Annotated in this window: 156 protein-coding genes and 1 other RNA gene; 96 read left to right on the top strand and 61 right to left on the bottom strand. The window is 49.0% G+C overall.

The annotated features are described in order from the left end of the window. A partial coding sequence (locus G441_RS20030) for a hypothetical protein (protein WP_026377478.1) occupies positions 1–1,152 on the top strand: 1,152 nt, incomplete at its 5' end. A 346-nt stretch (positions 1,153–1,498) separates the two neighbouring features. Here the strand turns inward: G441_RS20030 and G441_RS19440 are convergent. Both G441_RS19440 and G441_RS0117165 read right to left on the bottom strand, forming a co-directional pair. Then, positions 1,499–3,400 carry a sensor histidine kinase gene (locus G441_RS19440; protein WP_051275693.1) on the bottom strand — a complete coding sequence of 634 codons (1,902 nt, stop codon included), beginning with the start codon at positions 3,398–3,400 and terminating at the stop codon, positions 1,499–1,501. A gap of 3 nt (positions 3,401–3,403) precedes the next feature. Further along, positions 3,404–4,609, bottom strand: coding sequence for a sugar ABC transporter substrate-binding protein (locus G441_RS0117165; protein WP_169726102.1), 1,206 nt, complete (start codon positions 4,607–4,609; stop codon positions 3,404–3,406). 106 nt (positions 4,610–4,715) lie between these two features. On the opposite strand from G441_RS0117165, the gene G441_RS0117160 reads away from it, so the two are divergent. Together G441_RS0117160 and G441_RS0117155 are read left to right on the top strand one after the other, a co-directional pair. Continuing rightward, positions 4,716–5,213 carry a hypothetical protein gene (locus G441_RS0117160; protein WP_026377476.1) on the top strand — a complete coding sequence of 166 codons (498 nt, stop codon included), beginning with the start codon at positions 4,716–4,718 and terminating at the stop codon, positions 5,211–5,213. A 57-nt stretch (positions 5,214–5,270) separates the two neighbouring features. Beyond that, positions 5,271–6,680, top strand: a complete 1,410-nt coding sequence (locus tag G441_RS0117155; protein WP_026377475.1) for a sensor domain-containing diguanylate cyclase — start codon at positions 5,271–5,273, stop codon at positions 6,678–6,680. A 15-nt stretch (positions 6,681–6,695) separates the two neighbouring features. On the opposite strand, the gene G441_RS0117150 is transcribed toward G441_RS0117155, so the two are convergent. Together G441_RS0117150 and G441_RS19435 are read right to left on the bottom strand one after the other, a co-directional pair. Next, positions 6,696–8,045, bottom strand: coding sequence for a sigma-54-dependent transcriptional regulator (locus G441_RS0117150; protein ID WP_026377474.1), 1,350 nt, complete (start codon positions 8,043–8,045; stop codon positions 6,696–6,698). Beyond that, positions 8,038–9,426, bottom strand: coding sequence for a sensor histidine kinase (locus G441_RS19435; RefSeq protein WP_026377473.1), 1,389 nt, complete (start codon positions 9,424–9,426; stop codon positions 8,038–8,040). Before G441_RS19435 ends, G441_RS0117150 begins: the two co-directional genes overlap by 8 nt. Before the next feature lie 318 nt (positions 9,427–9,744). Here G441_RS19435 and G441_RS0117140 point away from each other — a divergent pair, with 318 nt between their 5' ends. After that, positions 9,745–10,308 carry a hypothetical protein gene (locus G441_RS0117140; protein ID WP_026377472.1) on the top strand — a complete coding sequence of 188 codons (564 nt, stop codon included), beginning with the start codon at positions 9,745–9,747 and terminating at the stop codon, positions 10,306–10,308. 44 nt (positions 10,309–10,352) lie between these two features. On the opposite strand, the gene G441_RS0117135 is transcribed toward G441_RS0117140, so the two are convergent. Then, entirely contained in the window at positions 10,353–10,694 is a 342-nt protein-coding gene (locus G441_RS0117135) for a DUF4870 family protein (RefSeq protein WP_026377471.1), read from the bottom strand. Positions 10,695–10,706: 12 nt separating this feature from the next. Further along, entirely contained in the window at positions 10,707–11,996 is a 1,290-nt protein-coding gene (locus G441_RS0117130; RefSeq protein ID WP_034475506.1) for an APC family permease, read from the bottom strand. Positions 11,997–12,095: 99 nt separating this feature from the next. Between G441_RS0117130 and G441_RS0117125 the strand changes: the two genes are divergently transcribed. Then, on the top strand, positions 12,096–12,419 hold the full coding sequence (locus tag G441_RS0117125) for a hypothetical protein (RefSeq protein ID WP_156896405.1): 324 nt from the start codon (positions 12,096–12,098) through the stop codon (positions 12,417–12,419). An 8-nt stretch (positions 12,420–12,427) separates the two neighbouring features. Further along, positions 12,428–12,826, top strand: coding sequence for an MAPEG family protein (locus tag G441_RS0117120; RefSeq protein ID WP_026377468.1), 399 nt, complete (start codon positions 12,428–12,430; stop codon positions 12,824–12,826). Here the strand turns inward: G441_RS0117120 and aceK are convergent. Next, positions 12,807–14,549, bottom strand: a complete 1,743-nt coding sequence (gene aceK, locus G441_RS0117115; RefSeq protein ID WP_026377467.1) for a bifunctional isocitrate dehydrogenase kinase/phosphatase — start codon at positions 14,547–14,549, stop codon at positions 12,807–12,809. The genes G441_RS0117120 and aceK overlap by 20 nt on opposite strands. A 78-nt stretch (positions 14,550–14,627) precedes the next feature. Here aceK and G441_RS0117110 point away from each other — a divergent pair, with 78 nt between their 5' ends. The 6 genes from G441_RS0117110 (at position 14,628) to ung (ending at position 21,646) form a co-directional block, all read left to right on the top strand. After that, the gene (locus tag G441_RS0117110) at positions 14,628–14,993 is read left to right on the top strand and encodes a response regulator (RefSeq protein WP_026377466.1); all 366 of its coding nucleotides are present in this window, start codon (positions 14,628–14,630) and stop codon (positions 14,991–14,993) included. A 2-nt stretch (positions 14,994–14,995) separates the two neighbouring features. After that, on the top strand, positions 14,996–16,000 hold the full coding sequence (locus G441_RS0117105; RefSeq protein WP_026377465.1) for an alpha/beta fold hydrolase: 1,005 nt from the start codon (positions 14,996–14,998) through the stop codon (positions 15,998–16,000). Between the two features lie 220 nt (positions 16,001–16,220). Further along, positions 16,221–18,683 carry a bifunctional aspartate kinase/homoserine dehydrogenase I gene (gene thrA / locus G441_RS0117100; protein WP_026377464.1) on the top strand — a complete coding sequence of 821 codons (2,463 nt, stop codon included), beginning with the start codon at positions 16,221–16,223 and terminating at the stop codon, positions 18,681–18,683. Between the two features lie 48 nt (positions 18,684–18,731). Continuing rightward, positions 18,732–19,682 carry a homoserine kinase gene (gene thrB, locus G441_RS0117095; protein ID WP_026377463.1) on the top strand — a complete coding sequence of 317 codons (951 nt, stop codon included), beginning with the start codon at positions 18,732–18,734 and terminating at the stop codon, positions 19,680–19,682. Between the two features lie 15 nt (positions 19,683–19,697). Beyond that, on the top strand, positions 19,698–20,981 hold the full coding sequence (gene thrC / locus G441_RS0117090) for a threonine synthase (RefSeq protein WP_026377462.1): 1,284 nt from the start codon (positions 19,698–19,700) through the stop codon (positions 20,979–20,981). Next, positions 20,978–21,646, top strand: coding sequence for a uracil-DNA glycosylase (gene ung, locus G441_RS0117085; RefSeq protein ID WP_026377461.1), 669 nt, complete (start codon positions 20,978–20,980; stop codon positions 21,644–21,646). Before thrC ends, ung begins: the two co-directional genes overlap by 4 nt. Before the next feature lie 51 nt (positions 21,647–21,697). Here ung and G441_RS19620 read toward each other — a convergent pair whose 3' ends face one another. After that, positions 21,698–21,874 (bottom strand): DUF3545 family protein, encoded by a 177-nt coding sequence (locus G441_RS19620; RefSeq protein ID WP_084407419.1) that lies wholly within the window; start codon positions 21,872–21,874, stop codon positions 21,698–21,700. Positions 21,875–22,072: 198 nt separating this feature from the next. On the opposite strand from G441_RS19620, the gene G441_RS0117075 reads away from it, so the two are divergent. After that, the gene (locus G441_RS0117075; protein ID WP_026377460.1) at positions 22,073–22,438 is read left to right on the top strand and encodes a PilZ domain-containing protein; all 366 of its coding nucleotides are present in this window, start codon (positions 22,073–22,075) and stop codon (positions 22,436–22,438) included. Here the strand turns inward: G441_RS0117075 and G441_RS0117070 are convergent. From G441_RS0117070 to tal, 3 genes are read right to left on the bottom strand one after another with little or no spacing between them, the layout of a single operon-like run. Beyond that, positions 22,424–23,029: a hypothetical protein gene (locus G441_RS0117070; RefSeq protein WP_026377459.1), complete on the bottom strand. Its 606-nt coding sequence runs from the start codon at positions 23,027–23,029 to the stop codon at positions 22,424–22,426. The two genes, G441_RS0117075 and G441_RS0117070, sit on opposite strands and share 15 nt — an antisense overlap. A 35-nt stretch (positions 23,030–23,064) precedes the next feature. Then, positions 23,065–24,714, bottom strand: coding sequence for a glucose-6-phosphate isomerase (gene pgi, locus G441_RS0117065; protein WP_026377458.1), 1,650 nt, complete (start codon positions 24,712–24,714; stop codon positions 23,065–23,067). A 23-nt stretch (positions 24,715–24,737) separates the two neighbouring features. Then, positions 24,738–25,691 (bottom strand): transaldolase, encoded by a 954-nt coding sequence (gene tal, locus G441_RS0117060; protein ID WP_026377457.1) that lies wholly within the window; start codon positions 25,689–25,691, stop codon positions 24,738–24,740. 196 nt (positions 25,692–25,887) lie between these two features. Here tal and yaaA point away from each other — a divergent pair, with 196 nt between their 5' ends. After that, the gene (yaaA, locus tag G441_RS0117055) at positions 25,888–26,664 is read left to right on the top strand and encodes a peroxide stress protein YaaA (RefSeq protein WP_026377456.1); all 777 of its coding nucleotides are present in this window, start codon (positions 25,888–25,890) and stop codon (positions 26,662–26,664) included. Positions 26,665–26,703: 39 nt separating this feature from the next. Here yaaA and G441_RS0117050 read toward each other — a convergent pair whose 3' ends face one another. The 6 genes from G441_RS0117050 to G441_RS0117025 all read right to left on the bottom strand — a co-directional run bounded on the left by G441_RS0117050 (position 26,704) and on the right by G441_RS0117025 (position 32,100). Next, a complete protein-coding gene (locus tag G441_RS0117050) occupies positions 26,704–28,107 on the bottom strand; it encodes an MBL fold metallo-hydrolase RNA specificity domain-containing protein (RefSeq protein WP_026377455.1) in 1,404 nt (467 codons plus the stop codon). A 125-nt stretch (positions 28,108–28,232) separates the two neighbouring features. Continuing rightward, complete coding sequence (locus G441_RS0117045; RefSeq protein ID WP_026377454.1) at positions 28,233–29,450, bottom strand: hypothetical protein; 1,218 nt, start codon at positions 29,448–29,450, stop codon at positions 28,233–28,235. 130 nt (positions 29,451–29,580) lie between these two features. Beyond that, complete coding sequence (locus G441_RS0117040) at positions 29,581–30,000, bottom strand: DUF4426 domain-containing protein (protein ID WP_026377453.1); 420 nt, start codon at positions 29,998–30,000, stop codon at positions 29,581–29,583. A gap of 22 nt (positions 30,001–30,022) precedes the next feature. Beyond that, the gene (locus G441_RS0117035) at positions 30,023–30,565 is read right to left on the bottom strand and encodes a YggT family protein (RefSeq protein ID WP_026377452.1); all 543 of its coding nucleotides are present in this window, start codon (positions 30,563–30,565) and stop codon (positions 30,023–30,025) included. A gap of 19 nt (positions 30,566–30,584) precedes the next feature. After that, the gene (gene proC, locus G441_RS0117030) at positions 30,585–31,406 is read right to left on the bottom strand and encodes a pyrroline-5-carboxylate reductase (RefSeq protein ID WP_026377451.1); all 822 of its coding nucleotides are present in this window, start codon (positions 31,404–31,406) and stop codon (positions 30,585–30,587) included. A 7-nt stretch (positions 31,407–31,413) separates the two neighbouring features. After that, positions 31,414–32,100, bottom strand: a complete 687-nt coding sequence (locus tag G441_RS0117025) for a YggS family pyridoxal phosphate-dependent enzyme (protein ID WP_026377450.1) — start codon at positions 32,098–32,100, stop codon at positions 31,414–31,416. Between the two features lie 30 nt (positions 32,101–32,130). Between G441_RS0117025 and G441_RS0117020 the strand changes: the two genes are divergently transcribed. Genes G441_RS0117020 through G441_RS0117005 form a run of 4 tightly spaced genes read left to right on the top strand, consistent with a single transcriptional unit; the run spans position 32,131 to position 35,350 of the window. Further along, positions 32,131–33,159: a type IV pilus twitching motility protein PilT gene (locus tag G441_RS0117020; RefSeq protein ID WP_026377449.1), complete on the top strand. Its 1,029-nt coding sequence runs from the start codon at positions 32,131–32,133 to the stop codon at positions 33,157–33,159. A gap of 14 nt (positions 33,160–33,173) precedes the next feature. Continuing rightward, on the top strand, positions 33,174–34,286 hold the full coding sequence (locus G441_RS0117015; protein ID WP_026377448.1) for a PilT/PilU family type 4a pilus ATPase: 1,113 nt from the start codon (positions 33,174–33,176) through the stop codon (positions 34,284–34,286). A gap of 27 nt (positions 34,287–34,313) precedes the next feature. Further along, on the top strand, positions 34,314–35,039 hold the full coding sequence (locus G441_RS19035; RefSeq protein WP_051275691.1) for a TMEM175 family protein: 726 nt from the start codon (positions 34,314–34,316) through the stop codon (positions 35,037–35,039). Beyond that, positions 35,036–35,350: a putative signal transducing protein gene (locus G441_RS0117005; protein WP_026377447.1), complete on the top strand. Its 315-nt coding sequence runs from the start codon at positions 35,036–35,038 to the stop codon at positions 35,348–35,350. The genes G441_RS19035 and G441_RS0117005 overlap by 4 nt, the downstream gene beginning before the upstream one ends. A gap of 3 nt (positions 35,351–35,353) precedes the next feature. Here the strand turns inward: G441_RS0117005 and ruvX are convergent, their stop codons facing one another. From ruvX to G441_RS19030, 4 genes are all read right to left on the bottom strand, one after another. After that, complete coding sequence (gene ruvX / locus G441_RS0117000) at positions 35,354–35,785, bottom strand: Holliday junction resolvase RuvX (RefSeq protein WP_026377446.1); 432 nt, start codon at positions 35,783–35,785, stop codon at positions 35,354–35,356. Continuing rightward, positions 35,778–36,335, bottom strand: a complete 558-nt coding sequence (locus G441_RS0116995; RefSeq protein WP_026377445.1) for a YqgE/AlgH family protein — start codon at positions 36,333–36,335, stop codon at positions 35,778–35,780. Before G441_RS0116995 ends, ruvX begins: the two co-directional genes overlap by 8 nt. Before the next feature lie 17 nt (positions 36,336–36,352). Next, entirely contained in the window at positions 36,353–37,300 is a 948-nt protein-coding gene (gene gshB, locus G441_RS0116990; protein ID WP_026377444.1) for a glutathione synthase, read from the bottom strand. 138 nt (positions 37,301–37,438) lie between these two features. Further along, positions 37,439–38,170 (bottom strand): hypothetical protein, encoded by a 732-nt coding sequence (locus tag G441_RS19030; protein WP_034475500.1) that lies wholly within the window; start codon positions 38,168–38,170, stop codon positions 37,439–37,441. A gap of 156 nt (positions 38,171–38,326) precedes the next feature. Here G441_RS19030 and G441_RS0116980 point away from each other — a divergent pair, with 156 nt between their 5' ends. Further along, positions 38,327–39,484: a sensor histidine kinase gene (locus G441_RS0116980; protein ID WP_026377443.1), complete on the top strand. Its 1,158-nt coding sequence runs from the start codon at positions 38,327–38,329 to the stop codon at positions 39,482–39,484. Further along, entirely contained in the window at positions 39,481–40,125 is a 645-nt protein-coding gene (locus tag G441_RS0116975) for a response regulator (protein WP_026377442.1), read from the top strand. Before G441_RS0116980 ends, G441_RS0116975 begins: the two co-directional genes overlap by 4 nt. Before the next feature lie 269 nt (positions 40,126–40,394). On the opposite strand, the gene budC is transcribed toward G441_RS0116975, so the two are convergent. After that, entirely contained in the window at positions 40,395–41,156 is a 762-nt protein-coding gene (gene budC, locus G441_RS0116970; protein ID WP_026377441.1) for a meso-2,3-butanediol dehydrogenase, read from the bottom strand. A gap of 168 nt (positions 41,157–41,324) precedes the next feature. Between budC and G441_RS19745 the strand changes: the two genes are divergently transcribed. After that, positions 41,325–41,576, top strand: coding sequence for a hypothetical protein (locus G441_RS19745; RefSeq protein WP_156896404.1), 252 nt, complete (start codon positions 41,325–41,327; stop codon positions 41,574–41,576). Positions 41,577–41,739: 163 nt separating this feature from the next. On the opposite strand, the gene G441_RS0116965 is transcribed toward G441_RS19745, so the two are convergent. Beyond that, positions 41,740–41,976, bottom strand: a complete 237-nt coding sequence (locus tag G441_RS0116965) for a hypothetical protein (RefSeq protein ID WP_034475496.1) — start codon at positions 41,974–41,976, stop codon at positions 41,740–41,742. 419 nt (positions 41,977–42,395) lie between these two features. Between G441_RS0116965 and G441_RS0116960 the strand changes: the two genes are divergently transcribed. The 6 genes from G441_RS0116960 to phoU all read left to right on the top strand — a co-directional run bounded on the left by G441_RS0116960 (position 42,396) and on the right by phoU (position 49,114). Then, positions 42,396–43,460, top strand: a complete 1,065-nt coding sequence (locus G441_RS0116960; RefSeq protein ID WP_026377439.1) for a TolB-like translocation protein — start codon at positions 42,396–42,398, stop codon at positions 43,458–43,460. A 104-nt stretch (positions 43,461–43,564) separates the two neighbouring features. After that, positions 43,565–44,653, top strand: a complete 1,089-nt coding sequence (locus tag G441_RS0116955; protein ID WP_026377438.1) for a substrate-binding domain-containing protein — start codon at positions 43,565–43,567, stop codon at positions 44,651–44,653. A gap of 133 nt (positions 44,654–44,786) precedes the next feature. After that, on the top strand, positions 44,787–46,175 hold the full coding sequence (gene pstC / locus G441_RS0116950) for a phosphate ABC transporter permease subunit PstC (RefSeq protein WP_026377437.1): 1,389 nt from the start codon (positions 44,787–44,789) through the stop codon (positions 46,173–46,175). An 18-nt stretch (positions 46,176–46,193) separates the two neighbouring features. After that, a complete protein-coding gene (pstA, locus tag G441_RS0116945; RefSeq protein ID WP_026377436.1) occupies positions 46,194–47,486 on the top strand; it encodes a phosphate ABC transporter permease PstA in 1,293 nt (430 codons plus the stop codon). Positions 47,487–47,563: 77 nt separating this feature from the next. Further along, positions 47,564–48,385 carry a phosphate ABC transporter ATP-binding protein PstB gene (gene pstB / locus G441_RS0116940; RefSeq protein ID WP_084407427.1) on the top strand — a complete coding sequence of 274 codons (822 nt, stop codon included), beginning with the start codon at positions 47,564–47,566 and terminating at the stop codon, positions 48,383–48,385. A gap of 12 nt (positions 48,386–48,397) precedes the next feature. Further along, on the top strand, positions 48,398–49,114 hold the full coding sequence (phoU, locus tag G441_RS0116935; RefSeq protein WP_026377434.1) for a phosphate signaling complex protein PhoU: 717 nt from the start codon (positions 48,398–48,400) through the stop codon (positions 49,112–49,114). Between the two features lie 40 nt (positions 49,115–49,154). Here phoU and G441_RS0116930 read toward each other — a convergent pair whose 3' ends face one another. The 4 genes from G441_RS0116930 to G441_RS0116915 form a co-directional block, all read right to left on the bottom strand. Continuing rightward, positions 49,155–51,035 carry a HAMP domain-containing methyl-accepting chemotaxis protein gene (locus tag G441_RS0116930; protein WP_026377433.1) on the bottom strand — a complete coding sequence of 627 codons (1,881 nt, stop codon included), beginning with the start codon at positions 51,033–51,035 and terminating at the stop codon, positions 49,155–49,157. Positions 51,036–51,295: 260 nt separating this feature from the next. Further along, positions 51,296–52,624 (bottom strand): OprO/OprP family phosphate-selective porin, encoded by a 1,329-nt coding sequence (locus G441_RS0116925; protein WP_026377432.1) that lies wholly within the window; start codon positions 52,622–52,624, stop codon positions 51,296–51,298. Positions 52,625–52,871: 247 nt separating this feature from the next. Continuing rightward, positions 52,872–54,293, bottom strand: coding sequence for a sensor histidine kinase (locus G441_RS19025; RefSeq protein ID WP_051275689.1), 1,422 nt, complete (start codon positions 54,291–54,293; stop codon positions 52,872–52,874). 90 nt (positions 54,294–54,383) lie between these two features. Continuing rightward, positions 54,384–55,112, bottom strand: coding sequence for a 16S rRNA (uracil(1498)-N(3))-methyltransferase (locus G441_RS0116915; RefSeq protein WP_026377431.1), 729 nt, complete (start codon positions 55,110–55,112; stop codon positions 54,384–54,386). A gap of 650 nt (positions 55,113–55,762) precedes the next feature. Here G441_RS0116915 and G441_RS0116910 point away from each other — a divergent pair. Further along, positions 55,763–56,590, top strand: a complete 828-nt coding sequence (locus G441_RS0116910; RefSeq protein WP_026377430.1) for a mechanosensitive ion channel family protein — start codon at positions 55,763–55,765, stop codon at positions 56,588–56,590. Positions 56,591–56,638: 48 nt separating this feature from the next. Here G441_RS0116910 and G441_RS0116905 read toward each other — a convergent pair whose 3' ends face one another. Continuing rightward, on the bottom strand, positions 56,639–57,442 hold the full coding sequence (locus G441_RS0116905) for a M48 family metallopeptidase (RefSeq protein WP_034475490.1): 804 nt from the start codon (positions 57,440–57,442) through the stop codon (positions 56,639–56,641). Between the two features lie 119 nt (positions 57,443–57,561). On the opposite strand from G441_RS0116905, the gene G441_RS19020 reads away from it, so the two are divergent. After that, complete coding sequence (locus G441_RS19020) at positions 57,562–58,026, top strand: hypothetical protein (RefSeq protein WP_156896403.1); 465 nt, start codon at positions 57,562–57,564, stop codon at positions 58,024–58,026. A gap of 13 nt (positions 58,027–58,039) precedes the next feature. Here G441_RS19020 and metK read toward each other — a convergent pair whose 3' ends face one another. Then, complete coding sequence (gene metK / locus G441_RS0116895) at positions 58,040–59,188, bottom strand: methionine adenosyltransferase (RefSeq protein WP_026377428.1); 1,149 nt, start codon at positions 59,186–59,188, stop codon at positions 58,040–58,042. A 257-nt stretch (positions 59,189–59,445) separates the two neighbouring features. On the opposite strand from metK, the gene tkt reads away from it, so the two are divergent. The 4 genes from tkt to G441_RS0116875 all read left to right on the top strand — a co-directional run bounded on the left by tkt (position 59,446) and on the right by G441_RS0116875 (position 64,709). Beyond that, on the top strand, positions 59,446–61,446 hold the full coding sequence (tkt, locus tag G441_RS0116890; RefSeq protein WP_026377427.1) for a transketolase: 2,001 nt from the start codon (positions 59,446–59,448) through the stop codon (positions 61,444–61,446). Positions 61,447–61,468: 22 nt separating this feature from the next. Continuing rightward, on the top strand, positions 61,469–62,488 hold the full coding sequence (epd, locus tag G441_RS0116885; RefSeq protein WP_026377426.1) for an erythrose-4-phosphate dehydrogenase: 1,020 nt from the start codon (positions 61,469–61,471) through the stop codon (positions 62,486–62,488). Between the two features lie 18 nt (positions 62,489–62,506). Beyond that, on the top strand, positions 62,507–63,682 hold the full coding sequence (locus G441_RS0116880) for a phosphoglycerate kinase (protein ID WP_026377425.1): 1,176 nt from the start codon (positions 62,507–62,509) through the stop codon (positions 63,680–63,682). A 127-nt stretch (positions 63,683–63,809) separates the two neighbouring features. Further along, the gene (locus tag G441_RS0116875) at positions 63,810–64,709 is read left to right on the top strand and encodes a fructose bisphosphate aldolase (protein ID WP_026377424.1); all 900 of its coding nucleotides are present in this window, start codon (positions 63,810–63,812) and stop codon (positions 64,707–64,709) included. Positions 64,710–64,757: 48 nt separating this feature from the next. Here the strand turns inward: G441_RS0116875 and ppx are convergent, their stop codons facing one another. From ppx to G441_RS0116860, 3 genes are all read right to left on the bottom strand, one after another. Continuing rightward, entirely contained in the window at positions 64,758–66,299 is a 1,542-nt protein-coding gene (gene ppx / locus G441_RS0116870) for an exopolyphosphatase (protein ID WP_026377423.1), read from the bottom strand. A 1-nt stretch (position 66,300) separates the two neighbouring features. Then, positions 66,301–68,379 carry a polyphosphate kinase 1 gene (ppk1, locus tag G441_RS0116865; RefSeq protein WP_026377422.1) on the bottom strand — a complete coding sequence of 693 codons (2,079 nt, stop codon included), beginning with the start codon at positions 68,377–68,379 and terminating at the stop codon, positions 66,301–66,303. A gap of 93 nt (positions 68,380–68,472) precedes the next feature. Then, positions 68,473–68,979 (bottom strand): glycine cleavage system transcriptional repressor, encoded by a 507-nt coding sequence (locus tag G441_RS0116860; protein ID WP_026377421.1) that lies wholly within the window; start codon positions 68,977–68,979, stop codon positions 68,473–68,475. 374 nt (positions 68,980–69,353) lie between these two features. On the opposite strand from G441_RS0116860, the gene G441_RS0116855 reads away from it, so the two are divergent. The 13 genes from G441_RS0116855 (at position 69,354) to G441_RS0116795 (ending at position 83,629) form a co-directional block, all read left to right on the top strand. Continuing rightward, positions 69,354–70,031 (top strand): TIGR00153 family protein, encoded by a 678-nt coding sequence (locus G441_RS0116855; protein ID WP_026377420.1) that lies wholly within the window; start codon positions 69,354–69,356, stop codon positions 70,029–70,031. Positions 70,032–70,043: 12 nt separating this feature from the next. Next, on the top strand, positions 70,044–71,312 hold the full coding sequence (locus G441_RS0116850) for an inorganic phosphate transporter (RefSeq protein ID WP_026377419.1): 1,269 nt from the start codon (positions 70,044–70,046) through the stop codon (positions 71,310–71,312). A gap of 73 nt (positions 71,313–71,385) precedes the next feature. Further along, a complete protein-coding gene (locus tag G441_RS0116845; RefSeq protein ID WP_026377418.1) occupies positions 71,386–72,297 on the top strand; it encodes a hydrogen peroxide-inducible genes activator in 912 nt (303 codons plus the stop codon). 97 nt (positions 72,298–72,394) lie between these two features. After that, positions 72,395–72,937, top strand: a complete 543-nt coding sequence (locus G441_RS0116840) for an RNA polymerase sigma factor (RefSeq protein ID WP_026377417.1) — start codon at positions 72,395–72,397, stop codon at positions 72,935–72,937. Beyond that, on the top strand, positions 72,930–73,598 hold the full coding sequence (locus G441_RS0116835; RefSeq protein WP_026377416.1) for an anti-sigma factor: 669 nt from the start codon (positions 72,930–72,932) through the stop codon (positions 73,596–73,598). Before G441_RS0116840 ends, G441_RS0116835 begins: the two co-directional genes overlap by 8 nt. A gap of 14 nt (positions 73,599–73,612) precedes the next feature. After that, a complete protein-coding gene (locus G441_RS19015; protein ID WP_051275687.1) occupies positions 73,613–74,536 on the top strand; it encodes a hypothetical protein in 924 nt (307 codons plus the stop codon). A gap of 263 nt (positions 74,537–74,799) precedes the next feature. Next, positions 74,800–76,638 carry a choice-of-anchor I family protein gene (locus tag G441_RS0116825; RefSeq protein ID WP_026377415.1) on the top strand — a complete coding sequence of 613 codons (1,839 nt, stop codon included), beginning with the start codon at positions 74,800–74,802 and terminating at the stop codon, positions 76,636–76,638. Positions 76,639–76,757: 119 nt separating this feature from the next. Further along, a complete protein-coding gene (locus G441_RS0116820; protein ID WP_026377414.1) occupies positions 76,758–77,882 on the top strand; it encodes a beta-ketoacyl-ACP synthase III in 1,125 nt (374 codons plus the stop codon). A 40-nt stretch (positions 77,883–77,922) separates the two neighbouring features. After that, a complete protein-coding gene (prsK, locus tag G441_RS0116815; protein WP_026377413.1) occupies positions 77,923–79,953 on the top strand; it encodes an XrtA/PEP-CTERM system histidine kinase PrsK in 2,031 nt (676 codons plus the stop codon). Between the two features lie 52 nt (positions 79,954–80,005). Further along, positions 80,006–81,364 carry a PEP-CTERM-box response regulator transcription factor gene (gene prsR, locus G441_RS0116810; protein ID WP_026377412.1) on the top strand — a complete coding sequence of 453 codons (1,359 nt, stop codon included), beginning with the start codon at positions 80,006–80,008 and terminating at the stop codon, positions 81,362–81,364. A 95-nt stretch (positions 81,365–81,459) separates the two neighbouring features. Beyond that, positions 81,460–82,218 (top strand): glutathione peroxidase, encoded by a 759-nt coding sequence (locus tag G441_RS0116805; RefSeq protein ID WP_026377411.1) that lies wholly within the window; start codon positions 81,460–81,462, stop codon positions 82,216–82,218. Between the two features lie 14 nt (positions 82,219–82,232). Then, positions 82,233–83,279, top strand: a complete 1,047-nt coding sequence (locus tag G441_RS0116800) for an alpha/beta hydrolase (RefSeq protein ID WP_051275686.1) — start codon at positions 82,233–82,235, stop codon at positions 83,277–83,279. A gap of 62 nt (positions 83,280–83,341) precedes the next feature. After that, positions 83,342–83,629 (top strand): hypothetical protein, encoded by a 288-nt coding sequence (locus G441_RS0116795; protein WP_026377409.1) that lies wholly within the window; start codon positions 83,342–83,344, stop codon positions 83,627–83,629. Here G441_RS0116795 and G441_RS0116790 read toward each other — a convergent pair. Beyond that, positions 83,624–84,817, bottom strand: a complete 1,194-nt coding sequence (locus tag G441_RS0116790) for a dipeptidase (RefSeq protein WP_026377408.1) — start codon at positions 84,815–84,817, stop codon at positions 83,624–83,626. The genes G441_RS0116795 and G441_RS0116790 overlap by 6 nt on opposite strands. An 18-nt stretch (positions 84,818–84,835) precedes the next feature. Beyond that, positions 84,836–86,758 carry a S9 family peptidase gene (locus G441_RS0116785; protein WP_084407418.1) on the bottom strand — a complete coding sequence of 641 codons (1,923 nt, stop codon included), beginning with the start codon at positions 86,756–86,758 and terminating at the stop codon, positions 84,836–84,838. 195 nt (positions 86,759–86,953) lie between these two features. On the opposite strand from G441_RS0116785, the gene G441_RS0116775 reads away from it, so the two are divergent. The 21 genes from G441_RS0116775 (at position 86,954) to G441_RS0116675 (ending at position 110,774) form a co-directional block, all read left to right on the top strand. Beyond that, positions 86,954–87,733, top strand: coding sequence for a SapC family protein (locus tag G441_RS0116775; RefSeq protein WP_026377405.1), 780 nt, complete (start codon positions 86,954–86,956; stop codon positions 87,731–87,733). A gap of 308 nt (positions 87,734–88,041) precedes the next feature. After that, positions 88,042–88,500, top strand: a complete 459-nt coding sequence (gene mraZ / locus G441_RS0116770; protein ID WP_026377404.1) for a division/cell wall cluster transcriptional repressor MraZ — start codon at positions 88,042–88,044, stop codon at positions 88,498–88,500. Beyond that, positions 88,497–89,438, top strand: a complete 942-nt coding sequence (gene rsmH, locus G441_RS0116765) for a 16S rRNA (cytosine(1402)-N(4))-methyltransferase RsmH (protein ID WP_034475482.1) — start codon at positions 88,497–88,499, stop codon at positions 89,436–89,438. Before mraZ ends, rsmH begins: the two co-directional genes overlap by 4 nt. Continuing rightward, positions 89,435–89,752: a cell division protein FtsL gene (ftsL, locus tag G441_RS0116760; RefSeq protein WP_026377402.1), complete on the top strand. Its 318-nt coding sequence runs from the start codon at positions 89,435–89,437 to the stop codon at positions 89,750–89,752. Before rsmH ends, ftsL begins: the two co-directional genes overlap by 4 nt. Beyond that, on the top strand, positions 89,749–91,524 hold the full coding sequence (locus tag G441_RS0116755; protein ID WP_034475480.1) for a penicillin-binding transpeptidase domain-containing protein: 1,776 nt from the start codon (positions 89,749–89,751) through the stop codon (positions 91,522–91,524). Before ftsL ends, G441_RS0116755 begins: the two co-directional genes overlap by 4 nt. Further along, complete coding sequence (gene murE, locus G441_RS0116750; protein ID WP_026377400.1) at positions 91,514–93,037, top strand: UDP-N-acetylmuramoyl-L-alanyl-D-glutamate--2,6-diaminopimelate ligase; 1,524 nt, start codon at positions 91,514–91,516, stop codon at positions 93,035–93,037. The genes G441_RS0116755 and murE overlap by 11 nt, the downstream gene beginning before the upstream one ends. Next, positions 93,034–94,431: a UDP-N-acetylmuramoyl-tripeptide--D-alanyl-D-alanine ligase gene (gene murF, locus G441_RS0116745; RefSeq protein WP_026377399.1), complete on the top strand. Its 1,398-nt coding sequence runs from the start codon at positions 93,034–93,036 to the stop codon at positions 94,429–94,431. Before murE ends, murF begins: the two co-directional genes overlap by 4 nt. Next, positions 94,425–95,507, top strand: coding sequence for a phospho-N-acetylmuramoyl-pentapeptide-transferase (mraY, locus tag G441_RS0116740; protein ID WP_026377398.1), 1,083 nt, complete (start codon positions 94,425–94,427; stop codon positions 95,505–95,507). The genes murF and mraY overlap by 7 nt, the downstream gene beginning before the upstream one ends. Continuing rightward, complete coding sequence (murD, locus tag G441_RS0116735; RefSeq protein ID WP_026377397.1) at positions 95,508–96,812, top strand: UDP-N-acetylmuramoyl-L-alanine--D-glutamate ligase; 1,305 nt, start codon at positions 95,508–95,510, stop codon at positions 96,810–96,812. Then, positions 96,809–98,107 carry a cell division protein FtsW gene (ftsW, locus tag G441_RS0116730; protein ID WP_026377396.1) on the top strand — a complete coding sequence of 433 codons (1,299 nt, stop codon included), beginning with the start codon at positions 96,809–96,811 and terminating at the stop codon, positions 98,105–98,107. Before murD ends, ftsW begins: the two co-directional genes overlap by 4 nt. Next, on the top strand, positions 98,104–99,195 hold the full coding sequence (murG, locus tag G441_RS0116725) for an undecaprenyldiphospho-muramoylpentapeptide beta-N-acetylglucosaminyltransferase (protein WP_026377395.1): 1,092 nt from the start codon (positions 98,104–98,106) through the stop codon (positions 99,193–99,195). The genes ftsW and murG overlap by 4 nt, the downstream gene beginning before the upstream one ends. Further along, on the top strand, positions 99,192–100,649 hold the full coding sequence (gene murC, locus G441_RS0116720) for a UDP-N-acetylmuramate--L-alanine ligase (protein WP_026377394.1): 1,458 nt from the start codon (positions 99,192–99,194) through the stop codon (positions 100,647–100,649). Before murG ends, murC begins: the two co-directional genes overlap by 4 nt. Next, the gene (locus G441_RS19010) at positions 100,639–101,625 is read left to right on the top strand and encodes a D-alanine--D-alanine ligase (protein ID WP_051275685.1); all 987 of its coding nucleotides are present in this window, start codon (positions 100,639–100,641) and stop codon (positions 101,623–101,625) included. Before murC ends, G441_RS19010 begins: the two co-directional genes overlap by 11 nt. Positions 101,626–101,681: 56 nt before the next feature. Next, the gene (locus G441_RS0116710; protein ID WP_084407426.1) at positions 101,682–102,359 is read left to right on the top strand and encodes a cell division protein FtsQ/DivIB; all 678 of its coding nucleotides are present in this window, start codon (positions 101,682–101,684) and stop codon (positions 102,357–102,359) included. Between the two features lie 21 nt (positions 102,360–102,380). Beyond that, positions 102,381–103,610, top strand: coding sequence for a cell division protein FtsA (gene ftsA / locus G441_RS0116705; RefSeq protein WP_026377392.1), 1,230 nt, complete (start codon positions 102,381–102,383; stop codon positions 103,608–103,610). Positions 103,611–103,713: 103 nt separating this feature from the next. Further along, positions 103,714–104,883: a cell division protein FtsZ gene (ftsZ, locus tag G441_RS0116700; protein WP_026377391.1), complete on the top strand. Its 1,170-nt coding sequence runs from the start codon at positions 103,714–103,716 to the stop codon at positions 104,881–104,883. 304 nt (positions 104,884–105,187) lie between these two features. After that, complete coding sequence (gene lpxC / locus G441_RS0116695) at positions 105,188–106,099, top strand: UDP-3-O-acyl-N-acetylglucosamine deacetylase (RefSeq protein ID WP_026377390.1); 912 nt, start codon at positions 105,188–105,190, stop codon at positions 106,097–106,099. A gap of 128 nt (positions 106,100–106,227) precedes the next feature. Further along, a complete protein-coding gene (locus G441_RS0116690) occupies positions 106,228–107,097 on the top strand; it encodes a M23 family metallopeptidase (RefSeq protein WP_026377389.1) in 870 nt (289 codons plus the stop codon). Between the two features lie 146 nt (positions 107,098–107,243). After that, positions 107,244–109,964 (top strand): preprotein translocase subunit SecA, encoded by a 2,721-nt coding sequence (gene secA / locus G441_RS0116685; RefSeq protein ID WP_026377388.1) that lies wholly within the window; start codon positions 107,244–107,246, stop codon positions 109,962–109,964. Between the two features lie 74 nt (positions 109,965–110,038). Further along, positions 110,039–110,428, top strand: a complete 390-nt coding sequence (gene mutT, locus G441_RS0116680; protein ID WP_026377387.1) for an 8-oxo-dGTP diphosphatase MutT — start codon at positions 110,039–110,041, stop codon at positions 110,426–110,428. Between the two features lie 103 nt (positions 110,429–110,531). Beyond that, on the top strand, positions 110,532–110,774 hold the full coding sequence (locus G441_RS0116675) for a DUF1289 domain-containing protein (protein ID WP_034475477.1): 243 nt from the start codon (positions 110,532–110,534) through the stop codon (positions 110,772–110,774). Here G441_RS0116675 and G441_RS0116670 read toward each other — a convergent pair. The 3 genes from G441_RS0116670 to G441_RS0116660 all read right to left on the bottom strand — a co-directional run bounded on the left by G441_RS0116670 (position 110,771) and on the right by G441_RS0116660 (position 113,736). Then, positions 110,771–111,661, bottom strand: a complete 891-nt coding sequence (locus tag G441_RS0116670) for a DUF1295 domain-containing protein (protein ID WP_026377385.1) — start codon at positions 111,659–111,661, stop codon at positions 110,771–110,773. The genes G441_RS0116675 and G441_RS0116670 overlap by 4 nt on opposite strands. A 420-nt stretch (positions 111,662–112,081) precedes the next feature. Beyond that, complete coding sequence (locus G441_RS0116665; RefSeq protein ID WP_026377384.1) at positions 112,082–112,633, bottom strand: YkvA family protein; 552 nt, start codon at positions 112,631–112,633, stop codon at positions 112,082–112,084. Between the two features lie 191 nt (positions 112,634–112,824). Next, entirely contained in the window at positions 112,825–113,736 is a 912-nt protein-coding gene (locus G441_RS0116660; protein ID WP_240485162.1) for an alpha/beta fold hydrolase, read from the bottom strand. A gap of 147 nt (positions 113,737–113,883) precedes the next feature. Here G441_RS0116660 and G441_RS0116655 point away from each other — a divergent pair, with 147 nt between their 5' ends. The 3 genes from G441_RS0116655 (at position 113,884) to G441_RS0116645 (ending at position 116,447) form a co-directional block, all read left to right on the top strand. Further along, positions 113,884–114,714: an HDOD domain-containing protein gene (locus tag G441_RS0116655; protein ID WP_026377382.1), complete on the top strand. Its 831-nt coding sequence runs from the start codon at positions 113,884–113,886 to the stop codon at positions 114,712–114,714. Positions 114,715–114,787: 73 nt separating this feature from the next. After that, a complete protein-coding gene (locus G441_RS0116650) occupies positions 114,788–115,585 on the top strand; it encodes a DUF481 domain-containing protein (RefSeq protein ID WP_026377381.1) in 798 nt (265 codons plus the stop codon). A 127-nt stretch (positions 115,586–115,712) separates the two neighbouring features. Beyond that, entirely contained in the window at positions 115,713–116,447 is a 735-nt protein-coding gene (locus G441_RS0116645; RefSeq protein ID WP_026377380.1) for a DUF481 domain-containing protein, read from the top strand. On the opposite strand, the gene G441_RS0116640 is transcribed toward G441_RS0116645, so the two are convergent. From G441_RS0116640 to ssrS, 9 genes are all read right to left on the bottom strand, one after another. Continuing rightward, the gene (locus G441_RS0116640; RefSeq protein WP_034475471.1) at positions 116,444–117,661 is read right to left on the bottom strand and encodes a hypothetical protein; all 1,218 of its coding nucleotides are present in this window, start codon (positions 117,659–117,661) and stop codon (positions 116,444–116,446) included. The genes G441_RS0116645 and G441_RS0116640 overlap by 4 nt on opposite strands. Beyond that, the gene (locus G441_RS19005) at positions 117,661–120,009 is read right to left on the bottom strand and encodes a putative bifunctional diguanylate cyclase/phosphodiesterase (RefSeq protein ID WP_051275684.1); all 2,349 of its coding nucleotides are present in this window, start codon (positions 120,007–120,009) and stop codon (positions 117,661–117,663) included. The genes G441_RS0116640 and G441_RS19005 overlap by 1 nt, the downstream gene beginning before the upstream one ends. A 16-nt stretch (positions 120,010–120,025) precedes the next feature. Further along, positions 120,026–120,673 (bottom strand): methylamine utilization protein, encoded by a 648-nt coding sequence (locus G441_RS0116630; protein WP_240485161.1) that lies wholly within the window; start codon positions 120,671–120,673, stop codon positions 120,026–120,028. A 115-nt stretch (positions 120,674–120,788) separates the two neighbouring features. Continuing rightward, complete coding sequence (gene serA / locus G441_RS0116625) at positions 120,789–122,018, bottom strand: phosphoglycerate dehydrogenase (RefSeq protein WP_026377377.1); 1,230 nt, start codon at positions 122,016–122,018, stop codon at positions 120,789–120,791. Between the two features lie 93 nt (positions 122,019–122,111). Then, positions 122,112–122,768, bottom strand: coding sequence for a ribose-5-phosphate isomerase RpiA (gene rpiA, locus G441_RS0116620; RefSeq protein WP_026377376.1), 657 nt, complete (start codon positions 122,766–122,768; stop codon positions 122,112–122,114). A gap of 73 nt (positions 122,769–122,841) precedes the next feature. Continuing rightward, positions 122,842–123,423 (bottom strand): 5-formyltetrahydrofolate cyclo-ligase, encoded by a 582-nt coding sequence (locus G441_RS0116615; RefSeq protein ID WP_026377375.1) that lies wholly within the window; start codon positions 123,421–123,423, stop codon positions 122,842–122,844. A 37-nt stretch (positions 123,424–123,460) separates the two neighbouring features. Continuing rightward, the gene (locus G441_RS0116610) at positions 123,461–124,402 is read right to left on the bottom strand and encodes a nucleoside hydrolase (RefSeq protein WP_026377374.1); all 942 of its coding nucleotides are present in this window, start codon (positions 124,400–124,402) and stop codon (positions 123,461–123,463) included. 11 nt (positions 124,403–124,413) lie between these two features. Then, positions 124,414–125,307, bottom strand: a complete 894-nt coding sequence (locus G441_RS0116605; RefSeq protein ID WP_026377373.1) for a ribokinase — start codon at positions 125,305–125,307, stop codon at positions 124,414–124,416. Positions 125,308–125,349: 42 nt separating this feature from the next. Then, positions 125,350–125,531: non-coding RNA, 6S RNA (ssrS, locus tag G441_RS19615), on the bottom strand. A 238-nt stretch (positions 125,532–125,769) separates the two neighbouring features. Between ssrS and G441_RS0116600 the strand changes: the two genes are divergently transcribed. Genes G441_RS0116600 through G441_RS0116585 form a run of 4 tightly spaced genes read left to right on the top strand, consistent with a single transcriptional unit; the run spans position 125,770 to position 130,112 of the window. Next, on the top strand, positions 125,770–126,339 hold the full coding sequence (locus tag G441_RS0116600; protein ID WP_026377372.1) for a UPF0149 family protein: 570 nt from the start codon (positions 125,770–125,772) through the stop codon (positions 126,337–126,339). 20 nt (positions 126,340–126,359) lie between these two features. Beyond that, on the top strand, positions 126,360–127,685 hold the full coding sequence (gene pepP / locus G441_RS0116595; RefSeq protein WP_026377371.1) for a Xaa-Pro aminopeptidase: 1,326 nt from the start codon (positions 126,360–126,362) through the stop codon (positions 127,683–127,685). A 5-nt stretch (positions 127,686–127,690) separates the two neighbouring features. Beyond that, entirely contained in the window at positions 127,691–128,890 is a 1,200-nt protein-coding gene (gene ubiH / locus G441_RS19000) for a 2-octaprenyl-6-methoxyphenyl hydroxylase (RefSeq protein WP_051275683.1), read from the top strand. Next, positions 128,883–130,112, top strand: coding sequence for an FAD-dependent monooxygenase (locus tag G441_RS0116585; RefSeq protein ID WP_026377370.1), 1,230 nt, complete (start codon positions 128,883–128,885; stop codon positions 130,110–130,112). Before ubiH ends, G441_RS0116585 begins: the two co-directional genes overlap by 8 nt. A 17-nt stretch (positions 130,113–130,129) precedes the next feature. Here G441_RS0116585 and G441_RS0116580 read toward each other — a convergent pair whose 3' ends face one another. Beyond that, positions 130,130–131,695 (bottom strand): amidohydrolase family protein, encoded by a 1,566-nt coding sequence (locus G441_RS0116580; RefSeq protein WP_026377369.1) that lies wholly within the window; start codon positions 131,693–131,695, stop codon positions 130,130–130,132. 82 nt (positions 131,696–131,777) lie between these two features. Between G441_RS0116580 and G441_RS18995 the strand changes: the two genes are divergently transcribed. After that, entirely contained in the window at positions 131,778–132,920 is a 1,143-nt protein-coding gene (locus tag G441_RS18995) for an alkaline phosphatase D family protein (protein ID WP_084407416.1), read from the top strand. Here the strand turns inward: G441_RS18995 and G441_RS0116570 are convergent. Next, positions 132,909–133,757 carry a LysR family transcriptional regulator gene (locus G441_RS0116570; protein ID WP_026377368.1) on the bottom strand — a complete coding sequence of 283 codons (849 nt, stop codon included), beginning with the start codon at positions 133,755–133,757 and terminating at the stop codon, positions 132,909–132,911. The two genes, G441_RS18995 and G441_RS0116570, sit on opposite strands and share 12 nt — an antisense overlap. Positions 133,758–133,901: 144 nt before the next feature. Here G441_RS0116570 and gcvT point away from each other — a divergent pair, with 144 nt between their 5' ends. The 3 genes from gcvT to gcvP all read left to right on the top strand — a co-directional run bounded on the left by gcvT (position 133,902) and on the right by gcvP (position 138,401). Further along, a complete protein-coding gene (gene gcvT / locus G441_RS0116565) occupies positions 133,902–134,981 on the top strand; it encodes a glycine cleavage system aminomethyltransferase GcvT (protein ID WP_026377367.1) in 1,080 nt (359 codons plus the stop codon). A gap of 21 nt (positions 134,982–135,002) precedes the next feature. Beyond that, positions 135,003–135,392 carry a glycine cleavage system protein GcvH gene (gene gcvH / locus G441_RS0116560; RefSeq protein WP_026377366.1) on the top strand — a complete coding sequence of 130 codons (390 nt, stop codon included), beginning with the start codon at positions 135,003–135,005 and terminating at the stop codon, positions 135,390–135,392. An 87-nt stretch (positions 135,393–135,479) separates the two neighbouring features. Continuing rightward, on the top strand, positions 135,480–138,401 hold the full coding sequence (gene gcvP / locus G441_RS0116555; protein ID WP_026377365.1) for an aminomethyl-transferring glycine dehydrogenase: 2,922 nt from the start codon (positions 135,480–135,482) through the stop codon (positions 138,399–138,401). Positions 138,402–138,496: 95 nt separating this feature from the next. Here gcvP and G441_RS19740 read toward each other — a convergent pair whose 3' ends face one another. The 3 genes from G441_RS19740 to G441_RS0116540 all read right to left on the bottom strand — a co-directional run bounded on the left by G441_RS19740 (position 138,497) and on the right by G441_RS0116540 (position 139,991). Continuing rightward, a complete protein-coding gene (locus G441_RS19740) occupies positions 138,497–138,643 on the bottom strand; it encodes a hypothetical protein (RefSeq protein ID WP_156896402.1) in 147 nt (48 codons plus the stop codon). 336 nt (positions 138,644–138,979) lie between these two features. Further along, positions 138,980–139,360 carry an AfsR/SARP family transcriptional regulator gene (locus G441_RS0116545; RefSeq protein ID WP_026377364.1) on the bottom strand — a complete coding sequence of 127 codons (381 nt, stop codon included), beginning with the start codon at positions 139,358–139,360 and terminating at the stop codon, positions 138,980–138,982. 7 nt (positions 139,361–139,367) lie between these two features. Continuing rightward, positions 139,368–139,991 (bottom strand): SOUL family heme-binding protein, encoded by a 624-nt coding sequence (locus G441_RS0116540; protein WP_026377363.1) that lies wholly within the window; start codon positions 139,989–139,991, stop codon positions 139,368–139,370. Between the two features lie 423 nt (positions 139,992–140,414). On the opposite strand from G441_RS0116540, the gene G441_RS0116530 reads away from it, so the two are divergent. The 11 genes from G441_RS0116530 to G441_RS0116480 all read left to right on the top strand — a co-directional run bounded on the left by G441_RS0116530 (position 140,415) and on the right by G441_RS0116480 (position 155,786). Continuing rightward, complete coding sequence (locus tag G441_RS0116530) at positions 140,415–140,594, top strand: hypothetical protein (RefSeq protein WP_026377361.1); 180 nt, start codon at positions 140,415–140,417, stop codon at positions 140,592–140,594. 519 nt (positions 140,595–141,113) lie between these two features. Further along, complete coding sequence (locus tag G441_RS0116525) at positions 141,114–142,133, top strand: TRAP transporter substrate-binding protein (protein WP_026377360.1); 1,020 nt, start codon at positions 141,114–141,116, stop codon at positions 142,131–142,133. Between the two features lie 6 nt (positions 142,134–142,139). After that, positions 142,140–142,640 carry a TRAP transporter small permease gene (locus G441_RS0116520; RefSeq protein WP_026377359.1) on the top strand — a complete coding sequence of 167 codons (501 nt, stop codon included), beginning with the start codon at positions 142,140–142,142 and terminating at the stop codon, positions 142,638–142,640. Continuing rightward, on the top strand, positions 142,640–143,926 hold the full coding sequence (locus G441_RS0116515) for a TRAP transporter large permease (protein ID WP_026377358.1): 1,287 nt from the start codon (positions 142,640–142,642) through the stop codon (positions 143,924–143,926). The genes G441_RS0116520 and G441_RS0116515 overlap by 1 nt, the downstream gene beginning before the upstream one ends. A 93-nt stretch (positions 143,927–144,019) precedes the next feature. Next, positions 144,020–144,394, top strand: coding sequence for a hypothetical protein (locus tag G441_RS18990; protein WP_034475466.1), 375 nt, complete (start codon positions 144,020–144,022; stop codon positions 144,392–144,394). A 123-nt stretch (positions 144,395–144,517) separates the two neighbouring features. Beyond that, positions 144,518–145,861, top strand: coding sequence for a TolC family protein (locus tag G441_RS0116505; protein WP_026377357.1), 1,344 nt, complete (start codon positions 144,518–144,520; stop codon positions 145,859–145,861). Continuing rightward, complete coding sequence (locus tag G441_RS0116500) at positions 145,861–147,588, top strand: efflux RND transporter periplasmic adaptor subunit (protein ID WP_026377356.1); 1,728 nt, start codon at positions 145,861–145,863, stop codon at positions 147,586–147,588. Before G441_RS0116505 ends, G441_RS0116500 begins: the two co-directional genes overlap by 1 nt. A gap of 15 nt (positions 147,589–147,603) precedes the next feature. Beyond that, entirely contained in the window at positions 147,604–150,756 is a 3,153-nt protein-coding gene (locus G441_RS0116495) for an efflux RND transporter permease subunit (RefSeq protein WP_026377355.1), read from the top strand. After that, entirely contained in the window at positions 150,746–151,453 is a 708-nt protein-coding gene (locus tag G441_RS0116490; protein WP_026377354.1) for a PepSY domain-containing protein, read from the top strand. The genes G441_RS0116495 and G441_RS0116490 overlap by 11 nt, the downstream gene beginning before the upstream one ends. Further along, positions 151,453–152,484: a 2Fe-2S iron-sulfur cluster-binding protein gene (locus G441_RS18985; protein WP_051275682.1), complete on the top strand. Its 1,032-nt coding sequence runs from the start codon at positions 151,453–151,455 to the stop codon at positions 152,482–152,484. The genes G441_RS0116490 and G441_RS18985 overlap by 1 nt, the downstream gene beginning before the upstream one ends. 101 nt (positions 152,485–152,585) lie before the next feature. Next, positions 152,586–155,786 (top strand): S41 family peptidase, encoded by a 3,201-nt coding sequence (locus G441_RS0116480; RefSeq protein ID WP_026377353.1) that lies wholly within the window; start codon positions 152,586–152,588, stop codon positions 155,784–155,786. 39 nt (positions 155,787–155,825) lie between these two features. On the opposite strand, the gene G441_RS0116475 is transcribed toward G441_RS0116480, so the two are convergent. After that, positions 155,826–157,676, bottom strand: coding sequence for a sensor domain-containing diguanylate cyclase (locus G441_RS0116475; protein WP_051275681.1), 1,851 nt, complete (start codon positions 157,674–157,676; stop codon positions 155,826–155,828). A 100-nt stretch (positions 157,677–157,776) separates the two neighbouring features. On the opposite strand from G441_RS0116475, the gene G441_RS0116470 reads away from it, so the two are divergent. The 4 genes from G441_RS0116470 (at position 157,777) to G441_RS18980 (ending at position 163,468) form a co-directional block, all read left to right on the top strand. Continuing rightward, positions 157,777–159,123 (top strand): serine hydrolase domain-containing protein, encoded by a 1,347-nt coding sequence (locus G441_RS0116470; RefSeq protein ID WP_051275680.1) that lies wholly within the window; start codon positions 157,777–157,779, stop codon positions 159,121–159,123. 140 nt (positions 159,124–159,263) lie between these two features. Beyond that, complete coding sequence (locus G441_RS0116465; protein WP_026377350.1) at positions 159,264–160,694, top strand: MFS transporter; 1,431 nt, start codon at positions 159,264–159,266, stop codon at positions 160,692–160,694. 92 nt (positions 160,695–160,786) lie between these two features. After that, positions 160,787–162,514, top strand: coding sequence for a glycoside hydrolase family 3 protein (locus G441_RS0116460; protein WP_051275679.1), 1,728 nt, complete (start codon positions 160,787–160,789; stop codon positions 162,512–162,514). Between the two features lie 66 nt (positions 162,515–162,580). Further along, a complete protein-coding gene (locus G441_RS18980) occupies positions 162,581–163,468 on the top strand; it encodes an alpha/beta hydrolase family protein (protein ID WP_051275678.1) in 888 nt (295 codons plus the stop codon). Between the two features lie 4 nt (positions 163,469–163,472). Here G441_RS18980 and G441_RS18975 read toward each other — a convergent pair whose 3' ends face one another. The 3 genes from G441_RS18975 to G441_RS0116440 form a co-directional block, all read right to left on the bottom strand. After that, a complete protein-coding gene (locus tag G441_RS18975; RefSeq protein ID WP_051275677.1) occupies positions 163,473–164,489 on the bottom strand; it encodes a serine hydrolase domain-containing protein in 1,017 nt (338 codons plus the stop codon). A gap of 11 nt (positions 164,490–164,500) precedes the next feature. Next, the gene (locus tag G441_RS0116445) at positions 164,501–164,884 is read right to left on the bottom strand and encodes a VOC family protein (protein WP_026377348.1); all 384 of its coding nucleotides are present in this window, start codon (positions 164,882–164,884) and stop codon (positions 164,501–164,503) included. 65 nt (positions 164,885–164,949) lie between these two features. Then, positions 164,950–166,092, bottom strand: coding sequence for a pyridoxal phosphate-dependent aminotransferase (locus tag G441_RS0116440; protein ID WP_026377347.1), 1,143 nt, complete (start codon positions 166,090–166,092; stop codon positions 164,950–164,952). A gap of 138 nt (positions 166,093–166,230) precedes the next feature. On the opposite strand from G441_RS0116440, the gene G441_RS0116435 reads away from it, so the two are divergent. Continuing rightward, positions 166,231–166,890: a hypothetical protein gene (locus G441_RS0116435; protein ID WP_026377346.1), complete on the top strand. Its 660-nt coding sequence runs from the start codon at positions 166,231–166,233 to the stop codon at positions 166,888–166,890. Positions 166,891–166,989: 99 nt separating this feature from the next. After that, the gene (locus G441_RS0116430; protein ID WP_026377345.1) at positions 166,990–167,181 is read left to right on the top strand and encodes a hypothetical protein; all 192 of its coding nucleotides are present in this window, start codon (positions 166,990–166,992) and stop codon (positions 167,179–167,181) included. Between the two features lie 10 nt (positions 167,182–167,191). Here G441_RS0116430 and G441_RS0116425 read toward each other — a convergent pair whose 3' ends face one another. Genes G441_RS0116425 through G441_RS0116415 form a run of 3 tightly spaced genes read right to left on the bottom strand, consistent with a single transcriptional unit; the run spans position 167,192 to position 170,236 of the window. After that, positions 167,192–167,938, bottom strand: coding sequence for an SDR family oxidoreductase (locus G441_RS0116425; protein ID WP_026377344.1), 747 nt, complete (start codon positions 167,936–167,938; stop codon positions 167,192–167,194). Between the two features lie 8 nt (positions 167,939–167,946). Further along, positions 167,947–169,023, bottom strand: a complete 1,077-nt coding sequence (locus G441_RS0116420; RefSeq protein WP_026377343.1) for a phosphotransferase family protein — start codon at positions 169,021–169,023, stop codon at positions 167,947–167,949. After that, a complete protein-coding gene (locus tag G441_RS0116415; RefSeq protein WP_026377342.1) occupies positions 169,016–170,236 on the bottom strand; it encodes an acyl-CoA dehydrogenase family protein in 1,221 nt (406 codons plus the stop codon). Before G441_RS0116415 ends, G441_RS0116420 begins: the two co-directional genes overlap by 8 nt. 102 nt (positions 170,237–170,338) lie before the next feature. Here G441_RS0116415 and G441_RS0116410 point away from each other — a divergent pair, with 102 nt between their 5' ends. Next, positions 170,339–171,262: a LysR family transcriptional regulator gene (locus G441_RS0116410; protein WP_026377341.1), complete on the top strand. Its 924-nt coding sequence runs from the start codon at positions 170,339–170,341 to the stop codon at positions 171,260–171,262. Here the strand turns inward: G441_RS0116410 and G441_RS0116405 are convergent. The 3 genes from G441_RS0116405 to G441_RS0116395 all read right to left on the bottom strand — a co-directional run. Then, positions 171,240–171,818, bottom strand: a complete 579-nt coding sequence (locus G441_RS0116405; RefSeq protein ID WP_026377340.1) for a thymidine kinase — start codon at positions 171,816–171,818, stop codon at positions 171,240–171,242. The two genes, G441_RS0116410 and G441_RS0116405, sit on opposite strands and share 23 nt — an antisense overlap. 49 nt (positions 171,819–171,867) lie before the next feature. Further along, entirely contained in the window at positions 171,868–173,913 is a 2,046-nt protein-coding gene (locus G441_RS18970; protein ID WP_051275675.1) for a putative bifunctional diguanylate cyclase/phosphodiesterase, read from the bottom strand. 180 nt (positions 173,914–174,093) lie between these two features. Next, positions 174,094–174,407: integrase core domain-containing protein (locus tag G441_RS0116395; protein WP_026376279.1), on the bottom strand; the 314-nt coding region annotated here is incomplete at its 5' end.

Below are 174,407 nucleotides of genomic sequence, written 5' to 3'. Positions count from 1 at the left end.
GCTGGCGATGACACACTTAATGGCGGCGATGGTAACGATATGCTTATCGGCGGTGATGGTGTAAACCTGCTGGATGGCGGAACGGGTAACGATGTTTACGATGTGAGTGACAGCCTTTCTGCTCGAAATGCTATTCGTGATGTGTCGGGGAATGATACGTTGCGCTACAACTCTTCCGTGCTTTTAAGCCAGCTTCACGCAACGATAACCGGGCAAGCTGACTTACAGATAGCTGACCAATCAAGTCGCAGCGTGCTAATTGAAAATCAGTTTGGTGGAGATAGCGCAACGATTGAACATCTGACAGCCCAAGATGGCACGTTTAATCTCAATTTAAGTGCTGAGCAACTTATCAGCAGTGGGCAATTTGAACAAATGCATATCAACGGCGGGTTCAATACTGAGAGCAATATAACAAATCAACATATATTGAGCTTGTCCGACCAACTACAGAACAATCATCTGTTGAGCAACGAAGGTCAATTAAATATTAACGCAGATGCTCATGTCGATAATCGTGGCACGCTGGATAACGATGGTGGCGTTATTGAGTATGCTGGCTCGTCAACGTTGGGCGGCACTGTTGTTAATAACGGTATTATCCGCATCACTAATGATGCGCTGTTATCCCTGACCGGCGAACTATATGGTAGTGGTCAGTTTGACGGAGATACATATTTACTGGACGCCACACTGTCACCTGGCAATAGTCCTGGAACGCTCAGCTTTTTTGGGGATACATTGTGGGATAATGTCAGCTTGAATCTTGAGTTCGGGGTTGCACCTGACGGTGGTTTCTTATTTGACAAAATCTTCATTGATGGTGGCCTCACGTTAATGTCATCTATCAACCTGAACGTTAGTTTTTTAGATGGTTTATCGTGGGAAGATTTGGTCGGTCATACCTTTGACTTCTTCGAGCTAACAGGTGAATTGAGAGATGGTTTTGGGAGCAGTATTGCAGACATAGCTTCATGGTTTAGCTTTTCTGTAGATGGTCCGAATGTAGTGCTATCAGATAGCGGATGGCGTCTAGAGGTCGAAAATATAGGTGATAAGGTCAGTGAGGTGTCCGCTCCGACCACGCTAGGATTGCTTTTGGGGTCTATGGGCTTGTTATGTTTATCCCGACGCAAGCATCTTAAGCGCTAGTATCGCTTATGGGGTCTTGAGCAATTTTGCTCAGGACCCCTGTTCTTATTCGCAATACTGTTTTCTAAAAAAACGAAGGTTATCTTGGTAGTAAATTTGCCCCTCGACTAGAGATTAAAAGGCCTCATTGAGCAAATTTTTTTAAAATTATACGCCACCCATTGGCATTAGAATAAATGACCGCTTAGCGCCTTTCTTGCCATTGAACTCACCGTACTAAGGAGACCTCGATTTTCATCTGTGTAACGAGTTAGGTAAAGGACGCTAGAGAGCCCCATCTCCATGTGAATGCCTTGCGAATAAGAGGACGTTTAGAATTCTTTAAAAGCAAATCGGACTTAAATATCTAATCTGCCAGACGCTCCACTTTTTTAACTGGATAGACGATAGAAACAGTGAAGCCTTTGTTGGGTTCACTTTCACAGCTAATCGACCCCTTTAGCTGTTGATTAACGATATTATGCACAATGTTCAGGCCTAAGCCGCTGCCGCCCTGGTTGCGTTTGGTTGTAAAGAACGGATCAAACAATTTGGGCAGATCCTGTTTCGCTACCCCCACGCCGTTATCTTTGTAATTGAGCACCAAACGAGATTTGTCATGAAGGTAAAAACGGATCTCAATTATATTGCCTTCTTTGCTGGTAAACGCATGCTTGAGTGAGTTGAGCACCAGATTTGTCATTATTTGACTGAGCGAGCCCGGATAGGATTGAATAAATAGCTGTGGATCGCCACTGAGATTGACCTCCACACCCGATTTCACCAGCTTATTTCGAACACTACGCAAGATCAGGTCGATATATTCGTGTACGCTGAAGTCTCTGGGCTGTTCACTGGACTGGTCGACGGAAATGGCTTTGAAACTGTGGATCAGCTCCGCTGCACGCTCGGTATTCTTGGTCAGAATGTCAACACAGTTATCGGCGTCGGCAAGAAAACTGTGCAGCGCCGACTTGGTCAGATGGTTACTGTCACACTGTTGCTTGAATACTGTCAGTTTATCCTTGAGTAACGATGTGGCCGTAACGCATACACCAACCGGTGTATTAATCTCATGTGCTACGCCTGCTACCACCACGCCCAACTGCGATAGCTTTTCAGATTCCACCAGTTGCTTCTGTGCGCTCACAAGTTCTTCATTGACCCGCTTTACGTTATCCAGTGCTAATTGGAGCTCTCGGGTTCTCTCGACAACGCGTTTTTCAAGTTCCGACTGCTGCTCGGATAAATTTTCTGCCATCTCATGAAGAACGGCAGAAATATCGTCAAACTCCCTGAAAGGTAAGTCTTGACGCTGTCCCTGCAGCTCGCCGCTGGCATAGTGTTTGACGGTGCGATTCAGTACGTTTAATGGTTTTAATTGCCAGCGCACGATATAAAACAATAACAGCAGTAAAGCGCTGACCACAATAAGGGTGTAACCAATGAATTCGTTGATTAGCGCATTGACCGGTGTGATTACCTGTTCATTCGGCGCGTAAAAATAAATTGGCTCCGAATCGTTACCTCCGGGAATGGGCAACGCTGTTTTGGTAAACATATTATTGCGCTGCAGGTTATCCGGCATATCAGGCGCTGCCGACCATGCGGTTAAATTAGGAGAAGCCGTCTGTAGTGATTGCTGAATACTGCTCCAGGTCACAAATGCCAGCATCACGCCTGTAACACTCGCTCTGGCGTCAATAAGATTGGTTTCCGTGAGCACGAGCGGGAATGTCATCAACAGCACACGAGTATCTTCCTGTGATGGCGTGAAACCTGGTAATTGTGATACCAAGTCTGGAGAACTAATTAACGTGCTTTTAGGGCCATCGACATAGCCCTCTTGTAATACCTGTTGAAGATCATTTTCTAACGGGCTGAGGTCAATGAGCAATGATGATTCGGGACTCGCCTCAACCACAAATTGTTGTGCATCTATAATCATTACGCTACTGAGCATGGAGTGGGTGGCGAGGAGTTCCTGCATTGCATTTCTGGCACTGTAACCAAACAGTCCTGATTGTGCAGAGAGAGCAACATTTGAGTTTTCCGCGGTTTTAGATAGCGCCAGGTAGAGTTTCTCGAGATCGAAGGCAACTTGATTTAACGCCTTGTCGGCCTGCGCAGCCTGCGTTTGTTGTTGCTGTTCAATCAGTAAGGTACGAAAGCTGAACAGCAACAAGATAGCGACGATAATCACCGGCGCCAGGGCGGTAAAAATAGCCTGTACGACCAGCGTGAGCTGCAGGGATAGCTTGTTGCGCATGCGCTATTGCCCCCGCATCAGTTTGTCTCTGTCTCGTTCTACCACCTTGAGCATATACGTCGTTGCCTCCTTTGCATCAACATGACCATTAAGATACAGATTGACGGCTTTTTCAACACCGTTCCAGATGGTGACTGAAGTGGCGGTAGGCTGCATGACAACATTTTCTGATGATAAGACCCACTGTTGGGTAAATAGTCGATTGTTTGTTAAGCCCTCCACTACGCGCTGGTGAAAAGGTATCAGATAGCTTACCTCGAAGAGTTGTTGCTGTACTTCAGCACTTCTCAGAAAGCGACTAAACGCCCGCACATTTTGGCGGTTAGACCCAAACCAGCTGTTGTTGGGAAACGTCATCACACTGATGGATGAGAGTGCCCGCATAGGCTTCCCCTGATAGCTTGGAAACGGTATCACACCCACCTTATCACCCATTTCATTGACAATGTGTCGATATGCCCAATTGCCGTTTATGGCATAGGCAACCCGGTTATCTAGAAATTGCGTCAATACACAATCGTAGGTACAGGCATCATCAATAACATTCTGGTCGATAAGACGCTTATACAATACCAGCGCATCGGTGATAGCTTGTCGGCTTTCATTAATGTCTTGTTGGTTAATTAATTCGGGTTGGAAGTAGGTAACAAAATGCATGAACCAATAGGGCTCTTGAGGGTGGATACCTAATGGCAGAATATTTCGCTGACGCCAGGCTGAAGCCTGTTGCATCAGTCCCTCCAGTGATTTCACAGGCTGATTTACAAGCTGTTTGTTGTAAAACATCATCAATCTGTTGTGTTGATACAACGGCAGGCCATAGTTTCTCCCTTTGTGCAGTAGCGCTTCGTGTAATTCAGGAGCGAGATCTTTTACGGCTTCATCTTTGGGTAATTCAGAGAGTTTCATAACCTCCTGTAAGGCAGTATTGTCTGAACTTATGATAACGATATCTGGCCCACGACCGGCACGTACGGCGCGTATGACAGAGGTTTTCATCTCTTCATTAGGCAGTGATAACAAATTAACAGATATGTCTGGATTGGCCCGTTCGAACGCGGCACTGAACTCGGTAAGCGCGGGAATAAAGTCTGCCGATGCGCACCAGACATTAATCGACTGCGCAGCAGAGTTGGTCCGCGAGATTGCCATGTTTGAGATACCTAAGGCGAGGATGGCCAAAATGACCTTCAAACTGAGGCGATCCACGTTGCTCTCCTTGCTGCAATGCATGTTGTTTTTTTAACCTAAATGTAGTCAATTGTGATAGCCTTACCAGTCTTTCGCCGTTAATTATCGGTAAGGGGCCTTTGCAATGTCATCACTAACGCGAGATATCATCGCGATTGACATGCTCAAGCAAGAACTCGCTGAAAAATCAGTGACCCACCCAACTGACACCAGCGACGGAGTAAGTACTGACTACTTGCAAATACTCAAGCAATGTCTGGCCCGATGTAAAATTTTCCAGAAAGACATTGAGCCGCTTTCTGAATTTGAGTTTACGCAGTTAGTCACGTCCTCAACGCTGGAATACCCGGTAAGTTCGAAACAACTTTTCGCAATATATGTGCGCTTACTTGAATTTGTTCAGGAGTTTTATCAGGCTCGCGACAAAATTGTACATATTCAGGAAAATGAGTTTGGGGATAGCGCTGACAGGCGTCTGGATTTGCTACAAACGCGCGCAATCAAAGCGAAAAGTCAGTTCAAAACTGTTGCTAAAGCGCTCGGTGTGGAAGAATATCGCAGTTTTGTTCATCAGCACGGCTTGCCCAAAGATGGCTGGGACTGGGAGCAATTAAGACTTTAACCGATCATCTTGGCGCTTCATTGCGCCACTTTAAAATTACTTATGCGAGAGTACAGAATGACGTCAAACTCGTATGCGGTGGTAATTCTGCGTAGTATCACGATCTTTATTGCCTGGCTACTGGTGTGGCAAGCGGGCAGAATCATGGAATATACCGAGCATGCCAGCGTATGGTTCCCTGCAGCGGGCTTTACGTTCGCGTGTTTTTTGGTGGCTGGTTATCGTGCATTGCTGCCCATTTTGACGGCAGCGATTGTCATCACCATTTGGAATGGTCATCACTACCAACTGCCATTAACGCTGAGTGAATTTGTGTGGGGCGGGTTTTTGTTTGGACTGGCACACATATTCCCTTACTGGGCCGGCGCGTCTCTGATCGGAAATATTGCCCGTAAGCCCGGCACGCATACTCCACAATTAATCGTTGCATTCCTGCTGGTCAGCTGTGTGTCGGCACTACTTGTTACTGTTCTTGTTATCCTGTCTTTAGTGTATTCCGGACAAATGCCTGCAGAGGACGCAGCGGATACGGTTTTACCATTCTGGATTGGCGATATGGCGGGTATTGTGATTCTGACCCCGTTGTTTACCGCTTTGCTCGTGCGTTATTACCCAGACAGTCTGATTGATCTTAAAAGCTTTACCAATAGCCAGTATGGATCATTAACCACTACCATCAAAAAAGTGGCACTGAATCTCATCCTTATCGTTGTGATTATGTCCATGGGGTATCTCACGGATTCAGAATATAGCGTGTTTGCTATCTTTTTCCTGACCGTCACGCATATGTGGATAGCCTGCACGGAAAGCGCTAGAGCGAATATTATCAGCCTTGTGATCAGCAGTGTGTTTATTGTTGTGATGGTGCATGTATTAGGCCTGATGGAAGACGTCAAAGTGTACCAGTTCGCGCTGAATGTCATTGCAGCAAACGCGCTGTTTGGCATCGCTATTCCTCAGTTACAGGCCGACAATCGTCATTTAAAACGTCTGGTATTTATCGACAAATTGACCAAAGCTTACACTCGAGACTACATGGAACAGCGTGCAGAGCTCGAAATCGCACAAAGCCATGAATCCGGCAGCAGCCTTTTTCTGGTCTTGTTCGACCTCGACAAGTTCAAACGGATTAATGATGAACTGGGTCACATGGCAGGTGATGAGGCGCTGAAAAAAGTGGGGCAAAAGACGTTTTCCATTCTACGTAAAACGGATATTTTTGCTCGCTTTGGTGGGGACGAGTTTGTCTTATTGTTGCCAGCCCTGAGCATTGATAAGTCGACGCAGCTGGTCGATGAATTGCGGGAAGGCATTCACACCATTACCGTGCAGGGACAACCATTGTCTTCAAGTTTTGGCGCAGCGCAGTTGCAACCCGGCGACAATTTGGAAAGTTTGTTCAACCGTGCGGACAGCGCCCTATATGAATCAAAGAAACTGGGTGGTAATACCATAACGTTCCGATAGCGTTGATGGCAGTCTTTAACAGATACCAAACTTTTCCAGCCGATATAAAAACGCTTTGTAATTCATATTGAGCAGCTTGGCGGCCGCGGTACGATTACCCTGAGAGCGCGCCAGCGCTTCGGTTAACAAATACTTTTCCAGCTGGTCAAAATCCAGTCCCTGGGCAGGAAAGGTAAAACCGGAAAATGACGATGACTGATTATCTGAGCGCTGGCTGACAAGCTCAGTTTCATCTTCAAGTAACACGAAACGTTCAATACGGTTGGCTAATTCTCTCACGTTGCCGGGCCAGGAATGTTCCATTAACTGCTTGAGTCCTGCTTTACTAATCGCGGGTGGATCACGGTGGTAGCGGTTGCTGCTTTTTTGAATAAAAAACTTGGCGAGTAGCGGAATATCCTCGCGCCTTTCGCGTAAAGGCGGCATCGTCACCGGCAAAATATTCAGCCGATAATAGAGGTCTTCTCTGAACTGCCCGTTTGTAACCATTTCTTCGAGGTTTCGATGGGTTGCCGCCAATACTCTCACATCGACAGAGACTTCCTGATGACTACCAAGTGGTGTCACCGTGCCCTCTTGTAAAAAACGTAATAGCCGAGTTTGCAATTCAAGGGGAAGCTCACCGACCTCGTCCAGGAATAAACTTCCTCCGCTGGCTGCCTGGAACTTACCTTGTTTATCCCTATCTGCGCCGGTGTAGGCACCTTTCATCGCACCAAATAGTTCAGCCTCAGCCAGCGTGGCTGGAATGGCGCCACAGTTGATGGCAATAAAGGGTTGCTCAGCTCTTGGCGACAGCTTATGTAGCGCTCTGGCCGCTAACTCTTTGCCCGTGCCTGATTCACCGAGAATGAGCACGGTCGCATCCGTTGCTGACATTTTTTCAAGGCGAGTGAATAACGTCTGCATGCAAGGGGCCTGACCAATTAAATCGACCAGCTGCTGCTGTTCACCCAAGGCACCCTGTAGTTGACGGTTTTGTTCCCGTAGCTGACGTGCACGATCAATTTTATCGATGCAAAGCAATAGTGCCTGTCGGGAGAAGGGCTTGCTCAGATAGTCATCGGCACCGGCTTCAATCGCTTTTACGGCATGCTCTATGGTGCCATATGCTGTGGCCATGGCGAAACCGATATGGGGGGATTGCTTTTTAACGTAGCGCAACAGGTCGATACCGCTCAGACTGCCAAGCTTCCAGTCACTGAATACCAGATCGATAGGCTGTGACTTCAGTTCTACTATGGCCTGCTCTACGCTGTCAGCAGCTATTACTTCAAACCCTTCTGAAGTAAGAATATGGGCAATGACTTCACGCTGTTGCAAATCATCTTCAACGACAAGTATGTGGGGCGTGTGTTTAGTCATGTGGCTCAGCATCCTGCACATCATGTAAGGTCAGCGTAGCAGTCACGCCCTTATCAGAATTATTTACCACCTCTATTCCGCCCTGGTAATACAATTCAGCTAATCGTTTAACAATAAATAATCCCATACCGGCGCCTTCCGCTTTGCCCGTGACGTGTGGCTGACATAGCTTATCCTGTAACGGTGTTGGTATACCGCAGCCTTCATCCATCACCATGATGGTGATCTGTTGCCGCTCTCTGGATAGTGTCACCGTGACGACAGATTTGTCGTGACTTGCTTCAACGGCGTTGCTTAGCAGAACCTGTAGCATAGTGCGTAACTCTGCTTCAGCTCCACGAATCCATGCATGATGCCTATCTTCAAGCTGCATGCGCACCTTACTGGCAGTCGCAAACTGTAGGGTCAGATCGTCAACAATATGCGCCAGAATAACCTTGTGGCTGCGGTCAACATCGCCCTTGGATAACTGCATCAGGGACTGAATACTATTGTCCATCTGTTGGATCTTAGCGCGGATACTGGCACTTAATGTGCTCCTCTGTGCATCATCGTTATTACGTTCGCACAGTTGTTCAACGGCCAGTCCGATGGTATTAAGTGGGTTGCGCAAACTGTGGGCCAGTCCACGGGCCACTTCACCTAGTTCCGCCATCTGCTGTTGTTCGCGAAGTTTTTGCTGCATAGATTGAAGTTTATGCAACTGACGGCTGGTGTGATTAAAGCGGGATAACATCGCGCGCACCTCACGCACACCACTTTCATTAATCTGCGTACCCAACTGTCCCTGCTCCAGGGCAGTAAAACCCTTTGATAGATCGCTAAGCGGTCGACTAAGGTGTTTGGCCAACCAGTAGGCAAATAGCAGCACGATGATCAACAATCCAGCTGTGACGGTCCACATGGTTTGAAAGTACTGCTGCAGTGCTGAATCAGATTGATCGAATTGCACCACATGCTGACTCACCTCACCACTCATCTGGTCAGTGCTGAAAAACTGAAAACCACTGCCTACTCGGTCAACGCTGATGTCATTACTACTTAACGACTCGCCATCGTACAAAGGCGTTATATTTGCGGTAAGGGTTTGGTCGCCGGTCACAAAGTACAGCCCGTCCCCCAAGTCGACCCGTTTATTGGGCGTCTTTGTCAGAACAATACGAACGCCCTCCGTCGGAACTCGCTGTATTCTCTGCTGTTGATTGACGACGCGTAACGCAACGTCTGATATGGCATTACTTTTAGCGGTGATTTCGTCAGCAACACGCTGTTCAATGACCTCAAACAATACAAACTGGGCAAAAGCGAACAGCAGCAATGTGAACGCAAGCAACGAGAAAATATAATGTTTGAGAGACATGGGTATGACAAAAAATGACATCGAGTTTCACGTTTCCTTAGCTTATCAGGTTCAGAGTAGAGTCTGAGTGATTTTTCTACATAGAGTCTTCCAACTTTCATACCAACCTGGATTACTAGGTAACACATTGAAATATATGGTGATTCACGTCTATAGCGTGATGACGTGCCGTGACGATTTCCTGATATCGGGAAATGGTTTTCCTGATATCAGGATATTGGCTTGAAGATCATTAACCGCGTCTTACTTAACATCTTGAAAAATAAAAACTTTATAAGTTGGTATGGTTCTTGGAATGTAACCGTGAGAACCTTCAATAACCCAAACAGGAGAAAGATAATGCAAGGTTTAGCCAAAAATTTACTTGCGGGTGCCGTATTTGCTGCATTAATGGGCGCGGGGGCAGTCCTCGCCGATGATGACATTCAGCGTAAGGTCATCGAAATCCGTTCAATGAAAGATCAAGATGTTAAAGTCATGGTTGAGCATGATGGCATTGAGGAAGTGCTGACCCTCACACAGGATGAGGTCGCCGATCCGGTATTGCTTGAATCCAGATTGAGTGGTCTGGATGAGGAAACCCGAGAAACGCTGATGCAGGCACTTAGTGGTACCAGGCACATGCTGAGTGGAGACCTACAGTTCAATGGACACAATGCCAAAAAAGTCATGGTGATAAATAAAGGTGATGGAGAGTCTGTCAATACCATGGTGCATGGCGATGTGGATATGGAATTTGAATTCGTAAACGGAGACCATCAAATTCGTAAACACATTATTGTTGGAGATGAGGATGGCGTGCTAACCGGACACACAGACGCTATCGTCAAGCTTATTGAGCGTGGGCAGTTCACTCAGGAGGAGCTTGACAAGATTCAGTCCGCCATTGATGTAAAACGATAAGCCTTTCTGCCACAGAGGCCGCCATCAGGCGGCTTCTGTCTCTATCAGAACAGCCAGGTTTCTACGTCCTGACACGGTTGTTGCTGGTCGACGGCACGCAAGCCTTTGACACAGCGAATGATCAGCCAGATCACCCAGAAGGCGATGAGTAGCCAGCCAATTAGCACGATGGAAAATATAGTGCCCAAAATCAGCATGCCTGCACCTATCCAAAAGGTGCGGATCTGCCAGCGAAAGTGACTGCGCAGCCACGCAGGGGCGTCATCTCTGTAGACATAAGCCATTACTACGCCAATTACACCGGTTATCCCCGACACGATGCTGATGAGGTAGAGCACGTAAATGACTTTGGCGGTAGTTATGGTTCCATTGTCTGATTGAGTCATTAATCATATTCCTTATTCTTGATGAGACACTGACGTAAAGCGCTTATTTAACCAGTACAACAAAATACCGGCAACAAGCAGAGCAACCAACATCAATATAGCCTGAGCGGATGACTGGCTGGCTGCGCCAATACATACCAGCAGTGCAATCCAGGGCACGATACGCCACATCAGATGCATAAATGTGTTGCGCGGGGCAGACCACTGCCGCTCCTTACGTAACCGCATCAATGCAAGTATACACACCGCATAAACCGTTAATCTGGCCAGCACGCTCACAACGGCTAACCAAACAAATCCGCCGGTCAGCGACAATACGCAGGCGAAAACACCTAAGGTAATAATGGAGTTATCAGGCGTTGAAAAACGGGCGCTGACATGACCAAACCAACCCGGCAGTGAACCTTCTTGCGCCATGGCAAACGTCAGTCTTGAGGTGCTAATCATATTGGCAAGTAAGTTTGCGGCAATTGAAAATACCGCAGCCAGTGCCATGATCAGCGCCCCCCACTCTCCGGCAAGTGTTTGCGCAAAGGCAATCATCGGCGTGCCATCGACCACCCAGGTCTCCATCACGTTGATATACGCAAGTTGCACAATAAAATACAAAATAGAGGTGGCAATTACCGTCGCCATTAGTGCGATGGGAAGCGTGTGTTTAGGCTTCTCTGTTTCGCCTGTGGTCACGACTGCCGTCTCGAAACCAATCAGGGCATACAGCGTTAAAATCGCCCCTGCGCCAAGCGCATCAAGCTGCGGGACTTCAGTGATGGTCGGATCTACATCTGCCGTCAGCAGGCCATACCCCACCAAACCGAACAGCGGTGTGAGTTTGAGGACGGTCAGGCCATCCAGAAAACCAACGGAGCGTTTTACGCCTATCAGATTGACTAAAGTCAGGATCAGACAAATAACGATGATCAGCACATCATCCTGATACCCCTGAGTCACCTCTGGAAACAAATAACTCGCGTACAGAAACAGCACATGTGCGTTGGCTGCGATAGCGGTTGCCCTGGCAAGATAAAACAACCAACCGGTTTGAAAACCTACGGCGTTGCCGAATGCCTGTTGGGCATAGAGCACGGGACCGCCAGTCTGACTGAAATGAGATGACAGACTGGCAAAACACCATACGATAGTCAGCATCAGCGCGCCAAACATTAAAAACACATAAGGACTGAAGTCTCCCAATGCGTCAGCCATTCTGGCTGGCAATGCAAAAATGCCGGCACCTATCAATCCGTTTAACACCAGCATTGATGCGCCAATCATGCCTATGTCGCGCTTTAACCCCATCATTTTTCCCAGCAAATACAGTCAAACAAGCTGCAAGTTAAAAATTCTGGTTTAGACTGGCATAATTTCAGGGTGGTTGACAATAACATAGCGGTGATAACCATGCGCATCGAAGCGTATCTCGATTACTTTACGGAAATCAAAGCGTTGGAGCATGAGCTGCAGCGTGAACTGCTGCATGAAGCACGTCATGAGGCCTTTGTGGTGTTGGGATTAAATGTTTACAGCACGGTATTCTGGTTGCTGGAGCTGATCACCGTATTTCTGATAACGATATCCAGTATCGTGCTGCTGCAGAAGGCATATTGGCTGGTTCCCATCGTGGTCGGTGGTGTGTTGTTTGGAATGTCGTTTATTCATCGTTACTGGTATGGCAGGCTGTTGCATAAAGGATTAATAAGCGTGTTGAAGCGTCGGCAGAAGTGAGTGTTGATATGAGCGTATTGTTAAGTTGTTTATTGATTACCGTAGTCATGCCCATGTTGGCAAAGTTGCCTCTGATCGTCGCTATGCATCGTGCAGGGGGCTATGACAATCGTCATCCGCGTGCTCAGCAGGCCTCCTTAACCGGGTTTGGTGCGCGTGCCAAGGCGTGTCATGAAAATTGCTTTGAAGCGATTACGTTATTTACGCCAGGAGTACTGGCATTGTTGGCACTCAATGCGGTAAGCGATACCAGTGCCACTCTTGCTATCATTTTTGTGGTGGCGAGGCTGTGTTATTGCCTGTGTTACTGGATTGACCAGGACAAGCTTCGGAGCCTGGCGTGGGTAGTCGGTTTTGCCTGTTCGCTGGCGCTGCTGATCCAGGCGATCAATCATGTGACGCTGTAACCTTCTCACTAACGCCGCGGTCAAAACGTTTGCAAGAAGCATAAGGCGTGAAGTTCTGAATTTCCCCCGCCGCAACGCGGCGCTGAATATCGCGCCAATAATCAGGCTGCATCAGCTCAGGATGTAGTGATTTGAGTATGTCTTTGAACTCCCGTTTACCTACAATAAAATGCTCAAACTGCTCGGGAAATACGTCGTCCGGCGCAACCGACAGGGTGTCTAAGGCATAGGGATCGTCAGATTTTGGTAACTCACGGAAGTTTCTTTGGTGCATAAAGCAAATTTCATCATAGTCATAAAAAATCACACGACCGTGCTTTGTGATACCAAAATTCTTATGCAACATGTCGCCCGGAAATATGTTGGCCAACGCGATTTGTTTGATACATAGACCCAGCTCATCGAGTGCGTGGCGAATTTTTTCCCCATCCTGCTCCTGCTGCAGATAAAGGTTTAAAGGCGTCATTTTGCGCTCAATATACAGGTGCTTAATGACAACCTCGTCACCGTTAATCTCTATACTACTGGCGCACGTTGCGAGAAGTTCGTCGAGCAGATCGTCGGATATACGTTCACGGGGCAGGGTAAAATTGACATATTCATGGGTGTCGGCCATGCGTCCAACGCGGTCCGACATCTTTACCAGCTTGTAGCATTCCTTAACGTGCTCGCGAGTGATTTTCTTACTCTCGGCAAATTCATCCTTGATGATTTTGAACACCACACCGTAAGAGGGCAGGTGAAAGACGGCCATGACAAGGCCTCTGATTCCGGGCGCTGCCTCGAATTTATCGTCGCTTTCCTGCAGGTGTTGCAGAAAATTTCGGTAAAAAACGGTTTTACCATGTTTATAGAAGCCCAATGCCATATACAGTTCAAAGTGTTTTTTATTGGGCAGCAGCGTTTGAAGAAAGGCCACGATTTCCGCCGGATATTGGGTATCCGCCATGAAATAGGAGCGTGCAAAACCAAAGATGACGCTTAAGTCTTTACGGTCGGTAAGTAGTGCATCAACAAACAACTGACGCTGCTCAGACATTTGCAACGCGATGACAAACGGCAGGGTCTCACAGGGCATACAAATATGCCCGATTAAGTAAGCGGCTTTGCCACGGTAGAAAACCGGTTTAAGAATTTCCACCGCAGTAACGCTGGCCAACTGTTCACGATTAAGTCGCTCGCGCAGCCTTGCATCAAGGTTTTGAATATCGCGTTGTTTGTCTTCGAATGGCACATTGAAACGGTAGGTGTGAAAGATTTGCTCATACATGTCACGAACAGTGCCGGTAGTGTCGAAACTGAAGATCACTTTGTCACGATCCTGACCGGGTAAAAAACACCGACTGGGCAGCACAAACATCACTGAATCATCTATTTTCTGATGGCGGAAGACTCTGCCGATGACCGAATTAAGAAAGGTTTCCGCAAGCTCAAACTGTGGATGGTTATCAAGCAATTTAGCGTAGTGCTGTTTGAGTGACTGCCAAAACGCCATGTCTTGCTGATGCGGGAAAATTTGTTGATATATCTCAGCAACCACATCGGCCAAACTTTGCTCATAGATGGCAATACGTTCTTTAACAGCCTGATGTGTTGCAGCCCACTGTGCCTGTTCAAAGCGCTCCTGCGCGCCTCGCGTAATACGGCTATACCAGCGGTAGCTTTTGTCAAAGCCACTGATTATCTGATAGGCTACCTTTTGAGCAATGTCATGTTCAGCCACGTTATGCTTCCAACGCTCAACAGAATGGCATTAGCTTCACACAATTTGGTTGATAACAATAATAAAAAAGGACGATGCGTGACATTTCCCGTATTAATTTGCGATGACTCTTCGCTGGCCCAACGGATGGTTAAAAAGAGTTTACCCTCAGACTTTGCCTGTGAGCTGCACACCGCCGATAATGGACAACAGGCACTGGATTTACTTAATAATCAGCATTTCGCCTTATTATTTCTGGATCTCACCATGCCAGTCATGGACGGACTGGAGGTTTTGCACCACATTAAGCAGAAATGTATTGAGGTGTTCGTAATTGTGATATCCGGTGATGTGCAACCACAGATGCGAGAACGCGTGATGGCACTTGGGGCGCTCGACTTTATTTCTAAACCAGTAGATGAGTCTCGGCTGACCCAGGTACTTAAACAGTTTGGTCTGTATTAAAAATGGTCAAGGCGCTGGCCTGTTTGTTTGCCTGCGTTAGCCTTGCATGCGCGGCACATCCGACGGCTACATCATCAATATATGAAGTAAATGGGCAACAGTTGCACGTTGCGAGCTGGATGGATGGTGACTCGCAAAGCTCGCTGCCCTGGTTAGTGTTACTTTCCGGGCCGGTGGATACCTGGCATTCAGATACGGCATGGTATGCCGCGCTGGCACCACGCCTGGCACAACATTTTCGGGTCATTGCCGTAGACAGGTCAGGTCTTATCAACGCAGTGCCTGACGCGCAGGTGGGCTACGCAAGATTTGCCGAGGACCTGGCCGGACTATTCACTCAGCTCAACATTTCTAATGCGACGGTGGTGGCGTTTGCAAGCAGTAACATCTCCATGCAAATCATGCTTAATCATCCACAATCACATTCGCGCATCAATCAGGTCGTGCTAATCGATCCGGATGTGTTAAGTCCGTTTTCAATCGCGAGATATAAATCAGATGCTGCCCCATTCAAGGAAAATCTTACTGCTTACCTTGAATACATCGGTGAAGGAAAATATACCAGCAGAGTAGAACAAAAGAACGCGGCGGACAGACAGTTGGTAGAAGGCTTACTTGGCAACGATCAGATCTTTGATATTGCCTATTTCGATAAGCTACTTAGCGCTCGACGGAAAGTAGTCAATCAGCAAAACCTATTTAAAGAAATTGCTCGCTATGGCGATGATCTCAATGCTGCCGCGCAGCTAAAGTGGCCAGCCAACGTACCGGTGACCGTGATCGATACTGATTTTGAACAGGGTTACATTAATGCCAGTAATGACCCTGAGACGACTGCCGGCTTGCAGGCATGGAAAGAAGACGGCGAGCAGTATTATCGCCAGCTTGCCGCCATGCATCCACAAAGTCAGTATGTTCGGACCGACAGCACAGCTCACTTATATCAAGTCGTGTTTGCGAGCGAGCTGGCTGATATGTTGATTAAAATGCGCCCCGTAAGTAATTAGTCCAAAATTCATATTGACATCTAGACGTCTATTCGGCACATTGACTGACATGAAAAAGATGATTCGCACCACCGGCATGATTATGACCACCCTCAGTGAGGGCGGCCGGTAGAGAGTGCGCAACGCAAATGATACCTAAGCCCGCCCTCAACAAGCGGGCTTTTTTGTTTTTAAGGACCGACGCACCAGCGTCAGACAGATGAATACCTAGGAGCTGGAAATGAAAGTCATGAAGTTTGGTGGATCCTCCCTGGCCGACGCAACTCGTTACATGCGCGTCATGGAAATCAGTATGGCCAGCCATCAAACCGATGGTGCGGCAGTGGTTTTATCAGCCCCTAAAGGGGTAACCAACGCACTTTCATTGCTTACCGAGCAGGCTGCATCTGGTAAAGATTTTGGTGAACTTCTGGCCAAACTGGGCATGACGCTGCACGGCATTGTTGACGATCTGGCCGCCCGACTCGAGGGGTTTGATAGCCAGGCGTTAACCGCGCTGGTCGATAGCAAACTAGCAGAGTTAACCCGTCAACTTGAGGGCATAGCGCTGCTGAGTACCGCGCCTGATGGCGTTTCTGCCGGCATTCTTAGCTTGGGTGAGTATGTCAGCGTTAATATTTTCAGCCAGATGCTCAGTGCCCGCGATGTAAATAATCGAATTATCGACCCGGTCGATTATGTGTTAGCTGAAGGTGAGTATCTGGACAGTATTGCAGACGTTGCCGTCAGTAAGTCGCGCTTTACCGATGTCGATGTGTCTGGCGAGCAGGTGCTGATTATGCCGGGCTTTGTGGCGGCAAACGCCGACGGCGAGAAAGTCACCCTGGGGCGCAATGGTTCAGACTACTCAGCAGCGATTCTGGCAGCCTGTATTGATGCGCAATGTTGTGAAATCTGGACGGACGTTGACGGTGTGTATAATGCCGATCCGAATCAGGTGGAAGGCGCGGTGCTGCTTGATAAGCTGACCTACCAGGAGGCTATGGAACTGTCTTACTTCGGGGCGAAAGTGTTACACCCCAAAACGATTGGCCCCATTGCCCAACATCATATTCCCTGTCTTATTCGAAATACTCTCAACCCTGATGCGCCGGGCACGCTCATCAGTAACGAGAAGAGTGATAAGTGGACCAGTGTTAAAGGGATCTCACACCTTGATGACATGACGATGTTCAACGTCGCGGGACCAGGCATGAAAGGCATGGTTGGGATGGCCAGTCGCGTGTTTGAGGTGATGTCTAACGCCAATATCTCGATCAGTCTGATCACGCAAAGCTCATCAGAGTACAGCATCAGTTTTTGTATCCACAGTCGCGATGCCAACCGAGCAAAGGTCCTTCTGGAGGACGCTTTTGCGCTGGAACTGGCTAACCAGTTACTCGATCCGATCGAGGTACGCCATGAATTGGCAATTGTTACCCTGGTGGGCGATGGTATGCGCCATCATAAAGGCCTCGCAGCCAAGTTTTTCAGTTCTCTGGCACAAGCCAGAGTCAATAATGTTGCCATTGCGCAAGGTTCATCAGAGCGGTCTATTTCTACAGTGATTGAAAGTCGAAAAGCAAAAGAAGCGGTGAAGGTGGTGCACCAGAATTTTTTCTCCCAGCGTCACAGCATTGATGTGTTTCTGATAGGCTGTGGCACCGTAGGCGGAGAGTTGTTGGCGCAAATGGCCAAACAGCAGGCGGCGCTTAATGAACGTAACATCAACCTCAAGGTGTATGGTATTGCTAACAGCCGCAAGTTGCTGCTGCAGCAGGGCGGTATAGATCTTACCAACGATTGGCGACAGGCACTGGCGCAAGCTGAACAGGACTGGTCGTTGCAGGCTTTGCGAGACTTTGTCAATGCCAACAGCCTTATCAATCCTGTCATTGTGGACTGCACCAGTAACGATTACATTGCCAGTCAGTATGCTGAGATGATGTCGGCCGGGTTTCACGTAGTAACGCCAAATAAAAAGGCCAATACCAGTAATCTGGCTTATTACCAGCAGTTGCGCGACACCGCGCTGCAAACGTCACGTCAGTTTTTGTACGAAACGACAGTTGGGGCAGGGTTGCCAGTCATTGACAACCTGCAGAAACTGATTGATGCCGGCGATGAGCTGATCCGCTTTGAGGGCATACTATCCGGGTCATTATCATTTGTGTTTGGCAAGCTTGATGAAGGACTAAGTCTGTCAGAAGCAACCAGCATAGCTAAAACTAACGGGTTTACAGAGCCAGACCCCAGAGATGATCTCAGTGGCATGGACGTTGCGCGAAAATTGCTTATCATGGCCCGTGAAGCCAACATCAATCTGGAATTATCAGATATTGAAATTGAATCGGTGCTACCTGATGACTTTGACGCCACCGGCACGGTTGATGAGTTTATGGCGAAACTTGGTGAGTTGGATGATGTTTATCAGCAAAAAGTATCAGCAGCCAAACAACAAGGTAAAGTGTTACGCTATGTAGGCCAGATACAGAATGGTACCTGTAAAGTGTCCATTCAGGCGGTGGGCGCTGAGCATCCGCTGTATGCCATTAAAGATGGTGAAAATGCGTTGGCAATTCATAGCCATTATTACACGCCTATCCCCTTCGTTATTCGCGGCTATGGAGCAGGGGCAGCGGTGACGGCCGCCGGCGTGTTTGCTGACGTATTGCGTACCATGCCCTGGAAGCAGGACGTGTAAAACAGTGTGGTTTAGCACGAAAAATATAAATAATGAGAATAAAACAATATGAATGTGACCGCGTACGCGCCAGCCTCAATTGGTAATGTCAGTTTAGGCTTCGATATTCTGGGTGCGGCGCTTGAACCCGTATCGGGCGATGCGCTCGGAGATACAGTGAGTGCCAGAGAGGCAGAGTGCTTTTCGCTGACCGTGTCAGGCCCCTTTGCGAGCAAACTACCGGGTAATGTTGACGACAATATCGTCAGACATTGTTATGATTATTTTATCAATGCCCTGCGTGATAAAGGTGTGTCAGCGCGTCCTTGCGCGTTGCATCTAAGCAAGAACCTGCCAATAGGCAGCGGACTGGGTAGCAGTGCCAGCTCTATTGTGGCAGCGTTCGTGGCCCTTAATCACTTTTACGCCACTCCTTTTGATGACAATACCTTGCTGACCATGATGGGCGCTCTTGAGGGGCAGATCAGTGGCAGTGTGCATTACGACAATGTTGCACCTTGCTTTTTGGGTGGTCTGTCATTGATGACCGGCCAGTCATCACCGGTCGCGGTTTCTCTGCCGGTTATAAAACAGTGGTACTGGGTGGTGTGCTATTCGGGCATCAGTGTGTCAACGTCAGCGGCCCGGGAAATCCTGCCAACACAGTATAATATTCAGGACACGCTGGCCTTTGGACGGCAGTTGGCCGTGTTTGTTGATGCGTTACATCGTGGCGATGCGAGTCAGGCAGCGGCAATGATGAACGATGTGATTGCTGAACCACACCGAAAGGCATTACTACCGTATTTCGATGAATCACGGGTTTATTGTATGCAGCAGGGAGCGTTAAGTTTTGGCATCTCAGGCTCGGGGCCGACCGTGTTTGCCGTCACCGATAACCAGCACAGTGCCGAGACCATGCTGACCTGGCTGAAGCAACACTACATACAGAATGATCATGGCTTTGGCCATGTGTGCCGCCTGCGAGAACAGGGCGCAAGCGTGCAGAACAATGAATAAACGGATGGACATACAGTGGAATTGGTAAATCTGAAAGTAGCATCGGATAAAGTGAATTTTGCCGATGCGGTGAAAAAAGGCCTGGGCATCAATCAGGGCTTATATTTTCCTGAAAAGCTGCCAGTGCTGGACAATATTGATGACTTACTGGCAATGCCGTTTGTGGCACGTAGCCAATTTGTTTTACGCACCCTGATTGGTGACGAAGATGTGGCTGAGCAGTTAGATGAGATTATTGAAACGGCCTTCACGTTTCCTGCGCCACTTGCCGAGGTTACGGAGTCACTTTATTGCCTGGAGCTTTTTCACGGCCCTACGCTGGCGTTCAAAGATTTTGGCGGGCGCTTTATGGCGCAAACGTTATCGCGCATCTCTGAAGGAAAGCCTATCACCATTCTGACGGCCACGTCTGGCGATACGGGGGCCGCGGTAGCGCACGCCTTCCATGGTATTGATAATATCAATGTGGTGATTTTGTATCCCAAGGGAAAAATCAGCCCGTTGCAGGAAAAGCTTTTTACCACGCTGGGCGGGAATATCCATACCGTATCGGTTGAAAGTGATTTTGACGCCTGCCAGCAGCTGGTGAAAACGGCTTTCGATGATCCTGAAGTGCGCGATGGTCTGCACTTAAATTCAGCCAACTCAATCAATATTTCTCGCTTGCTGGCGCAGGTGTGCTACTACTTTGAAGCTGTCGCACAAGCGCCGGTAGAAATACGCGATAAACTGGTATTCGCGGTCCCCAGCGGCAATTTTGGCAACCTCACCGCGGGGCTGATTGGCAAAGTCATGGGCTTGCCTATCAAACGTTTTATTGCCGCAACCAATATGAATGATACCGTGCCCCGTTATCTGGCGACCGGTAAATGGGATCCGAAAGCAACCGTTGCTACGCTGTCCAACGCCATGGATGTCAGTCAACCCAATAACTGGCCGCGTATCGAGGCAATGTTACAGCGTGGCGAGGTGCTGCCAGAGTGGCTAAGTGGCGCAACAGTGGATGAAGAATATACGCAAGTCGCCATGAAGCAGCTGGCGCAGCTAGGCTACGTCAGTGAGCCGCATGCTGCTGTCGCCTACAAGGCTCTGGCGCGTTCGCTGCAGGATGATGAAGTGGGAGTGTTCCTCGGCACTGCTCATCCTGCCAAGTTTCGAGAGACGGTCGAGAATGTGCTAGGTCAGCCTATCAGCCTGCCAAAGCCTTTGGCTGACTGCTCGGGTAAGGAAGTGCTTTCAGCTGCCTTGCCGAATGACTATGAAGCGCTTAAACAACACATGTTCAGCATCTTGCGATGAGTGATGTCAGCGACTGGCAACAGGCGCTTGGCGCAGAAAAACAGCAGGCATACTTCATCAAAACCATGGAGTATGTTCAGCAGCGCCGTGCTGAGGGCATCGAGGTTTATCCGCCTGCGCCGTTGGTGTTTAATGCACTGAAAAAAACACCGTTTGATGAAGTAAAGGTGGTGATTATCGGGCAGGACCCTTATCACGGGCCTGGTCAGGCACATGGTTTATGCTTCTCGGTACCCCATGGTATTGCGGTCCCCCCTTCACTGGTCAACATATACAAAGAACTGGCGAACGATATTGACGGTTTTTCAATACCATCCCACGGTAATCTGGAAGGATGGGCTGAGCAAGGTGTGCTGCTGCTGAATACGGTGCTGACCGTCGAACATGGTCAGGCCCATTCTCATGCGAAAATAGGCTGGGAGACCTTTACTGATAAGATAATCGCGCAGTTAAATGAATACCGCAGTGGCATTGTGTTTCTGCTTTGGGGCAGCCATGCACAGCGCAAAGGCGCAATGATTGATACCTCACGACATCACGTGCTTAAAGCGCCTCACCCGTCACCGTTGTCAGCGCACAGAGGGTTTTTCGGCTGCCGCCATTTTTCAGCGACAAACCATTACCTGGAGCAACATAACAGTACTCCAATAAACTGGCAGGTATAACTGGCTGTAAAACCAAAAAAGGCTTTGCGTGAGCAAAGCCTTTTCCAGCGGTTACATCTCCAGTTTGTCTAGTTCGCTTTCCAGACACAGGTCCATGTCGGTCAGCTCTTTACGCAATTTGTAGCGGTCTTGAATCGCTTCGATTTCTCTCCACTTACGCTTTTTGCTTTTTGTTTTTGCGGGACGTGATTCCACATCGAGTAAAGACAGTAGATCTGAATTATCCACGGAACTCTCCTTTTAGTTACTGCTTACCGCTGGATGACTGACTTTATAACCCTTTAATGTCAGTTCAGTTGGATATGTACCATACGATTCGAAAAATTAAAACAACAAAATTAACCTAGTATTAACAAAACGTTGCAATTTGATGAAATTACAATCGATAACTACGCTTTAGGTGTCGGTGACTACATTGAGTAGCCAATGAATACTGAACAGCGAAACCACCATCGTTTTTCTCCCAAAGGCGTCCACGCGCTTATCGATTTTAGTCATCCCCAGCAATCCGAGCATATTTATCTTGAAGGATATATGCTGGATATGAGTTATTCAGGGATACGTATCAAGTTGCTCGACGCCTTGCCTAACTCATTGAGAGATGGACACGTGCATATCACCCTCACGTTACCCATGAGTAAAATGCAGTGTGTGATAAAAGGGGATATTAAACATATTAATAGCACGACAGAGATGGGGGTAGGTTATGCCCCTTTTCATTGTGAATCTGAAATGGATGCGTTTATTTTTGAGTGCGTGAAACACGTCGAAGACCATTCAGCTGTTGGGTAAATCTATAATCCCGTTTTCCGCCAGTTTTCGTATATCCTGATGCAGTACGATGCACCAGCCTAGCAGGCTGCCTCCACCTAGTCGGGCAATGATGTCTACGCTAGCAGCAATGGATTGTGGCAGGCTAATGAGCGCGACTTCCAGTGCTAATGGCAATAGCATTGCCAGCATTTGGCAACATACCCCGAAGATCAGCAGCGCCTTTTTGGTAGTGCCCAGCATGGGTGGTGGTGTGGGACTTAATAACTGCTGGACCCTGTCGGTGAGGCGCTCAGACACTCTGCCAAACAAAACGTTAAGCGCCACACCGGCAGTTAATCCACTGCTAAATAGCAATTGTTGAGCTGTACTGGCGTCATGCCATAGCTGCCACTCGCCGCGGATCCCACTGGCTATCATCAATCCAAGCATGCAAAACGTCAAGAACGCAAACAGGGTTATCCACATTATGCCGGTATGATCGATACCGCGGCGACGGGGCAGTTCTTCATGTAGTCGGAATAACCAATACAGGGCGTAAAGTCCCAGACTGAGTAGGGTAAACAGCAGGATAAGCCAGCCATTGCGCTTTCTAAACGGTCGTTTAGGCACTATCCATTCAGTCTGGGAAACCAACGTTATTGTGCTCAGTCAGACTGCTGCTGACGAAAGCGTGCAATTAACGCAGCTGTTGATGAATCGAATTGCTCGCTGCCTGCGCCGTCCTGAATGGCACCCAGAACCTGATTACCGAGCACTTTACCGAGCTCCACACCCCATTGGTCGAACGAATTAAGATCCCAAATGATGCCCTGCACAAACACTTTATGTTCATACAGTGCGACCAGCGCACCCAGTGTTTTAGGATCAAGCTGTTCAAATACCAGCGTATTGCTGGGTTTGTTGCCGGGCATTGTCTTGTGGGCAGCCAACTTTTTTCGTTCGTCTTCAGGCAGACCTTTGTTGGCCAGATCCTCATAGCATTGCTCGAAGGTTTTCCCCTGCATAAGGGCCTGAGTCTGGCCGAAACAATTCGAAGCCAGCATGGCGTGATGCTCATGATGTTGGTTTGGTACGCTCAGCGGCAGCATAAAGTCAGCCGGGATCAGGGTACCGCTTTGGTGAATAAGCTGGTGGAAAGAGTGCTGGCCATTGGTACCTTCACTGCCCCAGATGATAGGACCTGTTGCATAATCAACAGCATTGCCGGAGGACGTTGTCGACTTTCCGTTACTCTCCATATCAAGCTGCTGCACATAGGCCGGGAAACCTCGCAAGTAATGATAGTACGGTAAAAGAACATGACTTTGAGCGGCAAAAAAATTGCGATACCAAACGCCTAACAAAGCCAAAATGACCGGCATGTTTTGCTGCAAAGGCGCGGACCGAAAATGGTTGTCCATCTCGTGTGCACCTCGAAGCAACGCCTCAAAATGCTCATAACCCAGGGACAGAGCGATAGGTAAGCCTATCGCGGACCATAATGAATAGCGGCCGCCAACCCAATCCCACATTGGGAAAATATTTTCTTCAGCCATGCCGAATTCTACCGCTGCCTGGACATTTGAGGACACGGCAACAAAGTGTTTAGCGATGTCAGCCTGACTGCCGCCAGATGATAAGAACCACTGTTTAGCGGTTAGGGTGTTTTGCAGCGTTTCCTGAGTGGTAAATGACTTGGACGACATCACTATTAACGTAGTGGCGGGATCTAAACCGGCCAGCACATCCTGAATATGACAGCCATCGACGTTGGCAACAAAATGTACGTTGAGACCATCATGTTGGTAAGGCTTGAGCGCCTCCGTCATAATTTTGGGGCCAAGAAACGAACCGCCAATACCAATGCTGACTATGTCGGTAAACGCGTCACCGCGCATCCCTGTGCGCGTGCCACTGTGTACTTCGATGACAAACTGTTTGATTTTATCCAGTGTTGCCATCACTTCCGGCATGACGTCCTGTCCGTCGACATACACAGGGTTACCTGAAAAGTTGCGCAACGCGGTATGCAGAACGGCACGGTGTTCGGTATTGTTGATAATGTCCCCGGCAAACATTCCATCACGCTTTTTCGGAACGTCGCAGTACTCTGCAAGCTCTGTTAGCGCCTGCATAACATCTGGCTCAATCCAGTTTTTTGAATAATCGAGCGTTATCCCACATGCACTCATGGTATAACGTGACGCTCTGTCCGGCTGCGCGGCAAACCAATCGCGCATGTGCTGGGTCGAAATGCTTTCAGCCAGTGTCGTCAGATTCTGCCATGGCGCAGATGTCGTCAGTTTGCCGGACATATTCTCTCCTTAGATTTGATTGGTTATAGATGCGTTTTCAATAAGGCTTCAAGTTTTAGCTGGTCCGCAGCGAAATTACGAATGCCTTCAGCGAGTTTTTCCGTCGCCATTGCATCTTCATTCATTTCCCAGCGGAATTGCGCTTCATCCATGACTTCACCGGGGCTGGATGTAGCGCCGCTATCGTTCAGTTTGACTTCAACATCTCCGGGCATTTCAGATAGCGCTTCCAGAAGTTGGGGGCTGATAGTCAAACGGTCGCAACCGGCTAGTTCCAGAATCTCGCCGGTATTACGGAAGCTGGCACCCATTACAACGGTCTTAAATCCATGTTGCTTGTAATAATTGTAGATGCGTGTGACCGACTGTACGCCGGGATCATTGGCCCCGTCGAAGTCGCTTTGTTCGCTATTCGCTTTGTACCAGTCCAGAATACGTCCTACAAAAGGTGAGATCAGAAATACGCCTGCTTCTGCGCATGCCCGAGCCTGAGCAAAACTGAATAACAGCGTAAGATTACAGTTGATCCCTTGTTTTTCGAGATACTCAGCGGCCCGTATACCCTCCCAGGTAGAGGCGACTTTGATGAGGATACGCTCTTTGCCAATGCCAGCCTGTTCGTAAAGCTGTACCAGCTTTTCTGCTTTAGCGATACTGGCGTTGGTATCAAACGATAATCTGGCATCCACTTCTGTAGAGATACGCCCAGGGATGATAGATAAAATGTCTCGGCCAATGCTTACCGCCAGCTTGTCGCCGGCATCTATTACCTGTTGCGCTGTATCATTGCTTTGCTGCTTTGCCCAATCTGCCGCTTCGCTGAGCAAAGACTGATATTGAGGCAACTGCGCGGCTTTGAGTAATAAAGATGGATTGGTTGTGGCATCAACAGGACGATAGATTTTGATGGCCTCTATATCACCGGTATCGGCGACAACGGTAGTGACGTTACGTAAAGATTCGAGTTTGTTACTCACGTGAAAAGCCTCGTTTAAGCGCAAAAAAGGGTTACGAATACTGGCGTGTAGGGTAAACGGAATCGCATTCTGAAACCAGTCTGTAGACCGCTCAATTCACATTGTTAAGTAATAAGGGGATGATCTTTTAAGGGGCAGTCCCCATAACTAGACGTGATTTGATTTATTAACCACTTACTACCAATCAGGACCTCTTATGCTTGTTGTTGTTTCTCCTGCGAAAAATCTCGATTATCAAAGTGCTGTGGCGACCCAATCCTACACTCAACCGGAAATGATGCAGCACACGCAGGAACTGGTAAACGTGTGTAAAACGCTGACGCCAGCACAGTTAAGTTCGTTAATGAGCATCAGCGATAAACTAGGAACGCTCAATGCAGAGCGGTTTAACAGCTTTAGCACACCATTTACGCCGGACAACGCACGTGCTGCGGTGCTGGCATTTAATGGCGATGTGTATGCCGGACTGGAAGCGAGCAGTTTCAGTGAAGATGACTTCGCGTTTGCGCAACAGCATATGCGCATCCTGTCAGGTCTGTATGGTCTGTTAAAACCACTGGATCTGATGCAGCCATATCGACTTGAAATGGGTACCAAACTGGCCACTGACAAAGGCAAGAATCTATACGAATTCTGGGACTCAGCAATCACTGACAAGCTTAATGAGGCGCTCAATGCCCAGGGTGATAATGTTCTGATCAATCTGGCCTCAAACGAATATTTTAAGGCCGTGAAACCGAAACAACTCGACGCCTCAGTCATTACGCCGGTATTCAAGGACTGTAAAAATGGTAAGTACAAGGTCATCAGCTTTTTTGCCAAAAAAGCCCGCGGCATGATGGCACGCTACATTATCCAGAACCGTTGCCAGCAGGTATCTGACTTATACCAGTTTGATATGGGCGGATACCGATTCGATGAATCGCAAAGCAGTGCAAACGAACTGGTTTTTCTGCGCGAGGAACAGAACTAAATTAAAGGAGTGGCAACAGCGTTAGCGGGACGTGTCCCGCTAGAATGTTAACGTCTGACCTCGAAAAGGGATCTCTGCATCTATCTGATGTTTGTCCCAAAGTTGCTCGCTCAACGTATCCAGCGCGTCAGCCTCACCATGTACCAGTATCATTTGTGGATGTGAGGTGAAATTACCCGCCCAGTCAATCAGTTCACTTTGACCAGCATGGGCAGAAAAACCGCCAACAGTTTCTATCTGGGCTTTGACAATGAATTGCTCTTTGAACAAACGTATGTGCGTGGCACCGTCGACAATCGCCCTGCCCAATGTGCCTTTGGCCTGAAAACCAACAAACAGCACAGTATTGCGGTTATCCCAGATACGCTGTTTAAAGTGATGCTGAATTCTTCCACCAGTACACATTCCGCTGCCGGCAATGATGATAGCGCCTTTACGTATGGTATTTATTGCCATAGATTCTTCAGGCGTAACGGTAAATTTAAGCTTATGCCTGATGGCGGAGCCAATTTCGTGGCCATCGTTTGCGGAGGCGTCGAGATCTTCAGGCTCAAGCAGTGATAACCACTTGTTGAATACTTTGGTCACTTCAATGGCCATCGGGCTATCAAGGAAGATATGCCAGTTATCCAGCTTGCCCTGGGTTTCAAGACGCGCCAGATAATGCAGCAATTCCTGCGATCGCCCAACCGCAAAAGCCGGTATCAGCACGTTGCCGCCACGCTGCCAGGCCTCATGAAGAATGTGTTCCAACTGTTCAAATGAATCATCCAGACTACGGTGGTCGCGATCGCCGTAAGTGCCTTCCATCAAAACCACATTAGCTTCTTTAACCACAGTGGGATCGCGCATCAATACGGTATCTGATTTACCTAAATCGCCAGAGAACACTAGCTTTTTCGTCTTACCCTTTTCATTAAATTGTACTGATACGATGGCGGAGCCAAGGATATGCCCAGCATCGAAAAGGGTGATCTGCAGCCCATCATTGAAGTCAAATGGGCTGTCATAGTCGATTGGATGACATAGTTTAAGGGCTGCTTCAACGTCAGCGCGGGTATAACTGGGAGAGACAGGCTGATCTCCGCGGCGCAAGCGACGTCGGTTTTCCCATTCTATATCACGTTCATATAATCCCAGAGCATCAAGCAACATAACAGGCAATAGGTCAGCAGTAGCTGGCGTGCAGAATATCGGCCCGTCAAACCCTTCATGAACCAGTTTGGGTAAGCGTCCAGAGTGATCAAGGTGGGCGTGGGATAAAATGACAGCATCAACCTGATGTGGAGAAAATGGAAACCGTGACGCCATTTCGTCTTTGTCTCTGTCACCACCCTGATGTAATCCGCAATCCAGTAATACACAACCAAACGCGGAGCTTTGCAGCATGTGGCAGGAGCCGGTGACCTCCTGAACTGCGCCGAAAAATTTTACCGTTGCCATATTGATATGCCTAAGTGAAGCGGTAAGGTGACTTTACTGCAATCTCTTTTCAACACATTGATACGTATCAAATTAAAACGCCCCGCGTAGAGAGCGGGGCGTTGAAAAGCGGAGCGGACTGCTGACTACAAAATTTGCGACAGTTCGTTGCCAGAGGCTGAATATAGATAATAACCGGAAGTATCGTCTTTATTGGTGTAGACAATCCAGCGGTTTTCATCATTGCTATGACCGATAATTTTCACGCTCTGCTGTTCGAATGTTGCTGCAAAGCGTTTAAAGAGGTCGGCTTCTGCGTCATTGGCGTCGTCAAACACCTGATACCCTAATTCGGCGTTAGCGTCTCTTACCCCGTACACTCTGGTATAGTCAGAAGAGAACACGACATCATCTGTCGTCAAACCTTTTGCACTGTGCAAGGTGTTGGCCTGCATGCTTGCCAGGTCTAGTACGTTCAATGCTGTGTCATCCCCGGTTTGACTCAGGTAGTAAAAGCGCTGGCTTTCACCATCCAATGTCAGCGGTGTGAATTCACCACCGGGCACGCTGATACGCTGCCAGTCGTCGTTCACATAGCGGAATAATTGCGCTGCCTGCCCAAAATCATTACCAAACGCAAAGATAAGTTCATCATCTGCGTTGGTGATGTAGCGAGCATTGGCGACCGGCGCACGGGCAAGTGCCTGACCCATACGGCCGGTGCGGATATTGAGCCTGTGTACAGTTGAATACTGTTTCTCATATTCTTGCATATCCAGTTGGCTGCGCTCTTTGTCATCCTGGAAAACGCGGCTACCACCAGGCATCGGCGTGGCCGAAATCAGCACATGCTTATCGTCCTCCAGCATCGGGTTGACCAGCTTCGCCCAGCCGAATACATCTTTATTTTTACGCAATTTGGTGCCGACCTGTGCTTCACCGGCACGGTAGCCGAACACCATTTCACCGTATTTTCCGTCTGCATCTACAGCATAAAGCTCGCCATAATATTTGGATTTATCATCCCAGGGATCGCGCTGCAGTACTTCAATGAGCAGGCGGTTATTACACGACCAGTAAAAGTTACCTACCTCTTGTGTTTTACCAAAATTTGCGCCACCTACGGTTTCAAATGAATCGGTTTTAACTACGATCATTTGGCGCATGCCATTATTCATTAAACCAATAGCCAGATGATCGCCGTCTGGCGAGATCTGTACGTCAGGGAATACGTCCATTTTGCCATAGCCCGGTGCGGCGGCGTGTGCACCTAGTGATATCGCTGACGAGAACAGCAGGCATGCGACGCCTGTGCGAAGTGCGCTGACACTTTGTGAGTGCTTCAGCCGAGAAAAAAAGTCCATGGTGCGTCCTTTGAGATTGTCTTTGACCTGTCTAAAGTTTAGTTAACAAGGTCAATAACGTCCGTTTCAAAGTGTATCAAAATATGCCAATTGACATACTGTACTGACGTCCGGTTTTGTCGAGTCTGGTTTAATCCACGTAGATTTTTTGCTGGAACGCCAGCGTCTGGCTGGTTTGATGGTCTCGGATAGTGATGTCGAAGCGATAGGTTTCCTGATCCCTGAACGGTAACACTGCCAGATAGTATATGGCGTCACCGTCCTGAACCTCTTTAAACGTCAACGCTTTGGTGGTACCAATCAGGTTCCTGGCATTGCCTTCAACGATCAGCGACTGCGCTTTCTGGGTGGCAGAATCAAGCACTGAAATATTGACCAGAGCGTTAAATTTACTGCGCACAATACCTGCTCCCTGAGCCACTTCAGGGGTCAGAAAAGTCGTGCCCACTACCATGTAATGCACATCCCAGTCACCCAGTACCTGTTTTTGTTCAGCCCAGATGCTGGCTGAAAATATCAGTAAAAATAGACACACAAAATGTTTCAACATACTCATTAACCCCTTAACTTAATCAGAAGTGACCAAGCAGGTCCTGCATAAGAATTTGCAGAAACTGTAAACCGATGAGCGCAATCAGTATGGATAAATCCAATCCGCCCATAGGCGGAATGATCCGCCGAATGGGGGCCAGAAAGGGTTCGGTCAATTGTTGCAGGACATATTCAATCGGGTTGCTTCCCTGGCTCACCCAGCTGAGGATGGCCCGGATCACCAACACCCAAAAAACAATACTGAAGGCTTCTTTGAGCACAATCAGCGCAGCACCAATGAACAAGGAAAGAGGGTTGATAGTAATACCGCCTATCAGAACGCCCAACACCACAATTTTCAAGCTGGCAACCAACAGCGCGAGAATAAGCGTCGCGGTGTCAAACCTGCCAATCGGCGGAAGGATACGCCGCATAGGGCCTATCAGTGGATGCGTCGCCTTGACAACGAATTGACTGAACGGGTTATAAAAATCCGCTTGCGCCAACTGGAGCCACAGACGCAAAAGCACAACCATCAGATACAAATCGAACAGGGTGCCAATTAAAAACTGTGTCGCATTCATTATTGCGTGTTCCTGCTAATTAAAACTCTTTCGCCATGGCTTCAGCGCGTGTCACTGCTGATTGCATCGCGCCGCTGACCAATTGTTCGAGACCATTTTCCTGAAAATGACGGATGGCTTCGAAGGTCGTGCCACCTTTTGATGTAACTTGGGCTCGAAGCTCGTCCAATTCAAGCTGCTGATTGTGACAAACCATTTCTGCAGCGCCAAGCATGGCCTGCTCAACCAGAGTTCTGGCGTCCTGGCGGGAGAATCCCATTGCCATCGCTTCTTTGTGCATAGCTTCCAGGAACAGGAAAAAATACGCGGGGCTACTGCCTGCAGCTGCTATCACGCCGTTAATCATCGACTCTTCGTTGACGGTGACCACTTTGCCGACGCTAGCCATGATGGTTTCGACCTGTGAAACCTGCTGCGCAGTGACTTCTTCGCTTGCGTAGACACCGCTCATGCCCTTGCCGATGAGACTCGGCGTATTTGGCATTACGCGAATCATAGGGTATTGGCCTCCGAGCATTTGCTGCAGTCGCGCAACTTCAATACCTGCGGCGATAGAGACGAATACTTTTTTGTCCAAATCCGGTGCTTGTTTAAGCTCAGCACAGACCTGCTCCATCAGCTGCGGCTTAACGGACAACACAATGATATCCGCTTGCTGCATTGCCTCCAGGTTGGAGGTGGTGACACGAATAGCAAAATCAGCCTGTAAAGCATCGAGTTTTGGCGTAGAAGGATTACTGGCAGTGATGTTCTGGGCCGGGTAACCGCTTTCAACCAGTCCGCCGATGATACTGCGGGGCATATTTCCGGCGCCGATAAATGCGAGACGTTGTTGTTGCATAATGCTCCTATTGTCTTGGTCCAAAAATCGCAGTGCCTAATCTTATCATGGTTGAGCCATGAATGATTGCCTGCTGCCAGTCAGATGACATCCCCATCGACAGCGTATCTGCAGTTTGGTACTGCTGCTTGAGGCGTTCAAACAGCGCCAACATATTGCTGAATGACGCGTATTGCTGAGCGTCTGATGAGTCCGCTTTGGGGATGGCCATCAGGCCGCGCAGCACAATGCGGGGATATTGCTGGATAGCGTCAGCGAGCGCCATGACATCATCTGGAGAGACGCCTGACTTGCTGTGCTCATCATCGATGTTGACCTGAATCGTGACGTTAAGAGGAGATTTGTGCGGACTACGCTGCTCATGCAAACGGCGTGCAATTTTTTCCCTGTCCAGTGCCTGAAACCAGTCAAAATGCTCTGCAACAAGGCGGGTTTTGTTCGACTGTAGAGGCCCGATAAAATGCCACTCGATATCGCTAAGATGTTCAAGAGCCTGAACTTTATCGACCCCTTCCTGAACATAGTTCTCGCCAAACAAACGTTGTCCCGCTTCATACGCTTGCTCGATATCCGATACGGGTTTGGTTTTGCTAACCGCTAGCAATTGCACACTTTTTGTTGGACGATGGGCGTCAATTGTAGTGCGTTCAATGTAATCTCGTGCGGTTTTGAGTCGTTCTGCTATTGTTTTCATTATGCACCAGATGTCACGGAGTCAATGCCTGTGGATATTACCGAACTTTTAGCTTTCAGTGTGAAGAATAACGCGTCAGATTTGCACCTTAGTGCCGGTCTGCCTCCTATCATCCGAGTCGACGGTGAAATGCGCCGACTCAATGTGCCTGAGTTGGATCATAAACAGGTCCACTCACTGGTCTATGAAATCATGAATGACCGGCAGCGCAAAGAATACGAAGAAAACCTGGAAGTGGATTTTTCATTTGAAGTGAAGGATTTGTCGCGCTTTCGTGTCAATGCGTTTGTGCAAAACCGCGGTGCCGCGGCTGTCTTGCGTACTATCCCCAGTACGGTATTGACCCTGGATGATTTAGGCGCACCGGAAATATTTAAACAAATCATCAACCAGCCAACCGGTATCGTGCTGGTCACCGGAGCAACCGGCTCAGGTAAATCAACCACGCTGGCGGCGATGGTGGACTATATCAACTCGCATAAACGAGACCACATTCTCACCATCGAGGATCCGATCGAATTTGTACACGACAATAAATTGAGCGTCATCAACCAGCGTGAGGTGCACCGTGACACCAAGAGTTTCTCCAATGCGTTGCGCTCTGCTCTGCGTGAAGACCCCGATGTTATCCTGGTAGGTGAATTGAGGGACCTGGAAACCATTCGTTTGGCAATTTCAGCTGCGGAAACCGGTCACCTCGTGTTTGGCACCTTGCACACCAACTCCGCACCGAAAACCATTGACCGTATCATTGACGTGTTTCCAGCTGAGGAAAAGGGCATGGTGCGGTCTATGCTCTCCGAGTCATTGCGTGCCGTTATTTCACAAACCTTGCTCAAGAAGATTGGTGGGGGACGTGTTGCTGCACACGAAATTATGGTCGGGATCCCGGCTATCCGTAATCTGATCCGTGAAGATAAAGTGCCGCAGATGTATTCCGTTATCCAGACCGGTCAGTCACACGGTATGCAGACCATGGACCAGTGTCTGCAAAAACTGGTTGCAACCGGTGTGATCTCCGCACAGGATGCAAAAGATAAAATGGTCGACAAGCACTAGAGAGGGTAAGGCTGATGAATCTGGATTATTATCTCGAGCGCATGGTGGATGAGGGAGCGTCGGACCTTTTCGTCACTGTCGGGTTTCCGGTCAGCGCAAAAATCAACGGTCAGCTGACGCCACTGGACGATGCTGTGCTGGATGCTGAGGCGGCACTAGATTTGGTACATAGTGCCATGACAGAAGCCCAGCAGACCGAGTTTACAGACAGCAAGGAATGTAACTTTGCGATTGCCAGGGACGGAGTCGGCCGATTCCGCTGCAGTGCATTCTGGCAACGCGATCTGGCCGGCATGGTGGTGCGTCAGATTGTCACCCAGATCCCTGCCGTAGACGATTTGGGACTGCCGCAGGTACTCAAAGATGTGATCATGTCCAAAAGGGGATTAGTGCTGTTTGTCGGTGGTACGGGCACGGGTAAATCGACATCGCTGGCAGCCTTGATTGGCCATCGAAATCAAAATTCCCGTGGACATATTCTGACCATAGAAGACCCGATTGAATTTGTGCATGAGCATGCTGGCTGTGTGGTCACACAGCGAGAGGTCGGCATTGACACACACTCGTTTGATGATGCCCTCAAGAGCTCGTTGCGACAGGCACCTGACGTCATTCTAATTGGTGAGATTCGCTCAATGGAAACCATGGAATACGCCATGTCTTTCGCCGATACCGGGCACTTATGTGTCGCGACTCTGCACGCAAACAATGCCAACCAGGCGATTGAACGTATCATGCACCTGGCGCCGAAAGATATGCATGACAAACTGCGATTTGACCTGAGTCTGAACATTCGCGCTATCGTTGCTCAGCAACTGGTGCCGACCAAAGACGGCACGGGACGCTGCGCCGCAATCGAAATTTTGCTCAACTCACCGCTCATTACGGATCTAATACAGCGTAATGAAATAGGCAGTCTCAAAGATGCGATGAAAAAAGGCAAAGAGGCGGGTATGCAGACCTTTGATATGGCGTTATATGACTTGTATAAAGAAGGTCGTATTGAGCTTGACCAGGCCTTGCACCATGCCGATTCGCCTAATGATTTGCGTCTGATGATTAAGCTTGATAGCAGTGACGGAACCAGCCTGGGCTCGCTCACTGATGTGTCGATTGATATGGACTAACCGCGTGTAATCAGGAGCGCCTCACGCATGCAGGATAATGTGACGGACGCAACACCCCAGCGTTTTCGTTTTAGGTTACGCGGTGAAAGCATGGACCGGCTCGAAACCTTCGTGGCTGCCGCGTTCGCCTTTGCCGTGACCATGCTGGTCATCTCTATCGATGACGTGCCAAAGACATTCGACGAATTTGTTATGGCCGTCAAGCTGGTGCCTTCATTTGCCGCCAGTTTTGCGATTGTCGCCTGGATCTGGGCAACCCATGCCAACTGGTGCCGTCGCTATGGTCTGGAGGACGGGCCGTCAATCGTCATGAGCTGCGTATTGGTCTTTCTGGTACTGGTATATGTTTTTCCGCTGCGCCTGATGATGCAAGGCTTATTTGCCGTGTTGTCCGACGGCTTTCTGCCTTCCGAGATGCGCTACAGCAGCGTAGATGAAGTGCGCTTTATGTTTATTTTCTATGCTTGCGGATTCTGGGCGTTATCGGCAAATTTCTTTGTACTGTTTCATTACGCACTGAAGAAAAGAGAGCAGATTGGCTTGAGCGAACAGGAAGTCTTTCAGACCGAAACAGATAAACAGTCCTGGGCATTAACCAATGTTGTGCCCTTAGTGAGCATGTTGATAGCGCTGTATGCGCAAGACCAGAACATTGGCTGGTCAGGATTTGCGTACTTCTTACTCTTCCCTGTGCTGACCAGCCATGCTGTGCTGCGCAACCGTAAGTTTGCGAGGCTGACGAGTCAACCATGATCAAGATATTCAGCAGCGAAGACCGTTTTCAGGTAGCCCGCGTTAAGGATATGCTAGACGCTAATCACATACCGTGCTTCATCAAGAATGAATTTTCTATTGGGGGAGTAGGGGAGCTGTCTCCCTTCGATGCCTGGCCGGAAGTGTGGCTGAGTGATGAAGAATGGCAGTCCAAGGCTCTGCGCCTTATTGACGAGCTACAGTCAGGCTCTGGTGATGGCGCTGAGTGGCGGTGTCCGAGTTGCGGTGAACATAATGACGCCACCTTTGAAATTTGCTGGCAGTGTCAGCAGCCTCGAAGTGCGACTTAGTCGTTAACTTGACTGCCGGGATGACCAGCTTTCGAAAATTAAACAGGCAGACGCACTGTCCACTTTTCCTTTACTGAGTTTTTTGTAACCTCCCTGTTCGAACAAAGTCGCTTTGGCGTCGACGGTGGTCAGCCGTTCATCACAGGTGTCGATGGGACGTTTGAATTTGGCGTGAAGTCGGTTGGCAAATTTCTTCGCCGCATACGTAAGCGGCTGCCAGCTGCCATCCATATTAAGCGGTAATCCGACGAGCATGAGTTGAGGGGACCACTCATCGACAAGACGTTGAATGATATCCCAGTCAGGGATGCCATCACGCGCCTTGATGGCCTCAAGCGGTGACGCCGTGCCAGTAATTTCCTGACCCACTGCGACGCCAATACTTTTCATACCAAAATCGAAGGTGAGCACCGTGCGGTGTCCCTGATCAGGCATGCCCTGCCTCTGGTCCCAATTGCCAGATATCGATACCAAGCTTTTTGACTGCCTTTTCCCACTTTTCGGTGACAGGGGTGTTAAACAGAATATCCAGATCGGCTTCGACAGTGAGCCAGGAGTTGTGCTGGATCTCATGTTCGAGTTGTCCACCAGACCAGCCCGCATAGCCCAATGCGACAATCGCTTTGTCAGGCGCGTTGTTATTACCCAGGGCGCTAAGAATATCTTTTGACGTGGTGACCATGATGTCAGAAGTTAATTGCAGGCTGGAAGACCAACCGGACTGTGTGGTGTGCAGGATAAATCCTCGGTCGCGACTTACCGGACCACCTGCAAGTACAGGGGTTTCTGCTTTTTCGGGTAACACGATGGCATCCTGCTCGGTCTGTTCCAGCAGTTCTTTCAATGTCATGCCAACCGGCTGGTTGATCACGATCCCCATTGCGCCGTCCTCATTATGCTCACAGATATAGGTCAGACTCCGTGAAAAGTACGGGTCGTCCAGGCTGGGCATGGCAATCAGGAACTGGTTCTCAAACGTTTGCATTGGGGCGGAGGTCTCCTTCATCGACATCGTTTCTCTATCGCATCAAATAGTTTAGCGCATATATTGATATCATATGCGGCCTCTATTTCGCGTACACAAGTAGGGCTGGTGACATTAATTTCTGTGACTTTATCACCGATAACGTCCAGACCAACAAACAACAAGCCGCGTTTCACTAATGTTGGCGCAACCGTTTCTGCTATCCGTCGGTCGGAATCTGACAAAGGCTGTGCGCGCCCGGTGCCACCGGCGGCGAGGTTGCCCCGCGTTTCTCCCTGGCTGGGCAAGCGGGCCAGTGCGTAAGGAATGACTTCGCCGTCGACGATCAATATGCGTTTGTCTCCGTCTTTAATCTCCGGCATGTAACGTTGAAACATAGCGTATTGCTGGCCATGTTGCGTGAGGGTTTCGATGATGACACCAAGATTGGTGCCCGACTGGTCGACGCGAAATATAGACGCGCCACCCATACCGTCAAGCGGTTTACAGATGATGTCGCCATGTTGTTGATGAAATGCTCGGATATGACTGGCCTGACGAGTCACCAGGGTGTCAGGGATCAGCTCAGGAAACCACGACGTGAAGAGCTTTTCATTGAAGTCCCTCAAACTTTGCGGTTTATTAACGACCAATGTTCCTCTTTGCTCGGCCAGGTCGAATATCTGTGTGGCATACAGGTATTCTCGGTCAAAAGGGGGATCTTTGCGCATAAGCAGCACATCGAGATCGCTCAACTGACAGGTTTCTACTTCGCCCAGATGGTACCAATCCTGGATGTCTTCTTTGACCGCAAGTTTGCGCATGGTCGCCATGGGCACACCGTTATTTATAAACAGGTCATCCATTTGCATGTAGTAGATGTCGTATTGCCTGTTCTGTGCTTCCAGCAACATGGCAAAACTGGTGTCTTTACGGATATTGATCGAACCGATCGGATCCATCACGATACCGAGCTTCAAACTCACGGGCGACTCCTCAGATTTCTATCGTTGTGTACATTTACACCAACAAAACGGGCTAGTATAGCTGTGAAAATGGAGATAAACCTCGCAAACTCAAGCGAAACAACACAATTAACCTGCTTAAGACTCGCAGTCAGCGACTCAACCAGCAATAGATACGGTATTGTAACGTCTGGCAAGACGGGAAATTACTACACTACCGATGACACCTGGCGCAACCCAGAACAGCAGTTGCCATTGGCCCAGCCCTTCAAATAAATAGCGCCCTCCGAAAGCGATGAATGCAGTATGCGCACCAATACCTGAGCCGATAAGTGAACTAAAATGCTCAACCACCCAGGCCTTGGAAGAGTGGCTGGCACGAAAGCAAAAACGCAGGTGTTGGATGGCCAGAACAGGACCAAATATGCCGAACAGAATGTACAGGGTTGAACTTCTCTGTAAACCGACAATCAGTAAAGCAATGCCCGCGATCAAGACTAAAAAGGCCGGTGCAACATGTGTCAGACGTTTTAATTGTGAAAGCGCATGCTTCGCGCGCACCACTTCTACACCCTGACGCACAGCAACATAGGTCAGCAGACTGAGATAAAGTAAGAAGGCCCAGAATAGCCTTATGCTTGTGACGAAAGCTTCCGGGTCCATCCCCTCTTTGAGGAGATGCCCTTTTATCGATAAAGGTACAGCAAGGACTATCAAGGCCATCAGCGAACCAGACAGAACCACTACATACATGGTTCTAGCATAATAGCGACCGAATTGGACGTGATTGAGGCTGCCTTTTTTCATAAATGCAGGTAGCCAGAACAGACACAATGCCATGCTCCCCGCGATGATATGTACATAGAATAACAATAGATGAATTGAGACCATGGCGTTCACTCCGAATATGACAGGTGCCTAGCGTAGTGCCACCTCTTGATGCCTGACAGTGCCGAAAGTCATAAAATAATCCATGACTTTTGACCTATTGCCGTTATCAATAAGCGAGGCATACTGGACGAGGCGTCGACAGCAGATGAATGCAGAATGGCAAAGATTCAGGACATATTGAGAATAGACAGGGAACGTATCAGTGCAATCGCCACCTGGTTAGTGGTGATGTGTATTGCCCTGTACTACATGGCGAAAAGTGAAAATTACCCCATTGAACACTTGCTGATCACTGGCGGTCTTTTTGTGATTTTCATCGCGTTATGGATGCAAACAACCAGCGATAGTAACGCTCGACCTACAATTATTCCGACGACTGAAAATCAGTATCGCTTGGTATTGCTGGTAATTGAGTACGGTTGCATCATTGCGCTGTACTATATGGTGCCATTTAGTTTTGTCGCGATTCTATGCGTGATCTGGAGTGCCCAGCTCCCTTACTTTTTCTCATTACGTACTGCGCTTTGGTCGTCACCCCTCTGGTCCGCTCCGTTATGGCTTGTGCACACCTACCACTGGGGGGAACAGCACGCCCATATCATGACATTGCTGTTCTGGACCTTTAACCTGTTTGCGCTGGTGACCATCAATACGCTGCGTAACGAGCAGGAGGCAAGAGAAGCCGCAAACCAACTGAATCGGGAACTGATGGCCACGCAGGATTTACTGCAGCAGGCTACCCGCCAGGCGGAACGGGTGCGAATTGCACGCAATATTCATGACTTGCTTGGCCATCACCTTACCGCGTTAACGATTAAATTGCAGGTCGCACAGCGAACCTGTGATACGAGTCTCAAAGGCAATATTGATGAGTGCTATCAGTTAGCGAAGCTGCTTCTTAGTGATGTTCGAGAAGCCGTGTCTGAGATCCGTGAACGAGGCGAACTGGATCTTGAGCAGGCGCTCAACAGCCTGTTCAACAATGTTGAACAATTGGATATCACTTTTAATATCGAACAGGACTGCCGCGTCGATGACGTGGCGACGGCCGAGGCATTACTCAGGTGCATTCAGGAAAGCCTGACCAATAGCCTGCGTCATGCTCAGGCATCGACATTTTCTGTCAATGTGCAGCGGCGAAATGGACAATTACATTGCACCATTGCCGATAACGGAACGCCGGATAAAACCTTTACTCCCGGCAATGGGCTGAACGGTATCGCGGAACGTGTTAATGCACTGGGTGGCAGGGTTGATTTTGCTGCGACGGCCAGTGGCTTCATTACACAGATATGGATTCCGGAGGCAACATGATTGTTCGCGTTATGCTGGTTGATGACCAGACTCTCGTCAGGGAAGGAATAAAAAGTTTATTGTCTCTGTCAGAGAAAATTCAGGTTGTAGCGGAGGCCGGTGACGGTGAGCAGGCCATCTCACAGCTTGTAGAAAACGATATTGACGTGATGCTTCTGGACATTCGTATGCCACGCATGAACGGCATTCAGACACTGCAGGCGCTGTCTGAGCAAGGCATTACCGTACCAGTGATCATGCTAACCACGTTCGATGATCATGAACTTATCCTGCAGGCACTGCAAAAAGGCGCGAAAGGTTATCTGCTTAAAGACGTTTCTCTTGAAACGCTGGTGGAGGGGATAGAGACCGTTTATAAGGGTAACACGCTGATCCAACCGGCGATTACCGAGCGGGTTGTGCAAAGTCTGAAAGGAGTCAGCAGCGAGTTTGAGAGTTTCAGCGAGCCTGAAAAGCTGTCAGAAAAAGAACTCGAAATACTGCGTTTGATGGCCTCAGGTTGCAGTAACCGTGAGATTGCCGAGGCCATGTTTAAGTCGGAAGGGACGATTAAAAATCAGGTTTCCAGCGTGCTGGCAAAACTTGGCGTCAGAGACCGAACCAGAGCGGTTCTAAAGGCTATTGATCTGGGATTGCTGTAAATGTGAATTGTTTCTGAAATATAGATTAGCTTAATCTTATTTAATCGTTTTAATGAATATTCCAGTATGGCTACAGTGACGGTGTAAACCAACAGGAGATCAAGATGATTAAAATACTTAAACAGATAGTCAATCCGACAGGTTCATCGTCAACGCAACCGAAGCTATCGTGCAATTATGCCAATAATTATTATGGTGATCAGCTATGTGTCTCATCTGAACCCCATCAAATGAGACAGCGATAGTCAATCTCATCACTGCCTCGCGGCTTATCCCATCATATTGGGTTGGCCGTTTGAGGCAGAGAGCCCACCATCTACTGGCATGATGACGCCGTTCACAAACTGGGCTTTTTCACTGGCCAAGTAAAAGATTACATCTGCCACCTCTTCTGGTTTGGCAGCGCGTTTCATAGGCATACGATTTTTAAACTTTTCCATAAGGTGTTCATTGCTGACGACACCTTTGCTCATATCCGTGACGGTAAGACTGGGTGCAACCGCATTGATGCGAATGCCACGTGGTGCGAGGTCAAGCGCCAGGCCCTTAGTCATGAGATTAAGCGCACCTTTGGTAGTGTTATAGGCGAATCCACCCCAATCCCCCCCAATCCCGGATACAGACGACACGTTCACAATAGCGCCACGGGTTTTCTCAAGGTGTGGTAACGCTGCCTTGATCGCCATAAATGGCCCGTTCACATTCACAGCCAGACCGTTTTGGAATTCATCCAGCGTAATATTATCCAGACTGTTAAATACCGCCACGCCGGCATTGTTGACCAGCACGTCGATCCTGCCGAACGCCTCTATTGTCGACTGGATAAGTGCTGACACATCTTCCGACTTAGACACATCACCCACTACTATAAGGGCATTGTTGCTATCTAATTGGTCTGCTGATTGTTCCAGCTTTTCTTTCGTACGGCCATTTAACACCACGGCATAGCCCGCGTTAGCAAACACTGCAGCGGTTGCTCGACCGATACCAGAGCCGGCACCGGTGACAATTACAACTTTTTGGTCAGCCATCTTTTATCCTCGACAGATTAGTAAATGAATACGTGGTTATAGCGTTGGTACGAAAAAATCGCCAGGCCGGATGTGAGTTCAGAATATGGTGTAGAAATTAGCCATCAAGGGCGTATACTCAAACACGTAAATTAAGTAATAGCATTCTGTTTTTAAAAGGAAAATAGTATGAAAAGGACTGTATTTGGATTGCTTGCTATCACCCTTATTCAAGGTTGCTCATCGTTCACTTTTAACCCCAGAGAGCAAGCATCATCTATCGAGAAGCGGCATGCACCCAATGTGAAGTTAGGCAGTACCTGCTACTGGGACAGTGACAGGAGTGGCGGTAGTTGCCCTGCATCAAGACAAGATCTGATTGGCGCATATTGCAGCTGTAATACATTGGAAGGTGTGCAACAGGGTACAATAGGTATCTAATGCATGGAACGATACACGTTAGATGGGCTATGCCACATTGGTGTTATAGCGGCAGCTTCCTAAAACAATTTTCCGTCCATGTAATTTCTCGTGCCTTTGAGTCAAAAAATCTTTCATCACCAAAAACACATTGGTGGGCGTGTTTCTAGCAGCGAACAGAAACTTAGCGGTTTTGATAATGCCGGTGTTTATTGCCAGAAGATGATTTTAAGCTTTTTTTGTAGTTAGCATTGTGTGCTTCTTTGGTTCGAGGAATGCGAGCTGCAAGCAGAATAAATAAGCCGAAAAAAAGAGGTGGCAAAACAACAAAATACAGCCAGTTTTCGCTACCCATAAGCCAGATATAATATCCAACAGATGCTAATACCAACGTTGTGAAAGCGATCGATAACGTATTCATGACGTGTTTATCCACATTACTAAAGTACAATAATTACACGTCAAGCGAAAAAATGGTTCATTGCGCAGATGTCAATGTCGGTAAAATGTGCCAAGGAGATCCTGATATTCATTAGGATGACGAGCTGGTTTACGCTCTCTGAGGCACCCGTCGTCACGGGTGCGACGATCTGGATACGGGTGCGACTATCTAGATTCGAGTGCGACTCTATGGAGTAGGCTTAGAGTATTCACTTATTGATTCGGATGTAACGTACCAGGTTAGCGTTCAGAAACACTCTCACTGGAGAGTGTGCGCAAAAAGAACAAACAGGTATTGCGGATCCTGAGCAAAGCCTATCTTCAGTTTTGTACCAACCTTTTTTGACGATCCTTGTCTATATTTCTAACAAATCCTCTGCTTACTTAGTGCGCCGTGCAATGACAAAAATCGCTTTTGCTATCTCCTCGGTATTTCTTACATCGGCATTTTCAGCACAATTTCCGCTCAACAAATTACCTCCACACATTACGTTAGAGCAGGAGTATGGTGAGCGACCGGATTGGGCGCCTGCTGGTTCAGACAAATATATCTTTTTAGATAAGGCCGGCGGCCATCCTTTTGAAAAAAGCATCTCTACCGGCAAAGTACGATCTATTCTGCCGCCTAGCTGCGATGATTGCAGGATGTGGCGAATATATTACCTCAAAAATGGTGATTATCTTATGACCATAGGCGATGACCGGGGTAGTGCGACCATTCACATTGTTGACAAAAATCTAGATAAACCTGCCTGGGACTCTGGCGTTATCGCCCATGAGGGTGTGGCGGTATCTCGACACTCATGGCAACTTGCCTGGACTGACGGTCCCAACATTCGATATGGCGAGATTGGGTATGCAGAAAATGGTACCCCACATCTGGACAAGATAAGGGTGATACTTAACGTTGATGAGCTAAAAGAACGGGATAAACACATTGCCGGTGAAGGCGAGGGCGCTACACGTTATTTCGACTATCACGAACCTCAGAACTGGAGGCCGCCTCATGATAAAGAACTTATCTTCAGTCGTTACGGTACGTCTAATACTGGAAAGTACTCAGCAGAGGTGTGGCTCTGGAATAAAGAGACTGACGAGATTAAAAATATGTCTAACCGGCATGATTTTTATGACGAGCCTGAAGGTGTTTTTCCAAGTGGCCAATACACGCTTGTTGAGTCTGATATGTTTTTACCAGAAAGTCAGCATGCACAAATTCTTGACCTGTATATGATGCGACTTGATGGTAGCGGCGATGATATGAAGCGTCTGACGTATTTCGCTGATTTTAAAATGCCAGACAGTGCTGTCACCTTCAAAGCCAATCAGGGGGTAATTTCACAAGATGGCAACTATATGCTGTTTGGAGAGGGGCACTCTAACACCAATGACCAGCCTGGCTCGGGGTTTGGCATTTACCTATTCGATTTTAAAAAAGCGGAACTCTTTAAAAAGCCTGAATAAAACGTCGCCACAGAATCATTTTAGGGTAGTAATAAAAGTGTCATAAAGTTTTCCTATACTTGCTCCCGATTTGAAATCTAACCGATTTATTAACGGAAACATCTATGAAAAAGTCGATGATTATTACTGCCCTTGCACTAGCATCTGGCCTGACGTCTGGTGCCGCAACAGCAGCGCGAGACTATATCAATATCGTGGGCTCATCCACAGTTTACCCTTTTTCTACCGTTGTCGCTGAGCGCTTTGGTCGCGCAACTCAATTTAAGACACCAAAAGTTGAATCAACGGGGTCTGGTGGTGGACTTAAGCTATTTTGTAGTGGTGTTGGCATACAGTTCCCTGACATTGCAAATGCATCACGTCGTATCAAACAATCTGAAGTCGCAATGTGTAATGAGAATGGCGTTACTGAGATCGTAGAAGTATTGGTCGGGTTTGACGGTATTGTCATCGGCAACTCAACCGAGGCCAAACAAATTCAATTTACACGCAAGGATTTGTTCTTGGGGCTTGCTAAGTATGTCCCAAATCCGGACGGTTCTGAAACTACTGTTGAAAACCCTTATAAAAACTGGAGCGAAGTCAACCCGGCATTACCTAATCGTGCAATTGAAGTGCTTGGGCCTCCTCCAACATCTGGCACAAGAGATGCTTTCGTTGAACTTGTCATGGAAGCGGGATGTGATCAAATCGACTGGGTCGCAGACTTGAGTAAAAAGGCAAAGGCTGCGGCCAAGGCTGGAAACTCTGCTAAAGCGGACGAACTTAAAAACCAGCATAAGACAATGTGTCAGACCGTGCGTGAAGATGGCGCGTTTGTAGAAACAGGTGAAAACGATAATCTTATCGTACAGAAACTGAACGCAAGTCCAGATGCATTCGGCGTTTTCGGTTTTAGCTTTCTTGACCAGAATATAGATGTTATTCAGGGTTCAATGATTGATGGTTTTGCACCAACATTTGAATCTATTTCCGACGGTTCTTATCCTGTTTCTCGTCCTCTGTATTTCTATGTCAAAAAGGCACACGTGGGCGTTATTCCAGGTATTCATGAATATATTAAGGAATTTACCCACGAGCGTGCATTCGGAGAAGAGGGTTATCTTGCGGACAAGGGAATGATTTCGCTAGACCGCGCGGCTCGCCGTCAAACCAGTCAAGATGTGAGCAATCTAAAGCTGTTGCAGCTATAATCCGGCACTATTACAGGCTCTAAGACGAGCCTGGTGTGTGAACGTAAAAACCGGCTTTCGTTGAGAGCCGGTTTCGATTTGTCAGCCGTATGAAACGGCTTTTTGTTGGGCACCTATACATAACAGAGGTTTTATGGATACGTCGATGTTGTTGGTTGTTGGCCTGCTTATGACAGCCATCGCCTATATCGCCGGCCGCGGGCGATCAATTTCTGTCGCGAGTGGCGTAGGTGGAGTGAAAAATCTCAACTCTTTGCCATTTTACTACGGCGCGTTGACGGCACTATGGTGTGGTATTCCGAGTTTTTTGTTGTTAGCTATCTGGGCTATTTTTGATGACTATTTTATTAGTCAAATTGTTGTTCAGGAATTGCCAGAACATGTAAAGAACATGAGTGAAAGCGAGCTTGGGCTGCTGATGAACACCGTTGTGAACACAGCACAAAATAGTTCTCTTGGCTTATCAAGTGAGCCACATATCTTGCAAGCGGCAGAACGTCTCAGAGGACTTGAGCAAACCAATCAAATGGCTATGACCGTAGCGTTTATCTCTGCCGGTATCATCATGATGATGGCGACCTGGCTTCGCATAAAGTCTAATATGCCGGCTCGAGTGCATGTTGAACACGCTTTTAAATGGCTGTTATTAGGCAGTGCCTGCGTTGCGATTTTTACCACTGTTGGCATAGTATTGTCAGTGCTATTTGAATCGCTCCGTTTTTTCCAATCTGTACCTGTTACTGATTTTCTTTTTGGGTTGCAGTGGAGCCCACAAATGGCGATTCGGGCTGACCAAGTTGGCGGCTCGGGCGCGTTCGGTGCTGTTCCCCTTTTTGCGGGAACCATGCTGATATCCATGATTGCGATGTTAATTGCCGTGCCTACAGGATTGATGGCTGCTATCTACCTCGCTGAATACGCTCATCCTAAAGTTCGCAGCACGATTAAGCCTGTTTTAGAAGTGCTCGCGGGGGTCCCAACCGTTGTATATGGCTTTTTCGCAGCGTTAACCGTTGCCCCTGTTTTACGCGATACGGGGTCGTTGATAGGTTTAGATGTGTCTTCTGAGAGTGCCCTGGCAGCTGGACTGGTCATGGGTGTGATGATTATCCCGTTTGTCTCTTCCCTTTCAGACGATGTTATCACTGCGGTACCACAGTCGTTGCGAGACGGTTCTTTTGGGCTTGGTGCTACGCATTCTGAAACAATAAAGAAAGTGGTAATTCCTGCCGCCTTGCCCGGTATTGTCGGCGGGGTACTGCTGGCTGTGTCCAGAGCCATCGGTGAAACAATGATTGTGGTGATGGCTGCTGGTCTGGCTGCGCATTTAACGATGAATCCGTTGGAATCAGTCACAACTGTAACAGTACAGATTGTGAAAACATTGGTCGGTGATCAGGAGTTCAATAGTCCGAAAACGCTGTCTGCATTTGCCCTTGGTTTAATGCTATTTACCGTGACATTGGTATTAAATTTCATCGCGCTGCAAGTGGTGAAAAAGTACCGAGAGCAATACGAATAAGTTCTAAGAGGGATTACCGTGAACAAGTCATCACAAAACGTCACTCTGGAGAAGGTTAACCAGAGTCTAGCTCGCAGGTATCGCGCTGAAAAGCGCTTCCGGGCTTATGGAATTGGGGCAATACTGTTTGGCATAACGTGTCTGGTTGTGTTGTTTACCGACATCATTGGTAAAGGGCATAGCGCCTTTTTTCAAACCCATGTCTATCTCGAAGTCACGATGGACAGCGACACGCTTTACATTGATGATCCGACTGACCCTCAGCAGATTGCCGGAGCCGACTATCTGGCGGTGGTCAGGGCATCTCTAAGTGAACGCTTCCCGGACGTCAGTGGTCGGAGAGACAAACGTGCGCTTTATGCGCTTATCAGTAACGGTGCAGACTTTGAACTGCGCAAAAAGCTCGAAGCGGATCCGCAGCTTTTAGGAAAGACATTTGGTGTCTGGTTCCTTGTCGATGATGATGTGGATACTTACTTCAAAAGCCGCTCTGATGACGGTGAAGGCGGCTTTGATGGCCGCTTGAATGAGAAGCAAATTACGTGGGTAGAATCATTAATTAACGAAGGCGTAATGGAAAGTCGCTTTAATACGACCTTCTTTACGTCTGGTGATTCTCGTGAGCCCGAACAGGCCGGTATCAAGGGCGCCATTATGGGGTCTCTATTCACCTTATTGGTGACTATTGCATTGTCTTTTCCCATTGGCGTTGCTGCTGCTGTCTATCTTGAAGAGTACGCTCCGCGAAATCGTTTCACTGAATTTATTGAAATAAATATCAATAACTTAGCAGCTGTTCCGTCAATCATATTCGGTCTGCTTGGCTTGTCTATTTTTATTGGTTTCTTTGAAATGCACCGATCCATTCCTTTAGTAGGTGGCTTGGTTCTCACTTTAATGACCCTGCCCACGATTATCATATCCAGTCGGGCAGCGCTTAAAGCCGTCCCCCCCTCTATTCGTGATGCAGCGTATGGACTTGGAGCATCGAAGATGCAAGTGGTGGTTCACCACGTCATTCCTTTGGCAATGCCCGGAATGTTGACAGGGGCCATAATCGGACTTGCGCAAGCGTTAGGTGAGACAGCGCCGTTGTTGATGATCGGTATGGTCGCATTTGTCGTTGATATTCCCGGTGGGATAACCGACCCTGCAACTGCGCTGCCTGTGCAAATCTTTTTATGGTCAGACAGTCCTGAGCGCGCGTTTGTTGAACGTACTTCAGCTGCCATAATGGTGTTATTGGTTTTCCTCATCTCGATGAATACCTTAGCCATTTGGCTACGCAAGCGCCTTGAGCGCCGCTGGTAGATGCCTGAATTGAATTGGAGAAAAATGTGGAAGCAGTAATTCAAAAAAAATCAGAAAAACAAGGCATTGACGAAGTTATGCCATCAAATGAGCCTCAAGATATCCAAGTTGGGGACAAGACTGTCGGTAAACCATTTGCTGATAACCCCAAAATGGCGATGCGTAATGTCAACGTGCACTACGGTGACAAGCAGGCCATTTTTGACGTCAATCTGGACATTGCCAAGAATGAAGTCATTGCCATGATTGGCCCATCAGGCTGCGGTAAGTCGACATTCCTGAGATGTTTGAACCGCATGAACGACACCATTGAGAGCTGTCGTGTGACGGGGCAGTTTATTTTAGATGACCAAGATATTTATCATCCTAAGCAAGATATCGTGCCACTGCGTGCTCGTGTTGGAATGGTTTTTCAAAAGCCTAACCCGTTTCCAAAATCAATTTATGAAAATGTCGCATACGGACCGAAAATCCATGGACTGGCTTCACGTCGTGTTGAGCTGGATGAAATCGTCGAAGTGAGCTTGCGAAAAGCGGGCTTATGGGAAGAAGTGAAAGACCGTTTGCATTCAGCCGGGACGGGGTTGTCCGGAGGACAGCAACAACGTCTTTGCATTGCTCGCTCGATTGCCGTGAGTCCTGAGGTCATTCTGATGGATGAGCCATGCTCTGCACTGGATCCAATTGCCACGGCAAAAATTGAAGAGTTGATCGCTGAACTGAAACAAAACTTCACCATCGCCATTGTTACACACTCAATGCAGCAGGCGGCAAGGGTATCAGACAGAACGGCTTATTTTCATTTAGGCAAACTTATAGAAGTAAACGACACCAAGCGTGTATTCACTAACCCTGAGCATGACTTGACTGAAGCATATATCACTGGTCGTTTTGGTTAATAGGGAATAAATATGGACAAGTTACACTTAGATAAGCACATATCACAACAGTTTGACATGGACCTAGAGCAGTTGCAGACCAAACTGCTTGAAATGGGGGGCGTAGTAGAACAGCAAATCATTGACGCCGTTAAATCTATTGAAAATGCAGACAGTCAACTTGCTGAAAAAGTCATTCAGGTTGAAGATGATGTCGATTTACGGGAAGTAGCTCTTGATGAAGACTGTACGATGGTACTGGCCTGTCGTCAGCCAACGGCATCAGATCTGCGTATGGTCCTTACAGTTACGAAAATGACCCGAGACCTGGAACGTATGGGAGACGAAGCGCAAAAAATAGCAAAGATGGCTATCTCGCTTCATAACAATGGAGCGGCACCCGGCGGGTATGAAGAGGCTCGTCACATGGGTGCCTTGGTTCAACAGATGTTACGCAGTGCACTTGATGCGTTTGCACGATTGAACGTAGAGCAAGCGCTTGAGGTTGCCAGAGCAGATAAGCAGGTCGACAGAGAATACAAATCGGCGATGCGCGAAATCATGACCTACATGATGGAAGACCCACGCTCTATCTCGCGATCCATGAACATCTTGTGGACCTTGCGCTCACTTGAACGCATTGGTGACCACACGCGTAATATTGCCGAGCACATTATATTTTTGGTGAAAGGCTACGATGTGCGACATCAAAGCGTTGCGGATATTGAAAATAAAATAAAAGGGGCATAATCGCCCCTTCACCTTGCATTGTGACCAATAAACAGCCTCGTTAGGTTTTAAACTCGCCAACCACTTTCGCTAATATTTTTGCCTGCTCGTCAAGTGTGTTGCTCTCTTGTGCATTGCGTTTGGCATTGTCACTCACTTCTGAAGCGATATCGCGGATCCGTACGACATTTTCATTCACTTCAGAGGCTACCTGACTTTGTTGGTCGATGGCGACCGCCACATGCGCAGTCATTTCCATGATGGTTTTAATATCGCTGGTGATTTTGTTAAGTGATTCGCCAGCTTCGGAAACCTGCTGAGCACTCTCAAGCCCCTGAGATTGGCAATCTTGCATTTGATTTGAGATTTCATTGGTTCGCGCTTGTAAGTTGGTGATGATTGATTCAATTTCCAACGTTGATTCTTGGGTCCGCATAGCAAGGTTACGCACCTCATCGGCTACGACGGCAAATCCTCTGCCCTGTTCGCCCGCTCTTGCTGCTTCAATGGCAGCATTCAGAGCCAGTAAGTTAGTTTGTTCTGCTATTCCCCGTATGACATCAAGCACTGAGCCAATAGTCTGGCTATCTGCTTCAAGCTTATTGACACTGTCGTTTAACTGATTGAGCGTTTCTGACAGCGCCTGTATCTGTTTCACGCTGTGGTCAATGTCTTGCTTTCTTTGCATCGCATCATTGCTGGTTTGTTCTGCCTGGTCTGCCATTAATGTAGTGTTACGTGACACGTCTTTGATACTGGCTTGCATTTCAGTCGCTGCAGTTGCCACCATATCACTTTCGGTCTGTTGCTTAGCCATACCTTTACTGGTGCTCTGGACACTCAACGCGAGACTACTGCAGGTCGTATTGAGTGTCTGTACTGCTCGATCAACATCGTTAATGAGGTCTCTGAAAGCATCTAACAGGACATTCAGAAAACCGGCCAGACTGGCAATTTCATCCTTTCCTTGTGGCGTTATGCGCAGAGTTAAATCATTATTTTCTCTAATTTGTCTAACAACACCACCCATATGCGTAAGCGGGGTCAAAATGCTTTGTGTGACAAGCCATACCAGTAAAACAATGATCGCAATGGTTGCTGCAAACAAACAAATGCCAAAGATGAACGCACTGTTTCTTGCACTTTGCAGGCTGGATAATCCTATTTCTTGCAACGTTGCCAGAGCTGTCTCAGTTTGATGAATCGTACTACGCATCTCGCCCCGTACGCCATCTTCCGGAGTCAAACCTATCTGTTGTTGCTTTTCCACCAAAGAACGAAATCTGTTTTGATATTGAGTAAGGGAATCTACTATGCGGTTGGCAACGGCGGGGCTAAAGTTTTCGCTCTCTATCGCTGACATGAAATCAGAAATATTGGCATCGAAGGTGTCGAGATATTTCAAATCAAGACGCAGCATGAAATCTTTTTCGTTTCGTCTTAACTGCAGCATATGGGTCAGTAATTTGTAGTTATTTAGCTGCTCAAGCGACGCTTCGACATCATGCACGGCAGTGCGCAATCCACCATACAAACCGTCTTTCGGATGTAAGCCAATCTCTTGTTGAAAAGCGACTAATCGTTTGAACTCATCATGATATTTATCGATTTGGCTAAGGAAGGCTGTTAACGAGTCGCGCTCAATACCAAAATCCATAAATTGGTCGCTAAGCTTTTGAACATTGTCTCGTGTAATACCGACGTTGTTAGCTAGCCTCTCTACATACTTCATATCGTTTCTTGCTAAAAAGTCTTTCTCATTACGCCGCAACATCAGCATGTTGGCATTGAGTTGCTCCAACTCTTGTAACATGCTTCCCAGGTTGGTAAGGCGATTCATGTAATAAATCTTTATCGAAAGCATTAAAAGCATGCCAAGTGCAATGACAATAGTGGTGATTAACAACCGCTTTTTAACGCTTACTTCTAATAATGCTTTCATTTCCTTTTCCTTGCAGCGAGGTGTGACTTACGTTCCGAAGCTTTCAAATCTAATCGGTATACAAAGTGATGTTTCTTCACTCAAATGCGTTAACGTATGTAATAAAGGTAATCGACGTTTTGAATAATTTCCTTGAAAGTTGGGAGTTTTGCCGATGTAAGTCGCGGTTGAGCTCTTCTAATAATGTATTCCGCCGATATCGATGCAAAAAAAAGCCACCCGATTAGTGGGTGGCTTGTTTGTAAATATCAGAAGAAAACTTAGAACCCTACCTGAGCTCGGGCTCCCCAAACATTCACAGAGTAATCATTCGGAGCGCCTTCAACAATATCAAAGGCATTGCTGTACAACAGATGTCCGTAGTTAAGTAAAAATCTTACGTTATTGATAGGCGTCCAAATAAGTGACGCATGGAATGCATCTTGTACACCACCATTTATACCGGCGTCTTCGAGATCCAAGGTGTCATAACGTACATTTATCTGCCACGCACCTTTGCCACCCGCACCTACCGGGTTGCTCACTTTGACGCCTTTAAATACACCGCCTTTGTACTGGCGCGTATCGTTGGTCAAGAAATATCCAGCCTCAATGGCACCGCCAAAGAAACTTGGATCATCCAATGCAGTACGATCAACATTCATTGTGTGTATTTCAGCCTGCGCATGGAAGCGGCCAGCAATGACTGCTGCTTCCAGACCGTAACTGGTTTCTTTCTCTGCGCCCTGAATTCGCCCAGTATTGATAAAGCGTGTATCGATGCTGTGGACAAAAGGTCGTGCGCGATATCGCACATTATCCGTGCTGTCTTTCAGATCACGCACATGCAGTGAGCCACCAAAGTGCATCTGCATACCGTCTATTTTCGGTGATATAAATGCACGAATGTCTGTGTTCAGTGCATTATTGCCATCATCCAGATCGTCTATGTTGTCTGTAAACAAACCTGCTTGAACAGTGGCAGCGCCCAATTTGGTCTCGGCAGACATACCGACTTTACGTTCAAACCCGAACGCATCTGTGAAAGCTGCGCGCTCTATAAAACTGCTGTCATTACTGCTAGTCAATTCTTCCAGACTTTGGAAGTTGTTATGTTGACCGAATGCAAATTTCCAGTCTCCAGTCTTGTACGTGAGGATGGCGTCTGTTAGCTCAATCCCGCCAGCCATATCAGCTTCAACTTTATAGCCAAAACCACCAGGCATTGATCCCTGTATCCCTAATCGAATGCGACGAGCTTCACTAGAGAAACCCTCGCCAGGAACATTAAGGTTTTCAGGCACTGATGACAAATGGGCAACATCATAAAGTGCTCTGCCTCGTGCTTTAACACTCCAGCCGTCACCTTTGATTTCTGGCGCACCCTTCCAATTAAAGTCTGGAGCGTTGTTGGCCTTTTCTACTTTTGTAGTGTCGCTCTCTTCAGCTTCTGCGAGTTGGCCACGTAAAGTAGTCACTTCCTGCTCCAACTTTTTCAGGCGCTCTAAAAGCTCATTAGCTTGCTGCTGGGAAAGACTGTTAGCCGCAACCGTAGGAGCCATAAGGCCTAAAGCGATCGAAGTAGCTAGTGTTATGGTTCTAAACTTCATAAGTGCGTTCTCCAATATTCAGTGTCGGTGCACCGAATCAATACCCGTTTATCGCGATGTAACAACACGGTAAGCAAATCGGTGCATTAACCTTATCGTCAATAAATGTAGCCCGAAATTTGCAAACTGTGGGTATTGATAGGCTTTGTTCGGGGAGCACTTTATGCCATTTGTATGTCACTTTTGTGACAAAAGTGAATTATTCTGCTGGGAAGTTTTTAACGCAGTGAATTTAGAGCGCAGTACTTCATACAGGAAATTGAATGGTGAAGTGAACTCCTCTGCCGGGCGATGACTGACAATCAATACTGCCACGCAGCACTTTAACAGCCAGATTGTAACAGATATGCATACCAAGTCCGCTGCCACCTTTATCTTTGGCCAGGGTGAAAAATGGTCTGTATAAATTTTCGATCGTGTTGTCAGTCATGCCCTTACCGTTGTCCTTATATTCAATGACAACATACTTTCCTTTTCGGCGTGACTTAATAATTATTCTGCCACGTTGGTGCGGCTCAAATGCATGGCTTGCTGAATTCATGATCAAGTTAATCAGCAGCTGACTGATTGCGCCAGGGTTGCTCACAAATGCCAAGTCTGGGTCAACATCGATACAAAACAAGTGCCTGGCGTGTTTCAGCCGTGGTTTTAGCGACAGCAAAACCTCGTCAATATAGTCCGTCATATTCAAAGGACGTGCATCTTGAGAGTGTTGATCTATGGAGAGCTGCTTAAATGTTTTAATCAGCTCGGTTGCGCGAAATAAATTACGCTCGATAATATCTGCAGCTTCAGATGTCTCGTTAAATGTGCGGATGAGATTTGAGCGGGTTAGCGTGTCGTTTTGCAACGCCTGTGACGATTGCTGCAACATTTCAGAAAGATGCGAAATCGCTGTAATGGCCACACCGACCGGAGTATTAATCTCGTGGGTCAGGCTCGACATCATGGTGCCAAGCGCGGCCATGTTCTCCATTTCTATGAGCTGGTTGCGCACTTCATTTCTCTGCTCCAGCGCTTTACGTAAAAGCAGATTGGCCTCAGTGAGCTGTTTCGTGCTATCAGAGTGACTTTCCTGTAATTGCCTGTTTTCAGTACGTAAGCTATGTATCTGATTGGCGCGTTCGATAATGTCAGCGATAAGCTGAGTCACCTGAGCCAAACGTTCTCGTTCCTGCTGTGTCGGCTCTATGACAGATTCTGAATAAAGGGCAAGACTGCCAAAAACGGATGAGTCCGACAGCACCACAGGGTAAGAGCAACATGAATGTATGTTGTGCTCAGCGATTAAATGTTGGAGCGGTTGCCAATTCGGGTGCACGCTGACATTACTGGCAAAATGTGGGCGTCTTTCATATACGGCGGCACCACAACTGCCTGAATCCGCGTCAATTATAATGTGTTTAAGGGCCGATAAAAATGTCGTTGGCAGGTCAGATGACGCGACGGGCGACAGGGTGAATCCATCCTGGTTGATTTTCATCAGGACACATCGGCATTCAAGCCAGACACTCTCAATGGCTTTAATTGTCGGGATGAGTGCCTGACTTAGCGGCTGCCCGCCGATAAGTGCGTCAAGGGCGCTAGCTTTGGAGCGTGCAAAAACAGGGTGGTGTTGTATCGACGTTGCAACGACGTCGTCTGTATCGATCGCTCTCAATGACAGCATTGTTATTATTCTTTTGCTGCTTAATTGTTAATCAATGTAACAGATTGTTTCAGCGAGGAAAAGCTCTCTGGCGAAGGCAGTTGACCTGTATCAAAGGTCGCCGTACATCGCCTGTAATGTCGCAATGGCTGCCACCGCCGCTGTTTCAGTGCGCAGTATCCGAGGGCCCAGATCAACGCCATGAAAGCCACATTGTTCAGCGCTATACATTTCCTGGTCGCTCAGGCCGCCCTCTGGCCCAATGAGTAACCTCACGCCGCCGGTGGGTAGGGATAACTGCCGTAGCCGGTGAGTAGATTTTGGCTGCAGGATAAGTCTGAGTTGATTGGTAGACTGCTGCATCCATTCGCTTACTGATATTACAGGGTGGATATCAGGTACTACGTTTCTGCCACTCTGCTCACACGCGCCAATAGCAATTTTCTGCCACTGGCCGCGTTTTTTTTCCCATCTTTCCGGCGGTAACTTTACCGCGCATCGCTCTGTAATAACCGGTGTGATGTCATTCACACCAAGCTCTACCGCTTTCTGAATTGCCCAGTCCATTCGGTCGCCCTTGGATACGCCTTGGGCCAGATGAATGGATAACGATGACTCAACGGACAATGACAGCTTGGCATCTATATTCACCGTTGCGCTGCGCTTATCTGTGTGCACCAAGGAACCGCTGTACTCATTGCCATCTCCGTTGAAAAGGACAACCGGATGGCCTGGCTTGAGACGCAACACGTTGACAACGTGATTTACGGCATCTTTTTCAAGTGCAATTTGCGAGTCGCTGCTTAAAAGCTGGGAGTGATAAATTCGTGGGATCCGCATGACAGTAATGTGGCTCGATTCACTGATATTGATGTCGGAAGCGAAGTCTACCATGAAGCATCAGCGGCACAATATGGCTGCCCTAGATTTACATAGAAGCAATGCTATTCGCCGCGCGTGGCGACGAATAGCATCACGTTACTGCCTAATTGACCTTTATTAAATCAGTTGACGTCACCGAATGGCTGGTCTCCTGATTAAGTGTAGAAGGAGAGTGATGCCCTTTGCGAGCATACTTGGTGTGCTTTCCTGTGTCCCTGGTCAGCGAGAAGATAAAAAGCACCACCACGGTTATGAATAGCATTGAAAGAACTAACATTTTCAATTCCTTTAAAAATATTAAGCTGACTCTTTTGTAGAGCACTCAATACCCATCAATGTCGATGTTTTGAGTCTCATAAAGATAGTCAAAAACCTGTCAAATTAAAGTCGGAGCAGCATATTTTCTTATATCGATAGTCAAATCAATGAGATACCAATATTCTGTGCTTCTAACCTCTTTAAAGTAACATCTTGATATGACAGTTTTATATATTGTTAGATATACCTATGGATAATTTTACCCAGTGCGTTATAACTACACTCTGACACGTTCGTCACCGATCTTTGTTGACGCGCGTCAACACTCAACTCGTTAACAGGAACAACACATGGATATGAATGCAGAACAAATGCAAGAAATCATTGATCTCTACGTGATACCTTGGGGCATCAATATCGTCATGGCGCTATTGATTTTTATCATTGGTCGCATTGTGGTCAATGTACTGGTCGGCTTGTTTGGCAAAGTGATGTCCAAATCGAAGTGGGACGACATGCTGATTGACTTTGTTAAGTCAATTATTAGCGCCATTCTGATGCTGTTTGTGATCGTGGCATCGCTCGATCAGTTGGGTGTCGACACTACATCACTGGTGGCGATTTTAGGTGCGGCAGGTCTGGCTATTGGTCTGTCGTTGCAGGGGTCGTTACAGAATTTTGCGGCTGGTGTGATGTTGCTGGTGTTCCGTCCCTTTAAAGCCGGAGACTTCGTTGAAACCGCAGGTGTCATGGGAACGGTTAAGAGTATCAGTATTTTCACGACCATTATGACAACGCCAGATAACAAAGAAATCATCGTGCCTAATGGCAAGATTTATGGTGACAACATTATCAATTACTCTGCCAAGGACACTCGACGTGTTGATATGGTCATCGGCATTGCTTACGACGCTGACTTGCTTAAAGCAAAGAATATCCTGAACGAAATGGTAGAAGCGGATGAGCGAATTCTGAAAGATCCTGCACCAAAAGTGGCGGTGTCTGAATTAGCGGATAGCAGCGTCAATTTTGTAGTGCGTCCGTGGGTTAAATCCGAGGACTATTGGGGCGTTAAATTCGATTTTACCGAAGCGGTGAAGTTGCGATTTGACCAGGAAGGTATCGGCATTCCATTCCCACAAATGGATGTGCATTTACACAAAGCCGACAGCGAATAATTAGTCGTTATTGGAAAATGAAAACGGGCCAGATAATGGCCCGTTTTTTTATGGATTGCAGCGGGGCCTCTCCGTACTGGCCTTATACAGCGCCATTGCAGGCTGCATATTGGCCTGTAGATCTTTGATACGAGTTTGAGGTGCTGGGTGGGTAGAAAGAAATTCTGGCTGTTGCCTGCCACCACTGGCTTTTTCCATATTCTGCCACAAGCTTACTGCCTGCTGTGGGTCGAACCCTGAACTCGCCATTAGATCTAATCCAATCAGGTCGGCTTCAGATTCGTGAGTGCGGCTAAATGGCAACTGCACACCGACCTGCAAACCCAGTCCAATCGCAGCCATAATGGGCTGACTATAGGCAACCTCGTTGGCGTTGATTATTTGCCTGGTCGCCTCAGTGCCAATCTGTATCAACGTGCCTTGTGACATTCTTTCATTGCCGTGTTCAGCGATCACGTGGCCCACTTCATGTCCGATAACCGCTGCCAACTGATGCTGATTGGTGGCAACCTTTAGCAGCCCAGTGTACACCCCAATCTTACCGCCAGGCAGCGCAAACGCGTTTACCTGCTCATCATCAAACACAACAACTTCCCACTGGCCAGCGAAAACGGATTGAGGAACCTGCCTGGTGATGAAACCAGCAACACAATTGACATAACTGTTCTGTTGTCCACCTTCTGTGACTTTTAGCTGCGTTTTCATACCATCAAACGCCTGTGCACCCATCACTGACAGTTCCTGGCTCGAATACAGTAATAGCTGACTGCGACCGGTGGGGGAGGTCGCACAACTGCTTAACAGGAAAACCGATAAAAACGTGATAGCAACCGTGCGGAGCGTGCTTCTCATAGTGTGATATCCATTAATTAAATAAAACGCTGCCAAAACCAACGTGGTTAAGCTTTGGTTCAGCTTAGCAGAACTACTTTAACTTTAACTCAGCAAAAAAGTCCGGTGAAGGAGTTATCGTGAAATCTGTTACGAAAATAGCGTTGGCATTTAGCGTAATGGCATGGTTAGGTGGTTGTGCCTCGTCGGGGGTGCATCGTGCGGCGGAAAATCAGTTTGTGACAGAGTTCTACGCCTATGTTCACGATGTCAGGGAAGTAAAATTCAAATCCTATGCGGGAGAAGCGGCAGCTGTGGGGGCGGTGGATGGCATGATATCCAGTATTCACCGGGATGGTGACGATATTCTCCGCGGTGCGCTGTGGGGAGGCCTCATTGCCGGCGCGCTGACGGCCCTGTTTGAAGGTGACAACCGTGGCTTCGAGTATGATTTGGATGCAGTGGATGGCGATACCGTTACCGTCATTATCGACCATCAGCCTGCCACGTACGGCGACTGCGTTAAAGTGCGTGTCGCCGGTGAAGTATCATTGAACCGGGTTGATGGCAGAGTGTGCGAACTAGAGGCGGAAGCGTATTATTAACGGCTAGACGCGCTTATAGCGCGTCTGCTCGTAACTGTTCCGCTTTGTCAGTTTTTTCCCATGGAAAGGCGTCACGGCCGAAGTGGCCATACGCTGCAGTCGCCTTATAGATCGGACGTTCCAGGTCAAGCATTTTTATCAATCCATAAGGCCTAAGATCGAAGTGGGTTTTCACCAGTTCCGTAAGGATTTCATCGCTGACCTTGCCGGTGCCGAAAGTATCAATGCTGATCGATGTCGGATCGGCAACGCCAATGGCATAGGATACCTGTATCTCACAGCGCTCGGCGAGCCCTGCGGCTACGATATTTTTCGCCACGTAGCGCCCTGCATAAGCGGCACTGCGGTCAACTTTACTAGGATCCTTTCCTGAAAACGCGCCGCCGCCATGACGTGCCATGCCACCGTATGTATCCACAATGATCTTGCGGCCGGTCAGGCCACAGTCACCCATTGGGCCACCAATCACAAATCGCCCAGTTGGGTTAATATGAAACTTGGTGTTCGCGCTCAGCCATTCAGCCGGTAACACAGGCTTGATGATTTCATCCATCACCGCTTCGCGCAGTGTTTCTGTGCTGATGCTGTCGCAATGTTGGGTAGACAGAACAACCGCATCGATAGCAACAGGCTTATTGTCTTCATACACAAACGTAACCTGTGATTTGGCATCGGGCCGCAGCCAGTCGAGGATACCTTTTTTACGTACTTCAGCCTGTCGCTGTACCAGGCGGTGCGAATAGGTAATGGGGGCAGGCATTAGCACGTCGGTTTCGTTACTGGCATAGCCGAACATTAACCCCTGGTCGCCGGCACCCTGTTCTTCGGGACGACTTCTGTCAACGCCCTGATTGATATCTGGTGACTGCTTGCCGATGGCATTAAGCACCGCACACGACTCGGCGTCAAAGCCCATATCTGAATGAGTGTAGCCAATGTCTTTAACGGTCCTGCGGGTTAAATCTTCAATGTCGACCCAGGCAGAAGTTGTGATTTCGCCACCCACCATCACCATGCCTGTTTTAACGTAGGTCTCACACGCTACTCGGGCACGGGGATCCTGCTCTAGAATGGCATCCAGCACGGCATCAGAAATCTGATCGGCGATTTTATCCGGATGTCCTTCTGAAACCGATTCGGATGTAAAAAGGTGTCTGGTCATGTGGGTCACTTCTCTTCTGCATGAAAACGAAAGACTGTATTTTAGCCGTAAATGAAATTTATACCAGTCTTTACTTCCAGACGTCTAAATGGCTGATGGTAACTAATGTTTCCACTGAACGCGTTTACAGGTTGTAAATTCGGCTCCAGCCATTGCACAAGAACTGCGCCTGGGGGAGAATACCGGCCCACGTTTCCGGAGTGCCCACAGAGATGCTTCGGACAATCTCTAAACGTTTATTTTCTGCAGGAGAAGTCATGCCGTCACGCCGAGATCTTGCCAATGCCATTCGCGCATTAAGTATGGATGCTGTTCAACAAGCTAATTCTGGTCATCCAGGTGCACCCATGGGCATGGCTGATATTGCGCAGGTCTTATGGCAGGATTACCTTGTTCATAATCCAACTGATCCAGCCTGGCCTAACCGCGACCGTTTCGTTTTATCTAACGGTCACGGGTCGATGCTGTTGTATTCTCTGCTGCACCTATCTGGTTATGAACTGCCTTTGCAGGAGCTGAAAAACTTCCGCCAGTTACATTCTAAAACACCAGGCCATCCGGAGTACGGCTATGCCCCTGGTGTCGAGACGACGACCGGGCCACTTGGACAGGGGATAAGTAACGCTGTTGGAATGGCGATCGCTGAAAAAGCCCTGGCTGCACAGTTCAACCAGCCCGGACATGACATCGTTGACCACTACACCTATGCGTTTTTGGGTGATGGCTGCTTGATGGAAGGCATTTCTCACGAAGTGTGTTCACTGGCAGGAACACTCGGACTCGGTAAATTGGTCGCGTTCTGGGATGACAATGGCATTTCCATCGATGGCGAAGTAGAAGGGTGGTTTACTGATGATACACCTGCCCGTTTCCGCGCTTACGGTTGGCAGGTTATTGAAGGTGTTGATGGTCATGATGCTGAGCAGATAAGCTCCGCTATCACGCAGGCGCGAGCAGAAACGAACAAACCAACCCTTATTTGCTGTAAAACCGTTATTGGGTTTGGCGCACCAAACAAACAGGGCACCGAGTCTTGCCACGGTGCGCCGCTTGGCGAGGATGAAATCGCCGCGACGCGCAAAGCGCTTGGTTGGGAGCACGACAAATTTGTGATCCCGCAAGATATCTATGCTCAGTGGGATGCAAAAGATAAAGGGCAGGCCGCACAGCATACATGGCAGCAACGTTTTGATGCATACCAGCAGGCTTATCCTGAATTGGCTGCTGAATTTACGCGCCGCGTTAAAGGTGACTTGCCAGCTAACTGGGAAGCACAAGCCAGTGCTTATATTGCTTCGCTACAGGCAAACCCTGCTAACGTTGCAACCCGTAAAGCATCACAAAACGCACTCAATGCGTTTGGGCCCCTGCTGCCTGAATTTATGGGCGGCTCTGCAGATTTGGCAGGTTCAAACCTGACTATCTGGTCTGATAGCAAGCCTCTTACCGCTAAGGATGCGAGCGGTAACTATATTTATTACGGCGTTCGTGAATTTGGTATGAGCGCCATCATGAATGGTATTGCACTGCATGGTGGCTTTAAAGCGTATGGTGCGACCTTCCTGATGTTCATGGAATATGCTCGCAATGCTGTGCGAATGGCGGCGTTGATGAAGCTGCCGTGTTTGTTTGTCTACACGCACGACTCAATCGGTCTGGGAGAAGACGGTCCGACACACCAGCCGGTAGAGCAATTAACAGCCTTGCGCGCCACGCCAAACCTGGATAACTGGCGTCCCTGTGATCAGGTCGAATCTGCGATTGCGTGGAAAATGGCCATTGAAAGAAATGATGGACCCACGAGTCTGATTTTTACCCGACAAGGTTTGCCTCAGCAGTCACGTGATGAACGCCAACTGGCGGACGTATCACGTGGTGGCTATGTCTTAAAGGACTGCGATGCAGCGCCTGACATCATCCTTATTGCAACCGGCTCCGAAGTGCAATTGGCGGTTGACGCATGGCAGCAACTCACCGAAAGCGGCGTGCAGGCGCGAGTCGTATCTATGCCAAGTAGTGATGTGTTTGACCGTCAGAGTGCAGAATACCGAGAGCAAGTACTGCCGTCAGCCGTAACCAGACGAGTTGCAGTGGAAGCTGCCAGTAAAGACTTCTGGTATAAGTATGTGGGCTTGAACGGAGCGATTATCGGTATGGATTCATTCGGCGAATCGGCACCGGCAGGCGACTTGTTCAAGCACTTTGGTATCACAGTCGACGCTGTTGTAGAGGCCAGTCAGGCACTTCTCAAACACTGATAGTAAGCAGGGGCGTAATATCATGCTGCGGGTGGCGATAAACGGATTTGGCCGGATAGGTCGCAGTGTATTGCGCGCCCTGTATGAATCTGGGCGCAACCAGCATATCCAGGTTGTCGCCATCAATGAGCTTGCCGAGCCTGAAGGGATCGCGCACTTACTCAAGTATGACACTACCCACGGTCGATTTGCATTTGATGTGGCATTGGACAATGGCACACTGGTCGTGGCGGGTGACCGGATAGCATTAACCCATCAACAACACCCTGGTGATATTGACTGGCAACGCTTCGGGGTCGACCTTGTGATGGAATGCAGCGGCGGTCCCGGCAGCCGCGAACAGGGGCTGGCACATATTCAGGCGGGCGCCAGAAAAGTGCTGTTTTCACAGCCGGGTGAGGCCGACCTCGATGCCACCGTGGTATACGGCATCAACGAACAAAATCTTAAACAGACAGACCGTCTGGTATCAAATGGTAGCTGCACCACCAACTGTATCGTGCCGGTGCTTCAGACCCTGGACAATGCATTTTCAGTCAAAAGCGGCACCATTACTACTATTCACGCATCGATGCATGATCAGCAGGTTATTGACGCCTACCACCCGGATTTGCGGCGTACCCGAGCCGCCAGTCAATCGATTATTCCTGTCGATACAAGGCTGGCCCGTGGCATAGAGCGTATTCTGCCAAAGTTCGCTGGCCGCTTCGAAGCTATCGCGGTCAGAGTGCCTACCATTAACGTTACGGCAATGGACTTGAGCGTTACCGTCGCATCAGATGTTGCTGTAGAAGACGTGAATCGCGCTCTACAGGACGCCCGACATGGTAGGCTGGCAGGTATTTTGGGGTACACCGAAGCACCGCTGGTATCTGTCGATTTCAATCACGACCCCCATTCTTGTATTGTGGATGGCACGCAAACCCGTGTCAGCCATGGACAGCTGATCAAGACACTGGTTTGGTGTGATAATGAATGGGGCTTTGCTAATCGCATGCTGGATACCGGGGTAGCCATGTTTGCAGAAGAATTCACACTTTAACCTCAGGGAGCCGAACATATGGCAATAATTAATATGACAGATTTGGATTTGAGCGGTAAGCGCGTTCTCATTCGTGAGGATCTCAATGTACCGGTCAAAGAAGGCAAGGTCACCTCAGATGCCCGCATCAAAGCATCTTTGCCGACCATCAAGCATGCGTTGGCAGCGGGTGCCAAGGTGATGGTGATGTCGCACCTGGGGCGTCCTACTGAGGGTGAGTACGCTGAAGAGTTTAGTCTTAAACCTGTAGTAGATTATCTCGCTGGTGCGCTCGATTGCCCGGTGCGCCTTGAAACAGATTACTTACAGGGCGTCAGTCTTAATGCCGGTGAGTTAGTGGTGCTGGAAAATGTCCGCTTCAATAAAGGCGAGAAGAAAAACGATGAAGCCTTGTCGAAGCAATACGCGGCGCTATGTGATGTGTATGTAATGGATGCCTTTGGCACTGCACACCGAGCTCAGGCCTCTACCCATGGTGCAGGGCAGTTTGCACCGGTCGCGTGTGCGGGTCCATTACTGGCTGCAGAACTTGACGCCTTGGGTAAAGCGTTGCAGAACCCGGCCAGACCGCTGGTAGCCATTGTCGGCGGTTCAAAAGTGTCGACCAAATTAACCGTTTTGGAATCCCTGGCGGGCAAAGTTGACCAGCTGGTCGTTGGCGGCGGCATCGCCAACACCTTTATTGCTGCGAATGGTCACAATGTGGGTAAGTCACTTTATGAAGCTGACCTTATCGGTGAAGCAACACGTCTGATGCAGCAGGCAAAAGATAACGGTGGTGATATCCCTGTGCCAACTGACGTGGTGTGTGGCAAAGCCTTCGCGGCAGATGCAGAAGCCACCCTGAAAAGCGTTGCCGACGTCGCAGACGACGATATGATCTTCGATATTGGCCCTGAGTCTGCACGGGCCCTGGCTGATATACTGGCAAATGCGGGCACGATTGTGTGGAATGGTCCGGTTGGGGTGTTTGAGTTTGATCAGTTTGGCGAGGGAACCAAAGCACTTGCCCACGCTATCGCGGACAGCGCTGCGTTTTCTATTGCGGGGGGCGGTGATACCCTGGCTGCGGTGGATAAATATCAAATTAGCGATAAGGTTTCCTATATCTCGACTGGTGGTGGTGCATTCCTCGAGTTCCTCGAAGGTAAGACGTTACCGGCGGTAGCAATGCTTACAGAGCGAGGCTGCTAAATCTATTCAACGCGTGCATTAATGATGCGCGAATAATAAAAATTGGGTATATGGTCAGATAAGACCGCCCTCTGTAACCTACACAATGCGTTTTACTATCGCATTGCACAATAAAGGAGTGTTGCTCATGGCTTCACAGGCTCAGCAAGACATGCTGGAAAAAATTCGTACTCAAGATGGTTTTATTGCCGCGCTGGATCAGAGTGGTGGCAGTACCCCCAAAGCCTTGCGCTTGTATGGTGTTGAGGAATCTGAGTACAACGGTGATGAAGAGATGTTCACCAAAGTACATGAAATGCGCACGCGCATTATCACCAGCGACGCATTTAACGGAGAGCGGGTACTGGGTGCCATCTTATTTGAAAACACCCTGGATAGAGAAATTGGCGGCAAGTCTTCGGCACATTTCTTGTGGCAGAACAAAAATGTCGTACCCTTCTTGAAGGTAGACAAAGGCCTGGCTGATGAACAGGATGGCGTTCAGGTTATGAAGCCTATGCCGCAACTGGATGCGTTGCTCGCCAAAGCCAATGCGCAGGACGTGTTCGGCACAAAAATGCGCTCTGTTATCAAGCTGGCCAATCCAACGGGCATCAAAGCTGTTGTAGAGCAACAGTTTGAAGTTGGCAAACAGATATTGGCAGCTGGTCTTGTGCCTATCATCGAACCAGAAGTCGATATTAACAGTCCTGAAAAGGCGGCGGCTGAAGCTATTTTACGAGATGAAATTACTGCGCAGCTGGATGCACTGCCTGACAATGTACAGGTGATGTTGAAGCTGACACTGCCTAACGAGGCCAATTTCTATAAACCGCTGGTCGACCATCCTCGCGTACTGAAAGTTGTTGCGCTGTCTGGTGGCTACAGCCGAGAAGACGCAAACGCCAAACTGGCTGAAAATAGCGGTATGATTGCGAGCTTCTCGCGCGCGTTGACGGAAGGCGTCTCCGCTAAGCAGTCTGATGAAGAGTTCAATGCCACGCTTGATGCGGCGATAGAGAGCATCTACCAGGCATCACGAACGTAAGCTACGTCTCCCCGGCCAGCGTCTTTTTAGGCGCAGGTCGGGACCTCGTCATTGATACTTCAGGCTTAACTCCAGCGCCTGAATTTGCTCGCTCTCTCGCTCTAAATCAGCACTAAACAGCGGCTTTTGTTCAAGCCATTCTTGCGGAAAGTGCACTGTCAGCACCTGTTTATTTGCTTTGACCTTTATTTCCGGCAATATCCCCTGTTGCCGCTTTATGTTCAGCAGCACACCTAAGCGCAATATCGCGATCAATTTGCTAATATCTTCGGCGCTGTACTGGCTGAACTCAGGAATTTCCGCGGGGCGAATTTTCTTACGCTGGAATCTTACCAGGGTCGCTAACAGGTTTTGTTGCTCCTGGTTGAAGCCTGGCATGTCAACGTTCTGAATGATGTAGGCGCTGTGGCGCTGCACGCCACGACTGTTTATTTGCAAGCCCACTTCATGCAGTAGGGCAGCCCAGCCGAGCATACTTTTTAACTCAGGCTTGTTGATCTTCCAGCTGTCCGCGACCTTGTCGTATAGCGACATGGTAGTAGAGAGCACCATACCTGCATGCTCGGTATCAACATCATAGCGGGTTGCCAGACTCTGCGCGGTGCGCTCACGAATATCATGGTGACGTAGGCTTTCTTCCATCTCATAGAGCACGCCTTCCCGTAATGCGGCGGGAGAGTATTCAAGCTCAGTCAAGTTCAGACTGCGAAATATGGCGGTTAAAATCGCCAGGCCTGCAGCAAACACGGGTTTGCGTTCATCGCTCATACCCGTAAGTGACAGTTCATCTATGTGCCCGGCATCCACACATTTGTCGATGAGTGATTCCAGTGCATTGAGTGAGACCTGGTTTTCTATACAATCTGACAGCGTTTGTGCCACGATCACAATGTTTTTGGTTGTACCTGACGTGCCGATGGCCTGTTCCCAACCGAGTTTTAAATACTTCTCATCTATCAGCTCCAGTTCCTGCTGTGCTGCAGTGATCGCTTTTTTGAACGCTTTTCGTTTCAGTTCACCGGATTTAAAAAAACGCTGGGTATAGGTCACACAGCCCATCTGAAGGCTGCGCAACAGCTTTGGCTCAAAACCGTCACCAACAATAAACTCTGTGGAGCCGCCGCCGATATCAACCACCAGTCTGCGTCCTTCCAGATGATGCGTGTGCGCAACACCAGAGTAGATTAGGCGAGCTTCTTCAGTACCTGAAATCACCTCAACCGGATAGGGCATGATATAGCTGGCCGCTTTAATAAAGTCCCGGGCGTTTTTCGCTTTTCGCAGCGTGTAGGTGGCCACTATGCGCACCGAATCCGGCTCAAAACCCTGTAGACTTTCGGCGATAACGGTGAGTGTCTGAAGGCCACGGTGAATGGCTTCCTGACTTAACACGCCATCGGCACCCAGACCATCAGCCAGTCTGACTTTTTGTTTTACGCGGTGAAGAATCTGTACAGAGCCGGCAACCAATCTGGCGACCACCAGATGGAAACTATTGGAGCCAATATCGAGCGCCGCGACCTTTGTGGTGTCTCGGGTTTCGACATCATCAAACGTGGTTTCAAGGTTGCTGTGGGGTTGCTCAGCCACGTTAAGTATTGTCCTGTTTTTCGAGCGCTTTTAGATAGCTATAGGTTTCAATTTGTGAACGCAAGTGCTTACGATTGCCGCGTTTTACATACTTGTTCGACTGTTCAGCATCGATAACGCGTGCTTTCAGCGTATCTTTGAACTGGATGTCAAGAATGTCGAGAATGCGTGCTTTGAGTGTTGGGTCATAAATAGGACAGCCTACCTCAATGCGCAAATCCATATTACGGGTCATCCAATCCGCTGAGGAGATGAATACTTTGGGATCGCCGTCATTGTCGAATACCATCACTCGCGGGTGTTCCAGAAAACGGTCAACCACGCTGATGATTTCAATATTTTCACTCATCCCTTTTATGCCTGGTATCAGTGAACACATGCCTCGTATGATCGCGCGGATCTTTACGCCAGCCTGGCTGGCTCGATATAAGTCGTCAATGAGCTCTTTATCAACCAGGTTATTGATCTTGAACGTTATTTGGCCTTTCTTACCTTCTACCACATGCTGAATTTCTGATCGGATTAAAGACTGAATCTTGGTTCTGGCATTGATCGGCGATACCTGTAAATGCTGAAATCGATGGCGACGATAAGGGTACTGGATGAAATCGAACACGTTGACAGCTTCGTCAGCCAATTCCTGATTCGCGGTGAACAGGCTAAAGTCGGTATAGATCTTGGCGGTTTTTTCATTGAAGTTGCCAGTGCCAAAATGAGCGTAATGGACCAGACTACCTTTCTCTTCACGACTCACTACACACAATTTACTGTGAATTTTCAGAGACGGGATCCCTAATATCACTCGGATCCCTGCTTCAGTCATACGCTTTGACCATTCGATGTTGTTTTCTTCATCGAACCTGGCTTTTAGCTCAACCACGACGGTGACCGCTTTGCCGTTATCAACCGCATCAATGAGTGAATTAATCACCCGTGAATTAGACGCGACCCGATAGATATTCAGGCGAATGGTTTTGACACTGGGGTCGAACGCAGCCTGACGCACGAACTCGGTAAAATGTAGAAAGCGGTGGTACGGATAGTACAGCAGGATGTCATGATGCTTGATGGCGTCAAATACAGTATCAAAGTCGCTGAATGCGCGGGTAGTAAGTGCCGGCAACTTTTCATTCTCAAGATATTTTCGCCCGACATTAGGAAAACCAATAAAGTCTTTAAAGTTGCGGTAATGGCCAGCAGATACGAGGGTGTCCAGCTTGCTGATACGTAATCGCTTGCTCAGATCGAGTAGCATATCTTCAGGCATATCAGCATCGTGGATAACGCGAACAGGCTCTGCGGTTAAACGCTGTTTCATGCTCTCCGACATTTTCTCAACGTAGCTTTCATCTATTTCCTCCGTGATGCTGTATTCAGCATCACGGGTCATTTTGAAGGAATACGCTTCCAGAGAGTCGTATCTGACAAACCCTCTGAAGATCTCGTCAAGACACAGTTCGACAATGTCATCGAGCAGGATAATGTGTTTCTTTTTTCGGCTTTTTTCCGGCGGGATCACCACAAAACGCGACATTGCACTGGTGGGCACTTCCAGAACCGCGTATCTCGTGTTGCCATTTTCTCGTCGAATCGCGACATAGAGATAAGTCGCGGAATCATTTAATCGCTTAACCAGGTCAACCTTCGAATCAATAAGGATTGGTGTGATATGGCGCAGTACTTTGTTACGGAAATGATTTTTAAGCCAGCTGCTTTGGTAATCACTCACATCGCTTTTGGTGATCAGGTAAATGCCGTAGCGAGAAAGTGTGTGAACGACTTCTTTGTAAACCCGGTCGAATTCTTTGGTCAGCTTCAGGTTGCGCTGCTGAATTTGCTCCATTAAATGCATTGCCTGACGGGTTAGCTCTTCATTACCCTCATTTTGATAGATAGTGATTTGACGTTTTACATCGGCGGCACGAACGCGATAAAACTCATCCAGATTATTGGAGAATATTCCTAAAAAGCGAATGCGTTCGACGATTGGATTATTTTCGTCCGCTGCCTCTTGTAGCACTCTCTCATTAAACGACAGCCAGCTGAGTTCCTTCGGATAATACAGTTCTCTGTTCAACATAACTCTGTAATCATTCAATCGATATTTATTCCGTTAACCTGCCAGAACAGTGCGACAACAAGCAGTCAGTATTGGTCTGTAAGGTCACACGTTCTATTGCTGTAGATCGATATCGACCACCATGTCGTTAGCGATATGCTCCAATCGTTCGGCCAGAGTATCGAGGTCAAAATCATCGGGAATGGCGATCACCGCCTGTGCTTTGAATAATTCAGAGCCCCAGTTAGGTGCGCTTTCACACACAGAATCGAAGCTACGAATATTAATATTGAACTGATTGAGCACGCCGGTGACTTCCTGAACGATGCCGGGTTTATCATTACCCATAATATTAATAACGGCGGTATTGGGAAATTTCGCTTCACGTCCGGCAGCAGACATCAACGTGATTTTTAAATCCGGGTGAGCATTAAATGCGTCAATTAACGCCTGATGCTGCTCCTCCGGCAAATCGATTTCCACAAACCCTGCAAAGTGACCGGCCATATGCGAAAAGTTCGAGCGCAACCAATTGCCGCCGTACTGATAGACCGTTTTGGCTAATGACTCGATTAGACCCGGTTTATCAGCCCCCACCAGAGTAAAAATAATCGGCTTCATCCTATCGTTCTCCTTGACCCCCGATGCGCAGCACAATGATGCAAAATAAGGGGGGCGTGATTTCATTTCATCATAGCCCATAAAACTAACATTTTGTTGCTAGTAGTGAACAGATTTGTTTACACAGCAAGTTTAATTAAAACCCTATGAATTCAAAGCCATGGTCATTACACTTACGCCGCTTTCATGCGGGGTGCGCCAGTGTCGTTTTGATAAGCGACCACGTCGGCCTTGCGATAGGGCAATACAGCTGTTATGCGCCCTGGAAAACATTAACAGACAAATTGGATGGCAGGACCGAATCTAGACTGCTATCTTTACGCCACCCAACAACGCGCCTGGCTCAAAACGGCGTCAGATATTGAGGATGTAGTATGGCGAAAAATTCATTTCTCGGTGTATTTGCACAATCACCATTGAAGCCATTGGAAGAACATATCAATGTGGTATGTGAGTGTTCCCAACAGTTACCGGCTTTTTTCCGCGCGGTTTTTCAACAAGACTGGGCGGAAGCAAAACATGTTTACCAACTGATCAACTCACTTGAGAAGCGGGCAGATGACATTAAACGAAACCTCCGCAGTAGCTTGCCCAACGGAATTTTCCTTCCTATCAATCGCCAGGACCTGCTTCAGCTCTTAACTGTGCAGGACAAAATCGCCAATCTTTCCAAAGATATTGCCGGGCGGGTATTGGGACGCGAGTTAGTCATCCCAGATGCTATACAGTCCAGTTTTATGACCTACGTTGAACGTTGTTTGGACGCAACTGAGCAGGCCAGAGTGTTGATCAACGAAATGGACGATTTGCTGGAAACAGGGTTCAGTGGCCGAGAGGCCAAGCTTGCCGAGGCGATGATAGATAAGCTTGATGAAATAGAAGACGACACTGACGACTTACAAATTGCACTAAGAGCCTCACTTAAATCGTTGGAGAGCACGATGAATCCTATAGATGTGATGTTCTTATATAAGGTATTCGAGTCCGTCGGCGGCCTGGCAGACGTAGCAGAGCGCGCTGGTGCAAGACTCGAATTGATGTTAGCTAAATAGGTTTGGTTCAGCATGGATATACTCACTAGCTACGGCACAATCTTAATCATCATTGCAGCAGCGGTAGGTTTTTTGATGGCATGGGGCATTGGCGCGAATGACGTCGCTAACGCTATGGGCACTTCCGTTGGTTCAAAAGCCCTGACCGTCAAGCAAGCCATCATTATTGCCATGATATTCGAATTCGCTGGAGCGTATCTGGCAGGCGGCGAAGTGACGTCAACGATTCGTAAGGGAATTATTGACAGCAGTTACTTCATTGACATACCTGAATATCTGGTATTTGGCATGATTGCATCGCTGCTTGCGGCGGGGCTGTGGTTGGCTTTTGCGTCCTATTTGGGCTGGCCAGTGTCAACAACACATTCAATTATCGGCGCCATCATTGGCTTTGCTGCCGTAGGTGTTGGCACAGAAGCGATTGAATGGGTGAAGGTAGGAGGGATTGTTGGCAGCTGGATTGTTACACCAGCCATATCAGGTGTGATTGCTTACCTTATATTTTTGAGTGCTCAGCGCCTTATTTTTGATACTGAAAACCCGTTTGAACAGGCCAAAAAATATGTGCCTATGTACATGGCCTTCGCTGGATTTGTCATGTCACTAGTGACGATAAAAAAGGGTCTCAAACATGTTGGCCTTGAGCTATCTACCAGTAGCGGATATCTGATTGCTATAGGGATTGCGGTTGGCATCGGCATTATCGGGAAAATAGTCATTAGCCGCCTGAAGTTTAATGAAACCGCTGATAAATTGACTCACTATGCGAACGTAGAAAAAGTGTTTGCTGTGCTGATGATTGTGACTGCGTGTTGTATGGCATTTGCACATGGTTCCAATGACGTAGCGAACGCCATCGGGCCACTGGCAGCAGTAGTAAGCGTTGTATCGAATGGTGGGGTCATTGAGGGCAAAGCCAAATTGGTATGGTGGATTTTACCTCTGGGCGCTATAGGTATCGTTGCTGGCCTCGCGATTTTTGGTCATCGCGTCATCGCGACCATCGGCAAGGGGATCACTCACCTGACACCCAGCCGCGGGTTCGCGGCTGAACTGGCCGCAGCGACCACCGTGGTCATTGCGTCAGGAACCGGATTACCCATTTCTACCACACAAACCCTGGTGGGTGCCGTACTTGGCGTAGGCATGGCACGAGGCATTGCTGCATTGAATCTTGGGGTCGTAAGAAATATCGTGGTGTCTTGGGTGGTTACCTTGCCCGCTGGCGCCGGGCTTTCCATTATCTTCTTTTATATTTTTGTATCTTTGTTCACATCCTGATCTTGATTGGACATTTCTGATTAACTCACTATATTGGTTTTATTAATTAATATAGTGAGTTTTAATCAGATTTATGAAATGGCCAAATCTCAAACATCTTCACTATCTGGTAACCCTGCATCAGGAACAACACTTTAACCGTGCTGCAAAACGCTGCCATGTCAGCCAGTCCACATTAAGCACGGCAATTCAGAATCTTGAGGAGCAGTTTGGCTATCAGCTGCTTGAGCGAGAGCATAAAACCTTCGTGTTTACGCCATTCGGTCTGGAATTGGTCGAGCGTAGCAAAGCGTTGTTAAACGAGGCGAAAGAGCTGATTGATTTTGCTGACTCTGCAGGCAATTGGCAGGCCGGTAACCTTAAGCTCGGTGTCATCCCGACTATCGCGCCATTCCTGTTTGAGCCTCTTATTCATGAAATCAAACAGTCGCTGCCCGATCTGACCTTGCAATTGCAGGAGGATACCACCGAGAACCTACTGACTCAGCTTAACGAGGGGGTATTGGACCTGCTGGTGTTGGCGTTGCCGATGGAAACGCCCGGATGTAAACAGTTGGTCATTGGTCACGACCCTTTTCATCTTATCGCCCACTGCGACTTGGTGGATACGTTGCCACAACCTATGGATGTCTCTGCGCTGCCGAAAAAAAGCGTATTTCTGCTGCAGCGTGAGCACTGTCTGACCGGACATGCCGTCAGTGCCTGTGGCCTGCAGCATAAAGAGCAGGTCAGCTCTCTGGCAGCGTCGTCACTGTACACGCTGGTGCAACTGGCTAACAGTAAGATGGGCTTTACCTTTATGCCCGAATTGGCCCTGTCTAATCGCATCCTTGAATCTACGTCATTGGTGAGTTTACCGGCCGAAAAACAGGCTTATCGGGAAATTGGCCTGGTGTGGCGAAATGGCACAACGCGTATGCAACTATTCAGACACCTGGCTGAACTGTTAGCGCCGCTGATGCCTATTCCGACGCTGGATAAATAATTTATCCAGCCATTCAAACTTTTTTGCCAACCCTCTCGACTATACCTCACAACGACTAACACACTGCACTAATGCAGCAACAAGGAATGCAATAAGGGTGTTTGAAAAAACTGACGAACAGTTAATCACCAGTGCATTAGCCGGCAATAAAAGAGCCTGGTTAGGGTTAATTTCCCGATACGAGAAATCTATCTATAACTATGGCGTCCGTATGACGGGTAATCAGGCTGATGCACTGGATTTAATGCAGGATGTGTTTGTGTCTGTATTTCGAAACCTTGCTAGCTATCGCGGTGAGGGCAGTTTCAAGAATTGGTTATTCAGGATTGCTCACTTTCGCTGTGTCGAATATTACCGACGCAAGCGGCCGATGCAGTCTCTTGACGACGAACCAGAGCTGAAAGCAGAACAGACATGTCTTGAACAAGGTGTGGCTGATGGGCAACTTGGCAATCATTTGAGCAACGCGATGCAACAGCTGCCGCTGTCTCAGAAGGCCATTGTTGAACTTAAATTTTTTGGCCAGTTTACTTTTGAAGAAATAGCGGAACAGCTCGGGATTTCAACTAATACGGCGAAATCCCGACTTTACTCCGCACTATCGAAATTACGTTCCTCACTGGAGGTGGATTATGCCTGAGCTTGATAATGAAACCCTGCTCAGTCTGTGGATGGACGGGAATCTGGATGACAGTCAGCGGCAACTTTTTGAGCGCCGTTTGGCAGAAGATGAGTCGTTCTCAAAGATGGTTGAAACGGTCAATCAGGTGCATATGCACGCTGAGCAGTTTACGCCTCTCGACGTACCCAAATGGGATAAGGAAAGTACCTTTCAATCCAAGCCCAAGCGTCGCTGGTGGCAATGGCAGGGTATACCCGCTGCGTCGATGGCGATGTCCGTTTGCGCCATGCTGATGGTTGTCAGTGGTACACAATTTCGCTATCAGGATGGCGTATTCAGCATGTCGTTTGGTCACCAGGTACAGCAGCAGGAAGTGGAATTGCTTGCCAACCAGATCGTTGAGCAGCGTCTCGACAAGTTTACTCAACAGCAGGAAGTGGCGTTCACAACCTATGCCGCCGCGTTGCAACAACAGCAACAAACCAGCAATGCTGAGTTAACTGCCTATTTGCTGGCCTCAAGCCGTCAGGAACGTCGCGAGGATTTCGCCGAACTCATCAGTTTTATTAATCAGCAGCGTAGTGACGATCAGTTATTTTACGCACGACAAATCAATCAGTTACAGCAGGAAATTTACACTGAGCCCGGTGCTCTTTCCCCTGCATCTGTGCAGCAATAATGAGGATGTAGAAAATGAAATTATCGTCTTTGACAGGAATCGCACTGGCCGCCACGCTGAGTACCAGTGCAAGTGCTAAGGTAGACCTTAACCAGTTAGGTAAAGAGCTTGAGGTGATGTCCAGCGTGGTGGCAACGTCACTCAAGCAAAGTAATGAACGCCAGCCTATTCGGTTTCGTTCTATCGACTCAACCTACCTGGCAAATCAAGGGGTCGTGTTTGAGGTGGCGACTACGGGCGCGGGACAGGGCTGGACCATCGACATACCTGGCCTGGTGATGCCGGTACTGGCACCTAAAGCGCCCAAAACGCCGCTGCATATTCGAACCGGCGATGGCGAAGTGCTTCTCGATATGGATGAGCATGACTGGGAAGACATGTTTGCCGATCTGTTTGCCGAGCGCCAGGAATCCGTGCGGGAAAACGCCGAGCGTATGCGCGAGCTGCGTTCACGCTCCAGGGAGTTAGCGTGGGAGCAACGAGAAGTAGAACGACGAAAAAGAGATTTAGAGTTTGAAGCCCGTAACGCAGAAGGTGAACGCAGAAAGGATATTCAGCAGGATTTGGATGAATTGCAGTCGGAACTATCTGATTTGGACAAACAAAGGGCTGAACTGGAAGCTTTTGCCAATAAGATTGAGCAAGAGCAAGAGCAGCAACGTGCAGAGCAGCGTGAAGCCAGACAAAAGCAATATGGCCAGTTCCTCGCTGCTTTTGAGGCCAGTGTGGGCGATATGCTGTGCCGCTTCGGAGCAGGATTAAAAAGCCTGCCGGGTGACCAGAATATCAGCTTTGTATTAACGGACTTTGTGCGCAATGAAGAGGGTGATGTCGCCGACCGCGTGTATGTGTTCCGACAGTCAGATGTGATGGCCTGCGTACAGAATAAGCAATCGGTCGAAGATTTGTTGACCAACGTGAATAGTTATACTTTCTGAGATTAGTCTGCAAAACCTCAACGACGCGGTCGTCGAAAGTCGACCGCCTTTTCACAGCCTCCTTTACCCCGACAAGCCTTTCAGAGTATGCTGGACAAAAGGTCAACATACGCTAATAAAAATGTCATATTGGTTGCGTAATGTTGCGATGCTCCAGGTTGGAGTCCGATAGCGCGTGGCTGTTGAATTATTCGACTACCATTTTGCTGATTAAGTGTTTAAGATTTTGATGTAACGGTTACAAAAACGAAAAAGGAAAGCGCATGTCTGCTCAGAATAAGTTTAAATACGGTGTTCTTGCACTGTTCGTCACAGCAGCACTCTCAGGCTGTGGTCTTGATGGCGATGATGGTGCACAGGGAGATACGGGTGCACAGGGGCCTCAAGGTGAACAAGGCGCACCAGGAGCCGATGGCCAAGACGGTCAGGATGGACAAGATGGACAAGATGGAGCAGACGGTAGCGACGCGTCACTTGGTGTCAGCCTATCTGTCATAGGGCGCGCAGCCATTGCCGGTGCGGGGTCCGCTGAGGTCGTTCAATATCATGCTGAAACCAACACGATTTACGCAACGAATAGTAGAAACAATACTATTGCTATTATTGACGCCAGTTCATTAGCTGGTTCTGAAATGTCCGACCCTATCGGTACCACTAACCTTGGTGCGACGTCTATTGCACTGCCGGCAGAAGCCAATGGTGTTGCGCTAGGCGGCATGAACAGTATTGCGGTTTCAGGCGATTTGATGGCCGTCGCTGTTGCAGCGCAAGAGCATGCGGCGAACGGATTTGTGCTCTTTTATAACGGTTTGGATGCGGGAGCCCCTGCATTCCTGGATGCAGTAGAAGTGGGTAACCTGCCTGATATGGTGACCTTCACACCAGACGGTGGCAAAGTGATCGTCGCCAACGAGGGTGAACCTAGTGGCGACTATACGGTCGACCCGGAAGGCAGTATTTCAGTTATCGACATTCTGCGTAATGTTGAGCCAGAGGAGACTGCCGACACAGTCGGGTTCGGGGATTTGACCGTGACAATGGAAGAGCTTAAAGAACAAGGTATGCACTTCCCTAATCCAAGTGGTCGCACCATCAACGGCGTGCTGATCGAAACGACGCTGGCCCAGGACCTGGAGCCCGAATATATCGTTACCACCAATGATACGGCTTACGTAACACTGCAGGAAAACAACGGTGTGGCCGTGCTGGATCTGGAAGATCTGACGGTAGAGATTGTTGGTCTGGGCTTCAAAAATTGGAGCGGATTGAACTTTGACGGTGCTGAAGATGGTGCCGTCAGCTTCGGTAAATATGACGGGCTGTATGGTGTGTACATGCCGGATACCATTGCCTCATACGAATGGAAAGGCGCGCGTTTCCTGGTTACCGCCAACGAAGGTGACGCCAGAGAGTACTTCTTCGACGCTGCGGACGAGCAAGCTTGTTTGGACGCCGGTGGCCTGTCATTTGACGCAGATGATGGCTGCTTGTCATATACAGATGAAGCCAGACTTGGCAACCTGACTGCGGAAGCGGCTTCTGATTTGGAAGGGTTGCAGATGGCAGGTGCCATCAACGACCTGCGTGTGACAATGGAGCTGGGTGATGCCGATGATGATGGCGAATACAGTGCTGCTTACACCTACGGCGCCCGTTCATTCACTATCTGGGATCAAAATGGCCTTACTGTATTTGATTCAGGTGATGACTTCGAGCGCATAACCGCATCGGTTCATGGTAATCAGTTCAATAACGGTGACCGAGCTAACGTAGGAGATAGCCGTTCTGAAAATAAAGGCCCCGAGCCTGAAGCACTGACGGTCGGCACTATCGGCGATCGTACATACGCTTTTATAGGTCTGGAGCGCATGAGTGGCATTTTTGTTTACGATGTAACGAACCCATATGACACTTTCTTTGTTGATTACGTGATAAATCGAGATTTGACCGATGGACTTGACTCAGGTGACGTAATTGGTGACCTTGCACCGGAAAGCCTGGTATTTGTTAGTGGCGATGACAGCCCGACTGGCGCGCCAATGTTGATCGTCGGCAGTGAAATTAGCGGTACCGTAACCGTATGGCAAATTACGCCAAATTAAATCTGAAATAAGGATGAAACGGCGCCAACTGGCGCCGTTTTTTGTTGTCAGACCAACTCTGCCATGACAGTGGCCTACCCATTGGTATATGCTCTTCATGTTTAGGTTTTCAGGACACAATCATGACTGCAGTAGTAATCAGTGGTGCAGGCTTATGGACACCTCCTCACGCTATTAGTAACGAGGAGCTGGTCGATGCATATAATGCCTTTGCGGATAAATATAATCAGCAGCATGCCGAGGCCATAGAAAATGGCGAGCTAGAAGCCAAGCCCAAATCCAGTGCTGAATTTATCGAAAAAGCGTCGGGTATCAAAAGTCGATTTGCCTATGTTAAAGACGGCATTCTCGATATTGACAGAATGCGTCCGGCGATACCGGAGCGCGGTGAAAATGAGCTGTCGAATCAGGCTGAAATTGCGATAGAAGCGGCCCGTAAAGCCATGTCAGCAGCAAATAAGGAAGCATGTGACATTGATGCAGTGATCGTGTCGTGCGCTTATACGCAGAGAGCCTATCCGGCCATTGCGATTGAGGTTCAGCAGGAGTTGGGGATCGACGGGTTTGGCTTTGACATGCTGGTGGCTTGTTCAGCGGCCACGTTCGGCATGCACCGGGCATATGAAATGATCAAGGCTGGTACCGCAGGATGCGTGCTGGTAATTAATCCGGAACTGGTCTCTCCGCAAATCAATTATACCGATCGGGACAGCCACTTTATCTTTGGTGATGTCGCCACAGCGGTTATTCTGGAATCGGCCGATAGCGCAAGCGGTGAGCATCAGTATGAGGTGATGAGCACCAAGGCTCTGACCAAGTTTTCCAATAATATCCGTTCCAGTTTTGGTTATATGAGCAGAGCCAATGACGTGGACCCTTACGGTCCTGATAAACTCTTCCATCAGGCTGGCCGTAAAGTCTTTAAGGACGTGTGTCCACTTGCTGCAGAGCACATCAGCGAGCATCTCGCTGCTCACCAGTTGACTCCTGCAGATGTGAAGCGGTGGTGGCTGCATCAGGCCAACATCAACATGAACCTGTTGATCAGCAAGAAGTTACTGGGCCGCGACGCCACTGCTGACGAAGCGCCTATTGTGTTAGACCGCTATGCCAACACCGCCTCTGCGGGTTCGGTAATTGCTTTTGCTTTGCATCATGAGGATCTTGGAAGCGGCGACTATGGCATTTTATGCTCATTCGGTGCAGGTTATTCCATCGGCAGTCTGGTGGTGCGCAAGCGCTAGTGAGCCAGCCGCTTACGGCAGACAAGGGAACTGATTCGGTATGTTGTCAGATATAGGATATGGACTTAGCGCATTAGGATATGCGCTTCTTATGTTGTTGCTGTTCACGGTTAGGAAACCCGGGCTGGCAAAATACCTGCTGGTGCTGGCAACACTGACCAGCGTGTTGTGGGCATTGAGCCAGATTACGCAGTTTGTCGGACCGCTGGTGATTGGCAACATCCTGTTAGCGGACAGCTTTAAATATCTTATTTGGACAGTGTTTTTAGCCGCGTGTCTGAAGCAGGATTTCTCCACTCTCGGGCAGGTTTTCTCGCGACCTGCTTCCTGGGTGATGCTTGCACTGCCTCTCGCATCCGTGTTGCTGCCGTTTATTTTACCGCTGCCCCTGACGTACTCCTATTTACTGCAAACCACCATTGCGCTGCAGATTCTGGTTATTCTCGAACTCATCTACCGTCAGTCAGGCAGTGAGCGCTGGTCATTTAAGCCTCTGGTGCTGTTCCTTGGTGCCACAAATCTGTTTGATTTTGTGATGTATGCCAATGCGACCATGGTCGGGCAGTTGGAGCCGTTTTATATTGCGGCCAGAGGCTATATCTATGTGGCACTGTTACCACTTCTGGTGCTGGCAATACGTCGCATACAGCAGTGGGGCCTGGACATCTTCGTGTCCAGGGAGGTAGTGCTGCACAGCTCCCTGTTGTTGGTTGCCGGTGCCTATCTGTTTGTCATGGCAATGGCGGGATACCTGATCAAATATATTGGGGGGCAATGGAGTACGACTATTCAGGCGGTACTGGTTGCCCTTTCCCTGACGCTACTTGCCACGCTGTTTTTATCGAATCATTTTCGCACCAAAGTTAAAGTCTTTATTACCAAACATTTCTTCGCGAATCAGTTCGATTATCGCATTGAGTGGCTAAAACTGTCGCAACAGCTATCTCAGACTGAAGACAATAGTCAGTCCGATGTGTATCAGGCGTCACTGACCGGTTTGCTAAATGCAATTGGTTACAATCATGGCATCCTGTTCTCCGTGCAGCAGGGGCACAGAGAAATTGTGGCGAATTTAGGTCATCAGCAGATCGATGCTGATGATGAGCGCACACTTGATCAGTTACAAGCATTCCTGACGCATCAGCATTGGCTCATTGATATGCACGAGATGCGTTATCAGCCCTATAACTATGAAGGTTTGAAACTCAGTCCCGAACAAGTTGAACGTTGCCAATTTCAACTGGTGTTGCCGTTATACCGGGAAAGCACTCTATGGGGCATAGCGGTCATGTCAGCAGGTGATGGTGAGCTGCGACAGCTTAACTGGGAACTACGGGATTATCTGACGGCGGTCACTGCACAGGTCGCCAATTACATTTTTCACTATGAAGCGGCAAAAGAAGTCGCCGAGAATGCCCAGTTTGCAGCATTCAGTCGCATGTCGGCCTTCGTTTTGCACGACTTAAAAAACGTATTGGCACAGATTGACCTCATTCTGACCAACGCGGAGCAGCACAAAAACAATCCGGAGTTTATAGAGGATACGTTTGAGACGCTGCAACACACCAAAACCCGTATGCAAAAAATGCTCAGTCAGTTAACTGAAAAGCATGATGATGCAAAGAGCAAACAGAGTTTATGTGATGTGGCGGTGTTGGCAGAGCGGGTAGTCAGTCAGCGCTGCGCCACGCTCAAGCCTTACCCCAACGTGAAAATTTTGCAAAATCAGGCGATTGTGGTGGATGAGGACAAACTGTCGAACGTGCTTTATCACCTTATCAGCAATGCGCAGCAGGCAACGACCGATGACGGTGATGTTACTGTACAAATTGATGTGTCTGCAGACAACCAGTGGCTAATGGTCAGTATTATCGATAATGGGGTCGGCATGAGTGAGCAGTTTATTGCCGAGCGTTTGTTCAAACCATTTGATACAACCAAGGGCAACGCCGGGATGGGCATTGGTGCGTACGACGCAAGAAATTTCATGCAACGTATTGGCGGGCGTCTTGAGGTTGACAGCAAAGAAGGTGAAGGCTCAACGTTTACCTTATATTTCCCGATAGACTAGACGTGAGTCGCTGGTAATATGTAACGATGCAGTAACAGGAACACACTACGCAATGGATAAATTATTAGTCGTCGATGACGATCTTGGCATTCAGAAACAACTCAAGTGGAGCTTTACGGATTACGACGTTGTGTTCGCACAAGACCGTGAATCTGCCATTGCGCAATTACGCCGACATGAGCCCAAGGTCGTTACGCTAGACCTTGGTTTGCCCCCTGATCCAGCAAATGCCTCTGAAGGTATTCAGGCTCTGGAGGAGATCCTGTCTCTGGCCCCACAAACCAAAGTGATAGTGGTAACGGGGAATAACGATAAGGAAAATGCGCTAAAAGCGATTGAGCTGGGCGCCTATGATTTCTATCAGAAGCCAATTGACTCTGACACCATCAAGATCCTGGTTAATCGCGCCGTCAACCTGTTCAACCTTGAACAGGAGAACCGTCAGTTGGCGAAAGCGTCTGCGTCAATGGGTAAGATCATTGGTAACAGTGAATCCATTCAGATGGTGGCGCGCAAAGCTGAAAAAATTGCGCAGACAGATATCACCACTCTGTTACTTGGCGAGAGCGGCACGGGTAAAGAAGTGTTTGCGCGCAGTATTCACGAACATAGCTCGCGGCGGGATAGACCCTTTGTCGCCATTAACTGTGCGTCTATTCCTGAAAACCTGCTTGAGAGTGAACTGTTCGGTTATGAGAAGGGGGCGTTCACGGGTGCCAACAAGACCACACCGGGAAAAATTGAAACCGCGCAGGGCGGCACCCTGTTTCTCGATGAGATCGGCGACATGCCACTGGGCTTACAGGCCAAAATGCTACGTTTCCTGCAGGAACGGGTGATCGAAAGGGTAGGGGGCAGGTCTGAAATCCCTGTCGACATTCGGGTCGTGTGTGCAACCCACAGGGATCTGCATGACATGGTTGCAGAGCAAACGTTTCGCGAAGACTTGTTCTATCGGGTTGGTGAAATTGTGATCAATATCCCGCCTCTACGCGAACGTGACAATGACGTGGTGCTGTTGGCGCGCACGTTCCTTGACCAATACCGCGAGGAGTTCAATGCCAAAGTAAAAGGGTTCAGTGATTCAGCTATCAAAGCCATGTTGCAGCATAAGTGGCCCGGCAATATCCGTGAACTGCAAAACAAGCTCAAGTCGGCCATCATCCTGGCAGAAGGCGCGGTAGTACAGGCAGACGATCTGGGTTTGATGGTCAAAGATGACGACGCTCAGCTTGAAAGCCTCAATTTACGCGAAGTACGAGAGCTGGCTGAAAGCCGGGCGATCCGCAAAGCGTATTACCAGTCTGAAAAAAATATGTCTAAAGCTGCGGAACTGCTTGGCGTCACCAGACCGACACTGTATTCGCTCATCGATAAGTATCAGCTAGACGAACTAAAGCTGGGAAGTTAATCGTTTAATTCAATCAATTTGATTATTTTAATCAGCTTCTTAATTTTGAGATCTGTAGCTATGATGTATGCAAATCATCAAGCGGAGAATGAGAAATGAACAATGCAACAGCACCTTTAGCTAACATCGAAGGTCAGAAAGTGCCAAGCGTTATCTGGCCTGCGCGCAAAGGCGATGAATGGGTAAAAATCGCCGGTGACGATATTTTTAACGGCCGAACAGTGGTGGTGTTTTCATTACCTGGTGCCTTTACTCCAACATGTTCTTCAAGTCACCTGCCGCGCTATAACGAGCTGGCGCCGACGCTGAAACATCACGGTGTTGACGAAATTCTGTGTGTCAGTGTGAATGATACCTTTGTGATGAATGCCTGGTGTGCCGATCAGGAAGCTGAACACATCACCATGATCCCGGACGGAAATGGCGAGTTCACTGAGGGCATGGGCATGCTGGTAGATAAAAAAGAGCTTGGCTTTGGCAAGCGCAGCTGGCGCTATTCAATGCTTGTTAAAGACGGCGTGATTGAAAAAATGTTCATCGAACCAGATGTGCCGGGCGACCCTTTTGAGGTGTCGGATGCGGATACAATGCTGGATTACATTGCACCTGATGCGGTTAAACCACAGCCTATTTCTATCCTGACCAAACCCGGCTGTCAGTTCTGTGCAAAAGCAAAAGCGCTATTAGACGAGCAAGGGCTGAACTATGAAGAGGTCGTGATGGGCAAAGATGCGACCTTTACATCATTGAAAGCGATTACGGGTCGTGAAACCGTGCCTCAGGTGTTTATAGGCGGTCAGCATATTGGCGGCAGCGAAGAGCTGGCGTCGTGGTGTGAAGCCAGAAAAGCGTAGCGGAGAAAGGCAGTATGGCTGAAATAAGCAGGGGCAGTGTCACCACAAACAGGTTCGCGTTGTTACTGCTCCTGATTATGGCAGCCATTCCTGGCCATGCCATTGACTTTGTTCTCAAGGACTTTACCACCCTGTACAAGCGCGAATTAGGATCGGTTCGGGACTGTCAAAAACAGCCAGAACACGGATACAGAGTGTGTTCTGGAGCCTTACGCAATGAAGGAAATGGTCCTTACATTCTTCACCATGGCCGTAAGACCGATAAAGTGGTGGTGCTGTTCCATGGGTTAAGTGACTCGCCTTTCTATTTTCGGGACATTGCCGCAGCTATCCATCAGCAAGGCCATAATGTGGTGGTCGGCTTGTTGCCTGGACACGGCAAGAAGCGGGCTGATGCGGATATGCAGGACAGTGACCTGAAATCCCGCTGGCATGAGCATGTTGCGACGCTGGTGGATATTGCGTCGCCATTGGGAGGCTCGTTGGTATTGGGCGGATTTTCGACCGGAGCGGCTCTGTCTGTTCATCATATTCTCCATCATGACACGTCGGTAAGCGGGTTAATGTTATTTTCCGGTGCCCTGAAGCTGCAGGATAATGCTGAGAAAATGGCGCGGATATGGGGCAGTAAATGGTTAGCCAAAATCATCGATGGTCATTATCAGAGCGAAGGACCCAACCCATACAAGTATCCTGCCGTATCGGGCTATGCTGCACTGGTACTGATGGATGTCATTTTTGATATACGCGAACAACTAGAGCAGGGGAAATCTCTATCAATGCCCATCTTCGCGGCGCATTCTGAAGCAGACACCACGACACCGGTAGATGGCGTGAAAGCGTTGCTCGCACATGGCACCGCCGACAATACATCATTTATTGTGGCTGAGGCCCTTGATGTATGCCATGCAGATGTCGTGGTCAGCGCACCGATGCTGGTTTCTATGCAGTTCGATAAAAGTCAGGTGGAAGACCCTGAGCCCTGCAGTATTCCGCAAAGTAATCCAGTGTTTGCACAAATGCTGGCAACGGCACTGAACTATCTGGATAAATTACAGTAAAAAGTGCTAATCCCTTAGAGTGACGTTTCACGATATCCATAGGCCAGGAGAGTTAAACCATCATGCGAGTATTTTTTTGGGCTTCGGTACTCACTTATCTGTTTTTGTACTTCTGGGCAGCCTACCTGTACGAAGGGTTCGATATGGGGCTGGCAATCCTCATTGCGGTGGTATTTTTTGCCGCGCTTGGTGTGTGGCTGAAGCGCCGTAAAGCCCAACCTCAAGAAGTTGCACAGCCAGTAGGTCGTGATGCCGACGATACGAAGCCGCTAAGCATATGGCAATCTCCGCTTCCTTACATGGTGATTGCCATAGCAGTGTTTATAACGGTGTTTTTTACTGCGCTATGAAGACAGGCGTGCTGACACCGCCTCAATCTCGCGCCATGCGCGTAACACGTTGCCGCTGAGTATTTTCTCTATATCGTCTTCGCTGTAGCCGCGATTGAGGAGTCCTTCAATCAGATTGGGGAATGTGGAGACGTCTTTGAGTCCCTCAGGCAATGAATCACCGACACCGTCATAGTCAGAACCGATACCAACATGGTCTATTCCCACCAGATTGACCACATAGTCGATATGGTCAAGGATGGTGTCGAGGTTGGCAAACGGGTAAGGATTTTGTTCCCGATAGCGGGTATCAAATTCCCTGTACTGCTCGCTGTTACGGCCAAATTCCTGCTCAATGCGTTCGCGCTCCTTGCCCATAGCGTCGCGCCATTGACGAGCCGCGCGACTGACGAAACCGGAGCCAAAATTGATCATGATCACGCCGCCATTATCCGCCAGTGCTTTGACCATATCGTCGTCCATATTGCGTTCAAAACCTGGGGTGAAGGTGCGTAGCGAGGAGTGTGAAGCAATGACCGGAGCCTGTGTCAGCTCAATAACCTGATAAAACGCATCGTCAGAGACATGTGAGATATCGATGATCATGCCAATTTTGTTCATCTCTTTGACCAGCTCTTTGCCGAACGGACTCAGGCCCTTCCAGCGCCGGCGAAGATCATAGCTTGAATCGCTGATATGGTTACTTTGCGAATGAGCCAGTGTGATGTAACGCACGCCACGCTGGTAGAAAAGTTCAAGATTGTTTAGATCGCCCTGAATAGGTGAGCCATTTTCCATTCCCATAGGCAAAGAAATAAGACCCTGCGCAAAGTGACGTTCAATATCATCCGGACTTTCAGCAATCGCGAATTTGTCCGGTGCTCTGCCAACGATGGCTTCCACCGAATCGATGAGCTTGTGTGCCAGTTTTGTTGACTCTGGCGAATTATCCAGTGATGCCGGGACGTAAATGGACATAAAGGGGGCATTTAATCCGCCAGCCACGGCACGAGGGTAGTCAAAATCTCCTCCATCAGTAGCGACAGTGACATCAACCCACTGCTCATTTACGCGATAAGGCACATCAATGTGCCCATCCACAATAATCGTTTGTTGGGCAATGTCGGCTGCACTGCGTGGCGCGGTGCTTGCGCACCCTGTCAGGCACAGCACTGTGGCGATCGAAGCAAGGGTAAGCGATGTTTTCATTATGTTGTACTTCTTTTATTAAAGGTGTTGTTCGAGAAATTCAGCAAGTTGACGATAGAATGTTACGCGGTTCTCCAACTTTCGTACGCTGTGCCCTTCGTCAGGGAAACGCAGGTAGGTGACCGGAATGCCGCGTTCACGTAACGCCTTGACCATAGTATCGGATTCTGTCACAGGATCCCTTGGGTCGTTAACACCATGTTGAAAAAACATTGGCGCCGTGATGTTGTTCACCGTATTAATCGGCGAATTGTTGGCGTAAAACCGTTGCCAACGTGCCTCACTAATGTCGCCATACTCTATGCGATCTGATGCTTTTAATCCTGGCGAGGCATTGTTGAGCGCGCGCACCCAGTCAGCAACGCCAACGAATGATGCGCCGGCTTTAAATGCATCAGGGTAAGCACCCATCACGGCGTTAACCATATAACCGCCGTAAGAGCCACCAATTGCTGCCGCCCGTGACGTATCGACCCGTCCTTCCTTTTCCAACCAGCGTAGCGCATCGACCAGATCTCTGACCGAATCAAGTCGCTTCTCCTGATTATCCAGGCGGCTGAAGGTCTTGCCGTACCCGGTAGAGCCGCGCACATTGATATCCAGTACCGCTACGCCTTTACCTACCAGATACTGAGTAAGTGGTTGCCAGCTTGGCCTTGCCTGAGCAGTGGGGCCACCATGAATATCGACTACCAGTGGAGGTAAAGGTGCATCACTGCTCTGAGCTGGCATGTACAGCAGGCCATGCAGCGTAACACCGTCTCTGGCGGGGAAACTGATTATTTCAGGTGTGACTAATTCTTCGCTTTGAATACCAGCCATATCGGCATCAAATATTTGCGTGACGCTGCCGGTACTCAGGTTCAGAGAGAATAGTCTGCCAGGCCCCTGCGGACCGGATACTTGAACAATGGCCATGTCACCAGACTTGGCACAGCTTGAACTGTAAACGCCAACGGGTAGCTTGATGACTTTGTCTCTATTGTTACTAAGAGAGCGCACAAACAGCTGGCTGTAGCCGTCTTGATTGACTTGCCAAAGCATACTCTGGCCGGCATTACACAAGCGCAGCCGTTCAACATTATGTTGCGGTGTGGCAAGGTCCTGATGTTGGCCGTTTGTCAGACTGTAAAACTGCCAGTGTTTCATTTCACCGTTCTGGTTGGAGGTAAAATGGAAGCCTTCGCCGTCTGGGTGCCAAATCAGATTTTCATAACTTGCCGCTACCTCGGGTATAAACAAGGTGCTGACATTGCCTGACTGTGTATCAAGTAAGTAAAGGTTATTCGCATCCTCGCCACGGGTTTCGGTTAACAGCAATCTTTGGTTATCCGGATGCCAGGCGGCCGGAGAGAATCCATATTCAGCCTCAAACACCATACTGGTTTTGCCACTTTGGATATCGAATACATAAATATCGAAGTCTCGGCCGTTGCGCTCGGTTGACGCATAGCTGAAGCGGTTGCCATCCTGACTAAATGCGCCAAATTCCCGATAACCATTGCTGTAAGGCAATACCTGTTGCTCGCGGGTGCCATCCATAGAAATCAGGTAGTACGCTTCACGCTCGTCACCATTATTGTCAGCGGCGTATAACAGCCTCTGACCATCCGGATGCCAGCGATAGAAGGTGATACCATTGCCGTATGTCAGCTGCTTAGCTTGTCCTCCGCGCGCTGGCATGACCCAAAGCTGTCTACGACCGGTTACCGAACTGATATAGGCAACATGTGAGCCTTGCGCGTTGATGCTACTTGCTGATGCCCCTCTGGCGAGCAGAAAACGTGAAATATCAATCGGTCGATCGCTGGCCATACCAATCGAAACAGGCTCGACGGTTGGCGTATCCTGAGGAAATGGCCAGTCAGTCTGTGAAGCGTTACCGGCGGCAGTCGTGATGACGCCAGCAGTGAATAAACCAACAAGGGTTGCAACGCGCATGCTAGGGTACCTTTTTAGGAATTTTATCAATCATCACGTAAATCAAGGAGTTAAACAACCACCAGGCGACAAGGCCTGTCGAAGTGATAATTTTTTGTTAGTGTACGGCGTGACTTCACCTGCCAGATCACAGATACTTGGCGCCTTTGCCAATTACGGCAAGTTTTTCAGAGCATATAAGAAGAGAAAGGATAGATGGCAATTAATTACGTTCCTTTAGATAAAGACAAGCATGCTGCACTGAAGGTCAAGCAGCAACACAATTTCGAATACAGCAAAAATGCACACCTTTCAGCGGCCAGTATCCGCGAGTTTGCGCAATTGGCGGGCAGCATGCCGATCGTGATCATTCAGGATCCAAAGAGCAATAATTACCACTGCGTAGCGATGCTGGGTGTTGAACCGAATAAAAACATGTTCTGGGCCGACGATCGCTGGAATGCACCAGCCGTACCGTGGAATGTCCAGCGTTATCCATTCGATGTACGTCCCGATGGTGACAAACTGGGTGTATACGTTGATGAAAACAGTGACCTGCTGGTCGAAGACGGTTTGGCGTTGTTTGATGAAGAAGGTAACCCTACTGAGTTCATGCGTAACCGTCACCAGTTCCTGGGCGATCTGGCCAACAGTGAAATGATGACGCAGCGCTTCCTGAAAAAGATTGCAGAACTTGATCTGCTAGAGCCTATACAACTTCTACTGACCTATGAAAATGGTCAACAGCGCAATGTCACGGGTATGTTCAGCATCAGTGAGAAGCGTCTGCATGAATTGTCAGATGACGTTATTGTCGAGCTTCATAAAGCTGGCTTCCTGGGCGCGATCTACGCCATGTTAATGTCGCTAGGGCAGCTTAACCGTCTGGTCGAACTGTCAAACAACACTGACACGCCGATTCGTAACCTGCAGCTGAGTGTCGTCAAACAAGACGACGCACAAGCTCCACAGCAGGAATCTGCACCGCAAGCCTAACGCTGTGCAAGTCGCAGAAAAAACCGATGCACTCGCATCGGTTTTTTCGTTTTAGCCGCGACATTTCCCTTCTCAAATCTACTTTTTCTACTGAATTCATAGACTTCCGATCTGGCTTAAAAATGCAGGTTTTTTATCGCTCTGAAAAAGGCTTTTTTCGCCTTGACAGGGGGGGCGAGTGGTACCTAAACTGTGCAAAGTGGGTAAAAGTGGCAGAAAGTGGATCAATCGGTCTCAATTCGTCACAAGTCAGTGCTCGAAGAAAATAAGAAAAACAAAAGCAACAACACAATAAAAAGGCTAGGGGAATGTTCCGCGGCGCTAACGCAATCAATCTGGACAGCAAAGGCAGAGTGGCGATCCCAACGCGGTATCGCCAAGCGCTGTTAGATGATTGTCAGGGACAGCTGGTTTGTACGATTGATACTCAGCAAAGCTGTTTGCTGCTTTACCCACTGACTGAATGGGAAGAAATTGAACTCAAACTGAGTAAGCTTTCTTCAATGAATCCGCATGAACGACGTCTGCAGAGGCTCCTTCTTGGTTATGCGTCGGAAGGCGATATGGATAAGAATGGTCGCTTCCTGGTCGCTCCCACCCTGCGTCAGCACGCTGGTCTTGATAAACAAATTATGTTGGTAGGACAGCTCAATAAATTTGAGATTTGGGACGCTGATGTATGGGCACAGCAGGTAGAAGCTGACATCCAGACCGAGAAGCAGTCTGATTTCGAATTAACAGACAGATTGCTGGAATTCTCACTGTGACATCCGGCCACCCCCTCCAACACCAGTCAGTGTTGCTGGAAGAATCCGTTAACGCACTGAATATCCACGGCAGTGGCATTTACGTGGATGCGACTTTTGGTCGCGGCGGCCACTCAAGAGCAATTCTGGCGGCATTATCAAGCCAGGGTAAACTTATTGCATTTGACCGTGACCCCGATGCGATTAAAGCGTCTGAACAGTTCGCTGACGATAAACGCTTTGACATAATTCATCAAGCCTTTGCGGACATGTCTGACGCTCTCGAACAATGGGGTTTGCTGGGTAAAATTGACGGCGTGTTGATGGATCTCGGTGTGTCATCACCGCAGTTGGACGATGCCTCTCGAGGATTCAGTTTTATGCGTGAAGGTCCTTTGGATATGCGCATGGATACTACCCGGGGAATGAGTGCCAGAGAGTGGCTGGCAAGCGCCGATGAGCAAGATATTGCACAGGTCATCAAAGAGTTTGGCGAAGAAAAATTTGGCAAGCGTATCGCCCACGCTATTGTGTCACAGCGTCAACACACGCCGATCAACACCACTACAGAGCTTGCCGAACTGATTGACCGCGCGGTGCCTGTCAAAGACAAATTCAAACATCCGGCAACACGCACGTTTCAGGGTATTCGAATTTATATTAATGGCGAGTTGGACCAACTCAGACATGGACTGAAGGCGGCGCTTCAGGTGCTTAAACCCGGTGGTCGACTGGCCGTGATCAGCTTCCATTCTCTGGAAGACCGGTTGGTCAAGCGGTTTATCAAAGAACAATCCCAGGGCAAAGTTTTCCCCCCGGGGCTGCCCGTCACACAGGAGCAAATAGACGCTGATAAAGCACTCAAGGCAATAGGTAAAGCCATCAAACCCTCAACAGAAGAAACCCGGCAAAATGTCCGAGCACGAAGTTCGGTGTTAAGGGTGGCAGAGAAGCTATGACAAGTAGGACTAATTTCAATCTCGTCATAATTCTGGTCTCTGACCTGGCCCGCCACAAGCTGCGGGTTTTGTTGTTTTTAATGGTGATGGCTTCTGCCTTTGCCGTGATCCTGAGTGCACACCATAATCGGCAGATGGCAATTGCCCTCGAACAGCTCATGAAAGAACGAGATGCACTTGATGTTGAATGGCGTCACCTGGTGCTTGAACAAAGCGCACTGACCGAGCATAACCGTATTGAAAATATGGTCACCAAACAGTTGGACATGCATCGGCCTGCCCCCGAAGACGAAGTGGTGGTGAGGGTCAGATGAGCATACTGAGTATGAAACTGGGGCGCGCAGGCGCACGCACCGGTCAGGCTAAACAAAATGCTAATCCGAGCTTTGTGCATTGGCGTTTTGCGGTCGTGCTGATTGTCATTGTCGCCGTGTTTGCCGTGCTGGCGCTGCGTGCCGCATTCATTCAGGTCATCGAACCAGATATTCTCATAGAGCAAGGTGACAATCGCACTCTGCGTACCCGCGCTTTGCCTAATCACCGTGGTTTGATCACCGACCGCAATGGGCAGGAGCTGGCCGTCAGTATTCCGGTTCGTGCGATTTGGGCAGATCCGAAAATCATTCATCAGAATAACGCTCTGCAAGACACACGTCGCTGGCAGGCGCTGGCTAACGTGCTGGGACAAGACGTGCAGTCTTTGTACGACAGAGTAAATAATCCAGAACGTCGATTCGTTTACATTCAACGTCAGGTATCGCCGGCAATGGCTGACTATGTTGAACAGCTGGATATCGATGGTATCTATTTGCGCAACGAATCCAGACGCTACTATCCAACGGGTGAAGTCTCGGCCCATGTGATTGGTTTTACTGACGTCGATGATAAGGGGCTGGAAGGTATAGAGAGACTCTATGATGACTGGTTAACCGGAACCCCGGGAACGCGCAAAATTCGCCGCGATGCAAAGGGTCGCCAGGTCGAGATTATCGAGATGGAGCAGGGCGAAAAAGCGGGTAACATCCAGCTTACGATAGACCAGCGTATTCAGTCCATCGCCTATAAAGAGCTGAAGAAGGCCGTCACTTTCTACAAGGCAACGTCGGGCTCTGCCGTCGTCGTTGATGTTCACAGCGGTGACATACTGGCCATGGTAAACAGTCCGTCCTTCAATCCTAATAACCGTGCAGATGCGGCACCACATAGAGTACGTAATCGTGCCATAACCGATGCTTTCGAACCTGGCTCAGCAGTTAAGCCTCTGGCTGTACTTAGCGCTTTAGAATTCGGTGTAGCAGACAAAGATACCGTGATTGACACCCATCCCGGCTGGATGCGAGTGGGCGGAGCATTGGTACAGGACCTGCGCAACAACGGTGAGTTGGACCTAACCGGTATCATTCAAAAATCGAGCAACATGGGGACGTCTAAACTGGCGCTGTCGGTGCCTCGCGAATTCCTGCTCGACACGTATTACAAGATGGGGCTGATGTCAGATACTGGTACTAATCTGCTCGGGGAGAGTAGCGGTATTTTTCATCAGCGCAATCGTTGGTCACAATTTGAACTGTCGACCCTGTCATTTGGCTATGGTCTCAGTGTGACGACCTTACAAATGGCCAGAATGTATACCATCCTGGCGAATGGCGGCATGAAGCGACCGTTGAATATGGTCGTAAACGATGAGGAAGTGTATGCCGAGAGGGTGATCAGTGCTGAAAACGCCAGATTGTTGCTCGGTATGCTTGAGAGCGTCACACAGGATGGCGGTTCAGGTACCAAGGCGGCTATTCCCGGCTATCGTGTGGCGGGCAAAACGGGTACCAGTCGTAAAGCCATTGCCGGTGGATACGGCGAAGAATACGTGAATATATTTGCCGGTATTGCGCCAGTGTCGGAGCCGCGTCTGGTCACCGTTGTATTGATAAATGAACCAGGCGGCGATCTATACCATGCCGGTGATACGGCAGCGCCAGTATTCGGTGCCATTATGAGTAGCGCATTGCAATTGCTCAACGTACCACCCGATGCGCGTAACGTTTCCTCTATGGCAAGCGTGATGGGAGGGTTGCCACGTGCAGACTAATGCGACCCAAAGCGCCAAACAGTGGCTTGCTGCGTTTGATTTAGACGTGCCAGATATCAGGGTCGATTCACTGACCCTGGATAGCCGTAACGTGGCGATTCATAGCGCCTTCATTGCGGTGAAAGGGCATGAGCGGGACGGCAGGGAGTTCATTCCACAGGCGATCAGCCTTGGCGCCAAGCTGATCATCGCGCAGACCGACGAGGCTGACGAACACGGCGCCATTACCATGCGCGAGCAAAGTGTTATCGTCCATGTTTTCAATCTGCCAGAGCTCATCTCAGATATGGCAGCGGCCTTTTATCATTATCCAGCCCAGCAGTTAGATGTTATTGCAGTAACCGGTACTAACGGCAAGACATCAACTGTACAGCTTATTAGTCAACTGCGACGTTTGATTGGTGATACATCAGCCAGTATTGGCACGCTTGGCAGTGGTATTTATCAATTGAATGATGCCGAAATCAATTACGACGACACGCTGAACACGACGCCTGATGCCGTGACAATGCAGTCATTAATGGCTGATTTTGTTGCCAGCGGTGTCAAGCAGGTGGCCCTTGAAGCGTCGTCTCACGCATTGGTACAGCATCGCATTGCGGCACTTGATACCAAGGTGGCGGTATTTACCAACCTGACTCGCGATCATTTGGATTATCACGGCAGCATGGCTGAATACGCCCGTGCCAAGCGACTATTGTTAACCCAACCAAGTTTGCAATTTGCCGTCCTGAATCGGGATGATGAAGAAAGCCTCAACTGGCATAAAGCCATGCCCGAAGGCGTAACGCCAGTGTGGGTGTCCGCCAGCGGAGATAAACCAGACGCTAAAGAACTTTATTGTGTCGCGACCCAAATTGAATACCTGCCAAATGGTATCAGTCTGAATCTTGATAGTAGTTGGGGACAGGGCACACTGAGCGTGAGATTGCTTGGTGCCTTTAACATCACCAATTTGCTGTCGGCGTTGGCAAGCTTGCTATGTCTGCAGGTTCCGCTACGCGCATTGCTGGAACATAGTGCTCTTTTGCGACCAGTGCCTGGCAGAATGGAAGTCTTTGGTGATGACGCCAGCGCCCATGTTGTAGTCGACTATGCCCATACACCGGATGCCCTTCATCAAGCGTTGCTGGCAGTGCGTCAGCATAATGCCGGGCGAGTATGGTGTATTTTTGGCTGCGGCGGTGAGCGTGATCAGGGTAAACGTGTATTGATGGGGGAAATTGCCGAGCAACTTGCCGAACGAGTGATCCTGACCAACGATAACAGCCGCTCAGAAGATCCACAGGCCATCATTTCTGACATTCTTTCAGGCATGCGCGCGCCCGACAAAGTGCAAATTGAGCTGGACCGTCGTGTAGCGATACAAAGCTGTCTGAAACAGGCAAGTGCTGAGGACATGATTCTGGTGGCAGGGAAAGGGCATGAAACCTATCAAATCATTGGTGACACACGCCATGACTATAACGAACGAGAATATATAAAACATTTGTTTGTGGGGAGAGAGCAATGATCAGTGTATCACTGGAGTGGATAGCCGAGCAGGTGAACGGCACCTTGTTTGGTGAAAGTACAACCCTTTGCGGAGTCAGTACGGATACCCGGCAGATTACCCAAGGCGACCTGTTTATTGCTCTGGTGGGCCCCAATTTCGATGGTCATAAATTTGTCGATGTCGCAGCCCAGCAGGGCGCTTCAGCGTTATTAGTGTCGACAAAAGCCGATTCTCACTTGCCGCAAATTCTGGTTGAAGACACTAAACTGGCGCTGGGGCAACTTGGCGCGGCAGTAAAAGCAACATTAGCCCCCAAGACGGTCGGTATAACTGGCAGTAGCGGTAAAACCACGGTGAAGGAAATGGTCGCGTCAATTCTGGGCAGAAGAGGCAATGTGCTGGCAACCCAGGGTAATTTTAACAATGATATTGGTGTACCGCTGACACTGCTGCGATTAACACCTGAGCATGAATATGCAGTCATTGAAATGGGGGCGAATCATCTTGGTGAAATCGCCTATACCACCTCGCTGGTGAAACCAGATGTCGCCACCATTGTGAACGCGGCGGCTTCTCATCTGGAAGGCTTTGGCAGTCTATTGGGGGTTGCACGGGCCAAGAGCGAGATATTCAAGGGTTTGCAGGCCAGTGGGACAGCAGTGTTAAACGCCGATAGTCAGTTCTATAAGTTCTGGGAAGGCAAACTCAGGCACGCAAATGTGCTGACCTTTTCCCTCGAGGGAAACGCGGACTTTCACGCACAGGACGTGACCCTGGGCCTGGACGGATGTGCCAATTTCGACTTGCTGACATCACAGGGGCGTGTGCCCGTCAGTCTGCCGTTGCCGGGCATGCATAATGTTGGTAATGCATTGGTGTCTGCCGCGCTGGCGATGCAGGTAGGCGCAACCCTGGAAGATATTCGGGATGGTTTGCAAACCATGCAACAGGTGGGTGGCCGACTCAATGTTAAGCAACTGACCAATCAAATCAAACTGCTGGACGACAGCTATAACGCTAACGTCGCCTCGGTGAAGGCGGCTATCGAACTGCTGGCCAGCTTTTCAGGCCTGCGGGTGCTGGTGCTTGGCGATATGGCCGAACTCGGTGAAAAATCTCGCGACTATCATCAGCAAGTGGGGGAGTTTGCCAAACAGAAAGGCATCGATATGTTGCTTAGTGTGGGGGTTCTCAGCCAGTTTGCCAGCCACGAATTTGAGCAATCCGGTGGTCATTTTGAAGATAAGCAAACATTGGTAGATTCACTATGTGAACGTGTGGTCGGCGAACAGCGCGATATCACTATTCTGGTCAAGGGATCGCGTTCATCGAAAATGGATGAAGTGGTCAATATGCTGGAGGCGTCTCCATTGGGAAAGTTTGAACGCAGTCGGGAGCGCATCGCATGCTGATCTGGCTATCTGATTGGCTGACCCAGTTTGATACGGGATTCAATGTTTTCTCGTATCTGACCATGCGTGCCATTTTAAGCACGCTGACGGCGCTGCTGATTGCCATATTGATCGGGCCAAAGATGATCCGCTGGCTGCAAACCATGCAAATTGGTCAGACGGTGCGTGACGACGGCCCACAGTCTCACCTGTCGAAATCGGGTACCCCAACCATGGGCGGTCTGCTGATCCTCGCCGCCATTCTGATCAGTGTTTTACTATGGGCAGATCTGAGTAATAAATACGTCTGGGTCACACTGGCTGTAGTGGTGAGCTACGGTATCATCGGCTTCGTTGACGACTACCGCAAAGTGATCCGTAAAGACCCTAAAGGACTTATTGCCCGTTGGAAATACTTCTGGCAGTCAGTGGTAGCCATTGCTGTTGCGCTGTACCTTTACAGTAGCGCCCAGGATCCTGCTGAAACCGCTCTGTTAGTGCCCTTCTTCAAAGAAGTGATGCCGCAATTGGGCATATTTTTTATCGTCGTGGCGTATTTCGCCATTGTGGGTACCAGTAATGCGGTAAATCTTACCGACGGCCTGGATGGGCTTGCGATCGTGCCTACCATTCTGGTGGCCGGTGCGTTTGCAATTTTTGCCTATGCCACCGGTAACGTGAACTTCGCTGAGTATCTGAATATTCCTTACATTGCGCCAACCAGTGAACTGGTCATTGTCTGCACCGCAGTGGTGGGAGCAGGGTTAGGCTTTCTATGGTTTAACACCTATCCCGCTCAGGTCTTTATGGGCGATGTTGGCTCATTGGCATTGGGAGGCACATTAGGCGTTATCGCCGTGTTGGTTCGACAGGAAATCGTACTCATTATCATGGGGGGCGTATTTGTCATTGAGACGCTGTCGGTCATTTTACAGGTGGGGTCATACAAGCTGCGCGGAGAGCGAATATTCCGTATGGCACCTATTCATCACCATTATGAACTGAAAGGCTGGCCAGAGCCGCGCGTGATTGTGCGTTTCTGGATCATCTCTTTGATTCTGGTGTTGATTGGTCTGGCAACCCTGAAGTTGAGATAAATGATGATGCATTTAGCAGGTAAAAACGTGATCGTGGTTGGGCTCGGGGTAACCGGGCTTTCCTGCGTGCGTTATCTGCTAGAAAAAGGTGCTAATGTCAGTGCGCTGGACACCCGCTCAGCACTGAAACACGAGCTGAACATCAGTGTAACGTTAGGACCGATTGAATTAGACGCGCTACTGATGGCTGACCTGGTGGTACTCAGCCCGGGCATCAGCCGTCGTGAACCCGCTATTGCCAATGCGCTGGTGAAAGGTATCCAGGTTATTGGTGATATTGAATTGTTTGCTCAGGCGAACTGCAAACCAGTGCTCGCCATCACCGGCTCAAACGGTAAGTCGACTGTGACGATGCTACTTGCACAAATGTTGGCGCAAGACAGTATGAAATATGTGGTGGGTGGCAACGTTGGCACGCCTGCACTTGAATTGCTTGATGATGAATACGACTGGGTGGTGCTGGAACTATCCAGCTTTCAGTTGGAAAGTACATTTTCCCTGAAACCTTACGCGGCCACAGTGCTGAACATAAGTGAAGACCATATTGACATGCATGGCAGCCTGCAAGCGTATCGCGCTGCCAAAATGCACATTTACCGTGGCGCTGTCCACTCCCTGGCTAACCGTGATGATCCCCAAACCTGGAATGCCGAGACAGCGCCCGACCTGACTTTTGGATTATCGGAAAGCCCTGTTGGGGTGGGTTATGATGAGCCAAATCAATGCATTACCTTAGACGGCAGGCCGCTCTTTTCCATACGCGGTACATTACTAACAGGTGCGCATAACATATTGAATATTCAGGCTGCTGCTGGTCTGGCTCATTTTGCTGGCGTCTCCACCGAAGCCATGCGTCTCGCCTGTCTTGAATTTAAGGGACTGCCGCATCGTTGTCAGCTGGTCGCTGAAAAACAAGGGGTTCGTTGGATCAATGATTCCAAAGCAACCAACGTTGGTGCCTGCGTAGCGGCAGTCGAGGGTATTGCAGGTAACACTGCCGGGCGACTGATCCTGATTGCAGGAGGAGATGGCAAGGGCGCAGATTTTTCACCTTTGCGAGAAGTGCTGCATCGCTACGTCGCACTGGTGATTACATTAGGTAAAGACGGCCACAAAATTGCAGCCCTCGGCACGACAAGCAAACACGTCAATAGCTTGACCGAGGCAGTCAATCATGCCGCCAGCGTTACCAAAGCAGGCGATGTTGTACTGCTGTCTCCAGCTTGTGCAAGTCTGGACATGTTTGATAATTACATGCATCGCGGTGATGTGTTCCAACAGGCGGTAGAGGAGTTGGCAGCATGACAAGCGTATCAACCGTCACGCCGCAACAACAGACGTCTGCGCTTCGTAGTTTGTTCTCCCGTCGTCATGATGCAGTGCAGCAGAGTGCTTATGATGTGTCTCTGGCCATCGCGGCTATCGCGTTACTGGCTATTGGGATGGTGATTGTCACATCAGCGTCGATGCCGATTGCCGCGCGTCTGTTCGATAACCCTTTTCACTTTGCTATCCGACATATTATCTATATGGGACTGGCTTTGAGCGCAGCGATAGTGGTGCTGCAAATCCCTATGAACTGGTGGCGCGTCAGTAATCCCTATCTTCTGCTGGCAGCCATAGGACTGTTACTCGCTGTATTAGTGGTTGGGCGCACGGTCAATGGCAGCACTCGCTGGCTGGCAGTCGGGCCGATTACCATTCAGGCCGCTGAACCTGCTAAATTATTTTTCTTCTGCTATCTGGCGGGTTATCTGGTGCGCCGTTATGAAGAAGTCACCGAGAATCTGAAAGGCTTCATCAAGCCCCTAGTGGTGTTCTTTGTGCTGGCGCTGTTACTGCTCATGCAGCCGGACCTTGGCACGATTGTGGTGATGTTTGCGACCACTATTGGTTTGTTGTTTTTGGCTGGTGCAAAACTATGGCAGTTCTTTGGCTTAGCGCTGGCAGGTATTCTGGCGTTTGTCTCGCTGGTGGTATTTGAAGAATACCGGATGCGCCGCATCACGGCATTTTTGGACCCCTGGGCTGATCCGTTTGGCAGTGGCTATCAGTTGACGCAGTCGCTTATGGCTTATGGACGCGGCGATTGGCTTGGGCAGGGGCTAGGTAACAGTTTGCAAAAACTGGAATTTTTGCCCGAGGCTCACACCGATTTTATCGTCGCTATTCTGGCTGAAGAGCTTGGTTTTGTGGGCGTGCTAAGCGTGTTGTGTATATTGCTGTTTGTGGTGGTGAAGGCGCTGCAAATCGGCAACCGAGCGTTGACATCACAACGTCCTTTCGAGGCGTATCTGGCGTATGCCATCGGTGTGTGGTTTAGCTTCCAGACCGCTGTAAACGTGGGTGCAAGCGCGGGAATTTTGCCTACCAAAGGCCTGACTTTACCGCTGGTTAGCTATGGTGGCTCAAGCATGATTATCATGGCGATTGCAGTGGCAATCTTGATCCGCATTGACTTTGAAATGCGCGTTGATGGTGTACAGGCCATGAGCTCAGACAACAGCGGTAAGAATAAAAAACGCAAAGGCACATTGATCAATGCCGTAAAAGCGAAAGTCTCAGGACAACAGCCCAGCGATACGGAGGACACGATATGAGTCACCGTATATTGATTATGGCTGGCGGGACCGGAGGTCACGTGTTCCCTGGGCTGGCGGTTGCACAGGTATTACATCAAAAGGGCTGGTCTGTGCATTGGCTGGGTACCGCGCAACGAATGGAAGCACAGTTGGTGCCCAACGCTGGCTATGAAATCTCATTTGTTGATGTGGTCGGTGTGCGCCGTAACGGCTTGCTGAACATGCTTAAGGCTCCTTTTCAGGTGATACGCGCAGTATGGCAAGCGCGCAAAGTACTCAAACAGTATCGACCCGATATCGTGCTGGGCATGGGGGGATTTGCCAGTGGTCCAGGCGGTGTTGCGGCCTGGTTAGCCGGCACGCCGCTTATCATCCACGAGCAAAATGCAATAGCGGGAATGACCAATCGGATTCTCGCATTCCTGTCTGCACGTGTATTAGCGGGTTTTGAAGGGGCCTTTGCACAGCATCGCAGCGCTCGCGTACGAGGTAAAGTGCAGGTGATGGGTAATCCGGTGCGTGATGTAATAGAAAAACTGCCCGCTTCTGACGCGCCTCACACTCCGCTGAGACTATTAATCATCGGCGGTAGCCTGGGTGCGAAAATACTTAATTACACCTTGCCCGGGGTTATTGCCAGGCTCGCTGATATTGAAGTCCGACATCAGTGCGGCAAAGACAATAGTCAGGCTGTTTCCGCTGCCTATCAACAATATGTCGGACAACGTAATGTCTGGCACGCGGTTGACTTTGTTGATGATATGGCCAGTGCATATCAGTGGGCTGATTTGATCATATGCCGCGCCGGCGCACTCACCGTTGCCGAACTCGCGGTGGCAGGTAAGGCAGCGATTTATGTTCCGCTGCCTCATGCAGTTGACGATCATCAAACGTTTAACGCACGTTCATTAAGCGATGCGGGCGCCGGCATCCTAATGCCACAACACGAAATGAATGAGGATAAGTTGGTCGAGGTTATACAAGCATTACAGGCTGCTCCGCAGAAGATCGTAGCCATGAGTCAGCAAGCAAGACGACTGGGTAAACGCGGGGTGGCGGATAACATTGCCAGTCTGTGCGAGCAGTTAGTTGGGGAGGCCGCGTGATAAAAGCAGATAAAAGCCACTATCATGTGCCGGAAATGCGCCGTGTAAAGCATATTTTCTTTATCGGCATTGGTGGAGCTGGTATGGGCGGTATAGCTGAAGTGCTTCTCAACGAAGGCTATCAGGTATCTGGGTCAGACAGACAGGCGGGAAATATGACCCGCCGGCTTGCATCATTAGGTGCCAACGTATTTATTGGTCACGACGCTACCAATATTGCGGGAGCCAGCGTGGTTGTGGTGTCCAGCGCCATCGATCAAAGTAACCCTGAGGTGCAGGCTGCACAACGAGCTCGTATTCCGGTGATACGTCGTGCTGAAATGTTGGCTGAGTTGATGCGTTTCAGACACGGTATCGCCGTTGCCGGGACCCATGGCAAGACCACAACTACCAGTTTGATTGCGAGCATTTTCGCACACGCCGGGCTGGATCCCACTTTCGTGATTGGCGGCTTGCTTAATAGTGCTGGCACGAATGCCCGACTGGGTAGCAGTCGTTACCTGATCGCAGAAGCTGACGAAAGCGATGCATCGTTTATCCATCTTCAGCCAATGGTATCTGTGGTGACCAATATCGAAGCGGACCATATGGATACCTATGAAGGTGACTTCCAGCGTATGCAGGACACCTACATCGAGTTTTTGCACAACCTGCCATTTTATGGGGCCGCAGTGGTGTGTCTGGACGATCCCGTTGTCGCGTCGTTATTGCCTGATTTGGGCAGACAGTACATTACCTATGGCATTGAGCAACAGGCAGACGTGCGCGCCAAAAATATCGTGCATGGCTTCAACCAAACCCAATTCATTGTTGAAAGACGGAACCTCGCACCGTTATCAATTACTCTTAATCTGCCCGGTGTGCATAACGTATTAAATGCGCTTGCGGCTATCGCTGTCGCAACAGATGAAGGTATACAGGATGAAGCAATTCAGGAAGCACTGGCTTCGTTTGAAGGGATAGGCCGACGCTTTGAGATGTTGGGTGAATTTGAGACTGGTAAAGGTAAAGCAATTCTGGTAGATGATTACGGACATCATCCAACCGAAGTCGATGCAACCATTAAAGTTGCACGCAGCAACTGGCCAGACAAACGGTTGGTAATGGCGTATCAGCCGCACCGCTTCACCCGCACCCGCGATCTCTACGAAGATTTCGTCAGAGTATTGTCACAAGTTGATGTGCTGTTGCTGTTAGATGTTTACAGCGCCGGCGAGGAACCGATAGAAGGCGCCGATTCGCGCGCACTGTGCCGCTCTATCAGGCAGCGTGGACAAATAGAACCAATTCATGTCGCCGGTCTGGACGAATTAGGTCCTTTACTGGCAGATTCGTTGCGCGATGGCGATATCGTCCTCACTCAAGGGGCCGGGAACATTGGTCAGCTGGCACGTCGACTGCAGGCCAGTGAACTTGATATAGAACGTTTGAAAGGTGACTGGAATGACGATTAAGCAGCGCACCTTTACTCCGCAGCAGTATGGCAAAGTCGCCGTACTGTTCGGTGGCAGTTCAGCAGAACGAGAAGTGTCACTTAACTCTGGCAACGCTGTATTGCAGGCCCTGACTGCTGCTGGGGTAGATACCATCGCGTTTGATCCTGCTGAAAAACCCCATACCGGATTGCTTGACCTAAAAGTAGAGCGGGCCATCATCATGTTACATGGACGCGGCGGCGAAGATGGCACCGTGCAGGGTGCATTGGAATGGCTGGGCATACCTTATACCGGTACGGGGGTATTAGGCTCGTCACTGGCTATGGATAAAATTCGTAGTAAGCAGGTATGGCAGGCGCTGGGACTCTCAACTGCCGCGTACCATATTGCTGAAAAAAGTCGCTTTGATGCGCGATCATGCGGCGTTATAATACAAAACTTGGGGAACATAGTCATGGTCAAGCCGGCGCGCGAAGGTTCGAGCATCGGCATGGCAAAAGTGACAAGCGCTAAACAACTCGAAGCTGCCGTAACAGACGCATTTAATTATGATAATCACGTCTTAATAGAGCAGTTCATTGAAGGGCCAGAGTACACCGTTGCAATCTTGCATGGCCAAGCTCTGCCCTCTATTCGCATGTCTACCCCTCATGTTTTTTATGATTACTCGGCGAAGTATCAGGACAATACGACCGAATACTTTTGCCCAAGCGGTTTAAATGCCGAACAGGAAGCACAAATTGGCAAGCTGGCCAGTGATGCCTTTGCAGCACTGGACGGTAGTGGCTGGGGCCGTGTTGATGTTATGCAGGGAAATGATGGTCGTTTTTACTTGTTAGAGGCGAACACCGTACCCGGTATGACAGAAAAGTCATTGGTACCGAAAGCTGCTAAACAGGCGGGTCTGAGTTTTACCGACCTGTGTTTGGAGATTTTGGCCACCAGTGAAACCGGTCGGGCTGAACGCGTGTTTGGCGAGGAGGTACGTCCTTGACGTCTGACGCTACACAGCACAAGCATGCCACATTGTGGTTGGGCGTCAGCTTTCTGATGCTGGTTATTGTTGGACTGGTATTAGCGGCTGTGTGGGTGCAAGGCTGGCTGAAAGATGAGCAGCAGGTGCCAGTGCAACGTATCACCTTTGATGGTGACAGACAGCATGTGGATGAGCAGGCACTGGAAAGGCTTATCAGGCAAACGCAGCCGGGCAGCTTTTTTGAACTCGATGTACAACAGGTACATGAGACATTGGAGCAGCAGCCATGGGTGTACAGAGCGTCGGTGCGAAAGCAGTGGCCAAACAGTTTGAAAATTTATCTGGTTGAACAAAGTGCGGTGGCGCACTGGAATAACGACCAGTTGCTGAATCGGTATGGTGACACCTTTGATGCGCAATTACCTGAAGGAAATTTGCCGCAGCTCTTCGGGCCGGGTGGCAGTGAGCAAACCGCACTACAGGGTTATTTGGCGATGCAGTCATTATTGACGCGCACGTCCATGGCGGTCAGTGAACTGATTTTAAGCGAACGGTTTGCATGGCAGGTGACACTTGATAATGGCATTAAATTGAATCTGGGGCGCAGCGAATTTATTGACCGGTTACAACGATTTATTGATGTTTATCCGTTGCTGCAAAGACAGGAACGTGATGTTGAATATGTAGATCTGCGTTATGACACAGGTCTCGCGGTGGGCTGGCAATCTGGCTCGCAGAGTCAAACAAGTTAAATAGGGTAAGCGAAACTAACGATGTCAAAGGCAGCAGAACGCAAACTTATCGTCGGATTAGATATCGGCACCAGCATGGTCAAGGCCGTGGTGGGAGAAGTGCTGGAAGACGGCAAGATCAGCGTTGTTGGGGTAGGAACCCATGCATCCAAAGGGATGGACAAAGGCGGCGTGAATGACCTGAACCTGGTGGTTCAGTCAGTGCAGCGCGCTGTTAGCGAAATGGAGTTGATGGCAGATTGTCGGGTGTCATCAGTGTACATGTCGATTTCTGGTCGTCACGTACAGTGTCAGAATGAAAATGGCATGATCCCAATCAACAATCAGGAAGTGACGCAGGAAGACGTAGATAATGTGATCCATGCTGCGCGCTCGGTACCCATTGCCGCTGAACGACGTTTACTGCACGTGCTGCCGCAGGAATTTACCATTGACGTGCAGGAGGGCATAAAGAACCCGATTGGTATGTCAGGCGTCAGAATGGAAGCGGATGCACACATTATTACCTGTGCCGATGACATGGCCAAAAATCTGGTCAAATGTATAGAGCGCTGCGAATTAAGCGCCGACCAGCTTATTTTTTCTGCACTGGCATCCAGCTATGCGGTGTTAACTGACGATGAGCGTGAACTGGGTGTATGTGTGGTCGATATCGGCGGTGGCACCATTGATATGGTGTTATATGCTGATGGTGCGATCCGTCACACCGCAGTCATTCCCGTCGCGGGCAACCAGATCACTAGTGACATAGCCAAGATTTTCCGCACGCCAATCACCAATGCTGAGCAAATCAAAGTGAATCATGCCTGTGCGTTAAAAGACATGGTCAGCATGGAAGACAGTATCGAAGTGCCAAGTGTTGGTGGCAGACCTGCCAGGCGTATGTCCAGACACTTATTGGCTGAAGTCATTGAGCCGCGTTACCAGGAACTCTTTGAACTAGTCCATGAAGAGATCCGCGCCTGTGGTCTGGAAGATCAAATCGCTGCCGGCATTGTGTTAACCGGCGGTTCGGCAAAAATGGAAGGTGCAGTGGAGTTTGCCGAGGAACTGTTTCAAATGCCGGTCAGAGTGGGTCAGCCACTTGATATAAAAGGGCTGACTGATTATGTAGATGATGCGGGTTTCGCCACTGTGGTGGGGCTGCTCAAATACGCCGGACAACATTTACATGGGAAAAGTGCTAACAAGGCGCGTCAGGGCGAGGGAATGTGGACGCGCATACAAAGCTGGTTTAAAGGAGAGTTCTAATGCACTACTCGTTTGACACAGCGAACGGAATAACAACATTTTTGAGTATGGGATGCAGGTCGGCGGGCCTGTGTTTTATAACTTACAAAACCGGAGAGTAAGTATGTTTGAATTAATGGATAGTCACGGCGAAGAAGCCGTAATAAAAGTCATCGGTGTCGGTGGTGGCGGCGGTAACGCTGTCGAGCACATGGTATCGCAGAGCATTGAAGGGGTAGAGTTTATCGCCGTCAATACTGATGCTCAGGTGCTGCGTAGTTCATCTGCCAATGTCACACTGCAGATTGGCTCAAATGTTACCAAAGGTCTCGGTGCAGGTGCCGATCCGAATATTGGACGTGACGCTGCACAGGAAGACCGCGAAACGATTCGCCAGTCGCTGGAAGGCGCCGATATGGTATTTATTACCGCTGGTATGGGTGGTGGTACCGGAACCGGTGCAGCGCCTGAAGTTGCCAAGATTGCTCGTGAAATGGGGATTCTGACCGTTGCCGTGGTAACCAAACCGTTTCCATTTGAAGGTAAAAAGCGTACCGATTTTGCAAACAAGGGCATTGAAGAACTGTCCAAGCATGTTGATTCACTGATCACCATTCCAAATGAAAAACTTCTCAAGGTAATGGGACGTGGGACACCTCTATTGCAGGCATTCAGTGCTGCCAATGACGTACTGCGGGGTGCAGTGCAGGGCATTGCTGAGCTGATCACACGCCCAGGTTTGATTAACGTTGACTTTGCGGACGTAAAAACCGTGATGTCTGAAATGGGCACTGCGATGATGGGAAGTGGCTCCGCCAGTGGCGAAGATCGTGCTGAAGAAGCAGCCGAAGCGGCTATCGCCTGCCCGCTGCTTGAAGACATCGACTTGTCAGGCGCACGGGGCATCCTGGTCAATATTACTGCAGGCCCTGATTTTGCCATCGACGAATTCGAAACCGTCGGTAATGCGGTGAAAGCCTTTGCCTCTGAAAATGCTACGGTGGTAGTGGGCACAGTGATTGATATGGAAATGACCGATGATCTGCGTGTTACTGTGGTTGCGACGGGCATTGGCCAAGAGCGCAAACCTGACATCTCACTGGTGAGCAATGAAAGTGCACGTATGAGTGCCAGTGCGCGGGAATTCAGCCTCAGGCCAAATCAAGAAGCTCGCGCCACGGCGACGGGTGGAACAGACGGTAATCAGGCGCTGAAAGTTGAAGACGCGGCGCAGCCCGGAAATGATCTGGAATATCTTGATATCCCGGCATTTCTGCGCAAGCAAGCGGACTGAGGCGGCACTGACCACGGTTACGGGATAGGGAATCTTTGAGCGCTAGTGCGGTCATAGTCAACAATTCAGGTCTGTACGCGAGACACATTGTTTGACATGAAAGCAGGATGCTTGTCCTTAATCGGTCAGCCGGCCACCCGAACGCGGGCCGCCGGTCTGCCGGTCACCGGAGCACCGGCCGCCGGTCATACCAGTGGTGTTTAGAGGTAAGAACGTATTGTTACAGTATTTTGACAAGTTAGTGATTACCTACTACAATATGCGGCCGCTTTTTTGATAGAGCACTGTTTGAGCTTAAAACGTGATGATAAAGCAACGTACAATCAAGCATTCAGTCCAGGAAACTGGGATTGGATTGCATAAAGGGGAAAAGGTCACCATGACTCTCCGGCCCGCGCCTGCTAATACGGGAATCGTATTTAGGCGTGTTGACCTTGTTCCTCATATGGATATCCCTGCGCGTGCGAACGCTGTCGGGGACACCATGCTTTGTACCTGCATTACCAATCAGCAGGGTGCAAGCATTTCGACCGTTGAGCATTTAGCGTCAGCGCTTGCCGGATTGGGTATTGACAACATCATTGTTGAAGTAGATAGCGACGAGCTGCCTATCATGGATGGCAGTGCCAGTCCGTTTGTGTTTTTGCTGCAGTCAGCCGGCATCGAAGAGTTACCGGCTAAAAAGCGTTTCATTAGGGTCAAAAAGCCTGTACGCGTTGAAGACGGCGATAAGTGGGCGGAGTTTCTGCCTTACGACGGTTTTCGGGTTGATTTTAGGATTGACTTCGATCATCCGGTCATCAGTCAGACTCGTCAGCACATGGTACTTGATTTCAGCTCAGCGTCTTATGTTGATGAAGTGAGTCGCGCCCGTACATTTGGTTTTATGAAGGACCTTGAGTACATGAACGCACACAATCTGGCATTAGGTGGAAGCATGGAAAATGCTGTCGCGCTGGACGAATTCCGGGTACTAAATCCGGAAGGTTTGCGATACGATGACGAGTTCCTGAAGCATAAAATCCTTGATGCGGTGGGCGATATTTATCTCGGCGGCCACAGTATTATCGGCGAGCTGAAAGCCTACAAATCGGGGCATGGCTTGAACAATAAATTATTGAATGCGTTGTTAAAGCAGACAGACAGCTGGGAATACATTAGCTTCGATTCTGACGACAAATTACCCATTAGATTCATTGAGCCAGTGATGGCCTGATAGAAAAGCCGCGTTTGCGGCTTTTTTGTTTCTGAAGCAGGTGCTTTGGATGTCCTTCACCAGACTTTCAAACGTGCTAAAGTACCGTTAAAATCGGCCGCGAAAGAAAAACGAGAGAAGCATAACGGATGAGACTGACATTACTATACAGAGGCAAAAAAGTGCGGTTTGTACGCACAGTCACTGTTCGTCAGTTGCTCAGCGCTACTGTGTTGCTCTCCGTGTTCGCCTTAATCTCCAGTCGTTCAGCTCATACTCCAGATGAAACCTTGGCGAGAATTCAATTTGCCGCCTCCGGCCTGCAACAGCAACAGCAGCAAGTCGATGTGTTAAAAAAGGCCACTGAACAACAATTGGCCGGTGTGATTTACAAACTGGCTGAGCTGGAAGGTGAAATGCAGCAGCTCAATATGCTGGGCAATCGACTTGTTGAAAAAGCTAAGCTGGACAGTGATGAATTTTCTTTTTCGCAGCCTCAGGCTCTGTCATTGGGCGATGAAAATGAGCTACTGGCGCGCATTGAGGCGATGCGTGTTGATATGAACAGTAAAGCGGCACAGCTGCGGGCGCTTGAAAGTATCATGCTTGGTCACCATATAGACCATGAAGCGTCGGTGTCAGGGCGCCCGATCAAGCAAGGATGGTTGTCATCCTACTATGGGGTGAGAAAAGACCCTTTCACCGGTAAGCCAGCAATGCACAAAGGCATTGATTTCGCAGGTGAAGAAGGTGAACCGGTTGTGGCTACAGGTGCCGGCGTGGTGACCTGGTCAGGTGAACGCTATGGCTATGGTAATATGGTTGAGATTGACCACGGCGATGGCATCGTCTCTCGATACGGTCACGCACTTAGCCTATCGGTGAAAGTCGGTGATGTAGTAACGAAGGGCCAGCAAATCGCGCTGATGGGCAATACCGGACGTTCAACCGGAGCACATGTGCACTATGAAGTGTTGCAGCGTGGACAGCAGCAAGATCCGTTACCTTACGTTTACTAACCGCGCAGCGTAAGCAGGCCGCTGAATAAATGCTCCTGTAAGAATTAATTTGAATCGGTCGCGTGACCGATTCTTTCGTTTTTAAAATTAACGTCTCTGACATGATGTCAGCAGGCTAAAAACTAAAAGTTGGAAGCTGTAAATCCATGTTTTCGAAATTAATGAAAAAGCTTTTCGGTAGTCGCAATGACCGACTGCTGAAAAAACTGGGAAAAGTAGTCGAACAAATCAATCAATTTGAGCCGGAATACGAAGCCCTAAGTGATGAACAGCTAAAAGCCAAAACTCAGGAATTCCGTGACAGACTTGAGCAAAGCAGCACACTGGAAGATATTCTCCCAGAAGCGTTCGCGGTTGTACGCGAGGCCAGCAAGCGTGTTTTTGGGATGCGCCACTTTGATGTACAGATGCTCGGTGGACAGGTTTTGCATCAGGGTAAAATCTCGGAAATGAGAACAGGTGAAGGTAAAACCCTCACAGCGACTCTGCCGTCCTACCTCAATGCCTTATCCGGCAAAGGCGTACACGTTGTTACCGTTAACGATTATCTGGCCCAGCGCGATGCTGACTGGAGCCGTCCATTGTTTGAGTTTCTCGGTCTGACCGTCGGCTGCAATATACCTGGTATGAATCACCAGCAGAAAAAGCAAGCCTATGCATGCGATATTACCTATGGGACGAACAATGAATTCGGTTTTGATTACCTGCGCGATAATATGGCGTTTAGTCCCCAGGACCGTGTTCAGCGCCCCCTTAATTATGCCGTAGTGGATGAAGTTGACTCGATTCTAATTGATGAAGCCAGAACGCCACTGATTATCTCAGGTGCGGCAGAAGATAGCTCAGAGCTGTATAAACGTATCAATAAAATTATTCCTGAACTGGTTCAGCAGGAAAAAGAAGACGAAGAAGATGCGCCGGGTGACGGTGACTACACTATCGATGAAAAAGCCAAGCAGATACATCTGACAGAAAAAGGCCAGATCCATATTGAGGAAGTGCTGCAACGTGAAGGTATTCTGCCTGCTGATGAATCTCTGTTTGCAGCCGGTAACATCTCTTTACTTCATCATGTCAATGCGGCATTACGTGCCCACAAATTATTTAGCAAGGACGTCGACTATATCGTTAAAGATGGCGACATAGTTATCGTTGACGAACATACCGGTCGTACAATGGAAGGACGTCGCTGGTCAGAAGGTCTGCATCAGGCAGTAGAAGCAAAAGAAGGCGTCAAAATCCAGAACGAAAATCAGACGCTTGCGTCGATTACCTTCCAGAATTATTTCCGCTTATACGAAAAACTGGCAGGGATGACAGGTACGGCTGATACCGAAGCGTTTGAATTCCAACACATCTATGGGTTAGAGACGGTCATTATCCCCACCAACAAGCCGATGATCCGTAAAGACCACGCAGACCTGATTTACCTCACAGCGGAAGAAAAATACGAGGCGATTATTGAAGATATCCAAGATTGCGTTAAGCGCGGTCAGCCAACACTGGTGGGAACAATTTCGATTGAAAATAGTGAGCTGCTTTCTGCGTTATTGAAAAAACAGAAAATCGCTCACAAAGTATTGAACGCTAAATTCCACGCTCAGGAAGCGGATATTGTTGCTCAGGCAGGTAAACCCGGTGCAGTGACGATTGCTACCAATATGGCGGGTCGTGGTACCGACATTGTGTTGGGCGGTAACTGGCAATCTGAAGTTGAAAAGCTGAAGGAGCCAACCGAAGAGCGTATTCAGAAAATCAAAGATGCCTGGAAAATCGACCACGATAAGGTACTCGAGGCTGGCGGATTACACATAATAGGTACCGAGCGTCATGAGTCACGCCGTATCGATAACCAGCTTCGTGGTCGTTCCGGACGTCAGGGCGACCCAGGTTCATCGCGCTTCTATTTGTCTCTGGACGATGCGTTGATGCGCATATTTGCGTCCGAAAAAATGGGCGCGATGATGAAACGCCTTGGCATGGAGCGCGGCGAAGCCATCGAACATCCGTGGGTAACACGTGCTATCGAGAACGCGCAGCGTAAGGTTGAAGCACGCAATTTTGATATTCGTAAACAGCTGCTTGAATACGATGATGTTGCTAACGACCAACGTAAGGTGATTTACGAGCAGCGTAATGAACTGCTGGATGAATCTGATATTAGTGACGCCATTGACGCCATCCGCGAAGACGTAGTCAGCGGTGTGATTGATCAATACATTCCCCCGCAGTCGCTTGAAGAAATGTGGGATGTGAGCGGCCTGGAAGAGCGTCTGAAAGGTGACTTCCTACTTGACCTCCCCATTCAGAAGTGGCTTGACGACGATGACAAGCTATTTGAAGAGACGCTTCGTGAACGCATCCATGAGCGTGTCGTTGATGCCTACAAGGAAAAAGAAAAAATGGTCGGGCCGGAGGTGCTGCGCCAGTTCGAGAAAGCGGTCATGCTGCAAAATCTGGACAGTCACTGGAAAGAGCATTTAGCTGCCATGGATCATCTGCGTCAGGGGATCCATTTACGTGGCTACGCGCAGAAAAATCCGAAGCAGGAATATAAGCGTGAATCATTCGCATTGTTCAGCGAAATGCTGGAAAACCTGAAAGTAGAAGTGATCAGTATCTTAAGTAAGGTACAGGTGCGCGCGGAAGAAGACGTTGAAAAAGTGGAAGAGCAACGTCGCCAGGCAGATGCAGGTAATAAACAATACGAACATGAGTCGGCGGACCAGTCACCTCAGGAGCAGGCCACTGCACCGGGTGAAGGGCGCCCAGCCCCAGTGCGTCAGGGACCGAAGGTGGGTCGTAACGATCCATGTCCTTGTGGCTCTGGTAAAAAATACAAACAGTGTCACGGCAAGCTGACCTGATAAGTTGTGAATTAAAATCAAAGGCCGGTATTTCCGGCCTTTTTTATGCTATGTGTTGAGGAGCGTAAGGCAACATGAAAATCGTAGACGTGGCGGTTGGTGTGATTATCCGTGATCAGCAGATATTCATTACTAAGCGCGCAGATGATCTTCATCAGGGTGGCAAATGGGAATTTCCAGGAGGGAAATGTGAGCAAGGTGAATCGGTGTCTGCTGCACTTGCTCGCGAACTCGATGAAGAAGTTGGTATCAAGGTAAGAAGCGATAATGAATTAATTGTGATTGAACATGATTACGGCGATAAAAAGGTCCGTCTAAATGTGCACACAGTAGAGAGGTTTGACGGAGAGCCTCATGGCAGAGAGGGGCAACAGTCCATGTGGTGCCCAATTGATGAACTGCGCACCAAGGAATTTCCCGCTGCGAATGTCAAAATTATCGAAGCGCTTGAGCGTCGTGATTAGTTTATGTTTTCGCCAGTAGTCTGAGCGGTAAAAACTGGCTACACTGACAATTCATTGCGCGACTTCACATGTTTACAGGTGCACACCAGCCAGTTCAGTCATTATGGATCAGTTAGAGTTTTTTGACTTACCCAGCCCTTGCATCGGCGTGTGCCAGGCAGATGATAAGGGCTTTTGCAAAGGCTGCTACCGGAGTCGTGAAGAGCGGCTGTACTGGCACAAGATTGATAATGACACAAAACGCAAAATTGTGATTGCCTGCGGCAGACGTAAAAAGCGTGCATTGCGCGCAAATGTCCCTGTCCTCGAATCTCCCGACACGCCTGAACAGGGCAGCCTGTTTTAATCGCTAAATTTGTCAGACGATGAAATTCGCGGTATCAGAACCGGTGTAGTGGCTTTGTAGCGCAGATAGGCTTCATCGCTTCCCCACGCCTTATCCGCTTTGGCTTCCAGCATAGGTACACCGCTCAATTTGGTAAGCAGTAAATAGACAAAAACCGGTGAGAATAATGTGCCCAGTTGCCAGCTTTGTAACGCCGGTGCAGTCATCACCGCTACGCCGAGCCATAGCAAGATCTCGCCAAAGTAATTGGGATGACGTGAACGAGCCCACAGTCCGGTATGAATAAACTTGCCACGATTGTCCGGGTTGGCCCGAAAGCGTCGTTTTTGCTGGTCGGCTACCACTTCGAACAGCATGCCTGTGACCCACATTACCAGTCCGATACACGTCACTATGCCAATGCCAGTCTGTTCGCTGCTGGTGATCACCGCCAAAGCAGCGCCGGCCGTCACGACCACCCACAAACCCTGTAGCGTCCAGGTTGAAAAGAACCTCAATGTATCGGGTTTGATATCATCAAATCGACTGTCTGTACCGTCTTCCAGAATACGTATAAACAAGAAGCTACCCAGTCGCAGTGCCCAGATTGCAATTATCGTCGCCAGTAGTATCGACAGTGGACCGGGTTTGTCTACGGCAAAAATTGCCAGACCAACCACACTCAAATATGCCAGGCTTCCGGTCAGGTCGTAAAATTTTTCAGTTTGTAGCAGATAGGCAGGAATAAACGCCATCCACTGGATGACAAATGCCAGCAGGGCCACCACCAAGAACAGTGGGTAGCCGAAAAAATCGAGACTGGCGTAACTACCTGACAAGGCGATAAGTGCTGCAATACACATAGCAACGGTCAGAATTATCAGGGAACGCTTGTGGGTGTCAGACATCCGTCTCTCCGCTTTTGATGAGTTTTATTGGCAAGGCTAATGTATTACGTACAATATTAACTAAAAGTGCTTTACATCAGTAAGATACCATCAAAAAATATAGAGCCACCAAAGATCTACACGACTCGTATTGTGGGAGGGGTAATGAATTAAACCCTGCTACTGATAGCGGCCTCCCTGCCCAAGCTACCGTGCAACTGATAGCCTCCTAAAAACAACTTCCTGCTAATCACAACAGGAAAGGTGGTCTGTTAAAGAAAAGAGGCGGAGATTCAATGCTGACCTAACGGGCGCTCACGAAGCAGTATAATCTCGAAGTATCACCGTGCGCGAATACGCCAGAGGATGACGCGGCTGACTTGTCCACACAGGGGAACCTTTCTTAATTAACATCATGCACTTGCGTCAAATCCGTCAATTTCAAAGGAAATTTCCGAATAGTCTTTCACGAACGCGTTTGAATTTTTTTCTTCGCAATTCGGCCCGAAGCTCTTCACGCTGATGTGCTATCCAGCTGCTTCTGTTTATCCAGGATATATCCCGATGTTTTTCCTCTTCATCAGCACGATAATGACAAAACTGAGAGTAAGCTTCCAAGTCTAATGACATGTCCTGAAGAGCAAGTTCGGTGATTATTGCATCGTCTAAATAGCCAAAAATTGGCGTTCTATCTGGAACCAGATCTTGCGGTTCTATGAAGTATGCTAATGCGGTCAGAACTTCTTCTCTTTCATCGACGGGTGTCTGCCACTCTTCATCTTCGATAGATGCAATAAGTAATTTGAGGCTGGAAAGCTTCTCGTTGATAAAATCTGGTAGGTCACAAGTGTCAAGCTCAGCAATAGAATGCTTTGCCTTATTCACAATGTCGACTGCTGATTGCTTGCCTAGATTACTTTTTGCCGTTTGTACAACTTTTCTTAGGTGCTCAACATCACGTTCTGTCAGTTTAAGTGAGATCGCAGGTATCATTCTCGCTCCGCTCCTTATAGCCATTTAAGGTGACCAGACTATTAAACTCTGCATTTCTTGGGCTAGTTTGAAGGGAGAGTATCAGTAATGCGCTGAAGAAAATTTGTTTTGCCTCAACATTTGCATGTCTAAATTGTTCGAAGGCGCTTTACATGCTAGTGCATTTTTTAAAAAAACTTGGGTATGTATTTTCAAGTTCCCATTTTAGCCAAGGCATCTATTTCATAAATAATCGGCGCCCATAGCTGCGTTGGGAAGGTGTGTCCCATTCCCGGATACGTGACTAGCTTGGCGTTTGGGATAGCTTCTGCCGTTGCTATACCGCATGGCAGCGGGACCAGTACATCGTCTTCACCATGGAGCACCAAACTAGGTACATTCAGTTGACGCAGTTTTGCTGTGCGGTCCGGCGCGGCCAGAATGGCGGAGAGTTGGCGAACTACGCCGCTTGGATAGTACCCTCGGTGATAGGCTTGACTGATCAAATCGCGCATTTGTGGCTCTTCAAAATCGTAATGTGTGCCGTGCAGTAGTTTCCACATACTGATGACACGTTTGATGTAACCTTCAGGATCACGGGGCATAGGTTGAATGAACTGTAGCATGACCTGTTTTTTGGGTTTCGCCAGGCTGCGGTCACCGGTAGTCGACATGATCGACGTTAGAGAATGCAAAGAAGAAGGTGATTTAATTGCCATGAGCTGCGCGATCATACCGCCCATCGATGCACCAACAATATGGGCTTTGTCGATATTAAGATGCTTGAGTAACTGCAATGCATCGTCAGCCATATCTTCTAGCATGTAGGGTACTTCAAAGGTACGCCCAAACAGGCTTTGGCCGACGGCACTTAGCAGATTCGGCACGGGTAAATGGTGCAGGTGGCTGCTTTTTCCAATATCGCGGTTATCGAAACGGATCACATAAAAACCACGAGCGGCAAGCTGTTCGCAAAAATGTCGATGCCAGAAGATCATTTGTGTGGCCAGACCCATGATCAGCAATACAGGCGGGTTGTTGGCATTACCGAATGTGTCGTAGTTAATATCAATGCCATTTACTCGCGCGATGCGCTCTTGCTGATAATCAATCATTGTAACCATTAACCCCTTGAAAATTTGCCCCTTTTACTACGTACAAAAACGTAATTAGGTTGCGCAATTTATGAATAGGTATCACTAAAGCCTCTCTTTTCCTGCACGCCAACGCTATACTATGCTTTCCATTAAGAGCAACTAAAAACGAATGTGATGCACGCCAGCGAATTTGCCGCCTTAGCTAGTGAGTCATTTACTTTACCTGAAATCTGCCTGCGTATCAGGCAAATGCTAGACGACCACGCCTCGAGCAGCGAAGATATTGGTCGCCTAGTATCGCTTGACCCATCAATGAGCTCAAAGCTCCTCAAACTGGCAAACAGCGCCCTGTTTCGTTTTCCGTCACAGGTTGACAGTATCAGTAAAGCAGTAAGCATTATCGGTGGTGAGGCATTGTACAACCTGGTGATGGCAGAAACTGCCGCCAGTGCATTCAAAAAATTTACCAGCGATGCGGTTGACCTGCGGGTGTTTTGGCATGCCAGTGTTACCTGCGGATTAACCGCTAAGCACTTAGCCAAAATGCGCAAGCTGCGCGGTACTGAACGATTCTTTTTGATGGGCTTATTGCACAATGTAGCGGAACTAGTCGTGGCGATGCGTAACCCTCATGAGGTCGTTAAAAGTCGCGAAGTGAATACTAAAACGCCACCCTGGTTGCGCCAGCAGGCGTTGTTTGATTTTACCTTTGCACAATGTAGCGCATTGATCCTGGAACATTGGAATCTGCCCAGTCAGCTGTACTTACCTATTCAGGATATGCATGACAAATCCAAAGCCTTGGCCAGCAGTGAAATAGCGGTATTACACACTGCTGTGCGTTTGTCCACTGAGGTCCACTTTGCCGATGTCTATCCCGCCCTGTCATTGGTGGATAAGCAAGTCGTTGCTTCACTTAAACTGGATGAAGACGACCTGCGAGATGCGAATAAATTTGCCGCCATGGAAGTGGATAGCATAACCAGTATTATCAATGCCAACTGATACTCGCTAAGGTCTTCATACTGTTCAGAAAATCCGTATAATCACGGGCTTTTCATTCAGCGATGAGTCTACGATGCGCGGCATAGTCTTGTTTCTAACGTTGTGGTTAAGCTTTCCGGTCACTGCCAGGATAGACATCATGCGTGACATCTATCTTGATCTGGAAGACAGCGACTCGGGTCAGGCTCTGGCTGAAGACGAATGGGATGTGACTGGCGAACTGGGCTTACTAATGACCAGTGGTAATGCTGTGTCATCCAGTTTTACTGGTCGTATCAACGCGCAGCACGAAATGACGCAGTGGAGCAATGAATATCTGGCTGAGCTTCTGTATAAACAGTCAGAGGTTGAACAGGATGGCGAAACCACTACTGAAGTCACCGCCCAGAATCTGTTAGTCGCCGCACAGCTTGACTATAAACTCAATCAGCCTGATAACCGTTTATTTATTTACGGCGAATACGAAGACGACCGCTTTAATGGCTTTGATTATCAGGCCGCTGTTGCTGCGGGTTGGAGTTCTCGGTTGTGGAAGCAAAACTATAACGAATTCAAATACAGTGTGGGGCCAGGCTATGGCGTGGCTAAGCGAGATGATGGCAGTGACGATATTAATGAAAATGGATTGATCCTTCGAGCGTCGCTGGACTACAAACATCAGGTTACTGATACCACGCGCTTTCGACAGTATCTGAGCACGGAAGTCGGCCGAGAGAGCACCCGTTCGCGCTCAGAGACGTCCATAGCGACTAAGGTATTTGACGAAATTGCAATGAAGGTGGCCCTTACCATGAGCCATAACAGTGGCGCGACTGACGCGCGCTCGTTAGACACTGAAACATCGGTAACACTGGTCTATCAATTCTTTTAATCTCTTCGTCAATGATTCACACATTTTTGATGGTGAAGGTAGCCAGATAATGGTGATAAACTAGCCGTCTTGCAGCGGCGTCACCGTCGACATGGAATAATACGATTTACACATTCAGGAAACACACATGAAACACTACTTGGTCCCCGCTATGCTGGCGATGAGCGCGACAGCGATTGCACAGGAAGAAACCAAACCATTCACGATGGATGGTGAATTAGGCATTATCTTCACTACCGGTAACTCAGAAACCACCTCCGTTAAAGCGCGTGTTACAGCAGCGCAGGAACTGAATCAGTGGAGCAATGATTATCTTATCGAAGGGACCTACAAAAAGGACACCACTGAAGTAGATATGATTGAGCAGTCGCGCACCACAGCTCAGCGTTTCTTTGCTTCGGCGCAGGGCAATTATAAACTTGAAAACCCAGACCACCGTTTGTTCGGATTTGCTTCTTACGAAGATAACCGTTTTAGCAACTTCAAATACCAGGCAACGCTGGCTGCTGGTTGGAGTCAACGCTTGTGGAAAGATGACGTCTCAAGCTTTGAGTACAGCGTCGGTCCGGGTTATGCGTTTTCCAAAACCCAAGATGACGAAAGTCGTAATGGCGCGATTGTCAGGGGCTCATTAGGGTATAAGTGGAACATTTCAGAAACGTCCAAGTTTACTCAAGTGCTGAGTACAGAGATTGGTTCAGACAATACCAAGTCTCGTTCTGAGTCGGCGCTGACTGCCAACATCAATGGCTCTCTGGCGATGAAACTGTCTGTGACATTGGATCACAATACTGATGTTGCGCCAGGGGTTGATAAACTGGACACCGAAACGTCTGTCACTCTGGTCTACTCGTTCTTCTAAAAACGATATTGTAAGACAGCCATGGCTTGCTGTTGGTGACGTCCGACCGGCTCACCCACAGTGGGCCGGTTATCGTTATCGCTGTCGACTATCACCACTTCAGTGCCAATCTGCCAGTTAGGGTTGATGTCATAGCGCCATGCAAATGTTACTGCACTGCCTCTGCTGCTATTAATATCCATTGCGATGTGGTCATCTTCATCGACATCAAACCAATCGAATCTAGCCGACAAACGATGGGCATTGATGGTGTGACTTAGCATCAGATACGCGGCATCGAAATCCGCATAAACAAAACGATCCCCCATCTCAGTTGAGCCATTCATCCATTGGCCCAACAGTCGCGTGCTGTCTCCGAGTTTATGCGACCATGCAAGCGAATGAAATTTAGTGTGCCATGCGTACATTCTCTGACCATTTACCGCCAGAGGATTAGCACGATTGTCGTAAAAGTAATAACGAACTTGAGATTGATTGACATAGCGAAGATGAATTCCCGTATACAAGCCTATTTGCCCATCAATTTCGTGAAAAGGCTCAATCCATGCCGGATGCCAGATAATATTTCTGTCTATTACAGCGGGGTAGCGGGCAAAGTTTATACGGTCAGTATGCAGGCTTTGCCGATCATGTAACGCAAATCCTCGCCAGGTAATGATGGCGCCAAAAGGATCATTACCTTTAAACGCTCCAACATGCCATTCCCAGCTCCAGGGACTGCGGCGCTGCCGACCGGGGGAAAATAGTGTGACTTCCATCCCGGGAACACGCATTTCTTCACCTATCCAGCTGCTTATTGCCGAGTTGGTGTAGGTAAACGGTGAAAGCCATGCAGTATCGACGTTTTCGACAGACATCTTTGGGAAAAACATGCCTACACGCCCTCGGAAGCGAATTGTGGAGCGGCTCAATGGCTTGTATTGAAGTTGAATTTGGGTCACACCTGCGTGATGTTCGCCATCCTGACTTAGCTGAAAATCGCCCGAAAAGGTCAGCGTAGGTAACAAATCCTGGCTGACTGACAATACAGCCTGTCGTAGCAATAATTCACTGTCACTGCTTCTTAGCTGCCCGGTGCCATGTTCTTGCCAACTGCTGACATTATCAGCGTACACGGCTGAAAGCTGAAACACGCCTTTCACCTCGACGGCCGATGCATTAAAGCTGGTGAAAATACATAGCAATGAGAAGAAATATTGACGTACATTCAACATTAGTCATCCCTTGCTTCATATTGCAATGCATTCTCGTCTACCCATTGATTAAATTGTGCAAGCGGCATGGGTTTGCTCAGGTAGAATCCTTGGGCTTTATCGCACCCTGCTTTTTCCAATATTTGCAAAGATGGCAGATCTTCGACGCCTTCTGCAACCGTGCTTAATTCTAGGTTTTTCGCCAGAGCCAACATGGTATTCACCATAACTTGGTCATCCGGATTATTAGCCAAATCAAGTACGAACGCTTTATCAATTTTTAATTCGGCGACCGGCATTTTCTTGAGTTGAGCAAGAGATGAATAGCCCGTACCAAAGTCGTCGATAGAAAGCTTTACACCCATTCGATGTAATGTATTTAATGCCTTTATCGCCACCTCGGGTTCAGACATAATGGCACTTTCTGTTACTTCTAACATGAGCTTTTCAGGCGTAACGTTGTATCGTTGCAACAAGTCGTCAACGTAGCCCGGTAGGGTTAAATCAATAAGGTCGATGGCGGAAATATTAACGGCAACAGAAATATCATAGCCGGCACTGCGCCATTCGACATGTTGATGAATTGCGACATGTAAGGCCCAATGTGTGACGTGCCGAATGGCGCCCGTTTGTTCAGCTAATGGAATGAATTCATCAGGTGGCATAAAGCCATACTCAGGGTGTATCCACCTGATCAGACATTCAACGCTACTGAATTGCTTGCTGTGTAAATCCAGCTTAGGCTGATAGTGCAGTGATAATTGTCCAGCAGTTAGCGCTTCCTTCAGTTCAGACATTAGGTTTAGACGTTGTAGTGAGTGTTTGTTGAGTTGAGGGCTATAGACAGCAAAGTGGTGATGTTGTCCTTTGCAGCTGTAGAGAGCGATATCCGCGCATTGCATTAGACCGTTAAGTGTACGCGCGTGGTCTGGATAAATAGCGACGCCAATGCTGACATCTACGTCCAAAATTAAACCATCGAGATTAAAGGGTTGCTCAAAATGACTCACTATTCCTTTGGCAACATCGTTCTCGGTTTCACCTTTAGGTAACCCCATAATGATACCGAACTCGTCTCCTCCCAGACGCGCATAGTAAGCGTCTTCTCGAAAATAATGAGAAAGTCTGCTGCCAATGAGCCTCAAGAGCTTGTCACCAATCTCATGACCAACAGTATCATTAATTTCCTTAAACCGATCGACATCCATCATGATGATCAATTTTCTAGTATGAAAGTCATCTTTTATTTGTTGTGTCAAATCCTGCTTGAATTTATTGCGATTGGGTAAACCAGTAAGTTCGTCGAAATAAGCGAGTCGCTGAATTTCTTCTTCACGATTTCGAATACCATCCTGCATGTCACCAATGGCTCCAGATAGGGCTGCGACTTCTCGTGTGCCATGACTGGGAAAGGTGTCTACATATTCTCCCTGTCGGATGCGATCAGCCGCATCAATTAACATGTGGATAGGGCGACTAATGCTTCTTGCGATGATGACCGCGAGTAGTAAACCAATAAATGCTGCCCCGGTTGTCAGTAGAAGTAATCTGTCTTCCATTGCATTAAATGAAAGATATGCATTTTCTTCTATGGTCGCCAGAGCAAGATAGAAAGGATTATCATCGATGTTGCTTATAAGCGTAGATGTGTATAAGAAGTGATCATCCTCAATGTAAAGATCATATAGCTCTGGTCCTGTATTAAGTTCCAATTCGGTATCACCAAGCTTACCCAAACTACTTGCAATGATTTCACTGAAATCCTGATGAGGACGATATAACATGACATCCATGCCAATTGACGCTCTGTAATCTTCATTGAATAGGTTCGTCAGCTTCCATCCATAGGCAAGCCAGCCAAGAATTGAACGACTAAACGTTGATCGGGACTCTTTGACTTCAGCGGCTTTTATTAAATAATACTCACCATTGATCTGTGCAGTGGTAAACGCATTATCGGCAAACGTGTATAGTTGAACTGAGGGGGGAACCGTAGTACCAGAAAAATAGAAAAGGTCGCCCCGTTCGTTTGATGCTAAAACTAGATCGTAATTTTGTTGGTAGCCATTCTGAGGGTCATCGAATTTTGAGCGAAAACTTGCGATATCACTTTGATTCCTGAATGCGGCAAAGAGTGCACGAAGTTGAAAGTCATCGGCATCTCTTTGGACGTCTGACAGTAAACGGTCACTTTGGGAGAAAAGCTGCTGTTTAATTCGCTCTCCATTTCGGGTCGAATTTGCCGCCAGTTGTGTCGTTGAGAATGTATACGTATCGCCCAACACGATATAAAGAGTGATGCCTACTTCTGCCAATGTCAGGGCGACCAAAAACAGAATAAGACGAGTTTGTAATGCACTATTTTTCATTGCTTATGCTCACCAGTCAGTATTCTGAAAACTCATCGCTGTCGGATTCGTAGTCGCCATAGCTTGGCAACAGAGGTGTGGGCAATTCGACGGTCATCACTTTAGTCTGCGTGGTATCAATACGACGTGTAAGTAAGTCAGGTTCATCTGCCAGCCTTGAGTGCCAAATTGATAAGCTGTATTGCCCCGCTGGCACGTCAAGTGATAACTGTCCTGCTGAATCTGTATAGCCAAAATATGGCGTGTCGACGACGACGATGTAGCCAAGCATCCAGTCATGCACATTGCAGCCAAGCTCAACCACGCCTGGCGTGTCGAACAGCACTGGATCAGCTTCCAAACCATCATATAACTCCAATTCGAAGGACTTTGCCTGCGAGAATGAGTACACATGATGTTTAATTGAGTCTGAATTGGGGAAGGTCACCTTGGTGCCCGCCTGCACGGTCAACACGTGTGGCGTGAATTGACGATCTACCTGATCCATGATGGCACCAATTGACTGCGGTGATGGAAGCGCGTTATTAGAATCTGGCACCAGCCATACTACCGCTCGTTGTAGCGGTGTCTGGTTGTGCTGTAACACGTGAACTTCTATCGTGTCGCCTACTGTCGGTGCAGACAGGAAAAGGAGTGCACAAAGCAGCTTACCGTTCTTTGTCATTTGCTAAACCCACCTGCATGCTACCTCCTGAACATAGACAGGAGATAGGCTCACCAGATTTCATCTGTTTAGAGCATAGGGGGTTTTTAGCGTATTGGAAAGCCGCACATGCCCCTTAGTGGAGCATGCGCGTTTTAATGGTACCCGGGATCTGGGTGAGCTGTTGGAAAGCTTCATCTGCGTGATCTGATTCCACATCAATGACCACGTAACCAATGTTTTCATTGGTTTGCAGATACTGTGCTGCGATATTTATGCCCTGATTGCCAAATGCCTGGTTGATTTGAGTAAGCACGCCTGGCGCATTTTTATGGATGTGCAGCAAACGCGAGCAACCTACATGACCTGGCAATGATACTTCCGGGAAGTTTACTGCTGAAAGCGTTGAACCATTGTCTGAATATTTGGCTAGCTTGCCCGCCACTTCAATACCGATATTCTGTTGCGCTTCCTGCGTGCTACCGCCTACGTGTGGCGTAAGGATAACGTTATCAAACTCGCGCAGGGGCGATTCAAACTCTTCATCATTGGACTTGGGCTCGACGGGAAACACATCTACCGCAGCGCCGGCAATTTTGCCGCTGCGTAACGCGTCAGCAAGCGCATCAATATCAACCACGGTGCCGCGAGACGCATTGATCAGAATCGCGCCATCTTTCATTTTCTGCAACTGCGCATTGCTGATCATGTTCATTGTTGAAGGCGTCTCAGGGACATGCAGGCTAACCACATCGGATGTTGCAAGGAGCTGGTCCAGTGACTTAATTTGCATCGAGTTACCCAACACCAGCTTGTCTTCAATATCGTAAAACTGCACACGCATGCCCAGGTGCTCTGCCAAAATACTAAGCTGAGTACCAATATGGCCGTATCCAATAATTCCGAGGGTTTTTCCACGCGCTTCGTATGAGCCTTCCGCCGATTTTAGCCAGCCGCCCCGGTGTGCCAATGCGTTCTTCAATGGAATACCACGCAGTAACAGGATCAGTTGGCCTAACACCAGCTCAGCCACCGAACGGGTATTAGAAAACGGCGCATTGAAGACCGGAATGCCTCTGGTTTGGGTAGCAGCCAAATCTACTTGATTGGTACCGATACAAAAACAACCTACCGCAACAAGCTTGCTAGCGGCGGCAACCACTGACTCTGTTATCTGGGTGCGCGAGCGAATACCGAGGAAATGTACGTCCTGGATTTTTTCTATCAGCTGCTCCTCTGGCAAGGACGTTTTGACATATTCTATGTTGTGATAACCATTTGCCTGCAGTGTTTCCACCGCACTGTGATGAACGCCTTCCAGCAACAGAATACGTATTTTTTCCTTGGACAGAGAAACTTTGCTCATGATAGCCCTTTACTAATCAGTGATATCAAAATGGACATCTGGACGTCTAAAAAATGAAAAATACCAGAATGCGATGAAAACTCAAGCGCTATTCTAGTCGAGCGTGATAATACCGTTTTCACCGCCTACCAATACAATGTCTGCACCGCGATGAGCAAACAGTCCGTTGGTCACAACACCAACAATGTTATTTAGCTGTCGTTCCAACTCAACCGGGTTCAGAATAGTGAGATTGTGGACATCAAGGATGACATTGCCATTATCGGTTACCACACCCTGACGGTAGACGGGATCGCCCCCCAGTTTGACGATTTCCCGGGCCACATAAGAGCGCGCCATGGGGATCACCTCCACAGGTAAGGGGAAATGACCGAGCATTGGCACCTGCTTGCTGTCATCGATAATACACACAAAAGTTTTGGCCACCGCTGCGACAATTTTTTCTCGGGTGAGCGCCGCGCCACCGCCTTTAATCATGTGCTTGTGTTCGGTAATTTCATCAGCACCGTCGACATAGATGTCAAAGCTATCGACGCTGTTCAGATCGAACACTTCAATACCAAGTTTTTCAAGTCTTTGAGTTGATGCTTCGGAGCTGGACACTGCACCTTGGATGTCATTTTTTTTATCCGCCAGCGCATCGATAAAATAGTTCACGGTGCTGCCTGTACCCACCCCTACAATGGTGTCAGGTTTAACGTAGGCTAACGCTGCCTGTCCGGCAGCTCGTTTTTTATCATCTTGGGTCATGGGTGGTGCTCGCGTATTCGTGAATGGCAACAGTATACCGTTCAGGTGTAACTGCGCCTAGTTAACTGACATATTAGAATGATAAAAAGACAGAGGGTGTAATGATGCCTTGAAGTGGTTTATCCCATGCCTCAATGGGTAACTTCTGGGCTTTTTGACAGTCATGGGCGACGCCCACAACGCGCGTGTTGTACTGATGCCTTTCAACGGCCGCCAGGGTCCGGTCATAAAATCCGCCCCCCATGCCCAGCCGGTTACCCCATTCGTCAAAGGCCACTAATGGGGTCAGCATCAGGTCAATATGTGCTAATGGCACGACATCAGGGCAGCGCAAGGCAGGTTCAGCAATTCCGTAATGATTGGCCATCATCTGGCTGTCAGAGTGATAGCGCAAAAATAGCAGATTGCCTGGACTAAACGGGTGCAAGACGGGCAAACACACCTGAATATCATGCCGCCAGCAATGATGGATAACGGGGGTTAAGTCAACTTCACCATCATTTGCCAGATAGGCAGCGATACATTTAACGGGAGCACGTTCCATCAGTTCCGCTATCTGCTCGTGAACCCGGACAGAAGCCTGTTGTTGCTCACTGTTGGAGAGGCCTCGTCGACACTGACGATAATATTGGCGGATGGCAGTGCGTGTTTGCATTTATAAAGTCAGCCCGGCGCAAGGCCGGGCATCATCGCTACAGCGCGTAAGTATCAATATACAGTTTTTCTAACTGTGGATGGTTTACCTTGGTCGCGACCTTGATTTTTTTCGCTTCTAACCACAACGGGCTGGCAGTCGACCCAATTGGGGCCACTGCGGTTTGTCCTTTATTGAGTGAGTCCGTGGCAACGCGAATATGTCCTTCGGTCAGTTCAAACAAGTCAGGGTTGACCAGATAGGCGAGCGGCATGGCGTCATGGAAAAAGCACACTCTGTCTTCGCGGTTCTGCGAATAGAAGTCGATATAAAATTGTGATGATTTCTGCACGAACCCTCCGAGAACAGGATTCACTTCCGCCAGCTTGTCCACAAATTCTGGTGAAAATGGCGCAGAGTTGGTGACGTCCAATCCAAACATGGTGATATCCCAGTCAGCGCTGAATACGATGTCTGCGGCAAACGCATCATTCCAGATATTGGCTTCTGCGACCGGCGTGACATTGCCAGGCACAAATGCTGCGCCACCCATGATTTTCACGTCTTTGATCAGTTTAGGCAGTTGCGGTTCAAGTCTCAGGGCAAGCGCGAGGTTACCCAACGGACCGACGGCGACCAGCGTGATCTCACCTGGATGCTGACGAGCCATATCGACGATAAATTGTGCAGAGCTGCGCGGGTCTAATTCACGTTTTGATGGCTCAACGTTGATATTGCCAAAGCCATCATCACCATGCACGAAATGTGCATAACCTGACTCCGGTCCCACCCATGGCATGCCCACGCCTTTCGTCACAGGAATATCCTGGTTGGCAAGCTCACATAGGGTCAGGGCATTTTGTGCCGACATACTAACCGGGACATTACCATATACCGTAGTCAGTCCAAGCACCTCGATGTCGGGCGACTGGAAAGCGAAAAATATTGCCTGAGCATCATCTATGCCCGGATCGGTATCAAGAATAATCTTATGTGTCATAGGGTGTCCCATTACTTGTGCTTGGCAACGAAGCGATTAACCTCATCTTCGTCAGGAATTGACTGTGCGGCACCTGTGCGAGTTACCGCGATAGCAGACGCCGCGCAAGCGCGTCGCAATGCCTGTTCGGCACTGTCTTTATTGCTATATGCAGCAAGAAAATAACCAATAAAGGTATCTCCGGCTGCGGTAGTATCGACCGCGTCGACGGAGTATGCCTCTACGCTAATGGCCTTGTCTCTGCGCAGCATTCTAACGCCGTCCTTGCCCAGCGTAATAATCACCTCGGCATGCGGCATGTTCTGTTTAAAATACGCTTCAATTTCGTCCAGCGCGTCGTGGCCGCTAATTTCTGCTGCTTCTACCTGATTTACAATTAACAAATCGACACATTCCAATGGCAAAGATTTTACGGCATCTGTCATTGGCGCAGGATTGAACGCGACTTTCAAGCCGGCTTCTTTAGCCTGTCTAATGGTCTCCTCAATGGCGCTGGTTTCATTCTGGGTTAACACCCAATCAGAAGACTTGGCACCGTCCAGCGCATGAATGATATCTTTCTCTGTGATTTCGCGGTTGGCTCCGCCGTACAGAAAAATGGCATTCTCGCCGTTGGGTGTGACCTGAATAATCGCATGGCCAGATGCACTTTCTACGCACTGTACATGCTTGCAATCTATGCCGTGTTTGACCATCACTTGCTTGAAAGCGACGTCATTTTCATTGAGCCTGCCGACATGGCGAACATCAGCGCCGGCTTTCGCTAACGCGATAGACTGATTTGTGCCTTTGCCGCCAAGCAGAATTTGGTAATCCGTAGAGTCAAGTGTTTCACCGGGCTGCACAAAGTGCGGAACCTGATAAACGTGGTCGATGTTGATCGAGCCAAAATTGATTATTGCCATGCAAATCGTGTCCTGAATCGCGTGGTTATTGTTATGAAATTGGCGCTCCCCAAAGTGCCGCTGTTCAGTGTTCGCCCTTGAACCGAAAAGTTCAGGGCGGAAATCTTACTACTGCCGCAGGCTTCTCGGTACATGCCGAGCTTGCACAAAAGCGGTAGCGCAATTTCCTGAGTTTAAAGCATCGGCCAGGGACATGACTGAACTGGCAAACACCCCAGGGAACATTTTTAACTGGTTTCGTTGCTCACAGAAGAGTGTATTTGGGCGATGAGGCCCGAACTCAACCACAGGCAGTGCAATAGTATAGCGTTTCCATAGGTCCTCGCACCAGTAGCGATTCGGCTTGGCTATCAACAAGCCTTCGGTCATTGGGTTTTAATGTCTTTGTCTGATAGCATTAGCGGCAATTTATTGATGACTTCCGGGTTAAAACTAACCCCTCTTAATTGCAGAGAGAAAACGTTGAGCGACACAAACCATACTTATGAACAGCTTAGCGCTGCGCTGAACCAAAATAACATCGTAGTGGATGCTGCAGAGATCCATGGCATTCTGTGTGGCATGCTGTCAGGCGGCATGCCTCTCGAAAGTCGGGAATGGATGAACGCGCTGGCGGATGTCACCAATCAGGGAGAGGCCTTGCCAGATGCGGTAAAAAACCAGGTACTCGAGCTATTTAACATGACATGTCAGCAATTTATGGATACTGACTTTGCGCTTACTCTTTGTTTGCCTGATGATGCTGCTCCGATAAACGAGCGGGGGCAAGCTCTGATAGGCTGGGTGCAGGGTTTTATGCTTGGTTTCGGCTTACACCAGAATGATTTGGTCAATTGCTCTGACGATGTAAAAGAAGCGCTGCAAGACTTTTCTGATATATCACGCATGGATGACGACATGTCCGACGATGAGGAATCGGAAAAGGCACTGTTTGAAGTCATGGAATATGTACGTATTTCCGTCATGCTGTGTTTCAACGAGCTGGGCAAGTCAGCCATGGAGCAGACGACCACGCCAAAATCAGTGCATTAATGACGGGCGCTATATCAATGATGTTACCGCAACAGGAATTTATTCTTCGTCGACACGCCTTTTTAGACGCGATGCAGCCTGACAGTATTGCCCTTATTCCAGCCGCGCAGTTGGTGACCCGTAGTAATGATACGGAATTTCCGTTTCGTCAGGACAGCGATTTTTACTATCTTACCGGCTTCCCTGAGCCTGATGCCTGGCTGATCCTGAGTAATCATCAGCGTTATCATTCTCGCCATTCGGCACTGCTGTGTCTGGATAAAAATCCGTTGGCTGAGATTTGGCACGGCAGGCGAATAGGGCCGGAGCAGGCAAAAATCGACTATGGGATGGACGCCACCTTTGCACGAGATGAGCTCAACGATGTGCTGGAAGATTATCTGGATGGTCATCAGCATGTGTATTTCGCGCAAGGACACAATGCATTAGCCGACAGTGAGGTGCAGGACGCCATGGAATCTCTGCGCAGCGCGCCAAAACAGACCAAGGCGGCGCCGACAACCATGATCGATTTACGTCCGTTAGTCCATGAAATGCGGCTGTTTAAGTCTGCTGCTGAACTGGCTGTTATGCAAAAGGCAGCAGATATTAGTTGTGCAGCGCACGTAAGAGCAATGAAATTTGCGTCGCCAGGCTGTTATGAATATCAGCTGGAAGCCGAACTGCATCATGAGTTTGCTATGCACGGCGCACGATACCCAGCCTATGGCACCATTGTGGGCAGTGGTGACAATGCCTGTATTTTGCACTACACCGAGAATAGTCAGGTCTGTCAGGACGGCGATTTGATTCTGATTGACTCAGGCGCTGAATATATTGGTTATGCGGCAGATATCACTCGCACGTTTCCGGTCAATGGCCGCTTCAGCGATACGCAGGCTACGCTTTATCAGCTGGTATTGGATGCGCAGACCGTTGCTCTGTCGCATCTGAAGCCAGGCAACACCATTCAACAAGCCATGGATGCCTGTGTCGACGTCATTACCAACGGTCTTATCGAACTTGGATTATTGTCAGGCAGCCTGCAGGAGAACCTCGAGCAAAAAAGCTGGCGAGCCTTTTTTATGCACGGTCTTGGCCATTGGCTTGGGCTCGATGTGCATGACGTGGGTCATTATAAAGTCAATGGCGAAGACAGACCTTTACAGCCCGGTATGGTTCTGACTGTTGAGCCAGGTCTATACGTTGCTCCGGATGCAGACGTTGAAGAAAAATGGCGGGGCATTGGTATTCGCATTGAAGATAACATTGTGATCACCGAAACAGGACACACTAATATGACCGCAGCGGCGCCCAAACACATCGCTGATATTGAAGCTTTGATGAGTTCAGGTAAAACGGCTTGAGAGACATGCTGGATATCGTCATCGTCGGAGCCGGGCCAGTAGGAGCCAGTCTGGCCCTTGGTCTGCTGCAACATACTGATTTAACGGTCGCGCTGGTTGAAGCCCACTCTCCACCAGATAACAAACCTCCACCGAGTTTCGATAACCGTGCGGTCGCACTCAACGCCGCATCTCTACAGTTACTCCAGTCTCTCGGATTGGCACTAGCGGGCGCGTCAATTAAACATATTCAGGTGACCGATGCTGGTCACATGGGTGAGGTTCAACTTCACAGTGATGAATACCAATTGCGGGCGTTAGGCAAGGTCGTTGAACTGACTGAACTTGGACATGTGCTGCATGGTGCATTGCGTGAGGCTGATACACATTGCGAGCGATTTACACGGGTTCATCCTGCATCAGTAAAACACTGCAGGGTAGAACAACAGAGTGTCGAAGTGGTGCTGGGTAATGATGAAATTCTGCATACCAAGCTAGTTGTGCATGCGCAGGGTAGCGCGCATATTGATGATGTTTTTGGTGTGCCTGCTGAGGTCACTGATTACCAGCAAACCGCGATTATCGCCAATGTCGACATGAGTCAGCCGCATGCTGGTTGGGCGTATGAGCGATTCACCGAGAATGGGCCGCTGGCATTGTTACCTATGTGTGAGCAACATGGCACAAACCGTATGTCATTGGTGTGGACCGTATCCACACAGCAGGCAAATACGCTATTAAATGACAGCGACGCAGTATTCATGCAAAAGTTGCAGCGAGCGCTGGGTTTCAGACAGGGCATCGTCAGACACGTCGGTAAACGCGACGCGTACCCGCTATCGCTGAAACAGTTGCAAAGCGTGATAGCTCATCGTCAGATCGCGATGGGTAACGCTGCGCAAACCCTACATCCTATTGCCGGACAGGGATTGAATCTGGGGTTACGTGATGTCGCCGCATTGATCTCCGTGCTTAGCAATCAGCACGACTGTGGTGCGCATCGGGTACTTGCGCATTATAGAGACGCAAGGATGACAGACCGGCAGCGTGTCATCGGTTTGACCGATGGTCTGGTCAGAATGTTTTCAAACAACGCACTGCCACTTACGGTGGGGCGAAATCTTGGGTTGCTTGGGATGGAATTGCTGCCATTTTTGAAAAAGCGTTTTGCCTATCAGGCAATGGGACTGAATGGTGCGATGTTGTCAGGAGGCAAGCGTGCGTAGTGTTGATGTCGTCATTGTCGGCGGCGGCATGGTTGGCTTGCTATTAGCACGCGCTCTGCATGCTGCGCCGTTGAGCATTGCCATTATCGACGCAGATGATGGTAGCAGGCCTCTCACCGAGACGCCTGAGCGCAGAGTCAGCGCGGTCAGCGTTGCCAGTCAGCGTATGCTGCAGCGCCTGGATGTATGGTCGGAAATTACGAGTCAGCGGTTGGCTGAATATACCCATATGCACGTATGGGAACAGGACAGTTTTGCCAGTATTGATTTTGATGCAGCAGATGTCCATCAGCAGGCGCTGGGTCATATTATCGAGAATCAGGCGATACGACGCGCATTGTGGGAAAAGGTCAGCAAACAAAGCAATGCAGAAATCATTGCTGAAAGGCTGCAAAAAATTGCGGTCGGCAGTCGAGAAGCGTTCATTACCCTGGCCGATGGCAGCGCCTTGTCCGCGCGTTTATTGGTGGGGGCAGATGGGGCGAATTCGATTGTGCGACAGCAAACCGGTTTGCCTTTTACGTTCTGGGACTATGACCATCAGGCCATTGTGACGACCGTGCGTACCGAACGGCCCCACGCTCATACTGCCAGACAGGTGTTTACACCATATGGTCCGTTGGCATTTTTACCTTTATATGATGAACACCTTTGCTCAATTGTCTGGTCGCAGCAGACTGCTCAGGCACAAAGGCTGATGTCGCTGGATGAAAAAGCGTTCAGTCATGAACTATCGGTTGCGTTCGATATGCAGCTTGGTGTCTGTGAGGTCATTGATGAGCGTTTCAGCTACCCGCTTAGCATGCGCTATGCGAGACAATGGGTCAGCAATCGTGTTGCACTGATTGGTGATGCAGTACACACTATTCATCCGTTGGCCGGGCAGGGTGCGAATCTGGGATTGCTGGATGCTGCTGCGCTGGCACAGACATTACACGCTCTGGCTGAGCGTGACGAGGATATCGGCGATGCAGAGCTATTGCGGCCCTTTGAACGCTGGAGAAAAACCGAAGCGGTGAAACTGATTGCAGCAATGGAAGGGTTTAAGCGTTTGTTCTCCAATCACGATCCGGTGTTAAAGCTGGTACGCGGACTGGGCTTAAGTGGCGTGGATAAATTGCCCTTCGTTAAACAGTCTTTTATCCAGCAGGCCATGGGACTGAGCGGCGAGCTGCCAGTACTGGCTCGTGCCGGGGGCAGTGAAAGCCAGTTCCCGGAGTAAGGAACTGGCGTTTTTCATTAATTTTCTTGTTTGGCTTGTTCTACGATTTCGCGAACATCCGCCAACATGGCTTTAGCGTCGTATACGATGCCGTCCTTGATGGTGTATTTCACGCCGCCGACTCTGGTGGGCTGATTATTGTCGTTCAGTTTATAGTGGCCGGTTCCATACAGGACCTTGAAGTTTTGTAGCGGGTTTTCGTCCAGGATCACCAGATCCGCCAGTTTGCCGATTTCTACAGAGCCAATCTGGTCCTGCATACCGAGTGCTTCAGCGCCATTGATGGTGGCCGCCTGAATGACTTCCAAAGCATTGAAGCCTGCTTCACGCAGCAGTTCCAGTTCACGGATATAACCAAAGCCGTAAATTTTGTAGATATAACCTGAATCAGAGCCTGTGGTAACGCGACCGCCATGATTTTTGTAATCATTCAGGAACTGCATCCAGATACGGAAATTTTCCTTCCACTCGATTTCATCATCGGTTGTCCAGTCAAACCAGTAAGAGCCATGGGCATAACGACTTGGGGTAAAGAAGTCCCACAGCGTAGGCAGCGTGTAGTCTTCATGCCACTCCGCGTTGCGCTCACGCATCAGATCTCGGCTCGCTTCGTAGATGGTCATGGTGGGAGACAATGTAAAGTTTAAATCGATCAGTTCGTCACGCACGGCATTCCAGTGTTCACTGCCTGGCTTAGCGGCTTGTTTCCACAGTCTTCCTGCCTCGGCAAAACGATGGTGTTCATTGTTGTAGTTATAATGGGAGGGGTAATCCTGAATCACCTGGTCTTCAAACAGTGCTTCGGGTAAACCGTACCAGTGTTCCATTGTCGTCAGGCCCAGGCGCGCAGAGTCCAGCACGTTCATGCGCACCACGTTGAGCTGCGCGTGATGCATCATGGTGCCCAGTCCCTGCTTTTTCGCTTCATCCAGAGCGGCTTCCATCACTTTAGGACTGGCGCCGAAAAACTTAATGCCTTTGGCGCCGTCACGGGCGGTTTGTTTCACCCAATCGCGGGCCTGTTTGGCGGTATAAATAGGTGAGTCAGCGCCCATACCAAAGCCCAGGTAAGGCACAATGCGTGGAGCGACAATGGTGTTTTTCTGGCTGCGCTCGACGTGAACCATTACCCAGTCCAGTCCATTGAAGCTACCGGGTTCGCGCACAGTAGTAATGCCGTGCGCCATCCACAATTTAAATACATACTCGGCGGGGATATCGTCAGCAGAGCCGCCAATGTGACCATGCATGTCGATAAAACCGGGCAGGGCATAGTGACCTTGTAAATCCATTTCAACATCGCCGGGATTCGCTTGAGGTCTACCTTCAGGTTTTATGGGCACGCCCGGATAGCCGACGCTGACGATGTTGGTAATGCGATTGTTCTCAATCACGATATCCAGGGGCCCACGCATTGGCGCACCAGCACCATCTATCAGATTAATGCCGCGCAGGATCAAGCGCTTATGGGGACCATTTCCTTCATCTGCATCGCGCTGCGGCGCAGGCGCACCGGCTTTAGATAGCGCTGAGGCGCTGAATATCAAACACAGGGTAAGCAATAGAGGTAAGCGAATTTTCATTGTTATGTCATATGCCTGGCAAGTTGAGTTGCTGTAGTATGACAGGTAATTTGAGCCAGACAAATCCGAGGCCTTTGTCACAATGAATTGCGTAAATAGCCGCGCTACAATTCGCCATCGCATCACCAAATGGCTAAAAACGCTGGGGTATAGCCTGCTGTTAATGCTGCCTTTACATGGTTACTCCTATGACGGCGTGTCATTTCCTGCTGAGGTGTCACGCATTGCCATCGGCTCCTGTGCAAAGCAGCATTTACCTCAACCTATCTGGACCACGATTGCCGATAAAGAACCCGACCTGTTCTTGTTTATCGGTGACAATGTGTATGCCGATGTCGACCGGCATGGTACCTGGCTGGATGGTCCGGTCCTTGACCCTCAACGCTTCAGCAACGCTTACGGTGCATTAGCCAACGTTCCCGAATTTGCTGCGTTCCGTCAAAAGACACCATTTATAGGCAGTTGGGATGATCATGATTATGGGCTTAATGACGGTGGCGCAGACTACCCGCTTAAATCTGTTAGCCAGCAGGCGTTCCTGGATTTTTTTGGCTTTGCGGATGATGACCCTGTGCGAACACAACAAGGTATTTATCACGCCAGGATAATGGGCGAGCCAGGTCGCCGTGTGCAGGTCATTGTGCTGGACACGCGCTTTCATCGCACGGCGCTGACGCGTAATCCTGCCGGTCGTCCTGACAACAAAGGACCTTATCTGCCTAATAAGGATGACACTGGGACCATGCTCGGCGAGGCGCAGTGGCAGTGGCTGACCGAGCAGCTCAAGCAACCGGCTGAGATTCGGTTCATTATCAGCAGCGTGCAGGTAGTAGCCTATCAGCATGCCTGGGAAACCTGGGGTAATATGCCGCACGAACGCCAGCGTCTGTATGATCTGATTGCCTCAACTGGCGCTCAGGGCGTGATGTTTATCAGTGGCGACCGCCATCTAATGGAAGTCTCAAAAGATACTGGCTTAGCTGGGTTTACCGTGCCGTATCCCATGTGGGATTTTACCAGCAGCGGCATGACTGATGACATCAAAGAGGTAAATGAGGAGAACCGCTACAGAGTAGGGCCTGTTTACCGAGGGAGTCATTTTGCCGTTATTGATATCGATTGGGGCGAATCGCCCGCCGATACCCATATTCGTTTTACGGGTCACGATGCGAGTGGCAAACAAATCATCAATACCACTGTCGCGCTTGAAACCTTAGCGCCGTAACCGCGCTGTAATGAATTGACCCAGCGCCTCACTCACCTGAGGATGCTGGGTATCCTGATTAAACAGACAAATTTTAATCGTACCCAGCGCAGGAAGAGCGGCATGGCGTATCACTTCCAGTTCTTTGGGCACACTGGAGCGCGCCAATGCAGTGATGCCAAGCCCCTGACGTATGGCGGCAATCAGTCCATATAAATCGGCATTGGTGTAGCTTATCCGCCACGCGGTAGTTTGTTGCTTTAATTTTTCAATGACCCGACTGCGATACACGCAGCCGTCCGGTGCCAATACCAGTGACAAGGACTCAGTTGGGACGAGCTGAGTGCGCTCGCCCACCCATACCAGCTGGTCTTCAAGGATCACTTCCCCTTGTGTTTGTTCATCAGGGTTGACCAAGGCCAGAATAAGGTCGAACTGTCCGGACTGACGCTCAGTCAGTAACTGTCTGCTCAGCGCAGACGTCACTTCCAGTGTGACATCGGGGTAGGACTGGCTAAATTCGCCGATGATGCCGGGCAACAATGTTGACGCAAACTCACTTGGGATCCCCAGTCTTAACCGACCGCGTAGCGATGACGGTGTGAAGTGGCTGAAAATCTCATCATTGATAGTCAGCATCTGTCTGGCGTACTGATACAGCAGGCGACCATCACGATTGGGCTCATGACGCTGTCCCACCTTGTCGAACAGCTTTTTGCCAACCTGCTGTTCCAATTTTCTGATCTGCAGGCTTATTGCCGGTTGCGAACGACCAAGAATATCGCCCGCTTTAGCATAGCCACCCACGTCTACAATGGTGACGAACGAGCGCAAGGCATCGAGAGACAGTTGCTGCATATTAGAAGTTAAAGTTGATAAGGAAAATCAATTCTAAACATTCTATACATTTAAAAAGCTAATGTAATTATTTGTATTTCCAATTTGTTGTTATGCACCGGCGTTTCTATACTTCGTGCCAATTCACTCAACGGAATCATTGCTATGAGCAATCATACTGCCCTCCACGCTAAGCACCTCGAAGCCGGTGCCAAGATGGTCGACTTCTTTGGCTGGGATATGCCTATTAACTACGGTTCGCAAATTGAAGAACATCACGCCGTGCGTCAGGACGCGGGAATGTTTGATGTGTCACACATGACCATCGTTGATATTACCGGTGCCCAGGCAAAAGACTATCTGCGCTATTTGCTGGCTAACGACGTTGCCAAGCTGAAAGAAAAAGGTAAAGCGCTCTATAGCGGCATGCTCAATGAGCAGGGCGGGGTCGTTGACGACCTGATTGTGTATTTCTTTGACGAAACCAACTACCGCCTGGTGGTCAATTCAGCCACCCGTGAAAAAGATATCAACTGGCTGAATACCCAGGCAGAGGGCTTCGAAGTGACTATCACTGAGCGTCCGGAATTCGCCATGATTGCGGTGCAAGGACCGAATGCCAAAGAAAAAGCAGCCAGTGTATTCTCTGATGCCCAGAAAGAAGCGGTACAGGACATGAAGCCTTTCTTTGGTGTACAGGCCGAAGATCTGTTTATAGCCACCACAGGTTATACCGGTGAAGCGGGCTACGAAATTATGGTCCCTGTTGCTCGTGCTGGTGAATTCTGGGACGCACTGCTCACCGCTGGTGTCAAACCATGTGGACTGGGGGCACGTGATACGCTGCGCCTTGAGGCAGGAATGAATCTGTATGGACAAGATATGGATGAGACTGTATCGCCACTGGCCGCCAACATGGGCTGGACCGTCACATGGGAGCCTGCAGAGCGCAATTTTGTTGGACGTCAGGCACTGGAGCAGCAAAAACAGCAAGGTACAGACAAGCTGGTCGGTCTGGTCATGACCGATAAGGGTGTACTGCGTGCTGGCCTGAAAGTGCGCTGTGAAGCGGGCGAAGGCATGGTCACCTCAGGCACCTTCTCGCCGACTCTGGGTCATAGCATTGCGATGGCTCGTGTGCCTGCCAGTGTGGGTGACACGGTGGAAGTGGAAATGCGCAAAAAGTGGGTTACAGTAAAAGTGGTTAAGCCCAGTTTCGTTCGCAATGGCAAAAGTGTTTTATAAACAAGTTTTGAAGGAAAAATTATGAGCAACATCCCATCTGAATTACGTTATGCGTCTACCCACGAATGGGTGCGCAATGAAGGTGACGGCACCTACACTGTAGGTATCTCTGAGCACGCACAAGAACTGCTAGGTGACATGGTGTTTGTAGAATTGCCAGAGGTGGGCTCAAGTGTGAGCGCTGGAGAAGACTGTGCGGTGGCTGAATCGGTTAAAGCAGCGTCTGACGTGTATGCTCCTATCGGTGGTGAAGTTGTGGCCGTCAATGAAGATTTGGAAGACTCACCAGAGCTGGTTAACAGCGACCCGTACGGTGATGGCTGGATGTTCCGAATCAAGGCAGAGGATGCGTCAGAAGTTGACAATCTGTTGGATGCTGAAGGATACGAAAACAGCATCGACGAAGAATAATCTTTACACAGGCTTCGCTTGGGCACCGCAAGGTGCCCGTTTTTATTATTGCCCTGTGTTCGTTTAATTAAAGGCTTATCCAAACTTATGCAAACCAGTAACGTTTCTACCGAAGGCACTAGCGCGGTATCTCTTGAGCAGCTAGAGCAAAAGCAGGATTTTATCCGTCGTCACATTGGCCCTGGCGCTGCAGAAATTGCCGAGATGCTTGATGCCGTTGGTGCATCGTCACTAGACGATTTGATGCAGCAAACTGTACCCGGCGGTATCCGTCTACCCACACCGCTGAATATTGGTGATAGCAAGACCGAAGTAGAAGCACTGGAAGAGCTTAAAGCGGTAGCCGGAAAGAACAAAATTTTCCGCTCGTTCATTGGTCTGGGTTATCACGATACCCATTTGCCTAATGTTATCTTGCGCAACGTTCTGGAAAACCCGGGCTGGTACACGGCCTATACGCCGTATCAGCCAGAAATTGCCCAGGGTCGTCTGCAGGCAATCCTGAACTTCCAGCAAATGACCATTGATTTGACCGGCCTTGAGCTTGCATCCGCGAGCCTGCTGGATGAAGCGACGGCTGCTGCAGAAGCCATGGCGCTGGCCAAGCGGGTATCAAAAAATAAGAAATCTGATACGTTTTTTGTTGCCGATGATGTGCATCCGCAAACCCTTGATGTGGTTCGCACCCGTGCTGAAATGTTTGGTTTTGACGTGGTGGTTGGTAGTGCTGACGATGCCGCAAAGAATGATGTCTTTGGCGCATTACTGCAGTACCCGGGAACCACGGGCGAAGTAAAAGATTTGACCGACATCATTGCTGCAGTGCAGGAAAATAAGGGAATCGTTGCGGTAGCTGCAGACATTATGAGTCTGGTGCTATTGAAGTCGCCAGGTGAGCTTGGCGCTGACGTGGTGTTTGGCAGTGCGCAGCGTTTCGGCGTGCCAATGGGTTACGGCGGCCCGCACGCGGCGTTTTTTGCCACCCGTGATAAGTTTAAGCGCTCGTTGCCGGGCCGTATCATAGGTGTATCCAAAGACACCCGTGGCCGTCCGGCGCTGCGTATGGCGTTGCAAACCCGTGAGCAGCATATTCGCCGCGAGAAAGCGAACTCAAATATCTGTACCGCTCAGGTGCTTCTTGCCAATATCGCCTCTTTCTACGCGGTGTATCACGGCCCTGAGGGATTGAAAACCATTGCATCGCGGATCCATCGCCTGACAGATATTCTGGCCCGTGGTCTGCAGACTAAAGAAGTAGCGCTTAAACATGCGACCTGGTTTGACACGCTGACCGTGCAGGTCGATGACAAGCAAACCGTTATGAAACGCGCACAAGACCGCGGTATCAATTTGCGTAGCGACCTTGAAGGGGCAGTAGGTGTTTCTCTGGACGAAACTACCACGCGCAAAGATGTTGAAGCGCTCTTTGATGTACTACTTGGCGATGGTCACGGTCTGAGCGTCGAAAATCTGGACGCTGAAGTGACGACCCAGGGCTCAACGTCTATGCCGCAGTCACTGCTTCGCACCAATGACATTCTGACACACGAGGTCTTTAACAGTTACCACTCAGAAACTGAGATGCTGCGGTACATCAAGTCGCTGGAAGATAAAGATCTGGCATTGAACCACTCTATGATTTCACTGGGTTCATGCACCATGAAGCTGAATGCCACTGCTGAAATGATCCCGGTAACCTGGCCTGAATTCGGTAAACTGCACCCGTTCGCGCCGGTGGATCAGGCCCAGGGTTACAAGCACATGATTGACGAGCTGTCTGACTGGCTGCTCGACATTACCGGATATGATGCACTTTCTATGCAGCCTAACTCGGGCGCGCAGGGTGAGTATGCCGGTTTGATCGCGATTCGCCGTTATCATGAAAGCCGTGGTGAAGGGCATCGCGATGTCTGTCTTATTCCAAGCTCAGCGCACGGCACCAATCCGGCCTCTGCGCAGATGGTCAATTACAAGGTAGTAGTAGTTGCCTGCGATAAGAACGGTAACGTCGACCTTAATGACTTGCGTAGCAAAGCAGAAGAAATGTCGGATCAACTCGCGGCTATCATGGTGACCTACCCGTCCACTCACGGTGTGTACGAGGAAACGATTCGTGAAATCTGTGACATCGTGCATCAGCATGGCGGCCAGGTTTATATGGACGGTGCCAATATGAATGCGCAGGTGGGGATCACCTCGCCAGGGCTGATAGGCTCCGATGTTTCACACCTGAACCTGCACAAAACTTTCTGTATTCCACACGGTGGCGGCGGCCCTGGCATGGGCCCTATCGGGGTGAAAAGTCACCTTGCTCCCTTCCTGCCCAACCACCAGGTGATTGAGCTGGATAATACCGACAAAGGCAATGGTGCTGTATCTGCCGCTCCCTGGGGCAGTGCCTCAATTCTGCCAATCAGCTACATGTATATTAAGATGATGGGTAGCGAAGGGCTGAAGAAAGCTACTGAAGTAGCGATGTTGAATGCGAACTACGTGGCAACCAAGCTTGATGGCCACTATCCGGTACTTTATAAGGGCCGCAATAATCGCATCGCTCACGAGTGTATTCTCGACCTGCGTCCGCTTAAAGAAGCCAGTGGCGTAACCGAGATGGATGTAGCGAAGCGCCTCAACGACTATGGCTTCCATGCGCCAACCATGAGTTTCCCTGTGGCCGGTACGCTGATGATTGAGCCGACGGAATCAGAATCAAAGGCAGAGCTGGACCGTTTCATCGAAGCAATGATCGGTATTCGCGAGGAAATCGCCAAAGTTGAAAGCGGTGAGTGGGATGCCACTGACAATCCTCTGCACAATGCTCCTCATACTCTGGCAGATATCTGTGACAGCGACTGGAACCGCAGTTACGACCGTCATCTGGCAGCCTATCCGGTGCCATCTGTCGCGAAGAACAAGTTCTGGCCTAGTGTTAACCGTATCGACGACGTATACGGAGACCGCAATCTGATTTGCTCATGTCCGTCGATTGAGAGCTATCAAGACGAGTAACTCCATCTCTCGATATGAGTTGTTCAAAATCTAAGGCCCACAGCATAGTGGGCTTTTTTATTTGGTATTGACAGAAATGGGGTAAAACCCCCCCGTTATCTTGCATTACCGTTTATTGTGACTTCTTTGATAACCCCCTCATTGATTTCATTTAAAAGCATCTGATAATCCATATTTTCGGCCGCTAAAACCTGAGTTAGAAAATTTATAAAGACAACTATGGAGATAAATTTATTTTTCATTTCAAGATCCCTCTTCGGATTTTTTAACAAGTTATTGTAAATACCCGATGCTGAATAAAATAGAGAATATAATCATGGTAGCAAACCGATACATGGCAAATCTAACAGCAAGAAGTTACAGATATTGAGTAAGCGCGGAAGTGCACATATCGTGATTCCACTTGGAAGATGGTTAAAGACAATTTCCATACATTCGATTTTGTGCAAAATCAAGAACACGAATGATCAAAATGTACTTGAAGCGACCGGTCAACATTTATTGTTGAGTGCACAAGACAGACATTCAAAAACCAGAAGAAAGCTTGGGGAATATCTGATTGGTAATACCGTCACCAGCTATTCAGACCGCCATTGCTTTGATCGTCTATCCCTGAGTACCTGTTGATGTGCTTCTCTACATTCCTCGCTTGGTGATACACCCTCACGCTTATGTGTTGCGTAGTACAGCGTCACCTGTTCGGCGTCATCACCTGACCATTTGCACGCCTCTACCAGGCTCAATACAAATTCACGATTAAGGTGCGGGTAACGCTCAGCCATAGAATCAGCCAGTGCAAACCCGAACCGCTCATCGGCTTCGGCCTTGCTCAGAATTTTGATGCTACTGGCGTTGTATTCATTGGTCATATGATTATCTTGCTCGCTCTGTTGTTGGTTGACTTTGTTAAGACCGGGAATGCGTACAAAACGGTCTGGTACGCTGCATTCCTTGCTCACCAATTCGCTAGTTGATAGGAATCAACACCTCATTGTGCCGAAAAAACGGAATAGTGAGTGGCCCGTTGTATCCCGCTTTGACTGGCGCGCCGACTGCCTCATATCCGTGCGCCTTCATCCAGGCCTCTAACTTCTCAGTATGCTCTTTAACGTTACTGTCACCTAGTGTGCCGGAGAATGTGATGGCTGCTACTTTGTAATTGGTTATCTCACTGACCTTAACTGAAGGATCGTTCGGCTTTGGCGTGGTTTCCAGTGTGAAGTCAGCAGGCATGACAAAGGACATGGAAGGGCTTTCACTTTGCTCGTTCATGAAAACAGGCGCTGTCATCGCGATTCCAATACCCTCCTGAGCTTGATTGTCCATGAACACCGGGGCGGTCATGGCAATTTCATTGCTGCCTTGGTTATTGCCACTGATGTACTTGAACAGCTTGCGAAACGCGTTATTTTCGCCATCTTTGTCCATCGGGGCAGTGACCAATATCATTGAATCATAGTTTCGGATTTCAATATTGTTGTCTTTATCTGCCTTTAGCAGGGTGTAGGGCGCTGATTCCACGCCGTTGTCACCAAATATCGAGCATCCGCTTATCATTGCAGAAAGTAGTAGCAGGAGTCCGTATTTCATAGCAGCCTAAAAAAAGTAGAAAGTCTGCGGTAGTTACGAACGCTGTCGAAATCCGTATCACTCTTTAATACAAGCAATTTCGCTTCGCTCGTGCCAAGATTTGAACTGTATCAAATCGGCAAACGGACACGTCTTATGCTGAATAGTTTTCTGCGTCATCGTTTAGTGATTGTTGTGATTATCTGTTTTATAACGGAAGGCTGCGCGTCCATATTAGGTATCCGACACAATGCTGTTGAATCTCTCAGCATTTCATACCCGCTACATGACAACATTGACTTTCCGATCGCCATCGACATTGTTTTTGTTTACTCGGAAGACGCCGAGGCTGCGCTGTCATCATCAAATTCAGCTCAGTATTTCAAACAGAGAAGTTTCTTGCTCTTTCGTCATGGGACGAATATTGTCGTGGTGAGCTAGGAAATGGTACCCGATTCTGCAATTGAAGACGTGCAGTTACCCGAAAAACACATGCAGGCGATTGCCGCTTTTGCGTTTGCCAATCCCCCCGCTAATCCAAATGCAAAGGTTGATATCACCGATTTTTCCCACCCAACATTGACTATTGATGGAAATAATCTTCGCGTGACAAGCAAAAACTAACGCGTTTTTCCCTTCAATTCTCGAAAATCTGTGATTTCCAGGTTGGTGAACAGTCACGTGTGCGTTTCATTTCATATCTTCTAAAGCCGCATTTTCTGATGGCAGAGGCCTTATTCAATATTCAAAGAATATTTTTGCTGAGTGCCAGTGACCGGTTTGCAAATTTACTGACGTCTGAATCAAAACATTATCATTGTCGGTTTTAAGTATAAGACCGGAAAACGTTTTAAAGAACACTGCCAGTCCGGAATACGTACTCAACAGACATCCGTCATACCGTACTCCGACAGAGGCTCCACTTGTATACTTGGTGTTACAAAAATATCTGCTATCACTCATTTCACAGGTGGTTAACTAACGTATGCTAGTGCCCCAATGAGATCGTTTTTGCCAACGCAATGACGTGTTTCTTCGAATAATCCCAGCCACCTAAACACGTAATCACAACACTGCGCTTGATCCTGAATGCGGTTAAGATGACTATAACAATTAATTTACATTGTGCAGTAGGGTGTTGAAATGCTTCGTTTTTTGCGGGTTTTTATCGGCGTTAGCCTGTGTAGTTTGGCGTTGCCTCTTTACGCCGATGAAAACACATCAGCGAAGACGTTTCGTCTGGCCTCCTGGGGGCCACCACAGCACTTCTCCTCGCAATCTCGTAGAGCCTGGGTAAAAGCGGTCAATGAACGCTCCGGCGGCAGAATTGAAATTATCGAATACCCCAGCGGTCAGCTCTACGGCCCCAAAAATATGCACCGGGCTATTGCGCGTGGTCTGGTCGACATAGGGGTTATTCTGCAGCCCCGTTTGATGGCCACGGTTCCCTTGCTTCAGGGCGTCTATTTGCCCTTTGCCTTTGATACGCTAGAACAGGCTGCAGCTGCCTACAGTGGCGAGTCGTTGGAGGTGATCACGCAAGCGATGCAGGAGAAAAATCTGCAGTTGGTGTACCCCACGTTCGCCGGTAGCGTCAATATATTCAGCAGTCAAGGCACAATAAATACGGTAGAGGATATGCAAAACCTCAGAGTGTTAGCCACCAGCCCGATGTTTACGGAGATATTGCATAAACTGCACGCTGCACCCGATACATCAATTCCGCAAAGTGAACAATATATGGCGCTCAAGCGCGGTGTGGCAGACGCCCTGCTTAATGGCATTGTTACCGGCTATTTTCAGCGTAACCATGAGGTTGCCCCCTATGTCACCATGGCAAATATGAGTTTTCCTTCTATTTTGCTGACGGTAAATCTCGATGTGTGGAATGCGCTGCCGGAGGATATCCAGGCAATCATGATTGAGGAAGGTGAAAAGCAAAAAGCCTATACCTTATCCGCTGCGAATAAAATGGAAGCCCATTTTAAACAGGTGATTGCTGAAAACGGCGGTAAAATCGAGACCATGCCTGAACAAACCCGTCGAGAAATCCAACAGTTGAGCCAGCAGGTGTGGCGAGACTGGGCAAGTCGCAATGGCCCTAAAGCAGAACGACTGCTGGAACTTAACCTCGCCCTTCAAAATGACAAGTCTGCAGAGTAATCAGGTATGCAAACTCATCGATTTGCCTTTCAGTATGCCATTGATGCCATTTGTCGAGCGGGGGCTGTGATTGCCGCCATCTGCTTGCTGGTCCTCGCATTGACCATCAGTTATGAAGTGATAATTCGTTACACGACCGGCCATTCGACCAGCTGGATTAAGGAACTTTCCGTATATCTGATGATGACAGTAGGCTTCCTCGCCGCGGCGTATGCGCTGCAACTGAAGAGTCACTTTGCCATTACGTTTTTTGTAGACCGGCTGGATGCGGATAAGCGCCGTCGGTTGCAGATTACCACTCATCTGGTCGGCTTTTTTTATTCGATGGTATTCGTGGTCAAAGGTGTCGATATGGTGATTTTTGTGCATCAGATGGGTGATACCAGTACCGGACTGCTGCAAACTCCATTGTGGCTGCCGGCCAGTTTGGTACCGATTAGCGGTACCATGCTGTGCCTGCAGTTTCTGAGTCAGACGATCGATACCGTGACTCAGGAGAACGTGTAATGGATGGATTGATGATCTTTTTGGGCATGCTGGTGTTTATGCTGGTATTGCTCAGCGGCCTGCCGGTGGCGTTTGGCCTGGGCTTTCTGGCCATCTTACTGCTCAGTACTTATGTCGGACCGGACAAAGCAACCGACATCGCGGTAGAAAAAGCTTACTCATCGATTGATTCCGATCTGCTTGTCGCCGTACCGCTGTTTATTCTGGCCGCGCAGCTCATTTCAGCGACCGGCATGGGTAAGCGCCTGTTCAACGCGGCGGAAGTGTTTTTGTGGCGGCTTCGAGGCGGGCTTGGCGTAGCAACCATTGGAAGTAGTGGCATTTTTTCAGCGATGACCGGCTCCAGCTTTATATCAGCTTCCACCATGGGGCTGGTTGCCATACCAGAGCTGCGTAGAGCCGGATATGGCGAAGCTAAAATCGCCTCAGCTATCACAGCAGGCGGAACGCTGGGCAGCATGATCCCGCCCAGTATTGTGATGATTGTTTATGGCTACCTGACGGATGAATCGATCAGTAAGTTGTTTATGGCAGGTATTATTCCCGGGCTGTTACTGATCACCCTGTATTCAGCGTTTATGATGTATACCGGTCGTGCTGAACGCATTGATAAAAGCGAAAAGCCCAAACAGCGCAAACGCGTTGCCGTCAAAGAAGCGTTCTGGGGACTGATGGCACCGGTGATCATTCTTGGCGGTATTTATCTTGGCATTTTCACGGCACCTGAAGCGGCCGCAGTTGCCGTAGTGTATTGCTTGCTAATCGGTTTTCTGGTTTATCGAAGCCTTACCCTCAAGTCGCTATGGGAGCAACTGATGGCGGCTACGGTGACATCGGCGATGGTCACCATGATCATCATTGGCGGCGCGATCCTCGGTCATGGCGTGATTTATGGGCGTATGCCACAGGAGGTACTTAACGCAATAGTTGCTGTCGACATGCCACCGATTGTACTGCTGCTGATTATTAATCTGGCGTTGTTTGTGCTGGGTATGTTTCTGGAAGTGCTGGCCCTGATCTATCTTGTCGTGCCATTACTGGTACCAGTTATTGCCTATATGGAATGGGATAACATATGGATTGCGGTAATGCTTCTGATTAATGTCAATCTGGCGCTTATCACACCGCCAATGGGCGGAGTGCTGTATGTGGTATCCCATATAGGTAATATGCCGCTGGGCAACGTGATGAAGGGCGCCATGATGCCAATCGTTGCGCTGTTGCTGGTACTTGTGCTGGTGTTGGTATTTCCACAACTGGCGCTGTGGTTACCCAGCCTCACCTGAATATGACGAGTGCCTGTGAGAGGAGCGTTTTACAATTTACTTTTGAGGCAATTTATCCTACTCTCGCTACGCACTTAATTTTTTTGTTAACTGATGAATTTCAAACGCCTTTTAATTGTTATTACTGCACTGGTCGCCCTGGTTGGGCAGGCTACGGCAGGTGGTGCATTGGCGTGTGAAATGGCGTCAGAAGCGGCTCATCAGTCACAACAGATGGATCATTCAATGATGATGCATCATGGTGATATGCAACACGATGACGCTGACAGTGATCACTCGATGTCTCATCAGTCATGTTGCGGTGATGATTGTGACTGCCCATCAGGCGCCTGCGTGTCCATGACGACGTTGGTCTCGGATACACTATCTACACAACTGCTTATCCCGCATAGTATTATGCCCGGCACCCTTTCGGGTGTGCCAACTTCTACAAAAGTAACACGCTTTCGCCCACCCATTTTTGCCTGACACAGGATCAGTGCGTCTGCTGTCTGGCAAAAGACACAGCATGATGCGCAATAGGCAATATCAATTAATCATCTGGTGCAGTAATACGTGCCGTGCGAGTCCAGAGTAATCTGGAGAATTAATATGAAAAAACTAACCCTAACACTGACTACATTATTGCTGTGTTTAGCTCACTCATTGGCATACGCCGATGCAGGATTATCATTACAGCAAGCCATTAACGCTGCGCAGCAAAACGATCCCTGGTTGCATGGAAATCGTCTTAAGCAACAAGCGGTAGAAAGCAGAAGTGAGGCGTCATCGGTGATGCCCGATCCGCGGCTATCCGTAGGCTTAATGAATTTGCCCGTTGACGGCTGGGATGTAAATCAGGAACCCATGACACAGTTGTCAGTTGGCCTGTCGCAGATGTTCCCGCGTGGAGACAGTCTGGCAATTAAATCCAGTCAGTTAAAAATTAAGTCAACGCAGTTCCCGCTACTACGTCAGGACCGCCTTGCCAAAATAGAAACAGTGGTATCAGAACTGTGGCTCGACGCCTATCTGGCGCAGGCGACTATAGGTTTGATTGAAAAAGACTGGCAGCTATTCGAGCAGATGGCCGAAGTCGCCAAGGCAAGCTATGCAAATGCGGTAGGTAAAACAAGACAACAGGACGTGATACGCGCACAGCTTGAAATAGTGCAGTTGGAGGACCGATTAGCCGCGGAGCAGCAGAAGTTTGAGAGTGCCACTGCTCGCTTGAGTGAGTGGTTACACCGTTATGATGCTTCTCAGCAAACTGTTATTGACTTCAATGAGCCGTCGACAGGATTTACCGTCAGTGCTGAATTGCCAGAGCTCGCATTAACCTATCCGCAGTTAGTAAGCCAGTCAGCCATTTCTACAAATGCGCTGGCTGAAAAGCTTAGCCAGCATCCGGCAGTGCTGGCAGTGGATATTGAGTATCAGGCCGCGAAAAAGTCTATCGAACTGGCAGAGCAGCAATATGAACCGCAATGGGGGGTAAGCGCCAGCTATGGACTACGCGGCGATACGCCTTCCGGACAAAGCCGTGCTGACTTTTTCTCGCTCGGCGTGAGTGTTGATTTACCGCTGTTTACCGATCGCAGGCAGGATAACGAACTGAGCGCATCCATTGCAGAATCTGAAGCAGTAAAGACAGATAAGTTGCTGCTCATTAAACGCATGCTCAGTGAAGTGGAGAAAGAATCGCGTCAGCTTATGCGTCTGCAACAACGACAGGCTATTTACCAACAGCAGTTGCTTACCCAAATCCATGAGCAGGCCGAGGCGTCGCTTACCGCATACACCAATGACGATGGAGATTTTGCTGAAGTGGTCAGAGCCAGAATCGCAGAGCTTAATGCCCAGATTGCGGCATTACAAATTGATGTGCAGCTGCTCAAGACTGTTGTTCGACTCAATTATTTTTTCGCCGGCGCCGACACAACGGGAGTTAACTAATGTCATTGAATAAAACCCCTCTTATAACCCTCGTCATTGGCGCTGCGATTGGTGCGGTAGCCATGAGTTTGCTGACAGATACTCCGTCCGGTGCAAACAATGATACGTCGGCAAGCAATGAAAAGCAGCCGCTATACTGGGTTGCGCCCATGGATTCAAACTATCGGCGAGACAAGCCGGGTAAATCGCCGATGGGAATGGATTTAATCCCAGTTTATGAAGAGGACACAGCAGCTGATGATGCCGGTCCAGGTGCGGTCAATATCGCGCCTCATGTAGTTAACAATCTGGGTGTTCGCACCGCTCCGGTAGAAGTGAAAAGTCTGCAATCACACATCTCGACAGTAGGCTATGTGCAGTATGACGAAGATCAGTTGATCCATATTCATCCGCGCGTAGATGGCTGGATAGAAAAGCTCTATGTCAAAGCTGCCGGCGATCCGGTTGAGCAGGGCCAGCCGCTTTACACTCTATATTCACCGCAGCTGGTTAACGCACAAGAAGAATTGCTTATTGCTGTAAAGCGGAATAATACATCGCTGATTGCCGCGGCAAAGGATCGTCTGCAGGCGTTGCAGCTGTCCACGGGCTTTATCAACGACCTTATCGAAACCGGCAAAGTAAAGCAGACAGTGACATTCTATTCACCGCAGGATGGCGTGGTTGACGGGCTACAAATTCGCGAGGGTTTTTATGTAAAACCCGGCAATACGCTGTTTAGTATTGGTATCCTTGATCAGGTGTGGGTGGAAGCTGAAGTGTTTGAGCGAGATGCAGCTCTGGTCAAGCCCGGACTGCCAGTTTCAATGACACTGGACTATCTGCCCGGTGAACGTTGGCAGGGCGTTGTAGATTACGTTTACCCTACGCTCAATGATAAGACCCGAACATTACGTGTACGTCTGAAATTTGATAATCCCAATCATCTGTTAAAGCCTAATATGTTCGCACAAGTTGCCATTCATGCTGATCTGACTGACAGCAGCATACTGGTGCCTAAAGAAGCAGTGATCAGAACCGGAAAGCAGGACCGCGTGGTGTTGGCCCTGGGCGAGGGGCAGTTTAAATCCCTGCAAGTGACCATCGGGCGCGTTGCACAGGATTATATCGAAATCCTCGAAGGACTGGATGAAGGAGATGTCGTGGTCACCTCTGCACAGTTCCTGATCGATTCGGAGTCCAGCAAGACTTCCGACTTCAAGCGTATGTCGCCTGATGATGAACCTATCGCAGTATGGATGGAAGGTGAAGTGAACAGCGTCATGGCTGGACATCGTATGGTGAACATTACCCATGCGCCCGTTGAGGCATGGGGCTGGCCTGACATGACAATGGATTTTGACGTAGCACAAAGCGTTGACATTGACGCACTTCAGGCAGGCCAGACCTTGCACTTCGAAGTGACTAAAGACGGTAACGGCGGATATGCGATTACCGGCATTCATATTATGTCTGAGCCCGAAGTCGCCTCTGCCACTGTCGACGGCGTGATTAATGTTATCGATATCGACAGTCGCCTGTTCAATATCAGTCGTGGACCGATTGAAAAATGGGATCGCCCTGCCACTACAATGGACTTCGGGGTCAGCGAAGCGATTGATATGACCCGATTCTCGCCCGGAGATGAGGTGATATTTACGTTTGAAATCAGAGATGATTTTATTGTGACAGAGATATCACTTAAGTCTGCTATGCAGCAAGGCAGTAACGACGATGCACATCACTGATAAGGGGACGCTGAGATGATTGCTTCTGTGATTAAGTGGTCGGTAGGGAATCGTTTTTTTGTTCTGCTTTCCACCCTGATCGTAGCGTTTGCCGGACTGTATTCGTTAAAAAATACGCCGGTAGATGCGATCCCTGACCTGTCTGATGTGCAGGTGATCATTAAAACCAGTTATCCGGGGCAGGCACCGCAGGTGGTACAGGATCAGGTCACGTTTCCGCTAACAACGGCGATGTTATCCGTGCCCGGCGCGAAAACGGTGCGTGGATTTTCATTTTTCGGTGACTCGTACGTGTACATCATCTTTGACGATGATACCGATATTTACTGGGCCAGAAGCCGGGTGCTGGAATATCTTAGTCAGGTCGCTTCAAGCCTTCCTGATTCAGCAAAACCACAGCTAGGACCGGATGCAACGGGTGTGGGCTGGGTATACATTTATGCGCTAACCGACAAAACCGGGCAACACGACCTGAGCCAGTTGCGCAGTTTGCAGGACTGGTTCCTGAAATATGAATTACAGACGGTGCCAGGCGTGTCCGAGGTTGCCTCGGTGGGCGGCATGGTCAAACAATATCAGGTGCAGGTCGACCCGGATAAGCTCAGAGCCTACGACATACCGCTCAGTCTTATCCAGGTTGCTTTACAGAAAGGCAATAAAGAAACCGGCGCATCGGTGATTGAAATGGCCGAGGCGGAATATATGGTAACCGCCACGGGGTATATTCAGTCGGTCGGTGATATCGAACAGATCCCACTGGGTATCAATGCCCAGGGCACGCCACTTCGCATCGGCGATGTGGCGACAGTCACTATTGGTCCACAAATGCGTCGTGGCATCGCTGAATTAAACGGCGAAGGGGAAGTGGTTGGCGGCGTGGTCGTCATGCGTTTTGGAGAAAACGCCCAGCAGACCATCGATGGAGTGAAGGAAAAGCTGGCATCGCTGCAATCATCGTTACCTGATGGGGTCGAGGTGGTGACGGTATATGACAGGTCCGGACTTATCGAGCGTGCTGTAGATAATCTATGGAGTAAGTTGCTTGAAGAGCTCGCCATCGTCGCGTTGGTGTGTGTGGCTTTTCTATTTCATCTGCGATCTTCCATTGTTGCCATAGTGACGCTTCCGCTCGGCATTCTGGTGTCTTTTATCATCATGTATCTGCAAGGCATCAACGCCAACATCATGTCGTTGGGTGGCATTGCCATTGCGATAGGGGCGATGACAGATGGCGCCATCGTGATGATCGAGAATATGCACAAGCACATGGAAAAAACACCGTTAACTGATGAGAATCGCTGGCAGATTGTCACCAAGGCGGCCAGTGAAGTGGGGCCAGCCCTGTTCTTTAGTTTATTGATTATTACGGTATCGTTTTTGCCGGTGTTTATTCTAGAGGCACAGGAAGGCCGCATGTTCTCGCCTCTGGCTTACACCAAAACCTATGCGATGGCAGCCGCCGCCGGATTGGCCATCACTGTCGTGCCTGTTTTGATGGGCTACTTTATCCGCGGCAAGGTGATGTCAGAAAAGAAAAATCCGCTGAACCGGATGTTGATTGCGATTTATATGCCGGTGCTAAAACAGGTACTCAGGTTTCCGAAAACAACCCTTGTTGCTGCCGGACTCATCACAGTGGCGGGCTTCTGGCCTGTCGATAAGATAGGCAGTGAGTTTATCCCGCCTCTGGATGAAGGCGACCTGATGTATATGCCAACCACCTATCCGGGCATCTCCATCGGCAAAGCACGTGAGTTGTTGCAGCAAACTGATAAGTTGATCCGTACGGTACCGGAAGTACAGAACGTGTTCGGTAAAGTCGGTCGTGCTGAAACGGCAACCGATCCTGCGCCACTTACCATGATTGAAACCTTTATCCAGCTTAAACCTCGTGATCAGTGGCGTGAGGGCGTGACGACCGAGAGCCTGAAAGCCGAGTTTGATAAGCTGGTGAAGTTTCCGGGACTGACAAATGCCTGGGTTATGCCGATTAAGACCCGTATCGATATGTTGGCAACTGGGATCAAGACCCCAGTCGGGATCAAGGTCGCAGGGCCTGATTTGAACATTATTCAGGACATAGGCCAGCAAATAGAGCAACTATTGCCACAGGTTGAAGGCACCGCATCCGTTTATTCCGAACGCGTGGCGGGGGGGCGCTATATTAAAGTCGATATTCTACGTGATAAAGCCAGCCGTTTTGGTCTCAATATCGATGACGTACAGCAGGTGGTATCGACTGCGGTGGGCGGTATGAACGTGACACAAACTGTCGAAGGGCAAGAACGTTATCCGGTCAACCTGCGATATCCGCAGGATTATCGTGATTCTCCGGAGCAGCTTGCCCGACTGCCAGTGGTGACGCCTCAAGGGCAAAGAATTGCTTTAGGCGATGTGGCTAACATCAGAATTGAAAACGGCCCGCCAGGCATCAAAAGTGAAAATGCCAGAATTAACGGCTGGACCTTTATTGATATTGAAGGCGTGGATATTGGTAGCTATGTTGAGCAGGCAAAAACACATTTGGCTCAAAACCTCGATCTGCCGGTGGGATATTCAATAACCTGGGCGGGACAATACGAATATATGGAGCGGGCGAAACAAAAGCTGACGTATGTGTTGCCCCTGACCTTTGCGATTATTGTTATTTTGCTTTACCTCAACTTCCGAGCATTCAGCGAAGTGGCCATGATCATTGTGACCTTGCCAATGGCCATGATTGGTGGTCTATGGCTGATGTATTTTGAAGGTTTTAACTTCTCTGTTGCCGTCGGCGTCGGCTTTATCGCGCTGGCAGGGGTGGCCGTGGAGATAGGTGTTATTATGCTGGTCTATCTCAATCAGGCATTGCAAGAGTTGAAGCAGCAGGCGCGTGAAAAAGGCGAACTGATAACCCAAAGTGCATACCAACAGGCGCTTTTGCACGGCGCAGCGCTTCGCGTTCGTCCGGTCATGATGACGGTCGCAACCATTATCATCGGCCTATTACCTATCTTGTATGGAACCGGCACCGGCGCCGAGGTGATGAGTCGCATTGCTGCCCCCATGGTGGGCGGAATGACCAGCGCCGTTCTGCTTACCCTGATTGTATTGCCCGTGCTGTACAGTCTGGTTAAGCGAAATGAAATCAATGCTCTAAATAAGGTGTTAACTCGCGATGATCAATAAGGTCAGGAAGACACACAAATGGCTGATGGCATTCATCGGCCTGCAGTTTTTAATTTGGTCATTGACGGGGCTGTATATGGTGACCATGGATATTCACTTCATTCATGGTGAAACGCTTATCCAAAAACGCGCTGCCGCCCCTGACCTTAGCAAAGTGGATTATTCATTTAATGCGTTACTGTCTGATTACCCTAATGCCAATGCGGTAAGGCTTGGAGAGTACATGGGAACGCCGGTCTATCGCTTCGTCGATGCAGATAAGGGAAAGCTTGTTATAGATGCGCAAAGCGGTGAGCGTCTGCCGTTAGTTGATGAACAGACCGCCGTGCAGCTGGCGCAGCGTTATTTTAATGGCATCTCTACTGTGAATTCAGTGCAGCTGATATCTGAAGGCGACCCTATTCCCTCGGAATTGGCACCAAGGCATATTCCGGTATGGCGAATCACCTTTGATGGTATGGCGAGTCCAACGCTTTATATCAGTCAGCACAGCGGCGAGGTCGTCACTAAGCGGCACACGTTCTGGCGCGCGTTTGACTGGATGTGGAGGTTCCACATTATGGATTACGACGATGGTGAAAATGTCTCAAATTGGTTTTTACTGATAATCGGCATGCTTGGCACTGTTGCAGCCCTGTCTGGCGCGACGCTGACCTATCATCGCTTCACAGATGCTAAAAAAGAGCGAGCCATGTAATGCAAATGTCTGGAATCAATAAAACACTGCATAAGTGGTTATCGTTGCTAATCGGCCTGCAACTGCTGATTTGGCTTGGTACTGGCTTATATTTCAATCTGATGGATAGCAGCAAAGCGAGCGGCAATGGCCAGCGCGTATCGGTTGTACATCAGCGACCTGACGTCGTGCAGGATCTGCTGCCAGTGTCGGCAATATCCAGTGCAGCACCAATGCGAGTCGGCTTATTGTGGCTTTTTGAGCGCCCGTATTATCAGTTTATCTATGAGCAAGGAGAGCATAGCTATCAGCCTAAACGCGAGCAGCTGTTCGATGCGTACACCGGAGAACCGTTTTCTCTGAACCGCATGCAGGCATTAAATATTGCCAGACGCTCATATTCGGGTGACGGCGAATTCAGCGCAGCTGAATTGCTTGAACCACCATTTGATGATTATGTACAACAGCAAAATCCGATGTGGCGGGTAATCGTCAAAGACGAATTCAACACCAGCATTTATCTCGATGGTGTAACCGGACAGGTTCTTAAACATGTTACCGATGACGTGCGGCTCAAAGAGCTGATGCTGAAGCTACATTTTATGGACTATGGTAACAGCGGCGGTTTTAATCACTGGCTGATTATCAGCGTTGCCATTGCTACCCTAATGCTTGCCAGTACCGGAGTCATTTGGCTTGTACAACAATATCGCAGCGGTTTGTTAAGCATTAATGTAGGAAGCCGTCCACGAACCATCGCCGTTAATCTTCAACATGGTGAGCGCATTCAGGTGCAGGTATCTGCCAACGATACCCTATTAGATGGTCTTGCCTGTGCACAATTGTATCTGCCCTCTATTTGTGGTGGCGGAGGAACCTGTGGAAAGTGCAGATTTAATACATCACAGCAACTGAGCATTACGTCTGCCGATCGTGAGCGTATATCAGCACAGGATTTACGGGCAGGGTATAGGCTCGGCTGCCAGCATCTCGCCAGCGAAGTGCAGGATATTGAAGCGGTCTTTACGCCGCGAGCACCGCGCCGACGATAATCTGCACTCACTCCCGCGTTGTCGGACCACTAAACCAAATAGCGCCACTAACGTAATGATGTGTTTGAAGTAATTTCCTGATAAAAATAATAAGGACGATCATGAAGTTTTTGAGAGCAAGCTTGTTGGCTTTTGCATCTATGCAAGCAGTGGCTCAGCCATTGATTTTGCAGCCTGAAATAAGTCCGGATGGTGACAAAGTCGCCTTTACGTACCAGGGTGACATCTGGACTGTCAGCAGCAGTGGTGGCAGAGCAAACCGTTTGACCATCCATGAAGGTTACGACGCTAACCCTGCGTGGTCGGCAGATGGCAACCATATTGCTTTTAACAGTGACCGTTTTGGCAACGATGATGTGTATATTATGGCCGCTGACGGCGGCATGCCCACCCGCTTAACCTACCACTCAGCGAACGATGCGGTGACCAGTATCACGCCTGATGGGCAGGTATTGTTTAACAGCCGACGTACCTATGCACAGGTAGAAAGGGAATGGGAAGTGCTATCTGTCCACTCAGATGGAAAGCGCACTGAGTCCCGTTTTATGGATGCGCTTGGGTTTGATGCCGCGGTGTCGCCTGATGGCAGTAAAGTGGCTTTCGTCAGAGGCACCAACCGCATTGCCCGCGAGGCCTACCGTGGTCCGGCCAATCGTAACATCTGGATCTTTGATACTAATGACGGCTCGTATACACAGCTAACCGAGTTTGAAGGCAATGATTTCTTGCCGCGCTGGATTGATAACGAAAGCCTTTATTTTCTGTCGTCTCGGTCAGGTAAATATAACGTCCATAAGGCTACACTCGTTGGAGGGTTTGAGCAGCTCACCTTTGAAACGGCGTTTGGGGTCAACCATTTCAGCGTGTCTGCCGATGGTCAACAGCTGGTCTATCAGACTGGTGACAATGTCTACAAGATGGGTTCTGGCAGCACTGATAAGCAGCTTCTCAATGTGGATGTGAAGACCGACTTCAGATTCGATCCCGTCGTCGCAAAAACGGTCAGCGATAAGCTTGATGAATACGCGGTGTCACCTGATGGCAAACTTACCGCGTACGTGCATCGTGGCGATATCTATGTCACCCGTAATGATAAAGAGGACAAACGCAGTGTGCGGCTGACCCAAGGGGCGGACCGAGATCGTGATGTAACCTGGCTGAATGATAACAGTTTGTTGTTCGTGTCGGACCGCGCCGGGCAGAATGATGTGTATCTGCTGTCCTCCTCCGACCCTGATGAAAAAAATATCTTCGTCTCATTGAAGCACAGCGTGACGCGTGTAACAGACACTGAGTCAGAGGAATTTGAGCCTGTGGTGTCACCCGATGGCGGTAAAGTGGCATTCAGACAGGGACGCGGAAAATTAGTGACGGCCAGCATAGATGATGCGGGACAGTTGACTGATATGACGACGTTACTCGACGGTTGGGATACCCCATCTGGCGTATCGTGGTCTCCAGATAGCCAGTGGTTGGCGTATTCACTGTCTGATTTAAATTTCAATGAAGAGGTGTTCATTCACGCGGCTGACAATTCATCGGAGCCTGTAAATGTCAGCATGCATCCTAAGCGTGATGCTAACCCGGTATGGAGTCCTGACGGTAGCAAACTCGGCTTCATCTCGTCGCGGAATAACAGTGATGCGGATGTGTGGTTTGTGTGGCTGAAAAAAGAAGACTGGCAACGGTCCAAAGAGCAGTGGCGTCAGCATGAGTTTATGGGCAAAAAAGACGATAAAGAAAACGGCAAAGATAAGGACAAGGACGATGACCAAAAAGACTCGGGTGTCGCGCCCATCGAAATAGATTTTGATGGCATCTATGAACGTCTTGCGCAGGTGACGTCGTTTGCCACCAATGAAGCTGAAATGGCCTTCACAAAAGACGGTGAGCACATTTATTACACCGTAGGCGGTTCATGGCGTCAGAATTTCAAGGCTGAGCGCAACCTCTACAAAATTAAATGGAATGGCGAAGACAATAAAACCGTCATCGATAAAGACGCTGAAGTCGAACGGCTTGTCCTGACAGCGTCAGGTAAACATCTCTATGCACTGAGTAAAGGTGGAAAGCTGAATCAGATTGCCACCAAAGATGACAAGCGCACTGCACTGTCAGTGACATCAAAGCTGAAAGTCGACTATGCGGCTGAACTTGAGCAATTATTTGAAGAGGGCTGGCGCGCGCTGAATGCCGGATTCTACGATCCGGATTTTCATGGTCAGGACTGGCAGGCATTGAAAGATGCTTACAAACCACTGGCGATGAAAGCCTCTACCAAAGAAGATTTTCAGACCATTTTCAATTTGATGCTGGGTCAGCTTAATGCCAGCCACATGGGCATGTACCGTGGCGAGAATCAGAAAGAGACGCAGAAGCAGCGCACAGGCTTACTGGGGATCGAAGGTCTGCACACCGAGCGCGGCTTTAAAGTGCAGTCAGTACTGGCTGACAGCCCGGCAGACAGGGAAGACAGTCGCTTGCAAGTGGGTGACGTGATCACGACCGTCAATCAACAGCCTGTGGCGGACACAAACTTCTATTCGCTGCTGGTGGATAGTGCTGAAACGCCGGTGCTGCTAAATCTGGAGCGTGAAGGTAACGAACAGGAACTGGTCATCTGGCCGACCGCGTCAATCAGCAATGAGCTGTATGACGCCTGGGTAGATGAGCGCCGTCGCCTGACCGAGGAATACTCTGGTGGAAAACTAGGGTACCTTCATATCCGAGGCATGAACTGGAGCAGTTTTGAACGCTTTGAACGCGAGCTAATGGCGGCAGGTTACAATAAAGACGGTATTGTCATTGACGTCAGATATAACGGTGGCGGCTGGACAACCGATTACCTGATGGCTGTACTCAACGTTAAGCAGCACGCGTACACCATACCTCGCGGTGCGATTGACAACATTAACGGTGACCATAGCAGCTTCAAGAACACCTATCCATTCTCAGAGCGTCTGCCGCTAGCGTCCTGGACCAAGCCATCTATCGCGATGAGTAATGAAAACAGCTACTCAAATGCTGAAATCTTCTCTCATGCCTATAAAGCACTGGGGCTTGGAAAATTGGTGGGACGTCCTACCTTCGGTGCCGTTATTAGCACCGGTGCACATCGCCTGGTAGACGGTTCAATCGTCCGCATGCCCTTCCGTGGCTGGTGGGTAAAAGCAACAGGTGACAATATGGAACGGGTGCCAGCGATGCCCGATATAGAGGTGTTTAACCCGCCGGCATACAAAGCCAAAGGTGTGGATCCGCAGCTGAAACGTGCAGTTGAAGAGCTGTTGAAAGAGATCTAATGTTACATTCGCCTCGGCTGCCTTAGGTGGCCGGGGCATTCACCCTTCAATCACTTTATTACGACCTGCCTGCTTGGCTTGGTACAAGGCCTTATCTGCCTGATTGATCAGGTCTTCGAGAAGCTGTTTATCAGTCTGGTGGGCAATTCCTATGCTGGTGGTGAACGTTAACGGACCGTTATCGGTGTCGATAGTCAACTCACTTACTTCACTGCGCAGCCGCTCTGCTAACCTCACTGCATTTTCTTTGTCACCACACACAAGCAAAGAAAACTCTTCCCCACCAAGACGGCCAAAAATATCGCTGTCACGGATATGATGATTGACCAGCTCCGCAAACGCTTTTAACGCAATATCTCCGGTCTGGTGACCAAATTTATCATTAATATCCTTGAAGTTATCAATATCGAACATCAACAGGCTGAACGTAATATCGGTAAGACGGGCCCGCTGCAGCAAGGCATCGCTATCGCTCATAAAACTGCGACGGTTGCGGGTGCCGGTTAACGCATCGGTATTCGCTTCTATTTCAGCTGCCCGCTTAGCCTTTTCTAACTGGCGTGTACGTTCAGCGACCTGACGCTCGAGCTCAGCTGTGGACCTTTCCAACTGTTCGGTATATTTATTTTCGGCTATATCTTTCTGCAGCCGAATGCGGCGCACTTTCAAGCCCATTGCCGCCATGATCACCATGACTTCCGTGTAGGACGCAAAAAATGGCCAGTAGTAGTTGAACAGATTGTGCGGCACAAAGCCCAGATCTCTGAATGCCTGTACGCCTAACCCCAGCATGATGAATCCCCATGCCAGGGCGAACACTCCCGCTTCTTTTGAGCCCTGGCGCAGACGCAGCACACCCGCGAAGAAATTAACCGGATACAGTAACAGAGCTAAAGTAATGCTAATCAGTGCCAGAGCTTTAATGTGCAATAGCGCCCCAATAATCAATACCACCGCATTAAGCTGCATCAGCACAAGCACGCGATCTAATTTAGGCGTGAACTGCTTGGTTTGCAGAAACATACGGGAAAACACTAATCCGCAAAAAATCGACAGGCCACCGCTGACAGACATATAACTCCAATGGAAGTTATCGGTCAGGATAAAACGGTGGGTCAGACCGAAAATAGTTGACCAGGCGATGATTTTAGACAAACAGTAAATGGCATAGGCAAAGAAGAACTTTTCGTGGGAAGAGACGCCGGCAACCAACGCCAGTAACGCGACGATAAAGAATCCGCCAAATAAAAATGCCATGCCGCCGGTTTCCAGGTCGGTAAAGTTGGCAAATGCCGAGTCAGACCACAATCGTAAATTAGGAAATACAAACCCTTTACCCTTAGAGCCTAATTTGACGAAAAAATGCTGTGTCTCGCCAGCAGCTAATTCAGCTGTGAACGCAAAGCGGTGATGAGCAATGACACGTTCAGAGAAAGGACGATCGAGGCTCACATCTGCAATTTGTTGATATTCAACGGCAGCATCTCGGCGACTATAGGCCTGTAATGTGATCAACTGATGATCGACATACTCAACGATAATTCGCTGCTCAGATGGTGCTGGGTTTTGCAGGCTGAATGCTATCCAGTACGCGCCTAGTTGAAGCCCCGTGGAGCCTGTATTTGAGGGCTGGGTAAACTTTCCTTGTTGCCATAACTGTTGAATGTCTGTAAGTACTTGCTGACCTGTTGGATCGTGTAGCAGAGTGAAATGTTGGTCTAACCTTTCGCCGCTAATGTCTTGCGAGACGATAATGGGTGAGACGGAAGGCGAATTTGATAAAGCCTGTGCGCTAAACATTAAGCTAAGCCCGATAATAATCAATCGGACCACGAATGATGCGCGACCTGGCGCGGTTAATATAGCGTTATAAATCACGCGAACTTTCACAGAACTGCTAACTTAATAGAGAATAGCATAATGTTATTACTAACCACACCATGTAGGTTTTTCTGGTGTTGCGGAATCTCATCAAAAGGAAGCATGGAGCATGTTTAAAAAACAAAAAGGCAATGTTCTGGCTAACGCGGTTTTTCTGCTGTTTGCCGTGACGGCCACGGCAGCCTGCGCAGACAAACAGTCAACTGAAGTATTGGATGGCAACGCGTCTGATGCAACTGTAATAGGGTGGATGCAGGGCTTTCCACCGGCGAAGGATAAACGCATCACGCAGCCTGATAGCAACTTCTTTAGCTTTCCAAAATTGCGCTGGTCGGTCTGTCATATGCAGGAGCTATTGCCAACCGCGACAATCAAGCGAGACCCATATGCATATCGCCCACTGCCATACAAACTTCTTAGTAGTATTGATGATGTCGCATTCATGCCCCTTGATTCGCAAACCAGCATGACCTGGAAGCAAAGCCTGTCGGTCAATTACACAGATGGCCTACTGATACTTCACAACGGCCATATCGTTTATGAGTATTACAGCGGTTGCCTGACACCTCATACCCTACATGCGGCCATGTCGATGACCAAGTCGATAACCGGTTTACTGGCGGAAATCTTGATTGCTGAAAAGTATCTGGATGAACAGCAGAACGTGTCGGAAGTCGTCCCTGAATTAGCGGGCTCTGCGTTTGCCGATGCAACAGTCAGACAGGTCATGGATATGACTACCTCACTGGATTACAGCGAAAACTATGCTGACCCTCAAGCAGATATCTGGAAATATAGCTATGCTGCCAATCCACTGCCAAAGCCCGCAGATTACCAAGGCCCCATTGGCTACTACGAGTACCTGCAAACGGTCAGGAAGAAAGACCAGCACGGCCAAATTTTTGGTTATAAAACCGTTAACTCAGATGTACTCGGCTGGATATTGTCGCGTGTAACGGGCCTTTCGTATCAACAACTTGTTAGTCGGTATCTCTGGCAACGCGTGGGTACAGAACATGATGGTCTGGTTACCGTGGATGGTCTGGGCACTGCCTTTGCCGGAGGCGGGATAAGCGCCACACTTCGCGACCTGGCCCGCATTGGACAACTCATGCTGCAACAAGGCCGCATCGACGGCGTACAGCTAATCCCCGCACAGGCAATACAGAGCATTCAGCAGGGGGGGGATAAGAGCGCATTCGCTAAATCAGGATACACATCGCTGCCAAATGCCAGTTATAAAAGCATGTGGTGGGTGTTTCATAATAAACATGGCGCGTATGCCGCAAGAGGTGTGCATGGACAAACCATCTATATAGACCAGTTTGCTGATATGGTCATCGTGCGCCTTGCTTCTCATCCCAGTGCAGGTAATGCGGCCAATGATCCTACTTCACTGCCAGCCTATCAGGCGGTCGCTGAACACCTTATCAAGCAAGGTACGCAGGACAAATAGTCGATCGTAAAGTGAATCGAAGGTTGGGGTAAGTCCATGTTATCGCGCTATAAGTTCGTGTCATCTCTATTCATGCCACTTCGTTTGGTAAATGACTTACATTAACCTGTAATTTACATCTACGGACAGTTGTTAACAGTATGTCGCATTACCAGACCCCAGCAAAAGATCGTGTTCCGCTGATACAAAAAGCCTCATACGGCACAGGCACCCTGGTGCTGAATTTGTTGCCTGCGGCGCTGGGTATTTTTGCGTTCTTTCTGATCACTGCCTTTGGCGTTGACCCCCTGCTAGCTGGATTGCTGGGCGGCTTACCGAGGCTGTTCGATGCCCTGACCGATCCTATAATGGGGTTCATCACCGATAACACGCGGTCACGCTGGGGGCGGCGACGTCCTTACATCGTTATTGGCGCAATATTAAGTGGCGTGTGCTTTGCGCTGCTATGGCAGCTTAATCCAGAAAATTCTCAGCAATATACGTTCTGGTATTTCCTCCTGTTCTCACTGGCCTTCACTATCGGTAACACCATGTTTGCTACGCCGTTTGTTGGTCTGGGTTATGAGATGACCGCGGATTACAACGAGCGAACCCGATTGATGGCGTTCTCCCAGTTCATGGGGCAAATCGCATGGATGATTGTACCGTGGTTCTGGGTGCTAGTGGCAGACCCTGACCTGTTCGAAAATCAGGCCGAAGGCGTACGGCAAATGGCGCTTTGGGTCGCCGGATTCTGTATTGTGCTGGGTATCGTGCCTGGCCTTTTCTGCAAGGGCATTGACAGCGGAAAAATTGAAAATACCGCAGAAATCTCGTTTAGAACCATGGCGAAGAACCTGATGGGCGTGCTTCGCGCCATCGGTCAGGCGTTTAAGAACGCGGCGTTTGTGAAACTGTGTGGAGCCACATTCCTGGTATTCAACGGGTTCCAGTTGGTCGCATCATTTAGCTATTTTATTATCGTTTTTCACATGTTTAACGGCGACTATGGAGCAACCGGTTCTTGGCCTGCCTGGTTTTCTACCATCAGTGCGATGGTCACCGCTTTCATGGTTATCCCGATTGTCAGTTGGATGGCGAACAAGTGGGGCAAGCGCAATGCTTTTATCATTGCCACACTCATTTCAGTGGTTGGTTATACCCTGAAATGGTGGGGGTTCAATCCTGATAACCCCTGGCTCATCTTTATGCCTATCCCACTGATGTCCTTTGGCATTGGTGGCCTGTTCACGCTGATGATGAGCATGACCGCCGACGTCTGTGATCTGGATGAGCTCAAAAACGGCATGCCTCGCAAAGAAGGTACGTTTGGCGCAATTTATTGGCTGATGGTGAAATTGGGACAGGCGCTGGCCCTGGTCTTGGGCGGTCTAGTATTGAAATTGGTCGGGTTTGATGAAGGGGCTGCGACACAAACCGTAGAAACTATGACGCGTCTGCGTTTGGCTGACATATTAATTCCAGCAGGCACGGCCCTAGCGGCAATTGGTGTGATGTGGAGCTACGACATAAGCGAAGACCGTGCTCATGAGATTAAAGAAGCACTGATTGCCCGACGTGGTGAGATTTAATGATAGTCCGTAAGTCACATATAATATTTTTGTCACTACTGACGTTCCTCTCTGGTTGCGCGACCTTTTATCAATCCCAAAGTGATAAAGTCATGTGCCAATGGGGAACTGAGCAGTTTGATTTGTGCCAGTTTGATACCAAGCAGCAGCGCATTGAAGCACTGCTTGCAGCGATGACACTAGATGAAAAGCTGGGCCAGATGACCATGTCAATTTGGCATAACAATGTCACTCCCGAGATCATTCGTGAACGTTTCATTGGTTCGATTATTCACACCGAGGGGCCTGTGCCGGGACCAACTGCTTCAGACTGGATGGATAAGTTTGATGAATTCCAACGAGAAGCGATGAACACTCGACTGGGTATTCCACTGCTTACCGGCGTCGATGCAGTGCATGGACAAAACACTTTCGAAGGTGCGGTGATTTTTCCACATAATATTGGTATGGGCGCAACTCGTAACCCTGAATTGATCCAGCGGGCCGCAGAAATAACCGCTATAGAGGCGGCGGGCACGGGTTTTAGCTGGACGTTTTCCCCCTGTATTGCCATGCCTGAACACGAACACTGGGGGCGGGTATATGAAGGATTCACTGAAGATCGCGACCTAACTATTCAGGCCACCATTGCCTCAATCAGAGGTTATCAGGGCGAGCACTTGTGGCACAGGCACACAATCGCTGGCACAGCCAAACATTATCTCGGTGATGGGGCAACGACTGGCGGCGTCGAGGGTGGCGATGCTGTGTTGAGCGAAGCCGACATTCGTCAACGCCATTTGCCAACCTATCAGGCAGCGGTTGAACAGGGCGTTGCCTCCATTATGGTGGGCTTCAATTCGGTGAATGGCATTCCTATGCATCAACACCGTTATCTGGTGCAAGACGTCCTGAAAGATGAGCTGGGATTCGAAGGCGTTGTGCTAACGGATTGGAATGGCGGCATACGTTTCGGTGAGCCACATACCGTAATCAACGCCGGTGTGGATATCGCCATGCAGCCAGGCAATCACGATGAGTTCCTGACCAAACTGAAAGCCTCGGTACTAGACAACACGGTATCGATGCAGCGAATTGACGATGCGGTAAGACGCATTCTGACCATGAAATATGATCTCGGCCTGTTCGCCGACCCTTTCGCTAAGCGAGAATTTGCCGAGCAAATTGGTGCCCCAGAGCATCGCAAAGTGGCTCGTCAGGCGGTCAGAGAATCCTTAGTGCTGCTGAAAAATGACAATAGTGCCTTGCCGCTGGACCGCTCCGAGTCCATCGCCGTGGTCGGTGAACATGCCAATAACAGCGGCCTGCAGAGTGGCGGCTGGTCTATTCACTGGCAGGGACAAAAAGAAAGCTATGCTGGCGCCAGTACCATACTTGACGGGATTAACGAATTTGCGGGTAATGTCGAGTTTAACGTAGACGGGTGTTCAGCCGATATGCAGGCTGACAAGGTTGTCGCGGTGGTCGGTGAACTGCCCTATGCAGAAGGGTTAGGCGATAGCGATGAGCTGTGGCTCAGTGAGACGCATAAAAATATGATCAGGCAGTGCGCAGAGATGGGTAAGCAGGTCATTACCGTGTTGATCTCTGGCAGACCCTTAATTGTGAATGACGAACTTGAGATAAGTGACGCCTTTATTGCCGCCTGGTTGCCGGGATCGGAAGGTGCAGGCGTTGCTGACCTGTTATTTTCCGTTAATGGCTTTACTCCTAAAGGAAAGCTGCCGCTGGCATGGCCTGCCAGATTTGGAGATCTGCCGTTGTCGCAATACGATGACAAGGCGCTGTTCCCCTATGGTTACGGTATGCAGGCATTTTAATAAAAGTAAAATAAATCTGTGCAAGGAAGATTGGCGTACACAATGTGTCGATGCAAAAGGTGCGCTGTGTATTACGTTTTTATTATCGTCGTCTTATTTCTGACCGGATGCTCGGGCTCTGAGCAGTCTTCTCAGCCTGCAGTTGAGGATTTTACTCAGCAGCCGGTTGCTCGCCATTACGACTTTTATGAGCGCGCAGGTTCACTGCAATCTTACGCAAGCGTATTAGCTCTGCCTTACAACCTGCCCGATGCAATACAACAATACGGCGCAGACAGTTTGCAACGCATAGAATATTGGCAGGCAACTGCGGTGCAGGGAAGGGAGTCTCTGCCCGCACTCGTTTTTGTGCATGGCGGCTGCTGGTCAAATAGCTTCCGTATCGATCAAACTTACCCTTTTGCAACCGCGATGGCGTTAAACGGTTTTCATGTCTGGTCTGTCGAATATCGCGCTACTGGCGACCCCGGCGGCGGCTGGCCCGGCACATTTAATGATGTTCAGGATGCTCTACAAAGTATTCTCGGTCAGACAAATCCGCCATACGGGCAATGGGACTACGTGGTCATCGGCCATTCAGCTGGCGGGCATCTGGCATTACTGGCAGCCTCTACTCTCGCAGACAATTTTGATGTGGTGGGTCTGGCTGCGATTGTCAATTTTACAGACTATGCAAGACTTTCGGGCAGCTGCAGTGCGCTGGCGCGAAGCTTTATGAATGGTTCGCCGGATACCATCCCTGAGCAATATGTGCTGGCCTCGCCAAATATCGAGCGCTTAACTGGGAGGACTACGCTGTTTACTGGCGGTAGGGACAATATTGTCCCTGAATCAGAAGCTCGCGATTCTGGTTTACCCTATCAAATTGATGCTGAGGCTGGTCATTTTGACTGGATCTACCCAGGCACCGAGAGTTTCGATACGTTATTGTTCTATTTGTTAAGCCTGGATTGATATATCAAAGCGTGTCGAGAATATCCTGATAAGTATCATTGGCTATCTGCTCACTGTCGTCACCTGTTGTGCTGACAAATTGCACCACTACGGTATCGTTGCTGACATTATAGCCAGCAACGCTCTGGTAGCCAGGCAACCAGCCAGAGTGTTCAAACCAGTATATGTAGTGCTGCCTCTCTTCCGCTGACAATAGTGAGCCATCATTCAGTGCGCGTATAAAGCGCCCCACATCACTGGCAGTCGCGACCATTGAGCCACCGGGGATCTGATAGTCCTGTCCTTTTCTGTTCAGACCCTGCCAGTAACCACTGATTAGCTGTTCATCAAAATCTGGCTGATAGGTGTTGAACGTATGCTGAAGTTCGAGAGGATCAAGTATTGCCTGCTGGATATAGTCACGATGGCTAAACCCCAATACGCGGTCCATCACCCTGGCAAGTAGCAGATAATTGGTATTGGAATATTCGTAGCGGGCATCGGCCGCAAAATCAGCCGGCAGGTCGTAAACCAATGCCAGGGTTGCCTCTATATCCTGATGAGCATTTTGCCAGCTAAATCCTGGCGCACTGTCAAAGTCTGGTATCCCACTTCTGTGTTCAACGAGGTGGCGTATTGTCGCTTGCTCTGCATTGGCAATGCGTCCGCTCAGTTCGGGCAGCCACAGTGAGAGAGAATCATCTAGGCCGATCACATTTTCAGTGACCAATTTGGCCACGGCAACGGCGATATACAGTTTACTGATACTGGCAATCTTAAACAGATCCTCTGCATTGACAGGCCGTTCAGATTCACGGTCATAATGGCCGGCGGCATAGTGAGTAATGTCACTACCGTCGTCTATATACACGATAATGCTATCCAACCCCTGGTTGGCTGCACCAATGACGATTTCGTCAATGGTGCGCTGTGGAGGTTGCGGTGCAGGAGTCTCGGGAGATTCTGTGCCAGCTCCTCCGCCGCAGGCGGTTAATGAAACAAGGGTTGCTAAAAAAGCAACCCAAACATACGTTCTAATCACAATCGTACTGACTAAAAAGGCATTGGCTTAGTTAAACAGAACACATTCAGTTTGTTGCCGTCCAGGTCACGAAAATAACCTGCATAAAACCAGTCATTTCGCTGTCCTGCTGGCCCTTCATCTGTTGCACCCAGTTCTATTGCCTTATTGTAAACAGCGTCAACCTGCTCAGGCGTTTCTACTGCAAGAGCGACCATGCTGCCATTACCGACGCTGGCAGGATTGCCGTCAAAGGGGGCGGTAAGTGCTAGTGAGGCCTTCTCTGGATCGCTCGCCCAGGCAATAAACTGCTCTTCTTCCATCATACGTTTTGCACCTAGTAGCTCACAAAGCGCGTCGTAAAACGCCGCGCCACGAGCTAAATCATTGGTTCCTAGCGTGACATATCCAATCATGTTATTTCCTCTCCTGATAAGGTAGAAATAACTATAGTGTAAACTGTATAAATGTACAGCTCTGTTTATACCCAGCCGCGCTCTCTAAATTCGAGCAATAACTGGCTGAATTCTCGCATGTCATCCAGAGTACCTATGGAAATGCGATTCCAGCCGTCCTCCTCCGTCATACGACGGCCGACCATCACGCCATTTTGACGCATTCTCTGTGTGTACTTATCCAGAGGACTGTTAATTTTATGCAGGACAAAGTTGGTGTGGCTGGGTATCCACTCTAGTTCCAGCGTCTTTAATGTTGCTAGAAGATGCTGTTTGGCCTGTTGGTTGGATTTGATACTGTGCTGGTAAAATGCGTCGTCCTGCAACGAGGCAGATGCTGCAGCTATACCGGCAGCGTTAAGATTAAAATCAGCCCCCAGTGTGTTGAGCTTACTGGCCAGATTTTTGCGTGCAATACCGTAACCTACCCGCAGCCCTGCCATCCCGTAAACCTTTGAGAATGTGCGCGCAATAACCACGTTTTCCGCGCCATCGAGGACGAGCCCTAACATGCTACTGTAACCATTCGAATACTGTGCATAGTCGTAATATGCTTCATCAACCAAAAACAGGTGACTGGACGGAGCTCGTTTGATCCAGGCCGTTAGCGCTTCGCTGTCCACAATAGTCCCGGTGGGGTTGTTCGGATTACAGATATTGATAACAACCGCCCCGCCTACCTGATTTGCGGCGTTTTCAAGTGCAGATAAATCTGTCATAAAATCATTAGTGACAGGGACCTTGATGACCCTGACACCCTGTGACCCGGCATTGCCGGCCAATGCCCCAAATGTAGGAGAGGGTTCGACAACAGTCGCATTATTCAATGCCGCATAACGGCTTACGGCCTGAATAACCTCCGTTGAACCATTGCCAAAGATAAGTTGTTCACCCTTTACTCCATGTTTGGTTGCCAGTTGTTCTCTTAGAATATCGAGCAGCGGGTCGGCATAGCGATTTCCAGATGAACGGGTTGCATTGATGGCGGCCTGCATGGCTTGTGGTGACATCCCCAGCGCGTTTTCATTAAAGTGAAGTTGCAAGGCACGCTGTGACTGACGCAGTCGTTCTGTGCTGGCCAAGGCTGATGAGATGCCCAGATGTGATGAAGCTATCGCAAGGCAGACGGCACGAGATGAAAGCGATAAAAACTGGCGTTTGGTTAACATAACGGTGAGCACAGTGGGGTGGTGTAGATATCAAACTGCCATATTCAGGTTGAGAGTGCAAAGAGAACTAACAGAGGCATTTTCAATGTCTGGGTAAACGATTACACTTTGCATGTTGTTTACCTCACGGGAAAGGCCATGAAGCTGTTCGTTCTCATTTTTACATTGTTAACTGCTCAGTCTGTATTCGCACTGCAGGAAAATGGGGAACAGCCACTGGACCCTCACTACGTGGGGGTCCATGGCATGGTATTGTTTGGTAATGGCTCAACACTGTACGCATCGCTGATGCCTGATTATGAACAGCCTCATGATGCACAGATTATTTATCGGGTATTCTCAGACAGTGTGGCACTCAATGTCCTGGTTAGAGATGCCGATTTGGTCACCATCCGCCCGGATGTATTCAACCTTGAGCGCCTGATGCGTGCACAATCATTTGAACACAATGTCGATGTGTACATGGGGAATTATCAAAGAGACGGGATGCTGACCTATGAAGATATGGCGTTGCGATTTGACCAGCAAGTATACTTTCGTAAGTTAGAGAACCTCGAAAAATCCAGTAAACAAATCACCTACGATGTCGTACCCATTAAGAATAATGCTCGTCTTGCGGTGCACCGTATCCAACAGGCGCCCAGTTTTGATCACATTGTGCTGTTGTTTCAGGATCTCAACTGCCTGACATCTTTCAATGCATCCTCTGCAGTGCCGAGAGAGAGCGAACTGCTTGCTAAGCTCAGCTTTTGTGGGCCAATGAAGCCGGTATATTACGATAGCTACGATTTTCGATAACTACGTCAGAATGGTTGGTAAGTAACACTGACTGGTAATCTTGGTGCTGTTTGCTACGTTTATAGTATCTAAGTAAGCGTGGCTGTTCAGGTTGTCATCATGGACATTATGCAAATCAAACCCGGCATGTTGCTTGACTATCGAAATGCGACGGTCGAAATCCTCGATGTTGATGAGGATTTAAATATGGCGCTGGTACGCAGGCAGACAGACAGCGCCCAGTTCACCGCCTCCTGTGATGAGCTCAATGAAAATCCACAAGCTCACGGGGACGGTTTTCATTATTACTGAGCCTGTGGGCTCAACTCATCTTAGCCAGCCAACGTAACGGCACCACCTTAAATAAATACCGCGCTATCGCCCAGGGCCAAAAAGGTACAAACGCATTGGCCGGTTCTTTGTTGATAGCCTTTACCATTGCCCGCACCCCTACGTCTGTATCAACGATAAAAGGCACCTTCTTCACTTTTTCGTTAATTTCGCTGCGAATAAAGCCCGGATGTATGGTTGTCACTTTGATAGGGGTGTCCAACACATCGATGCGGATACCTTCACTAAGTGACGTCAGTGCGGCTTTGGTTGCCGCATACACGGTCATCGCTCGACGAAAACCCCGCGCCGCGCTAATCGACGATATGGTGACCAGATGTCCGTGATTTTGCGCACGAAAAATTTCCATTGCTGCCTCGCACTGAGCCAGCGCAGAGACGAAATTGGTGACGGCGGTCTGCTTGTTTGCATAAAAATAGCCTGTGCCGATAGAAGCGCCTTTGCCCATCCCTGCATTAACAATGATCCGGTCTAATTGACCGAGCTCCTGATGAAACTGTTTAAACACGGCAAATACCGCATCGTGATCATCGACATCAAGACAGGCAATGCTGACGTTTATGGCCGGATTAATGTCAAGCAGTTCCTGTTGCAGCGCTTCCATCCTTTCCATACGTCGTGCACACAGGGCCAAATGGCAGCCCTGTCTGGCAAATTCAATCGCCATGCCTTTACCAAGGCCCGAGCTGGCTCCGGTGATCAAAATATTTTTACGCATGTTGTGTCCTAGCTAGCGTGTTTTATCAGCCGCGTGCAGCGTCTGAGTAAGTAATGCACGAAAATCCAGTAATGTTTAAAGGCTGGATTCCGCGTCTGTTTATGATGATATCGATAGTATATCTGCTGGGCGATACCTGCCAAACGAAACAGACCATATACCTGATAGAAGGTGAAGTCGCCAATCGGTATACCCGTTTTCGCTATATAATAGTCAATCACTTGCTGACGCGTCAGCATGCCTTCCAGGTGAGTCGGCTGACGACGGGTTTGCTGCGCCAGCCAGTCATCATCGGGTTGTACCCAGTACGCCAACATATTTCCTAGATCCATTAACGGGTCACCTAACGTCGCCAGCTCCCAATCAAGCACACCAATGATGTTTTCAGGCTGCTGCGGGTCCAGCACCAGGTTATCAAATCTGAAATCGTTATGGGTCAGGCAAATGCGCTCGTGAGCTGGCATGTTGTCCTGTAGCCAATGCATAATGTTGTTTGCGGATGGCACATTCCAGGTTTTAGCGTTCCGATATCGCGTACTCCAGCCGCTGATTTGTCGTTCAATATAGCCTGTACCCTTGCCCAGAGACTGCAGCCCGGCCTGTTGATAATCAACCTGGTGTAAATCAATTAGCGCATCCAGAGCGTTGTGACAGAGTTGTCGAACGTGTTGTGTCGACAGGGTTACCGAGCGCGGCAGGTTTTTACGCGGAATAATGCCAGTAAGCTTTTCCATCACATAGAAGTCGCTGTTCAGAACCTGCTTATCAGTGCAGACACCCAGCATGGCAGGTACAAGGGGATAGACCGGCTTCAGCGCCTGCTGCAGATGATACTCGCGCTGCATATCGTGGGCGCCTTTTGCTTTGGTGCCCTCTGGCGCCCGTCGCAGTATGATATTGCGATTGGCAAAAGACAGGCAGTACGTCCAGTTGGAGGCACCGCCGCTGTATTGACGCACGTGGGGCGCCCCCTCAAGATCAGGAATGTGTTCTTGTAGCCAGGGCAGCAAGGTATCCAGCGGTAACATCTCTCCCGGTCTGACCTCGCCGGCACTGTCTACGCCGCGCTGAACACTATCAGGCATACTTCTTTAGCTCCAGTCGGGATACCATGCCTTTATGCACTTCGTCCGGACCATCTGCCAGCCTTAATGCCCGTGCGCCTGCAGCAAAACGTGCCAGCGGGAAGTCTGAGCACATGCCCGCACCGCCGTGCAGCTGAATGGCCATGTCGACAACGGATTGCAACATGTTTGGCACGACAACTTTAATTGCTGAGATCTCTGTCATTGCATTCTTGACGCCCAGGTTATCAATCTTCCAGGCGGCGTGCAGCGTCATCAAACGCGCCTGATCAATCGCCATGCGTGCGTCGGCGATACGCTCCGCATTACCGCCGAGCTTAATCAGTGGTTTACCAAAGGCCACCCGACTGGTGGCCCTGGTCATAGCCAGTTCAAGCGCTTTTTCAGCCATGCCAATCGCGCGCATGCAGTGGTGGATGCGACCGGGCCCCAAGCGACCCTGCGCAATACTGAATCCGGCGCCCATACCCACCAGCAAATTATCTTTGCTGACCCGCACGTTATCAAAATGCATTTCGCCGTGACCGAATGGCGCATCATAGTCGCCGTAGGCATCCAGCATGCGCTTAATAGTAATGCCTTTGCTATCCAGCGGCACAATGACCATGCTGTGTTGATGGTGCTTGTCATTTTCTGGATTCGACAGGCCCATAAATATAGCGACTTTGGCGTTCGGATGGCCAAGACCGGTTGTCCACCACTTTTTGCCGTTAAGCACGAGCTCATCGCCCTGCAATTCAATAGTTGCGGCCATATTGGTGGCATCAGAAGAGGCAACGTCAGGCTCAGTCATACCAAATACGGAGCGTATTTCACCGCTTAGCAAAGGGGTCAGCCAGGTGCGCTTCTGTTGTTCATTACCGAAATGATAGAGCACTTCCATGTTGCCTGTATCAGGTGCATTGCAGTTGAATATTTCAGAGGCAAACAAGCAGCGACCCATCTGTTCGGCCAATGGGGCATATTCCAGCGTTGTCAGTCCCTGTCCCAGTTCGGCATCAGGAAGGAACAAGTTCCACAAGCCTGCCTCACGAGCCTTTTGCTTAAGTGGCTCAATCGCAGGGTGTATGGTCCACGTCTGCCAGTTGCCATGTCCATTGGCAATATGGTTGTCGTGATACACGGCATCCTCAATAGGTTCGATATGCTGTGTCATGAAATCTTTCACGCGAGTAAGATAATCCAGCGTCTTTGGCGAATGGGAAAAGTCCATGGGTGGCTCCGTTTACTGTGACTCCATCATGATAGTGAATTGTCTTAGATGAATAAAATGAACTATCATCCTAATAAGATATGAATTTTATTCATGACATGCATGCAAAATAACGCATTGTTCACCAGGCTCGATCTCAATCTGCTTAAAGTGTTTGAGGCCCTCTATCAGCATCGCAACATGACTCGTGCTGCCGATGTTATGCATCTTACCCCATCTGCCATCAGTCATGCCGCCAGACGTCTTAAAGATTTATTAGACACGCCGCTGTTTGAACGACATGGAAATATGATGTTGCCGACACCGGCGTGCGAGCGACTGGCGCCGGACATTCTTAGTGCGCTGGCACACCTGCGGGGTGCATTTCAGCAGTGGGAGACGTTTACTGCACAGACGAGTCGACAACGGTTTGTGATTGCCATGCCAGAGGCGCTAGAGCTGATTGTGCTGCCTCCTCTGATGCGTACGGTACATCGGCAGGCTCCTTATGTCAGTCTCAGCAGTGTTCGGTTGGATCGCAATCAGGAGTTTCGTGATCTGGCGACCGGTCAGATTACATTAGCACTGGATGTCGCTCGACCGGTCAGCACGCCAATTCATCATCAGTTGCTGCAGAAAGACCACTATTGTGTGATGCTACGCCGGCATCATCCATTGATGTCAGGCCTCACCCGGCAGTCCTATCTGGACAGTACACACGTGACCGTATCCCATCGCGCCAAGGGTGCCACAGTGGACGAGCTGGCGCTGCGTCAACTAGGTATAGAACGTACAGCACAATGGCGTTGTCAGCATTATCAGGCTGCTGTTGCCATTGTTATGCAAAGTGATGCGTTGTTGACCATTCCTGAATCGATTGCCGGTGGTTTGAATAATGGCGAGCTTATACAGTTACCGCTACCGTTTGAGATACCGCCGATAGAAACCCATGTGTACTGGCATCAGCACGCGGATGAAGACCCCGCCCATCAGTGGCTGCGCGACAAACTAGTCGAAATCTGGCCTAATCCCACACCAGAGCTTTGAAATGTTTGCGGCACATGGACTCATAGCGATCATTGCCGCCTACCTGTACCTGCGCACCTTCTCTGACCGGATTACCCTGTTCATCACTTCTCACCACAAAGTTTGCTTTGCGACCGCAGTGGCAAACGGTCTTGAGCTCAAAGAGTTTGTCTGCCCAGGCTAGCAGATAATGACTGCCCTCAAAGGTTTCGCCCATAAAATCGGTCCGCAAGCCATAGGCCAGGACCGGAATATCCAGTTCATCGACAACATCGACTAACTGTCTGACCTGCGCTTTGGTCAGAAACTGTGCTTCATCGATGAATACGCAATCCAGCGAATGATCGCGGTGCAGCTGCTGGACGCTATCGAACAGATCAGTAGAGGGTTGAAATAAGTGTGCTTCAGCCTGCAGACCAATTCTCGACGCCACCTTACCCTTGCCAAAGCGTTCATCGACGGCGGCATTGAACACTGCCGTCTTCATGCCTCTTTCCTGGTAATTGTAAGCAGATTGCAATAACGAGGTGGATTTTCCGGCATTCATCGCCGAGTAATAAAAATAGAGCTGAGCCATGGTGAGTAGTAGTAAGTAGTTTAATGACTAACGAGAGCGCTATAGAGTATCACGACGCCTCAGGATGGGTTGATTTTTGTTGCTCAAACTCATTCGCCCAGGTAAGCAATGCAGAATTGCTAATGGGTTTTGAATAGTAATATCCTTGCAAGCTGGTTACGCCCATTCTCCTGAGCTGATCGGCCATTTCAATGGTTTCTATCCCTTCTGCAACGCAGTCACAACCAAGCTCACGAGCGATAAAGATGGTCGCGCGTATGATAGTTTCACTACCGGCACTGAGGTCTTGAACGAAGCTGCGGTCAATTTTTATGTGGTCAACATCCAGGGTCTGTAGCTGACTCAAGGATGAGAAGCCGGTACCGAAGTCGTCGATAGATACCTGTACACCGCGCTGCTTGATAAGCTGAATTTGAGCGATAGCCTTCTCTTTATTATCTGCCAGCACTGATTCGGTAATTTCAATGTGCAGACGCTCTGCTGGCAAGCCGCTGCTGGCCAGGGCGCGATCCAGAATATCCAGGAAGTTGTCGTCAAACAGTTGAATAACCGACACGTTGACGGACACCGGCGGTGCGCCGCTGAATTCCCAGCGTGAGGCGTCGATGCAGGCTCGATTGAGCACCCATGCGCCTATTTCCCTTATAAGACCTGACTGTTCAGCCAGCGGGATAAAAACGTCTGGACCTACCGGTGTGCCGTTAAAGTCCCAACGTAAAAGCGCTTCAACCGCCCATACACCCTCTTTCTGAGCGTTTACGATTGGCTGATAAACCAGATGCAGCTGCTTGTTCTCGATGGCATTAACCAATCCGTCTTTTAGTGCCTGCTGGTCTTTCAGGCGGGCATATAAATCGGTGTTGAATACTGCCGGCTCAATACGTCCCTGACGTTTTTGCTCGTACATGGTGACATCAGCCATCTGAATCAGTTCCATGGCGTTATCACTGTGCTCCGGGAATAATGAGATACCAATTGTGGCGGACAGTTTGAGCTGATTGGAGGCCAGTGTAATCGGCTGATGGATACTGGTTTCAATGGCTTGCGCGACTGACAGAGCGGAAGTCCGGTCTGTATAAGGCAGCACAATCAGAAACTCATCACCGCCCCAGCGGCCTAAATGCTGTTCCTGACAAAATGCACTCAATCGCGAGGCCACTTCCTCAAGCACTGAATCACCTAATTTATGTCCGAATGCATCGTTGATTTGTTTAAATCCGTTAAGGTCGATAAACAACAAGGCGACGGCGTGCTCAAGCTCTGCAGCGGATTCCACCAGATTTTCTACCTGTGATGTAAACGCGGTGCGGTTTAATAGCCCCGTCAGTGGGTCGACGCCAGACAGCTGAAAAATCTTTTCGGTACGTTTTTCAATTTCCTGCTCAAGATCGATTTGCGTTTGTTGCACCAGTTCTTTGGTTTTCTCCAATTCTTGCTGTTGCTGTTCTGCATCACGTTTCAGGGATGCTACCGCAGCGTTTAGCTTTTCATTATTGTGCTTAAAGATGAAAGCATCGGCGATAAAACTACTGGCCCTGAAGGCGTTGATAGCAATCGCTATACCGAACAAAATGCCAATATAGCCAAGCAATCTCAAATGGTCATATTGACCAAAAATACTGCAAACGGAAAAAGGCAATAACAGCGCGACTGCATAACATATGGTTAGCGTTTTACTTGCTGCTAGGGAGTTTGCAGCACCGCCTACCATAGCGGCCAAAATAACCAGTGTGACGGTCAGTTCAATATTATTATTTTGCAGAAAGAAATAGGCGAAGACTCCATATCCGCCCCAACATATGGCGGTCAACAAAATCCCGAATGCAAAGCGAATAAGCGCCGCGCTGGCATTAAAATGTTGACTGTCGCCATTTAATTTAAAATAAAAATAGTCAGCCAGGCGCACCATGCTAAGCGCCATTAACGCCATCCACCACATCAATTTGGCGTTGTTGTATTCACCACCAATAAAGCCAAACGCCAACACACTGGCGACCAGAATAGTCACCAGAAGCCCGTTAAAGCTATTGGTGTAGAGTAATGCTACTTTTTCAGCAACCGGATAGGTGGTGCGTGATCTGTTAGTAATTATCACTATTGAACTGCCACAACATGTAACGAGCAATCGATATCATTCGACATCCCGTGCACGCGCATTGGTTCCCGCAATTGCGTTTCATACGTAAGTCTTATGAACTTTAGCAGGAAACTGTCAGTCGATACAGCAAAGTGTGACAGTGATGACTAGTCCTAAAATAAATTGACACTTTTTAGGTTACGTAAACGCCCGGTGTACTTCATCGGGCGTTTTGTATTTTAAGGCCATATGTGGCCTTTGCTCATTATAGAGCGCTACTGACTCTGCCACCATTTTCTTTGCTTCTTCCAGATCCCTTGGCTTCGTTACTAGGTATTCCATTTTGAGTATTCCGTTTATTCGCTCGGCTAATGCGTTCTGATAACAATCATATCCGTCAGTCATAGAACATATGATTCCATGTTTAATGTGCAGTCGCTGATACTCTTTGGAGCAGTATTGTGCTCCTCTATCTGAGTGGTGAATGAGCTTCCTTTGAGTACATCGGCTCC

The organism is Aestuariibacter salexigens DSM 15300 (assembly GCF_000429145.1).
GTDB lineage: Bacteria > Pseudomonadota > Gammaproteobacteria > Enterobacterales > Alteromonadaceae > Aestuariibacter > Aestuariibacter salexigens.
This window is presented reverse-complemented; position numbering and strand designations above follow the sequence as displayed.

Excerpts from the sequence above, each read along its gene's own strand:
- G441_RS19440 (WP_051275693.1), bottom strand. The coding sequence starts at position 3,400 with ATGCGCAACAAGCTATCCCTGCAGCTCACGCTGGTCGTACAGGCTATT.
- G441_RS0117160 (WP_026377476.1), top strand. The coding sequence starts at position 4,716 with ATGTCATCACTAACGCGAGATATCATCGCGATTGACATGCTCAAGCAA.
- G441_RS0117155 (WP_026377475.1), top strand. The coding sequence starts at position 5,271 with ATGACGTCAAACTCGTATGCGGTGGTAATTCTGCGTAGTATCACGATC.
- G441_RS0117150 (WP_026377474.1), bottom strand. The coding sequence starts at position 8,045 with ATGACTAAACACACGCCCCACATACTTGTCGTTGAAGATGATTTGCAA.
- G441_RS19435 (WP_026377473.1), bottom strand. The coding sequence starts at position 9,426 with ATGTCATTTTTTGTCATACCCATGTCTCTCAAACATTATATTTTCTCG.
- G441_RS0117140 (WP_026377472.1), top strand. The coding sequence starts at position 9,745 with ATGCAAGGTTTAGCCAAAAATTTACTTGCGGGTGCCGTATTTGCTGCA.
- G441_RS0117135 (WP_026377471.1), bottom strand. The coding sequence starts at position 10,694 with ATGACTCAATCAGACAATGGAACCATAACTACCGCCAAAGTCATTTAC.
- G441_RS0117130 (WP_034475506.1), bottom strand. The coding sequence starts at position 11,996 with ATGATGGGGTTAAAGCGCGACATAGGCATGATTGGCGCATCAATGCTG.
- G441_RS0117125 (WP_156896405.1), top strand. The coding sequence starts at position 12,096 with ATGCGCATCGAAGCGTATCTCGATTACTTTACGGAAATCAAAGCGTTG.
- G441_RS0117120 (WP_026377468.1), top strand. The coding sequence starts at position 12,428 with ATGAGCGTATTGTTAAGTTGTTTATTGATTACCGTAGTCATGCCCATG.
- G441_RS0117105 (WP_026377465.1), top strand. The coding sequence starts at position 14,996 with ATGGTCAAGGCGCTGGCCTGTTTGTTTGCCTGCGTTAGCCTTGCATGC.
- thrA (WP_026377464.1), top strand. The coding sequence starts at position 16,221 with ATGAAAGTCATGAAGTTTGGTGGATCCTCCCTGGCCGACGCAACTCGT.
- thrB (WP_026377463.1), top strand. The coding sequence starts at position 18,732 with ATGAATGTGACCGCGTACGCGCCAGCCTCAATTGGTAATGTCAGTTTA.
- ung (WP_026377461.1), top strand. The coding sequence starts at position 20,978 with ATGAGTGATGTCAGCGACTGGCAACAGGCGCTTGGCGCAGAAAAACAG.
- G441_RS0117075 (WP_026377460.1), top strand. The coding sequence starts at position 22,073 with ATGAATACTGAACAGCGAAACCACCATCGTTTTTCTCCCAAAGGCGTC.
- pgi (WP_026377458.1), bottom strand. The coding sequence starts at position 24,714 with ATGTCCGGCAAACTGACGACATCTGCGCCATGGCAGAATCTGACGACA.
- yaaA (WP_026377456.1), top strand. The coding sequence starts at position 25,888 with ATGCTTGTTGTTGTTTCTCCTGCGAAAAATCTCGATTATCAAAGTGCT.
- G441_RS0117050 (WP_026377455.1), bottom strand. The coding sequence starts at position 28,107 with ATGGCAACGGTAAAATTTTTCGGCGCAGTTCAGGAGGTCACCGGCTCC.
- G441_RS0117045 (WP_026377454.1), bottom strand. The coding sequence starts at position 29,450 with ATGGACTTTTTTTCTCGGCTGAAGCACTCACAAAGTGTCAGCGCACTT.
- G441_RS0117040 (WP_026377453.1), bottom strand. The coding sequence starts at position 30,000 with ATGTTGAAACATTTTGTGTGTCTATTTTTACTGATATTTTCAGCCAGC.
- G441_RS0117035 (WP_026377452.1), bottom strand. The coding sequence starts at position 30,565 with ATGAATGCGACACAGTTTTTAATTGGCACCCTGTTCGATTTGTATCTG.
- proC (WP_026377451.1), bottom strand. The coding sequence starts at position 31,406 with ATGCAACAACAACGTCTCGCATTTATCGGCGCCGGAAATATGCCCCGC.
- G441_RS0117025 (WP_026377450.1), bottom strand. The coding sequence starts at position 32,100 with ATGAAAACAATAGCAGAACGACTCAAAACCGCACGAGATTACATTGAA.
- G441_RS0117015 (WP_026377448.1), top strand. The coding sequence starts at position 33,174 with ATGAATCTGGATTATTATCTCGAGCGCATGGTGGATGAGGGAGCGTCG.
- G441_RS19035 (WP_051275691.1), top strand. The coding sequence starts at position 34,314 with ATGCAGGATAATGTGACGGACGCAACACCCCAGCGTTTTCGTTTTAGG.
- G441_RS0117005 (WP_026377447.1), top strand. The coding sequence starts at position 35,036 with ATGATCAAGATATTCAGCAGCGAAGACCGTTTTCAGGTAGCCCGCGTT.
- ruvX (WP_026377446.1), bottom strand. The coding sequence starts at position 35,785 with ATGCCTGATCAGGGACACCGCACGGTGCTCACCTTCGATTTTGGTATG.
- G441_RS0116995 (WP_026377445.1), bottom strand. The coding sequence starts at position 36,335 with ATGCAAACGTTTGAGAACCAGTTCCTGATTGCCATGCCCAGCCTGGAC.
- G441_RS19030 (WP_034475500.1), bottom strand. The coding sequence starts at position 38,170 with ATGGTCTCAATTCATCTATTGTTATTCTATGTACATATCATCGCGGGG.
- G441_RS0116980 (WP_026377443.1), top strand. The coding sequence starts at position 38,327 with ATGGCAAAGATTCAGGACATATTGAGAATAGACAGGGAACGTATCAGT.
- G441_RS0116975 (WP_026377442.1), top strand. The coding sequence starts at position 39,481 with ATGATTGTTCGCGTTATGCTGGTTGATGACCAGACTCTCGTCAGGGAA.
- budC (WP_026377441.1), bottom strand. The coding sequence starts at position 41,156 with ATGGCTGACCAAAAAGTTGTAATTGTCACCGGTGCCGGCTCTGGTATC.
- G441_RS19745 (WP_156896404.1), top strand. The coding sequence starts at position 41,325 with ATGAAAAGGACTGTATTTGGATTGCTTGCTATCACCCTTATTCAAGGT.
- G441_RS0116965 (WP_034475496.1), bottom strand. The coding sequence starts at position 41,976 with ATGAATACGTTATCGATCGCTTTCACAACGTTGGTATTAGCATCTGTT.
- G441_RS0116960 (WP_026377439.1), top strand. The coding sequence starts at position 42,396 with ATGACAAAAATCGCTTTTGCTATCTCCTCGGTATTTCTTACATCGGCA.
- G441_RS0116955 (WP_026377438.1), top strand. The coding sequence starts at position 43,565 with ATGAAAAAGTCGATGATTATTACTGCCCTTGCACTAGCATCTGGCCTG.
- pstC (WP_026377437.1), top strand. The coding sequence starts at position 44,787 with ATGGATACGTCGATGTTGTTGGTTGTTGGCCTGCTTATGACAGCCATC.
- pstB (WP_084407427.1), top strand. The coding sequence starts at position 47,564 with ATGCCATCAAATGAGCCTCAAGATATCCAAGTTGGGGACAAGACTGTC.
- phoU (WP_026377434.1), top strand. The coding sequence starts at position 48,398 with ATGGACAAGTTACACTTAGATAAGCACATATCACAACAGTTTGACATG.
- G441_RS0116930 (WP_026377433.1), bottom strand. The coding sequence starts at position 51,035 with ATGAAAGCATTATTAGAAGTAAGCGTTAAAAAGCGGTTGTTAATCACC.
- G441_RS0116925 (WP_026377432.1), bottom strand. The coding sequence starts at position 52,624 with ATGAAGTTTAGAACCATAACACTAGCTACTTCGATCGCTTTAGGCCTT.
- G441_RS19025 (WP_051275689.1), bottom strand. The coding sequence starts at position 54,293 with ATGCTGTCATTGAGAGCGATCGATACAGACGACGTCGTTGCAACGTCG.
- G441_RS0116915 (WP_026377431.1), bottom strand. The coding sequence starts at position 55,112 with ATGCGGATCCCACGAATTTATCACTCCCAGCTTTTAAGCAGCGACTCG.
- G441_RS0116910 (WP_026377430.1), top strand. The coding sequence starts at position 55,763 with ATGGATATGAATGCAGAACAAATGCAAGAAATCATTGATCTCTACGTG.
- G441_RS0116905 (WP_034475490.1), bottom strand. The coding sequence starts at position 57,442 with ATGAGAAGCACGCTCCGCACGGTTGCTATCACGTTTTTATCGGTTTTC.
- metK (WP_026377428.1), bottom strand. The coding sequence starts at position 59,188 with ATGACCAGACACCTTTTTACATCCGAATCGGTTTCAGAAGGACATCCG.
- tkt (WP_026377427.1), top strand. The coding sequence starts at position 59,446 with ATGCCGTCACGCCGAGATCTTGCCAATGCCATTCGCGCATTAAGTATG.
- epd (WP_026377426.1), top strand. The coding sequence starts at position 61,469 with ATGCTGCGGGTGGCGATAAACGGATTTGGCCGGATAGGTCGCAGTGTA.
- G441_RS0116880 (WP_026377425.1), top strand. The coding sequence starts at position 62,507 with ATGGCAATAATTAATATGACAGATTTGGATTTGAGCGGTAAGCGCGTT.
- G441_RS0116875 (WP_026377424.1), top strand. The coding sequence starts at position 63,810 with ATGGCTTCACAGGCTCAGCAAGACATGCTGGAAAAAATTCGTACTCAA.
- ppk1 (WP_026377422.1), bottom strand. The coding sequence starts at position 68,379 with ATGTTGAACAGAGAACTGTATTATCCGAAGGAACTCAGCTGGCTGTCG.
- G441_RS0116860 (WP_026377421.1), bottom strand. The coding sequence starts at position 68,979 with ATGAAGCCGATTATTTTTACTCTGGTGGGGGCTGATAAACCGGGTCTA.
- G441_RS0116855 (WP_026377420.1), top strand. The coding sequence starts at position 69,354 with ATGGCGAAAAATTCATTTCTCGGTGTATTTGCACAATCACCATTGAAG.
- G441_RS0116850 (WP_026377419.1), top strand. The coding sequence starts at position 70,044 with ATGGATATACTCACTAGCTACGGCACAATCTTAATCATCATTGCAGCA.
- G441_RS0116845 (WP_026377418.1), top strand. The coding sequence starts at position 71,386 with ATGAAATGGCCAAATCTCAAACATCTTCACTATCTGGTAACCCTGCAT.
- G441_RS0116835 (WP_026377416.1), top strand. The coding sequence starts at position 72,930 with ATGCCTGAGCTTGATAATGAAACCCTGCTCAGTCTGTGGATGGACGGG.
- G441_RS19015 (WP_051275687.1), top strand. The coding sequence starts at position 73,613 with ATGAAATTATCGTCTTTGACAGGAATCGCACTGGCCGCCACGCTGAGT.
- G441_RS0116825 (WP_026377415.1), top strand. The coding sequence starts at position 74,800 with ATGTCTGCTCAGAATAAGTTTAAATACGGTGTTCTTGCACTGTTCGTC.
- prsK (WP_026377413.1), top strand. The coding sequence starts at position 77,923 with ATGTTGTCAGATATAGGATATGGACTTAGCGCATTAGGATATGCGCTT.
- prsR (WP_026377412.1), top strand. The coding sequence starts at position 80,006 with ATGGATAAATTATTAGTCGTCGATGACGATCTTGGCATTCAGAAACAA.
- G441_RS0116805 (WP_026377411.1), top strand. The coding sequence starts at position 81,460 with ATGAACAATGCAACAGCACCTTTAGCTAACATCGAAGGTCAGAAAGTG.
- G441_RS0116800 (WP_051275686.1), top strand. The coding sequence starts at position 82,233 with ATGGCTGAAATAAGCAGGGGCAGTGTCACCACAAACAGGTTCGCGTTG.
- G441_RS0116795 (WP_026377409.1), top strand. The coding sequence starts at position 83,342 with ATGCGAGTATTTTTTTGGGCTTCGGTACTCACTTATCTGTTTTTGTAC.
- G441_RS0116790 (WP_026377408.1), bottom strand. The coding sequence starts at position 84,817 with ATGAAAACATCGCTTACCCTTGCTTCGATCGCCACAGTGCTGTGCCTG.
- G441_RS0116785 (WP_084407418.1), bottom strand. The coding sequence starts at position 86,758 with ATGCGCGTTGCAACCCTTGTTGGTTTATTCACTGCTGGCGTCATCACG.
- G441_RS0116775 (WP_026377405.1), top strand. The coding sequence starts at position 86,954 with ATGGCAATTAATTACGTTCCTTTAGATAAAGACAAGCATGCTGCACTG.
- mraZ (WP_026377404.1), top strand. The coding sequence starts at position 88,042 with ATGTTCCGCGGCGCTAACGCAATCAATCTGGACAGCAAAGGCAGAGTG.
- ftsL (WP_026377402.1), top strand. The coding sequence starts at position 89,435 with ATGACAAGTAGGACTAATTTCAATCTCGTCATAATTCTGGTCTCTGAC.
- G441_RS0116755 (WP_034475480.1), top strand. The coding sequence starts at position 89,749 with ATGAGCATACTGAGTATGAAACTGGGGCGCGCAGGCGCACGCACCGGT.
- murF (WP_026377399.1), top strand. The coding sequence starts at position 93,034 with ATGATCAGTGTATCACTGGAGTGGATAGCCGAGCAGGTGAACGGCACC.
- mraY (WP_026377398.1), top strand. The coding sequence starts at position 94,425 with ATGCTGATCTGGCTATCTGATTGGCTGACCCAGTTTGATACGGGATTC.
- murD (WP_026377397.1), top strand. The coding sequence starts at position 95,508 with ATGATGATGCATTTAGCAGGTAAAAACGTGATCGTGGTTGGGCTCGGG.
- ftsW (WP_026377396.1), top strand. The coding sequence starts at position 96,809 with ATGACAAGCGTATCAACCGTCACGCCGCAACAACAGACGTCTGCGCTT.
- murG (WP_026377395.1), top strand. The coding sequence starts at position 98,104 with ATGAGTCACCGTATATTGATTATGGCTGGCGGGACCGGAGGTCACGTG.
- G441_RS19010 (WP_051275685.1), top strand. The coding sequence starts at position 100,639 with ATGACGATTAAGCAGCGCACCTTTACTCCGCAGCAGTATGGCAAAGTC.
- G441_RS0116710 (WP_084407426.1), top strand. The coding sequence starts at position 101,682 with ATGCTGGTTATTGTTGGACTGGTATTAGCGGCTGTGTGGGTGCAAGGC.
- ftsA (WP_026377392.1), top strand. The coding sequence starts at position 102,381 with ATGTCAAAGGCAGCAGAACGCAAACTTATCGTCGGATTAGATATCGGC.
- ftsZ (WP_026377391.1), top strand. The coding sequence starts at position 103,714 with ATGTTTGAATTAATGGATAGTCACGGCGAAGAAGCCGTAATAAAAGTC.
- lpxC (WP_026377390.1), top strand. The coding sequence starts at position 105,188 with ATGATAAAGCAACGTACAATCAAGCATTCAGTCCAGGAAACTGGGATT.
- G441_RS0116690 (WP_026377389.1), top strand. The coding sequence starts at position 106,228 with ATGAGACTGACATTACTATACAGAGGCAAAAAAGTGCGGTTTGTACGC.
- secA (WP_026377388.1), top strand. The coding sequence starts at position 107,244 with ATGTTTTCGAAATTAATGAAAAAGCTTTTCGGTAGTCGCAATGACCGA.
- mutT (WP_026377387.1), top strand. The coding sequence starts at position 110,039 with ATGAAAATCGTAGACGTGGCGGTTGGTGTGATTATCCGTGATCAGCAG.
- G441_RS0116675 (WP_034475477.1), top strand. The coding sequence starts at position 110,532 with ATGGATCAGTTAGAGTTTTTTGACTTACCCAGCCCTTGCATCGGCGTG.
- G441_RS0116670 (WP_026377385.1), bottom strand. The coding sequence starts at position 111,661 with ATGTCTGACACCCACAAGCGTTCCCTGATAATTCTGACCGTTGCTATG.
- G441_RS0116665 (WP_026377384.1), bottom strand. The coding sequence starts at position 112,633 with ATGATACCTGCGATCTCACTTAAACTGACAGAACGTGATGTTGAGCAC.
- G441_RS0116660 (WP_240485162.1), bottom strand. The coding sequence starts at position 113,736 with ATGGTTACAATGATTGATTATCAGCAAGAGCGCATCGCGCGAGTAAAT.
- G441_RS0116655 (WP_026377382.1), top strand. The coding sequence starts at position 113,884 with ATGCACGCCAGCGAATTTGCCGCCTTAGCTAGTGAGTCATTTACTTTA.
- G441_RS0116650 (WP_026377381.1), top strand. The coding sequence starts at position 114,788 with ATGCGCGGCATAGTCTTGTTTCTAACGTTGTGGTTAAGCTTTCCGGTC.
- G441_RS0116645 (WP_026377380.1), top strand. The coding sequence starts at position 115,713 with ATGAAACACTACTTGGTCCCCGCTATGCTGGCGATGAGCGCGACAGCG.
- G441_RS0116640 (WP_034475471.1), bottom strand. The coding sequence starts at position 117,661 with ATGTTGAATGTACGTCAATATTTCTTCTCATTGCTATGTATTTTCACC.
- G441_RS19005 (WP_051275684.1), bottom strand. The coding sequence starts at position 120,009 with ATGAAAAATAGTGCATTACAAACTCGTCTTATTCTGTTTTTGGTCGCC.
- G441_RS0116630 (WP_240485161.1), bottom strand. The coding sequence starts at position 120,673 with ATGACAAAGAACGGTAAGCTGCTTTGTGCACTCCTTTTCCTGTCTGCA.
- serA (WP_026377377.1), bottom strand. The coding sequence starts at position 122,018 with ATGAGCAAAGTTTCTCTGTCCAAGGAAAAAATACGTATTCTGTTGCTG.
- rpiA (WP_026377376.1), bottom strand. The coding sequence starts at position 122,768 with ATGACCCAAGATGATAAAAAACGAGCTGCCGGACAGGCAGCGTTAGCC.
- G441_RS0116615 (WP_026377375.1), bottom strand. The coding sequence starts at position 123,423 with ATGCAAACACGCACTGCCATCCGCCAATATTATCGTCAGTGTCGACGA.
- G441_RS0116610 (WP_026377374.1), bottom strand. The coding sequence starts at position 124,402 with ATGACACATAAGATTATTCTTGATACCGATCCGGGCATAGATGATGCT.
- G441_RS0116605 (WP_026377373.1), bottom strand. The coding sequence starts at position 125,307 with ATGGCAATAATCAATTTTGGCTCGATCAACATCGACCACGTTTATCAG.
- pepP (WP_026377371.1), top strand. The coding sequence starts at position 126,360 with ATGTTACCGCAACAGGAATTTATTCTTCGTCGACACGCCTTTTTAGAC.
- ubiH (WP_051275683.1), top strand. The coding sequence starts at position 127,691 with ATGCTGGATATCGTCATCGTCGGAGCCGGGCCAGTAGGAGCCAGTCTG.
- G441_RS0116580 (WP_026377369.1), bottom strand. The coding sequence starts at position 131,695 with ATGAAAATTCGCTTACCTCTATTGCTTACCCTGTGTTTGATATTCAGC.
- G441_RS18995 (WP_084407416.1), top strand. The coding sequence starts at position 131,778 with ATGAATTGCGTAAATAGCCGCGCTACAATTCGCCATCGCATCACCAAA.
- G441_RS0116570 (WP_026377368.1), bottom strand. The coding sequence starts at position 133,757 with ATGCAGCAACTGTCTCTCGATGCCTTGCGCTCGTTCGTCACCATTGTA.
- gcvT (WP_026377367.1), top strand. The coding sequence starts at position 133,902 with ATGAGCAATCATACTGCCCTCCACGCTAAGCACCTCGAAGCCGGTGCC.
- gcvH (WP_026377366.1), top strand. The coding sequence starts at position 135,003 with ATGAGCAACATCCCATCTGAATTACGTTATGCGTCTACCCACGAATGG.
- gcvP (WP_026377365.1), top strand. The coding sequence starts at position 135,480 with ATGCAAACCAGTAACGTTTCTACCGAAGGCACTAGCGCGGTATCTCTT.
- G441_RS19740 (WP_156896402.1), bottom strand. The coding sequence starts at position 138,643 with ATGAAAAATAAATTTATCTCCATAGTTGTCTTTATAAATTTTCTAACT.
- G441_RS0116540 (WP_026377363.1), bottom strand. The coding sequence starts at position 139,991 with ATGAAATACGGACTCCTGCTACTACTTTCTGCAATGATAAGCGGATGC.
- G441_RS0116530 (WP_026377361.1), top strand. The coding sequence starts at position 140,415 with ATGGTACCCGATTCTGCAATTGAAGACGTGCAGTTACCCGAAAAACAC.
- G441_RS0116525 (WP_026377360.1), top strand. The coding sequence starts at position 141,114 with ATGCTTCGTTTTTTGCGGGTTTTTATCGGCGTTAGCCTGTGTAGTTTG.
- G441_RS0116520 (WP_026377359.1), top strand. The coding sequence starts at position 142,140 with ATGCAAACTCATCGATTTGCCTTTCAGTATGCCATTGATGCCATTTGT.
- G441_RS0116515 (WP_026377358.1), top strand. The coding sequence starts at position 142,640 with ATGGATGGATTGATGATCTTTTTGGGCATGCTGGTGTTTATGCTGGTA.
- G441_RS18990 (WP_034475466.1), top strand. The coding sequence starts at position 144,020 with ATGAATTTCAAACGCCTTTTAATTGTTATTACTGCACTGGTCGCCCTG.
- G441_RS0116505 (WP_026377357.1), top strand. The coding sequence starts at position 144,518 with ATGAAAAAACTAACCCTAACACTGACTACATTATTGCTGTGTTTAGCT.
- G441_RS0116500 (WP_026377356.1), top strand. The coding sequence starts at position 145,861 with ATGTCATTGAATAAAACCCCTCTTATAACCCTCGTCATTGGCGCTGCG.
- G441_RS0116495 (WP_026377355.1), top strand. The coding sequence starts at position 147,604 with ATGATTGCTTCTGTGATTAAGTGGTCGGTAGGGAATCGTTTTTTTGTT.
- G441_RS0116490 (WP_026377354.1), top strand. The coding sequence starts at position 150,746 with ATGATCAATAAGGTCAGGAAGACACACAAATGGCTGATGGCATTCATC.
- G441_RS18985 (WP_051275682.1), top strand. The coding sequence starts at position 151,453 with ATGCAAATGTCTGGAATCAATAAAACACTGCATAAGTGGTTATCGTTG.
- G441_RS0116480 (WP_026377353.1), top strand. The coding sequence starts at position 152,586 with ATGAAGTTTTTGAGAGCAAGCTTGTTGGCTTTTGCATCTATGCAAGCA.
- G441_RS0116470 (WP_051275680.1), top strand. The coding sequence starts at position 157,777 with ATGTTTAAAAAACAAAAAGGCAATGTTCTGGCTAACGCGGTTTTTCTG.
- G441_RS0116465 (WP_026377350.1), top strand. The coding sequence starts at position 159,264 with ATGTCGCATTACCAGACCCCAGCAAAAGATCGTGTTCCGCTGATACAA.
- G441_RS0116460 (WP_051275679.1), top strand. The coding sequence starts at position 160,787 with ATGTGCCAATGGGGAACTGAGCAGTTTGATTTGTGCCAGTTTGATACC.
- G441_RS0116445 (WP_026377348.1), bottom strand. The coding sequence starts at position 164,884 with ATGATTGGATATGTCACGCTAGGAACCAATGATTTAGCTCGTGGCGCG.
- G441_RS0116440 (WP_026377347.1), bottom strand. The coding sequence starts at position 166,092 with ATGTTAACCAAACGCCAGTTTTTATCGCTTTCATCTCGTGCCGTCTGC.
- G441_RS0116435 (WP_026377346.1), top strand. The coding sequence starts at position 166,231 with ATGAAGCTGTTCGTTCTCATTTTTACATTGTTAACTGCTCAGTCTGTA.
- G441_RS0116430 (WP_026377345.1), top strand. The coding sequence starts at position 166,990 with ATGGACATTATGCAAATCAAACCCGGCATGTTGCTTGACTATCGAAAT.
- G441_RS0116425 (WP_026377344.1), bottom strand. The coding sequence starts at position 167,938 with ATGCGTAAAAATATTTTGATCACCGGAGCCAGCTCGGGCCTTGGTAAA.
- G441_RS0116420 (WP_026377343.1), bottom strand. The coding sequence starts at position 169,023 with ATGCCTGATAGTGTTCAGCGCGGCGTAGACAGTGCCGGCGAGGTCAGA.
- G441_RS0116415 (WP_026377342.1), bottom strand. The coding sequence starts at position 170,236 with ATGGACTTTTCCCATTCGCCAAAGACGCTGGATTATCTTACTCGCGTG.
- G441_RS0116410 (WP_026377341.1), top strand. The coding sequence starts at position 170,339 with ATGCAAAATAACGCATTGTTCACCAGGCTCGATCTCAATCTGCTTAAA.
- G441_RS0116405 (WP_026377340.1), bottom strand. The coding sequence starts at position 171,818 with ATGGCTCAGCTCTATTTTTATTACTCGGCGATGAATGCCGGAAAATCC.